At 73.7% G+C, this 222,870-nt stretch carries 213 protein-coding genes and 2 pseudogenes; 104 read left to right on the top strand and 111 right to left on the bottom strand.

From position 1 onward, the window contains the following. Nucleotides 1-186: 186 nt before the first annotated feature. The 3 genes from BMZ50_RS15835 to BMZ50_RS23760 form a co-directional block, all read right to left on the bottom strand. The gene (locus tag BMZ50_RS15835) at nucleotides 187-387 is read right to left on the bottom strand and encodes a hypothetical protein (RefSeq protein WP_091326343.1); all 201 of its coding nucleotides are present in this window, start codon (nucleotides 385-387) and stop codon (nucleotides 187-189) included. 112 nt (nucleotides 388-499) lie between these two features. Then, nucleotides 500-1,726, bottom strand: coding sequence for a cytochrome P450 (locus tag BMZ50_RS15830; protein WP_091326341.1), 1,227 nt, complete (start codon nucleotides 1,724-1,726; stop codon nucleotides 500-502). 98 nt (nucleotides 1,727-1,824) lie between these two features. Further along, nucleotides 1,825-2,445, bottom strand: a complete 621-nt coding sequence (locus tag BMZ50_RS23760; RefSeq protein WP_143087191.1) for a hypothetical protein — start codon at nucleotides 2,443-2,445, stop codon at nucleotides 1,825-1,827. Nucleotides 2,446-2,653: 208 nt separating this feature from the next. On the opposite strand from BMZ50_RS23760, the gene BMZ50_RS15820 reads away from it, so the two are divergent. Both BMZ50_RS15820 and BMZ50_RS15815 read left to right on the top strand, forming a co-directional pair. Continuing rightward, entirely contained in the window at nucleotides 2,654-3,505 is an 852-nt protein-coding gene (locus BMZ50_RS15820; RefSeq protein ID WP_091326339.1) for a DUF1206 domain-containing protein, read from the top strand. Between the two features lie 67 nt (nucleotides 3,506-3,572). Beyond that, nucleotides 3,573-4,445: a DUF1206 domain-containing protein gene (locus BMZ50_RS15815; protein ID WP_091326337.1), complete on the top strand. Its 873-nt coding sequence runs from the start codon at nucleotides 3,573-3,575 to the stop codon at nucleotides 4,443-4,445. Nucleotides 4,446-4,485: 40 nt separating this feature from the next. Here the strand turns inward: BMZ50_RS15815 and fabG are convergent, their stop codons facing one another. The 3 genes from fabG to BMZ50_RS24275 form a co-directional block, all read right to left on the bottom strand. After that, on the bottom strand, nucleotides 4,486-5,247 hold the full coding sequence (gene fabG / locus BMZ50_RS15810) for a 3-oxoacyl-ACP reductase FabG (RefSeq protein WP_091326335.1): 762 nt from the start codon (nucleotides 5,245-5,247) through the stop codon (nucleotides 4,486-4,488). Further along, entirely contained in the window at nucleotides 5,244-6,461 is a 1,218-nt protein-coding gene (locus BMZ50_RS15805) for an acetyl-CoA C-acetyltransferase (RefSeq protein ID WP_091326333.1), read from the bottom strand. Before BMZ50_RS15805 ends, fabG begins: the two co-directional genes overlap by 4 nt. A 142-nt stretch (nucleotides 6,462-6,603) precedes the next feature. Continuing rightward, nucleotides 6,604-6,921, bottom strand: coding sequence for an STAS domain-containing protein (locus tag BMZ50_RS24275; protein WP_281245442.1), 318 nt, complete (start codon nucleotides 6,919-6,921; stop codon nucleotides 6,604-6,606). 275 nt (nucleotides 6,922-7,196) lie between these two features. On the opposite strand from BMZ50_RS24275, the gene BMZ50_RS24270 reads away from it, so the two are divergent. Continuing rightward, nucleotides 7,197-7,484 carry a hypothetical protein gene (locus tag BMZ50_RS24270; protein WP_177212823.1) on the top strand — a complete coding sequence of 96 codons (288 nt, stop codon included), beginning with the start codon at nucleotides 7,197-7,199 and terminating at the stop codon, nucleotides 7,482-7,484. A 30-nt stretch (nucleotides 7,485-7,514) separates the two neighbouring features. Here the strand turns inward: BMZ50_RS24270 and BMZ50_RS15795 are convergent, their stop codons facing one another. Beyond that, nucleotides 7,515-10,517 (bottom strand): sacsin N-terminal ATP-binding-like domain-containing protein, encoded by a 3,003-nt coding sequence (locus tag BMZ50_RS15795; protein WP_091326328.1) that lies wholly within the window; start codon nucleotides 10,515-10,517, stop codon nucleotides 7,515-7,517. Between the two features lie 69 nt (nucleotides 10,518-10,586). Here BMZ50_RS15795 and ppk2 point away from each other — a divergent pair, with 69 nt between their 5' ends. After that, nucleotides 10,587-11,519 (top strand): polyphosphate kinase 2, encoded by a 933-nt coding sequence (ppk2, locus tag BMZ50_RS15790; protein ID WP_091326326.1) that lies wholly within the window; start codon nucleotides 10,587-10,589, stop codon nucleotides 11,517-11,519. A gap of 67 nt (nucleotides 11,520-11,586) precedes the next feature. On the opposite strand, the gene BMZ50_RS15785 is transcribed toward ppk2, so the two are convergent. From BMZ50_RS15785 to BMZ50_RS15755, 7 genes are read right to left on the bottom strand one after another with little or no spacing between them, the layout of a single operon-like run. Further along, on the bottom strand, nucleotides 11,587-12,924 hold the full coding sequence (locus BMZ50_RS15785) for an ABC transporter substrate-binding protein (protein WP_091326324.1): 1,338 nt from the start codon (nucleotides 12,922-12,924) through the stop codon (nucleotides 11,587-11,589). A gap of 48 nt (nucleotides 12,925-12,972) precedes the next feature. Then, on the bottom strand, nucleotides 12,973-14,184 hold the full coding sequence (locus BMZ50_RS15780; RefSeq protein ID WP_091326322.1) for a branched-chain amino acid ABC transporter permease: 1,212 nt from the start codon (nucleotides 14,182-14,184) through the stop codon (nucleotides 12,973-12,975). After that, on the bottom strand, nucleotides 14,181-15,107 hold the full coding sequence (locus BMZ50_RS15775; RefSeq protein WP_091326320.1) for a branched-chain amino acid ABC transporter permease: 927 nt from the start codon (nucleotides 15,105-15,107) through the stop codon (nucleotides 14,181-14,183). Before BMZ50_RS15775 ends, BMZ50_RS15780 begins: the two co-directional genes overlap by 4 nt. A gap of 13 nt (nucleotides 15,108-15,120) precedes the next feature. Then, complete coding sequence (locus tag BMZ50_RS15770) at nucleotides 15,121-15,837, bottom strand: ABC transporter ATP-binding protein (RefSeq protein WP_091326318.1); 717 nt, start codon at nucleotides 15,835-15,837, stop codon at nucleotides 15,121-15,123. Continuing rightward, complete coding sequence (locus BMZ50_RS15765; RefSeq protein ID WP_091326317.1) at nucleotides 15,830-16,678, bottom strand: ABC transporter ATP-binding protein; 849 nt, start codon at nucleotides 16,676-16,678, stop codon at nucleotides 15,830-15,832. Before BMZ50_RS15765 ends, BMZ50_RS15770 begins: the two co-directional genes overlap by 8 nt. Nucleotides 16,679-16,682: 4 nt before the next feature. Next, nucleotides 16,683-17,669: a DODA-type extradiol aromatic ring-opening family dioxygenase gene (locus BMZ50_RS15760; RefSeq protein ID WP_091326315.1), complete on the bottom strand. Its 987-nt coding sequence runs from the start codon at nucleotides 17,667-17,669 to the stop codon at nucleotides 16,683-16,685. A 31-nt stretch (nucleotides 17,670-17,700) separates the two neighbouring features. Further along, entirely contained in the window at nucleotides 17,701-18,378 is a 678-nt protein-coding gene (locus tag BMZ50_RS15755) for a nuclear transport factor 2 family protein (protein ID WP_091326313.1), read from the bottom strand. Between the two features lie 371 nt (nucleotides 18,379-18,749). Between BMZ50_RS15755 and BMZ50_RS15750 the strand changes: the two genes are divergently transcribed. Next, nucleotides 18,750-19,943, top strand: coding sequence for a cytochrome P450 (locus BMZ50_RS15750; protein ID WP_091326310.1), 1,194 nt, complete (start codon nucleotides 18,750-18,752; stop codon nucleotides 19,941-19,943). Then, nucleotides 19,940-20,647 (top strand): SDR family NAD(P)-dependent oxidoreductase, encoded by a 708-nt coding sequence (locus BMZ50_RS15745; protein ID WP_218146283.1) that lies wholly within the window; start codon nucleotides 19,940-19,942, stop codon nucleotides 20,645-20,647. Before BMZ50_RS15750 ends, BMZ50_RS15745 begins: the two co-directional genes overlap by 4 nt. Nucleotides 20,648-20,695: 48 nt before the next feature. Here the strand turns inward: BMZ50_RS15745 and BMZ50_RS15740 are convergent, their stop codons facing one another. The 11 genes from BMZ50_RS15740 to BMZ50_RS15690 form a co-directional block, all read right to left on the bottom strand. Further along, complete coding sequence (locus BMZ50_RS15740; RefSeq protein ID WP_091326306.1) at nucleotides 20,696-22,810, bottom strand: acyl-CoA dehydrogenase family protein; 2,115 nt, start codon at nucleotides 22,808-22,810, stop codon at nucleotides 20,696-20,698. Further along, the gene (locus BMZ50_RS15735; RefSeq protein WP_091326304.1) at nucleotides 22,807-23,820 is read right to left on the bottom strand and encodes an amidohydrolase family protein; all 1,014 of its coding nucleotides are present in this window, start codon (nucleotides 23,818-23,820) and stop codon (nucleotides 22,807-22,809) included. Before BMZ50_RS15735 ends, BMZ50_RS15740 begins: the two co-directional genes overlap by 4 nt. Beyond that, on the bottom strand, nucleotides 23,817-24,215 hold the full coding sequence (locus BMZ50_RS15730; RefSeq protein ID WP_218146282.1) for a RidA family protein: 399 nt from the start codon (nucleotides 24,213-24,215) through the stop codon (nucleotides 23,817-23,819). The genes BMZ50_RS15735 and BMZ50_RS15730 overlap by 4 nt, the downstream gene beginning before the upstream one ends. Further along, a complete protein-coding gene (locus tag BMZ50_RS15725; RefSeq protein WP_091326302.1) occupies nucleotides 24,212-24,847 on the bottom strand; it encodes an RraA family protein in 636 nt (211 codons plus the stop codon). Before BMZ50_RS15725 ends, BMZ50_RS15730 begins: the two co-directional genes overlap by 4 nt. After that, a complete protein-coding gene (locus BMZ50_RS15720; protein ID WP_091326299.1) occupies nucleotides 24,844-25,506 on the bottom strand; it encodes an RraA family protein in 663 nt (220 codons plus the stop codon). Before BMZ50_RS15720 ends, BMZ50_RS15725 begins: the two co-directional genes overlap by 4 nt. Nucleotides 25,507-25,525: 19 nt before the next feature. Next, entirely contained in the window at nucleotides 25,526-26,200 is a 675-nt protein-coding gene (locus BMZ50_RS15715; protein ID WP_091326297.1) for an RraA family protein, read from the bottom strand. Then, nucleotides 26,200-26,664, bottom strand: coding sequence for a MaoC family dehydratase (locus tag BMZ50_RS15710; protein ID WP_091326295.1), 465 nt, complete (start codon nucleotides 26,662-26,664; stop codon nucleotides 26,200-26,202). The genes BMZ50_RS15715 and BMZ50_RS15710 overlap by 1 nt, the downstream gene beginning before the upstream one ends. Before the next feature lie 56 nt (nucleotides 26,665-26,720). Beyond that, nucleotides 26,721-28,334 (bottom strand): AMP-binding protein, encoded by a 1,614-nt coding sequence (locus BMZ50_RS15705; RefSeq protein ID WP_091326294.1) that lies wholly within the window; start codon nucleotides 28,332-28,334, stop codon nucleotides 26,721-26,723. Next, nucleotides 28,331-29,215, bottom strand: coding sequence for an amidohydrolase family protein (locus BMZ50_RS15700; protein WP_091326407.1), 885 nt, complete (start codon nucleotides 29,213-29,215; stop codon nucleotides 28,331-28,333). Before BMZ50_RS15700 ends, BMZ50_RS15705 begins: the two co-directional genes overlap by 4 nt. 8 nt (nucleotides 29,216-29,223) lie before the next feature. Further along, nucleotides 29,224-30,135: an SDR family NAD(P)-dependent oxidoreductase gene (locus tag BMZ50_RS15695; RefSeq protein ID WP_091326292.1), complete on the bottom strand. Its 912-nt coding sequence runs from the start codon at nucleotides 30,133-30,135 to the stop codon at nucleotides 29,224-29,226. A 137-nt stretch (nucleotides 30,136-30,272) separates the two neighbouring features. Beyond that, nucleotides 30,273-31,181, bottom strand: a complete 909-nt coding sequence (locus BMZ50_RS15690) for a PaaX family transcriptional regulator (protein WP_218146281.1) — start codon at nucleotides 31,179-31,181, stop codon at nucleotides 30,273-30,275. Nucleotides 31,182-31,380: 199 nt separating this feature from the next. On the opposite strand from BMZ50_RS15690, the gene BMZ50_RS15685 reads away from it, so the two are divergent. The 4 genes from BMZ50_RS15685 (at nucleotide 31,381) to BMZ50_RS15670 (ending at nucleotide 36,741) form a co-directional block, all read left to right on the top strand. Next, nucleotides 31,381-32,997 carry an AMP-binding protein gene (locus BMZ50_RS15685; RefSeq protein WP_091326291.1) on the top strand — a complete coding sequence of 539 codons (1,617 nt, stop codon included), beginning with the start codon at nucleotides 31,381-31,383 and terminating at the stop codon, nucleotides 32,995-32,997. A 47-nt stretch (nucleotides 32,998-33,044) separates the two neighbouring features. Beyond that, nucleotides 33,045-34,583 carry an aldehyde dehydrogenase family protein gene (locus tag BMZ50_RS15680; RefSeq protein ID WP_091326289.1) on the top strand — a complete coding sequence of 513 codons (1,539 nt, stop codon included), beginning with the start codon at nucleotides 33,045-33,047 and terminating at the stop codon, nucleotides 34,581-34,583. Next, on the top strand, nucleotides 34,580-36,238 hold the full coding sequence (locus BMZ50_RS15675; protein WP_091326287.1) for a GMC family oxidoreductase: 1,659 nt from the start codon (nucleotides 34,580-34,582) through the stop codon (nucleotides 36,236-36,238). The genes BMZ50_RS15680 and BMZ50_RS15675 overlap by 4 nt, the downstream gene beginning before the upstream one ends. A gap of 158 nt (nucleotides 36,239-36,396) precedes the next feature. Next, complete coding sequence (locus BMZ50_RS15670) at nucleotides 36,397-36,741, top strand: nuclear transport factor 2 family protein (RefSeq protein WP_091326285.1); 345 nt, start codon at nucleotides 36,397-36,399, stop codon at nucleotides 36,739-36,741. 43 nt (nucleotides 36,742-36,784) lie between these two features. Here the strand turns inward: BMZ50_RS15670 and BMZ50_RS15665 are convergent, their stop codons facing one another. After that, nucleotides 36,785-38,101: an MFS transporter gene (locus BMZ50_RS15665; protein WP_091326402.1), complete on the bottom strand. Its 1,317-nt coding sequence runs from the start codon at nucleotides 38,099-38,101 to the stop codon at nucleotides 36,785-36,787. A gap of 304 nt (nucleotides 38,102-38,405) precedes the next feature. Here BMZ50_RS15665 and BMZ50_RS15660 point away from each other — a divergent pair, with 304 nt between their 5' ends. Together BMZ50_RS15660 and BMZ50_RS15655 are read left to right on the top strand one after the other, a co-directional pair. Beyond that, nucleotides 38,406-39,983 (top strand): DEAD/DEAH box helicase, encoded by a 1,578-nt coding sequence (locus BMZ50_RS15660; RefSeq protein WP_091326283.1) that lies wholly within the window; start codon nucleotides 38,406-38,408, stop codon nucleotides 39,981-39,983. Between the two features lie 146 nt (nucleotides 39,984-40,129). After that, entirely contained in the window at nucleotides 40,130-40,618 is a 489-nt protein-coding gene (locus BMZ50_RS15655) for a hypothetical protein (protein ID WP_245753672.1), read from the top strand. Between the two features lie 12 nt (nucleotides 40,619-40,630). On the opposite strand, the gene BMZ50_RS15650 is transcribed toward BMZ50_RS15655, so the two are convergent. Beyond that, nucleotides 40,631-41,161, bottom strand: coding sequence for a helix-turn-helix domain-containing protein (locus BMZ50_RS15650; protein ID WP_177212822.1), 531 nt, complete (start codon nucleotides 41,159-41,161; stop codon nucleotides 40,631-40,633). A gap of 56 nt (nucleotides 41,162-41,217) precedes the next feature. Here BMZ50_RS15650 and BMZ50_RS15645 point away from each other — a divergent pair, with 56 nt between their 5' ends. The 7 genes from BMZ50_RS15645 to BMZ50_RS15615 all read left to right on the top strand — a co-directional run bounded on the left by BMZ50_RS15645 (nucleotide 41,218) and on the right by BMZ50_RS15615 (nucleotide 51,467). Then, the gene (locus BMZ50_RS15645; RefSeq protein WP_091326277.1) at nucleotides 41,218-41,562 is read left to right on the top strand and encodes a hypothetical protein; all 345 of its coding nucleotides are present in this window, start codon (nucleotides 41,218-41,220) and stop codon (nucleotides 41,560-41,562) included. 17 nt (nucleotides 41,563-41,579) lie between these two features. After that, nucleotides 41,580-42,500: an alpha/beta hydrolase family protein gene (locus BMZ50_RS15640; RefSeq protein ID WP_177212821.1), complete on the top strand. Its 921-nt coding sequence runs from the start codon at nucleotides 41,580-41,582 to the stop codon at nucleotides 42,498-42,500. Between the two features lie 102 nt (nucleotides 42,501-42,602). Further along, nucleotides 42,603-43,091, top strand: coding sequence for a cupredoxin domain-containing protein (locus tag BMZ50_RS23755; protein WP_143087190.1), 489 nt, complete (start codon nucleotides 42,603-42,605; stop codon nucleotides 43,089-43,091). Then, nucleotides 43,088-43,510, top strand: coding sequence for a hypothetical protein (locus BMZ50_RS15630; protein WP_091326274.1), 423 nt, complete (start codon nucleotides 43,088-43,090; stop codon nucleotides 43,508-43,510). The genes BMZ50_RS23755 and BMZ50_RS15630 overlap by 4 nt, the downstream gene beginning before the upstream one ends. Before the next feature lie 70 nt (nucleotides 43,511-43,580). Then, a complete protein-coding gene (locus BMZ50_RS15625) occupies nucleotides 43,581-44,936 on the top strand; it encodes an RNA-guided endonuclease InsQ/TnpB family protein (protein WP_177212820.1) in 1,356 nt (451 codons plus the stop codon). A 451-nt stretch (nucleotides 44,937-45,387) separates the two neighbouring features. After that, nucleotides 45,388-49,899, top strand: coding sequence for a cation-translocating P-type ATPase (locus BMZ50_RS15620; protein ID WP_091326269.1), 4,512 nt, complete (start codon nucleotides 45,388-45,390; stop codon nucleotides 49,897-49,899). A gap of 143 nt (nucleotides 49,900-50,042) precedes the next feature. Next, nucleotides 50,043-51,467, top strand: coding sequence for an NAD(P)/FAD-dependent oxidoreductase (locus tag BMZ50_RS15615; protein ID WP_091326267.1), 1,425 nt, complete (start codon nucleotides 50,043-50,045; stop codon nucleotides 51,465-51,467). A 65-nt stretch (nucleotides 51,468-51,532) separates the two neighbouring features. Here BMZ50_RS15615 and BMZ50_RS15610 read toward each other — a convergent pair whose 3' ends face one another. The 4 genes from BMZ50_RS15610 to BMZ50_RS15595 are packed head-to-tail and all read right to left on the bottom strand — an operon-like array spanning nucleotide 51,533 to nucleotide 56,751. After that, complete coding sequence (locus BMZ50_RS15610) at nucleotides 51,533-52,813, bottom strand: erythromycin esterase family protein (protein WP_091326264.1); 1,281 nt, start codon at nucleotides 52,811-52,813, stop codon at nucleotides 51,533-51,535. Continuing rightward, complete coding sequence (locus BMZ50_RS15605; RefSeq protein ID WP_091326262.1) at nucleotides 52,810-53,607, bottom strand: SDR family NAD(P)-dependent oxidoreductase; 798 nt, start codon at nucleotides 53,605-53,607, stop codon at nucleotides 52,810-52,812. Before BMZ50_RS15605 ends, BMZ50_RS15610 begins: the two co-directional genes overlap by 4 nt. Before the next feature lie 40 nt (nucleotides 53,608-53,647). Then, a complete protein-coding gene (locus tag BMZ50_RS15600) occupies nucleotides 53,648-54,766 on the bottom strand; it encodes a carboxylate-amine ligase (RefSeq protein ID WP_177212819.1) in 1,119 nt (372 codons plus the stop codon). An 11-nt stretch (nucleotides 54,767-54,777) separates the two neighbouring features. Next, nucleotides 54,778-56,751 (bottom strand): alpha-amylase family protein, encoded by a 1,974-nt coding sequence (locus BMZ50_RS15595; RefSeq protein ID WP_245753671.1) that lies wholly within the window; start codon nucleotides 56,749-56,751, stop codon nucleotides 54,778-54,780. A 101-nt stretch (nucleotides 56,752-56,852) separates the two neighbouring features. Between BMZ50_RS15595 and BMZ50_RS15590 the strand changes: the two genes are divergently transcribed. Together BMZ50_RS15590 and BMZ50_RS15585 are read left to right on the top strand one after the other, a co-directional pair. Next, nucleotides 56,853-57,803 (top strand): S1C family serine protease, encoded by a 951-nt coding sequence (locus BMZ50_RS15590; RefSeq protein WP_091326255.1) that lies wholly within the window; start codon nucleotides 56,853-56,855, stop codon nucleotides 57,801-57,803. Nucleotides 57,804-57,933: 130 nt separating this feature from the next. Continuing rightward, nucleotides 57,934-58,857: a GGDEF domain-containing protein gene (locus BMZ50_RS15585; protein WP_143087189.1), complete on the top strand. Its 924-nt coding sequence runs from the start codon at nucleotides 57,934-57,936 to the stop codon at nucleotides 58,855-58,857. Between the two features lie 115 nt (nucleotides 58,858-58,972). On the opposite strand, the gene BMZ50_RS15580 is transcribed toward BMZ50_RS15585, so the two are convergent. Together BMZ50_RS15580 and BMZ50_RS15575 are read right to left on the bottom strand one after the other, a co-directional pair. Next, entirely contained in the window at nucleotides 58,973-59,779 is an 807-nt protein-coding gene (locus BMZ50_RS15580; protein WP_091326251.1) for an SDR family oxidoreductase, read from the bottom strand. Between the two features lie 64 nt (nucleotides 59,780-59,843). Further along, entirely contained in the window at nucleotides 59,844-61,742 is a 1,899-nt protein-coding gene (locus BMZ50_RS15575; RefSeq protein ID WP_091326248.1) for a clostripain-related cysteine peptidase, read from the bottom strand. 169 nt (nucleotides 61,743-61,911) lie between these two features. Between BMZ50_RS15575 and BMZ50_RS15570 the strand changes: the two genes are divergently transcribed. After that, nucleotides 61,912-62,427 carry a DinB family protein gene (locus BMZ50_RS15570; protein ID WP_091326246.1) on the top strand — a complete coding sequence of 172 codons (516 nt, stop codon included), beginning with the start codon at nucleotides 61,912-61,914 and terminating at the stop codon, nucleotides 62,425-62,427. Between the two features lie 54 nt (nucleotides 62,428-62,481). Here the strand turns inward: BMZ50_RS15570 and BMZ50_RS15565 are convergent, their stop codons facing one another. The 6 genes from BMZ50_RS15565 to BMZ50_RS15540 form a co-directional block, all read right to left on the bottom strand. Continuing rightward, nucleotides 62,482-63,660, bottom strand: a complete 1,179-nt coding sequence (locus tag BMZ50_RS15565; RefSeq protein ID WP_091326244.1) for a vWA domain-containing protein — start codon at nucleotides 63,658-63,660, stop codon at nucleotides 62,482-62,484. Then, entirely contained in the window at nucleotides 63,653-64,552 is a 900-nt protein-coding gene (locus tag BMZ50_RS15560; protein WP_245753670.1) for an AAA family ATPase, read from the bottom strand. Before BMZ50_RS15560 ends, BMZ50_RS15565 begins: the two co-directional genes overlap by 8 nt. Nucleotides 64,553-64,604: 52 nt before the next feature. After that, a complete protein-coding gene (locus BMZ50_RS15555; protein ID WP_091326240.1) occupies nucleotides 64,605-65,489 on the bottom strand; it encodes an XdhC family protein in 885 nt (294 codons plus the stop codon). A 62-nt stretch (nucleotides 65,490-65,551) separates the two neighbouring features. Further along, entirely contained in the window at nucleotides 65,552-67,945 is a 2,394-nt protein-coding gene (locus tag BMZ50_RS15550) for an aerobic carbon-monoxide dehydrogenase large subunit (RefSeq protein WP_091326237.1), read from the bottom strand. Further along, entirely contained in the window at nucleotides 67,942-68,421 is a 480-nt protein-coding gene (locus tag BMZ50_RS15545; protein ID WP_091326235.1) for a (2Fe-2S)-binding protein, read from the bottom strand. The genes BMZ50_RS15550 and BMZ50_RS15545 overlap by 4 nt, the downstream gene beginning before the upstream one ends. A gap of 2 nt (nucleotides 68,422-68,423) precedes the next feature. Continuing rightward, complete coding sequence (locus BMZ50_RS15540) at nucleotides 68,424-69,317, bottom strand: FAD binding domain-containing protein (RefSeq protein WP_091326395.1); 894 nt, start codon at nucleotides 69,315-69,317, stop codon at nucleotides 68,424-68,426. 118 nt (nucleotides 69,318-69,435) lie between these two features. Here BMZ50_RS15540 and BMZ50_RS15535 point away from each other — a divergent pair, with 118 nt between their 5' ends. Then, nucleotides 69,436-70,410 (top strand): LysR family transcriptional regulator, encoded by a 975-nt coding sequence (locus tag BMZ50_RS15535; RefSeq protein WP_177212818.1) that lies wholly within the window; start codon nucleotides 69,436-69,438, stop codon nucleotides 70,408-70,410. A 46-nt stretch (nucleotides 70,411-70,456) separates the two neighbouring features. Here BMZ50_RS15535 and BMZ50_RS15530 read toward each other — a convergent pair whose 3' ends face one another. From BMZ50_RS15530 to BMZ50_RS15520, 3 genes are all read right to left on the bottom strand, one after another. Then, nucleotides 70,457-70,798 carry a hypothetical protein gene (locus tag BMZ50_RS15530; protein ID WP_091326232.1) on the bottom strand — a complete coding sequence of 114 codons (342 nt, stop codon included), beginning with the start codon at nucleotides 70,796-70,798 and terminating at the stop codon, nucleotides 70,457-70,459. Between the two features lie 71 nt (nucleotides 70,799-70,869). Then, complete coding sequence (locus BMZ50_RS15525) at nucleotides 70,870-71,811, bottom strand: hypothetical protein (RefSeq protein ID WP_091326231.1); 942 nt, start codon at nucleotides 71,809-71,811, stop codon at nucleotides 70,870-70,872. 58 nt (nucleotides 71,812-71,869) lie between these two features. After that, nucleotides 71,870-72,310 carry an ArsI/CadI family heavy metal resistance metalloenzyme gene (locus BMZ50_RS15520; RefSeq protein ID WP_091326229.1) on the bottom strand — a complete coding sequence of 147 codons (441 nt, stop codon included), beginning with the start codon at nucleotides 72,308-72,310 and terminating at the stop codon, nucleotides 71,870-71,872. 112 nt (nucleotides 72,311-72,422) lie between these two features. On the opposite strand from BMZ50_RS15520, the gene BMZ50_RS15515 reads away from it, so the two are divergent. The 4 genes from BMZ50_RS15515 to BMZ50_RS15500 all read left to right on the top strand — a co-directional run bounded on the left by BMZ50_RS15515 (nucleotide 72,423) and on the right by BMZ50_RS15500 (nucleotide 74,575). Further along, on the top strand, nucleotides 72,423-72,785 hold the full coding sequence (locus tag BMZ50_RS15515) for an ArsR/SmtB family transcription factor (protein ID WP_091326227.1): 363 nt from the start codon (nucleotides 72,423-72,425) through the stop codon (nucleotides 72,783-72,785). After that, a complete protein-coding gene (gene arsB, locus BMZ50_RS15510; RefSeq protein WP_091326225.1) occupies nucleotides 72,782-73,879 on the top strand; it encodes an ACR3 family arsenite efflux transporter in 1,098 nt (365 codons plus the stop codon). Before BMZ50_RS15515 ends, arsB begins: the two co-directional genes overlap by 4 nt. Beyond that, the gene (locus BMZ50_RS15505; RefSeq protein ID WP_091326222.1) at nucleotides 73,876-74,286 is read left to right on the top strand and encodes an arsenate reductase ArsC; all 411 of its coding nucleotides are present in this window, start codon (nucleotides 73,876-73,878) and stop codon (nucleotides 74,284-74,286) included. Before arsB ends, BMZ50_RS15505 begins: the two co-directional genes overlap by 4 nt. Nucleotides 74,287-74,359: 73 nt before the next feature. After that, entirely contained in the window at nucleotides 74,360-74,575 is a 216-nt protein-coding gene (locus BMZ50_RS15500) for a hypothetical protein (protein WP_091326220.1), read from the top strand. A gap of 55 nt (nucleotides 74,576-74,630) precedes the next feature. On the opposite strand, the gene BMZ50_RS15495 is transcribed toward BMZ50_RS15500, so the two are convergent. Then, entirely contained in the window at nucleotides 74,631-76,304 is a 1,674-nt protein-coding gene (locus BMZ50_RS15495) for a hypothetical protein (protein ID WP_091326218.1), read from the bottom strand. 179 nt (nucleotides 76,305-76,483) lie between these two features. Between BMZ50_RS15495 and BMZ50_RS15490 the strand changes: the two genes are divergently transcribed. Both BMZ50_RS15490 and BMZ50_RS15485 read left to right on the top strand, forming a co-directional pair. Continuing rightward, the gene (locus tag BMZ50_RS15490; RefSeq protein ID WP_177212817.1) at nucleotides 76,484-77,947 is read left to right on the top strand and encodes an MFS transporter; all 1,464 of its coding nucleotides are present in this window, start codon (nucleotides 76,484-76,486) and stop codon (nucleotides 77,945-77,947) included. Between the two features lie 42 nt (nucleotides 77,948-77,989). After that, nucleotides 77,990-78,277, top strand: coding sequence for a hypothetical protein (locus tag BMZ50_RS15485; protein ID WP_091326214.1), 288 nt, complete (start codon nucleotides 77,990-77,992; stop codon nucleotides 78,275-78,277). Between the two features lie 7 nt (nucleotides 78,278-78,284). On the opposite strand, the gene BMZ50_RS15480 is transcribed toward BMZ50_RS15485, so the two are convergent. Next, on the bottom strand, nucleotides 78,285-78,869 hold the full coding sequence (locus BMZ50_RS15480) for a dihydrofolate reductase family protein (protein WP_091326212.1): 585 nt from the start codon (nucleotides 78,867-78,869) through the stop codon (nucleotides 78,285-78,287). Nucleotides 78,870-79,214: 345 nt separating this feature from the next. Continuing rightward, nucleotides 79,215-79,544, bottom strand: a complete 330-nt coding sequence (locus tag BMZ50_RS15475; protein WP_091326211.1) for a hypothetical protein — start codon at nucleotides 79,542-79,544, stop codon at nucleotides 79,215-79,217. A 731-nt stretch (nucleotides 79,545-80,275) separates the two neighbouring features. On the opposite strand from BMZ50_RS15475, the gene BMZ50_RS15470 reads away from it, so the two are divergent. The 3 genes from BMZ50_RS15470 to BMZ50_RS15460 all read left to right on the top strand — a co-directional run bounded on the left by BMZ50_RS15470 (nucleotide 80,276) and on the right by BMZ50_RS15460 (nucleotide 84,241). Continuing rightward, nucleotides 80,276-80,779 (top strand): DinB family protein, encoded by a 504-nt coding sequence (locus BMZ50_RS15470; protein WP_091326209.1) that lies wholly within the window; start codon nucleotides 80,276-80,278, stop codon nucleotides 80,777-80,779. Between the two features lie 466 nt (nucleotides 80,780-81,245). Continuing rightward, entirely contained in the window at nucleotides 81,246-82,874 is a 1,629-nt protein-coding gene (locus tag BMZ50_RS15465; protein WP_218146280.1) for a hypothetical protein, read from the top strand. Continuing rightward, nucleotides 82,871-84,241, top strand: coding sequence for an amidase (locus BMZ50_RS15460; RefSeq protein ID WP_091326207.1), 1,371 nt, complete (start codon nucleotides 82,871-82,873; stop codon nucleotides 84,239-84,241). Before BMZ50_RS15465 ends, BMZ50_RS15460 begins: the two co-directional genes overlap by 4 nt. A gap of 31 nt (nucleotides 84,242-84,272) precedes the next feature. On the opposite strand, the gene BMZ50_RS15455 is transcribed toward BMZ50_RS15460, so the two are convergent. Further along, nucleotides 84,273-85,979 (bottom strand): helix-turn-helix domain-containing protein, encoded by a 1,707-nt coding sequence (locus tag BMZ50_RS15455; RefSeq protein ID WP_091326205.1) that lies wholly within the window; start codon nucleotides 85,977-85,979, stop codon nucleotides 84,273-84,275. A gap of 190 nt (nucleotides 85,980-86,169) precedes the next feature. On the opposite strand from BMZ50_RS15455, the gene BMZ50_RS15450 reads away from it, so the two are divergent. Next, a complete protein-coding gene (locus tag BMZ50_RS15450) occupies nucleotides 86,170-86,625 on the top strand; it encodes a GlcG/HbpS family heme-binding protein (RefSeq protein ID WP_091326203.1) in 456 nt (151 codons plus the stop codon). 24 nt (nucleotides 86,626-86,649) lie between these two features. On the opposite strand, the gene BMZ50_RS15445 is transcribed toward BMZ50_RS15450, so the two are convergent. From BMZ50_RS15445 to BMZ50_RS15415, 7 genes are all read right to left on the bottom strand, one after another. After that, nucleotides 86,650-87,087 carry a RidA family protein gene (locus tag BMZ50_RS15445; protein WP_091326202.1) on the bottom strand — a complete coding sequence of 146 codons (438 nt, stop codon included), beginning with the start codon at nucleotides 87,085-87,087 and terminating at the stop codon, nucleotides 86,650-86,652. Continuing rightward, nucleotides 87,080-88,693: a gamma-glutamyltransferase family protein gene (locus tag BMZ50_RS15440; RefSeq protein WP_218146279.1), complete on the bottom strand. Its 1,614-nt coding sequence runs from the start codon at nucleotides 88,691-88,693 to the stop codon at nucleotides 87,080-87,082. Before BMZ50_RS15440 ends, BMZ50_RS15445 begins: the two co-directional genes overlap by 8 nt. Then, the gene (locus tag BMZ50_RS15435) at nucleotides 88,694-89,122 is read right to left on the bottom strand and encodes a Rieske (2Fe-2S) protein (RefSeq protein WP_091326200.1); all 429 of its coding nucleotides are present in this window, start codon (nucleotides 89,120-89,122) and stop codon (nucleotides 88,694-88,696) included. Next, complete coding sequence (locus BMZ50_RS15430; RefSeq protein WP_091326198.1) at nucleotides 89,119-90,579, bottom strand: aldehyde dehydrogenase family protein; 1,461 nt, start codon at nucleotides 90,577-90,579, stop codon at nucleotides 89,119-89,121. Before BMZ50_RS15430 ends, BMZ50_RS15435 begins: the two co-directional genes overlap by 4 nt. Then, the gene (locus tag BMZ50_RS15425) at nucleotides 90,579-91,811 is read right to left on the bottom strand and encodes an NAD(P)/FAD-dependent oxidoreductase (protein WP_091326195.1); all 1,233 of its coding nucleotides are present in this window, start codon (nucleotides 91,809-91,811) and stop codon (nucleotides 90,579-90,581) included. The genes BMZ50_RS15430 and BMZ50_RS15425 overlap by 1 nt, the downstream gene beginning before the upstream one ends. 5 nt (nucleotides 91,812-91,816) lie before the next feature. Then, nucleotides 91,817-92,197 (bottom strand): Rieske (2Fe-2S) protein, encoded by a 381-nt coding sequence (locus BMZ50_RS15420; protein ID WP_091326192.1) that lies wholly within the window; start codon nucleotides 92,195-92,197, stop codon nucleotides 91,817-91,819. An 82-nt stretch (nucleotides 92,198-92,279) separates the two neighbouring features. Beyond that, the gene (locus BMZ50_RS15415) at nucleotides 92,280-93,029 is read right to left on the bottom strand and encodes an iron-containing redox enzyme family protein (RefSeq protein WP_218146278.1); all 750 of its coding nucleotides are present in this window, start codon (nucleotides 93,027-93,029) and stop codon (nucleotides 92,280-92,282) included. Nucleotides 93,030-93,189: 160 nt separating this feature from the next. Between BMZ50_RS15415 and BMZ50_RS15410 the strand changes: the two genes are divergently transcribed. The 14 genes from BMZ50_RS15410 to BMZ50_RS15350 all read left to right on the top strand — a co-directional run bounded on the left by BMZ50_RS15410 (nucleotide 93,190) and on the right by BMZ50_RS15350 (nucleotide 103,856). Then, entirely contained in the window at nucleotides 93,190-93,936 is a 747-nt protein-coding gene (locus BMZ50_RS15410) for a DUF1275 family protein (protein ID WP_177212816.1), read from the top strand. A 168-nt stretch (nucleotides 93,937-94,104) separates the two neighbouring features. Further along, a complete protein-coding gene (locus BMZ50_RS15405) occupies nucleotides 94,105-94,428 on the top strand; it encodes a gas vesicle protein GvpO (RefSeq protein ID WP_091326385.1) in 324 nt (107 codons plus the stop codon). Beyond that, a complete protein-coding gene (locus BMZ50_RS15400) occupies nucleotides 94,425-94,811 on the top strand; it encodes a gas vesicle protein (RefSeq protein ID WP_091326185.1) in 387 nt (128 codons plus the stop codon). Before BMZ50_RS15405 ends, BMZ50_RS15400 begins: the two co-directional genes overlap by 4 nt. Beyond that, nucleotides 94,808-95,878, top strand: a complete 1,071-nt coding sequence (locus BMZ50_RS15395) for a GvpL/GvpF family gas vesicle protein (RefSeq protein ID WP_091326182.1) — start codon at nucleotides 94,808-94,810, stop codon at nucleotides 95,876-95,878. The genes BMZ50_RS15400 and BMZ50_RS15395 overlap by 4 nt, the downstream gene beginning before the upstream one ends. Then, entirely contained in the window at nucleotides 95,865-96,149 is a 285-nt protein-coding gene (gvpJ, locus tag BMZ50_RS15390) for a gas vesicle protein GvpJ (protein ID WP_091326180.1), read from the top strand. Before BMZ50_RS15395 ends, gvpJ (BMZ50_RS15390) begins: the two co-directional genes overlap by 14 nt. Beyond that, nucleotides 96,146-96,529, top strand: coding sequence for a gas vesicle protein GvpK (gvpK, locus tag BMZ50_RS15385; RefSeq protein WP_091326178.1), 384 nt, complete (start codon nucleotides 96,146-96,148; stop codon nucleotides 96,527-96,529). The genes gvpJ (BMZ50_RS15390) and gvpK overlap by 4 nt, the downstream gene beginning before the upstream one ends. Before the next feature lie 36 nt (nucleotides 96,530-96,565). After that, the gene (gvpJ, locus tag BMZ50_RS15380; RefSeq protein WP_091326176.1) at nucleotides 96,566-97,015 is read left to right on the top strand and encodes a gas vesicle protein GvpJ; all 450 of its coding nucleotides are present in this window, start codon (nucleotides 96,566-96,568) and stop codon (nucleotides 97,013-97,015) included. A 29-nt stretch (nucleotides 97,016-97,044) separates the two neighbouring features. Then, nucleotides 97,045-97,818: a GvpL/GvpF family gas vesicle protein gene (locus tag BMZ50_RS15375; protein ID WP_091326174.1), complete on the top strand. Its 774-nt coding sequence runs from the start codon at nucleotides 97,045-97,047 to the stop codon at nucleotides 97,816-97,818. A gap of 100 nt (nucleotides 97,819-97,918) precedes the next feature. Continuing rightward, nucleotides 97,919-98,665: a hypothetical protein gene (locus tag BMZ50_RS15370; RefSeq protein WP_091326171.1), complete on the top strand. Its 747-nt coding sequence runs from the start codon at nucleotides 97,919-97,921 to the stop codon at nucleotides 98,663-98,665. Between the two features lie 12 nt (nucleotides 98,666-98,677). Further along, entirely contained in the window at nucleotides 98,678-99,814 is a 1,137-nt protein-coding gene (locus tag BMZ50_RS15365) for an SRPBCC family protein (RefSeq protein WP_091326169.1), read from the top strand. Nucleotides 99,815-99,973: 159 nt separating this feature from the next. Then, the gene (gene uvrA / locus BMZ50_RS15360) at nucleotides 99,974-102,493 is read left to right on the top strand and encodes an excinuclease ABC subunit UvrA (RefSeq protein WP_091326168.1); all 2,520 of its coding nucleotides are present in this window, start codon (nucleotides 99,974-99,976) and stop codon (nucleotides 102,491-102,493) included. A gap of 89 nt (nucleotides 102,494-102,582) precedes the next feature. Further along, complete coding sequence (locus tag BMZ50_RS24265) at nucleotides 102,583-102,738, top strand: hypothetical protein (RefSeq protein WP_177212815.1); 156 nt, start codon at nucleotides 102,583-102,585, stop codon at nucleotides 102,736-102,738. Nucleotides 102,739-102,908: 170 nt separating this feature from the next. After that, nucleotides 102,909-103,082, top strand: a complete 174-nt coding sequence (locus BMZ50_RS15355; RefSeq protein WP_091326166.1) for a zinc transporter permease — start codon at nucleotides 102,909-102,911, stop codon at nucleotides 103,080-103,082. Nucleotides 103,083-103,226: 144 nt separating this feature from the next. Continuing rightward, a complete protein-coding gene (locus BMZ50_RS15350; RefSeq protein ID WP_218146277.1) occupies nucleotides 103,227-103,856 on the top strand; it encodes a DsbA family protein in 630 nt (209 codons plus the stop codon). Between the two features lie 35 nt (nucleotides 103,857-103,891). Here the strand turns inward: BMZ50_RS15350 and BMZ50_RS15345 are convergent, their stop codons facing one another. After that, on the bottom strand, nucleotides 103,892-104,989 hold the full coding sequence (locus tag BMZ50_RS15345) for a maleylacetate reductase (protein ID WP_218146276.1): 1,098 nt from the start codon (nucleotides 104,987-104,989) through the stop codon (nucleotides 103,892-103,894). A gap of 197 nt (nucleotides 104,990-105,186) precedes the next feature. Between BMZ50_RS15345 and BMZ50_RS15340 the strand changes: the two genes are divergently transcribed. After that, complete coding sequence (locus BMZ50_RS15340; RefSeq protein ID WP_091326164.1) at nucleotides 105,187-105,429, top strand: hypothetical protein; 243 nt, start codon at nucleotides 105,187-105,189, stop codon at nucleotides 105,427-105,429. A gap of 25 nt (nucleotides 105,430-105,454) precedes the next feature. Here the strand turns inward: BMZ50_RS15340 and BMZ50_RS23750 are convergent, their stop codons facing one another. Then, entirely contained in the window at nucleotides 105,455-106,411 is a 957-nt protein-coding gene (locus tag BMZ50_RS23750; protein WP_177212814.1) for an AraC family transcriptional regulator, read from the bottom strand. Between the two features lie 253 nt (nucleotides 106,412-106,664). Here BMZ50_RS23750 and BMZ50_RS15325 point away from each other — a divergent pair, with 253 nt between their 5' ends. The 8 genes from BMZ50_RS15325 to BMZ50_RS25170 all read left to right on the top strand — a co-directional run bounded on the left by BMZ50_RS15325 (nucleotide 106,665) and on the right by BMZ50_RS25170 (nucleotide 115,755). Beyond that, a complete protein-coding gene (locus tag BMZ50_RS15325; protein ID WP_091326160.1) occupies nucleotides 106,665-108,830 on the top strand; it encodes an amylo-alpha-1,6-glucosidase in 2,166 nt (721 codons plus the stop codon). Between the two features lie 397 nt (nucleotides 108,831-109,227). After that, a complete protein-coding gene (locus BMZ50_RS15315; RefSeq protein ID WP_091326156.1) occupies nucleotides 109,228-109,935 on the top strand; it encodes a class I SAM-dependent methyltransferase in 708 nt (235 codons plus the stop codon). 246 nt (nucleotides 109,936-110,181) lie between these two features. Further along, nucleotides 110,182-111,228 (top strand): alcohol dehydrogenase catalytic domain-containing protein, encoded by a 1,047-nt coding sequence (locus BMZ50_RS15310; RefSeq protein WP_091326154.1) that lies wholly within the window; start codon nucleotides 110,182-110,184, stop codon nucleotides 111,226-111,228. A 384-nt stretch (nucleotides 111,229-111,612) separates the two neighbouring features. Beyond that, the gene (locus tag BMZ50_RS15305; protein WP_091326152.1) at nucleotides 111,613-112,065 is read left to right on the top strand and encodes a MarR family winged helix-turn-helix transcriptional regulator; all 453 of its coding nucleotides are present in this window, start codon (nucleotides 111,613-111,615) and stop codon (nucleotides 112,063-112,065) included. A 175-nt stretch (nucleotides 112,066-112,240) separates the two neighbouring features. Next, nucleotides 112,241-113,383: an LLM class flavin-dependent oxidoreductase gene (locus BMZ50_RS15300; RefSeq protein WP_177212813.1), complete on the top strand. Its 1,143-nt coding sequence runs from the start codon at nucleotides 112,241-112,243 to the stop codon at nucleotides 113,381-113,383. Between the two features lie 59 nt (nucleotides 113,384-113,442). After that, complete coding sequence (locus BMZ50_RS15295) at nucleotides 113,443-114,417, top strand: ABC transporter substrate-binding protein (protein WP_091326147.1); 975 nt, start codon at nucleotides 113,443-113,445, stop codon at nucleotides 114,415-114,417. 44 nt (nucleotides 114,418-114,461) lie between these two features. Further along, entirely contained in the window at nucleotides 114,462-115,226 is a 765-nt protein-coding gene (locus BMZ50_RS15290) for an SDR family NAD(P)-dependent oxidoreductase (RefSeq protein ID WP_245753669.1), read from the top strand. 37 nt (nucleotides 115,227-115,263) lie between these two features. After that, on the top strand, nucleotides 115,264-115,755 hold the full coding sequence (locus BMZ50_RS25170) for an alpha/beta hydrolase (RefSeq protein ID WP_091326143.1): 492 nt from the start codon (nucleotides 115,264-115,266) through the stop codon (nucleotides 115,753-115,755). Here the strand turns inward: BMZ50_RS25170 and BMZ50_RS24260 are convergent. The 13 genes from BMZ50_RS24260 to BMZ50_RS15220 form a co-directional block, all read right to left on the bottom strand. Then, nucleotides 115,655-116,560: a DMT family transporter gene (locus BMZ50_RS24260; protein WP_177212812.1), complete on the bottom strand. Its 906-nt coding sequence runs from the start codon at nucleotides 116,558-116,560 to the stop codon at nucleotides 115,655-115,657. The genes BMZ50_RS25170 and BMZ50_RS24260 overlap by 101 nt on opposite strands. Then, the gene (locus tag BMZ50_RS15275) at nucleotides 116,557-118,011 is read right to left on the bottom strand and encodes an MFS transporter (RefSeq protein ID WP_091326139.1); all 1,455 of its coding nucleotides are present in this window, start codon (nucleotides 118,009-118,011) and stop codon (nucleotides 116,557-116,559) included. The genes BMZ50_RS24260 and BMZ50_RS15275 overlap by 4 nt, the downstream gene beginning before the upstream one ends. After that, nucleotides 118,008-118,697 (bottom strand): class II aldolase/adducin family protein, encoded by a 690-nt coding sequence (locus BMZ50_RS15270; RefSeq protein ID WP_091326137.1) that lies wholly within the window; start codon nucleotides 118,695-118,697, stop codon nucleotides 118,008-118,010. The genes BMZ50_RS15275 and BMZ50_RS15270 overlap by 4 nt, the downstream gene beginning before the upstream one ends. Before the next feature lie 46 nt (nucleotides 118,698-118,743). Further along, complete coding sequence (locus BMZ50_RS15265; RefSeq protein WP_218146275.1) at nucleotides 118,744-119,532, bottom strand: IclR family transcriptional regulator; 789 nt, start codon at nucleotides 119,530-119,532, stop codon at nucleotides 118,744-118,746. A 78-nt stretch (nucleotides 119,533-119,610) separates the two neighbouring features. Next, on the bottom strand, nucleotides 119,611-120,336 hold the full coding sequence (gene phtC / locus BMZ50_RS15260; RefSeq protein ID WP_091326135.1) for a 3,4-dihydroxyphthalate decarboxylase: 726 nt from the start codon (nucleotides 120,334-120,336) through the stop codon (nucleotides 119,611-119,613). Further along, nucleotides 120,333-121,592, bottom strand: a complete 1,260-nt coding sequence (locus tag BMZ50_RS15255; RefSeq protein ID WP_091326133.1) for an NAD(P)/FAD-dependent oxidoreductase — start codon at nucleotides 121,590-121,592, stop codon at nucleotides 120,333-120,335. Before BMZ50_RS15255 ends, phtC begins: the two co-directional genes overlap by 4 nt. Further along, complete coding sequence (locus BMZ50_RS15250) at nucleotides 121,589-121,786, bottom strand: ferredoxin (protein WP_091326130.1); 198 nt, start codon at nucleotides 121,784-121,786, stop codon at nucleotides 121,589-121,591. Before BMZ50_RS15250 ends, BMZ50_RS15255 begins: the two co-directional genes overlap by 4 nt. Before the next feature lie 19 nt (nucleotides 121,787-121,805). After that, the gene (gene hcaB / locus BMZ50_RS15245) at nucleotides 121,806-122,609 is read right to left on the bottom strand and encodes a 3-(cis-5,6-dihydroxycyclohexa-1,3-dien-1-yl)propanoate dehydrogenase (protein WP_091326128.1); all 804 of its coding nucleotides are present in this window, start codon (nucleotides 122,607-122,609) and stop codon (nucleotides 121,806-121,808) included. Then, nucleotides 122,606-122,923, bottom strand: a complete 318-nt coding sequence (locus tag BMZ50_RS15240; RefSeq protein WP_091326127.1) for a hypothetical protein — start codon at nucleotides 122,921-122,923, stop codon at nucleotides 122,606-122,608. Before BMZ50_RS15240 ends, hcaB (BMZ50_RS15245) begins: the two co-directional genes overlap by 4 nt. Nucleotides 122,924-122,951: 28 nt before the next feature. Next, the gene (locus tag BMZ50_RS15235; RefSeq protein ID WP_091326125.1) at nucleotides 122,952-123,584 is read right to left on the bottom strand and encodes a 3-phenylpropionate/cinnamic acid dioxygenase subunit beta; all 633 of its coding nucleotides are present in this window, start codon (nucleotides 123,582-123,584) and stop codon (nucleotides 122,952-122,954) included. Then, nucleotides 123,581-125,053 carry a Rieske 2Fe-2S domain-containing protein gene (locus tag BMZ50_RS15230; RefSeq protein WP_091326124.1) on the bottom strand — a complete coding sequence of 491 codons (1,473 nt, stop codon included), beginning with the start codon at nucleotides 125,051-125,053 and terminating at the stop codon, nucleotides 123,581-123,583. Before BMZ50_RS15230 ends, BMZ50_RS15235 begins: the two co-directional genes overlap by 4 nt. Nucleotides 125,054-125,303: 250 nt before the next feature. Further along, a complete protein-coding gene (locus tag BMZ50_RS15225; RefSeq protein ID WP_091326123.1) occupies nucleotides 125,304-126,770 on the bottom strand; it encodes an aldehyde dehydrogenase family protein in 1,467 nt (488 codons plus the stop codon). 67 nt (nucleotides 126,771-126,837) lie between these two features. Beyond that, nucleotides 126,838-128,232 (bottom strand): SLC13 family permease, encoded by a 1,395-nt coding sequence (locus tag BMZ50_RS15220; RefSeq protein ID WP_091326121.1) that lies wholly within the window; start codon nucleotides 128,230-128,232, stop codon nucleotides 126,838-126,840. 268 nt (nucleotides 128,233-128,500) lie between these two features. Between BMZ50_RS15220 and BMZ50_RS15215 the strand changes: the two genes are divergently transcribed. Then, entirely contained in the window at nucleotides 128,501-130,213 is a 1,713-nt protein-coding gene (locus tag BMZ50_RS15215) for a thiamine pyrophosphate-binding protein (RefSeq protein WP_177212811.1), read from the top strand. 48 nt (nucleotides 130,214-130,261) lie between these two features. On the opposite strand, the gene BMZ50_RS15210 is transcribed toward BMZ50_RS15215, so the two are convergent. Further along, nucleotides 130,262-130,915: an N-carbamoylsarcosine amidohydrolase gene (locus tag BMZ50_RS15210; RefSeq protein WP_091326116.1), complete on the bottom strand. Its 654-nt coding sequence runs from the start codon at nucleotides 130,913-130,915 to the stop codon at nucleotides 130,262-130,264. Then, the gene (locus BMZ50_RS15205; RefSeq protein WP_091326114.1) at nucleotides 130,912-131,817 is read right to left on the bottom strand and encodes a polysaccharide deacetylase family protein; all 906 of its coding nucleotides are present in this window, start codon (nucleotides 131,815-131,817) and stop codon (nucleotides 130,912-130,914) included. Before BMZ50_RS15205 ends, BMZ50_RS15210 begins: the two co-directional genes overlap by 4 nt. 171 nt (nucleotides 131,818-131,988) lie before the next feature. Here BMZ50_RS15205 and BMZ50_RS15200 point away from each other — a divergent pair, with 171 nt between their 5' ends. Further along, nucleotides 131,989-132,501, top strand: a complete 513-nt coding sequence (locus BMZ50_RS15200) for an antibiotic biosynthesis monooxygenase (protein ID WP_091326111.1) — start codon at nucleotides 131,989-131,991, stop codon at nucleotides 132,499-132,501. Beyond that, entirely contained in the window at nucleotides 132,498-133,508 is a 1,011-nt protein-coding gene (locus BMZ50_RS24815) for a substrate-binding domain-containing protein (RefSeq protein ID WP_091326109.1), read from the top strand. Before BMZ50_RS15200 ends, BMZ50_RS24815 begins: the two co-directional genes overlap by 4 nt. Before the next feature lie 61 nt (nucleotides 133,509-133,569). Here BMZ50_RS24815 and BMZ50_RS25165 read toward each other — a convergent pair. The 5 genes and pseudogenes from BMZ50_RS25165 to BMZ50_RS15170 form a co-directional block, all read right to left on the bottom strand. Further along, a pseudogene (locus BMZ50_RS25165) lies at nucleotides 133,570-133,659 on the bottom strand (hypothetical protein); the annotation flags it as partial. Between the two features lie 33 nt (nucleotides 133,660-133,692). Beyond that, nucleotides 133,693-134,727: a fumarylacetoacetate hydrolase family protein gene (locus BMZ50_RS15185; RefSeq protein ID WP_218146274.1), complete on the bottom strand. Its 1,035-nt coding sequence runs from the start codon at nucleotides 134,725-134,727 to the stop codon at nucleotides 133,693-133,695. Beyond that, complete coding sequence (locus BMZ50_RS15180) at nucleotides 134,724-135,548, bottom strand: DODA-type extradiol aromatic ring-opening family dioxygenase (protein WP_091326106.1); 825 nt, start codon at nucleotides 135,546-135,548, stop codon at nucleotides 134,724-134,726. Before BMZ50_RS15180 ends, BMZ50_RS15185 begins: the two co-directional genes overlap by 4 nt. After that, entirely contained in the window at nucleotides 135,548-136,495 is a 948-nt protein-coding gene (locus tag BMZ50_RS15175) for an alpha/beta fold hydrolase (RefSeq protein ID WP_091326104.1), read from the bottom strand. Before BMZ50_RS15175 ends, BMZ50_RS15180 begins: the two co-directional genes overlap by 1 nt. A gap of 145 nt (nucleotides 136,496-136,640) precedes the next feature. Then, nucleotides 136,641-137,729, bottom strand: coding sequence for an SDR family NAD(P)-dependent oxidoreductase (locus BMZ50_RS15170; protein ID WP_091326102.1), 1,089 nt, complete (start codon nucleotides 137,727-137,729; stop codon nucleotides 136,641-136,643). Between the two features lie 154 nt (nucleotides 137,730-137,883). Here BMZ50_RS15170 and BMZ50_RS15165 point away from each other — a divergent pair, with 154 nt between their 5' ends. Both BMZ50_RS15165 and BMZ50_RS15160 read left to right on the top strand, forming a co-directional pair. Continuing rightward, a complete protein-coding gene (locus tag BMZ50_RS15165; RefSeq protein WP_091326100.1) occupies nucleotides 137,884-138,771 on the top strand; it encodes a LysR family transcriptional regulator in 888 nt (295 codons plus the stop codon). A 232-nt stretch (nucleotides 138,772-139,003) separates the two neighbouring features. Next, entirely contained in the window at nucleotides 139,004-139,843 is an 840-nt protein-coding gene (locus BMZ50_RS15160; RefSeq protein ID WP_091326099.1) for a mycofactocin-coupled SDR family oxidoreductase, read from the top strand. A 49-nt stretch (nucleotides 139,844-139,892) separates the two neighbouring features. On the opposite strand, the gene BMZ50_RS15155 is transcribed toward BMZ50_RS15160, so the two are convergent. Continuing rightward, nucleotides 139,893-140,675, bottom strand: a complete 783-nt coding sequence (locus BMZ50_RS15155) for a 2-keto-4-pentenoate hydratase (protein ID WP_091326097.1) — start codon at nucleotides 140,673-140,675, stop codon at nucleotides 139,893-139,895. Between the two features lie 288 nt (nucleotides 140,676-140,963). Between BMZ50_RS15155 and BMZ50_RS15150 the strand changes: the two genes are divergently transcribed. The 7 genes from BMZ50_RS15150 to BMZ50_RS15120 all read left to right on the top strand — a co-directional run bounded on the left by BMZ50_RS15150 (nucleotide 140,964) and on the right by BMZ50_RS15120 (nucleotide 147,040). Beyond that, nucleotides 140,964-142,451, top strand: a complete 1,488-nt coding sequence (locus BMZ50_RS15150) for an aromatic ring-hydroxylating oxygenase subunit alpha (RefSeq protein WP_091326095.1) — start codon at nucleotides 140,964-140,966, stop codon at nucleotides 142,449-142,451. Between the two features lie 2 nt (nucleotides 142,452-142,453). Further along, nucleotides 142,454-142,951 carry an aromatic-ring-hydroxylating dioxygenase subunit beta gene (locus BMZ50_RS15145; RefSeq protein ID WP_091326093.1) on the top strand — a complete coding sequence of 166 codons (498 nt, stop codon included), beginning with the start codon at nucleotides 142,454-142,456 and terminating at the stop codon, nucleotides 142,949-142,951. 74 nt (nucleotides 142,952-143,025) lie between these two features. Beyond that, a complete protein-coding gene (locus tag BMZ50_RS15140; protein ID WP_091326090.1) occupies nucleotides 143,026-143,868 on the top strand; it encodes an alpha/beta fold hydrolase in 843 nt (280 codons plus the stop codon). Then, a complete protein-coding gene (locus BMZ50_RS15135) occupies nucleotides 143,865-144,779 on the top strand; it encodes an alpha/beta fold hydrolase (protein WP_091326087.1) in 915 nt (304 codons plus the stop codon). Before BMZ50_RS15140 ends, BMZ50_RS15135 begins: the two co-directional genes overlap by 4 nt. A 28-nt stretch (nucleotides 144,780-144,807) precedes the next feature. Beyond that, nucleotides 144,808-145,764 (top strand): DODA-type extradiol aromatic ring-opening family dioxygenase, encoded by a 957-nt coding sequence (locus tag BMZ50_RS15130; RefSeq protein WP_091326085.1) that lies wholly within the window; start codon nucleotides 144,808-144,810, stop codon nucleotides 145,762-145,764. A 2-nt stretch (nucleotides 145,765-145,766) separates the two neighbouring features. After that, complete coding sequence (locus BMZ50_RS15125) at nucleotides 145,767-146,114, top strand: bifunctional 3-phenylpropionate/cinnamic acid dioxygenase ferredoxin subunit (protein ID WP_245753668.1); 348 nt, start codon at nucleotides 145,767-145,769, stop codon at nucleotides 146,112-146,114. Then, nucleotides 146,114-147,040, top strand: coding sequence for a DODA-type extradiol aromatic ring-opening family dioxygenase (locus BMZ50_RS15120; RefSeq protein ID WP_091326083.1), 927 nt, complete (start codon nucleotides 146,114-146,116; stop codon nucleotides 147,038-147,040). The genes BMZ50_RS15125 and BMZ50_RS15120 overlap by 1 nt, the downstream gene beginning before the upstream one ends. Before the next feature lie 127 nt (nucleotides 147,041-147,167). Here BMZ50_RS15120 and BMZ50_RS15115 read toward each other — a convergent pair whose 3' ends face one another. After that, nucleotides 147,168-148,601, bottom strand: a complete 1,434-nt coding sequence (locus BMZ50_RS15115) for an amidase (RefSeq protein ID WP_091326081.1) — start codon at nucleotides 148,599-148,601, stop codon at nucleotides 147,168-147,170. 475 nt (nucleotides 148,602-149,076) lie between these two features. Continuing rightward, nucleotides 149,077-152,598 (bottom strand): indolepyruvate ferredoxin oxidoreductase family protein, encoded by a 3,522-nt coding sequence (locus BMZ50_RS15110; RefSeq protein ID WP_091326080.1) that lies wholly within the window; start codon nucleotides 152,596-152,598, stop codon nucleotides 149,077-149,079. A gap of 118 nt (nucleotides 152,599-152,716) precedes the next feature. Here BMZ50_RS15110 and BMZ50_RS15105 point away from each other — a divergent pair, with 118 nt between their 5' ends. Both BMZ50_RS15105 and BMZ50_RS15100 read left to right on the top strand, forming a co-directional pair. After that, nucleotides 152,717-153,229: an Lrp/AsnC family transcriptional regulator gene (locus BMZ50_RS15105; RefSeq protein ID WP_218146273.1), complete on the top strand. Its 513-nt coding sequence runs from the start codon at nucleotides 152,717-152,719 to the stop codon at nucleotides 153,227-153,229. Nucleotides 153,230-153,337: 108 nt separating this feature from the next. Further along, nucleotides 153,338-154,306: a hydroxymethylglutaryl-CoA lyase gene (locus tag BMZ50_RS15100; protein WP_218146272.1), complete on the top strand. Its 969-nt coding sequence runs from the start codon at nucleotides 153,338-153,340 to the stop codon at nucleotides 154,304-154,306. 52 nt (nucleotides 154,307-154,358) lie between these two features. Here the strand turns inward: BMZ50_RS15100 and BMZ50_RS15095 are convergent, their stop codons facing one another. The 5 genes from BMZ50_RS15095 to BMZ50_RS15075 form a co-directional block, all read right to left on the bottom strand. Further along, nucleotides 154,359-155,243, bottom strand: a complete 885-nt coding sequence (locus BMZ50_RS15095; RefSeq protein WP_091326076.1) for an SDR family oxidoreductase — start codon at nucleotides 155,241-155,243, stop codon at nucleotides 154,359-154,361. 109 nt (nucleotides 155,244-155,352) lie between these two features. After that, the gene (locus tag BMZ50_RS15090; RefSeq protein ID WP_091326074.1) at nucleotides 155,353-156,237 is read right to left on the bottom strand and encodes an SDR family oxidoreductase; all 885 of its coding nucleotides are present in this window, start codon (nucleotides 156,235-156,237) and stop codon (nucleotides 155,353-155,355) included. Further along, nucleotides 156,234-157,151: a sugar ABC transporter substrate-binding protein gene (locus BMZ50_RS15085; RefSeq protein ID WP_091326073.1), complete on the bottom strand. Its 918-nt coding sequence runs from the start codon at nucleotides 157,149-157,151 to the stop codon at nucleotides 156,234-156,236. The genes BMZ50_RS15090 and BMZ50_RS15085 overlap by 4 nt, the downstream gene beginning before the upstream one ends. 25 nt (nucleotides 157,152-157,176) lie before the next feature. Further along, a complete protein-coding gene (locus BMZ50_RS15080) occupies nucleotides 157,177-158,091 on the bottom strand; it encodes a sugar ABC transporter substrate-binding protein (RefSeq protein ID WP_091326070.1) in 915 nt (304 codons plus the stop codon). Nucleotides 158,092-158,355: 264 nt separating this feature from the next. Continuing rightward, on the bottom strand, nucleotides 158,356-158,781 hold the full coding sequence (locus BMZ50_RS15075; protein WP_091326068.1) for an organic hydroperoxide resistance protein: 426 nt from the start codon (nucleotides 158,779-158,781) through the stop codon (nucleotides 158,356-158,358). 157 nt (nucleotides 158,782-158,938) lie between these two features. Here BMZ50_RS15075 and BMZ50_RS15070 point away from each other — a divergent pair, with 157 nt between their 5' ends. The 6 genes from BMZ50_RS15070 to BMZ50_RS15045 all read left to right on the top strand — a co-directional run bounded on the left by BMZ50_RS15070 (nucleotide 158,939) and on the right by BMZ50_RS15045 (nucleotide 165,206). Next, nucleotides 158,939-159,253, top strand: a complete 315-nt coding sequence (locus BMZ50_RS15070; RefSeq protein ID WP_091326065.1) for a DMT family transporter — start codon at nucleotides 158,939-158,941, stop codon at nucleotides 159,251-159,253. Between the two features lie 344 nt (nucleotides 159,254-159,597). Continuing rightward, a complete protein-coding gene (locus BMZ50_RS15065) occupies nucleotides 159,598-160,896 on the top strand; it encodes a YlbE family protein (RefSeq protein WP_218146270.1) in 1,299 nt (432 codons plus the stop codon). A 69-nt stretch (nucleotides 160,897-160,965) separates the two neighbouring features. Beyond that, complete coding sequence (locus BMZ50_RS15060) at nucleotides 160,966-162,324, top strand: glutamine synthetase family protein (protein WP_091326059.1); 1,359 nt, start codon at nucleotides 160,966-160,968, stop codon at nucleotides 162,322-162,324. Beyond that, on the top strand, nucleotides 162,321-163,022 hold the full coding sequence (locus BMZ50_RS15055) for a gamma-glutamyl-gamma-aminobutyrate hydrolase family protein (RefSeq protein ID WP_177212810.1): 702 nt from the start codon (nucleotides 162,321-162,323) through the stop codon (nucleotides 163,020-163,022). Before BMZ50_RS15060 ends, BMZ50_RS15055 begins: the two co-directional genes overlap by 4 nt. Further along, complete coding sequence (locus BMZ50_RS15050) at nucleotides 163,019-164,542, top strand: purine-cytosine permease family protein (RefSeq protein WP_177212809.1); 1,524 nt, start codon at nucleotides 163,019-163,021, stop codon at nucleotides 164,540-164,542. The genes BMZ50_RS15055 and BMZ50_RS15050 overlap by 4 nt, the downstream gene beginning before the upstream one ends. 25 nt (nucleotides 164,543-164,567) lie before the next feature. After that, a complete protein-coding gene (locus BMZ50_RS15045) occupies nucleotides 164,568-165,206 on the top strand; it encodes an NAD(P)H-dependent oxidoreductase (protein WP_091326054.1) in 639 nt (212 codons plus the stop codon). 58 nt (nucleotides 165,207-165,264) lie between these two features. On the opposite strand, the gene BMZ50_RS15040 is transcribed toward BMZ50_RS15045, so the two are convergent. From BMZ50_RS15040 to BMZ50_RS15015, 6 genes are all read right to left on the bottom strand, one after another. Then, nucleotides 165,265-166,281: a LacI family DNA-binding transcriptional regulator gene (locus BMZ50_RS15040; protein WP_091326052.1), complete on the bottom strand. Its 1,017-nt coding sequence runs from the start codon at nucleotides 166,279-166,281 to the stop codon at nucleotides 165,265-165,267. A 104-nt stretch (nucleotides 166,282-166,385) separates the two neighbouring features. Continuing rightward, nucleotides 166,386-166,910, bottom strand: coding sequence for an Lrp/AsnC family transcriptional regulator (locus tag BMZ50_RS15035; RefSeq protein ID WP_177212808.1), 525 nt, complete (start codon nucleotides 166,908-166,910; stop codon nucleotides 166,386-166,388). A gap of 56 nt (nucleotides 166,911-166,966) precedes the next feature. Further along, nucleotides 166,967-168,457, bottom strand: a complete 1,491-nt coding sequence (locus BMZ50_RS15030) for an APC family permease (protein WP_218146269.1) — start codon at nucleotides 168,455-168,457, stop codon at nucleotides 166,967-166,969. Nucleotides 168,458-168,595: 138 nt separating this feature from the next. Further along, entirely contained in the window at nucleotides 168,596-169,894 is a 1,299-nt protein-coding gene (locus BMZ50_RS15025) for a YlbE family protein (protein WP_218146268.1), read from the bottom strand. Between the two features lie 8 nt (nucleotides 169,895-169,902). Next, nucleotides 169,903-171,249 carry a glutamine synthetase family protein gene (locus BMZ50_RS15020; RefSeq protein ID WP_091326048.1) on the bottom strand — a complete coding sequence of 449 codons (1,347 nt, stop codon included), beginning with the start codon at nucleotides 171,247-171,249 and terminating at the stop codon, nucleotides 169,903-169,905. Between the two features lie 197 nt (nucleotides 171,250-171,446). After that, nucleotides 171,447-172,484, bottom strand: a complete 1,038-nt coding sequence (locus BMZ50_RS15015) for an NAD(P)-dependent alcohol dehydrogenase (RefSeq protein ID WP_091326047.1) — start codon at nucleotides 172,482-172,484, stop codon at nucleotides 171,447-171,449. 195 nt (nucleotides 172,485-172,679) lie between these two features. Here BMZ50_RS15015 and BMZ50_RS15010 point away from each other — a divergent pair, with 195 nt between their 5' ends. The 12 genes from BMZ50_RS15010 to BMZ50_RS14955 all read left to right on the top strand — a co-directional run bounded on the left by BMZ50_RS15010 (nucleotide 172,680) and on the right by BMZ50_RS14955 (nucleotide 185,264). Next, entirely contained in the window at nucleotides 172,680-173,906 is a 1,227-nt protein-coding gene (locus BMZ50_RS15010; protein ID WP_091326045.1) for an aromatic ring-hydroxylating oxygenase subunit alpha, read from the top strand. A gap of 209 nt (nucleotides 173,907-174,115) precedes the next feature. After that, nucleotides 174,116-175,129 (top strand): helix-turn-helix transcriptional regulator, encoded by a 1,014-nt coding sequence (locus BMZ50_RS15005; RefSeq protein WP_143087185.1) that lies wholly within the window; start codon nucleotides 174,116-174,118, stop codon nucleotides 175,127-175,129. 148 nt (nucleotides 175,130-175,277) lie between these two features. Continuing rightward, nucleotides 175,278-175,730: a hypothetical protein gene (locus BMZ50_RS15000; protein ID WP_143087184.1), complete on the top strand. Its 453-nt coding sequence runs from the start codon at nucleotides 175,278-175,280 to the stop codon at nucleotides 175,728-175,730. A 21-nt stretch (nucleotides 175,731-175,751) separates the two neighbouring features. Then, nucleotides 175,752-176,855: a 2Fe-2S iron-sulfur cluster-binding protein gene (locus BMZ50_RS14995; protein ID WP_091326038.1), complete on the top strand. Its 1,104-nt coding sequence runs from the start codon at nucleotides 175,752-175,754 to the stop codon at nucleotides 176,853-176,855. 36 nt (nucleotides 176,856-176,891) lie between these two features. Next, nucleotides 176,892-177,326 carry a nuclear transport factor 2 family protein gene (locus tag BMZ50_RS14990; protein WP_091326036.1) on the top strand — a complete coding sequence of 145 codons (435 nt, stop codon included), beginning with the start codon at nucleotides 176,892-176,894 and terminating at the stop codon, nucleotides 177,324-177,326. A 189-nt stretch (nucleotides 177,327-177,515) separates the two neighbouring features. Beyond that, nucleotides 177,516-178,991 carry a purine-cytosine permease family protein gene (locus BMZ50_RS14985; protein ID WP_091326033.1) on the top strand — a complete coding sequence of 492 codons (1,476 nt, stop codon included), beginning with the start codon at nucleotides 177,516-177,518 and terminating at the stop codon, nucleotides 178,989-178,991. A 238-nt stretch (nucleotides 178,992-179,229) separates the two neighbouring features. Next, nucleotides 179,230-180,096, top strand: a complete 867-nt coding sequence (locus BMZ50_RS14980) for a TIGR03084 family metal-binding protein (RefSeq protein WP_177212800.1) — start codon at nucleotides 179,230-179,232, stop codon at nucleotides 180,094-180,096. Further along, nucleotides 180,093-180,605 (top strand): Lrp/AsnC family transcriptional regulator, encoded by a 513-nt coding sequence (locus BMZ50_RS14975; RefSeq protein WP_091326029.1) that lies wholly within the window; start codon nucleotides 180,093-180,095, stop codon nucleotides 180,603-180,605. Before BMZ50_RS14980 ends, BMZ50_RS14975 begins: the two co-directional genes overlap by 4 nt. A 140-nt stretch (nucleotides 180,606-180,745) precedes the next feature. After that, nucleotides 180,746-181,879: a pyruvate dehydrogenase (acetyl-transferring) E1 component subunit alpha gene (gene pdhA, locus BMZ50_RS14970; protein ID WP_218146267.1), complete on the top strand. Its 1,134-nt coding sequence runs from the start codon at nucleotides 180,746-180,748 to the stop codon at nucleotides 181,877-181,879. After that, nucleotides 181,876-182,910, top strand: coding sequence for an alpha-ketoacid dehydrogenase subunit beta (locus BMZ50_RS14965; RefSeq protein WP_245753667.1), 1,035 nt, complete (start codon nucleotides 181,876-181,878; stop codon nucleotides 182,908-182,910). Before pdhA ends, BMZ50_RS14965 begins: the two co-directional genes overlap by 4 nt. A 1-nt stretch (nucleotide 182,911) precedes the next feature. Further along, nucleotides 182,912-184,309, top strand: a complete 1,398-nt coding sequence (locus BMZ50_RS14960) for a dihydrolipoamide acetyltransferase family protein (RefSeq protein WP_091326026.1) — start codon at nucleotides 182,912-182,914, stop codon at nucleotides 184,307-184,309. A gap of 100 nt (nucleotides 184,310-184,409) precedes the next feature. Further along, nucleotides 184,410-185,264 carry a 3-hydroxyacyl-CoA dehydrogenase family protein gene (locus BMZ50_RS14955; RefSeq protein ID WP_245753666.1) on the top strand — a complete coding sequence of 285 codons (855 nt, stop codon included), beginning with the start codon at nucleotides 184,410-184,412 and terminating at the stop codon, nucleotides 185,262-185,264. A gap of 85 nt (nucleotides 185,265-185,349) precedes the next feature. On the opposite strand, the gene BMZ50_RS14950 is transcribed toward BMZ50_RS14955, so the two are convergent. From BMZ50_RS14950 to BMZ50_RS14935, 4 genes are all read right to left on the bottom strand, one after another. Further along, nucleotides 185,350-186,219 (bottom strand): alpha/beta hydrolase, encoded by an 870-nt coding sequence (locus BMZ50_RS14950; protein WP_091326023.1) that lies wholly within the window; start codon nucleotides 186,217-186,219, stop codon nucleotides 185,350-185,352. Nucleotides 186,220-186,292: 73 nt separating this feature from the next. Continuing rightward, nucleotides 186,293-187,285, bottom strand: coding sequence for an ABC transporter substrate-binding protein (locus BMZ50_RS14945; RefSeq protein WP_091326022.1), 993 nt, complete (start codon nucleotides 187,283-187,285; stop codon nucleotides 186,293-186,295). A gap of 116 nt (nucleotides 187,286-187,401) precedes the next feature. Beyond that, entirely contained in the window at nucleotides 187,402-188,580 is a 1,179-nt protein-coding gene (locus BMZ50_RS14940) for an acyl-CoA dehydrogenase family protein (RefSeq protein WP_091326020.1), read from the bottom strand. A gap of 133 nt (nucleotides 188,581-188,713) precedes the next feature. Further along, nucleotides 188,714-189,619, bottom strand: a complete 906-nt coding sequence (locus BMZ50_RS14935; protein WP_177212807.1) for a LysR substrate-binding domain-containing protein — start codon at nucleotides 189,617-189,619, stop codon at nucleotides 188,714-188,716. Nucleotides 189,620-189,797: 178 nt separating this feature from the next. Here BMZ50_RS14935 and BMZ50_RS24810 point away from each other — a divergent pair, with 178 nt between their 5' ends. Together BMZ50_RS24810 and BMZ50_RS14930 are read left to right on the top strand one after the other, a co-directional pair. After that, nucleotides 189,798-190,106 (top strand): hypothetical protein, encoded by a 309-nt coding sequence (locus BMZ50_RS24810; RefSeq protein WP_245753665.1) that lies wholly within the window; start codon nucleotides 189,798-189,800, stop codon nucleotides 190,104-190,106. A gap of 182 nt (nucleotides 190,107-190,288) precedes the next feature. After that, a complete protein-coding gene (locus BMZ50_RS14930) occupies nucleotides 190,289-191,086 on the top strand; it encodes an IclR family transcriptional regulator (RefSeq protein WP_091326015.1) in 798 nt (265 codons plus the stop codon). 75 nt (nucleotides 191,087-191,161) lie between these two features. Here the strand turns inward: BMZ50_RS14930 and BMZ50_RS14925 are convergent, their stop codons facing one another. After that, a complete protein-coding gene (locus BMZ50_RS14925) occupies nucleotides 191,162-192,379 on the bottom strand; it encodes an NAD(P)/FAD-dependent oxidoreductase (protein ID WP_177212806.1) in 1,218 nt (405 codons plus the stop codon). 187 nt (nucleotides 192,380-192,566) lie between these two features. Here BMZ50_RS14925 and BMZ50_RS24255 point away from each other — a divergent pair, with 187 nt between their 5' ends. Both BMZ50_RS24255 and BMZ50_RS24250 read left to right on the top strand, forming a co-directional pair. Beyond that, on the top strand, nucleotides 192,567-192,893 hold the full coding sequence (locus tag BMZ50_RS24255) for a DUF6907 domain-containing protein (protein WP_177212805.1): 327 nt from the start codon (nucleotides 192,567-192,569) through the stop codon (nucleotides 192,891-192,893). A 68-nt stretch (nucleotides 192,894-192,961) separates the two neighbouring features. Beyond that, on the top strand, nucleotides 192,962-193,636 hold the full coding sequence (locus BMZ50_RS24250) for a TetR/AcrR family transcriptional regulator (protein WP_177212804.1): 675 nt from the start codon (nucleotides 192,962-192,964) through the stop codon (nucleotides 193,634-193,636). Nucleotides 193,637-193,749: 113 nt separating this feature from the next. Here BMZ50_RS24250 and hcaB (BMZ50_RS14915) read toward each other — a convergent pair whose 3' ends face one another. The 8 genes and pseudogenes from hcaB (BMZ50_RS14915) to BMZ50_RS25285 all read right to left on the bottom strand — a co-directional run bounded on the left by hcaB (BMZ50_RS14915) (nucleotide 193,750) and on the right by BMZ50_RS25285 (nucleotide 199,193). Beyond that, nucleotides 193,750-194,544, bottom strand: coding sequence for a 3-(cis-5,6-dihydroxycyclohexa-1,3-dien-1-yl)propanoate dehydrogenase (gene hcaB / locus BMZ50_RS14915; protein ID WP_091326009.1), 795 nt, complete (start codon nucleotides 194,542-194,544; stop codon nucleotides 193,750-193,752). 11 nt (nucleotides 194,545-194,555) lie between these two features. Continuing rightward, entirely contained in the window at nucleotides 194,556-194,921 is a 366-nt protein-coding gene (locus BMZ50_RS14910; protein WP_245753664.1) for a bifunctional 3-phenylpropionate/cinnamic acid dioxygenase ferredoxin subunit, read from the bottom strand. Between the two features lie 33 nt (nucleotides 194,922-194,954). Then, nucleotides 194,955-195,518 (bottom strand): aromatic-ring-hydroxylating dioxygenase subunit beta, encoded by a 564-nt coding sequence (locus BMZ50_RS14905; RefSeq protein ID WP_091326007.1) that lies wholly within the window; start codon nucleotides 195,516-195,518, stop codon nucleotides 194,955-194,957. Beyond that, on the bottom strand, nucleotides 195,515-196,846 hold the full coding sequence (locus BMZ50_RS14900) for an aromatic ring-hydroxylating dioxygenase subunit alpha (protein WP_091326005.1): 1,332 nt from the start codon (nucleotides 196,844-196,846) through the stop codon (nucleotides 195,515-195,517). Before BMZ50_RS14900 ends, BMZ50_RS14905 begins: the two co-directional genes overlap by 4 nt. Nucleotides 196,847-196,880: 34 nt before the next feature. Then, on the bottom strand, nucleotides 196,881-197,789 hold the full coding sequence (locus tag BMZ50_RS14895; RefSeq protein WP_091326003.1) for a VOC family protein: 909 nt from the start codon (nucleotides 197,787-197,789) through the stop codon (nucleotides 196,881-196,883). Nucleotides 197,790-198,346: 557 nt separating this feature from the next. After that, entirely contained in the window at nucleotides 198,347-198,589 is a 243-nt protein-coding gene (locus BMZ50_RS25295; RefSeq protein WP_425432015.1) for an aldo/keto reductase, read from the bottom strand. Between the two features lie 21 nt (nucleotides 198,590-198,610). Further along, nucleotides 198,611-198,780, bottom strand: a pseudogene (locus BMZ50_RS25290) (hypothetical protein); the annotation flags it as partial. A gap of 350 nt (nucleotides 198,781-199,130) precedes the next feature. Next, nucleotides 199,131-199,193, bottom strand: a complete 63-nt coding sequence (locus tag BMZ50_RS25285; RefSeq protein WP_425432014.1) for a hypothetical protein — start codon at nucleotides 199,191-199,193, stop codon at nucleotides 199,131-199,133. A 156-nt stretch (nucleotides 199,194-199,349) separates the two neighbouring features. Between BMZ50_RS25285 and BMZ50_RS25155 the strand changes: the two genes are divergently transcribed. Further along, a complete protein-coding gene (locus tag BMZ50_RS25155; protein ID WP_091326001.1) occupies nucleotides 199,350-199,685 on the top strand; it encodes a DUF6907 domain-containing protein in 336 nt (111 codons plus the stop codon). Between the two features lie 131 nt (nucleotides 199,686-199,816). Here BMZ50_RS25155 and BMZ50_RS14875 read toward each other — a convergent pair whose 3' ends face one another. The 3 genes from BMZ50_RS14875 to BMZ50_RS14865 all read right to left on the bottom strand — a co-directional run bounded on the left by BMZ50_RS14875 (nucleotide 199,817) and on the right by BMZ50_RS14865 (nucleotide 202,228). Further along, on the bottom strand, nucleotides 199,817-200,119 hold the full coding sequence (locus BMZ50_RS14875; protein ID WP_091325999.1) for a bifunctional 3-phenylpropionate/cinnamic acid dioxygenase ferredoxin subunit: 303 nt from the start codon (nucleotides 200,117-200,119) through the stop codon (nucleotides 199,817-199,819). A 161-nt stretch (nucleotides 200,120-200,280) separates the two neighbouring features. Next, nucleotides 200,281-200,826, bottom strand: a complete 546-nt coding sequence (locus BMZ50_RS14870; protein ID WP_091325997.1) for an aromatic-ring-hydroxylating dioxygenase subunit beta — start codon at nucleotides 200,824-200,826, stop codon at nucleotides 200,281-200,283. A gap of 28 nt (nucleotides 200,827-200,854) precedes the next feature. After that, on the bottom strand, nucleotides 200,855-202,228 hold the full coding sequence (locus BMZ50_RS14865; protein ID WP_091325994.1) for an aromatic ring-hydroxylating oxygenase subunit alpha: 1,374 nt from the start codon (nucleotides 202,226-202,228) through the stop codon (nucleotides 200,855-200,857). A gap of 383 nt (nucleotides 202,229-202,611) precedes the next feature. Here BMZ50_RS14865 and BMZ50_RS14860 point away from each other — a divergent pair, with 383 nt between their 5' ends. The 4 genes from BMZ50_RS14860 (at nucleotide 202,612) to BMZ50_RS14845 (ending at nucleotide 209,115) form a co-directional block, all read left to right on the top strand. Next, a complete protein-coding gene (locus tag BMZ50_RS14860) occupies nucleotides 202,612-203,463 on the top strand; it encodes an alpha/beta fold hydrolase (RefSeq protein ID WP_091325993.1) in 852 nt (283 codons plus the stop codon). A 663-nt stretch (nucleotides 203,464-204,126) separates the two neighbouring features. Further along, on the top strand, nucleotides 204,127-204,774 hold the full coding sequence (locus BMZ50_RS14855) for a peptidoglycan-binding protein (protein ID WP_091325990.1): 648 nt from the start codon (nucleotides 204,127-204,129) through the stop codon (nucleotides 204,772-204,774). 10 nt (nucleotides 204,775-204,784) lie between these two features. Then, on the top strand, nucleotides 204,785-207,241 hold the full coding sequence (locus tag BMZ50_RS14850) for a hypothetical protein (RefSeq protein ID WP_218146265.1): 2,457 nt from the start codon (nucleotides 204,785-204,787) through the stop codon (nucleotides 207,239-207,241). A 134-nt stretch (nucleotides 207,242-207,375) separates the two neighbouring features. Further along, nucleotides 207,376-209,115, top strand: coding sequence for a CocE/NonD family hydrolase (locus BMZ50_RS14845; protein WP_091325987.1), 1,740 nt, complete (start codon nucleotides 207,376-207,378; stop codon nucleotides 209,113-209,115). A gap of 187 nt (nucleotides 209,116-209,302) precedes the next feature. Here BMZ50_RS14845 and BMZ50_RS14840 read toward each other — a convergent pair whose 3' ends face one another. Next, nucleotides 209,303-210,295, bottom strand: a complete 993-nt coding sequence (locus BMZ50_RS14840) for a carbon-nitrogen hydrolase family protein (RefSeq protein WP_177212803.1) — start codon at nucleotides 210,293-210,295, stop codon at nucleotides 209,303-209,305. A gap of 169 nt (nucleotides 210,296-210,464) precedes the next feature. Between BMZ50_RS14840 and BMZ50_RS14835 the strand changes: the two genes are divergently transcribed. Together BMZ50_RS14835 and BMZ50_RS14830 are read left to right on the top strand one after the other, a co-directional pair. Next, a complete protein-coding gene (locus BMZ50_RS14835) occupies nucleotides 210,465-212,141 on the top strand; it encodes a CocE/NonD family hydrolase (protein ID WP_218146264.1) in 1,677 nt (558 codons plus the stop codon). Nucleotides 212,142-212,794: 653 nt separating this feature from the next. Beyond that, the gene (locus BMZ50_RS14830; RefSeq protein WP_091325985.1) at nucleotides 212,795-212,998 is read left to right on the top strand and encodes a cold-shock protein; all 204 of its coding nucleotides are present in this window, start codon (nucleotides 212,795-212,797) and stop codon (nucleotides 212,996-212,998) included. Nucleotides 212,999-213,122: 124 nt separating this feature from the next. Here BMZ50_RS14830 and BMZ50_RS14825 read toward each other — a convergent pair whose 3' ends face one another. Both BMZ50_RS14825 and BMZ50_RS14820 read right to left on the bottom strand, forming a co-directional pair. Next, nucleotides 213,123-214,133: an ABC transporter substrate-binding protein gene (locus BMZ50_RS14825; RefSeq protein ID WP_091325982.1), complete on the bottom strand. Its 1,011-nt coding sequence runs from the start codon at nucleotides 214,131-214,133 to the stop codon at nucleotides 213,123-213,125. 183 nt (nucleotides 214,134-214,316) lie between these two features. Then, nucleotides 214,317-215,537, bottom strand: a complete 1,221-nt coding sequence (locus tag BMZ50_RS14820) for an acyl-CoA dehydrogenase family protein (RefSeq protein WP_091325980.1) — start codon at nucleotides 215,535-215,537, stop codon at nucleotides 214,317-214,319. 395 nt (nucleotides 215,538-215,932) lie between these two features. On the opposite strand from BMZ50_RS14820, the gene BMZ50_RS14815 reads away from it, so the two are divergent. From BMZ50_RS14815 to BMZ50_RS14800, 3 genes are all read left to right on the top strand, one after another. Continuing rightward, nucleotides 215,933-216,862, top strand: a complete 930-nt coding sequence (locus tag BMZ50_RS14815) for a LysR family transcriptional regulator (protein ID WP_177212802.1) — start codon at nucleotides 215,933-215,935, stop codon at nucleotides 216,860-216,862. Nucleotides 216,863-217,275: 413 nt separating this feature from the next. Next, on the top strand, nucleotides 217,276-217,623 hold the full coding sequence (locus tag BMZ50_RS14805; protein ID WP_091325975.1) for a hypothetical protein: 348 nt from the start codon (nucleotides 217,276-217,278) through the stop codon (nucleotides 217,621-217,623). Nucleotides 217,624-218,007: 384 nt separating this feature from the next. Beyond that, the gene (locus tag BMZ50_RS14800; protein WP_091325972.1) at nucleotides 218,008-218,262 is read left to right on the top strand and encodes a hypothetical protein; all 255 of its coding nucleotides are present in this window, start codon (nucleotides 218,008-218,010) and stop codon (nucleotides 218,260-218,262) included. 190 nt (nucleotides 218,263-218,452) lie between these two features. On the opposite strand, the gene BMZ50_RS14795 is transcribed toward BMZ50_RS14800, so the two are convergent. Further along, nucleotides 218,453-219,031 (bottom strand): ATP-binding protein, encoded by a 579-nt coding sequence (locus tag BMZ50_RS14795; protein ID WP_245753662.1) that lies wholly within the window; start codon nucleotides 219,029-219,031, stop codon nucleotides 218,453-218,455. A gap of 353 nt (nucleotides 219,032-219,384) precedes the next feature. On the opposite strand from BMZ50_RS14795, the gene BMZ50_RS24245 reads away from it, so the two are divergent. Together BMZ50_RS24245 and BMZ50_RS14790 are read left to right on the top strand one after the other, a co-directional pair. Next, the gene (locus BMZ50_RS24245; protein WP_177212801.1) at nucleotides 219,385-219,555 is read left to right on the top strand and encodes a hypothetical protein; all 171 of its coding nucleotides are present in this window, start codon (nucleotides 219,385-219,387) and stop codon (nucleotides 219,553-219,555) included. Continuing rightward, complete coding sequence (locus tag BMZ50_RS14790) at nucleotides 219,552-219,770, top strand: hypothetical protein (protein WP_091325971.1); 219 nt, start codon at nucleotides 219,552-219,554, stop codon at nucleotides 219,768-219,770. Before BMZ50_RS24245 ends, BMZ50_RS14790 begins: the two co-directional genes overlap by 4 nt. A 108-nt stretch (nucleotides 219,771-219,878) precedes the next feature. Here the strand turns inward: BMZ50_RS14790 and BMZ50_RS14785 are convergent, their stop codons facing one another. Together BMZ50_RS14785 and BMZ50_RS14780 are read right to left on the bottom strand one after the other, a co-directional pair. Next, nucleotides 219,879-221,912 carry a putative bifunctional diguanylate cyclase/phosphodiesterase gene (locus BMZ50_RS14785; RefSeq protein WP_143087183.1) on the bottom strand — a complete coding sequence of 678 codons (2,034 nt, stop codon included), beginning with the start codon at nucleotides 221,910-221,912 and terminating at the stop codon, nucleotides 219,879-219,881. A gap of 108 nt (nucleotides 221,913-222,020) precedes the next feature. Further along, nucleotides 222,021-222,365, bottom strand: coding sequence for a hypothetical protein (locus BMZ50_RS14780; RefSeq protein WP_245753661.1), 345 nt, complete (start codon nucleotides 222,363-222,365; stop codon nucleotides 222,021-222,023). Nucleotides 222,366-222,870: the final 505 nt, after the last annotated feature.

The following is a 222,870-nucleotide window of genomic DNA, read 5'->3' as shown; positions in this document are numbered from 1 at the left end:
CCTCGCCCGACAACCCGACGGCCGCTGGCGCACCTGGCGCCCCGACGGCACCGAGATCCGCACCGGCCCGGCAGACCTGCGCGCCGCCTGACCCCGAACCGCCCGAACCCCCGAGACCGCCGACCCCGCCGCGCGACCCCGCCGGCGGGGCTCAGGGGTGCCCGTCCGGGACCGCGGCAGCAGGCGTCAGCCGTGACGGTGGCGCGCCAGCACCTCGGCCCCCTGGCGCACGCCGGCGACGGCCGCCCCCAGCAGCAGGCCGACGGCGCCGAGGCCGACCAGCCCGACGCCACTCATCGACGTCATGTCCAGCTCCGCCCACACCAACCCGACGACCAGCGCGAGCAGCCCCACCGCACCGGCGACCGGTGCCAACCACCTGCTCATTTCGTCCTCCCCCGTCCCCCCGTGGCATCGATCAGACCACGGACCGGGGACAGTCACCGCCGGCTCCGGTGCGTCCATCGCGCACCGCGAGCGGGCACCCCGGGCGGCGTCATCAGCCGCGCACCCGGAGCACCACACCGCTGGCCGGTCGGGCCGGGATCCGCCGCAGGGAGATGCTGAGGTCCTGCTCCGGGACGTCGGCCTCCAGGCGGGCCAGCCGGACCGCCAGCGCCGACAGCAGCGCGACGGTGATCTGCTCGCCGGGGCACCGGTGGTTGGTCCGCGGGTCCCCCGCGCCCTGCGGCACCATCTCGAACGGGCCGCTCTCCGGGCCGAGGAAGCGCTCCGGCCGGAACGTGTACGGGTCACCCCACAGGTCGGCGTCGTGGTCCTGCCCGTACAGGTCCAGCAGCACCATCGCGCCGGCCGGCACCTGCTCGCCGTCCCACTCGACCGCATGCGGCGCGCGTCCGCCGATGAACGGTGCGAACGGGTAGAACCGGCGCACCTCGTGCGCGAACGCCCGGGCGAACCCGGGCTCGCCGGAGGCCAGGCGCTCCCGGTGCCGCGGCCACCGGATGAGCGCGTGCGCGGAGAAGGCGAGGAACCAGCTGACCGCGACGGTGGGCCGGATGATGTTGAGCAGCTCCACCGCGGCCACCCGCGGCTCGAGCTGTTCGCCGCCGGCGTCGCGGTGCCGGGCGACGACATCCACCGCGGTGCCCGCCGGCAGCGTCGTCTCGCCGCTGCGCACGTCCTCCACGACGCGGGCCAGCTCCGCCTCCCGCCGGGTGCGCGCCCGGCGGGCCCGCCAGTGCCGGGGGCCGCCGGTGGCGAACCCGTCGACCATCGCGGCCAGGTCGCGGGCCAGCGCGGGCACCTGGTCCTCGGCCAGCGGGACGCCGGCCCAGTCGCACACCGCGCGGGTCAGGACGACCCGGGACTCCTCGAGCAGCACGATGCGCTCCTGCCGCGCCCAGCCGGGCACCGCGGCGTCCCAGCCCGCCACGGCCCGCTCGACCAGCGGCTCGATGCCCTCACCCATCAGCAGCGCCACGAACATCGCCTTGCGCGCCCGGTGCGCGGGCCCGTCGAGGGTGTGCACGCCGCCCTCGCCGAAGAGGGTGGCCCGCACCGGCTCGGGGATGGCGCCCGCCCGCCGGACGTGGTCCTCGTCGTAGAGGAAGCGGGCCGCGTCCGGGCCCTCGATGCCGAGTGCCGGCCGGCCCAGCAGCCGGGTGGACACCGTGCGGCGGCCCCGCGCCCGTCGCCCGTCGGGCAGCCAGGCGTAGCCCTGGGTGAGCAGGAGCAGGGTCTCGTCCCGGCGGGGTCGGAGCACGGGGCAGCGATGCCCATCCCGGGACACCGGCTAACCGCCGGCCTCGGCGCCGGCGCTGCTCACGCAGGGACGGCCGCTCGGGGCGGCGGCCGGGCGGCTCAGGCGCGGACGCCGCACCCGCCGGCCCCGCAGGCACACCCCGCGCAGGCCGACGGCCGGGCCGGGGCCGGGGGCTGCACCGCGACCGCGCGGAGGTTGACCGCGTTCACCAGCAGGAAGACCCCGACCAGCCCGACGCCGAGCGCGGCGGCCACCGCGGCGCCGCCGGCAGCCCGCTCCCAGCTCGAGGCGATGCCGGTGACGACGAGCACCCCGGTCAGCAGGGCCGTCCACACCAGCCCGGCCTGGCCGCTGCGGCGGACGGCACCCCCGCGGCCGAGCAGGACCAGCGCACCGGTCAGCAGGGCCGCGGGCACGCCGGCGAGCAGCACCCAGCCCGACAGCGGCGCGGAGGCCAGCGCGAGGCCGACAGCGGCGAGCCCGCCGATCACGAGGGCGGCACGCCGAGCGGGCGGCCGGGTCGTCCCGATGGCGCCACGCACCGCGGCCGCCGCGCCCACGATCCCGAGCAGCAGCCGGTCCCCGCCGTCGGACCAGAACACCGCCACGACCGCGACGAGCAGCAGCGCGATGCCACCGGCGAGCCACCGCGGCCAGGTCCTGCGCGCCACCTCCGGGCTGGTCCGCTCCACCGTTCCTGCCGTTCCGCCGCTCGCCACGGGTGCCAGTGTCCCCTACCGGCGCGCGCGGTCCGGGCCGGTCCCCGGCGATCCGGCGCGACCCGTGTCACCCCTCGTCAGGGTGCGCAGCCGGCACGGGGAGGTGCCCGCGCCACCGGCCGGGACGCCACCCTGCCCGCGCTCGACCCGGCACGCCCGGTCGCGCTGTGCCAGGCTGATTCCCGGGATCCGGGAGGAGCGAGACGGCATGAGCGGTCCGGGAACAGCGGGCTCGGCAGCGGGCACGACCCGCCGCGCGGGCAGCAGCGGCGCCCTCGAGAACCTGGCCCGCGTGGGCCTGATCGCCTACGGCGTGGTGCACCTGCTGATCGCCTGGCTGGCCCTCCAGCTGGCGTGGGGCGGGAACACCGGTGCGCCGGCCGACCAGTCCGGGGCGATGGCCACCCTGGCCGAGCAGCCGGTGGGCAAGCCGCTGCTGTGGGTGATCGCCGTCGGGATGATCGCCCTGGCGGCCTGGCAGCTGACCGAGGCGCTGCTCTGGCGCCGCGGCCTGTCCCTGGGCGGCGAGGCCCGGACGAGGGCGCTGAAGAAGATCGGCAAGTCGGTCGCGAAGACCGCCGTCTACCTCGCGCTGGCGGTGCTGGCGATCCGCTTCGCCACCGGTGGCGGGCAGTCCAGCTCGGGTCAGCAGCAGCAGGAGACCAGCGGCGTCTTCAGCTGGCCCGGCGGGCGCTGGCTGGTCGGGATCGCCGGCCTGGTGGTCATCGGGGTCGGCGTCTACCTGGTCTACAAGGGCCTCTCGAAGCGCTTCCTCAAGGAGATCGACCTGGCCCAGGCACCGCCGAAGGCCACGGCGCTGGTCGAGAAGCTGGGCATGGCCGGCTACCCCGCGAAGGGGGTCGCCCTCGGACTGGTCGGCGGCCTGCTGGTGTATGCCGCGGTCACCTTCGACCCGGCCAAGGCCACCGGTCTGGACGGCGCGCTGCGCACCGTCCTCGCGGCGCCGTTCGGCCAGCTGCTGCTCACCCTGATCGCCGTGGGCATCGCCGCGTTCGGCGCCTTCTGCTTCATCCGCGCCCGCTACCCCGAGCGCACCTGAGCACCGTTCGCCGCGGCGGGAATCCGTCGAGGTAGCCGCCGCCCGCGCCCTCGCGCACGATCGACCCGTGCCGACCGCCCGCTCGCTGCTCGACCGTGTTCACCGGGCCGCCGAGTCCGCCCGGGAGGTCACCGACCACCCCGTGCTCGAGGCCGTGGCCCGCGTCGGCCTCGTCGCCTACGGCGCGATGCACCTGCTCATCGGCTGGCTCGCGCTGCAGCTGGCCCGGGGTGCCCGCGACACCGACGCCGACGCCGACCAGACCGGTGCGCTGCACGCCGTCGCCGGTTCACCCGGCGGGCGGCTGCTGCTGTGGGTCATCGGGGTGGGCATGCTCTCTCTGGCCGTCTGGCAGGCCGGCGAGGTGCTGCTGTGGTGGCACGGTCTGCTCGAGCGTGAGCGCTGGAGGCGGGCGGCCTACGTCTGCGCCAAGTGCCTCGCCAAGGCCGCGGTCTACGCCGTCCTCGGGGTCACCGCGGTGCTCTTCGCCGTCGGCGCCGAGTACGAGGCCGACGAGCGGTTGCGCGAGCTGACCAGCCAGACGCTGCGCTTCCCCGGGGGTGCGGCCCTGGTCCTCAGCGTCGCCGTCGCCGTGGTCGGCGTCGGCGTCTACACGCTCGCCCGGGGCCTCACCGGCGGGTTCATGCGCGACATCGACCTGCCCGCGGCCCCCGACCGCTGGGAACCGCTCATCGCCGCGACCGGACGCGTCGGCTACGTCGCGAAGGGTCTCGCCTTCGCTCTCGTCGGCGTGCTGCTGTGGCAGGCGGGCAGCTCGGCGGACGTCTCCACCGCCACCGGGCTGGACGGCGCCATGACCGCGATCGCCGCGGTCGAGGCCGGCCCCCGGCTGCTCACCGGGATCGCGGTCGGCTTCGCCGCATTCGGCGTCTACGCCCTCGCCCGGGCCTGCTACCCCGACCGCGACCCGTCGTCGTGACGCCCGCGCCCCGCGGGCCCGCCCGCCGGGGTGACGCGGCTCAGGTGCGGGGGCCGCCGGCCACGTAGATCACCTGGCCGGAGACGAACCCGGCACCCTCGCTGACCAGGAACGAGACCGTGTGCGCGATGTCCTCGGGCTGCCCGGCGCGCTGCACCGGGATCGCCGCGGCCCGCTTCTCGACGTAGGGCTCCCACTCCTCGCCGATGCGGGCGGCGGTCGCCCGGGTCATGTCGGTGACGATGAACCCCGGGGCGATGGCGTTCGCGGTCACCCCGAACCTGCCCAGCTCGATGGCGAGGGTCTTGGTGAAGCCCTGCAGCCCGGCCTTGGCCGCCGCGTAGTTGGCCTGACCGCGGTTGCCCAGCGCCGAGACGCTGGACAGGTTGACGATCCGGCCCCAGCCGGCCTCGACCATGTGCTGCTGCACCGCCCGCGTCATCAGGAACGAGCCGCGCAGGTGCACGTGCATCACCAGGTCCCAGTCGGCGTCGGTCATCTTGAACAGCAGGTTGTCGCGGGTGACCCCGGCGTTGTTGACCAGCACCAGCGGCGGGCCGAGCGCGTCGGCGACCCGGTCGACGGCGGCGCTCACCTGCTCGCTGTCACCGACGTCGGCCCCCACCGCGAGCGCCCGGCCGCCCGCCTCCTCGATCGCCCGCGCGGTTCCGCGGGCGTCGTCCTCCTGCAGGTCGAGCACGGCGACGGCGAAGCCGTCGGCGGCCAGCCGACGGGCGGTGGCGGCACCGATGCCGCGGGCGGCGCCGGTGACGATCGCGACACGGCCGTCGGCAGCGCTCACGCCGGAACCCGCTCGAACAGCGCGGCCAGCCCCTGCCCGCCGCCGATGCACATGGTCTCCAGCCCGTAGCGGGCGTCGCGGCGGGCCATCTCGCGGGTCAGCGTGGCCAGGATGCGGCCGCCGGTGGCGCCCACCGGGTGGCCGAGGGAGATCCCGGAGCCGTTGACGTTGGTCCGCTCGAAGTCACGCTCGGTGAAGTCCCACTCGCGGGTCACCGCGAGCACCTGGCTGGCGAAGGCCTCGTTGAGCTCGATCAGGTCGACGTCCTTGAGCGCCAGCCCGGCCTGGTCGAGGGCCTTGGCGGTGGCCGGGACCGGGCCGATGCCCATGGTCGCCGGCGGCACGCCGGCGACGGCCCAGGAGACCAGCCGGGCCAGCGGGCGCAGGCCGAGCTCGGCGGCCTTCTCCGGGGTGGTGACGATGGCGATCGCGGCGCCGTCGTTCTGGCCGCTGGCGTTGCCCGCGGTGACCGTGGCCTCCGGATCGTCCTTGCCCATGATCGGGCGCAGCTTCGCCAGGGTCTCCACGGTCGAGTCCGGGCGGATGTGCTCGTCGCGGTCGACGACGGTCTCACCCTTCCGGTGCGTCACCGTCACCGGGACGATCTCGTCGGCGAACCGGCCGGCCTCGGCGGCCGCGGCGGCGCGCTGGTGGCTGCGGACGGCGTACTCGTCCTGCTCCTCGCGGGAGATCTTGTACTCGCGGCGCAGGTTCTCCGCGGTCTCGAGCATGCCGCCGGGCACCGGGTGGTTCCGGCCGCCGGCGGTCACCCGGCCGCGCGCCAGCCCGTCGTTGAGCAGCACCCCGGGCCCGGCCTTGACGCCCCAGCGCATGGCGGTCGAGTAGAAGGGCGCGTTGCTCATCGACTCCGCCCCGCCGGCCAGGACGACGTCGGCGGCGCCGGTCTGCACCTGCATCGCGGCGTACAGCACCGCCTGCAGGCCGGACCCGCAGCGCCGGTCGAGCTGGATGCCGGAGGCGGTGACCGGCAGGCCGGCGTCCAGCGCCGCGACCCGGCCGATCGCCGGGGCATCCATCGTCGGGTAGCAGTGGCCGAGCACCACGTCGTCCACCGACTCCGGGGGCAGCCCGGTGCGCTCCATCAGCGCGCGGATGACCGTGGCGGCCAGGTCCTGCGCCGGTACGTCCCGGAGCGATCCGCCGAAGCCCCCCACCGGGGTCCGCAGGGGCTCACAGATGACCGCATTCCGCACGGGGGTCCTCCTCGTTCGTCGCCAGCGTCCCCAGAGTCTCCCCCTGGGGGCGCCGGGCCGGGACAGCGGCCTCTCCGCGGGCGCGCGGATGCGCCGCCACCGCTCGGGCGGTGGCGGCTGGACCAGGCGGCGGTGCGGCGGCTCAGGCGGCGCCGCTGCTCGGCTCGACCTGCTCGACGTCGAGCAGCTCCCACAGCCCGGTGAGCTGCAGCGGGCGGATGACGGGACGGCCGGAGGCCAGGATGCGCAGCCGGAGACCGAGCTCGGTGGCCTGGCGGTGGGCCCCGGCGAGCACGCAGAGGCCGGCGGAGTCGAGGAAGGTCACCCCGTCGAGGTCGACGATCACCTGGGTGACGCCGGCGACGAGCACGTCGCCGAGGGCGGCGCGGAGGGCGGGGGCGGAGGAGGAGTCCACCTCGCCGACGACGGTGAGGCGCACGCGGTCATCAACAGCGGTCACATCGACCGACACGAGATCTTGGCTGGGCGGGAGGGAGGTAGCGGTCACGGAAGCCTCATCGAGAGAGCGGGCCCGTACGGAGAACCACGGCAGCGACACCGCAGCACGGCGAAGAGTCCGGTGCTGGTACCACGGCTGCCTGATTGAACCGCTGCCCCGACCGTAGGAGCCCAGCCGCTCGAGCGCAAGGGTCCGTCCGGCCTCATGTCCCGATCGCGACCGGCGACGGCACTGCCGGGCGAGGACCCGCCCGGCGCACGCGGGATACTGGGTGCGTGTCCAAGCGGCTGATCGTGTGGGGCGGGTTCTGGGCGGTCGTGACGGTCGCGGCGTTCCTCCTCCTCGACCCGATCCTCGCCGCCTTCGTGACCATCCTCGGCCTGTGCATCTGGGTCGTGGCGGTCCTGGCGAGCAACTGGGAGCAGCACTCCACGTTCGAGGAGCGGGAGATGGCGCGGGCCCGCCGCCGCGCCGCGCACCGGGAGAAGACCAAGGACGCCCGCGCGAAGGACCGCGCCCGGTGGGAGGCCCACCAGGCGCGCAGGACCCGCCGGTCGCAGTAGCCGCCCGCCGCTCGCGGTAGCCGCGGCCCGTCACGGGTCGACGGCGTCCTCGGCGGCGAGCTCGGCCGCCCGGTCGGGGCAGGCGAACGCCTCGGCCAGCGCCTGCCGCAGCGGCCAGGCACCGGCCCGCCAGGCCAGCGCCCGGCCCAGCGCGGCGGGGCTGCCGTCGACGTGGAAGACGCCGTCCTCCGCCCACCACGGCACCGCCCGGCCACCGACCCGCAGCCGGTCGTGCAGGGCCACCTCACCCTCGAGCACCGCTGCACCCTCGAGCAGCGAGCGGCCGAGGCGGGCGGCGGCCAGCTCCGCGCCGGGCAGCTCCACCCACCGGACCACCCGGGACGGGCGGCTCTCCACCGCGGCGCGGACCACCTCCCCGGCCAGCGGCAGGTCGAGCAGATCCGCCACCGCGCCCGGCGTCCCCCCGGCGGGCACCAGCGCCGCATCGACCAGTGGCTGCAACCACGGCGCGTCCAGCACCACGGCGTCCCCGGCGTCCACCACCCGGTCCGGGGCGACCCGCACCCGCTCCGGCGGGTCCACGTCCACCCCGTCGAGCGCCGCGGCCAGCCGGGCGTAGACCGTCCGCAGCACCGCCGGCGGCACCGTGCGCGCGAAGTTCCCCAGCCGGTCGAGCAGGTCCACCGCGCCGTCGACGTCGGCCAGCACGTCGGCCACCGTCGCCGGCGGCCGCAGCAGCGCCAGCAGCTCCGCCCCGGCCCGCGCCGGTTCGTACAGTCCCTGCAGCTCGCGGCTCTCGGGGTGCCGCAACCGGTCGGGACGGCGGTCGTCGAGGACCCGGTGGGTGGACAGCCACCACCGCAGGTAGCCGGGCACCGGGACCCCGTCCAGCGGCACGTCCGCCCACGCCTCCGCCGGCGCCGCGGCCAGCAGCGGCAGGGCCCGCGGCCAGTCCTCGACCAGCTCCAGGTCCCGGACGGCGGTCACCGCCGGCCACCGCGGCGGCGGCGCGTCGGCGGGCAGCCGGTCGAGGACGGCGTCCGCCCACTCCTGCGCGCCGTCGACGTCAAGCTCGTCGGGGTCCTCGGCGGCGACCACCGCGAAGCCGTCCAGCACCCCGACCGCGCGCAGCACCGCCGGGTCGGTCGCCGCAGCGGTGCCGGCGTCCAGGGTGCCCAGGGACCCCGGGCCGAGGACGGCGGCGAACGGGGACCCGGGCAGCACCAGCTCCCCGGCCGGCGCCCAGCCGCCGTCGGCGTCCGGCAGCGCGAGCTCGGCCAGCCACGGCAGCTCCCCGGGGGCCGTCCCGGCGGCCGCCACCAGCGCGAGCACCGCGTCGGCGAGCGCGGCGGGGTCGGCGTCCCAGGCGTCCTCGGCTGCGTCCAGCGAGCCCTCCACCACCGCCCGCACCTCCGGGTCGGCGAGCACCCCCGCGGCGGTGGCCGGCCGGGCGCCCAGCCGCTCCAGCAGCCGGCGGGCGGCCGGCGGCGCCACCGCCTCCGGGGCGGCCATCCGCAGGCCCAGCGGCCCCAGCCGCTCGACCGGCAGCCCGGCGTCGGGCAGCAGCACGCCGGCCGGGCCGTGCGCGGTCCGCCCGTCGGCCAGCGGCACCGGGAGCGCGGCGAGGTCCTCGCGGTCGGCGCCGTCGAGCGCCGCATACAGGCCGGCCCACCAGGAGGGCGCGCGGTCCACCCCGCGCACCGCCTCCACCGCCTCGGCCGTCCCCACCGCGCGCACGCCGAGCGCGGCCAGGGCCGGGGCGCCGGAGCGGCGGGACCAGTCGGCCGGCAGCAGCCCGGGCACCACGCCGGTCAGCGCGGCGACCCGCGGCTCGGTCGCCTCCGCCAGCACCGCGGCCCGGGCGGGCGGCTGCCGCTCCTCCCCGGCGCCGGCGACCGGCAGCCACGCCGCCGCCCGCAGCCGGCCGAGCGCCGCCGTCCCCAGCGCCGCGTCCAGCTCGCCGCCGGCCAGCCCGATCCGCGGGACCAGCGCCAGCACCGCCGGGTCCGGCGGCAGGGCGGCGAGCAGCGCGGCGTAGCCCTCGGCGGCGACGGCGACCAGCGCGTCGGTGACCGGCCCGGGCAGCACGTGCCGGCGGTCGGGCCCGAGCGGGAACGGCGCGATCAGCCGGGCCGGGAGGGTCAGCGGTTCGTCGCTGGGCGTGGGCCCGTGCACCCGCTGCGGCAGCGGCAGCGGCACCGGGCGGCCGTCGTCGTCCACCGGCACCGCCCACGTCACGGTGTAGGCCCGCCGCTCGCGCTCCTCGACCGGCCGGTCGGCGAGCAGCTCGGCCGGGAGCTCGCCCGAGCGCTCGACGACGTACCAGGTGGTCGTCCGGTCCCCGTCCCGGAGGCGGACCTTCGGTGCGGGCAGTCCACGGGAGAGCGTGCGGACGGCGCCGTCGAGGACGACGTCGACGGCCTCGAGCCCGGTCAGGGCGAGGAGCAGCTCGGCGCCGAGCTCCTCCAGCGCGGCCCGGACGGCGGCCCGGGACCCGGCGCGCAGCGGCAGCACCACCTCGGTGGCGAAGCCCGCCGGCGGCGCCCCCTCCGCCGGCCACGGCAACCGCAGCACCGGCACCCCGCCGTCGCGGCGGGCCAGCTCCCCGGTCAGCTCGGGAACGGCGGCGACCGCGGCCCGGGTGCGGGCGGCGCTGAAGGCGACGCCCCCGGTGGTGGAGAGCACGGCCGGCTCGTCGCTGACCGCCAGCACCGCGGCGAAGCCCACCCCGAACCGGCCGACGCTCGCCGGGTCGTCGCGCTTGGCCGACGCCCGCAGCGAGGCCAGCCCCTGTACCCCGGCCGGGTCCAGCGGCGCCCCGGTGTTGGCCGCCCGCAGCACCTCCCCGCCCGCGCCGTCCTCGACCAGCTCGAGCCGCAACCGGCCCGGCACCCCCGCCCGGGCGGCCGCGTCGGCGGCATTCTGGGCCAGCTCGACGAGCAGGCGGTCCCGGTACCCGCCGCGGACGAGGTCCTCCTCGGCGTTGGCGTCCTCCCGGAAGCGGGCCGGGGACCCGGTCCAGGCGGCCAGCACCCGCCGGCGCAGCTCGGCGGTGTCGAAGGGGTCGGGCACGGCGTCAGCATCCCAGCGGCACCCGACGTCCGCGCGTGGGCCGGGGCACCGGCGGGGTAGGGAGCTGCCGTGACCGAGATCGATCTCTCCCGCTACCGGCTGCAGGCCCTGCCCGATGCGGACACCGACGAGGACTGGGACGACGACGGCCTCCTCTTCGGCCCCGGCGGCGAGCTGGTCGAGACCTGGCGGGAGGGCTATCCCTACGACGAGAAGATGCGCCGCCCGGAGTACGACCGGGAGAAGCGCCGGCTGCAGATCCAGCTGCTGCGGCTGCAGAGCTGGGTCAAGGACACCGGGCAGAAGCTGGTGGTGCTGTTCGAGGGGCGGGACGCGGCCGGCAAGGGCAGCACCATCAAGCGCTTCACCGAGCACCTCAACCCGCGCGGCACGCGGGTGGTCGCCCTCGACAAGCCGTCGGAGCGCGAACAGTCGCAGTGGTACTTCCAGCGGTACGTCAACCACCTGCCGGCCGCCGGCGAGATCGTGCTGTTCGACCGCTCCTGGTACAACCGCGCCGGCGTCGAACGGGTCATGGGCTACGCCGACCAGGAGCAGTACGAGCAGTTCATGCGCCAGGCGCCGGAGTTCGAGCGGATGCTGGTCGACAGCGGGATCCACCTGGTGAAGTTCTGGTTCTCGGTGTCCCGGCGCGAGCAGCGCACCCGGTTCATCATCCGGGCCATCGACCCGGTGCGGCAGTGGAAGCTCTCCCCCACCGACCTGGCCTCCCTCGACAAGTGGGACGACTACACCGCCGCCAAGGAGGCGATCTTCACCGCGACCGACACCGACCACGCCCCGTGGACGGTGATCAAGAGCAACGACAAGAAGCGGGCCCGGCTGGAGGCGATGCGCCACGTCCTGAGCCGGCTGCCCTACGAGGGCAAGGACGAGTCCGTCGTCGGCACGCCGGATCCGAACATCGTCGTGGCCGCGGCCGACGTCCTGGAGTCCGACCGGGAGGCGCTCGGGCACGAGGAGCTCAAGCCGGCCAGCTGACGGTGGACGACGACGGGGCCGCCGCCGGAGACGAGTCCGGCGACGGCCCCGCGGGAGCCCGGTCGGGTCAGCCCTGGCCGACGATGTCCCCGCTGGTGCCGGAGTAGTCCCACTCCATCTCGGAGACCCAGCCCTTCGTCTCCGTGGAGTAGGAGGCCATCTCACCGGACTCGGCGATGAACGGGTCGTCGGGCCCGCTGGTGCTCGCCTCCGGGTGCAGCATCAGCGGCCGCTCCAGGTCGGTGTTCCAGGCGGCGCTCATCAGGTTGGCGCGGGTCAGGCCGCCGTCCATCTCCGCGGCGTCGGTCAGGTTCTGCACGATCAGCTGCGCCCAGCCGTAGCCGTCGAGGGCGTTGCCGAACCGGGCCAGGTCCTGCTGGCCGGCGGCCGCCATGTCGTCCAGGTACTCCTGCATGGCCGGGTCGCCGTCCCAGCGGGTGTCCGACGGGTCCTTGCGGAACAGCGGGGCGACGACGCCCTCACCGGCCGGGTCGGACGGCGTGATCCACTGCGCAGCCCCGTTGGCCGAGGAGTTCAGCACGACCAGGCCCTCGTAGCCGGCCCGCGCCAGCCCGGTGATGAACCCGGGGGCGTAGTTCGGCAGGGCCTCCAGGACGATCGCGTCCGGCTCCCCGGCGACCGCCGCCGAGATCTGCGCGTCGATGTTCGTCGCGCCGGCCGGGATGGTCTGCGCCGGCTGCACGGTCAGCCCGGCGTCCTCCGCGAGACGCGGCAGCGCGGCGTGGAAGTCCTCACTGAGGGCGTCGGAGCCCTTGATCTCGGTGACCGACCCGCCGGGCACCTGCTCGGCGATGTAGTCGACCATCGCCTTGGCCTCGACCGGTGCCGGCGGGATGCCGTTGACGGTCCACTCGTGCTCGGTCGGGTTGGTGAAGGCCGGACCGGTCGTGATGGTCCACAGCTGCGGCACGCACGCCTGCTCGTAGATCGGCTGGGTCGCGCGGATCTGCGGGGTGCCGACCTGGGCGAGGTTGGCGAAGACCTGCTCCTCGCCGACGAAGGACTGCGCGTTGGTCACCGCGCGCGCGGCGTCGTAGGCGTCGTCCTTGGCCACCAGCTCGAGCTGGTGCCCGGCGATGCCGCCGGCCTCGTTGACCTTCTCGAAGTAGGCGGTGATGCCGGCGACGTTCGCCGCGCCGCCGGAGGCCAGCGGGCCGCTCAGCGGCTGGCTGGTGCCGATCGTGATCGGCTCACCGTCGGCCAGGGCGGTCGTGGCGTCCTCCGGGCAGGCGGAGGCGTCGACGACGAACCGCCCCTCCGTGTTGGTCTGCCCGCCACCGCCTCCCGCGGCGTTTCCCTCGCTGCGGCTGTCCCCGCAGGCGGCGACGCCGAGGAGCAGCAGACCGGCGCTGGCCAGCGCCATCGAGCGGGACGTTCTCGTCATCGAGTTCTCTCCTACTGGCTGGGACTACGGGCTGGTTGGGACTACGGGTCAGGAACGGATGGGGGCGGGGTGCCCGGGACCGTGGGAGGGGTCGGGCTCGCCGGCGGGCGACACCGGCCCGCCGATGGCCGGGGTGGGCCCGGCCAGTCCTCCGTCGGGGGCCCCGGGCGTGGTGTCGCTGCCGGAGGACGGCAGCCCGGCGGCCGCCGCCGCCTCGGGCGGGACGATCACCAGGAAGCGGCAACGCAGCCGGGTGAGCAGGGGCACCACGCCACCGGGCACGAAATAGATGAAGACGATGAGGATGACGCCGTAGAGGACGTTCGCGAACAGCCCCGGCTGGTCGGTGAGGTCGCTCAGCAGCGGGATCCGCGCCGCCCACTCCGCCGTGTAGTACGGCAGGAACACCATGGCCAGGCCGCCGAGCCAGGCGCCGGAGACGGTGGCCGCGCCGCCCAGCACCATCGCGGTGATGAACAGCAGGGTGATGGTGAAGCCGACCGTGGTGGGGCTGATGATCGGCGTGGTCAGCAGGTAGAGGCTGCCGCCGACCGAGCCGTACAGGGCGCTGACCGCGAACGCGACCGTCTTGACCTCCGCGGGCCACACGCCGGAGATCGCGGCCGCCGTCCCGTTGTCGCGCAGCGCGACCATCGAGCGGCCGACCCGGCTGCGGACCAGCCCGGTGGCGATCCAGAACAGGCCCCCGGCGACCGCGGCCATGACCAGGAACATCCAGCCGCGGTCGGAGACGTCCAGGCCGAACCACGCGGGCTTGTCCCAGGCGATGCGGACCGTCTTGCCGGCCACCCCGCCGGTGCCCAGCGACAGGCCGACCGGCTGGCTGACCACGACCGGGAACGCGACGCCGACGGCCAGGGTGATGACGGCGAGGTAGAGCCCGTGCAGCCGCAGGGCCGGGACGCCGACGACGAAGCCGAGCGCGAGACCCAGCAGCGCGGCCACCGGCACCGTCGCCGCCCAGGCCCAGCCGTGGTCGGTGACCAGGATGGCGGTGGTGTAGGCGCCCAGGCCGAAGAAGGCCCCGTGGCCGAGGGAGATCTGGCCGCTGAACCCGGTCACCAGGTTCAGCCCGAGCACCGCCACCGCGTAGGCGATGACCAGGCTGAACTGGCCGATGCGGAAATCGCCGGCCAGCAGCGGCAGGGCCAGCACCACCAGCGCGGCCAGCAGCAGCCCGGCGCCCTGCCAGAGCCGGTGGGCCCGCGAGCCCTCGAGGACGACGCGTGGCGAACTCACACCCGCTCCAGGGTCTTGGTCCCGAACAGCCCCTGGGGCCGGACGAGGAGGACGACGAGCACGACGAGCAGGGCGATGACCAGGCTCAGGTCGCCCTCGATGACGGTGAACAGGCCCGGCACGACCGCCATGACCAGGCCGAGGGCCAGGCCGCCCACCGCGGCACCCGGCACGCTGTCGATCCCGCCGAGGGTGGCCGCGGCCAGGCCGAAGATGAGGATGACGCCCATCGAGTTGAAGTCCAGGGCGCCCGCGGTCTCGGCCACCAGGGCGGCGGCGAGGGTGCCCAGCGCCGCGGCGATCCCCCAGCCGAACATGTACATCCGGCCGACCGGGATGCCCATGACCTCCGCGGCCTCCCGGTTGGCCGCCACCGCCCGGTAGCCCAGGCCGAGCTTGGTCTTCTCCAGCAGCAGCCACAGGCCGAGCAGGAGCACGACCAGGACGGCCAGCACGCCCAGGGACACGTGGGTGATGAAGAACGGCGGGGCGCCGCCGATGAGGTCGATCTTGTCGTCGATGCCGCTCGGGAACGGCCGCGGTGGGGCCACCGGCTGCGTGCCCCAGATGATGGCCACGCCCGCGTTGATGATGAGGAACAGCGCGAGGGTGGCGAGGATGACCGGGAAGACGCCGCGCCGCTCCAGCGGCCGGATCAGCCCCCGCTCCAGGCCCGCGCCGAAGAAGAACGACAGCACCAGGGCGATGGCGATGGCCAGCCACACGTTCACCCCGTGCCGGGTCAGCTCGAAGACGCAGAACGCGCCCAGCGTGGCCATCTCGCCCTGGGCCAGGTTGATGTGGCTGGTCGTCTTGTAGACCAGCACGATCGCCAGGGCGACCAGCGCGTAGAGCACCCCGTTGGTGAGCCCGCCGGTGAGCAGGGTCAGCAGGTAGGCGGGGTTGTCGATGTTCGGTGACATGTGCGGACCCCCGTCAGTAGCCCAGGTAGGCGCGGCGCATGTCCTCGTTGCCCCGGACTGCGTCCGCGCTGCCGGACAGCACGATCGAGCCGGACTCGAGCACGTAGCCGCGATGGGCGAAGGAGAGCGCGAGCTCCGCGTTCTGCTCGACGATGAGCATCGCCACGGACTCCTCCCGGTTGATGGCCTCGAGCTGGGCGAACAGCTCGCGCGTGATGATCTGGGCCAGGCCCAGCGACGGTTCGTCGAGCAGCAGCAGCCGGGGTCGGGCCATGAGGCCACGGGCGACGGCGAGCATCTGCTGCTCCCCGCCGCTCATCCCGCCGGCCAGCTGCGTGCGGCGCTCGGCCAGCCGGGGGAAGACGGTGTACCAGCGCTCGATGTCGGCCTCGATGCCCTTGGCGTCCGTGCGGTTCCAGGCGCCGACCCGCAGGTTCTCCTCGACCGAGAGGACGCCGAAGACGCCCCGGCCCTGCGGCACGTGCGAGATGCCGCGGCGCACCACCCACTCGGTCGGCTTCCCGGTGAGCTCGGTGCCGCCGAGGCGCACCGAGCCGCGAGTGCCGACCATCCCGCAGATGGCCCGCAGGGTGGTCGTCTTGCCCGCGCCGTTGGCGCCGAGCAGGACGACGACCTCCCCCTCGCCGACCTCCAGGTCGACGCCGCGCAGGACCTCGACGTCCCCGTAGGCCGCGTGGACGCCGGACAGCTGCAGCAGCGGCTCAGCCACGATGCCCCCCGCCCGGCTCGTCGGCGTGCGAGTCGCCGCCGAGGTAGGCCTCGATCACCGCCGGGTCGCGCTGCACCTGGCTGGGGGTGCCGTCGGCGATCCGCCGTCCGAAGTTCAGCACGGTGACCCGGTCGCTGATGCCCATGACCATCTTCATGTGGTGCTCCACCAGGAGGACCGACAGGGAGAAGTCGTCGCGCAGCCCGCGGATGACCGCCGCCAGCTCGTCGACCTCCGAGTGGGTGAGGCCGTTGGCCGGCTCGTCGAGCAGCAGCAGCTTGGGCCGGGCGGCCATGGCCCGGGCCAGCTCGATCCGCTTCATCGTGCCGAAGGGCAGCCCCGCCACCGGCCGCAGCGCCAGGTGCGCCAGGCCCAGCCGCTCGAGCAGCGCCATGGCGTCGGACCGTGCGGCGGAGTCGTTGCGGCGGTTGCCCAGCCGGAACGCCGCGCGCACCCAGCCGCCCGAGCCCCGGGAGTGGGCACCGACGGTGATGTTGTCGAGCACCGTCATCGTCGGGAACAGCGCGATGTTCTGGAACGTGCGGGCGACCCCGACCGAGGCGATCCGGTGCGGGGGCAGCCGGAGCAGGTCGACGCCGTCGAGCAGCACCCGCCCCGAGCTGGCCTCGTAGACGCGGCTGACGACGTTGAACATGGTCGTCTTGCCGGCCCCGTTGGGGCCGATCAGCCCGCAGATGCTCCCGCGGGGGACGTCGAAGGAGAGCCCGTCCAGCGCCACCACGCCGCCGAAGCGGACGCTGACGTCCTCGACCCGCAGCAGGGGCGCGGGGTCGTCCGCGCCCCGCTGCGGAGCCGCCGCAGCGGCGGTCGCACCGGTCATCGGGTCACTGCCACCGGAGGAAGCCCATGCCGCAGCCGGTGCCCGCCGCCGTGCGGTAGCACGGGGCGTACTCCGACCACGCGACCTCGCGGTCGCGCATGGCGCCGGCGACGGCCACCCAGTTGCGGATCTCCGAGGACCCGGCGTTGAGCAGCGCGTCGGGGATGGTGCGCAGCGACTCGGCGTCCCGGGCGGCGATGCCGTCGAGGACGCGCCGATCCAGCTCCTCGTCGACCACGAAGTGCGACAGGCCGCCGGAGGCGACCAGCACGACGCGCGCGTCGACCGGCGAGGCCTCGATGCCGGCGCCCAGCGCCCGCCCGAAGTCGAAGCACCGCTTCGCCGAGGGCTGGTTGGGCGGGTAGTAGGTGTTGAGCATGACCGGCACCACCGGGACGTCGGTCCGCTCGCCCAGCAGCCGCTGGATGATGAACCCGTAGGCGTGGCCGAAGCCGTGGCCGGGCGGGGTGGCGGCGACGCTGGCGACGTCGAACTCCGAGCGGACCAGGTGCCGGATGACGTCGAGCGCGAGCTCCGGGTGGCCGTCGAACTTGTGGACGGCGTCCATCGCGTAGCCGGTCTTGACCGCCTCGAAGAACTCCCCGGGCGGGGCGCCCTCCATCGTGCCGGTCTCCCAGCTGTCGCCCCAGAAGACGGCCATCGACGGCTGGTTGGTGGCGTCGAAGACCTCCTCCTGGTCGTCGCCGATCACCACGAGGACGTCGGGCCGCAGCTCGGCGAGGTCGGCGGCGAGCCGGTCCATCCCCTGCACGCAGGCGGTGTACCGCTGCTCCCACACCTCGTCGGTGAGCTCGGCGGCGTACCGCTCCCCCACCGCGGCCGACAGCTCGTCGAAGGTGACGTGCCGGCCGGAGGTGTCGTGCAGTTCCTTGTTGCTGCGGTCCTGCGCCGCCCGCTCCCGCCACAGGCGCGGGTTGGTGAGCAGCATCGGGCTGTGCGAGGTGCCGATCGCCCCGACGATGGTGGCCATCAGTGCTCCTTGGGTCGGTGTCGCCGGGCGGTCAGTCCTGGACCTGCTTGCCGGTCACCGGGTGCACGTAGTGGAACGGCATCGTCTCGGTGTGCGGGAACATCTTCCAGTCGTCGACGATCTCGTCAGGCCCGTGCGGGTCGGCCGGGTAGGTCTCGGTCAGGTAGCCCTGGTACTCGACCGGGCAGCGGGACCAGCCCTTGTCGAAGTCGCCCTGCCAGAACGACCGCATGTTCAGCAGCCGGATCCGCCACTCGCCGTCCTGCTTGACGTACTCGTTCTCGTAGATGCCGCCCTCGAACCACTGGCGGAACCCGGGCACGGTCTCGTGCGTGCCGGCCTGCATGACCGAGCGGAACCGGGCCTTGGCCGACCGGCCGTCCTCGGAGAGCGTGATGATCCCCTGCATCTGCGGGTGGTCGAGCAGCCGGCCGTAGCGCGGGCCGTTGTGCCCCTCGGCGAACTTGGTCATGAAGCGGCCGGTGTAGAGCCGCTTGACGCCCTCCTTGCCGCGGAAGACGCCGTGCAGGAAGCGGACCTCGGCGCCCTCGTCGGCGAAGAGCTCGACGACCTCCTCGTAGTAGGTCTTGTCGAGGTAGTAGCCGTAGGTGTACTGCAGCCGGCGGATCGCCTCGATGTCCTCGGCCCGGGTGACCCGGTTCTCCAGCTCCGCGATCCGCGCCTCGAGGGCGGCCACCTGGTCAGTCATCTCGCTCCTCCGCGTTCCCTCTCGCCGGCGCCGCGGGTGCGGCGGGGGCACTCGGGAAGGTAGGCGTGACGGTGGTCACCGTCAACGATCTGCCCAACGTCTTCCGCCCTACGGCAGGCCGATCGGAGCGGCCGCCCATGACCTCGACGCCGTCTACGACCCGTTTGCGCAGCTCAGGGGGCACATGTGGGGCGCGTCACGGCCCCGATCGGCGTTCCGAACCTGATGCGCTTCCTTGACGGGATACGACGACTGCGCCAGTCTCGGGACCGACGATCCCCCGCCTGCGCAGCGCCCCTGCTCGGGCGGGTGCTGCCGGGTGCCGACCCGGACACCGGGCGCCGGAGCCCGGCCGACGAGAGGGACTGCGCATGCTCATCGACGCCGCCGCGAAGCTCGAGCCGGAGGCGCTCCGCTGCCCCTTCCCCGCCTACGCGGAGCTGCGCGAGCGCGGGGTGACCTTCGTCGAGGCGGCCAACGCCTACCTGGTGACCCGCGCCGAGGACATCGACGCCGTGCTGCGCGATCACGAGACGTTCTCCTCCCGCAACGCCATCGGCGCGCCGCCGATCCCGCCGGAGAGCGAGCTGGCCAAGCACGTGCCGTTCCTGCTGCTCTCCGACGAGCCGGCGCACTCGGAGCGCCGCAAGCTCGTGCAGCGGGCCTTCACCCCGAGCCGGCTGGCGAAGTTCGAGCCGCGCATCCGGGAGCTGTGCACCCGGCTGGTCGAGGGCATCCGCGGGCGCACCGAGGTCGACTTCATGGCGGAGTTCGCCGTCCCGCTGCCGATCGCGGTGATCACCACCGTGCTCGGCGTCCCGGACGAGGAGACCGCCTCCTTCCGCCGGCTGTCGGAGGAGCTGGCCTCCACCGTCGGCAACCACGCCGCCGACCCGGCCGACATCGTCCGGATCGCCAAGGAGTTCGCCGCGCTGCTGGCGCCCTCCCTCGAGGCCGCCGCGGCCGCCGAGGAGGAGGACACGATCCTGCACACCATCGCGGCCGCCGAGCGCACCGCCGGGCTCCCCCGGCACGACTCGACACGGTTCGTCATGGAGCTGCTGATCGCCGGCAACGTGACGACGACCGACCACCTCGGCAACAGCATGGTGCTGCTGGCGGGCGACCCGGAGCTGGCCGACCGGCTGCGCACCGACCCGTCACGGCTGTCCTACTTCATCGAGGAGTCGCTGCGGCTGGAGTCGCCGATCCAGGGCCTGTTCCGGATGACCACCCGGGACGCCGAGGTCGGCGGGGTGGCCATCCCGGCCGGCTCCCGCGTGCAGGTGATGTACGGCTCGGGCAACCGCGACGCGGCCCTGGTCGAGCGGCCCGACGAGCTCGACCTCGCCCGCCGGTCGCCGTCGGCGCACCTGGCCTTCGGCAAGGGCGTGCACTCCTGCCTGGGCAACATCCTCGCCCGCCTGGAGAGCAGGGTGGCCCTGGAGACGCTGCTCGGCAGCATCTCCCGGATCGAGCTGGCCGTCGGCCCCGACGCCGTCGACTACCTGCCGAGCTTCGTCAACCGGGGCCCGCAGGCCCTGCCGCTGCGCCTGACGTGGTGACCACCGCCGTCGTCACCGGCGGCGCCCGCGGCATCGGCCGGGCGCTGGCCGAGCGGCTGCGCGCCGACGGGCACCGGGTCACCGTCCTGGACGTCGTCGAGCCGGACGACGCCGCGACGACGGACTGGATCCGCTGCGACGTCACCGAACCCGACCAGCTGCAGGCGGCGATGGAGGACGTGGCCGAGCGCTCCGGCGGCATCGACGTCCTGGTCAACAATGCCGGGCTCATCTCACCGCGCCGTCCGTACCTGGAGTCGGGCAAGGAGGAGCTGCTCCGGTACCTGACGGTCAACGCGGTCGGCTACGCGCTGGCCACCCAGGCCGCGCACCCCTGGCTGGTCGCCGGCGACCGCGGCTGCGTGGTCAACGTCGCCTCACGCACGTTCTTCACCGGCAGCCCGGGGCAGCTCGCCTATGTCGCGAGCAAGGGCGCGGTCATCGGGATGACCCGCGTGCTGGCCAAGGAGCTCGGGCCCTCCGGGGTCACCGTCAACGCGGTCATGCCCGGGCAGGTCGCCACCCCGGGCACCGAGCAGTACAACTCCGAGGAGGACTTCGACCGCACGATGGCGCAGCAGGCCATCCGACGGCGGGTCCGGCCCGAGGACCTCGCCGGCCTGGTCTCGTTCCTCTGCGGGTCCGACGCCCGCATGATCACCGGCCAGACGATCATCTGCGACGGCGGCGGCTACCTGCACTGACGGAGTGGATCGGCCGGGGTGACCCCGGCCGATCCACTCCATCGGCCCTCAGCGGGGCAGGCCGAGCGCGCGGGCGACCAGGTTGCGCTGGATGTCGTTGGTGCCGCCCGAGACCACCATCATGATCGACAGCCGCAGGGATTCCTCGAACGTCTGCGGCGCCCCCGCGTTCGGCCCGTCGGCCAGCGCCGCGGCCGGGCCGAGCAGCTGGAGCACCGCCTCCCCGAGGTCCTCCTCCAGCTCGCTGCCGATGATCTTCGCCATGGCCGCCGCTGCCGGGTCGCTGCCCGCCTGCAGCGCCGCCCGGGTGCTGGACGCCACCAGCGCCCGGGCCGCCTGCAGCCGCACCGCGAGCCCGGTGAGCGTGGCCCGCGCCGCGGAGCCCCGCATCCCGGCCGCGGCCGGGTCGGCCCGCAGGACGCCGAGCAGGTCGTCGAACAGCCGCAGCAGCCGGGCGGTACCGGAGGCGATGTGGATCCGCTCGTGCGCCAGCGCCTCGGTGAGCACCCGCCAGCCCCCGCCCGGCTCGCCGATGCGGGCCGAGTCGGGCACCCGGACGTCGTCGAAGAAGGACGTGCACGAGATCTCCCCGCCCAGCGAGCGGTGCTGCTGGATGCTCCAGCCGGGCAGGCCGACCGGGAAGCAGAAGACGGTGATGCCGGCGTGGGCCCGGGCCTCGGGGTCGGTGCGCGCGGCCAGCCAGATCCACTCGGCCGTGTGCGCGCCGGTGCCCCACATCTTCTGGCCGGTGACGACCCAGTCCTCGCCGTCCCGCCGCGCGGTGGTCCGCAGGTGGGCCAGGTCCGAGCCGGTCTCGGGCTCGGAGTAGCCCAGGTAGAACGGCATCCGGCCACGGCTGATCAGCGGCAGGAACCGGCTCTTCTGCTCCGGGGTCCCGTGCGCGGCGATGGAGGGGCCCAGCATGCCGGCCGCCACCCGCGCCTGCCGGGCCAGGCCGGCGTAGGTGAGCTCCTCCCCGATCGCCACCTGCTCGGCGGGGTCGGCCCCGCGGCCGCCGTACTCGCGGGGCAGGCCGGGAGCCAGGTAGCCGGCGGCGGCGAGCAGGTCCAGCAGTACCGGGTCCTCCCCGGTCGGCCCGCCCGGTACCCGTTCGGCGATGAAGGCGCGCACCTCGGCGCGGGCGGCCTCGGCCCGCTCCCCCAGGTCCAGCGGCGGCAGACCGGCGCCGCCCTCGACGAGGACGTCGCCGGGCTCCCCGCCGGCCGGCGGCAGCTCCCGCAGCCGGGCGACATCGGCGTGCACCCGGCGGAACAGCCAGGGCGCCTCGTGCTCCTCGAAGTAGCCGACGGCCGCGAGCGTGTGGTGGGCGCCGAACTGGACCCGGGGCGCGGTCGCGGCGGCGTGGGCGACGGCGAGCTCGGCGGCCAGCAGCCAGGCCCGGTCGCCGGCCAGCCCCAGCCGCACCGCCTCCCCGGCCAGCGCGGTGAAGGCGGCGACGTCGATCGCGCCGTCCACGCAGCGGTGGGAGACGGCCTGGAAGGAACCGATCGGGCGGCCGAACTGGTGCCGCAGGTTCGCGTGCTCGAGCGCCAGCTGCGCCGAGCGCCCGGCCGCCCCGTACGCGCGCGCCGCGAGGGCGAGCCGGAGCACCGCCCGCGCCTCCTCGGCCGCCGCCCCGGTCACCGGCACGGTCACCGCGCCGTCGGCCGACCACGACACCTCCGACCACGCCGGCACCGGCGTCCCGGGGGTGGGCCGCACGCCGGCGATCGGCGCGAGCGTCGCCTCGCCGTCCCCGGCCGGGACGAGCAGCAGGTGCGTCGCCGCGGCCGCCGCCTCGACGAAGCCGACGACGCCGTCGCGGGCGGCCTCCGCGGCCGCGACCACCGGCCGGATGCGCCCGTCGGCCACCGCGGCGGCGAGGTCGCCGCCCAGCAGCCGGGTGGCCACGTAGACGTCGGCCAGCGGCAGCGGGCAGGCCAGCCGGCCCAGCTCGCCGGTGACCGCGACCAGCGCGTCGAGGGCCCCCTCGCCGCCGAGCTCGGTCCAGCCCTGGCGGACGGCGACGTCCCAGGCCGCCCCCAGCCGCGCGTCGCCGGCATCCGGGTGCCCGGCGCTCTGCGGGGTGTCCCAGGCCGCGGTGAGCGCGCCGGCGACCGTCGCCCGCAGATCGGCGAGCTCCTCGAGGGCGAGCGCCGTCATGCCGGCTGCGGGCCCTTCCAGCGGCTGAACACCGTCCGCGCGTTCTCCTCGAAGATCGCGCGGCGGTCGGCGTCGGTCAGCGTGCCGATGCCCTCGATGACCGGCTTGAGATCGTCGAAGGACCGGCCGGTGTCGGGGTCGGTCACCGAGCCGCTGCCGGGCTTCTCGGTGCCGAACAGGCAGCGGTCGGGGCCGACGGTCTGGAACAGGTAGGCCAGCGAGGCCTGGTCGTAGAGGACGGTGTCGAACCACAGCCGCCGCAGCGAGACCTCGAACCGCTCCTCGAGCACGTCCTTGCCCAGGCCGGGGGCGAGCCGGGCGGCCTTCCAGCGACCGATCTGGTAGGGCACCGACCCGCCGCCGTGGCCGACGATGATCTTCAGGTCGGGGAAGTCGAGGAACGTCCGGGAGCGCATCAGCGACAGGACGGCGATCGACTCCTCGGTGATGAAGTGGTCGCTGTAGACCTCCCGGCCGTTGTAGCAGCCGGCGGAGTGGATGAGCGCCGGGACGTCGAGGGCGACCAGCTTCTCCCACAGCGGGTACCAGAACTCGTCGCCGAGGGTCGGGGTGTTCCCGCCGGTGCCCTCGTACGGGTCGGGGTTGAGGCTGACGCCGATGAAGCCGAGCTCCTCGACCGCGCGGGTCAGCTCGTCGAGGCACGACGCGACCGGCGCGCCGGCGCACAGCGGCAGCCCGGCGACCCCGGCCAGCCGGTCGGGGTGCAGCGCGACCGACTTCGCGATGACGTCGTTGTTGGCGCGGATCCAGCGGTGCACGATCTCGTCCGGCTTGGCCGAGTGCATCTGCTGGAACGGCCGCGGCGAGATGAACTGCACGTCGGTGCCGACGCTGTCCATGATCGCCACGTTGGCCGCCGCCGCCTGCGCGAGCGACTCGTCGGTGAGCTTCGGGGGGTCCTGGTGGTAGCCGCCGCTGCCGAGCAGCTGGGCCCGGTAGGCGTAGAACACCTCGGGCGCGACGACGTGGGCGTGGGCGTCGATGATCACGGGGTCTCCTCGGTCACGTAGGCGAGCACCTCGCACTGCACGTGGAAGGCCGGCGGCAGGTCACCGGGGACGGTGTGCCGGGCCGGGCGGCTGGCGGGGTCGGGGAACATGGCGAGCCAGTGCTCGTCGATGGCGGCGCGGGCCGAGCGGTCGCGCACGTGGAAGGTCAGCTTGGCGACGTGGTCGGTCGTGGCGCCGCCGGCCTCCAGCACGCGGCGCACGTTGGCGAAGACCAGCGCCACCTGCTCGGCGACGTCGTCGGGCAGGGCGCCGGTGACCGGGTCCTGGCCCAGCACGCTGCTGGACACCAGCAGCGGACCGACCCGGCACGCCATGGGGATCGGCACCCCGCCGTGGTGCAGACCCTCGACCTCGACCGACCGTCGGGCGCTCACTGCACTCCTCCCCCGGCCGGCAGGCCGAAGATCTCCAGCGTCGTGCCGCCGGCGCGCAGCTGCTCCATCACGCCGGCCTCCTTGCGCTCGCGGGCCTCGCCCGCCGCGACGGCCGCCTCGGCCTGCTCGGCGGGGACGACGACCACCCCGTCCGCGTCGCCGACGACGAGGTCACCGGGCGAGACGAGGACGTCGCCGAGCCGCAGCCGACCACCGATCGCGCCGGGGCGGAGCGGGTCCTTGACCGTGCCGCGGATGCAGGTGCCGGTGCTGAAGACCGGGAAGCCCAGCCGCTGCATCTGCACCGCGTCGCGCACGCAGCCGGAGATCACCAGGCCGGCGATGCCGCGTTCCTGGGCGGCGGTCGCCATGATCTCGCCCCAGTAGCCGAAGTCCTCCCCGGTGCCGACCTCCACGACCAGCACCTCGCCGGGGGCGGCGGTGTAGATCGCGCGGTGCAGCCAGAGGTTGTCCCCGTCGGGGCAGAGCACCGTGGCGGCCCGGCCCGCGATCGCCGGCTGCTCGCGGTACAGGGCGGTGATGGACGACGGCAGCGCACCGATGCGGCCGGCGGCCTCGTGGACGGTGGAGGCGCCCAGGTGGGCGGCGCGGGCGAGGAGGTCGTCCCTCATCGCGGGTCGGCCGCCCGCTGCAGCTGGTGGTAGCCGTGCGCCGCCCGCGCCTCGCGCAGGCTGCTGCCGGCCAGGGCGGCGGCGAGGATCGCGCCCTCCCGCTCCTCGATCTCCCGGGCGAGGGCGAGCACCTCCTGCTCGTACTCCACCGGGATCACCACCACGCCGTCGTCGTCCCCGACGAGCAGGTCACCGGCGCGCACCCGGATGCCGGCGACGCTCACCGGCGTCCCGACGTCGGAGACGGTCACGCGGTCCTTGCCGGTGCGCATGAACCAGCCGCGGCTGTAGACGGGATAGCCGATGTCGCGGGCGCGGTGCACGTCGCGGCACACGCCGTCGATGACGGTGCCGGCGACGCCGCGCTGCGAGGCGACCGCGGTGAGGATGTCGCCCCACACGGTGCAGTCCTCGCGGCCGCCGTTGTCGATCACCACGACGTCCCCCGGCGGGACGTCGTCGACGAAGTCGCCCACGGTGCCCGGCGGCCGCCCGGTGGCCACGTAGCGGACGGTGAACGCCCGGCCGAGCAGCCGCTGCCCGGGGGCCAGCGGCTTGATGCCCTGGCAGGCGGCCGGCAGGGCCAGGCGGTCCATGGCGTCGGAGAGCGCGGCCGTGGGCAGACCGGCGAACTCGGTGGCGGGCAGCGGGTCGCTCATCGGTGCGGGCGCTCCTGGGTCACTGGGGGCTGGGGAACTGCGAGTCGTGCATGACGTCGACCACCGACCGCCCGGAACGGACCGCGGCGACCATGTCCCGCTCGCGGGCGGCGATCCGCTCGGCCAGCTCGACCACCTGCTCGGCGAGGTCCTGGGGGACGACGACCGCGCCGCAGACATCGGCGATCAGCAGGTCGCCGGTGCGCGCGGGCACGCCACAGACGGTGATCTCCTCGTCCATGCCGAGCTGGACGATGCGACCGCGGGCGCTGGTCGGGACGACGGCCTTCCCGAACACCGGCAGGCCGAGCTGCTCGCTCTCGCCGATGTCGCGGCAGGCGCCGTCGATGACGATCGCCGCGATGCCCGCCTGGGTGGCGGCGGTGCTGAGGATGCCGCCCCAGGAGGAGACGTCGGTGCGCCCGCCGGCGTCGACGAGGACGACGTCCCCGCGCTCGGCGGTCTCGATCAGCTGGGTGCCGAGGTGGACGGTGGGCCCCGAGCCGGGCGGCTTGGGACCGACCCGCAGCGTGCGGACCCGGCCCACCACCACCCGGGGCACCGGCCACAGCGGCCGGACCCCGGGGAGGACCCCCGCGCGCCCGTAGCCGTCGAGGGCGTCGGAGAGCGCGCAGGTGTCGAGGGCCGCCAGCCGGGCCAGCAGGGAAGCCGGCCCGGCCGGCGGGCCGCTCATCAGACGTACTGCCGGACCACGATGGTGGCGACGCAGGCCGGCTTGGTGCCGCCCTCGGTCTCGAAGGTGACCGTCTGCTGGATCTGCACGCCGCCCTTGATCTCGGTGACCTCGTCGACGACGGCCTTGGCGCGCAGCTTCGCGCCCACCGGCACCGGCGAGGGGAAGCGGACCTTCTCCGTGCCGTAGTTGACGCCCATGCCGAAACCGGTGAACTGGGTCAGCTGCGGCAGGAACCGCGGGATGAGGGAGAGGGTCAGGTAGCCGTGGGCGATCGGGCCGCCGAAGGGGCTCTCCTTCTTCGCCCGCTCCACGTCGACGTGGATCCACTGGTGGTCACCGGTGGCGTCGGCGAACAGGTTGACCATGTCCTGGGTGATCTCGACGTACTCGGTCGGGCCGAGCTCCTTGCCGACGAGGCTCTTGACGCCCTCGACGCCGTCGACGCTGATGGGGGTGGCCATGGGGTTTCTCCTTGTTTCTGAGGGATGTGCGGGCGGACTGGACGACGCTCGAGTTCTCAACGCTCCGCTTGCGCGACGCTACGGGCCCAGCCGAGGTCTGCCTTGCCCGAGGGACTGCGCTTGAGCTCGTCGACGACGACCAGTTCGCGGGGGCGCTTGTGGTCGGCCAGCCGCTCGCCGACGTAGGACCGCGCCTCCTCGTCGGTGAGCTCCGCGCCGGGCCGCAGCGCGACCACGGCGACGATCCGGGAACCCCACCGCTGGTCGGGGGCGCCGACGACCATGGCGTCCCGGACGGCCGGGTGGGTGAGCAGGACCTGCTCGACCTCCTCGGCGTAGACCTTCTCGCCGCCGGTGTTGATCACGCGGCTGCCGCGGCCGTGGAAGACCACCGTGCCGTCGGCGTCGACGCTGGCCATGTCGCCGGGCACCACCCACCGCTTCCCGCCGAACTCGCGGAAGGTCTTGGCGGTGGCCTCGGCGTCGCCCTGGTAGCCGATGTGCTCGTCGACCGGCGCGGCGAGCATGCCGATCTCACCCGAGCCGGGGGCGACCGGCCGGCCGGTCTCGTCGATGACCTGCGCGCCCGGGAAGAGCTGGAAGCGGGCGGTCTCGGCCGGGTCGCCGCGGCGGGTCTCCTGGACGGCGTACGGACCGCCCTCGGAGGAGGCCACGAGGTCCCGGCAGACCATGTCGGCGTGCCGGAGGAGCCGCTGCTTGACGTCGGCGCTCCAGGTCACGCCGACGCTGATCACCAGGCGCAGGCTGGACAGGTCGTACGGCCGGCCGGCCGCCTCGGCGGCGTCGAGCGCGTCGGCCAGCGGCCGGGCGAAGACGTCGCCGACGATCGACACCGTGTCGACCTGCTCCCGCTGCACCGTGGCCGCGAGCTCGTCGGGGTCGTAGGACTTCGACGCGAGGTAGACCACCCGCCCCCCGGCCAGCAGCGCGCCGAAGGTCGTGTACATGCCGGTCGCGTGCATCAGCGGCGGCGCCGGCAGGCACACCATCGCGTCGCGGTCGAGGCCGAGCCGCTCCAGGGTGGCCCGCAGCTCGTCGAGCGACTGCGGGAGGCGCTCGCCGAGCAGCAGCAGCCCGTTGGCGCTGCACGTGGCGAACAGCCCGGAGTGCCGGGACAGCACGCCCTTGGGCTTGCCGGTGGTGCCGCCGGTGTACATCAGCCAGTGGTCGTTGCCGCGCTCGATGCGCGGCGCCGGCTCGGCGGTGGCCAGGGCCTGCTCGTAGTCGGCCGCCCACCCGGGGACCTCGTCCGGCGCACCGACCTGGACCAGCGCGGTCAGCTTCGGCAGCGCGCTCCGGGCCTCGCCGAACCGCTCGGCCAGCGAGGCGTCGAAGACGACGGCCTCGGCCTGCGCGTCGTCGAGGAGCTGCACGATCTCGTCCCGGCGGTACCGGTAGTTCACGTTCAGCGGCACGGCACGCAGCTTCAGGATCGCGAAGACGCTCTCCAGGTACTCGATGCCGTTGTAGAGCGCCACCGCCACCCGCGACTCCGGGCCGATGCCCTGGGCGGCGAGGTGCCCGGCGAGCCGGGCGGCCCGCTCGTCGAGCTCGGCCCAGGTGCGGGTGCGCTCCCCGTGGCTGACCGCCAGCCGGTCGCGGCGGAGGTCCCCGACCGTCTCCAGGACGGTCGCGAAGCTCTCGTTCACGCCCCCGAACCGTCCAGCCCGAACAGCTTGACGGCGTTCTCCTTGAGGATCTTCGGACGCACCTCGTCCTTGATCGCGATGCCGTCGAAGTCCTTCATCCACCGCTCGGGGGTGATGACCGGGAAGTCCGACCCGAAGAGCACCTTGTTCTTCAGCAGCGAGTTGGCGTACTGCACCAGCTGCGGCGGGAAGTACTTCGGCGACCAGCCGGACAGGTCGATGTAGACCTGCGGCTTGTGCGTGGCCACCGACAGCGCCTCGTCCTGCCAGGGGAAGGACGGGTGGGCCAGGATGATCTTCATGTCGGGGAAGTCGACGGCGACGTCGTCGACGTGCATCGGGTTGGAGTACTTCAGCCGGATGCCGCCGCCGGCCCGCTGACCCGCCCCCACCCCGGTCTGGCCGGTGTGGAACAGCGCCACCAGGTTGTGCTCGGCGATGACCTCGTAGAGCGGGTAGGCCATCCGGTCGTTCGGGAAGAACGCCTGGGTGTTCGGGTGGAACTTGAAGCCCTTGACCCCGTACTCGGTGACCAGGCGGCGGGCCGCGCGCACGCCGGCCGCGCCGCGGGCCGGGTCGATGCTGCCGAACGGGATGATGACGTCACTGTGCTCGGCGGCGAGCTCGGCGACCTCCTCGTTCGTGGGCACCGGCTCCTCGCCGGTCTGCGAGACGCTGTCCACGCCGAAGGCGACCGCGGCCATCTTGCGCTCGCGGTAGTACTCGGCCAGCTCCGGCAGCGAGTACTCGGGCATCTTGCCGATGCCGAAGTACTCCCCCATGTCCTCGGCCCCGGCCGTGCGGTGCTGGTCGCCGCGGACCGACTTGTGCACGTGCGTGTGGACGTCGATGGCGACGATCTCGTCGAGGTTGATGGCCATGCCGGCGGTCACTTCCCCTCGGGGACGCCGGGGACGGTGTCCGGCTTGAACGCCTGCAGGTGCGGCTGGAAGGTGGTCGGGAACGCCTCGGCCAGCGCGTCGGCGCTCCACCCGCCCTCGCGCACCTCGGCCACGACCTCGCTCGGGTGCGACCAGATGGCGATGCGGTCGCCGCCGGCGCCGATGGCCTGGCCGGTGATGCCGGCGGCCTCGTCGGAGGCGAGGAAGACCACGAGCCCGGCGACGTCGTCGGGGGTGCCCAGGCCGGTGGCCCGCACCTCGGCCGGGATCGGCTCGCCGCGGTCGGCCTTCTCCACCAGCTCGGCCATGCCGGGGATGGTGGCGACCATGCGGGTCAGCGCGACCGGGATGACGGCGTTGACCGTGCTGCCGCTGCGCTCGAGCTCGGCGGCCCAGGTGCGGACCAGGCCGACGATGCCGGCCTTGGAGGCGGTGTAGCCGGTCTGCCCGAAGCTGGCCCGCTGCCCGGCCGGGGAGCCGATCAGGATGAGCCGGCCGTTGCCGCCCTGCTCCTTGAACTGCTTGGCGGCGGCGCGGCCGCAGGTGAAGGTGCCGCGCAGGTGGGTCTGGACGACGAGGTCGAAGTCGGCGTCCTCCATCTTCAGCAGCGAGCGGTCCCGCAGCACCCCGGCGTTGGTGACCATGATGTCCAGCCGGCCGAACTCCTCGACCGCCTTGGCGACGATCGCGTCGGCGGCCTCGGTGGAGCCGATGGCCGACCCCTCGGCGACGGCGGTGCCACCGGCGTTCTGGATCGCCTTGACCGTCTCCTCGGCGAGCTCGACATCGAGGTCGTTGACCACGACGGCGGCACCGGCCGCGGCGAGCGCCTTGGCGTAGGCCTGGCCGAGGCCGCGACCGGCCCCGGTGACGACGGCGACCTTGCCGTTCAGCTGCATGGGAGTCCTCTCGAGTGTGGAACCGGGCCGCAGGAGGTGTGCGCGAGGGACGCACCGGGACTCCTGCCCCTCCCGGCAAGTTATTCACTTTTGTGGCGAACGTCAACGCTGGGTCGCAGTCGACGGAAAGGCGCCGGTCAGGCCGGCTCGTCGTCCAGCGGGTCGAGCCGCTCGACCAGCCCGGCGGCGATGGCCGCCGCACCGGTCTCGTAACGGGTGCGCAGCCGCAGGGCGACGTGCTCTGCCCGCACGGCCGGCCAGTCCGCGGGGAGGTACTCGACCGGCAGGCCCGGATCGTGACGGGCCAGCAGGGTCCACTCGCCGAGCAGCCACAGCTGGCGGGCGAGGTCGTCGGGTGCGCCGGGGAGCGGGTCAGGACGGTCCCACCGGTCGAGGAACTGCTGGTACCCGCGGGCGATCGCCGGCACGTCCCAGGCGTCGTCGATCAGCTCCGCCACCTGGGTGGGCGCGGCGACCGACGCGCGGAAGACCTTCAGGTGGTCCAGCACGTCCAGCTGGTGCAGCAGCGCCTCGACGTCCACCCGCCGGGGCGCCACCCACAGCCCGTTCTGCAGCATGCCGAAGCCGGCCCACTGCAGCCGCGAGCGCAGCAGATGCCGGTCGGCGCGCCGGCTCTCCGGCAGGGAGAAGCCCAGCAGCGTCCACTGGCCGTCCCAGGTGCGGTTGACCGGCGACTGCCAGGCGCGCTCGCCGCCCTCGGCCAGCGCGGCCCGGATGCCGGGCGTGGGCGAGAGGTAGATGCGCTTGCCGCGGCGCCGGCGCTGCAGCGTGCCCCGGCGCAGCATCCGGCTGACCGTCGAGCGCGCGGCGTGCTCGCCGACGCCCACGCGGGAGAGCGCATCGATCAGGCCGACGGTCGGGACGGCGTCGGCGGGGTCGGCGAGGTGCACGCCGCAGAACATGAGCACGTGGGTCTGCGGGCGCACCGACGCCGGCGCGAGGGGGTCGACGTGCGGGACGGCCCCCGGCGCCGGGGTCGCGCCGGCGTCGGCGTCGCCGAACGGGGGGAACGCGGTGGTGGTCACGGCCGAGCACTCCCCGCGGTGCGTGCGGAACTGCTCGTCATGGCGGACTCCTGCCGTTCTCCGGGACCCTCGGCGCGGCGTGAGGTCCGCGCTCGCGTGCAACCCGCCTTCCGCCGGGCGGGCAGGAGGGCCTCCCGCCCGCGGGGACGTAGAGATCAAGATACGCAGATCGGTGACGAACGCCAGTAGTGTGCCTCTCATGGAGGAAAACCTGGCGACGATCCTCGAGACCGTGGCCGACGCGATGGGCGACGCTGTCGCCGTCGTGCAGGGCGACCGCGTGCGCACCTGGGCCGAGCTCGACGACCGCGCCGCCCGCCTCGCCGCCGCACTGTCCGAGCGCGGGGTGCGGGCGGGGTCGCGGGTCGGCGTCGGGTTGTGGAGCAGCGCGGAGTACGTCGAGACGGTGTTCGCCGTCTGCAAGCTGGGCGCGGTGCCGTTCAACGTCAACTACCGGTACCGCGCCGCGGAACTGCTGCACGTGCTGACCGACTCCGGCGCGGCGGGCCTGGTGTTCGACGCAACCACCGGCGCCGTCGTCGCCGAGGCGACCGGGCAACAGCCCACCGTCCGGGCGCTGCTGCGGGTCGGCCCCGCCGGGGACGCCGACCCGGTGGGCGAGGACCTCGAGGCCGTCCTCGCCGCGAGCCCCTCCCTCCCCCGCACCACTCGCCCGGACGGCGAGTGGCTGCTCTACACCGGCGGGACGACCGGCCGGCCCAAGGGCGTCCTCTCCCGGCAGTCGGCGGTGTTCTCCGTCAGCTGTGTGCCCAACGGCTTCGCGAAGTTCGGCATCCCCGCGCCCCGGACCCTCGGGGAGCTGGCCGAGCGGGTCCGCGAGTCCCGCGCCGAGCCCGACCGGCTGGTCCTGTTCACCCCGACCCCGCTCATGCACGGCACCGGCATCTACTCGACCCTCGGGGTGCTGGTCGCCGGCGGCCGGGTCGTCTTCCCCACCTCCCGGTCGTTCGACCCCGACGAGCTGGCCGCCGCCGTCGCCCGCCACCGGGTGACCGACGTGGTCATCGTCGGCGACGTCTTCGCCCGCCCCCTGGTCACCGCGCTCGACGCCGCCGCGGCGGCCGGGCGGCCGCACGACCTGTCGAGCCTGCGCCGGGTGGTGTCGGTCGGCGCCGTGTTCAGCGCCGAGAGCAAGGCGGCCCTGCTGCGGCACGCCGACGTCGACATCACCGACGTGGTCGTCGCCTCCGAGGGCGGCCCGTACGCCATGTCGCTGACCCGCCGCGGGGAGGTGGCCCCCACCTCGCGGTTCGTGCTGGCGCCCGGCGCGCGGCTGCTCGACGAGGAGGGGCGCGACGTCGAGCCGGGCTCCGGCCGGGTCGGCGTGCTCGCCGCCCCCGCCCCGGCCGAGGTGCACTACTCCGGTGACGCCGCGGCCAGCAGCGCGACGTTCCGCGACGTCGACGGAGTCCGCTACTCGGTGCCCGGCGACCTGGCCACCCTGGAGGACGACGGCACGCTGGTCTTCCGCGGCCGCGGCAGCCGGGTCGTCAACACCGGCGGGGAGAAGGTGCAGCCCGAGGAGGTCGAGGAGGTGATCCTCCGCCACCCCGCGGTGCGCGACGCGGTCGTGGTGGGCGTGCCCGACGAGCGGTTCGGCCAGCGGATCACCGCCGTCGTCGCCCTGGCCGCGGGCGCCCGGCTCACCGTCGAGGACGTGCGCGCGGCGGTCGGCGCGGAGCTGGCCGACTACAAGCGCCCGCGCGAGGTCGTGTTCGTGCCGGAGGTGCGGCGCTCCCCCGTCGGCAAGGCCGACCTCTCCTGGGCCGGGCGGGTGGCACGCGGGGAGGGCTGACCGCCAGCGCGGGCGGCCCCGGCTACCGGTGGGTAACCTGCGTCACCATGACGCTCGCCGAGCAGATGGACACCGTCACCGGGGCCGCCGCCGGCACCGTGGACCGGCACGCGACCACCGAGACCTTCGAGTCGACCGACCCCGCCACCGGCGCGGTCGTCGGCGTCTTCCCCGTGCACGACGCCGAGGCGGTGCGTGCCACCGTCGAGCACGCCCGCCCGGCCGCCGTGGCCTGGGCCGCGCTGGGCTTCGACGGGCGCAGGCAGCGGCTGAACGCCTACCGCGGCTACCTGGCCCGGCGGATGCACGAGCTGGCCGACCTCGTGCACCGCGAGAACGGCAAGCCGCACGCCGACGCGATCCTCGAGATCACCCTCGCCATCGACCACCTCGCCTGGGCCGGCGCGCACGCGCGCAAGACGCTGGGCCCGCGCAAGGTGTCCGCCGGGATGCTGGCGGCCAACCACGCCGCCTACCTCGAGTACCAGCCGCTGGGCGTGATCGGCGTGATCGGCCCGTGGAACTACCCGGTGTTCACGCCGATGGGCTCGATCGCCTACGCGCTGGCCGCCGGCAACGCCGTCGTCTTCAAGCCCTCGGAGCACACACCGGCCGTCGGTGCGTGGCTGGCCGCCGCGTGGCGGGCCGCCGTCCCCGACGCCGTCGACGCCTTCCAGGTCGTCACCGGCTTCGGTGACACCGGTGCCGCGCTGTGCCGCGCGGGCGTCGGCAAGCTGGCCTTCACCGGCTCGGCCCCGACCGGGCGCCGGGTCATGGCCGCCTGCGCCGAGACGCTCACCCCGGTGCTCATGGAACTCGGCGGCAAGGACGCGATGATCGTCGACGACGACGCCGACGTGGCCGCCGCCGCCGACGCCGCCGTGTGGGGCGCGATGAGCAACGCCGGGCAGACCTGCATCGGCATCGAGCGGGTCTACGCGACCGGCGCGGTCTACGACCGGTTCGTCACCGAGGTGACCGAGCGGGTGCGGGAGCTGCGGGCGGGGTCCGACGACGCGGCCACCTACGGGCCGATGACCATGCCGTCCCAGGCCGACGTCGTCCGCCGGCACGTGGCGGACGCCGTCGCCTCCGGTGGCCGCGTGCTCGCCGGCGGCACCGTGGAGGGCCGGTACGTGGCCCCCACCGTGCTGCTCGACGTCCCGGAGACCTCCGCCGCGGTGCGCGAGGAGACCTTCGGGCCGACGCTGACCATCAGCCGGGTGCGCGACGCCGAGGAGGCCCTCGCCCGCACCAACGCCAACCCGCACGGGCTGGCCGGGGCGGTGTTCTCCCGGTCCAGGGAGCGGGCGATGGACCTGGCCCGCCGCATGCGCAGCGGAATGACCTCGGTGAACTCGGTGCTCACCTTCGCCTCGGTGCCGGCGCTGCCCTTCGGGGGCGTGGGCGAGAGCGGCTTCGGCCGGATCCACGGCGAGGACGGGCTCAAGGAGTTCACCCGCGCCAAGGCCATCACCCGCCAGCGGGTGCCGCTGCCGGTGAACCTGATGAGCTTCCGGCGGCCCGCTGCGGCCGCCGACGCGCTCGCGCGCGTCATGGGTCTCGTGCACGGGCGGCACCGGTGAGCGCGGCGTCCCGCGGCCGAGACGGCCACGGCGGCTCCCCAGCGGAGGACCGCGAGGAGTTCGACGTCGTCGTCGTCGGCGCGGGGTCGGCCGGCTGCGCGCTGGCCGCCCGGCTGTCGGAGGACCCGGCGCTGCGGGTGCTGCTGCTGGAGGCCGGCGGCTCCGACGACGTCCTCGAGGTGAAGGTGCCCGCGGCGCTGTACAAGGTGTGGCGCACCCGGCGGGACTGGAACTACACGACCGAGCCGCAGCCCGGGCTGGGCGGCCGGCGGCTGTTCTGGCCGCGGGGCAAGCTGCTCGGCGGGTCCTCGTCGATCAACGCGATGATCTACATGCGCGGGGGGCGGTGCGACTACGACGAGTGGGCGCAGCTGACCGGCGACGAGTCGTGGTCCTACGAGCACGTCCTGCCGCTGTTCCGGCGGATGGAGGACAACGCCCGCGGCGCCGACCGCTTCCACGGTGTGGGCGGGCCGCTGCGGGTGGAGGACCCGCGCTCCCCGCACCCGTGGTCGCGGGCCGCCGTCCAGTCGGCGATCGCCGCCGGCCACCCGCGCAACGACGACTTCAACGGCGCCGCGCAGGAGGGCGCCGGCCTCTACCAGCTCACCCAGCGGCGCGGGCGGCGCTGGTCGGCCGCCGACGCCTACCTCCGCCCCGCCCTGGGCCGGCCCAACCTCACCGTCCGGACCGGCGCGCTGACCACCCGGGTGCTGGTCTCCGGCGGGCGGGCCACCGGGGTCGAGTACCGCCGGAGCGGGCGGGTGCACGTCGCGCACGCCGCCGCCGAGGTGGTCCTCGCCGGCGGGGCGGTCAACTCCCCGCAGCTGCTCATGCTCTCGGGCATCGGGCCGGGGGCGCACCTGCGCGAGGTCGGCGTGGACGTCGTGCACGACCTGCCCGGCGTCGGCGGCGGGCTGCAGGACCACCCGCTGGTGCCGACGATCTGGCACACCCGGTCCGGGAAGTCGCTGTTCCGCGCGGAGTCCCCCGCGGGCTACGCGCAGTGGTTCGCCGCCCGGCGCGGCCCGCTGTCGTCCAACCTGGCCGAGGCCGGGCTGTTCACCCGCTCGCGTCCCGACCTGCCCGCCCCCGACCTGCAGTACCACTTCCTGCCGGTCAAGTTCTGGCGGCAGGCCGAGGTCGACCCCGACGTCGATGCGTTCACCGCCGCCGCCGTGCTCGTGCACGTCCACTCCCGCGGCACGGTGCGGCTGCGCTCGGCCGACCCGACCTGGGCGCCGGCCATCGACGCCGGCTACCTCACCGACGAGCGGGACCTCGACGCGCTGGTGTGCGGCGTGGAGAAGGCGCGGGAGATCGCCGCGACCGGGCCGCTGGCCGCGGTGCTGGCCGAGGAGTGGTCGCCGGGCGGCACCGTGCGCGGCCGCGACGCGCTGCGGCAGTCGGTGAAGGACACCCTGGAGTCCCTCTACCACCCGGTCTCCTCCTGCCGGATGGGCGTGGACGAGGACGCGGTGGTCGACCCGCAGCTGCGGGTGCACGGGATCGAGGGCCTGCGGGTGGCCGACGCCTCGGTGATGCCGACGCTCGTGCGCGGCAACACCAACGCCCCGACGATGATGATCGCCGAGCGGGCGGCCGACCTCATCGCCGGCCGCAGCGTCGACCCCACCCTCACCCGCACCGCCTGAGGCGCCCGTCCCCTCCCTTCTGGGGTGTTCCTCGCGCTTCCGGGGTCCTGCAGGACTCCCCAGGCGCGAGGAACACCCCAGAAGGGGCTCCGGAGGGGCTGTCCACCGCCGGGCTTGCGGAGCATGCTCGGGCACCCCGCCCGGCATCAGGAGGAGCCATGGCCCGCAGCCCGCAGGAGATCTTCGCCGCACACGTGACCGCGATCGGGGCCGGCGACGTCGACGCGGTCGCCGCCGACTACGCCGAGGACGCCACGTTCATCACCCCGGCCGGCGTGGTGCGGGGCAGGGACGGCATCCGCCAGGCGTTCACCTCGCTGCTCGGCGACCTCCCCGACGCCCGCTGGGAGGTGCCCACCCAGGTCTTCGAGGGCGACGTGCTCTTCATCGAGTGGACGGCGGTCGCGGAGAAGGCCCGGGCCGAGGGCGTGGACACCTTCGTCTTCGGCGACGACGCGATCCGGGTGCAGACCGTGCGCTACACCCTCGAGCGCACCTCCTGACGCCCCGTCGCGGACGGCTCTCGCGACAACCGCCGGGAGGGGCTCAGCCGTGCGCCTGGGCGGCGGCGGCCTCCTCCGGGTCCGCGGGGTGCGCGGTGCCGACGGCGGCCGGCCGGCGGCGGATCGAGATCGACATGGCCGCGGCCAGGAAGCACAGCGCACCGGCGCCGAACCACGCCAGGTCGTAGGAGCCGGTGACGTCGCGGATGACCCCGCCCCCGAACGCGGCGACCGCCGAGCCGATCTGGTGGGCGGCGAACACCCAGCCGAACACGATCGGCGCGCGGGCGCCGAAGTGCTCCCGGCACAACGCCAGCGTGGGCGGCACGGTGGCCACCCAGTCCAGGCCGTAGAAGACGATGAACGCGATCATGCTGGCGTGCAGGTCCGGCCCGAACAGGGGCGGCAGCAGGAACAGCGAGAGCCCGCGCAGCCCGTAGTAGGCCAGCAGCAGCATCCGCGGGTCCACCCGGTCGGTGAGCCAGCCGGAGAGCACCGTCCCCACGATGTCGAAGACGCCCACGACCGCCAGCAGCCCCGCGGCGGTCGTCACCGGCATGCCGTGGTCGTGCGCGGCCGGGATGAAGTGCGGCTGCACCAGCCCGTTGGTGGAGACCCCGCAGATGAAGAAGCCGCCGGCCAGCAGCCAGAACGGCCGGCGGCGGGCGGCCTCGACCAGCCCGCGCAGCGCCGTCCGCGCCGCGCCGGTGCGCACCGGGTCGACGTCGTCGGCCGGGGTGCCGCCGTACGGGGCGACGCCGAGGTCCCGCGGCCGGTCCCGCAGCAGCCACAGCACCAGCGGGACGGCGGCGAGCGCGGCCGCCGTCGTGCCCAGCGACGCCGACCGCCACCCCCACTCCTCGTCCGCCCGCGCGACGAGGGGGAGGAACACCAGCTGCCCGGTCGCCCCGCCGGCGGTGAGGATGCCCGAGACCAGCCCGCGCCGGGCGACGAACCAGCGGCCGGTCACCGTGGCCACCAGGGACAGCGCCATCGATCCGGTGCCGAGCCCGACGAGCAGGCCCCACAGCAGCACCAGCTGCCAGCTGGCGGTCATGAACACGGTGAGTCCGCTGCCGGCCGCGGTGACCAGCAGCGCGGCGACGACCACCCGCCGGATGCCGAACCGCTCCATGAGCGCCGCCGCGAACGGCGCGGTCAGCCCGTAGAGCGCCATGTTCAGTGCGACGGCGGCCGAGATGACCGACACCGACCAGCCGAACTCGGCGCGCAGCGGCTCGATGAGCACCCCCGGCACCGCCCGGAACGCCGCGGCGCCGACCAGCGCCACGAACGTCACCGCCGCCACCCACCAGGCCGGGTGGATGCGGCGGGACGGCCGGGCGGGTGCGGGGAGCATCACCGGCCCAGGATGACCGACCGCCGGGCCGGTCGGTGCCGCCGGTGTGACCGGTCCCTCTCCCACCCCGGGGCACAACCGCGGCCCGCATCTGGTTGAGTCAGATGTACCGGCGCCGCCCTCCGCTCATCCGGAGCTGCAGGAATCGACGTCGGGCTGAGGCTGCGCCACCGAGGTGCGCCCGGCTGACCGACGTCTCGCCGACGATGCGAGCCCGCCCTGCCCATGCGCAGGTGTGCCGGCGCTCGCGCTCGCCGAGGTGCTCGTGCGGCCACTCGAGCGTCGAAGGACTCCATTGACCTCCATGAACAACTCCCCCGCCACCTCCGACGGGGGCACCCGCCGTCGTCGCGGCGGCCGCGGTCGGGGCACCCGCCCCGCCGGCGAGCAGCAGAACCAGCAGCAGACGCCCGCCACCGCGGCGCGGGCCGTCCCGGCCCCCGCCGTGGTCCCCGTCGGCAGTGACGCCACCGTCCTGCCGACCGACACCACCTTCAACGCCCTCGGCGTGCCCGCCCCCCTGGTCGAGGTCCTCGCGGCCAGCGGCATCGAGTCGCCGTTCCCCATCCAGGTCGCCACGCTCCCGGACAGCCTCTCCGGCCGGGACGTGCTCGGCCGTGGCCGCACCGGCTCGGGCAAGACCCTGGCCTTCAGCATCCCGCTGGTGGCCCGCCTGGCCGCCTCCGACAGCCGTCGGCAGGCCCGGCGCCCCCGGGCGCTGGTGCTCGTGCCGACCCGCGAGCTGGCCAACCAGGTGTTCGCCGTCGTCGACCCCCTGGCCCGCGCGCTGGGCATGAAGACCACCACCATCTTCGGCGGCGTCGGCCAGAACCCGCAGGTCCAGGCCCTGGCCGCGGGCGTCGACATCGTCATCGCCTGCCCCGGCCGGCTCGAGGACCTCATCGGCCAGGGGCACGCCGACCTGGGCGCGGTCGAGGTGACCATCCTCGATGAGGCCGACCACATGGCCGACCTCGGGTTCCTGCCCGGCGTCAAGCGGCTCATGGACCGCACCCCCAAGGTCGGCCAGCGCCTGCTGTTCTCCGCCACCCTGGACAACGGGGTCGACGTCCTCGTCAAGCGGTACCTGTCGAACCCGACGACGCACTCGGTCGACCCGGCCGTCGCGCCGGTCTCGACCATGACGCACCACGTGTTCCGGGTCGACGCCGCCGACAAGTCCGAGGTCGTGCGGCAGCTCGCCTCCGGGCTCGGCCGCAGCGTGCTGTTCACCCGCACCAAGCACCAGGCCAAGAAGCTGGCCAAGCAGCTGACCGCGGCCGGGATCCCGGCCGTCGACCTGCACGGCAACCTCAGCCAGAACGCCCGCGAGCGCAACCTCGAGGCGTTCAGCTCCGGCGAGTCGCGGGTGCTGTGCGCCACCGACATCGCAGCCCGCGGCATCCACGTGGATGACGTCGCACTCGTCGTGCACGTCGACCCGCCGGCAGAGCACAAGGCCTACCTGCACCGTTCCGGGCGCACCGCCCGCGCCGGCGCCGGCGGCATCGTCGTCACCATCGCCACGCCCGATCAGGCCGGCGAGGTGCGCACCCTGGCCCGCCAGGCGGGAATCACCCCGGAGGTCGCGGCGATCAAGCCGGGCGCCCGCGAGATCACCGCGCTCACCGGCCCCGCGGCGCCCTACGTCGAGCCGGCCCCGGCGCCCGCGCCCCAGCCACAGGGTCAGGGCGGCGGCCGGCGCCGCCGCGCGGCGAGCGGCGGGAGCGGCACGGCCGCGGCCGCTGCCGCGACCTCCGGCAACCGGGGCGGCTCGGGTCGGTCCGCGGGGCCGGCGCGCACCCGTGCCGAGCTGGCCGCGCGCGCCGGATCCCACTCGGCCGCGTCGTTCAGCGGTCGCTCCCGGCGCGGCGGTCGCTGACCGGCGGGGGCGGGCCCACTCCGGGCCCGCCCCGACCGGCGACGGTTGAGGTCGGGACGGGTGGGCACTGCAGCATCGTCCGGCGTCCGGTGTGAAGTCCGATCACCCCCCCGACGACCCCATCGAGGTGCACCATGCGTCTGCCCATGAGCCTGTCCGAGATCGGTCCCCGGGTCTCGGCCGGCGCGTTCATCCTCAACAGCGGCCTGGGCAAGCGCGCTGCCGACGAGCAGACCGCCGAAAGCCTGCAGAACTTCGCCGCCGGCACCTACCCGTTCGTGAAGAAGTTGCCGCCGCAGCAGTTCGTCAAGCTCCTGGCCTACACCGAGATCGGGATCGGTGCCGCGCTGCTGGCGCCGATCGTGCCCACCGCGGTGGCCGGTGCCATCCTCACCGTGTTCTCCGGCGGCCTGCTGGGGCTCTACCTCAACACCCCGGGCATGCGGAAGCCGGGCAGCCTGGCACCCACCCCGGAGGGGCTCGCCCTCGCCAAGGACGTGTGGCTGCTCGGCATCGGCGTCGGCCTGCTCACCTACGGCACCGTCGAGCGCGAGCCGCGGCAGGTCCGCAGGGCCGCCAAGACCCTCGCCAGGGCGAACAAGAGGGCGGTCCGGGCCGCCCGCCGGCGCTCCTGAACCCCGGCATCGTCAGCCGGGCAGGAACACCTGGCTGACGATGCGTCGCTTCCGCTCCCCGTCCGGCCCCCGCCCCGCGCGTGCGGTCAGCACCGCCCGCAGCTCGGTGACCAGCTCGGTGAACTCCTCGTCGCTGAGCCACAGCGCCAGCTGCCGGTAACCCACGCCGTCGCGGGCGAGGTCCAGCCGCTCCTCGCCGGCCGCGGCCGCGTAGCGGTCGAAGTCGGCCAGCAGCCCGGCGACGAAGGTGGCGAACGCCTGCCGGTGCTCGTCGGTGGACATCCCGGCCGCGCCGGTCGCGTCCACCGACGCAGCGGTGGGGACCAGCCGGTAGCTGCGTTCGGCCGCGCCACGCACCCGCCGCTCCCCCACCACCTCCAGCACGCCGGCGTCGGCGAGCACGCCCACATGGCGGTACAGCGTCGCCACCGGGACGTCGGGCAGCTCGGCCCGCAGGTCGGCGGTGGTCAGCGTCCGGTCCCCGAGGAACGCCTGCACGATCCGGAGCCGCACCGGGTGGAGCAAGAGGCCGGCCGTCGCCATCGACACTCTCCATTCTCATAGTTGACATTGGTCGCGACTTTGGTAATGATCATGTCATGGCGACGCTCCGCACGACACCCCAGACGCTCACCGTCTCCCTCAGCCGGGCCGAGAAGCTCCTCGGTCTGCTCCGCGACCTCGAGGTGCCCCGCTCGGCGGTGCGCGAGGTGACCGTGGTCCCCGACGGGCTGACCGCCACGCGCGGGCTGCGCGCCCCGGGGCTGGCGCTGCCCGGCGTCCGCCAGGTCGGCACGTGGCGGGGCCGCGGGGAGAAGACCCTGGTCTCCGTGCGCCGCGGGCAGCCCGCGGTCCGCGTGCGGCTGACCGGCCAGCGCTTCGACACCCTCCTCCTCGGCACCGACGACGCCGCCGCGGTCGCCGGCGAGCTCACCCGGGCCTGACCGTGCGGGAGCTGCCGATGCAGGTGCCCGGCGAGCCGCCGCTGGCCGGCACCCTCACCCTGCCCGACTCCCCCGGTCCGGTGCCGGCGGTCCTGCTCGCGGCCGGTTCGGGCCCGCTCGACCGCGACTCCAACCACCGCCGCGCCCGCATCGACGTCACCCGGCAGCTGGCCCACGCGCTGGCCGCGGGCGGGCTGGCCTCGCTGCGCTACGACAAGCGCGGCGTCGGCGAGTCGCCCGGTGACTGGCGCACCGCCGGCCTGCACGACAACGTCGATGACCTGGGCCGCGCCTTCGAGGCGCTCGCCGCGCGCCCGGAGATCGATCCCGACCGGCTCCTGCTCGCCGGGCACAGCGAGGGCGCGGTCCTGGCCACCGCGCTGGCCGCTCGGGGCGTGCCCGTCGCGGGCCTGGTGCTGCTGGCCGGCTCGGCCACGCCGGGCGAGGAGCTGCTGCGCTGGCAGGCCCGCCGGATCGCCCCCACGCTCCCGGCTCCGGTGCGCGGCCTGCTCCGGTTGCTGCGCATCGACCTGGAGAAGAAGGTGGCCGCCAACCACGCCCGGATCAAGGCGACGACGACCGACGTGGCCCGGATCGGGCTGCAGCGGCTCAACGCCCGCTGGACCCGCGAGTTCCTGGCCCACGACCCGCGCGCGGACCTGGCACGGGTGACCGCGCCGGTGCTCGCGCTGACCGGCGCCAAGGACCTGCAGGCCCGGCCGGAGGACCTCGAGGTGATCCGGGCGACCGTCCGCGGGCCGGTCGAGGTGCAGCGGGTGCCGGAGCTGAGCCATCTGCTGCGCCGGCAGCCCGGCCCGGCGTCGATGAAGGCCTACCGCGAGGAGCTGCGCCGTCCGGTGGACGCCGAACTGCGCTCCGCCGTGGTCGCGTGGTGCCGGAGAGTGACCAGCTGCGGGGAGCCTGTCAAGGACCTGTGAACCCCCTGGCAAGGGGTTCCACCCAGGTCCTGCAACCTTGCAGTATCTCGGCACGCGGTTTCCGCCACCGGGCGGTGCGACCGCCGGCCCCGAGGAGGTCCTGTGCCCGCTCCGACCATCTCCACGTCCCCTGGCCGCCGACGCACCGCCCGCCGCGGCGGCGCGCTCGTCCTCGCCCTCGCGCTCGGGTTCCTGGGCGCCTGCTCGGACGGCGGCGACTCCGCGTCCTCGGCTGCGACGAGCGAGGCCACCACCCCGGCCACCTCGGCGCCGGCCACGTCGGCGTCCCCGACCCAGGGCGCCGCCGAGAGCCAGACCATCACCGCCACCGAGGGCGAGATGTTCATCAGGCTCTCCGCGGACTCCTTCGCCCCCGGCACCTACTCCGTCGAGGTGACCAACGAGGGCAGCGCGACCCACGACCTCGTCGTCGAGCGGGACGGCCAGGAGGTCGCCGCGACCGACAGCATCGCCCCCGGCCAGTCGGCCACCCTGACGGTGACCCTCGAGCCCGGCGACTACGTCTTCTACTGCTCCATCGGGAACCACCGCGCGATGGGCATGGAGGCCCCGGTGACGGTGACGGCGTGAGCACCGGCACGGTCGTGCGCCGCCCGCGGTCCGGGGTGGCGATCGCGCTCCTGCGGCTGCTCGGAGCAGCGCTGCTGGCCGCGATCGCGCTCATCCACGGCTACCTCTGGCAGCAGGGGTACAGCGGCATCGAGGTGATCGGCCCGGCGTTCCTGGTGCAGACGGTCCTCGGCGCCGGCGGCGCGCTGCTCGTGCTGGTCGCCCCGCCCCGGCTCCTGCCGTGGGCGGCCGCGCTGGGGGTCGCGTTCGCGGCCGGCTCCCTCGCGGCCCTGGTCCTGTCGACCACCGTCGGCCTGTTCGGCTTCATCGAGACCACCTCGGCCACGCTGTGGTGGGAGTCGTTCTGGGCGGAGATCGCCGGCATCGTCGTCCTCGGCGCGCTCGCCGCGCTCACCGTCGGCCGGCGCACCGCCCGCTGAGCCCCCCTTACGGTGAAAGTGTGATGCGGGTTCCCTGAATCTGTCCGACCTGACCTGCACGATGGCCCGCGTGGGCCACGGTGCGGTGCGGGTGCGGCTGGACGTGACCGACGTCCAGGCTGGCATGTTGCTGCGCGCCGCGGGTGCCCGCCGGTTCGCGTGGAACTGGGCGGTGGCGAGGATCAAGGCGAACGCCGACCAGTGGCAGGCGGAGGCCAGCTACGGCGTCGAGAAGCCGGACCGGGTCCGGCCGTTGAGCTACTTCACCCTGGGCAAGCTGTGGACCGCTGAGCGGCCCGGGGTGGCGCCGTGGGCGGGTGAGCATTCGACGTGGACGTTCCGGTACGCGCTGCGCGACGCGGCCAACGCCCACCAGGCGTTCCTGGCCGGGCAGCGGCGGTTTCCGCGGTTCAAGGCCCGCCATCGGGACCGGGCGCGGTTCACCGTCCGCGACGGGCTGGCGCTGGAGGCCGGGCGGGTGCGGCTGGCGAAGTACGGCTGGGTGCGCATCGCCGCCTGCCCGCAGCAGGCGAAGCTGCGCCGGCTGTTGCGCCGTGGCCATGCGACCGTGCAGCACGTCACTGTGAGCCGGCACTCCGACGGCCGCTGGTACGCCACCGTGAACTACACGCGCGAGGTCCGTATCCCGGCCGAACAGCACGCGCCACCGGCCGGCCCGGTGGTCGGGGTGGACCGCGGGGTGAAGACCGCGGCCGTCGTCGCCACCGCGGACGGGCAGGTCGCCGCGCAGTTGCCGGCGTCGCGGGCGCTGCGCGACCGGCTGCGCCACGTCAAGCACCTGCAGCGGGCCGTCTCCCGGGCGCAGAGGGGTTCGGCGAACCGGCGCAAGGCCGTCGCCCGCCTCGGGAGAGCGCATGCGAAGGCGGCCTCGGTCCGGGCCGATGCGCTGCACCCGTTCACCGCAACCCTGGCCCGCGAGCACGGCGTCGTGGTCGTCGAGGACCTGACGACGAAGAACCTGATGGCCAACCGGTCCCTCGCGGCCGCGATCGGGGATCAGGGCTGGGCCGAGCTGGCCCGGCAGCTGGCCTACAAAGCGGCCCGCCACGGCGGGCAGCTCATCGTCGCGGACCGCTGGTTCGCGTCCTCGAAGACGTGCTCGGCGTGTGGTGCGGTGAGACCCAAGCTCACCCTCGCCGAGCGCACATTCCACTGCGGTGACGAGTCCTGCGGCCATGTGGCCGATCGGGACGTGAACGCCGCGGCCAACCTCGCCGCCTGGGGCGAGCACACGCTCGGGATCTGCCCGTGCGTGACCCGGGCCGGGGACCGCCACCCGGGCGGCCCGTCAGCCGAACCTGTTCGGCATGCCTGTGGAGGGTGGGTGTCAGCCGCGGCCGTCCCGGTCGCGGCGGTGCTGCCCGGTGAAGCAGGAACCAGCCGGCCACGCCTCGGCGTGGCGTAAGCACTGGACGCCCCGGCCAGGGGCGCTTGCGGGATGAATGCGATGGGCAGCCATCACACTTTCACCGTAAGGGGGGGCCCGCGCGGATCCGTCGCCCGCTGTTCACCCCGGCGACGCCCGCCCGCCTCCTGCCGGCAGCGGATCGCCACGACCATCGGCGAGGCCCGTCCATCCGTCGAGGAGCCGCCAATGTCCCAGATCCTGCTCACCCTGCTGACCGAGGCCGTCGGTGCCGCGCTGGTCGCCCTCCTCGTCGCCGGGATCAGGCGGGTACTGGGCGTGCCCACCGCCTGAGCGCCGCCGCGGGGCCGCGGGCCTCTCGTCCTGGCACGGTCCGCCGAGCGTGCCACGATGGGAGACCTGCGGCCCGCTCCCGCGCGGCCGCGCCGGTGCGGTCGGCCCGCCTCCGGGCCGCTCCTCGCGACTGCGTCGCGGCACGAAGGAGGGCGGGATGGCGCTGGGACAGGCCACGGCCCTCCTCCGCAGGTCACTGCAGGCCTCCCTGGCGCTCACCTCCCAGGCGGTGACCTCCTCCGGCCGGCTGGCCGGGGACCTCGCCGCCCTGCCCCGCACGACGGTGCGCGCCCTGACCGGTGCCGGCGACGGGCGGCAGGTGTGGGCGGCAGGCGGCTGGGCGGTCCTGGAGGTGCGCTCCCCCGCCGGCGGCGACCCCACCCGCGGCATGCGCGCGGCCCGCGCCGCGCTGGCCGGGCTCGACGGGGTCACCACCGTCCGGCCGGACGCCCCCACCGGCCGGGTCGCCGTCCGTTACCGGCCCGAGCTGCTCACCGCCGCCGACCTCGCCGCCGCCCTGGACGGCGTCGAGGACGCACGACCGGCACCGGCGGCGGAGCGGGCACCGGCGGCGGAACGCCCCGCCGGGGCCCCGGCCGGCCGGACCGGCCGGGGCCCGCCGGACGCCGGCACCCCGGACGTCGACACCACGGCGCTGGTCGCCGACCTGCTGGGGCTCTCGGTCGCCGCCGCGGCGCGGCTGGCGCGGATCCCCACCCTCCCCACGAGCACGGCGGCGCTGGTGGCCCTGGTCGAGCACCAGCCGTGGCTGCGCGGTGGTCTCGTGCGCGTCCTGGGGGCTCCCCGCACCGAGCTCGCGCTGGCCCTGGCCGCCCCGACCGTCCACGCCCTGGCCGGCAACGCGCCCCCGCTGCTGCTGGACACCGCGCAGCGCGGCCTGGTCCGGCGGGCCCGGCAGGCGGCCGAGGAGGTCCGGGCGCGGCGCGGCCCCGAGCTGGGCGCCCCCCGGCGGCCGGCCCCGCTGCCGCCCGATCCGCGGCCGCTGCCCCTGCCGGCCGGCCCGGTGGAGCGGCTGGAGCGCCGTGCCGCGGCCGCATCGCTGGCCGCCGCCGGCGCCGTCGCGGGGCTGACCGCCGATCCCGACCTCGCCGGCCGGACGCTGCTCACCGGCGTCCCCCGGGCCGCTCCCACGGCCCGGGACTCCTTCGCCTCCGTCCTCACCGTGGCGTTGTCTCGCCGGGGCGTCGTGCGCCTCGATCCCCGGGTCCTGCACCGGCTCGACCGGCTCACCACCGCGGTGGTCGAGAGCGCGGTGCTGCACGTCGAGCGGCCGCTGGTCGTGGACGCCGACCCCCTCGACGGCTGGCCCCGCGAGCGGGTGTGGCGCGTCGCGCAGCGGCTGCTGGACGCCCGCCCCGGGACCGCGGCCGGCGACGTCGCGCTCGTGGCCGCCGGGGACGACGTGGGCGCGGGGCAGGGCCGGGCGGCGCTCACCCGGTGGCGGCTGCTCCTCGGGGGCCGGCCCGCCGGCGAGGTCCTCGTCGGGCGGGAGCTGGACCCCCTCGCCGACGCCCTGCTGTCCGCCGTCCGGACCGCCGGGCTGCGGCTCGTGCTCACCGAGGCCCCGGCGGCAGCCCATCTGGGCAGCCGGGCCGACGAGGTGCTCCGCGGCGGGACCGCAGACCCCGCCTGGCTGCGCGGTCAGGTGCGCCGGCTCCAGGCCGCCGGCCAGGTGGTGGCCGTGATCGGCAGCGACGAGGCCGCGCTCGACGCCGCCGACGTCGGCATCGGGGTGATCTCGGGGGCCGGCCGGGCGCCGTGGGCGGCGGACCTGCTCTGCGGCCCCTCGCTGCAGGAGCTGCCCCGGCTGCTCGCCGCGGTCCCGGCGGCCCGCGAGGTGAGCGAGCGCGGCGTGCGGCTGGCCATGAGCGGCTCCTTCCTCAGCGGCCTGCTCCTCGCCGTGGGCCGTCGGGCCGGCAGCGCCCTCCCCGTCACCGTGGCCGCGGCCGGGGCACTGGTCACGGGGGCGCGCGCGGCCCGCCTCGTCGACCGGCGGCCCCCGCCGGAGCCGGTGCCGCACACGCACTGGCACGCCCTCGACGCCGCGGAGGTGCTCGGGCGGTTGCCCGACCCGGGGCCGCCCCCCGCGGACGGCGACCGGGCGCGCCCGACGCCGCCGCTGATGAAGGCCGTGCGGTCGGCGGGCACGCTGGCCGCGAACGTCCGCGCCGAGCTCGCCGACCCGCTGACCCCGGTGCTGGCCACCGGCGCGGCCGCGTCGGCCGTCATCGGCTCCCCCACGGACTCGGTCCTGGTCGGCGGCGTGCTGGCCGCCAGCGCGGTGATCAGCGGCATGCAGCGGATGCGCGCGGACCGGGCCGTGCGCACGCTGCTGCTCGGGCAGCGGCTGCCCGCGCGGGTCGTCGCCCCCGACGGCGCCGGGCCGGACCCCGCCGCGCGGGCACGCGGCGGGGGGCGCCGGGTGCGCACCGTGTCGGCCGCCCTGCTGCGCCCGGGCCACGTGGTCGACCTCCGGGCCGGCGACGTCGTCCCCGCCGACGGGCGGCTCCTCCTCGTCGAGGACCTCGAGGTCGACGAGGCCACCCTGACCGGCGAGTCCACCGCCGTCGGCAAGCACCCGGCGGCCACGCCCGGCGCCGAGCTGCAGGACCGCGCCTGCATGGTCTACGAGGGCACGACGGTGGTGGCCGGGACCGGCCGCGCGGTGGTCGTCGCCGTCGGCGCCGCCACCGAGGCCGGCCGCGCCCTGGCCCTGGCCGGCCGCGCCGGGTTCCCGGTCGGCATGCAGGCCCGCCTGGAGGAGCTCACCCGGCGGGGGATCCCGGCCACGTTCCTCGGCGGCGCGGCGGTGACCGGCATGGCGCTCCTGCGCGGGGGGACGCTGCGGACGGCGATCGCCTCGGGGGTCGCCGTCGCCGTCGCCGCCGTGCCCGAGGGGCTGCCGCTCATGGCCAGCGTCGCCCAGCTGGGCGCGGCCCGCCGGCTGTCCCAGCACGGCGTGCTCGTCCGGGCCTCCCGGACGGTGGAGGCGCTGGGCCGGGTCGACACCGTCTGCTTCGACAAGACCGGCACCCTCACCGAGGGCCGGCTGCGACTGGTGCGGGTCGCCGACCCCGCCGGCGAGCGCTCCCCCGACGCCCCACCGGCCCGGCGGGTGCTGCGGGCCGCCGCGCTGGCCACGCCGCAGCCCGACGGTCCGCACGCCCCGCGGCACGCCACGGACCAGGCCGTCCTCGACGCCGCCCGCGGCATCCTGGGCGATCAGCTGGACGCCGCGTGGGAGGAGCTCGCCGAGATCCCCTTCCACAGCGAGCGCAAGTACTCCGCCGCCGTCGGCCGCACGCCGACGAAGGTCCGGCTCGTGGTCAAGGGCGCTCCCGAGGTGATGCTCCCGCGGTGCAGCTCCGTCCGCGACGACCGGGGCAAGCGGCCGCTCGACCCGGCCGGCCGGGCGCGGGCCGCCGCGGCGGTGCACGCCCTGGCCGGCCAGGGCCTGCGGGTGCTGGCCGTCGCCCGCCGCAACGTGGGCAACGGCAGCGACCCGTTCCCGGCCGAGGAGGTCGCCGAGCTCGGTGACCTCACCCTGCTGGGTTTCCTCGGCCTGGCCGACGCCCCGCGCCCGCAGGCGGCCGGCACGGTCGCGGCCCTGCAGCAGGCCGGCATCCGCGCCGTCATGATCACCGGGGACCACCCGGTCACCGCGCGGGCCATCGCCACGGGCCTGGGCATCCCGGCCGGCGAGGTGGTCACCGGTCCCGAGCTGAGCGCGCTCGGCGCGGCCGCCCGCACCGAGCGGGTGGGCCGGGCGTCGGTGTTCGCCCGGGTGTCCCCCGAGCAGAAGCTGCAGATCGTGGCGGCGCTGCGCGACGGCGGCGCGGTGGTGGCCATGGCGGGGGACGGCGCCAACGACGCCGCGGCGATCCGCATGGCCGACGTCGGGATCGGGATGGCCGCCCGGGGCTCCACCTCGGCCCGCAGCGCCGCGGACCTGGTGTTCACCGAGCCCGACGTCGGCCTGGTGATCGACGCCGTCGTCGAGGGGCGGGCGATGTGGCGGCGGGTCCGGGACGGGGTGGCGGTGCTGCTCGGGGGGAACGCCGGGGAGCTGGCGTTCACGCTGGTGGGCACGGCGCTGGCCGGGCGGGCCCCGATCAGCACCCGGCAGTTCCTGGTGGTCAACATGTTCACCGACCTGCTGCCCTCGATGGCCCTGGCGCTGGCGCCCACCCCCGTCGAGCCGGCCGCGCGCGCGGCCCTGCTCGCCGAGGACCCGCCGTCGCTGGGCCGGCCACTGCTGCACGACATCGCCGCCCGGGGGGCGGTGACCAGCGCCGCGGCCCTGCTGGCCTGGCAGCTCGCCCGGTTCAGCGGCACGCCCCGGCGCGCCGGCACCGTGGGGCTGGCCGCGCTCGTGGGCGCCGAGCTCGGGCAGACGCTGCTGCTCAGCGGGCGCGATCCCCTGGTGCTCGGCGCCGGCCTCGGCTCGGCGGCGGTGCTGGCCACGATCATCCAGCTGCCCGGGATCAGCCGGTTCTTCGACTGCACCCCGCTGGGCCCGGTCGGCTGGGCGATCGTCGTCGGCTGCGCGGGGGGTGCCACGCTGACCTCGGCGCTGCTGCCCCGCCTGGCTGCCCTCCGGCGGGCGGCCGTGCCCGCTCCCGCGGGCCCGCCACCCCCCGACGGGTGAGGCGCCCGGCCCCGCGTGCACCGGCGCTCGCCCACCGACGGCCGAGTGACCTGGGCGTCTGCGGGTAGGGGATCCCCGCTGTGTCCTGGATCGCACCGGAGCCCCTCGGGCCCGGGAAAGCCGGAGTGGGAGACTCATTCATCATGACGACATCACCTGCGAGCGCCCCCGCCGGAACCACCACGTCCGGGCGGCCGAGGGTCGTCATCATCGGTTCCGGCTTCGGCGGGCTGTTCACCGCCAAGGCGCTCAAGCGGGCGCCGGTCGACGTCACCGTCATCGGGAAGACCAGCCACCACCTGTTCCAGCCGCTGCTGTACCAAGTGGCCACCGGCATCCTGTCCGAGGGCGAGATCGCGCCGGCCACCCGCGAGGTGCTGCGCGGCCAGGAGAACGCCCGGGTGGTGCTCGGCGAGGTCACCGACATCGACCTGGCCAACCGGACGGTCACCTCGACGATCCTGGGCCGCTCCACGGTGCACCCCTACGACGAGCTGGTCGTGGCCGCGGGTGCGGGGCAGTCCTACTTCGGCAACGACCGGTTCGCCGAGTTCGCCCCCGGGATGAAGAGCGTCGACGACGCCCTGGAGCTGCGCGGCCGGATCTTCGGCGCGTTCGAGCTGGCCGAGCTGGCCACCGACCCGGCCGAGATCGATCGGCTGCTCACCTTCGTCGTCGTCGGCGCCGGCCCCACCGGTGTGGAGATGGCCGGGCAGATCGCCGAGCTGGCCCACCGCACGCTGCGCCGCGACTTCCGCACCATCGACCCCACCCAGGCGCGGGTGATCCTGCTCGACGCCGCCCCTGCCGTGCTCCCGTCCTTCGGCGAGAAGCTCGGCGACCGCGCCCGCCGCCAGCTCAACAAGATCGGCGTCGAGGTGCAGCTGGGCGCGATGGTCACCGACGTCGACGCAGACGGCATCGAGGTCAAGGACGCCGACGGACAGGCCCGCCGGATCCAGGCCGCCACCAAGATCTGGGCCGCCGGCGTCCAGGCCAGCCCGCTGGGCAAGCAGCTCGCCGAGCAGTCCGGCGCCGAGATCGACCGGGCCGGCCGCGTCGCGGTGCAGCCCGACCTCACCCTGCCCGGCCACCCCGAGGTGCACGTGGTCGGCGACATGATGAGCCTGGATCGGCTGCCCGGCGTGGCGCAGGTGGCCATCCAGGGCGGCAGGTACGCCGCCGAGGCGATCAAGCGCCGGCTGGCGGGCAAGGCGCCAAAGGGCCCGTTCCGGTACTTCGACAAGGGGTCGATGGCGACGATCTCGCGGTACTCCGCCGTCGCCGAGATCGGCAAGCTGAAGTTCGAGGGCTTCATCGCCTGGGTGCTGTGGCTGGTCGTGCACCTCATGTACATCGTCGGCTTCCGCAGCCGGCTCACCGCGGTGCTGCACTGGGTGGTCAGCTTCCTCGGCCCCAACCGCTCCCAGCGCGTGGCCACCCAGCAGCAGGTCTACGGGCGGCTGGCCCTGGAGCAGCTCGGCCCGCACTTCTCCATCTCCAAGAGCGGCGGCCCGAAGGACGAGGTCCAGGCCACCGAGGACCTCACGCGACGCCGGTCGGCCTGAGAAGGGACCCCCTCCTGGGTCCCCTCGCACGCTCGGGGACGCCACGGAGGGGGCCGCCCGCGCACTCACACGGCGTGGGCGAGGGGCGGGACGTGCTCCTCGGGGCGCTCGAGGTGCAGCGGCCGCAGCGGCGAGGTGTCGTTGAGGTAGAGGAAGGCGTCGTACCGCTCCCCCAGGACGGTGGGCACGTAGTTCCCCCACCGCTCGCGCTCGGGGCGGTAGACCACGCCGATCGCCCGGTGGTCCAGCCGGCCGTGCAGCCACTCCGGGCCCTCGCCGTGCCCCGGGACGACGATCAGCGAGTCCTCCCCCAGGAGCCCGTGCAGAACCGACTCGATGCTGCCGGAGCGGGCCGGCGGGACCGGTAGCCGCTCCATCTGCGCCCCCCACTCCGCCCCCGCGATCACGCCGCCCCGGTAGCCGCCGAAACCGACCAGGACGACGTCGTCCGTCCCGTGCCGCTCGCGCAGCAGCTGGCCGACGTTGACCATGCCGGCAGCGGCCATGTCCGTGGCCCGCGCGTCGCCGATGTGCGTGTTGTGCTCCCAGACGACGGCCTTGTCCCCTGCGAACTCGAACAGCCGGTCGAGGGTGTCGGCCATGTGCACGTCACGGACGTTCCAGGACTCCGCCGAGCTCTGCACCATCGTGCGGTAGTAGAGCTCCGCGTTGGCCACCACGACAGCGTTCTGCTCCGCCGAGAAGCGGTCCTCCGGATCTCCGGCCGTGCCGCGGCTGCGTTCCTCCGCGAGATGGCGCAGCAGGTCGATGACGGCCTGCTCGCAGGTGGTGGGCGCGAAACGGGTGGCGAAGGCGTACTCGGCGCCGTCCTCGCCGAACGGCTCGAAGCAGCGCAGCGCCTCGATCGCCCGCTGGACGTGCTGGGGTTCGTGCTCACGGAGCCAGCCGATCAGCTCGTGCATCGACTCCCAGAGGCTGTAGACGTCCAGGCCGTAGAAGCCGACCCGTTCGGCCTCGGGCCGCTCGACGTTGAACCCGCGCAGCCAGCGGCAGAAGTCGACGACGTCGTCGTTCGCCCACATCCAGGTCGGCCAGCGGTCGAAGGAGTCGAGCGCGTCGCGCGGGTCCTCGTGCGCACCGTCGCGCAGCTTGACGCTGCGGTTCACCCGGTAGCAGTCGGGCCAGTCGCCCTCGACGGCGACGAAGCCGAAGCCGCGCTCCTCGATCAGGCGGCGGGTCAACGCTGCCCGCCAGGCGTAGTACTCGTGCGTGCCGTGGCTGGCCTCCCCGATCGCGACGATCCCCGCGTCGCCGATCCGTTCCAGCAACGGATCGAGGTCGGCGGGGCTCCGCAGTGGCCGGGCGAGCTCGTGGTGGCCGGTCATCGGTCGCCTGCCGAGCCGGGCTCGGCCATCTGCCGGTGCACCATGGCCTTCAGCCGGTCCGGCAGGACGGTAGTGGCCAGCTCCTGCGCCTTGGTCGTGAGCGAGCCGGCCACCACCTTCTCCTTGCCGGCCATGAGCGCCTCGAAGCCCTGCCGCGCCACCTGGGCGGGGTCGTCCTTGGGGCCGGCGCCGATCCTCGTGCCCTGAATGCCGGCGCGCTCGAAGAAGTGGGTGCCGGTGGGCCCGGGCATCAGCGAGGTGACGGCGACCGCGGTGTCGTCCAGTTCCTCCACCAGCGCCTCGGCGAAGGACTGCAGGAACGACTTGGAGGCGTTGTAGACCGCCTGATACGGGCCGGGCATCGTCGCGGCGATCGACGAGGTGATGAGCAGCCGGCCCTCGTTGCGGGCCACCATGTCCCGCAGCAGCAGCTTGGTCAGGCGCACGGTCGAGACGATGTCGAGGCAGATGACGTCCATCTCCTCCTCGATGTCGTTCTCCAGGAACGGCCCACCCTTGCCGACCCCGGCGTCGAGGGCGGCGGCCGTGACCGGGCGGCCGGCGGCCTGCACCGCGGCCCAGAGGGCCTCGACGCCCGCGAGGGTCCGGAGGTCGGCCTGCACCGCCCGGACGGCGGCGCCCTCGGCGCGCAGCTGTTCGGCCGCGGCGGTCAGCCCGGCATCCTCGGCGTTGACGATCAGGTCGAAGCCCGCGTCGGCGAACTGCCGGGCCAGCTCCAGGCCGATCCCGCTGGAGGCGCCGGTCACGAGGGCCAGGGGGCGCTCGTCGCTCATGCCCCTGCCGGTACCCGCCGGGCCGCGGGCCACGCGCGGGTCAGCCGCCGCCCTCGCGGACGAGCGCGGCCGCCACGGCGCGGGCGTCCCCGGTGCGCCGCCAGACGCGGCGCTGCCGGGCGGCCGAGGTGCCCCGCCGCCAGAGCCGGCCGACCAGCTCGGCGACCTCCTCCTGCTCGCCGTGGGCGCGCAGGTCCTCGTCCAGCTCGGTGAGCAGGCCGCGGACCGCTGCGCGCGCGCCGACCAGCACGCCGCGCGCGGGGTCGAACAGCGCGCCCCCGAGGCCGTCGCGGGCGGCCCGCCACCGCGCGGCGCGCAGCAGCTCCGGCCGCGGGTCGGGGAACGGCTCACCCCGCTGCGCGCGGCCGGCGAGCACGCGGACCAGGGACCGGACCAGCGCGGCGTGCAGGACGGCGTCGTCGAGGCTGGTGCACACGTCACCGAGCCGGAACTCCAGGGTCGGCAGCCGGGCCGACGGGCGCACGTCCCAGTAGAGGTGCGAGCCGTCGGCGATCACCCCGGCGGCGACCAGCCCGTCGACGAGCTCCCGGAACCGGGCGGCGTCGCCGAGCAGCTCCGGCGGTCCGGCGTTCGGCCAGCGCGACCAGTGCAGCGTGCGGAAGCTGTCGTACCCGGTGTCGATGCCGTCGTGGAAGGGCGAGCTCCCGGTCATCGCCAGCAGCACCGGCAGGTAGGGCCGGGCACGGTCCATGACGGCCACCGCGGTCTGCAGGTCCGGGACGCCCACGTGCACGTGGCACCCGCAGATGTCCTGCTGGAGCGCGAGCCCACCCCACCGCCGCACCATCGCCTCGTACCGCGCAGCAGGCGTCACCTGCTGCCCCCGCCAGGAGTCGAACGGGTGCGTGGAGGCGGCCAGGACCGCAAGCCCGGCCCGGGCCGCCGCGCCGGCCGCCTCGGCCCGGGTGGCGACGAGCTCCGCGCGCAGCTGCGCGAGCGTGGTGCAGACGCCGGTCGCCGTCTCCAGCTGGCTGGTGGTGATCTCGGACTTGAGGTGCTGACCCGCGGTGCCCGCGCGGAGCGCCGCGTCGAGGTCGGGGTTCCCGGACAGCGCGAAGGTCTCCGGGTCGACGAGGTGGAACTCCTCCTCCACGCCGAGGGTGACGCCGACGGCCGCCTCCGCTGCAGGGCGGGGCACCGCGGTCCGGCTCACGGCTCGGCGAACCAGGCGAACCCGAGGCCCGGCACCCGCAGCCGGCCGTCCCGAACGTGCAGCGGGCCGTCGCTGCCGTGCACCTGCGCGAACGTCCCGTAGCCGGTGACCGTGTCGGCGTCGACCTCCTGCGGCCCGGGGCCGACGTTGGCCACCCCGATGAAGGTGCCGCTGCGCGGGTGCCGGCGCCGCCAGACGAGGACCGCGTCGTTCCCGGCGTCGAGCAGCTCCGCCTCCGTGCCGCCGCGCAGCGCCAGCAGCGAGCGACGCACCTCCCCCAGCCGGCGCACCGCGGCGAAGACCCGGCCCTCCAGCGTCGCCGGGTCGTGCCGGCGGGCGGCCGCGGCCCAGTCCATCGGCGGCCGGTGCATCCACCGGTTGTCCGGCGCCCGCGCCGGGTCGGCCAGGTACCCGGCGTCGTTGCGCAGCGCGAGCTCGTCGCCCATGTACAGCAGCGGGATCCCGCCGAAGGAGCAGGCGACCGAGTACAGCAGCACCAGGCGGCGGATCCCGGCCTCCAGCGCCGCGTCGTCGCCCCGGTCCAGGGCGTCCTCGATGCCGCACAGCGAGGCCGCCGTGCCGGAGACGCGGGCGTCGCCGGTGGCCTCGTTCTCCTGGAACAGCGCACCGCGGGCGAAGGAGTCGGGGAGCCGGCCGGCGTAGAAGTCGTTGAGGAACCGTCGGTGCCCGAAGCCGCTGACGCCCACCGCGCCGGCGTCGGTGTCGGTGATCGCCCAGCCGATGTCGTCGTGCCCCCGCACGTAGGTGACCCAGGAGGCGGTCGGCGGGATCGGCCGCATGCGGGCCAGCGCCGTGCGGGCCAGCCGGGCCTCCCCGGTGGCCAGGCTGCTCCACAGCAGCACCATCAGCGAGTTGTGATAGGCCAGCTCGCACTCGGGCCGGTACCGCTCGTGCCCGCCGAGGTAGGGGACCAGGTCGTCGGGGGCCACGATCGCCTCGGCCTTGAAGATCACCCCCGGGGCGGCGAGGCGGGTGAGGGCGTGCAGCAGCTGCAGCAGCGTGTGCGCCTCGGGCTGGTTCTGGCAGCTGGTGCCCAGCCGCTTCCACATGAACGGGACGGCGTCCATCCGGAACACGTCGACGCCGCGGTTGGCCAGCCAGGTGATCTCCTCCAGCATGGCCAGGGTGACCGCCGGGTTCGTGTAGTCCAGGTCCCACTGGTAGGGCCAGAACGTGGTCCACACCCAGCCGCCGGCGCCGCCGCAGGCCTCCGGCACCCAGCTGAACGAGCCGGGCGCGCGGTCGGGGAAGACCTCCGGGATGGTCGCGTCGTAGGCGTCGGGCATCGTCCGGTCGGGGAAGGCGGTGTAGAAGCCGGCGTACGCGGGGTCACCGGCCAGCCAGCCCTGCGCCCAGGTGTGCTCCCGCGCGGTGTGGTTGAGCACCAGGTCGATGCACAGGCTCATGTCCCGCTCGTGCAGCGCCGCCGCCACCCGCTCGAGGTCGGCCATGGTGCCCAGCCGGGGGTCGACCGCGCGGTAGTCGGCGACCGCGTAGCCGCCGTCGTTCTCGCCCGGCCGGGGCGCCAGCAGCGGCATGAGGTGCAGGTAGCTGGTGCCGAGCTCGGCCAGGTAGTCCAGGTGCTCCGGCAGCCGGTCGAGGGTCCCGCAGAAGCGGTCGACGTAGCAGACGTAGCCCTGCATCCGGGTCCGCTGGAACCAGCCGGGGTCGATCTCGCGGCGCCGGTCCAGCCGGCGCAGCTCCTCCGGGCGCTCGGTCGCGGCGGCCAGCGCGATCCGCAGCGCCCGATCGAACAGCTCGTCCGCCCGGTCCCCGTAGAGCGCGGCCAGCGGCTCGTGCACGTCGAGCAGGGCGAGGTCCACCCTGTGCAGGAACGCATCGGCGTCCGCCGTCCCGAGGGCCGCGACGGCGTCCTCGGCCAGCCGCGCCCGCACCTGCCCCCATGCCCGCACCGCCGATTCCCGGCGGGCGGCTACCGAGACCGTCATCGGGTCAGTATCGCGATGTTCGCCCACAGCGCGACCGCTGCCGCGGAGCGCCCGGACGGCGTTGACTGGGAGCTGTAAGCACGTAATCAGGAGGCTCCGCCATGGCACCCGACTCCGACTCCCTCTCCGGTACCGCGCTGGACGCCTACTCGCGCATCGTCACCGCCGTCGCCGCCGACCTCGGCCCGCACGTGGCCGCCCTCGAGGTGAGCGGGCCTGCCGGCCACGGCGCCGGCTCGGCGGTCGTCGTCCCCGGAGAGGGGCTGCTGCTCACCAACGCCCACGTGGTGGGCCGGGCCCGTTCCGGCCTCGCGGTGTTCAGCGACGGCAGCGAGGCCGACGTCGACGTCGTCGGCGCCGACCCGCTGTCGGACCTCGCGGTCGTCCGGGCCCGCGGCGTCATCCCGCCGCCGGCGGTGCTCGGCGACGCGGCCGAGCTGCGCGTCGGCCAGCTCGTCGTCGCCGTCGGCAACCCGCTGGGCCTGGCCGGCTCGGTCACCGCCGGCGTGGTCAGCGGCCTGGGCCGGTCGCTGCCGACCCGCGACGGCCGCACGGCCCGGGTGGTCGAGGACGTGATCCAGACCGACGCCGCGCTCAACCCCGGCAACTCCGGCGGGGCGCTGGCCGACTCCGCCGGGCGCGTCGTCGGCATCAGCACCGCCGTCGCCGGCTGGGGCCTCGGACTGGCCGTGCCGATCAACGACACGACCCGCCGCATCGTCGCCGCGCTGGTCTCCGCCGGCCGGGTGCGCCGGGCCTACCTGGGCCTGGTCAGCTCGCCCGCGCCGCTGCCGGCTCCGCTGGCCGCGCGGACCGGCCGCCGGCGCGGGCTGCGGATCGTCGACGTCGTCCCCGGCTCCCCCGCCGACCGCGCCGGCCTCAAGGCCGGCGACCTGGTGCTCGAGGCCGGCCGGCGCCCGGTCGCGGAGGCGCAGAGCCTGCAGCGGCTGCTGTTCGCCGACGCGATCGGGCGGTCGCTGCCGGTGACGGTGTATCGGCGCGGCGCGATGGTCGACGTCATCACCGTGCCGACGGAGCTCACCGGAGCGTGACCGTCCCCCGCCGGCGTTCCCCCGATCGGCGTCACCGGCCCTCCCCCCATGGGGGCAGGTCGTCGCGGAGCGCTCCAGAACGTCACCGGGACGACCGATGCTCGCGGGGACGAACGGGGGGAGGGACCTCATGCACGCGGACCGGCCGGCGGGAACGCCGTTGCTGTCGTTGCTGTACGCCGTCAGCGGCACGCTGTGCCTGCTCGGTGCGCTGAACCCGCTCACGCCCGAGACCCCCGTCGGCCTGCTCTGGGTGCTGGCCGTCATCGGCTGCGGCGGTGCGGCACTGCTGTGGCTGCGCCGGCAGCGCCTCAGCACCGGCGCGGTCCACGTGGCGGTCGCGACGATGGCCACCCTCATCGCCCTGCTGGCCTGGCGGTCGGTGACCGCGGTGGGCGTGGTCGGGCTGGGCCCCTCGATGGTCGCGCTGGCCGTCTACACCGCCCACTACCTGCCGCGCCCGGCGGCCCGGGCGCACGCGGTCTACCTGCTCGCGGTCACCACCGCGGGAGCCCTCGCCGCGGCGCCCTCCGGCATCGCGCTGCCCTGGCTGACCAACGTCGTCACCGTCGCCGCCCTCGTCGAGGCGCAGACCCGCATCTCGGCGACCCTGCACCGGGCCGCGGGCACCGACCCGCTGACCGGGCTGGCCAACCGCCGCGCGTGGGAGGCCGGCGCCGAGCGGAGCCTGGCCCACGCGGCGCGCAGCGGCGAGCCGCTGACCGTCGTCCTCCTCGACCTGGACGGGTTCAAGACCGTCAACGACGAGGACGGGCACGGCGCCGGCGACGCGCTGCTGCAGTCGCTGGCCGGGGCCTGGAGCAGCGAGCTGCGCACCGCCGACCTGCTCGGCCGGTACGGCGGCGACGAGTTCGTCCTGTGCCTGCCCGGCACCGATGCTGCCCGCACCCAGGAGCTCGTCGCCCGGCTGCGGGCCAGCCATCCGGCGTCCTGGTCGGCCGGCACGGCGGCGGCCGCGCCCGGGGACACCCTGGCCGACCTCCTCCGACGCGCCGACACCGACCTCTACCGGCACAAGGCCAGCCGCCGGTGACCTGAGCCCGGCATCCCCTCGGCCGGGCCCCGTCGACCCTGTCCGCTCCGCCGGGCCCGGTGGCACGGTGCCGGGACGACGGGCGCGGAGGTCGCCATGGCATCTCTCCTGGCGGTCAGGGGCGGCGCCAGGCGTCCGAGGTCAGGTGGGAGCCGGCCATCGGGCCCATCTGCAGCATCCCGCCGTCCACCGGCCAGGAGGCGCCGGTGACGTAGCCGGCCCCCGGCGAGGCGAGGAAGGCGACGACGGCGGCGACCTCCCGGGCGTCGCCGGGACGGCGCAGCGGGATGCCGGGGCGCTCGTGGCCGGGTGCAGTGGGGTCCTCGTCCTCCTGCCCGGTCATGGGCGTGGCGATCTCCCCGGGCGCGACGGCGTTCACGGTGATGCCGTGCTCGGCGAGCTCCAGCGCCGCGACGCGGGTGAGCAGCCCCAGCCCGCCCTTCGCGGCGCAGTAGGCCGCCGCGCCGACCCGGGGCTGGTGCTCGTGCACGCTGGTGATGTTCACGATCCGCCCGCCACGGCCGGCCGCGACCATGCGCCGGGCGGCGCGCTGCAGGCAGAGGAAGGCGCCGTCGAGGTCGATGGCGAGCACCTGCCGCCAGGTGGCCAGGTCCAGGTCGAGCAGCGGGGTCCGGTGGCCGGTGCCGGCGTCGTTGACCAGGACGTCGACGCCCCCGAGCGCGTCGGCGAGGTCGTCCACGACGTCGGCCGCCCCGGGCAGCCGGGTGAGGTCGAGGTGGCGCACCTCGGCCCGCCGGCCGAGCCCGCGCACCTCCGCCGCGGTGGCCTCCGCGGCGGCCGGCGCGCGGTACCAGGTGATGCCGACGTCGCAGCCCTGCTCGGCCAGGGCCACGGCGACGGCCCGGCCGATGCCCGACTCCGACCCGGTGACGATCGCGACCCGCTCGCTGCTCCCGGTCATGACCGCACGCTAGTGAGCCCGGCTCGCCGCCGCCCCGGTCCGGCCGGGGCGGCGGCAGCTCGGCTCAGGGCACGACCACCTGCGCCCAGACCGAGTCGCTGTTGCCACCGAAGTCGGCGACGGTCAGCTCGGCGTACAGCTCGGTGCCCGAGGGCAGCGGCTCGAAGTCGTACTGCAGGGACGGCAGGTCGGCGTACAGGCCGATGTCGGAGGCCGGCTCCCACGACGCGGTGCCGTCCGGCGCGACGACGAGCAGCTTGGGCACGATGAGCCCCGTCGGGTCGGCGTACAGCTCGCCGAAGGTCCCGGCCTGCGGGTTGTAGCCGTAGTACGTCTCGTTGAGGACGTCGCCGCTCTCCGGGTCGAAGGTGATCGACAGGATGACGTCCTCGTAGTCGTCCGCACCCGGCGCGTAGTAGGCCAGCGGCACGTCGATCGTCGCGACCTCCGCCTCGTCGTCATAGTTCAGGGTGAGGTAGGCGTAGGAGGTGTCCTCGCCGTCGCTGATGGTCATCGTGGTCAGGTCGTAGATGCCCAGCGCGATGCCGGAGCCGTCGTCGGCGATCTCCGCGGGCTCCTCGCCGAAGAACACCACCGAGCCGTCCGCGGCGACCTGCCCGTAGCCGATCGTCGCCGTGGCCAGGTTGTCCGCAGCGGCCAGGTCGAACGTGCCGACCAGGTTGAGCCCGTCCTGGTCGAAGAAGACCTCGGCCTGGCCGCCGGCGTTCTGGAACTCCGGCTGCTCCTCGGCGGGGATCGCGTCGCCCGCGTCGTAGTAGCTGGCCAGGAAGGCGCCCCACGCCTGCGCGCTCTCCACCGAGGCGTAGTCGGGGTCCAGCAGCTCCTCGGTCGGCGGGAAGTAGATGGACAGCCCGCTGGCGCCCAGTGCGGCCGGCCCGGTGACCTCGTGGACGACGGCGTCGTTGATCGCGGTGACCAGCGCGTCGGCCTCGTCGGACACGTCGAGCGCCTCGACGCCGATCTCGGAGGCGAGCAGCCCGAGGTCAGCCATGTGCGTGTCCACGGTGGGATCGGCGTCCCGCCCGAAGCCGAGGACCGTCTCCCGCTCCCGGCCGACGACCGGCGCGACGTCGGCGACCCGGTCGGTGAGCGCGGCGCTGAAGGTGGCCAGCGCCTCGTCGACGGCGCCCATCTGCCCGAGGTCGAGCATCGACAGGGTGATGTCGGCGCCGGTGCCCTCGGCCTCGGCCTGGGCCTGGTAGCCGTCGACGATGGCGGCGCCCAGGGTGTCGACGTCGGTGGCCGGGTCGTCGGCCAGCACCTGGAAGGCGCCGTAGTCCCAGCCGTGGCCGGGCTCGAGCTCCTGGGAGGCGATCATCCGGTCGGCGAGCGGCGCCATGGCGCTGGCCGTCTCGTAGGTGGCCATCAGGCAGGCGTCGAAGCCGAGCAGGTCCAGCTTCTCGACGCCGGCCTCGGCCAGGCCCTCGCCGATCCCGCTGCGCAGCTCGTCGAGGGTCAACGTGCTGTGGCCGGCCGACTCGTCACCGCCCACCCCGGGCCAGGAGGCGCCGTGGTCGGAGATGACCAGGGCGTAGTTCTCGGCGGGGTGGTCGGCGATGCCCTGGGCGATGAAGTCGCTGAGCGCGGCGGGGTCCCCGGTGTCCACCTCGCCGAGGTCGGCCAGCTCGGTGACCTCGCCCTGCCCGAGGGACAGGTACTTGGCGCCCACCCAGTCGTCGAGGCCCAGCAGCGGGTCGGTGCTGTAGTCCGCGGCGCGGTCGACCATGGCCGCGATCTGCAGGTTCTCGTTGGAGCCCACCCCGGCGAACTCGGTCAGGTCGGCGAGCAGGTAGGGCTCGAGGTCGGTGTCGGCGATGGAGTAGACCAGCACCGTCCAGCCCTCACCCGAGGCGGCCGCCTCCTCCGCCGGGTCGCCGGCCTCCCCGGAGCATCCCGCTGCCAGCACGCACAGCGCGGCACCCACAACCGACCATCGACGCATGATTCCTCACTCCAGCTCTTGCCCGCCTGACCTGCGGGGATGACGGAGTGTGACAGACAGTGCACGGGAGGATGGGACGCCGCGCACACCGGAGCGTCCGAGCCCGACCATCGCCGCGCCGTCCCGCCTAGCGTGGGCAGCCCGCAGCTCCCGACCGGAAGGCCAGGACATGTCCACCGCCACGACGACCCTGTCCCGCGAGCGCGCCGATCTCCTGGAGAGCCTCGACCGGCACCGCTCCTTCCTGCGGTTCACCGTCCGGGACCTGACCGACGAGCAGGCCACCCGGCGGACGACGGTCAGCGAGCTGAGCCTGGCCGGGCTGATCAAGCACGTCGCCAGCACCGAGGCGTCGTGGACCCGGTTCATCGAGGGCGGGCCGGAGGCGATGAGCGGCGGCTGGACCCCGGAGGCGTGGGCGCGCGAGTGGCGGCTGGAGCCGGGCGAGACCCTGGCCGACGTGCTGATGTCCTACGACGAGGTCGCCCGGCACACCGACGAACTGGTCGCCGCGCTGCCCGACCTCGACGCCGAGCACCCGCTGCCCGAGGCACCGTGGTTCGAGCCGGGCGCGCGCTGGTCGGCGCGGCGGACCCTGCTGCACATCATCGCCGAGACCGCCCAGCACGCCGGGCACGCCGACATCCTGCGGGAGTCCCTGGACGGCCAGAAGACGATGGGCTGAGCCCGCCCCGAGCCATCGAGATCATCGGCGCGTCGGGCTGCCAGCCGCCGATGCTCACGGCTCGGCGACGGCCGCGGCCAGCTGCTCGAGCGCGGCCAGGCTGTGGCCGCTGACGAACGCGTCGACCAGCGGCAGCGCCGCCGCCATCCCGCCCACCAGCGGGGCGTAGCCCGGGGCGGCCTTGCGGGGGTTCACCCACACGATCCGGTGCGCCAGCCGGCGCAGCCGCCGCATCGCCGCCGCGACGTCCTCCGGGTCGTCGGTCGCCCAGCCGTCGGAGAGCACGACCACCACGGCGCCGCGGGCCAGGCCACGGCGGCCGTGGCCGGCGACGAAGCCGCCGATCCCCTCGGCCAGCCGGGTGCCGCCGGCCCAGTCCGGCCCGGTCGCCCCCGCCCGGGCCAGGGCCTGGTCGGGGTCCCGGACGGCGAGCTGGCGGGTGAGCCGGGTCAGCCGGGTGGAGAAGACGAACGCCTCCGCCCGCGCCACGGCGACGGCGCCCTGCAGCAGCGACAGATACACCCGCGTGTACGGCTCCATCGACCCGGAGACGTCGCAGAGCAGCACCAGCCGCCGCGGCTGCGTCCGCCGGGTGGCCGCGACCAGCCGCACCGGATCGCCGCCGGAGCGCTGGGCGGCCCGCACGGTGCGGCGCAGGTCGAGCCGGTCGGCACGGCGGCGGGTGGGCCGGGTGCGCCGACTGCGCCGCTGCGGTGTGCTCAGCACCAGCCGGCGGACCAGCTCGCGCAGGCCGGCCAGCTCCTCGTCGGTGAGCTCGGCGAAGGAGGTGTGCCGCAGCCGCTCCTCGGTCGAGGCGGCGGCGAGGACGACGTCCCGCTGCCCCTCCTCGCCGTCCTCCGCCCCCGGCAGGCCGATCGCCCGCTGCTCCCCCGCTCCGGGGGGCGGCCGGTGGTCCGGCGGCGACGGGCGCACCCGGGGTCGCGCCCCGGCCGACGGGGGTGCGGTGGGGTCGCCGCGACGGTCGGCGGGGTCGAGGCGACCGTCGAAGACGGCGGAGAAGACCGCGTCGAAAACCGGCAGCTGCGCGTGGTCGGTGACCAGGGCGACCCGGCAGGTCCAGTACAGCGCGGTCCGGTCGACCGGGAGCACCAGCTGCAGGGCCCGCGCCAGGCGGGCGGTCCGCTGGGGGGTGGTCGGCAGGCCGGCCCGGTGCAGCGCCGTGGTGAGCCCGACCGCCAGCGGCCCCGGTGCGACGGCGGGCGGCTCAGCCACCGGCGGCCACCCAGGCGGCGCCGCGGGTCCGCGCGAGCTCCTGGTCGTCCCGGTTCTTCAGCAGCGACCCCCATGTCGCCTGGACCGCGGCGGGTTCGAGCCGGTCCACGCCCAGCACGGCGAGGGCGGCCACCCAGTCGATCGCCTCGGCGATGCCCGGCGGCTTGACCAGGTCCAACGAGCGCAGCCGGGTGAGCGCGGCGGCCGCGGCCAGGGCCAGCGGCTGGGCGCTGCCGGGCACCCGGCGGCGGACGATCTCGGCCACCGTCTCCCGCGAGGGGTGGTCGATCCAGTGGTAGAGGCAGCGGCGGGTGAGCGCGTCGTGCAGATCCCGGGTGCGGTTGGAGGTGAGGACGACGACCGGCGGGTGGGCCGCCCGCAGGGTGCCCAGCTCCGGCACGGTGACCGCCGCCTCGGCCAGCACCTCGAAGGTGAACGCCTCGAACTCCGCGTCGGCCCGGTCGATCTCGTCGAGCAGCAGCACCGCCGGCCGCGGCCCGGGGTGCTCGATCGCCTGCAGCAGCGGCCGCCGCAGCAGGTACTCCGGGCCGAAGAGGTCGTCCTCGGCCAGCGGCGCGCCCGACGCCTCGGCCAGCCGGATGCCCAGCAGCTGGCGCGGGTGGTTCCACTCGTAGAGCGCCTCGGCGGCGTCGATGCCCTCGAAGCACTGCAGCCGGTACAGCGGGGTGTCCAGCACCCGGGCCAGCGCCTTGGCCGCCTCGGTCTTGCCCACCCCGGGCTCACCCTCCAGCAGCAGCGGCTGCGGCAGCCGCACGGCCAGGAACAGCGCCGTCGCCAGCCCCGGGTCGGCCAGGTAATCGACGGCGTCGAGCGCGGCGGCCAGGGTCTCGACGTCGGGCACCCGCTCCCGGACCTCCTCCTCCGCCCCCACCCGCGCTGCCCCGGGACGGCCGAAATGGCCATTTCGACCCTCGGGAGCCGGGTCAGGAGGCGGGGGCATGGCCGGCCGGGTCGGCGAGGAAGGCGGTGCGGCAGCCCGGGCCGCAGAACCAGGTACTCACCCCGTCGAGGGTCACGTGCGGGGTGGCGCCGACCGCGGCGACGGTCATGCCGCACACCGGGTCGACCGCGCGGGCGGGTGGGGGTGGACGACGCTCGGCAGCCCGCCGCTCGGCGACGAGCTGCGCGAGCACCGACAGCGCGATCTCCCCCGCGGTGCGCGCCCCGATGTCCAGCCCGGCCGGGCTGCGCACCCGGGAGCGCTGCTCGTCGGTCACGTCGAGGGCGGCCAGCACCGCGGCGCCGCGGATCCGGCTGGCGATCAGCCCGACGTAGGGCACGCCCAGCCGCAGCGCCGCGGTCAGCGCGGGCTCCTCGCCCTGCCCGTGCGAGGCCACCACCAGCGCGGCATCGTCCGCCGAGGGGGCGGCGTCCTCCCCCGCGACGCGCTCGACGGCGAACCCGAGCGGACCCCCGAGCGCGCCCAGCGCCTCGGCGATCGGGCTGTCCCCCACGACCAGCATCCGCGGGGCGGGCACCCGCGGCTCGAGGAAGATCTCCACCGAGCCGCCGGACAGGCACGGGTTGGCGACGGTGACCGCGCCCTCCTCCGACGCCTGCGGCACCTGCTCCCCGGGGACGATCCGGAGCAGCAGCGGCTCCCGGGTCGACAGCGCCATCAGGCCGTACTCCCGCACCGACGACTCGGCGCACGTGCCGCCCACGAAGCCGTCGATGACCCCGTCGGAGCGGATGACGGCGGTGTCGCCGGCGTGCGCGCTGGCCGGCCGCTGCGCCCGCACGACGGTGGCGTGCACGAACGGCACCCGCGAGCGCACGAGCTCCTCGGCCCGTTCGGCGACGGTCATCTCTCTCCTTCCGTGCGGAGTGGATCCGTGGGCGTAACCCCGACGAATCCACTCCGCAGGCCTCAGATCGGCGGGGTCGCGCGGCCCTGCATGGCCGCCCAGACGCGGGCGGGGGTGCACGGCATGTCCATGTGCCGGACGCCGAGGGGCGCCAGCGCGTCGACCACGGCGTTGACCACCGCCGGCGGCGAGCCCACCGTCGCCGACTCCCCGATGCCCTTGGCGCCGATCGGGTGGTGCGGCGAGGGCGTCACGGTGTGGCCGGTCTCCCAGTCGGGGACCTCCATCGCGGTGGGGATCAGGTAGTCCATGAACGAGCCGCCCAGGCAGTTGCCCTGCTCGTCGAAGCCGATGAACTCCATCAGCGCCATGCCCACGCCGTCGGCCAGCCCGCCGTGCACCTGCCCCTCGATGATCATCGGGTTGATGCGGGTGCCGCAGTCGTCGACCGCGACGAACCGGCGCACGCGGACCTTTCCGGTGCCCCGGTCGACGTCGACCACGCAGACGTAGGCGCCGAACGGGAAGGTGAGGTTCGGCGGGTCGTAGGTGACCTCGGCGTCGAGGTTGCCGTCGACCCCCTCGGGCAGCGCGACCGTGCCGTGCGCGCCGAGGGCGATCTCGGCGATCGTCCGCCCGGCCGAGGGATCGCCCTGCACGTACCAGCGGCCCTTCTCCCACTCGAGGTCCTCGGGCCGGGTCTCGAGCATCGCCGCGGCGATCGCCCGCGCCTTGTCGCGCACCTTCCGGGCGGCCAGGGCCACCGCTCCCCCGCTGACCGGGGTGGAGCGGCTGCCGTAGGTGCCCAGGCCGAACGGCGTCCGGTCGGTGTCGCCGTGGACGACGTCGATGTCCTCGGGTGGGATGCCCAGCTCCTCGGCGAGGATCTGCGCGAACGTCGTCTCGTGGCCCTGCCCCTGGGTCTGCACCGACAGCCGGACGACGGCCTTGCCGGTGGGGTGCACCCGCACCTCGGCGCCGTCGTTCATGCCCAGCCCGAGGATGTCCATGTGCTTGCGGGGGCCCGCGCCCACGGTCTCGGTGAAGAACGAGACCCCGATGCCCATCAGCTCGCCCCGGGCCCGCTTCTCGGCCTGCTCGCGGCGCAGCTCGTCGTAGCCGGCCATCTCCAGCGCCTTGCGCATCGCCGGCTCGTAGTCGCCGGAGTCGTACTCCCAGCCGGTCTTGTTCCGGTAGGGGAACTGCTCGGGCCGGATGAAGTTGCGCAGCCGCAGCTCGGCCGGGTCCATCCCCAGCTCGGCGGCGAGGACGTCCACCATCCGCTCCACCAGGTAGACCGCCTCGGTGACCCGGAACGAGCAGGCGTAGGCCACGCCGCCGGGCGCCTTGTTGGTGTAGACGCCGGTGACCGCGCAGTGCGCGGCCTGCAGGTCGTAGCTGCCGGTGAAGATGGAGAAGAACCCGGCGGGGTACTTGGTCGGCTGGGCGGTGGCGTTGAACGCGCCGTGGTCGGCGAGCACGTGCGTGCGGACGGCGAGGATGCGGCCCTCGCGGGTCGCCGCGATCTCGCCCCGCATGATGTAGTCCCGGGCGAACGAGGTGGACATCAGGTTCTCCGACCGGTCCTCCATCCACTTCACCGGCCGGCCGGTCACGATCGAGCCGACGACGGCCAGGATGTAGCCCGGGTAGATGCCGACCTTGTTGCCGAAGCCGCCACCGATGTCCGGGCTGATCACCCGGATCTTGTGCTCGGGGATGCCGGCGACCATCGCGAACAGGGTGCGGTGCGCGTGCGGGGCCTGGGTGGTCTCGTAGAGGGTGAGCGTGCCGTCGACCGGGTCGTAGTCGGCGAGGGCCCCGCAGGTCTCCATCGGCGCCGGGTGCACCCGGGGATAGACGACCTCCTGGGCGACCACGACCTCGGCGGCGGCGAAGACCGCGTCGGTCTCGGCGGCGTCCCCGGCCTCCCAGTCGAAGACGTGGTTGTCGGTGCGGCCGGCGAGGTCGTCGCGGATGACCGGGGCGCCGGGGTCGAGGGCGCGGCGGGCGTCGATCACCGGCGGGAGCTCCTCGTACTCCACATCGATGAGCTCGAGGGCGTCGCGGGCCGCGTACCGGTCCTCGGCCACGACGAAGGCGACCTCCTGCCCCTGGAAGCGCACCTTGTCGGTGGCCAGCACGGCCTGGACGTCGGCCGACAGCGTCGGTGCCCACGCCAGGTTCAGCCCCTCGAGGTCCCTGCCGGTGATCACCGCGTGCACCTTCGGATGGGCCAGCGCCTCGGTGGTGTCGACCGAGACCAGCCGGGCGTGCGCCACCGGGGAGCGCAGGATCGCGCCGTGCAGCATGCCGGGCAGCACGATGTCGTCGACGTAGCGGCCCTTCCCGCGGACGAAGCGCGGGTCCTCCTTGCGCTGGATGCGGCCGAAACCGATCGGCCGGTCGGCCGACGTCGCGGCCGGGTTGGCCGGCCGGTGCTCCACCGCGGTCACGCCCGCACCTCCTCGGTGGCGGGGTGGGCGGCCGCCCAGCGGACGGCGCGGACGATCGTCGCGTAGCCGGTGCAGCGGCAGATCTGACCGGAGATCGCCTCGCGGATCTCGGCCTCGTCGGGATCGGGGTTGCGGTCCAGCAGCGCCCGGGCGGTCAGCATCATCCCGGGGGTGCAGAACCCGCACTGCAGGCCGTGCTCCTCCATGAAGCCCTGCTGGACCGGGTCGAGCGCGGCGCCGTCGGCCAGCCCCTCGACGGTGCGCACCTCGTGCCCGGAGGTCATGGCCGCCAGCGCGGTGCACGACTTCACCGGGACGCCGTCGACGAGGACGACGCAGGTGCCGCAGTTGCTGGTGTCGCAGCCCCAGTGGGTGCCGGTCAGGCCCAGGGTGTCGCGCAGGAAGTGCACGAGCAGCAACCGGGGTTCGACGTCGCGGGTGACCTCGGCCCCGTTGACGGTCATGGTGACCTGCATGCTCAGCCTCCCTGGACGGCGGTGAGGGCACCGGCGCCGGCGCGCTCGGCGGCGGAACGGAGCACCCGGCGGGTGAGCTCCTCGGCGAGGTGACGCTTGTAGTCGACCGGGCCGCGCTGGTCCTCGACCGGGGAGCTGGCCGCGGCGGCCAGCCGGCCCGCCTCGGCGAACACCTCCTCGCTGGGGTGGGTGCCGAGCAGCACCGCGGCGGCGTCGGTGGCCAGGCCCGAGAGCCCCAGGGCGGTCAGCCCGATGCTCGCGTCGGCGATCGTGCCGTCGTCGGCGAGGACGAGCGCGGCCCCGGCGGCGGCGACCGCCCAGTCCCCGACGCGGCGCTCGACCTTCTCGTAGGCGCTGCCCGAGCGCGGCCGGACCGGGAAGCGGACCTCGGTGATCAGCTCGTGCTGCTCGCAGGCGGTCTCGTAGGGGCCGCGGTGGAACTCCTCCATCCCGATCACCCGCTCGCCGGCCCGGCCGGTGATGACCACCCGGGCGCGCAGCACGTCGCAGACGGTGCTGAGGTCCTCGGCCGGGTCGGCCTGGCCCAGCGAGCCGCCGATCGTGCCGCGGTTGCGGACGACGGGGTCGGCGATCACCCGCTCCGCGTCGTGCACGATCGGCAGCAGCCGCCCGACCTGCGCGGAGGCGAGCAGGTCGGCGTGCGTGGTGAGCGCGCCGACCCGCAGCCAGTCGCCGTCCCGGATGAGGTGGCGCAGCTCGGCGAGGTCGCCCAGGTCGATGAGCCAGTCGGGCCGGGCCAGCCGCAGCTTCATCATCGGGAGCAGGCTGTGCCCGCCGGCGAGGACGCGGGCCTCCGGCCCGTGCCGTTCCAGCAGCTCCAGCGCGTCGGCGACGCTGGTCGCCCGCGCGTACTCGAAGGGGGCCGGTACCTGCACGGTGACTCCTCCGGCATGGGGGCCGCGACGCCGGGGCCCCTGGTGGCGCAGGAGCTTGTCCCTGCGCCCGACCTCCGTCAACATCCCGATAAGCAACCCCTTATCAGGGCGGGACACCGTGACGTTCACCCAGCTGCGCACGTTCGCGCTGGTGGCCGAGCTGGGTTCCCTGCGGGCGGCGGCGGCCGCCCTGGGGGTGAGCGAGCCGGCGGTCTCGGCGGCGATGGCGGCGCTGCGGGCCGACCTCGGCGACCCGCTGTTCCGGCGCGCGGCCGGCGGGATCGAGCTGACCGAGGGCGGGCGGGCGCTGGCCGCGCGGGCCCGGGAGCTGGTCCGGATGGCCGACCGCACCCGGCGCGAGGTGACCCAGGCCGCGACCACCCGGCGGCTGCGCGTGCTGGCCACCGCGGCCTGCGCCGAGCACGTCGCCGGCACGCTGCTCGAGGCCTTCACGCGGCGGGCGCCGCGCACCGAGCTGGACCTCGCCGTCGGGCCGGCCGCGGCGACCTCCGCCGCGCTGGCCGAGGACGCGGCCGACGTCGTGCTCGGCGCCCGGCCGGTCCCGGCACCGGGGCAGGCGATCGCGGCGGTGCCGTTCCTGCGCTACCAGCGGCTGGTCGTGGCCGCTCCCGGCCACCCGCTGGCCGGGCGGGGCCGGCTGAGCGTGGCGGCACTGGGCCGGCACCCCTGCCTGACCGGGCCCGCCGGGTGGGAGCCGGGCACCGAGGAGCGGCGCTGGGCCGAGCGCGCGGAGCGGGGGCGGGCGGGTAGGTCCCTGGACGTGCAGCGGCTGCCCAGCGAGGCGGCCGCGCTGGCCGCGGCCCGCGCCGGCGCCGGCGTGCTGCTCGCCCTGGGCCACGCCGTCCGTGACGACCTGCGCTCCGGGGTGCTGGTGCGGCTGGCGGTGGAGGGCACGCCGGTGACCGGGATGTGGTGGAGCGGGGTGCCCGGCGAGGGGCGGGCGGTCCCCGCGGCGACGGCGCTGCAGCGGTTCCTCACCACGCCGGAGGCGACCAGCGCGCTGCTGGCCGGCCGGGCCCCGCGGGACCGCGCCCGGCCCACCGTGCGGGTGGAGCTGTGGAGCAACAGCTGAGCACCGCACCGCCGCACGTCGAGGGCCGCGCCGGCCGCCGGGTCCCCTACGCCGGGTCCTCCTCCGGCTCGGCGGCGGCGCGGTCCGACGCGCGGGCTCCCTGCACCGACTGCCGCCCGCCGGAGACCCCTTCGGGCGCGGCCGGCCCGGAGCCGGCGCTCCCGCTCGCGGCACCCTCCCCGAGCACGACCTGGCCCTCGGTCATCTCCGGGTCGCCCGCCGCCTGCTCCACCGGCGCCGAGCCGGGCGCCGCCTCCGTCCCCCGGTCGTGCACCTCCTGCACGGAGCTGCCCCGCTCGGCGGCCTCGATCGCCTCGGCGACGTCGGCGCCGCTGCGGGCGTGGTCGGCCGGGGTGCCCTCGGTCGCCGGTTCCTGGGCTTCGCGCACGTGATCTCCTCGCCGACTGCGGTCGTGCGAGAGTGTCGGCCCCGGTCCCCCGGCGGGCAAGGGAATCCGGCTCATCCCTCCTCCAGCGCGCGCAGTGCGGCGACGGCGCGGTCGCGGGCGGCGACCGCCTCGCCGGCCCGCCGCTCGGCGGTACGGCGGTGCCGCTCGGCGCGCTGGAGCTCCTCGGCCACCTCGGCGGCCTCGTGCTCCGCGCGGGCCAGCTCGTCGGCCAGCTCCCCGACCCGCGCCTGGAGGTCGGCCCGGCGGGCATCGAGGTCGTCGACCCGGTGCCGCTCCTCCTCCGCCGAGGCCCGGGTCTCCGCAGCGACCGCGGTGGCCTCCTCGGCCGCGCGCCGGGCGTCCTCGAGCCGACGCTGCCGCTCCTCCTCCGCGACCCGCCGGGCCTCCTCCTCCGCGACCCGCCGGGCCTCCTCCTCCCGACGCCGCCGGCGCTCGGCCGCGCCCGTGCCGCGCCGGGTGGCTGGCGCCGTCCTCTCCGGCTGCGGCGGGGGGACCAGCCGCAGGACCGGCCGCGCGCCCGTCGTCCCCAGGCCGCTGTAGGACATCGGCGAGGTGAGCCGGCCGGTGAGCAGCGCCTCGCCGGCCTCGCGGTCGGCCAGCGCGGCGCGCAGCGTGTCCTCCACCTGGGCCTCGACGGAGCTGCTCACGCGGTGGTCGCGCTCGCGGGCCAGGGCCGCGGCCTGCCGGACGAGGGCGGCCAGCAGCTGGGAGCGCTGGCGGTTGAGCGCCCGCAGCTGGTCCCCGGCCAGGTTCTCCTGCGCCTCCCGGAGCAGGCCGCCGAGCTCGACGAGGGACGCGATCTCGTCGCGGTGCTCCCGCACGAGCAGGTTGCAGACCCACGCCGCCGTCGAGGGCTTGGGCAGTCCGCCCACCGCCCTGGCCAGCGCCCGGTCGCCTTCGGCGCGGGCGTCGTCCTGGCGCTGCTTGCGGAGGGCGGTGAACTCCTCGGGCGGCACCTCGTAGAGCTCGTCGGCGACCTCGTCGAGATCCACGGCACCCCCTCGCTGTCGTCGTGCCCTGCGAACTCGGCGTTCGTAGCACTCGGGGCGCTCAGGAGGCGCAGCAGCCGCCGTCGCCGCCGACCGCTGAACGCTCGAGCGCCTTCTCCCCCTCCAGCTCGGGACGGTCGTCACCGGTGACCGCGTAGACCTCCCACGGCTCCCCGCCCGGCCCGGTCACCCAGACCTTGTCCTGGACGGCGTAGCAGCAGGTGGTGTTCTCCTCGACGCGGGTGGCCAGGCCGGCATCGGCCAGTCGCGCGGTGGCCGCGCCGACCTCCTCGGGGGAGCCCACCTCGACGCCGAGGTGGTCCATGCGGGTGGCCTCGCCGGGCGCGCCCTCCAGCAGGACCAGCTTCAACGGCGGCTCGGCGAGGGCGAAGTTCGCGTAGCCGGGGCGGCGCTTGGCCGGGACGGCGCCGAACAGCCGGGCGTAGAAGTCGACGGCGGCGTCGAGGTCGGCGACGCGGAGGGCGAGCTGGACGCGGGACATGGTGGGCCTCCTGGGCTCTGGCTGTCAGACATCGACGGGCGTCGATGGCCACGAACCCACCACAAGACATCGATGCTTGTCAATACGATGGCTGTCGTTATGATCTGCACCGATGTCCGCACCCGAGGAGACGACGATGAGCGACCCCGGCCTGGCGTGCTGCACGCCGCTGACCGGCACGGCGATGTCCGCGGAGCAGGCCGAGCGGGTCGCTCCCCTGCTCAAGGCGCTCGCCGACCCGGTGCGGCTGCGGCTGGTCAGCCTGATCGCCTCCAGCGCCACCGGGGAGGCCTGCGTCTGCGACCTGAACGACGCCTTCGACCTGACCCAGGCGACCATCAGCCACCACCTCAAGGTGCTGCACTCCGCCGGCCTGCTCGACCGGGAGAAGCGCGGCGTATGGGTCTACTACGCGGTGCGGCGCGAGGCGCTGACCGCCGTCGCGAACCTCTTCGAGATGCCGGCGCTCGCGTGAGCGACGCCGTCCGCGAGACCGGGGTCGCCGGCGCCGAGGCACCCGTCCTGCAGCGGCTGTCCACCCTCGACCGGCTGCTGCCCGTCTGGATCGTCGCGGCCATGGCAGCGGGCCTGCTGCTGGGCCGGCTGGTGCCCGGCCTGGACGACGCGCTGTCGGCGGTGGAGATCGGCAACGTCAGCCTGCCGATCGCGATCGGGCTGGTCCTGATGATGTACCCGGTGCTGGCGAAGGTCCGGTACTCCGAACTGGACCGGGTCACCGGCGACCGCACGCTGATGGTCGCCAGCGTGGTGCTCAACTGGCTGGTCGGGCCGGCGCTGATGTTCGCCCTCGCCTGGCTGCTGCTGCCCGGCCAGCCCGAGTACCGGACCGGGTTGATCATCGTCGGCCTGGCCCGCTGCATCGCGATGGTGCTGATCTGGAACGACCTGTCCTGCGGCGACCGCGAGGCCGCCGTGGTGCTGGTCGCGATCAACTCGGTCTTCCAGATCCTCGCCTTCGCCGCGCTGGGCTGGTTCTACCTGCAGGTGCTGCCGGGCTGGCTGGGGCTGTCGACCACGTCGACGGACTTCAGCGTGTGGGCGATCGCCGGCTCGGTGCTGGTCTTCCTCGGCATCCCGCTGCTGGCCGGCTTCCTGACCCGCACGCTCGGCGAGCGGGCGCAGGGCCGCGACTGGTACGAGGGCCGGTTCCTGCCGCGCATCGGCCCGGTCGCCCTCTACGGGCTGCTGTTCACCATCGTCATGCTCTTCGCCCTGCAGGGGGGCGCGATCACCTCCCGGCCCTGGGACGTCGCCCGCATCGCCGTCCCGCTGCTGGCCTACTTCGCCCTCATGTTCGGCGGCTCGTTCCTGCTCGGCCGGCGGCTGCAGCTGGGCTACGCGAAGACCGCCACGCTCGCGTTCACCGCCGCCGGCAACAACTTCGAGCTGGCCATCGCCGTCGCCATCGGCACCTTCGGCGTCACCAGCGGCCAGGCGCTGGCCGGCGTCGTCGGCCCGCTGATCGAGGTCCCGGTCCTGGTCGCGCTGGTCCACGTCGCACTGGCGGCACGGCGCCGCTGGTTCCCCGCCGAGGAGGTCCTCCGATGAGCGATCGACCCAGCGTGCTGTTCGTCTGCGTGCACAACGCCGGCCGCTCCCAGATGGCGGCCGGCTGGCTGCGCTCCCTCGCGGGGGACGCGGTCGAGGTGCGCTCGGCCGGCTCGCTGCCCGCCGATCGGGTGAACCCCGCCGCGGTCGAGGCGATGGCCGAGGTCGGCATCGACATCGGCGACCAGCAGCCGAGGGTCCTGACCACGGACGCCGTGGCGACCTCCGACGTCGTCATCACGATGGGCTGCGGCGACGCCTGCCCGGTCTACCCCGGGAAGCGCTACCTGGACTGGCCCCTGGCCGACCCGGCGGGCAAGGGGGTCGACGCCGTCCGCCCGATCCGCGACGAGATCGAGCGGCGCGTGCGGGCCCTGCTGGCGGAGCTGTCACCCGCACGGGGGTGACCCTCGCCACACCCGCGTCCGGCCCGCGGCTTCGTGGCGCCGGCGAGGGAAACCCCGGGGTGACACTGACCTCATGCAGGAGCGCACGCCCGCCGGCAGCCCGCTGGCGCACACCCTCGCGAACACCGCGCTGATCGTCGTCGTCCTCGGGGTGCTCCCGCTCGCCTGGGACGCCGCGACGGTCTGGAAGGTGCTCGGGCCGGTCGTCGCCGTCCTCTTCGCGGGCCGGGCCGTCGCGCAGGTCCGGCGGCAGGTGTTCAGCACCTCCCCGCGGCAGGTCGGCGTCTGACACGTGCAGCAGCCCCGGCCCGACGACGTGGACCGGGGCTGCTGCACGTGCGGGACTAACCGAGGACCAGCACCCCGAAAAGCGTGGCCACCACCAGCCCGGCCATGACCGGCAGGAAACACCGCCGCGCCAGCTCCACCGCCGGCACCCGGACGAATCCGGCGACGGCGAGCAGCGAGGACCAGGCGACCAGCGTGCCGCCGCCGGACCAGATGTTGCCCATCTGGCCGATGGCCGCCAGCGTCGGGCTGCTGACGCCCGCCCCCTCGGCGAGCGAGCCGGCGAGCGAGCCGGTGAGCGGCAGGCCGGAGAAGCCCGAGCCCTCGAGCCCGGCGATGAGGCCGACGAGCAGGATCCCGAAGGCGGTGATCAGCCCGCTGGCCGGCAGCTGGTCCTGGCCGGCGACCACCAGGTCGTACAGGAACGCCGGTCCGGTGACGCCCTCGCCGAGGCTCATGATCTGGCCGGAGAACTCCCCGTTGCCCAGGAAGAAGAACCCGGCGATCGGCAGGACCACGCCCATCGCCTTGAAGGCGAAGACCAGGCCGTCGACGATGTGCTCGGCGGAGGTCTCCATGAAGGTGCTCCGGTCCCGGGCGAACGCGGCCCCGAAGACGGTGAGCAGCGCGATCCCGCCGACCAGCGCCGCCGCGTCGCCGCCCTGCAGGTCCGGCACCGCGTCGGAGACGCTGGCGATCACCAGGTAGATGATCAGCGCCAGGTAGGCCAGCGGCACGAAGACCGCGAAGAACTTCGACGCCGCGGGCTTGTCCACGACGGTCACCGTGTGCGCCTCGGCCGGGACCGGCTCCCCGGCCGGCGTGCCGCGCAGCGCGACACCGTGGCCCACGATCCGCGGCTCCCCCGCCGAGTTGAGCGGCACCGGAGAACCGGCGCCGGCCCCGACGAGCTCCCGCTCCGCGGCGACCGTGGCCGGGCCGGTCGGGCGGCCACCGGCGCCCACCGCCCCGCCGCCCCCGGCGGTCCCCCCGCCTGCGGGGCCCTCCGGTCGGTCGGCGTCCGGGTCGGCCTCGGCCGAGTCGGACCGGCGGTCGGCGGCTGCGTCCCACTCGTCGAGCCACTGGTCCGAGGGGCGGCGGATGTTGCGGATCTCCATGGCGTAGCCGATGGCCAGGGCGATGCCGCCGACGATCAGCGACAGGACGAACGCGCGGTCGGCGACCACGGCGGGGTCGGCGTTGGCCGCGGTCGCCGACAGCCCCGGCGCCACGCGGATCACGTAGTCCGAGGACAGCGCCATGCCCTGGCCGGCGATCGCGACGGTGAACCCGGCGGCCAGCGGCCGCAGTCCCGCCCGGATGGCCACCGGGACCAGGACGGCCCCGATCAGGGGCACCGCCGGCGTCGGCCAGAAGAACAGCGAGATGAAGTACGTGACGATCACCAGCGTCCAGAACGCCAGGTGCCCGTTGCGCATGACCCTTCGGAACGGCGCGACCATCCTCCGGTCGGCGCCGAGCCCTTCGAGCGACCGCAGCATCGCGGTGACCATCGCGATGATCAGGAAGATGCTGAAGAGGCTGGTCGCGGCGACCAGGCTCGCGTTGAAGACCGAGGACAACCCCGTCGCCAGACTTCCCGTGTAGACCAGCGCGGTCAGGAACGTGGCGATGACGGCCGGCACCACGATGTTCTTGCGCATGATCATCGTCGCCAGGATGACGACGACACCGGCCAGGAAGACCCAGTGCGCTGCTGTCAGTTGCATCGACGCCCCTAGGGGTGAGCCCAATGTGATGGAGAGCAAAGGTCCCGGATCGTCCGGGTGCCGTCCATGAGCGATGTGCACACTCGCCCCACCCCGGAATGTGCAGCGTGCCGTGGTAGCGAGCTGTGCAGGTTGGCACGCTGAGCTCCGTCGGGCGAAAGGACAGGGGGAGGACGCCGGTGGCCGGGATCTCGACGGAGCGGGAGCGGTCCTCGGCGGCTCCGGCTCCCTCCGGACCCGCACCGGAGCAGACATCCCCCCCGCGGGCCGGCTGGCTGCTCGCCGCGCTGCTGGGCGCCACCGTCCTCGGCACGATCAGCAACAACGTCGTCAACGTGCCGCTGCGGCAGATCACCGACGACCTGTCCGCGCCGGTGACCCAGGGCGTCCTCGTCGCCTCGGCGACGCTGCTGGTGCTGGCGGTGAGCATGCCGCTGACCGGCTGGGTCAGCGACCGGCTGGGCCGGCGCCGCACGATCATGCTGGCGCTGACCGTGCTGCTGGCCGGCACCGTCGGCGCGGCGCTGGCGCCGGGCCCCCCCTGGCTGGTCGCGGCGCGCGCCGTGCAGGGCCTGGGCTGCGCGCTGGTGCCGGTGGCGGTGATGGGGATGCTGGCCCGGGCCTGGCCGGCGGACCGGCGGAACCGGGTCATGGGGGGCTGGGGCGCGGCCAACGGCATCGGCCAGGCGATCGGCCCGCCGATCGGCGGGCTCCTCGCCGACGCCGCCGGCTGGCGGTCCATCTTCTGGGTCCTGACGCCGGTCACCGTCGCCGTCCTGGTGCTGGCGGTCGTCGTCGTCCCGCGTGACTCCGGCACCCGGGTACCGATCGACGCCCTCGGCTTGGGCTTCCTTACCGCCGGGGTGGCGCTGGTCATGGGTGCGCTGACGGTCGCACCGCAGGACGGCGTCCCGCTGTGGCTGCCCCTGGGCGGGCTCCTGCTCGGCCTGGCCGCCCTCGCGGGCTTCGCCCGCTCGGGGCTGCGCCGGGCGCGGCCGTTCATCGACCCGCGGCTGCTGGTGGAGATCCGCTGGCTGCGCAGCGCGACCGGCGTCTTCGTGCAGCAGGTGACGCTGGTGGCGGCGCTGGTCGCGGTGCCGCTGCACCTCACCGGCGTCGCCGGGCTCTCGGGCACGGCGACCGGGTTGCTGGTCTTCCTGCTGCCGGTGGTCTGGGCGGCCTCCGCACCGCTGGTCGGCCTGCTCGCCGACCGGATCGGCCCCCGGCCGGTGCTGCGCACCGGGCTGGGCGTGCTGCTGGGCGTGTCCGTCGCGCTGGCCGTGCTGCTCGGGACGGGGGCGACGGCGGCGCTGCCGTTCGCGGTCGTGCTCGTCGTCGCCGGTCTCGGAGTCGCGCTGGTGCAGACGCCGTCGCTCTCCGGCGCCACCCGCTCGCCGGCCGGTCAGCGCGGCGCCGGCCTCGGGCTGTTCAACATGATGCGGTTCGTGGGTGCCTCCGTCGGCGCCGCCGGCGTGGCCGCGGCCTACCCCGACGCCCTGGGCGTGCTGTTCGCCGGGTGCGCCGCGATCGCCGTGCTCGGGTTGGTGCTCAGCTTCCTCGGCCGCGAGGTCGCGCCGGCCGCGGAACCGGGAGCCCCGTCCGCCGCCCCGACGCCGGCCGTCGAGGCGGGCCCAGTGCGGTGATGGTTGGGGACGTCCCAACCATCAACGAACGGAGGAGCTCCCGTGGCTCGAACCAAGCAGGGCGTTCCGTCCGACACCGAGGAGGAGTACCTCGCCGAGGCCCGACGCCCGCTGCGGAGCATGGCTGGGAACTTCGACCTCCCCGAGGACGGGAGCGGCGGCTGCGCCTGTACCACCGTGACGGCCGGCCAGTCCGCGAAGCGCTCGACCAACTCCTGGAAGAGGCCGGCTTCTTCGAGGACGACGGACATCCTCCCCGACCCGATGAACGCCACCGACCTGCATCAGACGAGGACGTACCCCAGGCAAGACGGAGACCGCACCGCCTGAACCCGGATCAACGCACCACGTCGTAGACCAGCTTCGTGATGCCGTTGGCGTAGGTCTCTGATTCCACGACCTTCAGCATCTGCTTGTCCTTGTCGGTGTCGCTGAACATGCGCTTGCCGGCGCCGAGCAGGACCGGGAACACCAGTAGGTGGTAGCGGTCGATCAGGCCGGCGTCGGACAGGTTGCGAGCGAGCGTGGCGCTGCCGTGCACGCTGATCGGGCCGCTGTCGGTCTCCTTGAGCGTCGCGACGTCGTCGAGCGAGCGGAGGATGGTCTGCTCGCCCCAGTTGTCGACCAGTGCATCCTCGGTGAGGGTGGTGGACACGACGTACTTCGGCATCGCGTTGTACCGGGGGAACTCCTCGGTCATCGACGGCCAGACGGGGCTGAACGCCTGGTAGCTGATCCGGCCCAGCATCAGGGCGCCGGCCTCCTCCTGCTCGCGACCTTTCAGCTCGTAGGCCTCGGGCAGGAAGTCGATGTCCTTGTACGTCCAGCCGCCACTGCGGTGGGCCTCGCTGGGCGTGCCGCCGCCGGGGGAGTCGACGACGCCGTCGAGGGAGACGAAGGCGGTGTAGATCAGGGTGCGCATCTGCGGGGTCCTTTCCGAGAGGGGGCCGCATGGCCCTCGGTCTTCAGTGGCGCCACGTGGCGCGTCGCCCGTAGGGACCATGCAGGAAGGCAGAACTGATCGGTGCTGCACGCGCTCGCGCACCGAGGTGAGCTCTCGGGCCTCGGCATCGATGCCACGCCCTCAGTGCGGCCCTGGTACTTCGCGACGTCGCTCTGGCCAGAACCGAAGTTCCCCACCCGCAGGTCACCTTGCTGCCGAACTCACCACGAGCTGAGTACGGCTAATGAGGGTGATCGCATCGGGCTAACTGCCCGTCGCGGACTCGCCCAGAGGGCGGCCTTTGGGACAGTCCGCCGACGACCGTCACCACGAGCGCTGCGTCGGCGGCGGGTGTTGAGTCGAGGTCGGGGCGTTGCGCTTCTGCGGTACAGGAGGAGGCAGGGGCACCACGTGGTACGCCTTCACGGCCAAGCTGACCCGCATCCCTCCGGCAATCCGCTGGGCGTCGGTCTCCGAGGAGAAGCGGGTCGCCTGGGACTCTCTACCCCATCGCTCGTGTGGCCGGCCCTGGTCGTCGTGATACCGGTCGTCGCGGAAGTAGTACGACCATGAGCCGTCAGCGAAGCGCGCGACGATGCCGTACTCCTGCGGCGACCGGCCGCCGCCCTTCGGCTTCTTCTGCTCCTTACTCACACGGGCATCGTGCTCTTCCCCGCCACGGCTGCATCCGCCTATCCCTGGCCAAGAGGTGTCCCTAAGTGGGCCGCTATGGGACAGAGGGCGGCCTATGGGACACCGTCGCGGACTAGTTAGAGGTCCAGTTCGTCCTAACCTCCTCCGGATCTCTTGATCGGGCCAGGGGTCCAGCCTTCGGCATAACGACTCCAGATGAAGCAGCAGCACGCTGTCTGCTGCGGCAAGATCCAGACGTGGGCTGGATTCTCATCATCATTGGCTGCGTGGTGACTGCATCCGCTGCAGCCCTTCTCGTGGGATCAAATCCGGGCCAGACGGTCCCCCAGACCCAGAACGCGAGGTTCGGCGCCTCGCTGACCATCGGACTGGCCGGTGTTGCCGTCGCCGTCATCGGCGCGATCCTGGCTAACAGCCAGTGGGCGTTCGGGTCCGCCGTCGTTCTACTCATAGCCCCTCAGCAACTCATCACGCACCGACACAACCGGGGCGTTTCCCAGGGCCCCTCTGCCCCTTGGTGGGGCGCTTAGGGCGAGTTTCGAGGGCTCCCCGTGCCAGACGTCCTGACCGCATCTCGGGCGCTCGCATCCGCGGAGCTAGCCCGATCTGTCACCCTCATTAGCCGTACTCGCCACGAGCTGAGTACGGCTGAAGAGGGTGATGCCGTGGGTCCACTTTCCGGCCGCGCGGTGAGGTCAGCTGAGGACGGCGGGACCTGGCAGGGTGCGCGGATGGCCTTCGAACGCACCGACGTCCCCCGCACCGGGGGCGAGCGCGAGCTCCTGCGCGCCTACCTCCAGTTCCACCGGGAAACGCTGGCGCTCAAGTGCGCGGGGCTCTCCGACGGCGACCTGCGCCGCCTGACGACCTCCTCGTCGCTGTCGCTGCTCGGGCTCGTCCGTCACATGGCCGAGGTGGAACGGTCCTGGTTCCGCCGGGTCATCGGCGGGGAGGACGTGCCGCTGGTGTGGTCGCCTGACGGGGACTTCCAGGTGGCCTACCGGACCGACGATGCCGGCTCGGCGGAGGCCTTCACGGCCTGGGAGGTCGAGATTGCCCGCGCCCGGCGGATCGAGCAGGCGGCCGAGTCCCTGGACGTGATCGGGATCGACCGCCGGTCAGGGGAGGAGTACTCGCTGCGTCGGGTGATGGTGCACGTGATCCAGGAGTACGCACGACACAACGGGCACGCCGACCTCATCCGGGAGGGCATCGACGGCGCCGTCGGGGTGTGACCCGGTCAGCTCCGCAGATGCGCCCAACGCTCCGGATGTCGGCGCAACCGGTAAGCGCCGATGCGAAAGCCCGCCCTACGGACCCATCCATCACCCTCATGAGCCGTACTCACCACGAGCTGGGTTCGGCAACAGCGTGAGTTGGTGGGTATCGGTCGGGTACCGCAACGCCCGGGGCAACGCCTGGTAGCGCGGGCCTTCTCGCGGGTCTCAGCGCCCCGGATTCATCCCCACTGCCTCGTCTTGCTGCCGAACTGGAGGCGGGCTGACCACCCGCTCGGCGCCGCATGGGCACGCTGCACAAAAGCGGTTCCCAGCGCTGGGCAGCATGTCAGTGATCTACCTCACGGCCATCGCTAGCGTCGGCCGTGATCACCCGGCGTCATCGGTGGTCAGCACGCTGTTCCCGCTCGGCGGCCGGTGTCCCCGGCTCGGCCGGGCCCCGCGGACCGATCCCGGAGGCACCATGGAGTTGACTGCAGCGCACTGGGTCTACATGGCAGGTGTGGCATCGCTGATCGTCGTGATGCTCCTGCGGAAGAACGTGATCGTCCCGGCGGTCATCGCCACGTTCGTCACCGCCTGGCTGTACACGGGGAACTTCCTCAACGGTCTCGGCTCGGTCTTCAGCGCCAGCATGGTGGCCACCACGGAGCTGCTGAACATCTTCCTGGTGCTCACGGTCGTGACCGCGCTGCTCGGGGCGCTGCGCGCGATCGGCGCCGACCGGCGGATGGTCCTCCCCCTGGCCCGGCTGATGAAGAACGGGCCGGTCTCCTACGTCGTGCTCTTCGTCGGCACCTACCTGCTCTCCCTCGTCTTCTGGCCGACGCCCACCCTCGCGCTGCTCGCGGCCATCCTGCTGCCGGCCGCCATCGCGGCCGGGCTGTCCCCGCTGGGCGCGGCCATGGCCATCGCCATCGCCGGCCAGGGCATGGCGCTCGCCTCCGACTACGTCATCGGCGTCGGCCCGAGCCTGTCGGCCAGCGGCGCCGGGGTGCCCGCCGACCAGATCGCCGACCGGGCGCTGCTGCTCAGCTGGGTCGTGGGCGGGGTCGCCATCACGCTCACGTACCTGCTGTACGTCCGCACCGGCTCGCTCGGGCGCGTGCTCGCCGAGGGCCGCGGCCGGGCAGGACACCGCGAGGCGGTCGCGAGCACGGCCCTGCCCGCCTCTCCGGCGCCGCTGGCCGGCATCCCGGCCCTCGTCGGGGACGCGCTGACCACCAAGGGTGAGCCGCTGCGGACGGCCGGCCGGCCGGACGCACCCGCCGAGCAGGTCGGCGTCCTCACCGGCGACGACCACGGCGCGGAACCAGGGGCCGGCAACGGCAACGGCACCGGCGGCGGCGCCGCACCCGCGGACGGTGGCGGGGCCGCGGCGAACGCTGCGCCACGGACACGGTTCTTCGCGATCGCCGTTCCGGCGGCCTTCGCCGCCCTCGTCGTCTACCTGGTCCTGGGCAAGACCACCGACCTGGTCCCGGAGGTCGAGAGCGGGTACGGAGCCGCCCTCGTCGGCGGGCTGGCCCTGCTGCTCATGCTCGGCGTGACGCTGTCCTCGGGCGCGGACGGCCTGGAGCGTGCCGGCCAGCACTTCGTCGACGGCTTGCTCTTCGCCTTCAAGGCCATGGGGGTGGTGATCCCCGTCGCCGGGTTCGTCCTCGTGGGCATCTCCGACTTCGCCGGGCGCATCATGCTGCTGCCCGAGGACGCCACCGCCCCCGGCTTCCTCTTCGACGTCATCTCCAGCGGCGAGCGCTTCATCCCCGACAACTCGGTCGTGGTCATGTTCGCGATGCTGATCGCGGGCATGCTCATCGGCCTCGACGGCTCCGGCTGGGCCGGGCTCCCGTTCACCGGCGGGCTCGCCGACGCCCTCGCCGCGTCCTCCGGGGCGGACACCGCGACCCTCGCGGCGATCGCCCAGAACGCCGCGGGCTGGACCGGCGGCGGCACGTTGCTGATCTGGTCGTCGCTCATCGCCGTCGCCGGCGTCACCGGCGTCCCGGTCACGACCCTGGCCCGGAAGCTGTTCCTCCCGGTGGTCGCCGGACTGGTCCTCAGCGTGGTCGTGGCCGCGGTGATCTGGTGAGGCGCGGGTCGGTCCGGGACGTCGCCCGCTCCGTCCGCGCCGGGGAACGCTCCCCGCTCGAGGTGCTGGAGGCGTCCCTGGACCGGATGGCCGCGGTCGAGCCGGTGGTGCAGGCGTTCGTCTCGGTGCACGAGGACCGGCTGCGGGCGGAGGCCGCCGCGCTGACCGCCGAGGCGGCGCGCGGCCGGTTCCGCGGCCCGCTGCACGGGGTGCCGATCGCGGTCAAGGACCTCCTGGACGTCCGCGGCCATCCCACGCGCGCCGGTTCCCGCGCCACCGACGAGCGGGCGGCGACCGAGGATGCCCCCGCGGTGCGGCGGCTGCGGGAGGCCGGGGCGCTGATCCTGGGCAAGACGGCCACCCACGAGTTCGCCCACGGCGTCACCACCCCGCCCACCCGCAACCCGTGGGACCCGGGCCGGATCCCCGGGGGGTCCAGCGGGGGCTCCGCCGCGGCGGTCGCCGCCGGCGAGTGCCCGGCGGCCCTGGGCAGCGACACCGGCGGCTCGATCCGGGTGCCGGCGGCGCTGTGCGGCGTCTCCGGGCTGCGCCCCCGCCCGGCCGACGTCCCGACCGCCGGCTGCGTGCCCTTCTCCCCCCGGCTCGACACCTGTGGTCCCCTGGCCGGGGACGCCGCGGACCTCGCGCTGCTGTTCGCGGTCCTCGCCGGCCGGCCGGCCCCCCTGCCGGGCCCGATCGCCGGCCTCCGGGTGGGCACCGTGCCCGAGGCCGCTCTGGGGGAGGTCGACCCCGAGGTGCTGACCGCCGTCGAGGCGGCGGTCGGGGTCCTCGCGGACGCCGGAGCCCTCCCCCGCCCCGCCCGCGTCCCGCCGTTCCCCGCGTGGAGCGCTCCGCGGACGGTGTACGTGCTGCACGACTTCCTCGCCGTGCACCGCGCAGCGGGCTGGTATCCCGACCGGCGGGCGCGCTACGGGGCGGAGGTGGCCGGCTACCTGGCCGTGGCGGAGACGATCACCCGGCCGGACCGGGACGCCGCCATCCGCGAGCTCGAGCGTCTGGAGGGGCTGCTGCGGGCCGGGTTCGAGGAGGTGGACGTGCTCGTCCTGCCGACCACGGCGGTCCCGGCACCGGAGGTCGCCGCGTGCGAGGTCCAGCAGGACGGCGACGGCCGCGCACCGATCGTGGGCACGCTCATGCGGCTGTGCGGGCCGTTCAGCTGGTGCGGCCTGGCGGCGGTCACCGTGCCGTGCGGGCTCACGACGGCCGGGCTGCCGATCGGGCTGCAGGTGGTCGGCCGGGACGTGCCGACGGTGCTCGGCGTCGCCACGCAGTACCAGCGCCGCACCGACCACCACCTGCGGACGCCCTCGCTCGCCGGCTCCCCGGCGGCCACCGGGCCGGGCTGACCTGCGAACGAAGCCTCCCCGACCGATCCGGTCACGACGGCGGGCGGACCACCCGGTCGACCTCGGCGCCGGTGGCGGACAGCAGATCGAGGGTGTGCGCGAGCCAGACGGCGAACTGGTTCTCGGCCTGCCGCAGGTCCATGCCCAGCAGCCGCGAGGCCCGGTCGAGCTTGTAGAGCATGGTGTTGCGGTGGATGTGCAGGTCGCGCGCGGCCGCGTTCACGTTGCCCCCGGAGGCCACGTAGGCCAGCACCGCCTCCTCGAGGCCGCCCGCGCCCGGGTCCCGCAGCGGCGCCAGGACGTCCTCGGCGAAGGACCGGCCGGTCCGGCTGGCCGCGACGTCCTCGAGGACGGCGTGCACCCGCAGGTCCTGGTAGCCGCAGACGGGGGCCAGGCCCAGCCGGGCCTGCAGCCCGTGCGCCATCCGCGCCTCCCGGTAGCTGTCGGGAACGGCCAGGGCGTCCACCACCGGCCGGCCGTAGGCGACCTGCACCGGCCGGTCCCCCTGGTCCTTGCGGCGGCTGAGGTAGCGGTGCAGCGCCGCGGCGTACTCGGCGACGGCGCCGATGGCGTTGTCGGGCGTGCCCATGGAGCCGCGGCGGGCGGCCTCCCGGACGACGACCAGCACGTCGCCGACCATGGCAGCCTGGGTGTGCCGGTCCTGCTCGGGCAGCAGCCGCGCGGCCTGGACGGCGATCGACTGCAGGCGGGTGGGTGAGTCGGCGTCGGCCGGTGTGGTCAGCCCTGAGGCGACCACCACGCCGAACCAGGACCGCACCGGGAACTCGTAGTGCGCGGCGCGGGCGCTGATGTCCTCCATCGTGGCGAACCGGCCGTGCAGCAGGCCGTGCACGAAGTCGCCGCGGGCCTGCTCCTTGGCCCGCTGGACGCTGCGCAGCCGCAGCATCTCGGTGCCGATGATCGGCGCCGCCTGCTCGACCAGCACCCGGTGCTCGGCGAGATCGTGCGGGTGGGGGTCGTCGGTCTCCTCCAGCAGCAGGATCCAGCCGTCGTGCCGGCCGCCCAGCACGATCGGGGTGAGCACGCACGACAGCTCGCGACCGGCCAGCTCGATCCCGGCGAACCGCGGGTGCAGCTCGGTGGGCTCCCCCGCCGTCCCGAGGGTCTCGGCCTGCCGGCTGAACGCCGCGACGAGATCCGCCGGCTCCACGACCCGCGGCTGCCGCTGCTCGAGGGCGGCCAGCTGGCCGTGGGTGTCGAAGACGGCGACCGGCCGCTGGGACATCCGCGACATCTGGCTGCACAGCGCCGACAGCTCGGCGCCGCGGTAGAGGAGCTCGGCCAGGGCGCGGTGCACGGTCAGGCCGTAGCGCAGGACGTGCGTCTCGCGGGCGAGGGTCAGGTCGGCGACCAGCCGGTTGAGGACGGCGAAGGGCACGGTGTCGGCCATGGTGGCCAGGGGCAGCCGGCAGGCGGCCGCCGCGTCCCCGGCCTCGGGCTGGTGCCCGTCGACCAGCAGCGCCGCGGCCCCGCGCTCGGCGAGCCGGCCCGCCACCTCGGGGACGGAGCTGCCCGCGGCGGCGAGCTCGGCGGCGTGCGCGTGCACGAGCACGCCGGCCAGCGGCTCCTCCTGGTCGTGCACCACCGCCCACGGGGTGACCCAGTCCAGCCGGGTGACCGCCCCCGACCGCCCGGCGTGGATCCGCGCGCGCCGCAGCGCCGGCTCCTGGAGCAGGCGGGCCAGCGTCAGCGCGTCGTCGGAGTGGGCGTGCGGCATGGCGCCCTCCTCTGGTCTGGTCGCGGTGCGCAGCTCTGGTCAGAGTGCACAAGGTCCTACCGGGTGCGGACGGCAGTCTCACCATTGCCGGGCCGGGCGTCCAGCCCGGAGGCTGGAGCACACCGCCGGGTGTCCTCCGCGGAGACCCGGCAGCCGACGACCCGGCCGCCGGCCGGAAGAGGAGAGCCCCGTGCACCAGGTCTTCCGCATCACCCTCGACGACGCCCTGCCCATCCTGGCCGCCGCCCGCGCCAAGGCGGAGGAGATCGGCGTCAAGCAGACGATCTGCGTGTGCGACGACGGCGGGAACGTCATCGCGCTGCACCGGCTGCCCGGTGCGCGGCTGACCGGCGTGGAGATCTCCATCGCCAAGGCGTTCACCGCCGCGGGCCACGAGCGCGCCACGCACCTGTTCAACGAGCCGCCGAACGGCCCGGCGCTGCCCGGCAACGAGGCGTTCGGGATCTCCCACATGCTGCCGGGGAAGTTCGCCATCTTCGTGGGCGGCTTCCCGATCGTGCACGAGGGGCAGATCGTCGGCGCGGTGGGTGTCAGCGGCGGCAACGGGGAGCAGGACAAGGCGGTGGGGGCGGCGGCGCTGCAAGCCTTCGCCGAGTACGTGGCGCAGGACCCGGCGCTCGTCTGACCCCTAGCTCTGTCGTCGTGGGACTCAGCGGACGGCGGCGGTCAGCTCGACCTCGACCGGCGCCCCGGACGGCAGCGTCCGGACGCCGATCGCGCTGCGGGCCACGATGCCGCGCTCGCCGAGCCGCTCCCGCAGCACCGCGGAGGCGGCGTCGGCGACGGCGGCGTGCTCGGTGAACCCGTCCACCGCGGCGATGAACACCGTCATCCGCACGCAGCGGGCCACGGCGTCGAGGCTGCCGAGGGCCTCGGCGACGGCGAGGAGCGTGTTGCCGGCGGCGAGCGCGGCGGCCTCGCGCGCGGCCGCCAGGTCCACGTCGGCGCCGACCACCCCGCGGACGGTCAGCCGCCCGTCGCGGCGCGGGGTCATCCCCGCCGTCCACACGAGGCCGCCGTGGACGACGGCCGGCACGTAGGCGCCCTGCGGCGGGACGGCGGTGGCGGGCGCCGGCTGCTCAGACACCGAGCGCCACCCCGTCCTGCCGGGGGTCGGCGCCGCCGGCCAGGACGCCCCGCTCGGGGTCGACCGAGACGACCAGCGCGCTCCCGCCGGCTCCCCACGGGCCGACGTCGCGGACGTCGTGACCCCGGACGGCCAGCTCCGCGAGGACGGCGCCGCCCAGCCGGCTCTCGCACTGCAGGGTCTCGGTGCCGCCCAGGGCGTCGGCGTCGCTGCCCGGGTGGACGGTGAACCGGGGCGCGGCGACGGCGGTCTGCGGGTCCAGGCCGCCGTCGACCAGGTGCGAGATCAGCTGCATGTTCCACTGCACCTGGCCGTCGCCCCCGGGGGTGTTGCCCACGTGCCGGAGCCGCCCGGCGCGGTCGGTGAGCAGCCACGCGTTGAGCGTGTGCAGCGGCTTGCGCCGCGGCGCCAGGGCGTTCGGGTGCCCCGGGAGGAGGTAGGCCCCCCGGCCGAGCCGGTTGTTCAGCGCGATCCCGGTGCCGGGGAGGGAGATGCGCGCGCCGAAGGTGAACGCCAGGGAGGAGATGGCGCTGACCGCCTGCCCGTCCCCGTCGACCGCGACGCAGCTGGTGGTGTCCCCGGCCATGCCCACGCCGCCGGGCACGAGCGGCTGCGCGGCGAGCTCGTCGCGGGCCCGGGCCAGCGCGTCGGCAGTGAGCAGGGTCCGCCAGGCGTCGGTGTCGGAGCCGCAGCGCTCGTAGCGGTCGCGGAACGCCCGGCGGGCGGCCAGGGCCAGGAGGTGGACGGCGTCGGCGCCGCAGGTCGGCAGGCCGGTCAGCAGCTCGTCGAGCAGCCCGGCCTGGTGCAGCACCATCCACCCGGGCGAGGGCGGCGGCGTCTGGTGGACGACGAGGTCGCCGTACGGGGCGCTGATCGCGTCCTCGGCCGGCACCGTGCCGCCGGCCGCCCACTCGTCCCCGGAGAACGGGGCACCTCCGGCACGCAGCAGCTCCACCGCCTGCTCGGCCAGGGCGCCGCGGTACAGCGCGAGGGGGTCGGCGGCGAGCCGCTCGATGCTGGCGGCCAGCTCCTCGGCCGGCAGCCGGTCGCCGACCGACGGCACCCGGCCGGCCGGCATCAGCCAGCGGCGCAGTCCGTCGTCGGCGGCCAGCGCGTCGGCGTGCTCGGCGATGTCGGCCCGGTTCTTGACCGTGCACGGCAGCCCGGCCCGCGCCGCGGCGACCACCGGGGCCCACAGCTCGCCGAGGTCCCGGGTGCCGCCCGCGGCGTGCAGGGTGGCCAGCGCGCCGAGCGCACCGGGCGTGGCCACCGCGCGGGCCCCGCCCATCGGCAGGGCCGTCAGCCCCTCGTCGAGGTAGGCCTCGGCCGAGGCGCCGTCGGGGCCGTAGCCGCTGCCGTTGACCGTCCACACCCGGCCGTCGGGCTCGCGGACGACGGCGAAGGCGTCCCCGCCGATCCCGCACTGGCCGGGGAGGGCCAGCCAGGCCATCGCGGTCATCGCCAGGGCGGCGTCGACGGCCGTGCCGCCGTCGGCCAGGACCGCCGCCCCCAGCCGGCTGACCACCGGCGAGCTGCTGGTCACCATGCCGCCGGCGGCGACCGTGGGCCCGCGGCCGGCCTCCACCGCCGGCGACCAGGCCTGCATCTAGCCGACCGCCGGTGGCTTGCGCCGGCGCGGCCCGCCCTCGATCACGTCCCGCTCGGAGAGGCCGACCAGCACGTGGCCGTCCTCCTCCCGCACCGGGTAGGTGCGGATCGGCTCGGTCGCCGGCGGCTGGATCGGCGTGCCGGTCTCCAGGTCGAAGACGCTGTTGTGGCACGAGCACCGGATGCCGTCGTCCTGCAGCTTGCCGGAGCTGAGCAGGCAGTCCAGGTGGGTGCAGTAGTTCGAGGTGGCGTACGCCCTGCCGTCGAGGCGGGCGATCGCCAGCTCGAGCTGGCCGTGCTCGGTCTCGGCGTAGAACCGGCGCACGTACCCGTTCGGCACCTGGCCGGCGCGGCAGATGCGCACGAACCGGCACTCGGTGCCGGCGGCCGCGACGTCGGCGTCGAAGGACGCGTCGGGGGCGGTCATGCGCTCAGGTAGACGGTCTTGTCGACCGTGTAGAAGGCCATCATCGCTGCTCCTGCCTGCTCCTTGGACGTCTGCGTGCTGCTGTCCTTGAGGCCGCCGAACGGGGCGTTCATCGCCTGCCCGGTCGTGGGCTGGTTGATCTTCACGAGGCCGGCGGGGACCTCCCGGGCGAAACGGAGCGCCCGGCCGACGTCGGCGGTGACGATCGCCGCCGAGAGGCCGAAGCGGGTGGCGTCGGCCACTCGCAGAGCCTCGTCCATCGACGCCACCCGGAGGAAGGCCAGCACGGGGCCGAACACCTCCTCGGTGGCCAGCGCCGAGGCCGGGTCCACGTCGGCGAAGACGGTGGGCCGCACGAAGTGGCCGTGGGCCAGCTCGGGGGCGTCGTCGGCGGGGTCGCCGGGGCCGCCGACGACCAGCCGGGCGCCGTCGTCGATCGCCCGGCGGACGTGCCCGAGGACCGACTGCTGCTGCGCGGCGGTCGCCTGCGGGCCGAGGTCGACGCCCTGGGCGAGACCCGGGCCCACCCTCAGCGCGGCGGCCTTCGCCGCCACCCGCTCCAGCAGCGCGTCGTGCACGTCGGTGTGGACGATCACCCGGCTGGTGCCGGTGCATGCCTGCCCGGAGAGGCCGAACGCGCCCTTGGCGATCAGCGCGGCGGCCCGGTCGAGGTCGGCGTCCTCGAGGACGACGACCGGGTTCTTGCCGCCCATCTCCAGCTGGGTGCGCTGGCTGGCCCGCACCACGCGGTGGATGGACTCCCCCACCGCCGTCGAGCCGGTGAAGGTGATCGCGCCCAGCCGGTCGTCGGCGACCAGCGCCTGTGACACCTCCGCGCCGCCGTGCAGGACGGCCAGCGCGCCGGCCGGCACCCCGCCCTCGAGCAGCGCGTCGGCCAGCCGCTGGCCGAGCAGCGGGGTCACGTCGCTGGGCTTGAAGACGACGCCGTTGCCGGCGGCCAGCGCCGGGCCGAGCTTGCGGGAGGGGATGTTGAGCGGGAAGTTCCACGGCGTGATCGCGGCGACCACGCCGACCGGTTCCCGGGTGGTGAACACCAGGCTGCCGTCGCCGGTGGGCAGCGTCCGCCCCGCGGTGCGCAGCGCCTCCCCGGCGTAGAAGCGCAGGTTGGCCGGGGTCCGGGAGACCTCGATCGTGGCCTCGGCGCGGGTCTTGCCCTCCTCGCGGACCAGCTCCTCGATCAGCTGCTCGCGCTGGGCCTCCAGCACGTCGGCGGCCCGCTCCAGGGCCCGGCCGCGCCGCTCCGGGGCGGTGTCGGCCCACGCCCGCCAGCCCGCGGCGACGGCGGTGACCGCGGCGTCGGCGTCCTTGGCGTCGGACTCGGGGAAGGTGCTGACCACCTCGCGGGTGTCGGCGGGGTCGCGCCGCTCCCGGACCCGGCCGGTGGCCGAGTCCACGCGGGCGCCGTCGATCAGGTTGCGCACGGGGTGGGCGCCCATCAGACACCCGCCCCGTCGAGCTCCAGCAGCCCGTCGAGCTCGACGGACTCGTCGGCGAGCTGCTCGGCCCGGACGGCGACCTCCAGGTCGATGAGCTCCCGGGCCACCGAGATCTCCTCCCCGCGCTCCACGCTGGCCGCGGCGACCAGCCGGCCCTCGCGCAGCCAGAAGACCGTGCCGTCGAGGGCGGCGAGGTCGCCGCGGGGAACCACCTCGTCCCCCGGGCGCACCGCGGCCAGGCCCAGGCCCTGCACGTTGAGCTCGAACTGGTCGGTCCAGAACCAGTGCGGATCGGCGAAGGCGGCCGGCGTGCCGGCGACGGTCTTCGCGATCGCCGCGGCCTGCTGCTGGGCGACGTCCACGTGCTCGACCCGCACCCGGCCGTAGCGGGGGTGGTCGTGGGCGGCCACGTCGCCGGCGGCGAAGACGGTGGGGATCGAGGTGCGGCCGGCGGCGTCGACCTCGACGCCGTTGCCGACGACCAGTCCGGAACGGACGGCGACCTCGGTGTTCGGCTCGATGCCGATGCAGACCACGAGGTCGTCGACGGTCTCGGTGCCCGCGCCGGTGAGAACGTCCACGCCGTCGGGGCGGGCGTGCACGCCGGTGACCGGCCGGCCGAGCCGCAGATCCACCCCGCGGCTGCGGTGCAGCGCGGTGACCGCGCTGCCGATCTCGCTGCCGAGAGCCCGGGCCAGCAGCACCGGGTCCAGGTCGAAGAGAACGGCCTCGGCACCCCGGGTGACCGCCGCGGCGGCGATCTCGGTGCCGAGGAAGCCGCCGCCCAGCACGCCGATGCGGCGGCCGGGCGCGAGACGCTCGCGCAGCCGGTCGCTGTCGGCGAGGGTGCGGATCGTGTGCACGCGGTCGCCGTCGACGCCGGGCAGCCGGCGGGGCCGGCCGCCGGTGGCAAGGACGACGAGGTCGGCGGGCACGCTCGTGCCGTCGGCGAGCAGCACCTCGGCGGTGCCGGCGGAGATCCGCTCGACCGGGCTGCCGGTGCGCAGGGTGACGTCGTGGGCCGCGCACCACTCGGGGTCGAGCAGCCAGAGGCCGGCGTCGCCGCCGTCGGCGAGCCGTTCCTTGGAGAGCATCGGCCGCTGGTAGGGGCCCACCGGCTCGTCGCCCAGCAGGACGACGGGGCCGGCGAAGCCGCGGCGGCGCAGCGCCCGGGCGACGGAGGCGGCGACGTGCCCGGCGCCGACGACCACCAGGGTCGGGTCGGCAGTCATGGGGCTCACCTCGCGGCGGGGTTCGGGGCGGGAGCGGCGGCGGCCGCCTCGGGGGTGGTCTCCCGCCGGGGGCTCACCGGCGCGGGGTCGACGAGGACGTGCCCGTCCTCGCTGACCTGTACCGCGTAGGTTGCCAGGCAGCCCTCCTGGTCCTCGGGGTGGCCGGTGCGCGGGTCGAAGCGCCACTGGTGCCCGGGGCAGATGACCTGGCCGTCGAGCAGGGTGCCCTTGGAGAGCGACCGCTCCCTGTGCACGCAGGTGTCGTCGATCGCGTACACCTCGCCGTCGACGAGGAACAGGGCGATGGGCCGGTCGCCGGCGGTGACGAGCTTCTTCCTGCGCCGCTGGAGCTCCTTCAGCTCGGCGACGTGCACCCACTCGCTCATGGGGTCCTCCGCATTCTGTGGCCGAGCGGAGTGCCGGGGGCGCGGTGTCCGCGCCCCGGCGCTCCGCTCGGGATGGTCGGCCTCAGGCGAGGGGCTCTGCGTCGCCGGTCGAGAGGTCCGGGGCGACGTACTCGTCGTACAGGGAGCGGGTGTAGGCGTAGCGCGCCTCCGCGCCCCAGCGGACGAACTGCAGGCAGCGCTGCTGCAGCTCCGGGGTGTTGGCGTGCTCGAGCACGATCTGGTAGCCGCGCTCGCCGTGCACCTCGTCGGAGGTGATGTGCAGGTCGAAGAACTCGATCTCGTCCTCGGTGAAGCCGTACACCTCGCGCAGCGGGACGATCTGCTTCTTGTAGATGCTCGGCACCTGGGACTCCAGGCCGACGATGAGCGCGGCCGTGGCCACGACGAAGTGCTCCCGCATGGCCGTCGCGTAGCACCAGGCCTGCAGCCCGCGGGTGACGGCGTTGGCGTTGTTCGGGTCCTCGATGCGCTCGCGGGTGGTGCCGCACGCCTCGCCGAAGCGGATGAGCAGGTCGGTGTGGCGGATGTCGGCCAGCTCCTCCTCGTACATGTTCTGCAGCAGGAAGTCCTTGGCCTCGGTGCAGGTGTCCGGGGTGTTGCCGTAGACGTAACCGAGGTAGTCGGCGAAGGGGCCGACGTACTGGTAGTGGTTCTCGGCCCAGCGGGCGAAGTGGTGCCGCTCCAGCTTCCCGTCCGCCCAGGCCTTGCTGAAGGAGGCGTTCTTGGCCTCCCGGCCCTTGATCGCGTCCTGCAGCGCGACGCGGAAGTCGTCGCGGTCGAGCGGCTGGGTGCGGTCCAGCATCGAAGTCATGTGATTCGCCTTCTCAGGTCGTCTCCACGGATGGCTGTGTGGACCCAGTGTTGGCCGCCGCACCCCTCTCCCGAGAGGGTCAAAGTGCACAGGGAACGGCCGGATGGGTGGGCACAAGGACCAAGGCGGAGGGGGCCGCGCGGTCGGAGACTCCTCAGTCGTGTCCGGACCCGCCACCCCGCCCTCGGCACCGCCGCGCCCGCCCGCCACGGCGCCGCCGGCCACCCCCTCCGCCGTGCGGCCGGGAACGCGGCTGCGGCAGACGCTGGTGGTCGTCCTGGCCGTCGCGAGCGGCGCCACCGACGCGATCGGCCTGCTCGCGCTGGGCGGTGCGTTCACCAGCGTGATGACCGGCAACCTGGTCATCCTCGGGGTCTCGGCCAGCTCGGCCGACGGCACGCTGGCGCTCGCCTCGGGCGGCGCGATCCTCGCCTTCTGCCTCGGCGCGGCCCTGGGCGCTCGGCTGGCCGGCTCCCCGCAGCCCGGCGACCCGGTGTGGCCGCGGGCGGTGACCCTCGGGCTGGTCGTGGAACTGGTCCTGGTGGCCGGGTACGCGGCCGGGTGGTGGGTCACCGGAGGCGAACCGGGCGCCGCGCTCACCCTGCTCCTGCTGGGGTGCATGTCGGCGGCGATGGGCGTGCAGAGCAGCGTCGTCCAGCGGTTCGGCGTCCCCGGGCTGTCCACGACCTACCTCACCGGCACCCTGACCACGGTGGTGATGCGCCTGGTCGGCGGCCGCGGGGTGCGCGACGTGCAGCACAGCCTGGAGATCCTGGCCGGGCTGGTGGCCGGTGCTGCTGCCGGCGCCGGTCTGCTCCTCCTCGCCCCGCTGGCCGCACCGGTGCTGCAGCTGGCCGGGCTGGGTGGCGTCGTGGCCGTCGCCGCGCTGGTGGCCCCCCGGCGCTGAGCCGCGACCCGCGCGGTCCTCACGCAGCCGACCCGCCGCGCCCGGTCATCACCGCAGCTCCATGCGTTGGCGGGACGACGCCCCGGACGTAGGCTCGGTCGACGGCGGTGAGTGCAGCAGGCGGTCACCGTCCCGTCCGCCCGCGAGGGTCCGGAGATTGGCCGGCGCATGAACGCAGCCGAGGACGACCAGCCCGTCGAGTGCCCGGTGGGCGATGCCGATGGGCACCGGCGTCGCCTGCCCCTCACGGAGATCGTGCGCCGGGCGGCGTCCCAGTTCGCCGAACTCGTGGGGCGCGAACCGGAGGGGGTCAGCGGCGTCCGCCGCTCCGAGGACGGCTGGTCGGCGCTCATCGACGTCGTCGAGCTCGACCGCATCCCGGCCTCGACCAGCGTCATGGCCACCTTCCGGGTCGACCTGGACGAGCACGGTGACCTGGTCTCCTACGAACGGTTGCGCCGGTACCACCGGGGCGCCACGGACCCGCTGTGAGCCTCGACCCCCGGGTGGGGAACCGCCCGGCCCCGCGGGCGGACTCGCTGGCCGACGTGCTCGAGCGGGTGCTCGACAAGGGCGTGGTCATCGCCGGCGACATCGTCGTGAACATCGTCGACATCGAACTGCTGTCCTTGAAGCTGCGGCTGTTCATCGCCTCCGCCGACACCGCCAAGCAGATGGGCATGGACTGGTGGTCCCGCGATCCGTTCTTCAGCGGCAGCGCGGCGCAGGTCGCCGGCGACGAGACCGCCCGGCTGGAGGCGGAGAACCGGGAGCTGCGCGAGCGGCTGGACCGGCTGGAGCGGGCCCTCGCGGCCGCACCCCCGGCGCCGGCCGGGCAGACCGACGGCCCACCGGCACCCCCGGAGCAGTCGTGACCGGCCCCCGGCGGGACGACGCACTCGACGGCCTGGTCCGTGCGCTGGGGGACGCCGCGGCACCGGCGGTGCTCCGCCGGGCGCTGGACGACGCCCGGCGGCGGGCCGCCGAGCAGCTGACCGACCGGCTGGCCACCGCGATCCTGACGGCGGTCGGGCGGCTCCCGACCAGCGAGGTCCTGGGGGGTGCCGCCCGCGGCGCGCCGAGCCCACCGGCGCCCGATCCCGGATCCCCCACCGCCCCGCCGGAGGCACCGGCCCCCGGCCCCCGCACGGCGCCGCCGGGGACCGCGAGCCCCGAGGCCGCCGGGCCCGACCGCTGCCTGTACGCGTACGCGATCACCCCCGCCGGGCCGCTGGACCTGGCGGAGGTGGCCGGCGTGGACGATCGCTCCACCGTGACGCTCGTGGAGTCCGGGGACCTCGCCCTCGTCGTCAGCGATGTCCCCGCCACGGTGCTGGCCGACGTCTCGGAGGACGACGTCTCCGAGACCGGTGCCCTCGCCCGGCTGGCCCGCCGGCACGACGCCGTGGTCCGCGCCGTCGCCGACCGGGCGCCGGTGCTCCCGCTGCGCTTCGGCACCGCGGTGGCCGACCGCGACGCAGCCGTCCGGCTGCTGGCCGAGACCGGCCCCGGCACGCGCGCCCGGCTGGACCGCGTCGCCGGTCACCGCGAGTGGGGGGTCCGGCTGCGCCGGACCGACCCGGAGCCGCCGCCGGCCGAACCGGCCGGCCCGATGAACGGCACCGAGTACCTGCGGCAGCGCAGCCGCGAGCTGGAGGACGCCGACCGGCGCCGCCACGCCCGCCGGGTCGCCGCCGACGACGTGCACCGGCAGCTCAGCCGGCACGCGACCGACGCGATCACCCGCTCGGGCGCCTCCGACCTCGTCGACCTCGACACCGCCTACCTGGTCCCGCTGGACGCCGACGCTGCCTTCACCGCTGCCGCCGACCGGCTGGCCGGTGAGCTGGCCCCGGCCGGGCTGGAGCTCACCACGACCGGGCCGTGGCCGCCCTACTCCTTCGCCGAGCTCGCCGAGGAGGTCGTCCATGACCGAGCCTGATCGGGTCCGCGGCCCCGGCGCGGCCGACCGGACCGCCGGGTCGTGGCCGCCCGCCCCCGCGCAGCGCCCGAGCCGCAGCCGCGCGGGGAACGAGACCGTCGGCCTGGTCGACCTGCTCGACCGGGTCGTGCACCGCGGCGTCGTGGTCACCGGGGACGTGGTCATCTCCCTGGCCGATGTCGACCTGCTGCTGCTGGACCTGCGGCTGCTGCTCACCGGGGTGCACAGCGCGCTGGCCGCGGCGCCTGCCCGCCCGGTGGAGGAGGCGTGAGGCCCGATGACCCGCTCCCCCCGCCGCCCGACCGTCCGCCCCCGGCCGGTCGTCGTCCGGACGGGCGCCCGCCGGGGGACGCGGCATCCCGGCCGGCCCTGCGGGTCGCGGCCGACGCCGACGACCTGGGGCGGGGCCTCGGCCGGCTGGTCGTCGTGCTGCTGGACGTCGTCCGGCAGCTGCTCGAGCGGCAGGCCGTGCGGCGGATGGCCGCCGGCGAGCTCACCGACGCCGAGGTCGAGCGGCTCGGCCGGGCCCTCCTCGCCCTGCAGGACCAGTTCACCGAGCTCCGCGACGTGCTGGGCGTGGCGCCGGGGGATGCCCGCCTCCCGGTGGACCTCGACGCGCTGCTCCCCGACGAACGCCGCGACCGACGCTGACCTGCCCCGCGCATCCCCGTGGAAGGGAGCGATCCCATGACCGCCGCGCTGGCCAAGCGGGACCCGCGCCCCAGCGGACTCGCCGACGTCCTGGACCTGATCCTCGACAAGGGCCTGGTCATCGACGTGTACGCGCGCATCGCCGTCGTCGGCATCGAGCTGCTGACCATCGACGCCCGGGTGGTGATCGCCAGCGTGGACACCTACCTGCGCTTCGCCGAGGCGGTGAACCGGCTCGACATCCGGCACGAGGACCAGGTGGCCGGCGTCCCCGGCCTGCTCCACGAGATGACCGAGGGCGTCGCCTCGTCGAAGGCCAGAGGGGTGACCAAGGGCGCCGCCAGCGGGGTGCGGGAGAAGGCCGCCGAGGCCGTCGAGTCCGTGCTGGACAGGGGCAGCGGCGGATCCAGCGGCCCCGGGCCCCCCGCCCAGCGCCGTCCCCCGCCGGACCGCGGCGTCCCCGAGGGGCGCGACCCCAGCCGCTGACAGCCCCGCCCGCCGAAAGGAGGCCGGCCATGGCACTGCACCTGTACGGGGTGGTCCGTACGGCGGACCTGCTGTCGGGCGAGGTTCCCGCGGCCCCCGGCACCGAGAACGGGCCGCCGCTGTCGGCGGTCACCCGCGACGACCTCGCCGCCGTCGTCAGCCCGCTGGACCCGGACCGCGAGCTCACCGAGTCCGACGCCGTCCGGCACCTCGACGTGCTCACCGGGCTGGTGGCCCGGGGACCGGTGCTGCCGCTGCGCTTCGGCACCACGGCGCCGGACGAGGACGCCGTCCGCGAGGAGGTGCTCGGTGCCCGCGCCGACGACCTGCGCCGCGGGCTGTCCGCGCTGGAGGGGGTGATCGAGGTGCGCCTGGACCTCACGTCCAGCGACGACCGCGACCTCCCGCCGCTGCTGACCGGCCACCCGGAGCTGCACGACCTCGCCGCCCGGGCCCGCGCACCCGGCGCCGGGATGGACGAGCAGCTGCAGGTCGGCGAGGCCACCGCGCAGCTGCTGAGCGAGCTCCGGGCGCGGCGGGCCGAGGAGATCGCCGAGGAGCTGGCCCCGCTGGTGGAGCAGACCCGGTACCTGGCCGCCCCCAGCGAGGAGGTCGAGCGGTGGGCCTTCCTGGTCGAGCGGGACCGGCTGGACGAGCTCGACACCGCGATCGCCGGGCTGCGCGCCCGGCGCGGTCACGAGGTGGACCTCGGCTACGTCGGGCCGCTGCCGGCCTTCAGCTTCCTGGACCGGGACGAGCGGCCGGAGTGCGCCACCGCGCCGGCATCGAGATGGGGGTGGTGACAGCCCGGTGCCGGCCGGGACGCCACTGCGAGCACGCCGCACAGCGCACGACCGCGGTTCCGCACCGCGGACAGGGCGGGGGACGGAGAGGAGTGGGCAGATGAGCGACAACAGCAAGGTGGCCATGGCACTGATCGGGGGGTACGTCCTCGGCCGCACCAAGAAGGGCAAGGCGGCCATCCGGCTGGCCCTGTGGCTGAGCGGCAAGGGCAGCGCGGTGCAGCCGCAGGCGCTCGCCCGGGGGGGCGTCGGCAAGCTGCTGCAGAACCCGGAGGTCGCCCAGCTGGCCGAGCAGCTGCGCGGGCCGGTCGTGGCGGAGGCCCAGCGACTCGTCCGGGAGGCCCTCGAGGCACGGCTGAACGGGATCGCCGACGCCCTGCAGGAGCGGACCAAGTCGCTGCAGGCGGTGGGCGGTGCGGCCACCGGCGCAGCGGGTGCGGCCACCGGTGCGGCCACCGGTGCGGCGGGTGCTGCCACCGGAACCGCGGGCCAGGCCGCTGGACAGGCCACCGAGGCCGCCGGCCAGGCCACCGGAACCGCGGGCCAGGCCGCCGGGACGGCTACGCAGGCCGCCGGGACGGTCACCGGGGCCGCCGGGAAGCTGACCGGTCAGAACTCCGCCGGGAACAGCCAGGAAGGTGGCGGGGACCAGCAGGGTGGCGGGGACCGGGCGGGCGCCGGCGAGGGCACGGGCGCCCAGGAGAGCGGGGGCGCCCAGGAGGGCGGGGGCTCGCAGGAGAGCGGGGGCTCGCAGGCGAGCGGGGGCTCGCAGGAGAACGTCCCGGTGACAACCGGCGGCGGGGGTGGCGGCGGATCCGCCCCACGCGAGCCCGCCGAGTCGGCCTGACGGGAGGACGGGATGACGACGACGGAACGTAGAGGCGGCGGCCTGCTCGGGACGCTGCTCCAGTCCCTGGTGACCGGGCCGGCGGCCGACCGGCTCAAGAAGCAGGCGATCGAGTACGCGACCAGCCGCGTCACCTCTGTGCTGCCCGGTCAGCGCGCCCGGAGGTCCGACGGCGGCGACGGCAACGGCGACGACGACTCCAAGCCCGGCGCGCCGAAGCTCGAGCTGCTCAAGGGTGTCGCCGAGGCGGCCAAGACGGTGGCCACCGGCGGGTCCCCGGCCAAGGCCGTCACCCAGGTGGCCAAGCGCGGGGTCCTCGGCAAGCTCAAGGGCGGGTTCAGCAGGCTGAAGGAGGGGATCAAGAAGGTCTTCGGCGGTGGCAGCTCGGGGCCGAAGATGACCAACATCGAGGAGGACCTCCGCATCGGCGTCCCCATCCGGGTCGTCTACGACCAGTGGAGCGTCTACGAGTCCTTCCCGTCCTTCATGAAGGGCGTCGAGTCGGTCAACAAGAAGGACGAGGTCGAGAGCATCTGGAAGGTCAAGGTCTGGCTCATCCGGCGCAGCTGGACCGCGACCGTGACCGAGCAGGTGCCCGACCGGTACATCCAGTGGACCTCCGAGGGCGCCAAGGGCACCACCGAGGGGCGGGTCACCTTCCACCCCCTGGCCGACGACCTGACCCAGGTGCTGCTGGCGATGGAGTACTACCCGAAGGGGATCATCGAGCGGATCGGCAACCTCTGGCGCGCGGGCGGCCGGCGCACCCGGCTGGACCTGAAGCACTTCCGCCGCTTCCTGATGAAGCGCGGGGAGGCCACCGGGTCGTGGCGCGGCGAGATCCACGACGGGAAGGTCGTCCGGCCCCCGGAGGAGATCGAGGCGGCCGAGGAGGCCCAGCGCCGCGAGCCCGAGGAGGAGCGCCTGCCGGAGGAGGAGCGCCGGCCGGAGGAGGAGCGCCGCCCCGGCGGGGAGGGCGAGCAGCCCAGCGAGGAACGGCCGGGCGAAGAGGAGCGGCCCAGCGAGGAGGAGCGGCCCAGCGAGGAGGAGCGGCCCAGCGAGGAGCGGCCCGGCGAGGAGGGCGTGCCACCCGAGCAGGGGCCCCCCGGACCCGAGCAGGAGCGCGAACCGGAACCCACGCGCAGCTGACCCACCCCCGACGGCCCGTGCCACCTGCCCCGGTGGCACGGGTCGTCCGCGCCCGGGGGCATGCCCATGCCCCCGGCGGGCGCCCGACGGCACCCGGTGTCCTGAGCGGCTGCGGGGGTACACGGGCCCCATGAGGCACGCCTCCGAGGGCGGAAGCCGATGACGGCCGCCGAGGTGGTCGAGGCGGCCGCGCCCCCCGTCCCCGATTCGTTCGTGCGTGTGCGGGGCGCCCGCGAGCACAACCTGCGGGACGTGGACGTCGACGTCCCCCGCGACGAGCTCGTCGCCTTCACCGGCGTCTCCGGGTCGGGCAAGTCCTCCCTCGCGTTCGGCACGATCTACGCGGAGGCGCAGCGGCGGTACTTCGAGTCGGTGGCGCCGTACGCCCGTCGTCTGCTGAACCAGGCCGGCGTCCCCCAGGTCGACGACATCACCGGCCTGCCGCCGGCGGTGGCCCTCCAGCAACGGCGCGGGGCGCCCAGCTCACGCTCCACCGTCGGCACGTTGACGACGCTGTCGAACTCGCTGCGGATGCTGTTCTCCCGCGCGGGGTCCTATCCACCGGACGCGACGGGGGTCCTGGACTCCGACTGGTTCTCCCCGAACACAGCGGTCGGTGCCTGCCGGGAGTGCTCGGGGCTGGGCTCGGTGCACGAGGTCACCGAGCAGACGCTCGTCCCGGACCCCTCGCTGAGCATCCGGGACCGGGCGGTGGCCGCCTGGCCCGGTGCCTGGCACGGGCAGAACCTGCGCGACATCCTCGTCACGCTGGGGCACGACATCGACCGGCCGTGGCAGGACCTGCCGCAGGAGGAGCGCGACTGGATCCTGTTCACCGACGAGCAGCCCACCGTCGACATCCGCCCCGACCGGGCGGCGGTGCAGGCCGACTACACGTACCGCGGCACGTTCTCCAGCGCCCGCCGGCACGTGCTGCACACGCTGGCCAACTCGACCAGCCCGGCCATGCGGGAGCGGGCGCTGCGGCACGTGCAGACCGTCGACTGCCCGGTGTGCAACGGAGCGCGGCTGCGGCCCGAGGCGCTGGCGGTCACCTTCGCCGGCCGCACCATCGCCGAGCTCGCCCGGCTACCGGTGAACGAGCTGGCCGCGGTGCTGCTGCACACCGCCGAGCTCACCGACCCGGACGCGGCGTGGCTGTCGTCGGAGTCGGGCGAGACGACCGAGGTCGCGGTGCGGATCGCCCGGGACCTGCGGGAACGGATCATGGTGCTCGAGGAGCTGGGGCTGGGCTACCTGAGCCTGGACCGGACGACCACCACGCTGTCGCCCGGGGAGATGCAGCGGCTGCGGCTGGCCACCCAGCTGCGCGCCGGGCTCTTCGGGGTCGTCTACGTGCTCGACGAGCCCTCGGCCGGACTGCACCCGGCCGACGCCGAACCCCTGCTGGAGGTCCTGGATCGGCTGAAGAAGTCGGGCAACTCGCTGTTCGTCGTCGAGCACGACCTGGACGTCGTCCGCCGTGCGGACTGGGTGGTGGACGTCGGTCCCGGCGCGGGCCAGTACGGGGGCCGCGTGCTGTACAGCGGCCCGGTCGACCGGCTGGCCGGGGTGGACGAGTCGGTGACCCGCCGGTTCCTGTTCGGGGAGGAGCGTCCGCCGGTGCGCCCGGCGCGGCAGCCGTGCGGCTGGCTGCACCTGCGCGGGATCACCCGGCACAACCTGCGCGACGTGGACGCCGACGTCCCGCTGGGGGTGTTCACCGCAGTGACCGGGGTGTCCGGCTCGGGCAAGTCCACGCTCGTCACCCAGGTGCTGGCCGACGTGGTGGCCCGGCGGCTGGGGGTCCGCTCCGCCGAGGACGACGACACCGGAGAGGACGGACCGGACGCGGGGATGGCGGTCGAGGCCGAGGGCGTCGAGGCCTTCGACCGGCTCGTGCGGGTGGATCAGAAGCCGATCGGCCGGACCCCGCGCTCCAACCTGGCCACCTACACCGGCATGTTCGACGCCGTCAGGAAGCTCTTCGCCGGCACCGAGGAGGCGCGGCGCCGCGGGTATACGGCGGGCCGGTTCTCCTTCAACGTGGCCGGTGGGCGGTGCGAGACCTGCCAGGGCGAGGGGTTCGTCGCCGTCGAGCTGCTGTTCCTGCCCGGGACCTATGCGCCCTGCCCGACCTGCCACGGCGCCCGGTACAACCCCGAGACGCTGGCGGTGACCTGGCACGGGAAGAACATCGCCGAGGTGCTCGCGTTGACCGTGGACGAGGCGGCGGAGTTCCTTGCCGAGGTCCCCGCGGCGGCCCGCAGCCTGACCACGCTGCAGGAGGTCGGGCTCGGCTACCTGCGGCTGGGCCAGCCGGCGACGGAACTCTCCGGCGGGGAGGCGCAGCGCATCAAGCTGGCCACCGAGCTGCAACGGGGGCGGCGCGGGCACGCCCTCTACGTCCTGGACGAGCCGACCACCGGACTGCACCCGGCCGACGTCGCGCTGCTGCTGCGCCAGCTGCACCGGCTGGTCGACCAGGGCAACACCGTGGTCGCGGTGGAGCACGAGATGGACGTCGTCGTCAGCGCCGACTGGGTCATCGACCTGGGGCCGGGCGGGGGCGACGCGGGCGGCCGGATCGTGGCCGTGGGTCCGCCGGCGGAGGTGGCGCGCACGGAGGGGAGCCGGACGGCGCCCTACCTGGCGGCGCGGCTGGCCCGGGCGCGCTGAGCACGAGGACGGCGTCGCGCGCTCCGGCGCGCTCCTCCCGTGGGGGCATAGGCTCGCTGCTCCACCACCTTCGACGCCCGGAGGTCCCCGTGCTCCGCTTCCTCGGCCTGCTGCTGGTCCTGTGGCTGGCCCTCACGGTCATCGGTGCCGTGATCAAGGGCTTGTTCTGGCTCGTCGTGGTGGGCCTGGTCCTCGTCGTCGCCACCGCCGTGTTCGGGTGGGGGAAGCGCGACCACCGGGTCTGACCACGCGGGCGGTTCGCCGTCCGCGCCAAGCCGTGACACCCCCGCGAGCGCCGAGTAGCGTTCCTCGTGGTGGGGACCACGGGAGCACACCGGTCCGCCCCATCCGCCGCTGCGCCCTCCCGATCTCCGGCCGGCTGCGCAGCGCACTCCACTGCGAGGAGGCGGCACACGTGACCACGTCGGCACGATGCAGCCAGCAGGAGTCGGGCGAGCACCCGCACGTCCATGGTGAGGGCTGCGGCCACGAGGCCGTCCAGCACGATGACCACGTCGACTACGTCCACGACGGGCAGCGGCACGCCAGCCACGAGGGCCACTACGACGTGCACAGCGGCACGGGCTGATCCCGCTCCGGCTGGCGGGCCGTCGGCGTCCGGATCGGCCCGCTCACCCACCGTGTCCCACGCCAGGGATCGGCCTCGGTGCCGGTTTGCCCCGGCGCGCGGGGGGCAGGTCCGAGTGGAACGCCCGGCACCGAGGAGGGCACCGTGAGACTGCCGATCCCGATCTCCGCACTGCTCCTGCTGGCCCTGGCGCGGGCCGCGCCCGGCGGGAGCGCCCCCGCCGCGCCGCCCCGGGTCCCGGCCGGCAGCACGCCCGACGGGGACGGCGTCGTGGTGAGCGCCGGGCCGGTCGTGGTGGACGCCTACATCGACTTCCAGTGCCCGTTCTGCCGGGCCTTCGAGATGTCGTCCGGGGACGCGCTGCGGGCCATGGCCGCCGACGGGCTGATCACCCTGATCTACCACCCGATGGACTTCCTGGACCAGGCCTCGACGAACCACTACTCGTCGCGCGCCGCGTCCGCGTCGGGGTGCGCCTCCGATGCCGGCGGGTTCAGCCCGTACGCCCAGGCGCTGTTCGCCAACCAGCCCCCGGAGGGTGGGCCGGGCCTCACCGACGAGGAGCTGGTGGAGCTGGGCCTCGCGCTGGGACTGAGCGACCCGGCCTTCGTCCAGTGCGTGCCGGCCCACGCCTACGTGCCGTGGGCCGACTACGTCACGCAGCGGGCGCTGGCGCGCGGGGTCAGCGGCACCCCCACCACGCTGGTCGCGGGCGTGCCGGTGCCGGCCAACGCCGGGGCGATCGCCGCGGCGGTGGCGGCGGTCGTCCGCTGACCTCACCCTGGTGCCGGCGGCGGAGCTGCGGGCGGCTACGACCCGGTCGGCGGCTCGCCGGCCCAGGCGGCGCGCAGCAGGGCCTCGACGCCGTCGCGGGTGACCGGGCGGGGGTTGGCGTACGGGTTGGCCACCGCGAGCCCGGCGATCCGCGGGACGTCCTCCTCGGCCATGCCGAGCTCGGCCAGCGACCGTGGGGCGCCCAGCCGGCCGGCCAGTTCCCACAGCTCCCGGGCCGGATCGGCCGCGCCGCCCAACGCCCGGGACAGCGCGGCGACCGCCTGCGGCGCGGCCGGGGCGTTGTAGGCCAGCGCATGCGGCAGCACCACGGTGTGCGTCTGCGCGTGCGGGAGGTCCAGCGTGCCGCCCAGGCTGTGGCACAGCTTGTGGTGCAGCGACATCGTGGTTGCCGCGAGCACCGCGCCGCACAACCACGCCCCGTACTGGGCCTCGGCGCGGGCGTCGAGGTCGGCACCGTCGTCGACGACCCGGGGCAGCGCCGCGGCCAGCGCCCGGGCGCCCTCCTCGGCCATCAGCGAGACGATCGGGGTCGCATCCGGCGCGTACAGCCCCTCCACCGCGTGCGCGATCGCGTTCATCCCGCTGGTCCCCGACAGCCCGGCCGGCAGCGAGACGGTCAGCTGCGGGTCGTACAGCACGCTGCGGGGCAGCACCCGCTCGTCCCGCCCGGTCCGCTTGGCCCCGCCCTCGGTCAGCCCCCACACCGGGGTCATCTCCGAGCCGGCGTAGGTGGTCGGCACCGCCACCACCGGCAGGCCGTGCTCCAGCGCGATCGCCTTGCCCAGCCCGATCGCCGACCCGCCCCCGACCGCCACGCACCCGTCGGCGCCCAGCTCGCCCGCCCGCTCGCGGGCGCGGCGGGCGACATCGACCGGCACGTGCATCCGCGCCTCGGCCAGCACCCCGGCCGCCCGCTCCCCCAGCGCCGCGGCCACCGCGTGCCCCGTGGCCTCCTGCTCCGGCGAGCACAGCACCAGCACCCGGCCCAGGCCCAGGCGCGCCACCTCGTCGGGCAGCTGCGCCAGCACCCCGGCGCCGAACAGCACCCGCATGGGCAGCGCCTGATAGGTGAACGCGAGGTTCGGCCGGCCCGTGGGCGGGGCGTCGGACATGTAGGGAGCTCCTCCTCGACGTCGTGGGGTGGCGTCCACGTGCGCGCGGGGCCACCGGTGACGGTCGGGGATGGTCTCACGCGACGGCACCGGGGTACCGGCTCGGGCGTTGTGCCCCCCGACCGTCTGAGCGAGCATGGACCTCGCCGGGCGACACCGACACCAGTCCGTACGAGCACCGTCCCGAGAGGACGCCGATGGACGCCGACAGCCCGACTGTCGCACTGCGCGAGGAGCTCCGGGTCGTGGAGGAGGAGCTGGCGCAGCTCCGCGAGGCCGCTGCCGACCTGCGCCGGCGGATCGGTGAGCGCTGGCACGAGCCCACCGACGCCGAGGAGAGGGCCTCGATGATCACCGCCGCGGAGGAGCAGGAGGCCTTCATCGCTGTGCTCGAGCAGCGGCGGGAGGACCTGCTCCGGAAGCTGGGCGAACGTCGCTGAGCGGAGCCGGGACGCCGGGGAGCGCTCAGCTGCGCAGGGTCTCGCCGGGCGTCCGGTCGTAGGTCTGCTGGTAGGCGGTGGCGAAGCGTCCGGTGTCGGCGAAGCCCCACCGGGCCGCGATGGCGGGCACGGTCTCCCGGCCCGCGGCGTCGGCGGCCTGGAGGTCCCGGTGCGCCCGTTCCATCCGCACCCGCCGGGCGTAGGCGGTCGGCGTCGTGTCCTGGTGACGCTGGAACGCCGCCTGCAGTCCCCGCGGCCCGATCCCCGAGGCGGACGCGATCTCGCTGAGGGTGGTCTCGCGGTCGGCGTTGGCCTCGATGAAGTCGATCGCGCGCCGGACCACCGCCGGCGCGGCGTGGTCCGGTGGGATGCGGCGGTGGGCGGCCAGCGTGGTGCTGGGGAACGTGTCGAGAGCCGCGGCGGCCAGCAGCTGGGTCAGCTGACCGACGACCAGGGGGGTGGCCGTGACGTCCGGGTCGCGCAGCACCGCGCCCACCAGGTACCGGACCACGTCGCTCCACTGCCTGCCGCGCTCCGGGGACATCGGCCGGACCCCGGTGAACCGGACCGGCGTGTCCTCGATGTCCGTGGTCTCGAGGGCGACCCGCTCGACGTCGGTGGTCTGCAGGCAGACGCACCCGACGTCGGTGTCCCCCCACAGCGCGCTCACCGCCTGGTGAGGGGGGAACAGCACGGACGTACCCGGGGAGACGACCACCTCGTCGCGTCCCACGCTCACCCGCATGACACCCTCGGAGGGCTGGAGGACGAGCAGGACGTCCGAGGGCTCGACGTTGTTGTCCGCGCTCATCGAGTACTGGAGCCGGGAGACGCCGCTGCGGCCCAGCTGAGTGTGCCTGCCGCGGAACCGGAAGTCCCTGCGGCTGTTCGTCTCCTCCGGCTGGTAGTCGCTGTAGACCGCCTGCAGCCAGTCGTGGGCCACGCCCGGGTCGGTCGTGGCGACCTCGCCCGTTCTCGTCATCGTGGGGGCTGGAGAGGACATGCTGTTCCCCGGGGTCGATCGCACGAGTCGCTGTGGGCTCCAGCACGCGGCGGACGCGGCCGCCTGCCGTCCACGATAGAGCCGATCCCGCCGGGAGGGTACGGCGGCGAGGAACCCCGCCGGGATCGTCCAACGGGGAGCGGGCGGCGCGGTTGAGGAGCCGGCGAGGGGGAAGCACGGACCACGCTGGCGCCGGAGGACCCGGCCCTGCACGCGCTGGCGAGGAGTCGCCATGACGCAGTCATCCCCTGCTGTAGCCGGCCCGATCCACGTCGATCCCGAGGAGGAGCCGCCCGCCCTCGCCGGGCAGTCGGTGACCCTGGTCGAGGGCTCCACCTTCGCCGTCTCGGGACGGTCGGGGGACATGAGCGCCGACGGCCCGGAGGGGTTGTTCTTCCGGGACGTCCGCCTGCTGTCCACCTGGAGGCTGCGGCTGGACGACCGGCCGCTGCAGGTCCTCGCCGTGCTGCCGCAGGAACCCTTCCGGACCGCCTTCCTGGGCCGCGTCCCACCGCAGTCGTCCTCGACCGAGTTGCTCGTGGAGCGCCGTCGCTACGTCGGGGAGGGGATGCGGGAGGACCTGCGGGTCCGCAACCTGGGCATGCAGACGGTGGCCACCCGGCTCCGACTGGACGTCGACAGCGACTTCGCCGACGTCTTCGCGGTCAAGGAGGGCCGGGTCCAGGAGCGCGGGGAGGTCTCGGTCAGCCTGGACGGCGACACGATCGTCCTCGGTTTCCGCAACGGTGCCCTGCACCTCGGGGTCCGGATCTCGGCCACCAGCGCGCAGGCGCACCGGGGTGGGCTCGCCTTCGACCTGCTCCTCCCGCCGCACAGCGACTGGGAGACCACCGTCATGGTCACCCCCGTCGTCGACGGCGAGGAGGTCGAGCCGACGTTCCCGGTCGGCCTCTCCGTGGAGGAGTCGCACCCGGCGCAGCGGCTGCGCCACTGGCGGGCGCGAACCCCTGGCGTGGAGACCGACGACGTCGAGCTGCTGCGGACCCTCCGGCAGTCCATGGAGGACCTCGGGGCACTGCGGCTCTTCGATCCCGAGGACCCCGACACCGTCGCCGTCGCGGCCGGCGCCCCGTGGTTCATGGCCCTCTTCGGCCGCGACTCCCTGCTGTCCTCCTACATGGCCCTCCCCCTCGACCCGACCCTTGCGCTGGGCACGATGCGGACGCTGGCGCGTTTGCAGGGGACGCAGACAGAACCGCGCACCGAGGAGCAGCCCGGCCGGATCCTGCACGAGACCCGGCTGGGTGCCGATTTCCCCCTGACCCGCGGCGGGGGCAACGTCTACTACGGGACCGCCGACGCCACTCCGCTGTTCGTGGTGCTGCTGGGCGAGCTGCGGCGGTGGAGCATCGCCTCCGAGCAGGTCGACGCACTGCTCCCCCACGCCGACCGGGCCCTGGCGTGGATCGAGCAGTACGGGGACCGGGACGGCGACGGGTTCGTCGAGTACCAGCGCAGCACCGAGGTGGGGCTGGTCCACCAGGGCTGGAAGGACTCCTGGGACGGCGTCAACTTCGCCGACGGCACCCTGGCCGAGACGCCGATCGCGCTCTGCGAGGTGCAGGCCTACGTGTACTCGGCCTACGTCGCACGCTCGCACTTCGCCTACGTCGCGGGGGACGACGCGGCGACCGAGCGCTGGGCAGCCAAGGCCGATGCGCTCAAGGCGGCGTTCAACGAGCGGTTCTGGCTGCCCGACCGCGGCTGGTTCGCCATCGCGCTGGACGGCGCCAAACGGCAGGTCGACGCGCTGACCTCCAACATCGGTCACTGCCTGTGGACGGGGATCGTCGACGAGGACAAAGCCGCGCGGGTCGCCGAGCACCTGATGTCGCCCGAGATGTTCACGGGCTGGGGCGTGCGGACCCTGGCCTCCTCGATGGGCCGCTTCAACCCGATGAGCTACCACAACGGGTCGGTCTGGCCGCACGACAGCGTGCTCGTCGCCACCGGGCTGATGCGCTACGGCTTCGTCGAGGAGGCCCAGCGGATCGGCGCCGGTCTGCTGGACGCGGCCACCGAGTTCGGCGGCCGGCTGCCGGAGCTCTTCTGCGGCTTCGACCGGTCGGAGTACCCGTCCCCGATCCCCTACCCGACGTCGTGCTCGCCCCAGGCGTGGGCGGCGGCCTCGCCCATCCAGGTCATGCGCATGCTGCTGCGGCTGGAGCCGCGGATGCCGCGTGGCGAGGTGTGGTTCGACCCGGCCTGGCCCGCGCGGTACGGCCGGTTGCGGATCCGCGACCTGCCACTGGGCGGCCACCGGGTCACCCTCGTCATCGACGGGGACCGGGCCGAGCTCGACGGCCTCCCGGAGGGCGTCCGGGTGATCCGCAGTCTCCGGACGCCCCTGCAGCCGGCCCGGCCGGAACGCGGTTGAGACCTTCGCGAGCGCGGCGGCCGGCGGAGCGCCGGCTCCCCGGCCGGCCCAGCGCCAGGACCGAGGTGAGCGCCGCGAGGGACGTCATGGAGATCCAGGCCGCCAGCGGCCACATCCACCACTCCATCGGATTCCCTTCGCCCGTCGCCGCCGTTGGCTGCGTGCTGTGTGCCGGGCCGCCCGCCCGGGGGAAGCGGGCGGCCCGGCACGGCACCACGGTGACGGCCGAGCGCGCCGGAACCCACCCCCACAGGCGGGAGTCGACGGCGGCCAACCTGGGGGCTTGCTCACGGGCTGTCATCGACTGACCTCGGGCTGACCGGCTCGGTCCGGCCTGATGTGACTCACCGCACTCGTCGCATCTCCGTTCGACGAGGCGGTATGCCACTCTGAGCCCGTGACAGGGTCGGCACGCGAGACCGTCCACCGCACAGAGGCCGTCCGGTCCTACGGGGGCCACGACATCCATGCCGCCCCGGGAGTGCACGAGTACGCCGTCGCACTGGTGCGCGCGGCACTTCCCGAGGGCGGGCGGATCCTCGAGGTCGGCGCCGGTTGCGGCGCCCTGGCGCTGCGGCTCCGCGACGCCGGCCTCGAGGTGGTGCCCACCGATCTCGACCCGCCCCACGAGTGGATCCACCGGCTCGATCTCGATGATCCGGAGTGGACGGAGGAGACCCGCGGCCCCTTCGACATGGTCGTGTGCGTCGAGACGCTGGAGCACGTGGAGAATCCCCGCCAGGTGCTGCGCTCGATCCGGTCACTGCTCCCGGTCGGCGGCAAGCTCCTGGTGAGCACCCCGAACGTGACGCACCCGCATTCGCGGTTGAAGATGCTGCTCCTGGGCGCCCCGTACATCTTCGGGCCCGACCACTACTACCGGCCCGGGCACATCACGATCCTGCCGGACTGGATGCTGACCGAGCACATCCGCCTGGCCGGGTTCGAGCGCATCGAGGTCACGCGGGGCGGTGACACCTTCTACCGCGGCCTGCGGCGGCTGGTCCATCGGATCGAGATCGCCCTGCTCACCGTCATCGGCGTACGGCAGCGGGCGCACCAGGGCGAAGGGGTGTGCACGTTCGTCACCGCCGTCGCGGCCTGACCGTCGATCGGGCCGGCTCGCCGGGCCCGTAGAAGTGGCCGGGTCGAGGAGCGAGAGCGGGGTCCGCGCCGTCGCGGGCCGGAGCCGGGCATCGGTCAGTCCCCGCAGGAGCAGGGCCGGCCGCGGGGGCCTGCTCATTTTGCGACAGTCGGCGCCCCGGCGGCGCCCTACCGTCGACGCACCGAACCGGCAGGGCCGGGTCGCCCGACCCGGCCGCCACCATCGGGCTCACCGGAGGTGCGGAAGATGAAGGCGCTCGTCTACCACGGACCGGGGAACAAGGCCTGGGAGGACGTTCCCGACGCGACGATCCAGGAGCCGACGGACGTGGTCGTCCGGGTGGACACGACGACGATCTGCGGCACCGACCTGCACATCCTGCACGGCGACGTGCCCGCGGTGACCGACGGCCGGATCCTCGGGCATGAGGCGGTGGGCACCATCACCGAGATCGGAGACGCCGTTCGCGGCTTCGCCGTCGGGGACCGCGTCCTGGTACCGGCGATCACCAAGTGCGGCCGCTGCGACTACTGCCAGCGCGGCATGCCGTCGCACTGCCAGACGGTCGGTGGCATCGGCTGGATCTTCGGCCACCTCGTCGACGGGACCCAGGCCGAGCTGGTCCGGGTGCCCTATGCCGACACCTCGCTGTACCGGGTCCCCGGCACCGTCACCGACGAGCAGGCGATCTTCCTGGCCGACTCGCTGCCGACGGGCTACGAGGTGGGCGTGCTGGCCGGCAACGTGCGGCCGGGGCACACGGTCGCCGTGGTGGGCACCGGCGCGGTCGGCCTGGCGGCGGTCCTCACGACGGGTCTGTGGGGCGCCTTCCGGGTGATCGCCGTGGACACCAACAAGTTCCGGCTGCAGAAGGCCCTCGAGTTCGGCGCCACCGACGCGGTCGAGGCCGGTCCGGGCGCGGTCGACGAGGTGCGGGCGCTGACCGACGGGCTCGGCGTCGACGTCGCGATCGAGGCGGTCGGCTACCCGCAGACGCTGCGCACGGCCGCCGCGCTGGTCCGCCCCGGCGGCACGATCGCCAACATCGGCGTCCACGGCGTCCCCGTGGAGCTGCCGATGCAGGAGATGTGGATCCAGAACGTCACGCTCACCATGGGCCTGGTGGACACCGTCTCCATCCCCACCCTGCTGCGGATGGTGGCCAGCGGCCGGATCCCGGCGGAGAAGATGGGCACCCACGCGTTCACCTTCGGGCAGATGGACGAGGCCTACGACGTGTTCGCGAACGCCGCGGCCAACGAGGCGCTCAAGGTGGTCATCACGCCGAGCTGACGATGCGCGACCGGGGACGGTCAGGCGCGGCACGTATCTGCACCCAGCCGCAGACGATCGCCGACCACGTCGACGTCTCCGCCCTGCCCGGCTCCGCCGGCCGTCCTCAGCGTCGGCCGGCCAAGCGGGCCTCCGCCGCCGGGGGCGGACCAGGCCGGACCGGCCGGGACGGTGAGCAGCGCAGCGAACGTCGCCGCGGCGGCGACACGGGCAGTGCGGGAGGGCACGGGCATTCCTCGGCTGGGAAGTGGTGCGTGGTTGCGACGCGACGACGCTAGGAATGCCGGGCGGCCGGGCGCCGTGCGCTGCGCGACCGTCCCGTGACCGTGCGGTGAAGCTTCGCCGAACCCGCCGCGAGATCACCCCGCTCCCTAGACTGACCCCGTGGCGACGAGCGCAGACGCCGAGGCCCCGGCCGTCGCGCCCCACCTCGCGCACCTTCCCGGCCACCTGATCCGCCGAGCCGGGCAGGTGCACAACGAGATGTGGACGCGCCACGTCTCGGGCACGGTGTCGTCGGTGCAGTACGCGGTCGTGTCGACGCTCGCCCGCCACGAGCCGCTCGACCAGGCCAGCATCGCGCGGCTGATCGTCCTCGACCCGGCCAGCACGCACGCCGTCGTCCACCGGCTCAAGGACGCCGGCCACCTCACCATGGAACGCTCCGCCCAGGACGGGCGCCGCTTCGAGCTGCGGCTCACCGAGTCGGGCCGGCGCCTGCACGCCGACCTCGAGCCGCGGGTGGAGCGGCTGCGCCAGGCGTTCGAGGCTCGGCTCCCTCCGGACAAGACAGCGGTGTTCCTCCGGCTCCTCGAGGAGTTCGTCGCCACTGACTGAGCGGCTCGCCGTCGAGAAGGTTTCTTGACGTACGAACTTTCCTGCCGATTGAATGAGCCACGTCACATCCCGCCGGGGGCGCGCACCTCGTCCGGTGGGGACACGGCCCCGGTCGGCGCACCCTCGCGCTCTGACGTGCCGTCCGAGCCTGCCCAGATCCCGAAGGGGAACGACGATGTCCTCAGAGCCGGCCGCGCAGGATCCCCAGCAGGACCTGGAGTTCGGTCTCTTCGACTGGATCGACGCGCACACCGGGGTGCCGACGGCGCAGACCTACGACGCCCGGCTGCGCGTGCTGGCGGAGGCCGACCGCGGCGGGTTCAGCACGTACCACATCGCCGAGCACCACGGCACGCCGCTGGGCCTGGCGCCCTCGCCGTCGGTGTTCATCGCCGCCGCCGCCCGGGAGACCGAGCGCATCCGGCTGGCCCCCACCACCTTCATCGTCCCGCTCTACGACCCCCTGCGGCTGGTGCAGGAGATCGCCATGCTCGACCAGCTCAGCCACGGGCGGCTGGACGTCGGTGTGGGCAAGGGCTCCTCGCCCATCGAGGCGGCGATGTACGGGCTGACCCCTCAGGACACCGCCGAGCGCTTCGAGGCGCTGTTCCCGGCCATCGTCGCCGCGATGGAGAGCGGCCGGTTCCGCCGCCCGGGTGCCGAGGGGACGGCGGCCGAGGAGATCGAGCTGCACGTGCCGGTGTACCAGCGTCCGCATCCGCCGCTGTGGTACCCGACGTCGAACGCCGACTCGATCCCACGGTTGGGCGACGAGGGCTACAACGTGCTGTTCGGGTTCGGCTTCGCCTCCCCGCCGCTCGAGGTGGTCCGCGAGCAGAGCCGGATCTTCTTCGCCCACTTCCGCGAGTCCGCGGCCCGCGGCGAGGTCCGCTACAGCCTGCCGGGCCGGACGCCGCGCTTCGGCATGCTGCGGCACGTCGTCGTGGCGGCGAGCGACCGGGAGGCAGCCGCGATCGCCCGGTCCGCCTTCGCCGACCACTACACGAGCTTCACCCACCTGTGGCGCCTGCACGGCAGCAACAGGTTCACCGGCCCGGCGGACTTCGACCAGCTGGTCGCCGAGCGCAAGCTGTTCGTCGGGTCGCCGGAGACCGTCGCCGCCCAGGTCACCGAAGCCGTGACGGTCGGCGGGATCAACTACCTCGCCGGCGCCTTCGCCTGGGGCTCCCTCGACGTCGGGACGGTCCTCTCCTCCGTGCGGCTGTTCCGCGACGAGGTCATCCCTGCGGTGCGGTCGGAGACCGCGGGCCCGGCCGGGCTCGCGGCGTCGGTCGCGGGTTCGGCAACCCCCGCCTGACCGGGCACCGCTCCCCGTACCGGGCGATCCCCCATCCTCCCAGCGTCGAGAGGCTCTCCATGTCCCGCCTGCGCCTGACCGTCCTGCTGTCCTGCTCGGTGCTGCTCGCCGCCTGCGGCGGAAGCGGCGACGGTGAGCCGACCGGTGCCGGCTCGAGCGGCTCACCCCGCTCGGTGACGGTCGGGGTCATCCCCATCGCCGACGTGGCCCCCCTGCACCTCGGGGTCGAACAGGGCTTCTTCGAGGACCGCGGCCTGGACGTGGAGCTGGTCCCCGGCCAGGGTGGCGCGGCGCTCATCCCCGCCGTGGTGAGCGGGGAGCAGGACTTCGCCTTCAGCAACACGCTGTCCCTGATGGTCGCGCAGGAGGCCGGCCTGCCGATCCGGGTGGTCGCCCCGGGGAACGCGTCGACCGGCGACCCCGAGGACGACTTCGCCTGCGTGCTCGTGCCCGCGGGCAGCCCGCTGCAGTCCCTGGCCGACCTGCCCGGGACCCGGGTGAGCACCAACACCCTGAACAACATCAACGTCGCGGTCATCCGCGACCTGGTCGACCGCGCGGGCGCCGACTCCTCGGCCATCGAGTTCCTCGAGATCGCCCACCCCGACGTCCCCCAGGCCGTCGGCAGCGGCCAGGTCGACGCGGCGGTGGCGGTCGAGCCGTTCAAGACCATCGCGCTCCAGCAGGGCGGCCGCTGCCTCTCCAGCGTCTTCGCCGAGGCTCAGGACGACCCGCTGCTCATCGGCGCCTACTTCACGACGGCGGAGACCGCCCAGTCCGACCCGGAGTTGGTGGATGCCTTCGTGGAGGGCCTGCGGGAGTCCTTCGCCTACGCGACGGAGAACCCGGACGAGGCGCGGCGGATCCTCGGCACCTACACCCAGCTCAGCCCGGAACTGACCGAGGCGATCACGCTGACCGGGTGGCCGCAGGACCTCGAGACGGGGTCCTTCGAGTACATGTCCGAGATCGGGGCCCGCTACGGCAGCCTCACCGAGCCCGCCGACCTGGACGCCCTCCTGCCGGCTGCCTGAGCGGGATCGACATGGCGACACGAGAACGAGGAGAGGACGTCGACGTGGACCGGCCCAGTGCACTCCACAGCACCGTCGAACCGGGGACGGTCGTCCTCGTCACCGGGGGGGCCCGGGGCATCGGCGCGTCGCTGGCCCGGCATCTCGCGGCCGAGGGGGCGGCCGTCGTCGCCGCCGACGTCGTGGATGCGGAGTGGGACGCGGACGGTCTGGGCGTCACCCACGTCCGGACCGACGTGAGCGACGAGGCGTCGTGGCGCCATCTGGTGACCACGGCGCTGGACCGGCACGGCCGGATCGACGCGCTCGTCAACAACGCCGCCGTCTACCAGGGACTCGGGGCGAAGCGGGCGTTCACGGACATCTCCGTCGAGGAGTGGGACCGCGTGATGGCGGTGAACACCCGAGGCGTCTGGCTCGGGATGCGCGCGGTGCACCCGGCCATGAAGCGGCAGGGGCACGGCCGCGTGGTCAACATCGCGTCGTCCACCGTGCACATGGGTGTCCCCTACTTCGCGCACTACACCGCCTCCAAGGGGGCGGTCATCGCGCTGACCCGAAGCGTGGCCCGTGAGGTGGGCCAGGACGGCATCACCGTCAACGCGATCGCACCGGGGATCGTCGAGACCGAGGCCACGCTGGCCCTCAACGACGACGCCTACCTGGCGGCCGCCGCCGGGCGACGCGCCGTCCCCCGGCGGATGGAACCCACCGACCTCTGCCCTGCGGTCTCGTTCCTGTGCTCCCGGGGCAGCGGCTTCATCACCGGGCAGACCCTGATCGTGGACGGCGGCATGGCCTTCAGCTGAGGCCCTCCCGGCAGCGCCCCACCACCACGGAGGAGACATGACGACGTCACGTGCCCCGGGAACCGCTCTCCAGGACGGCGGCGGGGAAACGACGGCGGAGGGCGTGACCGTGCACCGCGACGTCGTCTACGCCACGGTCGACGGGCTGGACCTGCGGCTGGACCTGTACCTGCCCGACATGCGTCCGGCGCCCGCGTGCGTGTGGCTGCACGGCGGTGGCTGGATGCGGGGCTCGCGGACCGACCGGGCCGAGCAGCGCCTCGTCCCCATGGCCCGCAGCCGGGTGGCGGTGGCCGCCGTCCAGTGCCGGCTCAGCGGGCAGGCGACCTTCCCGGCACCGCTGGACGACGCCCGGGCGGCGGTCCGGTGGCTGCGGGCGCACGCCGCCGAACTGATCCCCGACGGGAGGCCGGCAGGGACCGCCGGTCTCAGCTCAGGACCAGCCCGGCCACGCCGGCGAGGACCAGCAGCGCGCCGATCCCGGTGGCGACACCGACGGTCTCGGCGCGGCGCAGGAACAGGACGCTGACCGGCAGCACGACGATCGGCAGGGCGGCGGAGATGACGACGGCGACCGCGACCGGGATGAACAGGCTGGCGGCGATGAGGCAGGTCTGCGCGCTGATGGTCAGCACCCCGGAGAGCAGCCAGAGCCGGCGGCCGACGGGATCCGCGCCGGCCACGACGGTGCGCAGCTTGCGCAGATCGGTGCTCACGAGCGTGTAGAGCAGGAGCCCGGCCGCGGCCCCCACCAGGCTGCCGACCACCGGCGCCGCCCAGTCCCGGACGCCCGCCCCCCGGGCCACGTTGCCCAGCCCGTACGCCGCGGCACCCAGCAGCGCCAGGCCGATCTCCGGAAACGGCAGGGACCGGCGGCGGCCCGCCGCGCGCTCCGCCGCGGCACCGCCCGCCCGCCGGGAGGTGAGGTAAAGCCCGGCGAGGACCAGGACGCCGCTGAGCACGGCCACCGGGGGCAGCGACTCGTCGAGCAGCACCCAGGCGGCCAGCGCCGCGAAGACGGGGTTGGTGATCTGCAGGGCGCTGGCCCGGGTCGGGCCGATGGTGGTCACGGACCGGAAGAAGAACCAGCGACCGAGGTAGGAGGTCAGCAGCCCGCCCAGCGCGAACAGCCCCACCGCGTCCCACTCGGGCGACAGCGACTGCCCGCCGACGGTGTACTGGCCGAGCACGATCAGCCCGGCGAACCCGACGTTGCTGGTCAGCGCCAGCAGGAAGCCGACGTCCTGGGGCACCCGCCGCGTCGCCGCACCGACCAGGAGCACGTTGGCGCTGAACAGCAGCAGCGACCCGACGGCCAGCGCCTCCCCGATCACCGCGGCGCCCCGGGATCCAGGGGGCGGCGCAGGCTGCGGTCGGCCAGCGTGACCGTGACCAGCACCGCGCCGACCGCGGTGAAGGCCCAGCCCAGCACGTGCAGGCCCGCGTCGTCCACGCCGTGGGCGTAGGCCAGGCCGGTGAGGCTCGTGGCGATCATCGCGCCGGTGTACTGGGCGGTGCGGGACAGCCCGGTCGCCGCCCCGACCTGCTCCGCGGGCGCGGCCCGGTAGACCATGACCTGGTTGGCCACCTGCCCCATCCCGTTCGGGAGCCCGAACACGGCGGCCACGCAGGCCAGCACGGCGACCGGCGTGCCCGCGTCCAGGACGGTGAGGGACAGGCTGCCGGCCAGCAGGCCCAGCGCCGGGACGAACAGCGGCCAGAACGGGCGGGGGCCCCGGACGGCGAACAGCGAGGCGACCGTGCCCACCGCCGACATGCCCAGCAGCACGAAGCCGGCCGCGCTCGCCGACAGGCCCCGCCCCTCCTGCAGCCACGGCGTGACCCCGAAGAGCACCCCGTAGACGACGAGGAAGGTGAGGACCACCCGCAGGTAGGTCACCACCAGCGGCGGGTTGCCGGCCAGCATCCGCACGTCGAGGAAGGGGCTGCGGGAGCGCAGCTCGGTGAGGACCAGCGCGAGCAGGCAGCCGGCCAGGCCGAGCACGACCGGCCACGGCGGGGCCGGCAGCGTGGTGAGGACGAGCATCAGCAGCACGACGGCGCCGCCGAACAGCGCGACTCCCGGCAGGTCCAGCACCCGCCAGGCGGGGAGCGTGCGGGCCCTCGGACGCGACCGCGGGAGGTAGCGCAGCCCCAGCGCGGTCACCAGGAGGCCGAGGGGCGCGTTGATCGCGAAGACCGCGCGCCAGCCCACCGTGTCCACCAGCACGCCGCCCAGCGGGGGGCCGACGGTCAGGGTGACCAGGCTCGCGGTGTTCAGCAGCCCGAGGGCCCGGGCCGGGGTCGGCACGCCCAGCCGGTCGGCCTGCTCCCGGACCATGGCCACCGCGGCGGGATAGGCGGCGCCGGTGCCGAGGCCGACGACGACCCGGGCGGCCACGAGCCAGCCGAAGGTGGGGGCGAGCGCGCCGATCAGGCCGGCGACCGCCACCAGCAGCCCGCCGGCCAGGAACACCCGGCGGGGACCGAACTGGTCCGCGAGCCGGCCGGCGACCGGCTGCCCGACGGCGCTGGCGACGTACATGACCGACACCAGCCAGGCGGTGGCGCCGGCCCCCACGGCGAACTCCCGCCCGATCGGCGCGAGCGCGGTGGCGATCATCGTGGAGTTCACCGGGTTCAGCACCGCGCCCGCGCACAGCGGCACCATGAGCCGGGGGCCGAGGTCCCGGGCACGCCGGTCGGCGGCCCGGGCGAGCCGGCGACGGTGCGCCGGGGCCGGCGCGGACTCGACCCCGGACCGCCGTGGCCCCGCCGCGCTCACCCCGGGAGCCGGCGGACCAGGTGATCCCAGACCGCGGCGACGGCGCGCTCGTTGTAGATGTGCTCCCGCTTGGCCAGGGACTCCTCCGGCGACGACCAGGTCGGCCAGCCACCGGCCGAGGCGGTCAGCAGCTGCTGCTGGCACGCGCGCTCCAGCAGCACCGCGGCGACCGTGGCGCCCTGCAGGGTCTCCCCCACCGCGACGATGCCGTGGTTGACGAGGAACACCGCCCGGGCCTCGCCGAGCGTCCGCGCCACCGCTCCCCCCAGCTCCCGGGTCAGGATCAGGTCGGCGGTGTCGGTGAAGCGCGGCACCGCGGGCGGGACGAAGTAGTTGGCCGCGTGGCTGACCGGCCGCAGCTCCTGCCCCGTGGCGGCCAGTGCCACCGCGTGGGGCGGATGGGTGTGCACCACCCCGCCGACGTCCGGCCGCGCCGCCATGATCTCGGTGTGGATCGGGTACTCGCTGTGCCGGGCCCCCTCGCCGGCCAGCACGCTGCCGTCCGGAGAGACCAGGTGCACCCGCTCCGGGGTGACCTCCTCGAGCCCCCACTCGGCCGACTTGATCCACACCCCCCGGCCCTCGGGATCACGTGCCGACGAGTGCCCCCAGATCAGGTCGGCGTGCCCGGCCGCAGCCAGGACGCGCGAGGACGTGGCGACGAGATCGCGGATCTCCGCGCTCATGGGGTGGGGTCTCCGTTCGGTCGGGGCCCCACGATCGGCGCGGGGCCTACAGCAACAGGTGGTCGAGCTCCTCGGCGGCGGCGACCAGGTGCTCGAGGATGATCTCGCGGGTCTCCTCGCTCATCCGGCTGGCCGGGACCGAGGCGTTGATGGCCAGCCGCGGCGAGCGGGTCGAGTGCAGCGCCACGGCCAGCGAGCTGACCCCCTCCTCGCTCTCCTCCTGGCTGCGCGCGTAGCCCTGCTCCCGGATCTCGGCCAGCGCCGTCATCAGCGCAGCCCGCGTGCCGATCGAGCGGGGGGTCAGCTGGACGAGGTCCTCGCCGGGGTACAGCCGCAGCAGCTCGTCGTCGGTGAGCTCGGCCAGCAGCGCCTTGCCGGTCGACGTGCAGTGAGCCGGCATCGACCGGCCCAGCCGGCCGCCGACCCGCAGCGCCCGGGCGCTCTCGATGGAGTCGATGAAGTGGACGTCGCTGCCCTCGAGCCGACCCAGGTGGATGGTCTCCTGCAGTTCGGCGTTCAGCCGCTCCAGCACCGGCCGGGCCCGGGTGCGCACGTCCAGCCGGCGCAGCACGCCGAAGGCCAGGCCGTCGAGCGTCGGCCCCGGGACGTACCCGCGCGTGGCGCTGTCCTGCCGGACGAATCCCCGGTACTGGAGCATGGCCAGCAACCGGTGCGCGGTGGACGAGGCCACCCCCAGGTACTGGCTGACGTCGGTCAGCCGCAGCCTCGGGTTCTCGCCGAGCAGCAGCAGCACCCGCAGGGCGTTGTCCACCGACTCGATCGGGTACTGCGGAACGGCGCCGTACTCGGGGGTGGGCGGGAAGGATCCGGTCACGGGCAGAGCCTATGCGCTGTCTGCTCTGCAGAGAGGAATCCCGGGTTCTCTGTTCGGTTGGCCGGGGGCGTGCGCACCTCACCCCAACCGCGCCAGCTCGTGCCGCCAGGCCGTCGTCAGGTTGAACCCGCCCCCCAGGTCGGGGAGCTCGGCCATGTCCTCCTCCGGCAGGTCGCGCAGCTGTCCGCCGGCCGAGGCGACCGTCAGCGAGAGCCGGGCGATCTGGTCGACCGAGACGGCCCTGAGCACGGCCTCGGCCACGCTGCCGCCGGAACTGGTCAGCCCGTGCCCGCGCAGCACCACCACCGGCCGGTCCCCCATGGCCACGACCATCTCGCCGGCCAGCCGGCGGTCCCGCACGAGCACGCCGCGGGGGTAGACCGGCACCCCGCCGGCGGCCAGCTTGGTACCGGGCATGTCGAAGGCGCCGACGATCGGTCGGATGCCCAGCCCGGCGAGGTCGGCCGCCACCACGGCCGGCGGGTGGGCGTGCACGACCGCGGCCACCTCGGGTCGGCGGCGCAGCACCTCGGTGTGCAGCGGCAGCTCGTTGGGCGGGCTCCACCCGTCCAGCTCGCCCTCGCCCCCGGGGGCGCCCTCGAGGGTCACCAGGCGGATGTCGTCGGCCGTCGTGTAGGCCAGCCCCCGCTCCTCCGGGCCGCGGCAGCGCACGAGCAGGCGCTCCTCGTCGATGCGCAGGCTGATGTGGCCCAGGTAGCCCTCGGCCAGACCGCGGGCGGCGAGGACGCGGCACGCGTCGGCGATCTCCTGGCGCAGCGCGGCGAGATCGGCCGGCGCGCTCACGGACGTCCCCCGGCGGCCGGGACCGGCGCGGGGCGGGCAGCCGGCGGCGGGAGCGCCGACACCCGGGCCATCGCGTCGTCGAACGTCGCGCCCTCGGTGACCAGCCGCCGGGACTGGGCGAGGGCCTTGGGCCAGTTCACCGTCACCGCGCCGCACAGCCGGCCGGTGTCGTCGGTGTAGAGGGCGGCGGCCCGCGGCTTCTCCCCCGCCAGATCGCCGACCAGCTCGTGCCGGGTGCCGCGGGTGGGCCGGCCGACGATCTGGGCCTTCCAGTCGTACTGGTCGCTCCAGACGTACTCGACCGGCCGGTAGGACCGCAGGTCGTCGGGGTGGGTGATGTTGTGCGCGGCGCACATGCCCTGCTCGACGGCGTTCGTCCAGTGCTCGACGCGCACGTGCTCCCGGTGGCCGGGGTGGAACCAGCGGGCGACGTCGCCGATGGCGTAGACGTCGGGCGCGTCCACGGCCCGGGAGTACTCGTCGCACAGCACGCCGTTGTCGATCGGCACCCCGGAGTCGGCCAGCCAGCCGTCGTTGGGGACGGCGCCGATGCCGACGACCACGGTCCCCGCGGGCAGCTCGGTGCCGTCGGTCAGCCGGACGCGGAGGTCGCCGGCCGAGCCGGTGATCTCCTCCACCCCGACGCCGAACCGGGTGCTCACCCCGTGCCGGTGGTGCAGCTCGGTGAAGTAGCGGCCGATCTCCGGCCCCACGACCCGCCCGATCGGGGTCGGCAGCGGATCGACGACGGTGACCTCGCGGCCCAGCCCGCGGGCGGTGCCGGCCACCTCCGCACCGATGAACCCGCCGCCGACCACGACCACCGGGCCGTCGTGCTGCAGGTCGGCCTGGAGCGCCTGGCTGTCCTGGAGGGTGCGGACGACATGCACGCCCGACCCCGGCCGCCACGGGGAGGGCCGGGCCGCGGCGCCGGTGGCGATCACCACGGCGTCGTAGTCGAGCCGGCTGCCGTCGGCGAGCAGCACCTGCCGGCCGGCGACGTCCAGCCGGGTCGCGGCGACCCCCAGGCGCAGCTCGATCCCCGCCCTCTCGGCTGCCTCCTCCGACAGCAGCAGGGTCCGGTCGGCGTCCCACTCCCCCGCGAGGAACTGCTTGGACAGCGGCGGCTTGTCGTAGGGTGCCTGCGCCTCCTCACCGACCAGCACGACCCGCCCGTCGAAGCCCTCGCTGCGCAGCGCCTGGGCCGCGCGCACCCCGCCGATCGAGGACCCGACGACGACGACCGTGCGGCTCATGCGTCCTCGATCATCAGGGCGCTGACCGGGCAGCTGCGGGCGGCCTCCTCGATGCGCGGCCGCTCCTCGTCGGAGATCTCCTCCTTCAGGAGCACGACGACGCCGTCGTCGTCGATGTCGTACACGTCGGGCGCGGCATCCACGCAGTTGGCGTAGCCCTGGCACGCACCGAAATCCGCCTTCAGCACCGGCACGACCGGCTCTCCTCTCGACTCAGGATCGTTTCTTGGGCGCCGACACACCCATGCCGCCGTCCGGGTGGACGGTGGTCCCGGTGATGCCGCGGGCGCGGGAGGAGGCGAGGAACACGTAGCTCCAGGCGTGGTCCTCTCCCGACAGCGCGACCTGCAGCGGGACCCGCGCGGCCATCTCCGCCGCGCGGTTGGGGGTGTCGCCCAGGCTGCGCGCCTGCAGCCCGAGGCTGGGCAGGCCGCGCAGGTCGGTGTTCAGCGTGCCGCCGGGCGCGACCCCGTTGACCCGGACGCCGGGCGCGAGGTCGTGGGCCAGGGCCGTGACCAGCCCCCGGACGGCGAACTTCGAGGCCAGGTACAGGACCCCGCCGCGGCCGGCGTAGTACGCCGAGGTCGACTCGGTGAGCACGATGGCGCCCGAACCGGACTCCTGGAGCGCCGGCAGCGCCGCCTTCACCGAGTGCAGCAGCGACTTGACGTTCGGGTGGAACATCTCGTCGAACGCGGTGTCGAGCAGGTCGGCGTCGAGGTCCTCGATGCTGCGGTAGTAGTCGAAGATCCCGACGCAGCTGACCAGCACGTCCAGCCCGCCGAAGGCGTCCACGGCCGCGGCCACCGCGGCGTCGTTGGCGCCCCGGGTGGTCGCGTCCCCGACGGTCACCGGCACGTCCGGGAGCGCCTCGGCCAGCGCCTTGCCCTTGTCCGGGTCCCGCTCGAGGACGGCGACCCGCGCTCCCTCGGCGAGGAAGGCGTCGACGACGGCGCGCCCGATCCCCGACCCCGCGCCCACGACCAGCGCCCGCCGGCCCGCCAGCCAGCCGCTCATGGCCCCTCCTCGTCCTCGTCGCGCACCAGCGGACCGAAGGGGTTGCCCACCATCGCCGAGAAGGTCGCGGTGTTCTGCCAGGTGAGCGCCTCGAGCTCCAGCGGGCACAGCGCGACCCACTGCCCCGACTTCGGCGCCTCGATCAGCAGCCGGGCACCGTTGCGGGTCTCCACCCGGAGCACCCGCACCTCGGCGAACTCGTTGGCGATGACGATCGGCTCGCCCGTGGCGTGCTCGAGCAGCTCGGCGCGCTCAGCGGCCGCCCGGCGCGCGGCCCGGGCGTCCTCCTCCTCGCCCTCCCACTGCAGGGTCATCCGACGTCCTCCCCTCCGGGTCCTCTCATCACAGGAAGATGGCCAGGTTCTGCATCCGCATCACCGCGTCGTCGACCATGATCGTCCGGCGGGCCAGCTTCCAGCCCTCGTCCGTCCGGCGCAGCAGGTCCTCGCGGCCGGCGGAGACGAACGACCCCTCCCGCACGTCGCCGCGGTTGCGGAACAGCAGGGTGGCCGAGTCGACGACGAGGTGATCGGGGTCGTCGGTGGCGAAGGTGCGCACGTTGGACAGGTGGTGCCGCAGCCGGGACGGCGGGTCCTCGGTCCACGCGTGCTCGGTGAGGAAGCGGGCCACGCGGCGCGACAGGGAGTACTTGTCCTCGTCGAAGTGCGCCATGCCGGGCGAGGTGTCGTACCCGGCGCCCAGCGCGGTGGTCACCCGGACCGGCATCAGGTAGTGGATGTCGTCGGTGAGCAGCTCCAGCCACTCCTCGTAGGCCTGCGCATCGAGCAGCCAGGCCTCGTCGACCAGCCACTGGGAGGCCTGCAGGTGCCGCTCGTCGCTGAACGGGAGCGTGCGACCGGTCCGCTGGATCCGGGAGGCGTGCGCCCCCAGCACCGAGCGGGCGGAGTGCAGGTCGACGGGGGTGACGCCCCGGGCGGCCGGGCCGGAGACCGGGGTGGTCGCGGGCGTGCTCATGCCTGCGCCCCCAGCCGGTCGGCACGGGCCTGGTCGGCACGGTCCTGGTCGGCCGGTTCCGGGACGGCGGGCCGGGCGGCACCCGCCTGGCTGACCGAGACCTGCTCGGCGCCGCCCACCTCGAGGGTCGAGGCCGCCTTGACCGGCTGCTCGATGTGGTCGGCCCAGCGGGTGAGCAGCTCGCGCTGGTTGTACTCGGCGTAGCCGGTGTGCGCGACACCCGGGCCGTGGAACTGGTCGGGCCCGAGCGCCGGCACCACCTCGGTGCCGTCCTCCAGCAGGCCCATCCGGCTGTTGAGCAGCAGCCGGCGGGCCATCGACCCGGCGGCGGTGTTGGTGAGCGAGACCCAGTTCTCGACGTCGTCCTGCTCGAACATGCCGGTGGACCCGAAGCACATCAGGTACGCCTTGTAGGAGAGCGCCTTGAACTCCTCCGGCGCCTCGGCGTCCACGGCGAACCAGGACAGCACCTCGGTCTCGTCGGCACTGATCGGCTGCCACTGCCGGATCGAGATGAACGGCAGGACCTGGTCGGTGTCGGCCACCTTCGGCCAGTTGTGCACGAGGGAGAGGTTCGGGTAGATCGAGGCGGCGCTGATCATGAACCCGTCGTCGCCGACGACCTTCAGCTGGTCCTCGGACAGCATCTGCTTCATCCGGTCGACCATCTCCTGCGGGTAGCCGACGTAGCGGAACCGCTCGTCGAGGCTCCCCGGAGGCAGCTTGTAGGTGGTGCCCCCGCCGCTGCCGGCCCAGTAGGTGCAGCCGTCCTTGCGCTTCTCGGCCTTGGGCTCGCGGAACAGCCCGATCTCGACGACCGAGGTGTGGGTCTGCGGCGTGTGGTACATGTCGCCGGCGAAGTTCTCGGCGCCGATCTTCCAATTGGCCTTGATCCGCCACCGCTGCGGCCCGCGCAGCTCGATCCCGCTGGGGCTCTGCCGGGTGTAGTAGTCCAGGTAGAAGCGGAAGTCGCCGAGGAACTCCTCCAGCGGCTGCGCGTCGGGGTCCATCGAGATGAAGATCAGCCCGTTGTAGCTGGCCAGGTTCGGCGCCGGCAGCAGCCGCTGACCCTTGCGCTTGAACCCCGCCTCGCCCCCGTAGGCCTCCTGGTGGAACGGCAGCCCCACGATCCGGCCGTCGTTGCGGTAGGACCAGCCGTGGTAGGGGCAGCGGAAGTGCGAGGCGTTGCCCATCTCGGCGCGGCAGACCTGCATGCCGCGGTGCAGGCACATGTTGAAGTGCGCCCGGACGACGCCCTTCTCGTCCCTGGCGATGATGAAGGAGTCCTCCAGGACCCGGCGGACGACGTAGTCGCCCGCGTTCGGGATCTCCGACTCGTGCGCGACGAAGACCCACGCCCGGCCGAAGACCCGCTCCTTCTCGAGCTCGAAGAGCTCCTGGTCGTTGTAGATGTGCGCCGGGATCATGCCCCGTCGCACGTCGTTCAGCACTGCTGACTGGTCGCTCATCGCTGTTCCATCCAGACGGATTCCCAGGGGCGGATGATCAAGTATCTCTGCACCAGAGAACTTCTCTCTATTCAGTAGAACGCATGACGTGACGAAGGTCAACCTCGGACACCTCACCCCCGGGCCCTGCCGCACCGGCGGCCGGGGAACGCGCGCGGGCCCGGCCCTCCCCCGGCCGGCCCGGGCCCGCTGGTGCGCACGCCACGTCGTCCACCGCGCGGCCGGACCCGCCGGTCGCCCAGCGCGCGGGTCACTCCAGGACGACGGTGACCGCCTTGGTCTCGGTGTAGCTGACCAGCTCCTCGAGGGACTCCTCCCGGCCGACGCCCGAGGACTTGACCCCGCCGAAGGGCAGCCCCCAGTAGTGCCGGGAGCTGCCGTTGACCCATACGTAGCCGGCCTGCAGCTGCGCGGCCATGCGGTGGGCTCGGGTGACGTCACTGGTCCACACCCCGGCGGTGAGCCCGTACTCGCTCGCGTTGGCGATCGCGACGGCCTCCTCCTCGTCCCGGAAGGTCAGCACGGACAGGACCGGGCCGAAGATCTCCTCGACCGCGGCCGGGTTGTCCGGGGCCATGGCCCCCAGCACGGTGGGGGCCACGTACCAGCCGTCCTCCCCCACGCCTTCCGGCCGGCCGCCCCCGGTGAGCACCTGCGCGCCGGCCGCGGTGGCCGCGCGGATGGCGCCCAGCGACTTGTCGTACTGCCTGCGGTCGATCAGCGGGCCCATCTGGACACCCTCGTCCAGCGGGTGCCCGACGCGGATGGACCGGACCTGCTCGACCACCGGGCCGAGCACCTCCTCGGCGATCGACTCGTGCAGCAGCAGCCGGCTGGTCGATCCGCAGGACTGGCCCGCCGTGGCGGTGTAGTTCATGCCGAGAACGGCGCTGTCGGCGGCCCGGGCGAGGTCGGCGTCCGGCATCACGATCAGGGCGTTCTTGCCGCCCAGCTCCAGGCTGACGTGCTTGACCCCGCTCTCGGCCGCCTGCCGCTGGATCAGCCGGCCGGTGTCCGGCGCGCCGATGAAGCCGATCCTCCGGATCAGCGGGTGGCGGACCAGGGCCTGGCCGCTGACCGCCCCGCGGCCCGTGATGACCGCGCACAGGTCCGGCCCGAACACCTCGGCGGCGAGCTCGGCCATGCGCAGGGCCGACAGCGGCGTCTGGTCGGGGGCCTTGAGCACGACGGCGTTGCCGGCCACCAGCGGCGCGGCCACCTTGCCCGCGGCGAAGAACAGCGGGTGGTTGAACGGCACGATCCGGCCGACCACCCCGTAGGGCTCCTGCAGGCTGTAGTGCAGGTTGCCGGACAGGGGGAAGGTGCCCCCGCCCAGGCCGAGCGCGTGGTCGGCCATGATCTCCAGCAGGGTGGCCGCCGCCCCGACGTCGGCGCGCATGACCGGCAGCGGGAAGCCGGCGTCGACCGCGTCGAGGGTGGCCAGCTCCTCGGCGTGCTCGTGCAGCAACCCGGCGAACTGCCGCACCCTGGCCGCGCGGGCACGGGCGGGGAGGCGCGCCCAGGCCCGCTGCGCCTCGGCTGCGGCGCGGACGATCCGGTCGACCTCCTCCGGTGAGCAGTCCGGCGCGTCGGTCAGGCGGCGCCCGGTCGTCGGGTCCTCGACGTCGTAGCGGGCAGCGGTCGGCATCGGCCGGCCACCGAGCAGCACCTCCCAGGACCGGTCGACGGCGGTGGAGGCGGTCTCGAGCAGTGTCATCGCTTCTGTCGTCCTCGGGTCGTCGGGAGCACCCGCCGGAGGCGGGGCGCAGCGGCGGTCACCCTCGTCAGAGGGTGCTCGGCAGGATGAAGAGCAACCAGGTCAGCACCGGGGCCGTGATCGCCATCGAGATGCCCCAGGCGAACATCACGCGGAAGAGCCGCGGCCGCTCGTCCTCGGGCGAGTTGGCCAGGGTCAGGGCCCCCACCGACGAGAAGGGGGTCGAGTCCACGACCGTGGCCGAGATGCAGATCGCCACGATCATCGCGGTGACGCCGACCTCGCCCTGGAGCAGGAAGGGCACCGTCAGCGGGATGAGCACGCCGATCAGGCCGGCGCTGGAGGCGAATGCGGAGGTGATCGCCGCGACCAGGCAGAGCAGGAACGCGGTGAGCAGCGGCGCACCGATGCCGGCGATGCCGGAGCCGACGGCGTCGATGGTGCCGTAGCGCTGCAGGGCGCCGACGAAGGTCACGACACCGCAGATCAGCAGGACGACCGACCACACGATCCGGCGGTCGGCGTTCTTGACCCGCTCGGGGAACAGCGCGTGCAGGCCGGCCGCGGCGATGAGCGCGAGGAACCCGATCTCCAGGTCGAACACCAGCGCGCCGACCGCCACCGCGAGGATGACGACCATCGTGATGACCTGGTCGATGCGCAACGGCGTGCGCCGCGCCGGGACCGGCTGGGCCTGGACCTGCACACCGCCGGACGGTGCGACGCGCACGCCGCCGCTGCCGGTGCCCCCGACCACGGAGACGTCGCTCGTCCCGACCCCGCCGACGACCGGGTCCTCGACCGCGGGCGGCCGGGGGAGCCCGACGCCGCCGGGGGCCTGGCGCTCACGCCGCTCGCGCAGCAGCTGGCGGCCACCGAAGGCCAGGTAGATGACGACGGCGAGCCCGACGTTGTAGGCGGCGTTGCTGAAGAACAGCGCCGCCGAGGAGACCTCCAGGCCGTTGGCGTCCGCCTGCTGCTGGGCGATGATCGCCAGCCCGTTGAGCGGCGAGAAGTTCCCGAAGCAGGAACCGTGCATGACCATCAGGGCGGACATGCGGCGGTCGATCCCGTAGCGCTCACCCAGCTGCAGGCACAGCGGGGCCAGCATGGCGACGCCCGCGGGGCCGAGGGCGCCGGCCGTCGTGGGGATCGCGGAGAAGACGAAGATCAGCCAGGGCACCCAGACCGGCCGGTCGCCGAGCAGCCCCACGGCGCGGTCGATGACCCACTGGATGGTGCCGTTCACGGCCGCGAGGCCGAACAGGTAGGTGACGCCGACGAGCAGCACGAAGATGTCGGGCGGGAAGCCCGCCAGCAGCTCGTCGACGCTCTCGTTCGCCACCAGCGTGCCGATGAGGAACGTGGCGATGAGCGCGAGGGCGCCGATGTTGACCGGCCGGAGCGTGCCGAGGACGAACACGAGCACGAGGGCCACGACGCCGATGACGTGGATGGACACAACTCTCCCGGGGCTGGGGGGTTCGGACAGCTGAGGACGGCGCGAGGAGGCGCGAGAAGACGCGCGCACCCGGGGAATCCCGGCCGCCCCGTGACCTCTGTTGTGCGGAAACACTTTCTGCCCTGGGCCGGGCTGTGTCAAGCCTCACAGGGACCGGCGCCGCGCCGGGGGCCGGGCCCGACGGATTGACGGCGCGCTCGAGACCGGGCAGGTTCTGTGCTGCAGAGCACAGCTCCGCACCATGGACACCCCTGTGGCAGGAGGCCCCGTGACCCGTTCGGCACCGTCCCCCGCTCCGGCGGACCCGTCGCCCTCCCGGACCGGCGCCGACCTGGTGGTCGCGTGCCTGCAGGCGGAAGGGATCGAGCTGGTCGCCGGCGTCCCCGGCACCACCGTGATGGACCTGCTCGACAGCCTCGCCCGGCAGGACACGATCCGGTTCGTCGCCACCCGGCACGAGCAGGTCGCCGGCTTCCTCGCCGACGGCGTCTCCCGGTCCGGCGCCGGCCTCGGCGTCTGCCTGGCCTCCCGGGGGCCCGGCGCGGCGAACCTCGCGATCGCGGTCCAGAACGCCTACGACGAGTCCGTCCCCGTCCTCGTGCTGATCGGCCAGGTCCCCGGCGGGATCACCGAGCGGCGCTCGTTCGAGGAGATGGACGTCCTGGCCACGTTCCGGCCGATGACCAAGTGGTCCGTCGAGGTCCACCGGGTCGAGCGCATCCCGGAACTGCTGCAGCGCGCGGTGCGCGAGGCGGTCTCGGGTCGCCCCGGACCGGTCGTCGTCTCGCTGCCGCTGGACGTCCTCCAGGCACCGGCGGCCCCGCAGCTGCAGCCGGCGCCGCGGCGCCGCAGCCACCCCCCCGCCCCGGCCGAGGCCGCGGTGCGGGAGGCCGTGGAGCTGCTCGCCGGCGCCGAGCGCCCGGTGATCCTGCTCGGCGGCGGAGCCGTCGGCGGTCCGGAGCGCTACCTGCGGCTGGCCGAGCGGCTGTCCGCCCCCCTGCTCACGACCTGGATGCGGCAGAGCGTCGTCCCGCACGACCACCCGGCCTACCTCGGCGCGCTCGGCTACGGCGCCCACGAGGTCACCGAGCGGATCGTGCGCGAGGCCGACGTCCTGCTCGCGCTGGGCTGCCGGTTCTCGGAGTTCACCACCAAGCGGTGGACCCTGCTCTCCCCCACCACCCGGCTGGTGCACGTCGACATCGACGCCACGGAGCTGGGCCGGGTGTACCTCCCCGAGGTGGGGATGGTCTCCGACGCCGGGCTGGTCGCCGAGTCCCTCGCCGCCGCGCCGGCGCCGCCGGCCGGCCGTGCCGACGCCCGGCGCGCCCGGCTGGCCGACCTGCGCGCCGAGTTCGACCGGGTCACCTCCCTCGACGCCGAGGAGCTCGCGGCCGACGACCCGGGCGGGGGCGTCAGCAGCCTCAGCGCGGTGCGGGTGCTCCAGGAGCTCGCCGACCGGGACGGCATCCTGCTGCTCCAGGACGCCCCGAGCTTCGCGCCGTGGACCCACCGGCACCTGCGGCTGTCCCGGCCGCGCAGCCTCTATGCCTCCGCCGGCGGCGCCATGGCCTGGGGGCTGCCGGCGGGCATGGGCCTGGCCCTGGCCCGCCCCGACCAGCGGGTGGTCACCGTCAGCGGGGACGGCAGCTTCTGGATGGTCGCCCAGGACTTCGAGACCTGCGTCCGCGAGGGCATCGGGGTGGTCAACGTCGTCATGAACAACTTCGCGTACGGGAACACCCGCGACCGGCAGCGGACCGCGCACGGCGGCCGCTACCTCGGGGTCTTCTACGGCAACCCCGACTTCGCCGCGTTCGCCCGCTCGCTGGGCGGCTACGGCGAGCGGGTCGAGACCGACGCCGACCTGGCCGCGGCCGTGGACAAGGCCCTGGCCCAGGACCGGCCGGCCATCATCGACGTCGTCCAGGACCGGATGTACGGCCTGCCTCCCGGGCTCACCCCGCCGGCCGCCCGCTGACCCCTGAGCGGGGCGCGCCGTGGCCGGCCGGCGCGCCCCGCCCCCGGGTCAGCCGGCGGTCAGCCCGCGCAGGTGGCCGACCGCCTCCTCGAGGCCGACGACGTCGCCGTACTTCGCGTCGATGTCGAACAGGCTGGCGGCGTGGGGCAGCGCCGCCCGGTCCCCGACCGCCTCCTCCACCACGATGGTGTGGAAGCCGTAGGAGCAGGCGTCGACGGCGGTGGCCCGCACGCAGCCGCTGGTGGTGCAGCCGGTGATGATCAGGGTGTCGACCCGGCGGGAGATCAGCCGGGCGGCCAGGTCGGTGCCGAAGAAGCAGGAGGCGTACTTCTTCACCAGCGTCATCTCGTCGGGCCGCTGGTCGAGCCGCTTGTCGACCTCCACCCACTCGCTGCCCTCGACCAGCCAGCTGTTGGCCGGGATCTTGCGGATCCAGATGCCGGCCTCCTGCAGCTCGGCGTCGTAGGCCACCGTCGAGAAGATCACCGGGATCCCGGCCGCCCGCGCCGGCGCCAGCAGGGCGTTGGTGGCCTCGAGCTGGGGCTCCAGCTGCCCGGCCAGCGGGGAGCGCAGGTCGGTGAAGCCGGTGATGAGGTCGACGACGAGCAGCGCCGGGCGCTGCCCGAAGCCCACCCGCCGGCCGAACCCCTTGTCGCGGAACTCCGCGCGCAGACGGGCGTACTCGTCGAGCACCTCGCTCACCGGGCCACCCCCGTCGTCGCCGCGGGCACCGTGGCCGCCGCAGCCCCCCGCTGGGCCCGGTAGGCCTCGGCGATCTCGTCGCTGGTGGCCAGCCAGACACCCTCGTGACCGGCGATGTACTCCAGCGCCTGGTCGAGGTACTTGTGCCGGAACGGCTGGTTGACGCTGAAGGGGTGCACGCACAGTGCCATCACCCGGCCGCTGCCCGCCGCGTCGGCGTAGAGCTGGTCGAGCTGGTCGCGGACCGCCTGCAGGAACTCCGGGCCGGTGTAGCTCTTGGAGACGAACAGCGTCACGTCGTTCATCTCGATCGAGTACGGGACGCTGCACATACCGGGCACGGCGAGCTCGTAGGGCTGGTCGTCGTTGGTCCAGTCCAGCGTGTAGCCCAGGCCCAGCTCGGCCAGCAGCGACGGGGTCTCGAAGGTTTCGGTCAGGGCCGGGCCCAGCCAGCCCTGCGGACGGTGGCCGGTCGCCGCCTCGATGGTCTCGACCACCTCGGTGAGGTAGGCGCGCTCCTCCTCCCGGTCCATCCCCGCCTGGAAGGTGGAGTTGTCCCGGCCGTGCGCGATCCACGCCCAGTCGCGGGCGAGCCCGGCCTGGACGATCTGCGGGTAGTGCCGGCAGACGTCGGAGTTGACCAGCGCGCTGGCCCGGATCCCGTGCCGGTCGAGGCTCTCGAGCATCCGCCAGATGCCGACCCGGGCGCCGTAGTCCCGCCAGCCGTAGTTGAGCGGATCGGGCGCCAGGCCGGCGGTGCCCCCGAAGATGCTCGTCGAGGGCTTGTCCACCTGGTAGTGCTCGATGTTCAGGGCCAGGTAGAAGGCGACGCGGGCGCCACCGGGCCAGGTGATCGGTGGCCGCTCGGGGATCGGGCTGTAGGGGAAGAGCTGGTTGTCCATGGCGCGGCGACTCCGTTCCTCGGGGCGGCGACCGGGGCGCGCTTGTGGCACCCCACTCCACGTTGCAGAATGCATTTCTGCTGAGCCCGTGTTCTAGGCCACAGCCCACGACGGTGTCAACGCCGGGCGGAGCGCCGCCGGACGCCGCCCGCACCCCCGACCGGAGGCCCGATGACGACGACGACGCTGCCGGTGACGGTGGCCGCGACCCGGCGCGCGCAGCCCGCCCGCGCCGACGAGCTGCAGGCGTGGGCCGCCACGCTCTGCCAGACGGCCGCGCGGTTCCCCGGGCACCTGCGCTCCGACGTCCGGCGCCGGCGCACGGGCGACACCGCGCACGTGACGGTGTCACTCACCTTCGCCACCGCGACGGCGGCCTCGGCGTGGGAGGCCAGCCCGGAGCGGGCGGACCTGCTGGCCCGCGGGGAGCTGCTCACCGACGGGGCCCCCGTCACCGCGGCGCTGATCCCCGGCACCCCGCCGCCACCCCGCTGGCGGACGTCGCTGATCGTGTGGGCCGGGCTGTTTCCCTTCGCCCTGGTGCTCAACGCGGCCGCCGGGCCCGCGCTGGCCGCGATGCCCCTGCTCCCGAGGACGCTCCTCACCACAGCCCTGCTCGTCCCGCTGGCGGTCTACGTGGGGATCCCGCTCGTCTCCCGCCTGCTCGGGTCCCGGGCCCGATGAGCGCAGCGCCCGCGCCGGACGCGCCACTGTTCACGCTGGCCTGCCAGGCCTACGACCGCATGCAGCCACTGCGCGACGGCACCGTCGGTCTCGGCGGTGCACGGCTGAACTTCCTCGACCTCCCGGTCGAGGAGACCTTCTTCCGGATGCTGCGGTTCGCCGAGTTCGACATCGCCGAGCTGTCCCTGTCCAGCTACGTGCTGACCCTCGGCCGGGGCGCGCCGTTCGTCGCGGTGCCGGTCTTCCCGTCGCGGGCCTTCCGGCACAGCGGGATCTACGTCCGCGCCGACTCGCCGATCACGGACCCGGCGCAGCTGGAAGGCGGCACCGTCGGGGTGCCGGAGTACCAGATCACGGCCTCGGTGTGGATCCGCGGCATCCTCGCCGAGCACCACGGGCTGGACGTCGCCTCGGTGCGCTACCGCACCGGCGGGCTGGACGAGCCGGGGCGGGTGGAGAAGATCCGGCTGGACCTGCCGCCGGGCGTGGACGTCACCCCCATCGCCGCGACCGAGACGCTGTCCCAGCTGCTGCTCGACGGGAAGCTGGACGCCGTCTACAGCGCACGCAACCCCGGACCGTTCAACACGCCCGGGGGTGGGGGCATCCGGCGGCTGTTCCTCGACCCGGCCGGGACCGAGCGGGAGTACCACTCCCGCACCGGCATCTTCCCGATCATGCACACGCTGGTGATCCGCCGGGAGGTCTACGAGCAGCACCGGTGGCTGGCCGGCGAGCTGGTCAAGGCCTGCACCGCCGCCAAGACGGCCGGGCTGGCCGGGATCGGGGAGACCGCCGCCCTGACCTACGCGCTGCCGTGGCTGTGGGCCGAGGTCGAGCGCACGCGGGAGGCCCTCGGCGAGGACTGGTGGCCCTACGGCCTGGAGCCCAACCGGACCACGCTCGAGACGTTCCTGCGCTACCACCACGAGCAGGGCCTCTCGCCCCGGCGCTACGAGCCCGAGGAGCTCTTCGCCCCGGAGTCCCTCGCCGCCGTGGTCGTCTGAGCCGCTGACGCCGACAGCCGGGGGCCGCGGCCTCCCGCGCGGCGACCCGGTCGAGGGCGACGTCGACGATCATGTCCTCCTGGCCACCGACCAGCCGCCGCCGGCCGACCTCGACGAGGACGTCGCGGGTGTCCACGCCGTACTGCGCCGGGGCTGCCCGAGCCGACGATGGCGATCTTCGTGCTCACGCTCCCCCGGCGGTGAAGGTGACGCCGACCGGCCCGAGGCCGGTGACCTCGGCGGTGTAGGTGGCACCGGGGCGGACCGGCACCATCGGCCCGAGCGCGCCGGAGAGCACCACGTCGCCGGCGCGCAGCGGGTCGCCGAGGTCCCGGGCGGTGGTGGCCAGCCAGGCCAGCGCCGCGAGCGGATCGCCCAGGCAGTCCGCGCCGGTGCCCTCCGACACCTCGACGCCGTCCTCGGCCATGGACATGGCGACCGTGCGCAGGTCCCGGCCCCCCAGCGGCACCGGGGAGCTGCCGAGCACGAACAGGCCGCTGGAGGCATTGTCCGCGACGGTGTCGACGATCGAGATGTCCCAGCCGGCGACCCGGCTGTCGACGATCTCCAGCGCGGCGACCACCTCGGTGACCGCACCCCGCAGCCGGCCGGGCTCCAGGCCCGGACCGTCCAGGTCCTCGCCCAGCACCATCGCCACCTCGGTCTCGATCCGCGGCTGCAGCAGCCGGGTGACGTCCACGGTGCTGCCGTGGGGAACGGCCATGTCGTCGAAGAGCACGCCGAAGTCGGGCTGGTCGACGCCCAGCTGCGCCTGCACCTTCGGGTTGGTGAGCCCGATCTTGCGGCCGACGACCCGGCGGCCGGCGCTCAGCCGGCGGCCGGTGAGGACCCGCTGGACGGCGTACCCGGCCGCCACCTCCAGCGGCAGGACGTCGCGCACCGGCGGGCACGGGGTCCGCGTCTCCTCGGCCTGCCGGAGCCGGTCGGCCGCGGCCGCGATCGCCCCCTGGACGAGGGGGACGGCGCGCGCGAAGCGATCCATCGGGTCGATGCCGAGCGCAGCGGCCAGGTGCATGATCAGCAGCGGATGGGCCCCGCGGTCGTGCAGGGCGACCAGGTCGCCGTCGAGGACGGCGGTCAGGTCGGCGAGCGGGACGCCGGCGCGGTCCGCCGCGTCCGCGGGAGCCCGCCGCGCCTCCTCCCGGAAGTCGGGGTCGCGGGCGACCCGGCGGAGCAGCTCGTCGAGGAGGATGTTCACGGCGCGTCCTGCGGGAAGAGCCGAGCGAGGGCGATGCCGGTCGCCCAGTCGGGGACGGATGCGTAGGCGAGGACGTCGCCCGGCCCGGGCTGCGCCGCCATGACGGTGATCCAGTTGCGGATCTCCGGAGCACCGTTGCCGGCCGCGGTGACGACGTCGGCGATCTTCATCGCCACGAGGCGGTCGAGATCGCCGGCGCGGACGGCGTCGAGGAGGCCTTCGTCGAACGCCGTGTTGACCGTCCCCATGTCCGGTGTGGCAACCCAGTGCGACAGCCCCCCGGTGCCCAGGAGGACGACCCGCTCGGCGCTCGGGCGCCGGCCGACGACGTCCCGGATCAGGACGCCGAGGTCGGCGGAGCGCCACAGCGGTGGGATCGGCTCGGTGCTGGCGTTCTGCCAGACCGGCACCACCGGGATGTCCATCTCCGGGCGGATCAGGGACAGCGGGGCCATGAAGGCGTGGTCGATCCGCGGGTTGCCGGAGAAGGCCAGGTCGAACCCCGCCTCCAGGCCGTCCTCGAGCAGCTGCGCGGCGAACCCGCCGGCGAGGGGCACCTGTGCGCTGGCCACGCCCCCGTCGCCCCAGCCGGTGCAGGTCTGGCCGATGCCGACGCAGATCTGAGGGAAGGCCTCGTAGCCGAAGGAGTTCAGGTGCTCGCTGCCGATCACGACCATGAGATCGGGGGCCAGCCGGTCGATCTCCTCCCGGAGTCGGCCGAAGGCATGGTGCACCCGCTGGTGGATCGGGTCCTCCGGCCGGAACTTGCGGATCATCATCGCGGTGTGCGAGACGCCGTAGCCCGCGACGAGGACGCCCATCAGGCCGCCCCGCCCGTGGAGTCGGCCGGGCCGGCGACCGAGCGCAGGAACCGGCCGACGACGGCCAGGAACTCCTCGGGCTTCTCGTACTGCGGCCAGTGCCCGGCGTCCTCCATCAGGTACCAGGCGGCGCCGGGGATGAGCCGGCTGGCCCGCTCCCCCACCTCCCAGGGCATCGTCGGGTTCTGCCGGGTCCACAGCACCAGCGTCGGGCGGGCGATCCCGCGCAACCGGTCGGCGGTGAGCATCTCCTCCTGCCGCGGCCCGGCGGTGAAGGCCTCCACGAGCCGGCCGGCGACCGCGGCGAAGTCGGGCCGGGTGTAGATGCGGTACCGCGCCTCGACCAGCTCGTCGGTCACGACCGCGGGGTCGTGCATCAGCCACTCCAGCCGGGTGCGCACCTTCTCCCGGGTCGGCCCGTCGAGGGCCCGGCGCGTGGCGTCACCCACCTGACGGCCGACCCGTGCGGTCAGCTCGGCGCCGTCCTCGGTCAGCTGCAGCCCGGCCCCGGTCACGCTGACCAGCGAGGCGACCCGGTCGGGGTGGGTCGCGGCGAGCCAGGCGGCGACCCAGCCGCCGAGGGACTGGCCGACCAGGTGCGCGGCACGCACTCCCACGGCGTCCAGGAAGTCGAGCACGTGCTCCCCGAGTGCCTGGATCGAGTACTCGATGGGCGGCTTGTCGGTGAAGCCGTGCCCGAGCATGTCCAGGGCGTACACCCGGAAGTCCTGGGCCAGGCCGGTCACGGTGCGCACCCAGGTCTCGGCGTGCCCGCTGATGCCGTGCAGCAGGACCACCGGCTCCCCGGCTCCCGCCTCGACGCTGCGCGTGAGGTGTCCGCCGACGTCGCGGAAACGGATCTCGGCGCCCAGGAGATCGAGCCAGATGGAGCGCGCCGGGGCCTCGGGGCCGGGGCCGGCCGCCTCACGGAAGTCCTCGATCGTCATGACTGTCCTTCCTGATGAGGGCAGCGGGTGCGGACCGGCCGGCCCGGCGGGCAGCGGTCGGCCGCTGCCCGCCGCACCGGGCGGCTGCTGCAGCGGCCGGCCCCCGGGCGGCCGGCCGCTCGCCGGGATCCGGCCGGAGGTCAGCTCACTGGGTGCTGCCGCCGGCCCAGCTCTCCTGCGCGCCGAGGTTGGCCATGGCCGCGGTGTAGAGCGCGCCCTGCGCGTCGAAGGGCAGGTGCGGCACGCCGGCCCGCTCGTACTGCGGCATGGCCGCCTCGAGCCGGCCGTACATCTCCTCCATGTCGGCCGGCAGCTCGTGGTCCTGCCACGCGGCGTAGTCGCCGAAGCCGTGGTCGTAGTTCCACTCGGGCACGTAGTACAGCCGGCCGGCCGCTCCCCGACCGTCCTGGGCGGAGAGGAACAGGGTGATCGGCAGCAGGTGCTCGGCGATCGCGGGCCGCATGAAGTAGACGACGCCGATGTCGTTGAACGCGCGCGCCGTGGCGTCGAACCACGAGGCCCGGGTGTGCCCCGGCATGATCGCGTTGACTGCGACGCCGTCGCCGCGCACCTCCTCACCCAGGTAGAAGGTCAGCGCGGTGACGGCGGCCTTGGTGGCCTGGTAGGGCATCTCCACCGTCCATGGCCGCAACCCGTGGTAACCGCCGCCGGCCGCGACGTTGAGGACGCCGCTGCTGACGACGTTGATGATGCTGCCCCGCTTCTTCTCCTGCATGGGCCTGATGAACCGGCGGATGACCTTCAGGGTCCCGAAGACGTTGACGTCGAACATCACACGCCAGTCGTCGTCCGTGGTGTCCAGGGTGTTGCGGTGCCCGGTCGGGTAGAAGAGCGTCTCGGAGACCAGCGCCGCGTTGTTGATGAGGATGTCGACGGTCCCGAACCGGTCCAGGACCGCCGCCAGCGCGGCGTCGAGCTGGGCGTCGTCGGTGATGTCCATCTCGACGGCCATCCCCTGATCGGCCTCGAGCTGCTTGCGGAAGTCCTCGGCGCCGTCCCAGGTCCGGTCGGCGGCGACGACCCTCGCGCCGGCGCGCACCAGGCCCTCGGCCATGCACCGGCCGATGCCGCGGGCGCCACCGGTGACCACCGCGACCCGGCCCTCGAGCTCACCCCGCCACTCGCGGAGGGTGCGCTCCACCATCTCTCTCTGCCGGGCCGTGACGGCGGCTGCGCCCGGGGACTCGGCGCTGGTCGCCTCGTCGATCGACATGCTCGCGCTCCTCACTGCGAAGGTCGGCGCCGGCGGAGGGCGACCCGGTCCACGACCGTCGTCCTGCCGGGCGATGCGGAGCGCCACGCTATGGCGCAGATCACAGTGACGTCCATAGAATAGTTCGGATACAAGCTATGCAGATGGAGCATTGATGGAGCTACGGCAGCTGCGGTACTTCGCCGAGGTGGCGCACGTGGGCTCGTTCCTGGGCGCGGCCGAGCGGCTCGACGTGGCACAGCCGTCGCTGTGGCGCCAGGTCAAGGCGCTGGAGGCGGAGCTCGCCGTCCCCCTGTTCGAGCGCTCCGGCCGCGGCGTGGTCATCACGAGCGCGGGCTCCCAGCTGCTGCCGCGGGCCGAGCAGCTGCTCGCCCAGGCCGAGGCCATCCGGGTGCTCAGCGGCGAACTGGCGCACGGCCGGGCCGGGGTGGTGTCCATCGGCTGCGCACACCCCCACGTGCCGCGCTTCCTCGCACCGCTCATCGGCCGGTTCCACCGGACCCACCCCGGGGTGCACGTCGCCGTTCACGAGTCGCCGGGGTTGCCGCCGGTGGAGCAGGTCCTCACCGGCGACGTCGACTTCGTGACCGCGCTCCCGCGCTCCGACGAGGCGCTGGCCGGGCACCGCCTGGGCGAGGTCCAGCTGATCGTCGTCACCGCCGAGGACCACCCGTGGCGCCACCGGGCGGAGATCCCGGCGTCGGAGCTGGCGGGCGTGCCAGTGCTCATCGGCGGGCCGGGCAGCCTGACCCGGCGCCTCCTGGAGCCGGCCCTGCGCGAGGAGGGGGTGGTGCTGAACACCGCGCTCGAGACGGGCAACGCCCCCACCCTCGTCGCGATGGCCCGCGCGGGACTCGGGGTCGCCGTGCTGGCCGACGACAACCTCGCCCTGGATCCGGCGGGGACCTGGCCGGTGCTCGTGGACGAGCGCTACCCCATGACCACGCCGATCTGGCTCTACTGGGCCCGCCACCGCCCCCTCGCGCCACCGGTCCGCGCCTTCGCCCGGCACGTCCGGCACACCCACCCGCCCGAGGCCTGACGCCCGTCCCTGAACGACAGCCGGATGTCGCGAGCCCCACCCGATCTTGTGGGCAGCACCGGTCGTCTCCTACGGTGCCCGTCACCTCCGGGTCCGGCAGGCCCCGGCGGCGCCGTTTCCCCGGGCGCTCCCGCCGTCTTCTCCGCGTCCCTCTCCTGCGTCGTCGCGCGCGGCGCTCTCCGGACCCCGGAGCCACCCGCACGAGATCCCCTGTCGAGAGGAGCTGCCCGCGATGTCGAAGCTGGAAGGAAAGGTGGCCCTGGTGACGGGCGCGGCACGAGGCCAAGGGCGTTCCCACGCCGTCTCCCTGGCGAGCGAGGGGGCGGACATCATCGCGATCGACCTGTGCGCCCAGATCGACAGCGTGCCCTACCCCCTGTCCACACCGGACGACCTGGCCGAGACCGCGAAGCTGGTGGAACAGCTCGACCGGCGGATCACCACCCACCAGGTCGACATCCGCGACCTGCCGGCCCTGACCGCCGAGGTCCACGCCGCCGTCGCGCAGCTGGGCGGTCTGGACATCGTCTGCGTCAACGCCGGGATCGCCTCCATGAGCCCGATCGCCGAGATGGAGGAGGCGACGTGGCGGGACGTGATCGACGTCAACCTCACCGGCGCGTTCCACACGGTCAAGGCAGCCATCCCGCACGTCGTCCAGGGCGGCCGGGGTGGTTCGTTCATCCTGACGAGCTCCTCGACGGCCAAGCGCGCCGTCCCGAACCTCGGTCACTACGTGGTGACCAAGCACGGCATCCTGGGGTTGACCGAGACGCTGGCCATCGAGCTGGCGCCCCACGGGATCCGGGTCAACGCGGTGCTGCCGACCCAGGTCGACACGCCGATGATCCAGAACCCCTCGATCATGAAGCTGTTCATGCCCTACCTCGACGAGCCGACCCGCGCGGACGCCGAGGCGCCGGAGTCGCCCTACGTGGCGCTCAACCTCCTGCCCGTGCCGTGGATCGACCCGGTCGACGTCAGCAGGATGGTCGTGTTCCTGGCCTCCGACGACAGCCGGTACGTCACCGGTGCCGCCATGACCGTGGACGCGGGGTACGCGCTGAAGTGAGGGCATGAGGCCGGCACGGGATCCCAACCCACCCGGGATCCCGTGCCGCTCAGCCTCCGGCGAGGGTGATCGAGCCCAGTGACGTGAAGTGCGCGGCGACGCTGTGTCCCGGCTCGACGGCGACGGCGTCGGTCATCCCGCCGGTGAGGACGAGCCAGTCGGGCTGCAGCGCAAGCCCCCGGGCGCCGAGCGAGTTGGCCGCCAGGGCGAGCGCCTCGGCCGGGTGGCCCTGCACGGCGGCTCCGGCGGCCGAGTCGACGACCTGGCCGTCCACCTCCAGCCGGCAGGCCTCGAGGGAGAGGTCCAGGCCGTACGGCGAGCGGAGCACCGGGCCGGTGACGAAGGCGGCCGACGACGCGTTGTCCGCGACGACGTCGGGCAGGGTGAACCGGAAGTCGCGGTAGCGGGAGTCGATGATCTCCATCCCCGCGTACACCGCGTCCACCGCCCGCAGCGCCACGGCCGCCGTCACGCCCGGGCCGCGCAGCTCCCGGCCGAGGACGAACACGATCTCCGGCTCGGCTCGGGGGTGGATGAACCGCTCCCGGGGCACGGGCACGCCGGCCGGCAGGACCATCGCGTCGGTGAGCCACGCGGTCAGCGGGGACGCGATCCCCATCCGCGCCTGCTTCGCCCGCGAGGTCAGCCCCAGCTTCACCCCCACCAGCCGCTCGCCGCGTTCCAGTCTCCGGCGCAGCACCTCGTCCTGGACGGCGTAGGCGCTCTCGAGGTCGAGGTCCGGCCACTCCTCGGTGATCGGCCCGCGCTCGCGCCGCGTGTCCTCGCAGGACAGCAGTTCGGCAGCGGCCCGGTCCACTGTCCACGCGGTCACCGCGGGCCCTCGGCGGAGGAGGGCAACCGCGTCCTGCCGCGGTGACGAACGGGGTCGGGGACGGCCATGAACGCTCCTGGTGGTCGGGCGGATCCGGGCTGGTTCCAGGGCAGCCCCTCGACCGCGTCAACGCAGATCAATGCGCGTCGTGAATAGCTGCAATCCGAACTATTCTATGGACACCACTGTGATGCACGCCATAGCGTCCTGCTCCCACACGCCACGCCGAGCGCTCCGCGGCCGCCGCGGCCGCCGTCCGGCGAGATCCGTTCGAAGGGAGCTGGGGCCATGTCGACCGTCGAGGGCACCGGCACGGACACACCGGACGCCGGCCTACCGACCGCCACGCGGTGGCAGGATCCCGGCGCGCAGCCGGCCGCATCGGGCAGCGCGCCGCCGCGGCCCCGGGCGGGGACCTCCGCGCGGACCGTCGACGCGCTGCGGGAGATCGTCGACTGGGAGCACGGGCTGGTCGCACCCGCCATCCACTTCGACGAGGAGGTCTACCGCGTCGAGGCCGAGCGGGTCTTCGACCGCGCCTGGCTGGTGGTCGGCCACGAGGACATGGTCCGCAAGCCCGGTGACTACATCACCAACTACATGGGCGAGGTGCCCGTCATCGTCGTCCGGGACGCCCAGGGCGAGATCCGCGTCCTCGTGAACAAGTGCTCGCACCGCGGCAACCAGGTCTGCCTCTTCGACCGCGGCAACGTGAAGGGGTTCACCTGCTCGTACCACGGCTGGAGCTTCGGTCTCGACGGCGCGCTCACCGGGGCGCCGATGGAGCAGATGCTCTACCGGGGAGAGCTGGACAAGGCGGCCTGGGGACTCGAGCCGGTCGCGCAGGTCGTCAACTTCCACGGGCTGCTGTTCGCGACCTTCGACCGCTCGGCCCCCGCCTTCGAGAGCTGGCTGGATGCGGACGCGCGCTGGTGGCTGGAGAACTTCGTGCTCTCCACCCCGCTCGGCGGGCTGGAGATGCTGCCGGGCTGGCACCGGTACCGCTCCCCCGGCAACTGGAAGCTCGTCTGCGAGAACTTCATCGGCGACGACTACCACGTGTACTCCGCGACCCACGTCTCCTGGCTGGCCATGATCCAGGACTTCATGGAGCAGGGGGTCCGGATCCCGATCATCACCTACCCCGGGACCACGGACGGGCCGATGTACGAGGGCAGCGCCGGTGGCAACGGCCGAGGCGCGCCCATGGGCATGGGCATGGTCGTGGCCGACAACGACTCGCTGTTCAAGCGGGACCTCGCCGAGGCCCAGGAGCTGGGCCCCGAGGCGGTCGACTGGGTGGAGTACCGGAGGGAGAAGCTCCTCGAGCTCGCCCAGGGTCGACCGGTCAAGCCGTACAGCTTCATGAACGGGCTGGTCTACCCCAACATGGCGCTGATGGGCTTCTTCTCGCCCATGCTCGGCCGCCACTTCCAGATGTTCCACCCGCGCGGGCCGGTCGAGCACGAGTGCTGGCAGTGGACCATGGTCGAGCGCGACGCACCCCAGGTGGTCAAGGACCTCGCGGTGCAGCGGGTCTACCAGGGTCAGCACGGGGCCGGCGTGATCGCCCCCGACGACGTCGAGAACTTCGAGCGGATGGTCGAGGCCGGCAAGCCGGCGCGGAGCTGGCGGCGCCCGTTCCACTACGGCCTGCAGCTCGGCCACGAGGACGAGGGCCCCAAGGGCCTCCCCGGGAACCTCGGCCCCAACCCCAGCGAGGTCAACCAGCGCCAGTTCTACCGGTTCTGGCTCGAGATGATGGAGCGGAGCTGACGATGACGACATCGGTGAACTGGGAGCTCAAGCGCGAGGTCGAGGACTTCCTGTACCGGGAGGCGCACATCCTCGACGAGCACCGCCTCGAGGACTGGCTGGACCTCTTCACCGAGGACGCCGAGTACCTCGTCCCCCTGCGGGAGTACGTCCAGGGGGACGTGGCGCCGGCGGGCCACCCCGTCATCAAGGACGACAAGCAGATGCTGACGGTCCGGGTCCGCAAGGACGCCACCGGGTACTCGCACGTGGAGACCCCGGTGTCGATGACCTGCCACCTCATCAGCAACGTCGTGGTGGACGAGGGGCCCGAGCCCGACGAGGTCGAAGTGCTCAGCGCCTTCACCGTCCGCCAGGCCCGCAAGCTCCGCGACGAGGCGTGGTGGGCCGGCCGGCGCCGGGACCGGCTGCGCCGGGTCGACGGCGGCTGGAAGATCGCGCGGCGCGAGGTCCACCTCGACGCCACGGTCCTGCCCCGCGGCATCGCCATCTTCTTCTGATGCCGGTACGTGCACCGCCGGCCCCCGCACGGGGGCCGGCGGTGCGCCCGGCGGCTGCACGAGAGAGGACACGCATGACGCAGGTCGTGGCGACGCTGAGCGAGGAGGGCACGAGCCACTCCGTCCAGGCCGGGCCCTACCGCGTCCACTACCACGAGGCGGGGCAGGGCCCGGCCGTGATCATGCTGCACGGCGGCGGCCCCGGGGCCACCGCGTGGTCCAACTTCAGCGGCAACCTCGGGCCCTTCGCGGAGCAGCACCGCACCCTGCTGGTGGACATGCTGGGGTTCGGCGGGTCCGAGTCGGTGGTCTTCGACGCCGAACCGGCCACGACGGTCCGGGCCCGGGCGCTCCGTGACCTGATGGACGCCCTCGGCATCGAGCGCGCCAGCTTCGTCGGCAACTCCATGGGCGGCACGACGGCCATGGCCTTCGCCGTCGACCACCCCGAGCGGACCGAGCGGCTCGTCCTCGTCGGCGCAGCGGGGATGACGCGCACCGTGGTCGTGCCGCAGCCGACCGAGGGGCACCGGCGGCTGGCCGAGGCGGGCGCGAACCCGAGCGTCGAGACCATGCAAGCGCTGGTGGACACCATGCTGTTCGACCCCGCCCTGCTGCCGCGGGAGGCGCTGGAGGAACGAGTGCGGGCGGCGCGCAACGAGTCCCACCGGGACGCCGCGGCGCGCTCCACGGCGCCGTGGCGGGACCAGACCGACGAGTTCTCCCGGATCCGGGCGAGGACGCTCATCGTGTGGGGCCGGGAGGACCGGGTGAACCCCCTGGAGATCGCTCTGCAGCTGCTGCGCGACATCCCGGACTCCCGCCTGCACGTCTTCCGCCGCTGCGGGCACTGGGCGCAGATCGAGCACGCGGCAGAGTTCAACCGGGTCGCCCTGGACTTCCTGGCGGCGGCATGACCGCGGCCGCCAGCGTCGCCGAGGGCACGCCGTTCCGCTCCCGGTCCGTCGTGGTGCCCCAGGTGCGGGCGCTGAGCGAGACGGTCCACGGCGTCCGGACGCACTACGTCGAGGCGGGTGAGGGCGACCCCGTCGTGCTGGTGCACGGCGGCGGCCCGGGGGCGTCGGGGGCCAGCGGCTGGGCGCGGGTCCTGCCCCTGCTGGCGCGGCACTTCCGCGTGCTGGCCGTCGATCTGATCGGTTCCGGTCACACCGACAAGCCGCTGATCGACTACTCGTTCCAGACTCTCGTCGAGCACCTCGCCGGGTTCGTCGACGTCCTCGGCCTCCGGCAGGTGCGCCTCGTCGGCAACTCGCAGGGCGCCTACGTGACGGTGAAGTACGCACTCGACCACCCGGCCCGCGTCGAGCAGGTCGGGACGATCGGCACGGCCACCCTCGCCTCAGCGGTCGGCCTGCGCGATGACGGGCGCGCGGTGCCGCTGCCCCGGTTCGACGGCTCCCGGGCGTCCCTGGTCGCGTTCCTCGAGACGATCGTCAACGACCCCGCGCAGCTCACCGAGGAACTCGTCGAGGCCCGGTTCGCGGTGGCATCGCTGCCCGGGCACCGGGAGATGCTCGATTCGCTGTGGCACTACCGCACGCTCCTCACCGAGGACGCCGACCAGCAGCAGGTGTTCGAGGTCGGTCCGCGCCTGGCCAAGCTCACCGTCCCCTGGTCGATCATCTGGGGCGCCGACGACCGCACCGCCCCGCTGGGCTCGCTCGGTGCCGGCATGCGCGAGCGCTATCCGCAGGTGCCCTTCTCCGTGGTGGACGGCGCCGGCCACCAGGCGCAGACGGACCAGCCGCAGCAGGTCTACGAGCTCCTCAGGACCCTGTTCGGGCGGGCGCCCGCGCGGGCCGCCTGAGCGGAGTCGACCACCGGGAGGAAGTGCAGTGGGCAGCATCGTCGCCGGCCTCGCGTCGTCGCACGCGTTCGCGTTCATGGAACCTCAGCGGTGGGACGACTTCCGGGAGCGGAACCGCCAGATACTGCACCGGCGCAGCGGGGTGCTGCCGCCGGTGCAGGACGGCGTGCACGACGAGACCCTGGCCATGAACCGGGAGGGGTACGCGCGCATCCGCGGTGGACTGGACCGCCTGCGCACCGTGCTGGCCGATCGTCGGCCGGACGTCCTGGTCGTCATCGGCGACGACCAGGACGAGAACTTCAGCACCGCCAACGTCCCGCAACTGGCCGTCCACGTCGGCACCTCGTTCACACTGGCCAACCCGCTGGCGACCAGCGAGGTGCCGTACCCGGTCCACCGCGAGCTCGCGACGGCGCTCCTCGAGCAGGGCGTGCGCGAGGGGTTCGACATCGCGTCCCTCGGCTCGTTCGAGAACGACGAGCTGCGCTCCCACGCCCACGCGCAGGTGCTGGCGGACCTGCTGCCCCGCGCCGACCTCCCGGTCGTGCTGGTGTTCCTCAACGCGGTCCACCACCCGGCGGTCGAGCCGTGGCGGTGCGAGCAGTTCGGACAGCTGCTGGCCCGCGTCGTGCGCGCACGGCCGGCCGGCGAGCGGGTGGCGGTCTACGCCTCCGGCGGCTGGTCGCACTTCACCGCCGGGTATCCCTGGGCCGCCTATCGGGGCCCGCGGACGCACGGGGCCATCGACACGGACTTCGACCGGGTCGTCCTGGACCTGGTCGAACGCGGTGAGGGGCACACGCTCGCCCGGCTGACCGACGCCGACCTGCTGGAGCACGGCGAGATCGAGCTGCGTGCGTGGATCGCCCTGCTGGGTGCCCTCGGAGCAGAACCCGCCGCCTTCGTCGAGTACCAGCCCTTCTACCGAGCGATGATGGGGATGGCAGTCGCCGCGTGGACGCCTGAACCGGTGAGGAGTTGACGGTGTCCGCGGTGTCGTCGATGACCCAGGTGTACGTGTGCGGGGTGGAGGACGTCCCCGTCGGGGAGGGCCTCCGGGTCGAGTCGGACGAGCTGCCCGAGCCGGTGGCGGTGTTCAACGACGAGGGCCGGTTCTACGCGCTGAGCGACACCTGCAGCCACGCCACGGCGTCGCTGGCCGAGGGCGAGGTGAAGGACTGCCAGGTCGAGTGCCCGCTGCACTGGGCCCGGTTCGACCTCGAGACCGGCAGGGCCCGCTCCCTCCCCGCCCTCCTCCCGGTCCGGGCCTACCCGGTCACCGTCCTCGACGGGCGGGTGTACGTGACGGTGCCCGGCGGAGGAGCGAGCTGATGCTCGTCCTGGGACTGGCCTCGTCGCACGCCCCCGCGATGCTCCTGCCGGTCGAGCACTGGCCGGCCGCCTACCGGATGGTGGCCGGCGACGTCCCCCAGCCCCGGACCGCCGACGCCGAGACCCCGCAGACCAACGCAGTCGCCCGGCAGCGGATCGACGCAGGCTTCACCGCGCTGCGCGAGGCGCTGGCCGCGGCACGCCCCGACGTCCTGGTGATCGTCGGGGACGACCAGGAGGAGGTCTTCGGCCCGGCGTTCAACCCGACCCTCGCCGTCTTCTGCGGCGCCGAGGTGTCGGGCAGCACCCTGCCCCGCTTCCGCGACCGGCCCGGCCTCGACCAACGGGTACAGCTGAAGTGCGCCGGCGAGCTCGGGGCCCACGTCGCCGCCGAGCTCACGCGGCGCGGCTTCGACCCCGCGGTCATGACCGAGCTCCGGCCGCTCAGCCGCCCCGAGGGCATCGGGCACGCGTTCACCCGCCCGGCGCACGTCCTGGGCGTGGCCGAGGCAGGGATCCCGGTGGTGCCGATCTTCCTCAACGCCTACCACGACCCGCTTCCGTCGGCGCGACGCTGCTACGACCTGGGCGCGGCCCTCCGGGAGATCGCCGAGGGCAGGCCGGAGCGGATCGCGATCCTGGGATCGGGCGGGCTGTCGCACGACCCGCTGGGGCCGCGGGCCGGCTGGATCGACCAGCGGCTGGACACCTGGGTGCTGAGCCGGATCGCGGAAGGCCGCGGAGAGGAACTGACCAGGCTGTTCGAGTTCGACTCCGACACGCTCCGGGGCGGCAGCGGCGAGATCCGCTCCTGGATCACGGTGGCGGGCGCCTTCCCCGGTCTGCCCGCTCAGGTCGTCGACTACCTCCCCCTCCACCACGCGGTGACCGGGCTCGGGTTCGCCTGCTGGCAGCCCGGGAGGTAGCCGGCTCTCCGCCGACCGGGCGCTCGGTGCGCCGTCACCGTCTCTCCCGTCGTCCGGAGTGATCGACACGGCTGTCCGCCCCCGGGGCATGGGGCCGGGTCCCGATGCCCCGGGGCCGGACCGGTCGTCAGTGCACCGGGTCGATGGGCGTGAGCACCCCCACCTCGTGCTCGATCACTTCGGCGGCCTCCAGACACAGCAGCTCCTGGAAGCGGTCCCCCAGGACCTGGACACCCACCGGGAGTCCCCCGGTCGTCCCGCCGGCGACGACGGCTGCGGGCAGGCCGAGCAGGTTGGCGGGCATGACGGGACGGAGCAGCCGCATGGTCGCCGCCGCGGTGTCCGCGTTCTCGATGTCGAAGCCGTGCTTGAACGCCGGCTGGGTCCAGACCGGGGAGAGCACCAGCGGATACCGGGCCAGGAACTCCGCCCACAGCCGGGCGATCGTGCGCCGCTGGACGAAGGTCTGGACGAGCGTCTCGACGGTCTGCTCCGGATACAGCGGCTCGATGAGATCGAGGAACCGCATGCCGTCGGGGCCCATGAACTGCTGGAGCACCGGGCGCAGCGCGCGGACGTCGGTGAACAGCCACCGCCCCCAGACGTCCAGGGCCTCCTCGTACATCGGCGGGACGACCTCCTCGACCTCGTAACCGGCCGCCTGGAGCGTGTCCCCGGCCCGCCGTACGACGTCCTCGACACCCGGATCGGTGTCCCCGCCGGGTGGCGTGGCGATCAGGGCGACCCGGAGCGGTCCCTCCGGACGCGGCAGGTCCAGCGGCACGGGGACCGTGGTCGCGTCCCGGACGTGCGGGCCGGCGATGACGGACAGGCCGAGCCGCACGTCGGCCACGGTGCGCGCCATCACCCCGTTGACCTGCATCAGCTGCACGCTCAGGCCGGCGTCGAAGGGCTCGTTGGCGTGCGCCTCGGGAACCCGCCCGGTGGTCGGTTTGATCGAGGCGATCCCGCAGGCGTGCGCGGGGTTGCGCAACGAGCCGCCGATGTCGTTGCCGATGCCGAGCGGGGTCATCCCCGCCGCCAGCGCTGCCGCGTCCCCGCCGCTGGAACCGCCGGAGGTGACCGAGGAGTCCCACGGGTTGCGGGTGAGGCCGTGCAGGCTCGAGTCGGTGTGGATGCGCAGCGCGAAGTCGGGCATGTTGGTCCGGCCGATCGGGATCGCGCCGGCCGCCCGGAGCCGCTCCACCAGCGGAGCGTCCTGCGCCGCCACCGCATCGGCGAGGGCGGGGATGCCGTCCGTCGTCGGGGTACCGGCGACGTCGACGTTCTCCTTGATCGTGCACGGGACGCCGTGCAGCGGGCCCAGCGGACGTCCCTCCGCGACCGCACGGTCGGCCTCCCGCGCCGCGGCCCGCGCCTCGTCCCGGAGGACGCGGACGACGGCGTTCACATGCGGGTTGACGGCGTCGATCCGCTCCAGATGGGCGTCCACGACCTCGAGGGAGGTCACCGCCCCCTTCGCGATCAGCTCGGCCAGCTCGGACGCTCCGCGCCTCCACAGGGGAACGGTCGCGCCGGCCGGGTCAGGAGTCGTGGTCATCGAGTGTGTTCTCCAGTCAGGGAGTGCTGAGCAGGTCGTCCGGCAGGGGCATGCCGGGGCAGAGTCGGATCGAGCCGCGGGAGCGCCGCTACCGCGGCGGAGCGGGCGGAGGCGCCTGCTGCCGCACGAACGAGGACGTGCCGATCCGCCGCCCCGGGGGCGCCCGCGCCCCCTGCCCCGGATCGGCACGGAGCCGTCGGCACCGGCGGGCCGGCGGATCGAGCGGCACCACTACTCGCTGATCCGGGGAGCGCGTGCGCCGCACGGAAGAGCGCGCGCCGCCTGCTGCATCGCACCCCCGCCACGCCCGCTGTGTGAGGTGGCCCATCCAGCCACGGAGCTGCGGGCGACGTCAAGATCGACGGCCGTCCGACCTGGTGGACGCCGGTGACCGGCCCGATCGTGCTGCAGCGGGTGGCGGGTGCCGCGCCGGGACGCCGAGCGCGCCCGGCGATCGCCCTCCGCCGCCGGGCGTTCAGTCCTGAGCCGGCAGCAGGCGCAGCACCTCGTCGCCCAGCGGCACCCCCAGCTCCGCGCGGTGCTGCCGGTATCGCTCGACGCTGGCGAGCTTGACGCCCTCGTAGCCCCTGACCAGCTCGGCCGCCTCCGCGACGGCGACCGCCGTGTCGTAGGAGTCGGCATCCAGCTGGGCGGCCAGACGGTCGATCGTCCCGGTGTACTCCGCGGCGAGCGCTCGCTCGATCCGGCGGATCCGCGCGAACCCGAACGGGTCCAGCGGCGTGCCCCGCAGCCGCTTCGCGCGCGCGAGCACCCGCAGCGCGGGCCGGAACGCCGGGCCGAGCGCGATCTTCCGGTCGAGCCCGGCCGAGCGCAGCGCGGGCGGGTGCAGCCGGTAGGTGAGCGACGTCGCCCCGGGCACCTGGGCCAGCGCCTCCTGCTCGAGACCGCGATCGGTGAGGAGCCGAGCCACCTCGTACTCGTCCTTGTAGGCGCCCAGGCGGTGAGCGCCACGCGCCACCGCCTCGCTGAACGCGGTCCGGTCCCCCACCCGGCGCTCGGCCAGCGCGGCCCGCTCGACGAGCTCGGCGTACCGATGCCCGGCGCGCGGCCCGGAGTGGTCCGCCATCCCGGCGGCGCGGATCGCGGTGAGCCGCCGGGTCTCCTCCGCCAGCGCGCGTCCCTCGACGAAGGCGCTGCCGTCCGGCAGCGGGCGGGTGCGGGCCGCCGGGCGGGTCGCCGCCGCGAAGGCGGCGGGGTCGGCGACGCTGACCCGGCCCCAGCGGAAGGCAGCCAGGTTGAGCGCCACGGCCACGCCGTTGAGCTCGATCGCCTTCTCCAGCGACGCGGCGGACATCGGCAGCGCACCGGCCTGGAACGCCGCCCCGACCAGCAGCAGGTTGGCGACCTCCGTGGACCCGAACAGCGCCTCGGCGGCGGCGAGCGCGTCGAGGCTCTCGGTCCGTCGGGCGCCCCCGGACAGGCGGGCCAGCATCGCGCCTTCGTCGGGGTAGCGGACGCTGGGGTCGTACACCATCTCGCCGGTCGGGGTGCGGCTGGTCGAGGCCACGACCGTCGTGCGGTCCGGGGCGGCGAGCGGCAGGTACCTGGCGTCGCTGCCGACCATCAGGTCGAAGGCGAGCACGACGTCGGCGGAGCCGGCGCTGACCCGGTTGGCCGGGGCGGCGGCGTCCTCGCGGGTGAGACGCAGGTGCGACGTGACCGGCCCCGCCTTCTGGGACAGGCCGGTCTGGTCCAGCCCGACGCTGCGCAGGCCCTCGTGCAGCGCGGCCGTGGCCAGGATCGCGTTGACCGTCACGATCCCGGTGCCGCCGATCCCGGCGAGGAACACCTCGAAGGTCGGGCTGGGCTGCGGGAGCTGCGGATCGGGGACGGCGGGAGCGGCCGGCGGGGTGCGCCGGGCCGCGGCCGCCGACCGGGGCAGCTCGACGGTGAGGAAGGAGGGGCAGTCCCCGTCCAGGCAGCTGTAGTCGGTGTTGCACGAGGTCTGATCGATCCTGGTCTTGCGGCCGAACTCGGTCTCCACCGGCTGCACGGACAGGCAGTTGCTCTTCACCCCGCAGTCGCCGCAGCCCTCGCAGACCGCCTCGTTGATCACCACCCGTGTCGTGCGTGCCGGCAGCTGGCCGCGCTTGCGCAACCGGCGGGCCTCGGCCGCGCACTGCTGGTCGTAGATGAGGACGGTCACCCCGGGGACGTCCCGCAGCAGCCGCTGCGCCTCGTCGAGGCGGTCGCGGTCCCAGACCAGCGTGCCGGGCGCGAACCGCGCCTGCCGCCCGTACCGGCGGGGGTCCTCGGCGCAGACGATGATCTTCTCGACCCCCTCGGCGTGCAGCTTGCGGGTGAGCGCGGGCACCTCGAGCGCGCCCTGCGCGTGCTGCGCTCCCGTCATCGCCACGACCTGGTTGAACAGGATCTTGTAGGTGATGTTCACCCCGGCGGCGACGCACGCCTGCACGGCCAGCTGGCCGGAGTGGAAGTAGGTGCCGTCGCCGATGTTCTGGAAGATGTGCGGGACGTCGGTGAACGGCGCCTGCCCGATCCACTGCGCGCCCTCACCGCCCATCTGGGTCAGCCCCGTCACCTGTGACGTCTCGCGCGGGGCGAGGGTCACCATGGTGTGGCACCCGATCCCGCCGCCCCCGATCGAGCCCTCGGGCAGCACCGTGGACCGGTTGTGCGGACAGCCGCTGCAGAAGTACGGGGCCCGCTGCACCGGGGTGATCGACAGCGTCAGCGGCCGGCGGGGCGCCCGCGGAGCAGCGAGCTCCAGGCCGTGGAGGAGGCTCCGCAGCGCGCCCGTCAGGCGGTCGGCCGTGACGGCGCCCCCGGCCGGGATGAGCACCTCGCCGTCCCGCCCCCGCTTGCCCAGCACCCGGGGTGCCCGCGCCGTGCCGTACAGCAGATCCCGGACCTGGGTCTCGATGAACGGCGCCTTCTCCTCCACCACCAGGAGCTCGTCCAGGCCCCGCGCGAAGTGGCGCAACGTGGCACCGCCCAGGGGATAGGGCATGCCGATCCGCAGCAGGCGGATCCCGGTCCGGTGCAGCGCGGCGTCGTCCAGCCCGAGGTCCAGCAGCGCCTGCCGCACCGCGTCGAACTGCGCACCCGGTGCGGCGATGCCGAGCCACGCCCGCGCCGGGTCCACCTCGACGACGTCGAGCGGGTTGGCCGCGGCGTAGGCCTCCACCATGGACCACCGCGGTCCGACGAGGTCCTCCTCGGCGAGCAGGCTGTCCGCCGGCGCGGCCATCACCCGCTGCCGGTAGGCCCACGGGCGCCCCTGCCACTCGAGCGCGGGGACGGTGATCTGCAGAGCGCCGAAGTCCTCGTCCACGGTGAACAGGCCGTCGGCGACGTCCGCGACGATCCTCAGGGCGACCCAGCAGCCCGAGGCCCGCGACAGGGCGACGCCGTGGAGACCGAGGGTGACGATCTCCGCCGCACTGCGCGGGTAGAGCACGGGGATGCCCAGGGCGGCCAGGGTCCGCTCGCTGACGTAGGGCACCGTCGAGGACTTCGCTCCCGGGTCGTCGCCGGTCAGCACGAGGGCGCCGCCGCGCGGGTGAGCGCCGTAGAGCGATGCGTGCCGGAGCACGTCGCCACTGCGGTCCAGGCCGGGGCCCTTGCCGTACCAGACCCCGACGACGCCGTCGTGGGTGCGGCGGCCCTGGGGCGGCTCGAGCTGGCTGCCCCACACCGCCGTCGCGCCGAGCTCCTCGTTGAGCCCCGGCACCAGGTGCACCCCGTGCTCCTCCCGGAGCGCGGGTACGCCCATGAGGGTCTTGTCGAGGCCCGCCAGCGGGCTGCCCGGGTAGCCCGACACGAGACTGGCCGTGCGCCATCCGGCACGCGCGTCTCGCGCGTGCTGCTCCACCAGCAGGCGCGCGACCGCCTGCACCCCGGTCAGCAGCACCGGACGCGCCCCGGGGCGGTACCGGTCCGCCAGGGTGTAGCCCCCCGCGTCGGTGTGGGCCGTACCGGACGGGTCGGTGGGGCGCGGCAGGGTCTCGGTCATGCGGGTCCTCCCAGTGGTCCAGGTCACGTGCACGTTGACCGGACCTGCGCAAAGCCGTCAAGATCCTTTTGAACTGCCTGTCAGATCGATCAGCTCACATCGAAGGAGGTGCCAGGAAGTGAACGAGGTGAGCAGCATCGACCGGCTCGACGCCGAACTGCTGGCCGCGCTCGACGCGGATCCGCGGCTGCCGATGAGCGAGTTGGCCGCCCGGTTGCGCGTCGCCCGGAACACCGTCCAGGCGCGCTTGACCCGGTTGACGGACGCCGGCGTGCTGGAGGGCTTCGGCGCCCGGGTCGACCTGGCACGCCTGGGCCTGGCGGTGGTGGCCTTCGTCCACCTGGAGCTGGCGCAGGGCGCGCTGCAGGCGGTCATCGACGAGCTGCGCTCGCGCGCCCACGTGCTGGAGGTGAACGCGACGACGGGGCGCAGCGACCTGGTCGTCCGGATCGCGGCCCGCAGCCACCCGGAACTGCAGGCGGTGCTGCAGGACGTGCTGGCCGTCCCCGGGGTGCTGCGCACGGCCACGGAGATCGCGCTCAGCACGCCGGTTCCCTACCGGGTCGCTCCCCTGCTGAGCGCCCTGACCGAGGGCAGCGGGCGCGGCCGGGCGCAGCCGCCTCTCGGGTGACCGGTCTGCGCAGGTCGTGGACGACACCGGCGTGAACGTGCGTTAACGTGCCGGGCAGTTGATGACCGCCGGCCACCGAGCCGCGGGCGAGCACTGGAGGTGGACGTGGTGGCGACCCCTGAGACCGGCCCATCCGCGCGCGGGGTCGCCAGCACGCGGCTGCCCGGCCTGCCCGAGCGGGTCGAGATCTACGAGGTGGGCCCGCGCGACGGGCTGCAGAACGAGTCGGCGGTCGTGCCGGTCGCGGTGAAGGCGGAGTTCGTGCGCCGGCTGGTCGCCGCGGGGCTGCGCACGGTCGAGCTGACCAGCTTCGTGCCGCGGCGGTGGATCCCCCAGCTCGGCGACGCCGAGGAGCTGCTCGAGCTGCTCGGGGACGACCAGCCGCCGCGCGCCCCCGTGCTCGTGCCCAACGAGAAGGGGCTCGAGCGGGCCGTCGCGGCAGGCGCGCGCGAGGTGGCGGTGTTCGCCTCGGCCACCGAGTCCTTCGCGCGGCGCAACCTGAACCGCAGCGTCGCCGAGTCGCTGGAGATGTTCGCCCCCGTCGTCGCGCAGGCCCGCGCCGCCGGGCTGCCGGTGCGCGGGTACGTCTCCATGTGCTTCGGCGACCCGTGGGAGGGCGCGGTCCCGCTCGGGCAGGTCGCGGAGGTCACGCTGCGGCTGGCCGAGTTCGGCTGCACCGAGATCAGCCTCGGCGACACCATCGGCGTCGGCACCCCCGGGCAGGTCGCCGCCCTGCTGGACCTGCTCGGGCGCGGTGGGCTGGGCGTCGACCGGCTCGCCGTCCACTTCCACGACACCTACGGGCAGGCGCTGGCCAACACGCTGACCGCCCTGCAGCACGGCGTCACCACCGTGGACGCCTCCGCCGGCGGGCTCGGCGGCTGCCCCTACGCCGGCAGCGCCACCGGCAACCTGGCCACCGAGGACCTCGTCTGGCAGCTGTCCGGCCTCGGCATCGACACCGGCGTGGACCTGCCCGCGCTCGCCCGCACCAGTCTCTGGCTGGCCGGGCAGCTCGGCCGCCCCAGCCCGTCGCGGGCCCTCGCCGCCCTCACCCCTTCGCTGCAGGGGGCATGACGACGGGACCGGTCGGCGGACTCCCCGCCGACCGGCCCCGCCCGAACCGCCTTCAGCCGCGGATGACGTCCGCGTGGTCGGCGGCGAAGTCGGCGAAGGAGCGGGGCGCGCGGCCCAGCAGGTCCTCGACCGTCGTCGTCACGAAGCTGCTGCCGCCTGCCCGGTAGAAGCCGCGGCCGTAGATCGAGGCGAACTCGACGGCGACCCACTCCGGCCAGCCGGTCGCGACCAGGTGGGCCTCGTACTCGTCGGCGGTCAGGTCCACGTACTCGATCCGCCGGCCGAGCGCCTCGCTCAGCACGTCGGCCATCTCCGGGTAGCTGAGCGCGGCCGGCCCGGTGAGCTCGTAGGCCCGCTTCTCGTGCCCGGGCTCGGTCAGGACGACGGCGACGACCTCACCGATGTCCCGGGTGTCGAGCTTGGCCACCCGGGCGTCGCCCAGCGGGGCGTAGATCCGGTTCTCGTTCTGCAGCGACGCAACGTCGAGCAGCAGCACGTTCTGGAAGAAGGAGCTGGGGCGGATGTGCGTCCAGGCCATCCCCGACCGCTCGACGTCCTGCTCGCCCTTCCAGTGGAAGCTCAGGCTCATCGACGGCTCGTCGGCGGCGACCCCGATCGCCGACATCTTCACGAAGTGCCGGACGCCGGCGTCGGCCGCCAGGGCCACCGTCGCCGACTGCACCTCGTCCCACCCCGGGAGGGTCGGCGGGACGTAGTAGACCTTGTCCACCCCCTGGAACGCGGCCGCCAGGGTCTCCGGTCGCGAGGAGTCCCCCGCCACCACCTCGGTCCCCGCCAGGGCGGGGAGCGTGCGGGCCCGCTCGGGATCGCGGCTGACCACGCGCACCTGCGCGCCCCGGCGGAGGAGGTGCGCGACCGCCTCGCTGCCGGTGCCGCCGGTGCCGCCGATGACCAGGACGCGGGGCTGGGCCGTCATGGGGCCTCTCCTTCGGTTCGGTGCCGGCGACCGGAGGACGCGGGCGGGATGGAACGGGTCTCCCGGCCGCGCCCGACGCGCGACCGGGAGACCCGGGTCAGGGGTGGAGCTAGACCGCGCGCAGGAGGTCGGCGTGCTCGCGGGCCCAGTCGGCGAACGACCGCGGCGGCCGGCCGAGGAGGTCCTCCACCGTGGAGGTGGTCCGGGCGCTGGCCCCGGCGCGCTGCTTGCCCCGGCCGTAGAGGGTGGCGAACTCCTCGGCCAGCCACTGCGGGACGCCGACCGAGGTCAGCAGGGCCGCGTAGTCCTCCGGCGGCATGTCCACGTACCGGATCTCCCGGCCGCAGGCCCGGCTGAGCTCGGCCGCGATGTCGTCGTAGCTCAGCGCGGCGGGCCCGGTCAGCTCGTAGGTCCGGTTCTCGTGACCGGGCTCGGTCAGCACCTTCGCCACGACCTCGCCGATGTCGCGGGCGTCGATCTTGGCGAACTTGGCGTCGCCCACGCACGAGTAGAAGCAGGACTGGGCCTGCACCGCCGGGGCGTCGAGCAGCAGCACGTTCTGGAAGAAGGAGTTCGCCCGGATGTGGGTGAACGCCATCCCGTGGCGCTCGATCTCCTGCTCGCCGCGGTGGTGGAAGCGCAGGATCAGCGACGGCTCGTCCGGGTCGGCCTCGAAGACGGAGAGCTTGACCAGGTGCCGCACGCCCGCGGCCGCCGCCATGTCGATGATCGCGGACTGCGTCTCGTCCCAGCCCGGGTGGGTCGGCGGGACCAGGTAGACCTTCTCGACGTCCTCGAAGGCCTCCTTCAGCGTCTCCGGCTGGGAGGAGTCACCCGCGACCAGCTCGGCGCCCTGCAGCGCCGGGTTGTCCGCCGCGGCCGACGGGTCGCGGGTGACGACGCGGACCTGCGCGCCACGGGCGAGGAGGTGGCGGACCGCCTCGGCGCCGGTGGCGCCGGTTCCGCCGATGACCAGGATGCGGCCGGTGCTCATGCGTCCAGCCCCTTGAGCTCGTTGTAGGTGACGCGCTGCTCCCAGGGCACCCAGGCGTCGAGGCTGTCGGCGGTGATCATGCGGCCGATGGGGCTGACGAAGACCTGCCCGTCGAGCGGCTCGCCGTGCAGGAAGTGCCGGGCGAGCAGGTCGCCGACCGTGGTGCCGATGCCCGGGATGTCCGGGTCCCAGGTGCCGTGGTGGATGCCGCGGCGGATGAGGTCGACGGCCTTCGGGGTGCCGTTGCGGGAGACCATCTTGACCTCGCCGAGCCGCCCGGCCTCCTCCAGCGCCTGGACGGCGCCGAGCATGGTCTCGTCGTTGTACGGGATGAGCCCGTCGAGCTTGGGGAAGTCGGCGAGGATGTTCGCCGTCTTCTCCCGGCCGCCCTCGGCGACGTCGGTGATGTTCTTGTAGCGCGGGTCCTCCGGGTCGTTGACCAGCCGCAGGCCGGCCCACTTCACGCCGTAGGTGATCCCGAGCATGAGCTCGATGTCGTCCACCACGTCCGGACCGCCGACGACGGCGACCTCGGCCCCGGGCTCGAGCATCTCGGCCAGGGACTCGGCCATGTAGACGCCGTGGTTGAAGTTCGGGTAGACGACCGAGGCGTCCACCGGGAACCGCGGCTTCTCCAGGGTGACGACCTTGATGCCCTTGCTGCGGGCGTAGGCCACGGCCTCGGCCGGCTCACCGGCGTCGATCACCCAGACGACGATCGCGTCCACACCGGACTCGGCACCGGCCCGGACGGCCTCGCCGTAGGCCTCCAGCCAGTTGTCGTGCCGGAAGTCCGGGTGGATCACCCGGCAGTCGATCCCGTCGGCGGCCAGCCGGCTCTCCAGGCCGTGGCCGAGGGCGTCCACGGCCTGGTTGGAGCCGTAGGCCATGGGGCTGACGAACAACACGCGCACTGTCTTCTCCTCCTCGTGGGTCAGCTCAGTCGAGCCCGTGGACGAGCGGACGCCAGTCCACGCGCTGCTCCCACGGCTTCCAGGTGTCGAGGTTGCCGGCGTGCACCATCCGGCCGACGGGGCTCATGACCAGCTCGCCCGGCGCGGCGTCGCCGTTCAGCACGCGGGCGGCCAGCGCGCCCGCGGCCCAGCCGATGCCGGTCGGCTCGATGTCCCAGGTGCCGGAGGTGAGGCCGTCACGAACCGCCTGGACGGCCTTGGGGGCGGCGTTGCGCGAGACCATCGGCAGCCGGCCCAGGCGGGGGTCGCCGTCCAGCGCGCGGAGGGTGCCCAGCATGGACTCGTCGTTGTAGGGCACCAGGGCGGTGATCTCGGGGTGCTGCGCCAGCAGGCGCACGGCCACCTCGTGCCCGCCGTCGGCGACGTCGGTCATGTTGCGCCACTCGGCGAGCCCGGGGTCGTTGACGACGGGGATCCCGGCCCGGCGGAAGCCGTACAGCAGGCCGGCGACCTCCTCGTTGTCGTCGGCGGTCCCGGGGCCGCCGATGATGCCGATCCGGTCCTCCCGGGTCAGCCGGGCGGCCAGCCAGGTGGCCATGAACAGCCCCTGGTTGAAGTTCGGGTACAGCACGGCGCCGTCGACCTCGAAGTCGGGCTGGACCAGCGACACGACGCGCACACCGGCGGCGCGGGCGCGGGCGGCGGCCTCGGCCGGCTGGGTGGGGTCGAGGGCGTACATGACGATGGCGTCGACGCCCGCGGCGACCGCGGCGTCGAAGGCGTCCGCGGTCTGCTTGCCGATGTCCGGGAGACGGAAGTCCGTCGTCAGCACCCGGGTCTCGCCGCCGGCCTGACGCACCGCCGCGGCCAGCCCGTAGGCCAGCGCGTCGATGGCCGGGTTACCCCCCTCGGGCAGCGGGTTCACGTAGAGGACGCGCATGCGGGATTCCTTCCTGAGGGACCGGTTCGGGCGAGCGGACGTCGGGCGCGGCACAGGACCGACGACCAGGTCCAGCGGCCGGACGGGGGGATGGGTGCGCTGGACGCTAGGTGCGGCGCGCTTCGGAAGTCAATGCCATGAGAGTCGTCTGGATCGAGATCGAGGAAGGAAGCTGCCATCCGTCTCGATATCCGCCCCTCGGTGCTGCGGAGGCGAGGGCCTCCCGGCGGACGCGCCGGGAGGCCCTGCGGAGCTGCAGCAGGCTCAGATGCGCTCGGCGACCTGCAGGGTGACCTCCACGTTGCCGCGCGTCGCCCGCGAGTAGGGGCACATCTGGTGGGCCGCCTCCACGAGCTCCTCGCCCTGCTCCGCGGTGACCGAGGACGGGAAGGCGACGACGAGGGTGACCGCCAGGTCGGACACGCCGCCCTCGTGGGCCAGGCCCACCTTCGCGGTGACCTCGAGGCCGGCGACATCCAGCTCGCGCTTGCCTGCCACGTGCTGCAGCGTCGAGGAGAAGCAGGCGGCGTAACCCGCGGCGAACAGTTGCTCGGGGTTGGTCCTGTCCCCGCCGGGTCCCCCCAGCTCCACGGGCGAGGCCAGTTCGAGGTCGAGGATGCCGTCGTCGCTGACGACCTCGCCGTCGCGGCCCCCGCGGGCGGTTGCTGCCGTGGAGTACAGGATGCGCACGTGGATCTCCCGGGTTCGCAGGTGACTCCCAGAACGGGAGCGAGTTTTCGAACCGAAAACTAGGCTGCGGTAGCGAGATCCGGCAAGGATCGTGGGCGAACGGGACGAGAGACGATCCCTCGTCGCGAAATCGTGATCAGTCGTTAACCTCCCCGCCATGGCATGGGTCGTGCTGGTGATCTCCGGCTTGTTCGAGACGGTCTGGGCCGTCGCGCTCGCGGAGTCGAAGGGCTTCACCCGCCCGATCCCGGTGACGATCTGGGCCGTGGGCATGGTCGTGAGCATGGCCGGGCTCGCCTACGCGCTCCGCGAGCTGCCGGTCGGCACCGGCTACGTGATCTGGGTCGGCATCGGCGCCGTCGGGACAGCGGCCTACGGGATGGTCGTGCTGGGCGAACCGGTGACCGCCCTGCGCCTCCTGTGCCTGACGCTCATCGTCGGCGGCGTGGTCGGACTCAAGCTCCTCCACTGACCCCCGTCGGCGGGCACAGCCTGTCGACCGTCCCCCCTCGTGCGCCGACGTCACCGCACCCCCGCGCGCGACCTGCCTGCATTCCCGCTGGTTACGGCCCTGTTTCCGGCCTGTTGCGCCTACACGCACCCCGGGCGGCGGTACCGATCGGGGCATCCGCGTCCCGCCGGAGTGGTGCTTGACACGTGCCCGACGCATCGCCACGATGCCGTGAGCAAAACGGTTTGGCACCACGCCGGAGGGGCCCGCGCGCTCCGACCGCCCGTGGCCGACATCCACCGCGGCGCACCGCTCCACCCCTGCACACCGCACGCCTGAACGCACAGCCGGCTGCCGCCTCCGCCGTGGCAACCGGCGAGAACCTGGAGGCCCACGTGCACGACCCCGACGCCCGGATCGAGGCGGCCAACCGCGAAGCCGTGCAGCGACTCTTCGACGGGCAACCCCGGCTGGTCGACGTCCGGCCGGCGATCGACGTCCTGCCCGGGATGACGAAGGACACCGTTCTCACCTCCGGCCCGCCGCTCCCCTGGTCGGAGTACACCGGCGGCCAGCGCCGGGCCATCGCCGGCGGAGCGGTCTACGAGGGCCTCGCCCCCGACCTCGCGGCGGCCGAGAAGGCCCTCGCCAACGGCGACATCCGGGTCGCCGGCTGCCACGACTTCGCCACCGTCGGCTCGCTGGCCGGCGTCACCACCGCGTCCATGCCCGTGCTCGTCGTCGAGGACGAGCACAGCGGCCACCGCGGGCACTGCACGCTCTTCGAGGGCGAGACCAAGGCCCGGCTCAACTACGGCCTCTACGACGCCGACGTCCAGCAGAACCTCGAGTTCCTGGCCGACGTGATCGGCCCGACGCTGGGCGAGGCGGTCCGGTCCGTCGAGGGCGGCATCCCGCTGCGTCCGCTGATCGAGCGGGCCCTGCGCCAGGGCGACGAGCTGCACAGCCGGAACACCGCCGCGTCGCTGCTGTTCCTCCGCGAGCTCGTGCCGGCCCTGCTCGACCTGGCGTCACCGCACGCCCGGGCGCTGACCGACTACATGACCTCGGGCGACTACTTCTTCCTCCGCCTGTCGATGGCCGCCTCCAAGTCGATGGCCGACCGGGCGTACGACGTGCCGGGTTCCTCGGTCGTCACCGCGATGGCGTTCTCCTGCCGGGAGTTCGGCATCCGCGTGTCCGGGCTGGGGTCGCGCTGGTTCCGCGGGCCGCTGCCGGCACCGGAGACCCACCAGCTCTTCCCCGGCTTCACCGCCGACGACATCGAGGTCATGGGCGGCGAGAGCCCGATCACCGAGGTCAACGGCCTCGGCGGGCTGGCCCAGGCCGCGGCGTTCCCGCTGCAGGCCTACCAGGGCGGCACGCCACAGCGCATGGTCGAGCGCAACCTCGAGATGTACGAGATCACCGTCGCCGAGCACCCGACGTTCCGGATCCCCTTCCTGGAGTACCGGGGGACGCCGGCCGGCATCGACGCCCGGCGGGTCGCGGCCACCGGCATCACCCCGGTCATGGACGTCGGCATCGCCGGGCGGGCCGGCGGCCAGATCGGTGCCGGCTGCTTCCGCGCTCCGCTCCAGCCCTTCCTCGACGCGGCCGCGGCGCTCGCGGCACAGCCGGCCGGGGACGCCCTCCCCGCCTGATCGCCGTCCTCGACACACCCCCACCGACTCCCCCGCCCTCCGGCGGGGCTCCCGACAGGAGACACCGACATGGACACCGTCAACGAGATCACCGACGAGCACCGCAGGCTCGCGCAGGAGCTGGCCGGCAAGGGCGTGAAGTACGCCTTCGCCAGCTGGATCGACGTCCTGGGCCGGCCGAAGTCCAAGACGGTCCCGATCGACCACCTGCCCAACCTGCTGGCCGGGTCCGAGCGGTACACCCCGCGCGGCATGGGCGGCATCGGGGTCATGGACCCGGTCGAGGACGAGGTCGCCGGCATCCCGGACCTCTCCACCCTGAAGGTCCTCCCCTGGGACCGGCGGGTCGCCTGGATGGTCGCGGACATGTCCTGGGGCGGCCGCGAGCCCTACGCGCTCTGCCCGCGGTCGATCCTGAAGAAGCAGGTCGCGGCGGCCGCCGAGCTGGGCTTCGTCGCCCAGCTGGGTGTGGAGCCGGAGTTCTACGTCTTCAAGCCCGAGTCGCTGCAGGAGGGCAGCCGCCAGCTGATCCCGATGGCGCAGAGCGGTGAGATCAAGCCGTCCCCCGCCTACGACGTCGAGACGACGGTCGACTCGCTGCCCTTCCTCGACAAGATGGCCAGCTACATGGCGGAGCTGGACTTCGGGCTGTTCAGCTTCGACGCCGAGGGCGGCGAGGGGCAGTACGAGTTCGACTTCGCGCACGCCCCGGTGCTCGAGTCGGCCGACCGGCTGACGCTGTTCCGCTTCATGGCCCGGCAGGCGGCCAAGGAGTGCGGCCTGCTCGTGACCTTCATGCCCAAGCCCTTCGCGGACCTGTGGGGCTCCGGCGCGCACTTCAACATGAGCCTGGAGGACGCCGACTCCGGGAAGAACGTCTTCCGCGAGGGCACGGGCAACGATGCCTGGACCAAGCTGACCTACGCCTTCGTCGGCGGCATCCTCAAGCACGCCCGCGCGCTGACCGCTCTGGCCAACCCGACGACGAACTCCTACCGCCGGCTGGTCCCCCGGCTGGCCGACGGCCAGATCTCGTGGGCCCCCACGAAGATCAGCTACGGCTACAACAACCGGTCCTGCATGCTGCGGCTGCCGGCCAACCGTCCGGCCGTCGAGAACCGCGCCGTGGACAGCGCGGCCAACACCTACCTGACGGCCGCCTTCATGCTCGCCGCCGGGCTGGACGGGATCCGCAACAACATCGACCCGGGCGAGGCGCGCGACGACCTGTCCTACATGGCCCAGGTCGACAGCCTGCCGCGCAGCCTCCTGGAGGCCGTCGAGGCCTTCGAGGCCGACCCGCTCACCCACGAGGTGTTCCACCCCAACTTCATCCGCGAGTACGCGGAGATGAAGGTCGCCGAGTGGGACCGCGCCAACCTCGAGGTGACCGACCGCGAGCGTGCGGCCTACCTGCTGAACCTGTGACGATCGTCGGCCTCGTCGCGGGGCACGAGGGCAGGTCCCTCGTACTCCTGCGCGCGTACGTCGACGCCGTGCTCGCCGCGGGCGGCACCCCGGTGGTGCTGCCCGCGGCCTTCGGGCCCGGCGACGACCGCCTCGACCGGGCGCTGGCCCCGGTGGAGGCGCTGCTGCTGACCGGCGGGGGTGACATCGCCCCCGCCCGGTACGGCGCCCCGACCACCACCACGCTCGACCACGTCGACCCGGTGCGCGACGACGTGGAGCTGCGGGCGCTGCGGTGGGCGGAGCGGTCGGGGATCCGGGCCCTGGGCATCTGCCGGGGCGCGCAGCTCATGGCCGTGGCGCACGGCGGCAGCCTGATCCAGGACCTGCCGGCCGCCGGTTTCGACGCGCACGTCGACGTCCGGCACGACCGCGGCTACGCGACGCTCCGGCACGGGGTCAAGGCGGAGCCGGACAGCCTCACCGAGGCCGTGCTCGGCGGGCTGGACGAGGTCAACACCCACCACCACCAGGCGGTGCACTCCCCCGGCCAGGGGCTGACCGCCACCGCGTGGAGCACCGACGGGGTGATCGAGGCGATCGAGGGGCCCGGCCTGCTCGGGGTGCAGTGGCATCCCGAGACCCTCTTCGCCGCCGACCCCCGGCACCTACGTCCCTTCCAGTGGCTCGTCGACGGAGAACAGGGGTTGCGCACGTGAACCGAGAGAGCACCACCGCCGCACCGCTCCCGGTCGGCTCCAAGGATCGGGTCGGCCGGATCGAGCAGTACGGCGTGGAGCACATCCCCGAGGAGGAACGGCACTCCGGGCCCCGCAACATCCGCGCCATCCTCTTCGGCGGCAGCCTGACGTTCAGCCTGATCATCATCGGCTGGTTCCCGATCAGCTTCGGGCTCAGCTGGTGGCAGGCGGCCAGCGCCGTCGTCGTGGGGTCGGCGTTCGGGGCGGCGCTGCTCGCGCCGATGGGGCTGATGGGCCCGCGCACGGGCACCAACAACCCGGTCTCCAGCGGCGCGTACTTCGGCGTGGCCGGGCGGCTCATCGGCTCGTTCCTCGAGGCCACCGCCTCGCTGGCATTCGCCGCGCTGAGCATCTGGACCGGTGGGGACGCACTGGCCGGGGCCCTGCAGGCCTTCTTCGACATCGAGGACGACACGGTCCCGCGGCTGGTGGCCTACGGCATCCTGTCCGTGATCGTCACCGTGGTGTCGATCCTCGGGCACGCCAACATGGTCGCCGCGCAGCGGTTCATGCTCCCGACGGCCGGGCTGGTCATGGTGGTCGGCCTGTTCGTCTACGGGCGCGACTTCGACGCCTCCTACGCCGGCACCGGGGAGTACGCCCTCGGCTCGCTCGCTGCCACCTGGGTGGTCTCCGCGCTGATCTGTGGATCGACCGTCGCGTCGTACGGCGCCTATGCCGGCGACTGGACCCGGCACATCTCGACCAAGCTGCACACCGACGGGTCGATCGTCCGGTCGCTGTTCCTCGGCGGCCTGTTCGGGATGGGCGGGCCCTTCATGTGGGGCACGTTCACCTCCGCGGCGATGTTCTCCGCCGGCACCGCGGACGCCGGGACGCCGTACGTGCTCGCCCTCGTCGACGCCGCCCCGCTGTGGTTCGTGCCGGGTCTGATCTACATGGGCCTGGCGTCCGGGACGGCGCAGGCGGTGATCAACACCTACGGCACCGGCCTGGACACCTCGGCGATCATCCCGAGGCTCAACCGGACGCAGGCGACCCTGCTCGCCTGCGTCGTCGCGACGGCGCTGGTCTACGTCGGTGAGTTCAGCCAGGGCATCGAGGACGGCGTCAGCGTCTTCCTCACCCTGCTGGCCAGCTTCTCCATCCCGTGGATCGTGATGGTGACGATCGGCCACTTCCGCCGGAAGGGCTGGTACGACGTCGACGCCCTGCAGGTGTTCAACCGCGGCGAGAAGGGCGGCATCTACTGGTTCTGGCACGGGTTCCACCTGCCGGCCATGACGGTGTGGGGCTTGTCCACGGCGGCCGGTCTGCTCTTCTCCGCCAACACCTGGTTCGTCGGCCCCGGTGCGGACCTGATCGGGGGGACCGACGTCGGCTTCCTGGTCGCCGGGATCGTCGCCGCGGCGCTCTACCCGCTGGCGCTGCGGCTGTTCCCGGAGCCGTCGGTGGTGTTCGGCCCGGCCGCCCCGGCGGCTCCGCCGGTGCTGGCGGCCGAGGCGGAACCCGCGTGAGCGGCTCGCACGTGCGGAGACCGCGATGAGGGTCCTCGTGCTCAAGGCGAGCCCCCGCCGGGACGGGAACTCCGCCCTGCTCGCCGACGCCGCGGCCGCGGGCGCCCGGGAGGCCGGGCACGAGGTCACCGTCCGGCACCTCGACGACGCCGTCGAGGGGATGCTGCGCGACTGCCGCACCTGCCGGCGGGCCGACGGCAGCTGCGGCATCGATGACGGCTACGAGCGGCTGCTGCTGGACGACCTGGTGCCGGCCGACGCGCTGGTGCTGGCCACGCCGCTCTACTGGTACGGGATGAGCGCCCGGCTCAAGAGCGCCGTCGACCGGTTGTTCTGCTTCATGTCCGAGGGCTACCCGGGCTCCGGGACGGTGCTGGCCGGGCTTCCCGGCAAGCGGGTCGGCGTCCTCATCGCCTGCGAGGAGAGCTACCGCGGCGCGACGCTGGGGCTGCAGGCCCAGTTCCAGGAGCTGACCCGCTACCTGCGGCAGGACCTGGTCGGCGTCGTCGTCGGGATCGGCAACAGCCGCGGTGACGTGCGGCTGGACCCCGGGAACCCCCTGGGTGCCGCGGCGGACCTGGGCCGGCGGCTGTTCGACGCCCGGGTGACCGACTACCGGTTCGACACGCCGCGCGACAACGCCGTCTGGTCCTCGGCGGACTGACCGGCGTCCTTCGGCGCCCCGGGTGGTGTGCGCACCACCCGGGGCCCGCTGACGTTCGTCAGCCCCGGCGGAGGGTGGACCCGCGGGCGAACAGCTCCACCGGGACGTGGACGTCCCGGGGCGGGGCTGCGGCATCGTCGAGCACGTCGAGCAGTGCACCGGCAGCGGCGCGACCGATGTCGCGGGGGTGGAGGAACATCCCGGTGACCTGCGGAGAGGTCAGCTGGAGCACCGAGCTGTCGACGGCGCTGCAGACGCCGAGCTCCTCGGGCACCCTCAGGCCGCGGCGCTGTGCCTCGTGCAGGACCCCGAGGGCGAGGTCCTCGGCACTGGCATACACGGCGTCGGGCCGGGGGTCACGGTCGAGCAGCGAGCGCAGGGCCTCGGCGGCGGCGTTCTCCGTCGGCGGTTCGTCCACCGTCACCACCACCGGCGGCATCCCGCGCGCCGCCGTCCAGGCGGCGTATGCCTCGAGCACGTCGGACGTGTACGAGCGCGCCGTGGTCGTGATCATCAGGGCTGGACGCCGGTACCCCTGCTCGGCCAGATGCTCGAGCATGGCGACAGCCGCCGCCCGGTGGTCGTTGTCGACGACTGCCGCGACCTGCTCGACCATCGTCGGCCGGCCGGTGGTCACCATCCGGCGAGGGTGGTGCCACCGGTCGGAGAACAGGGGCTCGTCACCGCGCGGGTCGACGACGATGACGCCGTCGACGGCGAACTCCTCGACCGTGGCGGCGTCGGCGCTCGGCGGCGTGAGGATGACCGCGTACCCCCGCTCGGCGGCCGCCTCGGCGGCGCCGTTGAGCAGATCCAGGAAGTAGTCCGATCGTGGGATCAGGGCACTGGAGCTGACGTGGTCGGCGAAGCCTGCGACCTGGATCGCCACGGTGCGGCTCTTGCGGGTGACCAGCTGCTGCGCGTGCACGTTGGGCCGGTAGGCCAGGTCGGCCACCGCCTGCTCGACTCGGCGGCGCGTGCCCTCCGCGATCCGGCCCCGCCCGCTCAGCACGTGGGACACGGTGGTGATGGACACCCCGGCCGCTTCCGCGACGTCGCGAATCGTGGTCGGCACGCCGCCCCCATCTGTCCGGGGCCAGGCCCACGTGTGCTGAGCAGCTTATCGCCCGGCGGAACCGCGGCTCGGGCACGACTGCGAAGCCGGCGGTGCCGCCCCCGTCAGGGGATCTCCCACTCGTAGGAGAACTTCTCGATCTTCAGGATCAGGGACGTCTCGACGTCGATGACCCCCTCCATCGGCCCCAGCACGTCCGTGGAGAAGCGGACGACGTGCTCGTGGTCGGTGAAGAACGCCTCGAGGATGAGGTCGTACCGGCCGGCCGAGATGCCGCAGTAGCGCACCTCGGGCCGCTCGGTGAGGGCGTCGGCGACCGTCTGCAGCAGCTTCAACTGCACCGAGACGCCGATGATCGCCGAGACGGTGAGGCCGGCCAGCCGCGGTGTCGGGACGGCGACGATCTGCACGAGGTCGCCCTCCAGCAGCGCCGCCAGCCGCTTGCGGACGGTCGTCTCGGTCACCCCGAGCCGGCGCGCGATCTCGGTGTTGCTGGTCCGGCCGTCGACCTGCAGGACGCGGAGGATCTCGCGATCGGTGTCGTCGATGGCCGTCACGGGCAGGGCGCCGGGCACGACGCCGTCCGCGGGACGGCCGTTGGACTCGGCCGGTGAGCTGCGACGGGGCATGGGCGAGAGCCTAGGAGGCCGGCCGGTCCCGTGCGGTCGCCCGACCGGTGGACCCATCAGTAGATCTGCGTCTGCGTCAGGGCCTCGTAGCGGGCCCGATCGCGCCGGCGCAGCACGGTCGTGACCACCACGCCGACCGCGAAGGCGACCGGGAGGCACGCCAGCAGCAGCACGTTGACCCAGTCGGTCCGCCCGCTCAGCAGCTCGAAGTTGATGGCCACCAGCCAGGTGGCGACCACCAGGCCGACGAGGCTGGCCAGCGGGGCGACCAGCGTCGCCCAGACCGACATCCCGTGCCCGGCCGCGTGCCGCCGGAAGTAGACGACGATCGCCACCGCGCACAGCGCCTGCAACACGATGACAGCCAGGATGCCCGGCCCCACCATCAGCAGGAACAACCCCAGGTAGGGGTCGGCCCCGGCGAGGGCGAACAGCAGCACGACCACCACCGCGGCCGCCGCCTGGACGGCGCTGGCCACGTGCGGCGACCCGTGCCGCGGGTGCACCGCCGCCAGCCGGCGGGGCAGCAGCCCCTCCCGGCCGAGGGTGAACAGGTAGCGGGAGGTCGTGTTGTGGAAGGCGAGCGTCGAGGCGAATGCGCTGGTGATCAGCAGGATCTCCATGACCACCGTCGCCCCGTGGCCCACGTACTGCTCGGTGGCGATGAAGAACAGCTCCGTCGGGTTCTCGGTGGCCGCCGCGACGATCTGCGACTCCCCGAAGGCGACGACGGCGATCCACGCCATGAACGTGTAGAAGATGCCGAGGAAGCCGAGGGCCAGGTAGGTCGCGCGGGGCACCGTGCGGGCCGGCTCCCGGGTCTCCTCGGCATAGATGGCCGTGGACTCGAAACCGATGAAGGCGCCGAAGACCACGGCGAACATGGCACCGGTGCCACCGCCGGCGAAGATCGCCGACGGGGAGAACGAGCCGAACTCCAGCCCTTCCGGGCCGCCCTGGAGGAGGACCGGGACGGCGAGGACGAGCAGGATCGCGACCTCGGCGAGCAGCGCGATGCCGAGCACCTTGGCCGACAGCGAGATGCGCCGGTGCCCGAGCACCGCGACGATCACGATCGCGAGCAGCGAGAAGACCGGCCACGGCACGTCCACCCCGGTCAGCCGGCTGACCGTGCCGGCCGAGAACGACCCGAACGCCCCCAGCTGGCCGATCGCGATCACCGAGTACGCGCACAGCGCCAGCACGGCCGCGCCCCCACCCATCGGCCGGCCCAGGCTGCGCCCGATGTAGGAGTAGAACGCCCCGGGGTTGCGGATCCGCAGCGCCATCCGGGTGAACCCGACGGCGAACAGCAGCAGCACCAGGGCCGCGACCAGCTGCGCGCCGGGGGCGCCGACCCCGCCGATGAGGAAGGCCAGCGGGGCGAAGCCGGCCACGACCAGCAGGGGCCCGGCCGCCGCCACGACGAAGAACGCCAGCTCGAAGGGGCCCATGCGGGTGCGCGAGAGCCGGGCGTCCCGGTCCCCCGCGACGGAGGGGGACGACGCGCCGGGGGTGACCGGCCGGACGGGGTCTGACGTGGCCACGAGCTCTCCTGGGGTCGGCCGGCGGTGCGGGCGGGTGGTGTGGGCGCCCGGCGAAGGAGTGGAGCCCTCCTCGCCGGGAGGTGCAGGGGTGGTCGGCCCGGGTGGGCGGGAGGGCCCCGCCCACCCGGGCCGCAGGGATCAGCCGGTGACGTACCGGCGGCGGTAGGCGTCGGCCGCGTCGGTGAAGCAGTCCAGGTCCGGGCGCAGGACCCCGGCCCCGATCTGCCCGCCGTCCTTGCCGGCCAGGCCACCGTCGATGACCGGGACGACCCCGGTCTCCAGCACCTTGAAGACGTCGATGCCGACCGGGGAGCCACGGAAGTCCAGCGGCGGCAGCCGGAAGTCCGGGTGCTCCCCCACCGTGATCGCGTACATCGCCTCGTTGTTGGCGCGCATCGCCTCGCTGGTGCCGCCCTGGTAGGCCTGCAGGGTCGGTGCGCAGGCCTGGGCGAAGCCACCCAGCCCGATGGTCTCGGTCACGCAGCTCTCCCCGCCGATCCACTCGGCGTCGGCCTCGGTGAACCCGTCGAAGAACCGGCCCTCGAGGCGCGGGTGCGCCCCGCGGAACCACTCGTCCTCCAGCCCGCTGACCCGGATGCCGAACTCGCGGCAGTTCAGCGCCATGCCGGTGAGCACGCTGCTGTACGGGATGCCGTGGGCGGCGTCCGCGGTGGCCTTGGCCGCCGCCATGCCGAGCCGGAGGAACGCGTACTCGTTGCGGCTGAGGAACTCGAACACCGCACGGGCGGCCGCCGCGTGCTCCGTGGACTCCAGGTCCAGGAACGCCGGGGTCAGCTCCCGGGTGAGCAGGAGCGTGGCGGCGGTGTTGCGGCTGTGCAGCTCGTCGCCGAGGCGCAGCGCCCGGGCCATGAGCGGCTTGAGCCGGATCGGGCCGGTGCGGCGCAGGCACTCGGCCAGCAGCGGGCCCATCACCTCCTCCAGCCAGCGCAGCCCGGTGACGACCTCCTCGCCGTAGGAGCCGTAGTTCAGCCGGTGGCGGCTCTCGCCCTCGTAGAGGTTGCAGAAGGCGGTGTTGCCGTGGGTCTCGTCGCGGACGACGAGCACCGGCATCGAGGCGGTGTAGATGCCCGCGACCGAGCCGATGCAGGCGTGCTGCTGGGTGCTGCGCACCTGGACCCGGCCGGACTCGATGGCCTGCTCGGCCCCGGCGAGGTCGGCGGCGAGGCCCTCGTAGACGGCGGCGTAGAGGACCGCCCGGCGCTGGCCGCCGGTGTACTCGTGCCACTCCAGGGGGGCGCCCGAGGTGAGGATCGTCGAGGGCGTCATGCCGGGCACGACGTCCCCGGCGGGTGCGACGTCCACCAGCACCGGCTCCGCGGCGGTCAGCCGGGACAGCGTCTCCGCGTTGGCGGCGCGGCGGCGTTCCTCGACGTCGGCGGGCAGGTCGAGAGCGAAGGCCTGGGAATCGATGGTCACCGGCGGCCTCAGATCCGCTGCAGGTAGGTGCGGGTCTCCCAGTCGGTGACGACCGACCGGTACTCGTGCGCCTCCTGCCGCTTGTAGGCCAGGTAGGTGGCGTGGAAGTCGGCGCCGAACACGTCCTTGGCGACGTCGTCGGTCTCGAACTCGTCCAGCGCCTCGTCGAGGGTGGCCGGCAGCGCGAGGTTGCCGTACTGCGCCAGCTCCTCCTTGCTCAGCTTGTAGGTGTCCCGGTTGAGCGGCTCACCGGCGTCCAGCTGCCGCTTGATCCCGTCCAGCCCGGCGGCCAGGACCATCGCGATGCCCAGGTGGTAGTTGACCGCGCTGTCGGCGGTGCGGACCTCCAGGCAGTGCCGGTTGACCGGCATCCGGCACATCAGGGTGCGGTTGTTCTCCCCCCAGGCCCGGTGCACCGGCGCCCAGGAGATCTCGTCCATGAAACCCTTGCTGGTGAAGCGCTTGTAGGAGTTCACCGTCGGGCAGATGACCGCGTTGATGGCGCCGGCGTGGGCCAGCACCCCGGCGACGAAGTGCCGGGAGAGGTCGCTGTAGGCCGGGGTGCCGTCGCCGGCGGCGAAGACGTTCTCGCCGGTGTGCAGGTCGGCGAGGCTGATGTTGATATGCGCCGCCGAGCCGAAGTCGTCCTGGAACGGCTTGGGCATGAAGGTCGCGATGCAGCCGTTCTCCCGCGCCACGGCCTTGGCCATCAGCCGGAACAACACCATCTGGTCGGCCATGGTGAGCGCGTCGGTGTAGTCGAAGTTGAACTCGTACTGGCCGTCGCCGCCCTCGTGGTCGAAGGAGTAGACGCCCCAGCCGAGGCTGTTCATGTGCCGGACCATCGGGCCCAGGAACGGCTCGGCCAGGATCGTGGCCTCGACGTCGTAGCCGCGCGTCTTGGCGTGCACCCGGTCGCTGGCCACCAGCGGCTGCCAGCCGTCGGCGGTCTCCCGCACGACGTAGAACTCCGGCTCGATGCCGACGTTGGCGGTGAAGCCGGCCGCCGCCGCCGCCTCCACCTGGCGGACGAGCGTGTTGCGCGCGTCCTGCTCGTAGGGCACGCCGTCCAGGTGCAGCCGGGTGGGCACCAGGGCGAAGCGCTTGTCCCACGGGAGGACGACGAGCCGGTCCAGCTCGGGCATGCCGGCGCACTCGTCCTCGTGCGGGCCGAGCTCGCCCATGCCCTCCAGCGCCCCGACGGTGTAGAGCTCCGAGCCCTTGGCCATCGAGGGCAACGACCGGACCGGCACGCACTTGCTCTTGGGCACGCCGTGGATGTCGGTGTACCAGCCGAAGACGTACTCGACGCCCTGCTCGATCAGCTGGTCGCGCAGCTCCTGCGCCTGTGTCATGAGTCACTCCTTGATCGGATTTCGTAGCAGCTTCGCAGCTCTGCATCGAATGTCAACGGCCCGAGCTGCATGAATCGCGGAATTTCGACCTGCGTAACGCGACCGTCACGGGACGCCCCACGACCGGTCCCCGGGCATGCCACAGCCGTGGCCGGCCCCTGCGGGCCGGCCACGGAGTGGCGCGCTCGGCGAGCGGGTCAGGAAGCGGCGTTCGGCGTGAGGACGGCGCGGCCGCGGACCCGGCCGTTGTCCAGGTCGTCGAGGGCCGAGACGGCGTCCTCCAGGGCGTAGCGCTTGGTCTCGAGCTTCACCCGGTCGCGGACCACCAGGGCCATCAGCTCGGAGAGGTCGGCGTAGTTGCCGACCATGGTGCTGACGACGGTCGCCTCCTTGAGGATCAGCTCCATCGTCGCCAGGCCCAGCTGGGCGCCGTAGCCGACGATCGAGTACGTGCCGCCCTGGCCCAGCATCGAGACGGCCTGCTGCGGGGTGTCGCCCTCGACCACGAAGTCGAGGACCAGGTTCGCGCCGGCCCCGCCGGTGAGCTCCGCGACCCCCGCCGCGGCGTCCTCGACGCCGAAGACGGCCTCGGCACCCACCTTGGCGGCCAGGTCGCGGCCGAGCTCGCTCTTGTCGACGCCGACGACCCGGGCCGGCGTCATCTCGTTCAGCAACTGGACGCCGATGTGCCCGAGGCCGCCACCCGCGCCGAGCACGACGACCGTCTGCCCCGGCTGAAGGATCTTCGAGGCCTTGCGGACCGCGCGGTAAGCGGTCAGCCCGGCGTCCGCGTAGGGGGCCACGTCGATCGGGTCGATCTCCTGCGGCAGCACGACCAGCGCCCGCTCCGAGGTCCGCATGTACTCGGCGTAGCCGCCGTCGGCGTTGACGCCGGTGAACATGCCGGCCACGCAGTACATGTCCTCACCGCGCCGGCAGCCGGCGCAGACGCCGCAGGTGGCCAGCGGGTGGCAGATGACGGTGTCACCGACCTTCACGCTGGTGACCGATTCCCCGACCGCCTCGACCCAGCCGGCGTTCTCGTGGCCCAGGGCGAAGGGCAGCTCGGGGCCCATGACCTGCTCGAACCAACCGTCGCGCACGTGCAGGTCGGTGCGGCACACCCCGGCGCCGCCGATCCGGACGATGACGTCGTTCGGCCCCTGCAGGTCCGGCTGCGGGACGTCGTCGAGCCGGGGCATGGTGTGGTACTCGTGGAGCCGGACGGCCTTCATGTGCTTCCTCCTGGGATGTGACAGGGGCCTCACCGTCCTCATCCGCGCTGCTCGTCGCAATTGGCCGAAAGGCCATGGCTGCGGCCCCCGCGGCCGCCCGGCCTGGAAAGACTGGCCTTTGCGCCAATGGACCGCGCACCACCGACCGCCCAGCATTCGGGGTGACGAGCTTCACACCCCCGCGGAGGTCCCACCATGTCGTTGACGGAAGCCACTCCCCCGGCCGCGCCCCTGCGTGGGGCCGAGCAGCTCCAGGGCCTGCTCGAGGTCCTGGCCGAGCGGGCCGCCCGTCCCCTCGAGGAGGCCCGCGCCCTGCCCGGCGCCTTCTACACCAACGAGGCGCTCTACGAGCTCGAGATCGAGAAGATCTGGCGCAAGTCCTGGATCCGCGTCGGCCGCGTGGAGGAGCTGGCCCAGCCCGGTGACTTCATCAAGCACGACATCGCCGGCGAGCCGATCCTGATCACCCGCGGCGCCGACGGAGAGATCCGGGCGCTGTCCCGGGTCTGCCAGCACCGGTTCATGGACATCCTCGCCGACTGCGAGGGGCAGAAGGGCAACGCGGAGTCCTTCGCCTGCCCCTACCACAAGTGGACCTACGGGCTGGACGGCAAGCTGGAGGGTGCGGCCCACATGGGCAAGAGCAACCTGTTCCAGCGGACGAAGGACAGCATCGCGCTGCCGACCTTCAAGACCGCCGTCTGGCAGGGCTTCGTCTTCGTCAACCTGGACGCCGACCCCGCCCCGCTGAGCGACCTGACCGACCAGATCGAGCCGCGCCTGGGCAACTACGACATCAGCGAGTGGCGGCTGGCCGACCGCATCATCTGGGGCGAGGTGGAGGCCAACTGGAAGGTCGGGATGGAGAACGGCCGGGAGGCCTACCACCACATCGGCACGCACCTGAACTCGCTCGAGGCGATGTGGCCGGCCCACATGGTCGACTTCGACGAGGTCGAGACCAGCGACTTCTTCTTCGCCCGGATGTTCGTCTCCCCGGAGGCGGCCGGCGGGCAGGAGGACGGCCACTACCTCCAGCCGCTGCTGCTGCCCGGAGCGCCGAACCTGACGGCCTACGAGCGATCCTTCGTGACCGTGGCCGGCATGTATCCGGGCTTCATCCTGGTCCCCGGCCCGGACGCCACGCTGACCATCACCTTCCTGCCGACCGGCCCGACGTCGCACTACGCGGAACTGGACATCCTGGTCCACGAGTCCGCCCTGTCGGACCCGGAGCTGACGGAGAAGGTCAAGGAGTACCGGGAGTGGCTCAGCAGCGTGAACGGTGAGGACGCCAAGGCGCAGGCCGACGTCCAGATGGCGCTGACCACCCGGACCAACGTCGACGGCGGGCCGCTGTCGCACCTGGAGGTGGCCATCCAGACCTTCCAGCGGTACCTGGCCAAGAAGCTGGTCGGCTGACCGGCGCGACCCACCCCACGGGCCCGCCGCGTCCCCCGAGCTCGGGGGACGCGGCGGGCTCGCGCCGTGCCGGACCCACCCCACGCCCGTGTGGATCGGTACGGATCGCCTCACCGACGCGTTAATTTTGGTCGACTTCCTGTACCTCGGGTCGAAAGAAGAGCACCATGCGGTCGCCCGGTGCTCATCCATCCGACGGGAGGTCGCTCATGGCCGGCATGCCGCCCTGGCAGGGCATCCCGCTCAGCAGCGAGGCCGTCGAGGTGGTCTCGCAGGTCGCGGGGATCGTCACCTCCAGCGCCTCGGTCGAGGAGCGCATGGAGGAGGTGCTCGACCAGCTCCGGCGGGTCTTCCCCTTCGACGCCGGCATCGTGACCAGTTCGACCACCACGCCGTCGGGCTCCCGGACACCGATCCTGTCCCGGGGCTACGACGACGACTTCGTCGAGTACCTGCTCAGCCCCGAGTGGCAGGCCGAGCTCATCGAGCCCTTCGGCATGCCGCGCACCGGGTGGCCGCTGCGGGAACGGGACCTGCCGGTCGACCCGATGACCGTCCGGGGGATCGCCGAGTACGGCCGCGCCCAGGGGCTCTACGAGGGGATGGTGAGCGCCCTCCACACGCCGGACGGCCGGCACACCGGCTTCCTCATGCTCTCCGGGTCGAGCGAGGAGTCCCCGTCCGACGAGGCGTGTGCGGTGGTCGGGCGGTTGTCCCTGGCGCTGGCGAACATGGTCGACCCGATGCAGTCGGCACGGGTCCTGGCCACGACCCTCGAGGCCGACGCCACGTCGCTGGCCGTCCGGCCCGACGGGACCGTCGTCCCGCTGCACGTGCCCGGGGGGACCGATTCCCCCGTGCTGGACCTCCCCGTCACGGAGATCGTCGCCCGCGTGCTGCCCCGGGGCCGGTGGACCGCCTCGTTCCTGTGGCCCCGCGACGGCGGCGGCTGGTACTCCTGCCAGGCCTTCCGCTGCCGGGACGGCGTCGCCGTCCTCGCGGTCCGGGACGCCGGTCGGCTGCACGACCTCACGCCCCGCGAGCTGGAGGTCCTCACCAGCCTCACCACCGGGGACTCCAACAGCGACATCGCCGACCAGCTGTCGGTGACCACCCGGACCGTGCGTGCCCACGTCGAGCACGTCATGGCCAAGCTGCGGGTCGGTTCGCGCTCGGCCGCGGTGTCCCGCGCCCTGGCCGAGGGGCTCATCCTCCCCCGCTGAGCGGGCCGCGGCGGTCGAAAACCGATCTTCGACCGGCCTCTGCCGTCGAAGATCGGCGTTTGCGCCAATTGTCGGTTCCCTCCCCTGCCTGTGAGATCGCTCACGAGGAACCGCCGAACAGACAGAGGTGAAGAACGTGAAGGTCCGGATGACCGCAGCAGGCACCGCCAACTGGGAGACCCCCGTCCAGATCGGCCTGGACCAGTGGCGGGTGAACTACGAGACCTGGATGGTCACCCGGTACACCTTCGAGAACGGCCGCGTGGTGCACGTGAAGACCCGGTACGCCGGCGTCGACGACATCGACCTGGGCGCGACGGCCCCCGTCAGTGGCGGGTTCGGCCACATCGAGGGCAACGACGAGGACGGCGACAAGCTCTTCGGCCGCGTCGACTGGGTGGTCCGCGAGGGCTACCAGGGCGGGGTCTACACGTTCCTCGGCGGCACCGGGAAGTGGAAGGACGCCAGCGGCGTCGTCGAGGCCGCGGTGTGGACCGACGAGGAGGAGCACGAGCAGGTGATGCCGCCGACCGGGCCGATGCGCAACTACGGCTTCGTCGACGGCGAGGGCGAGATGTCGGTCCCCAACCTCGGCGCCTGAGCGCGACCGCGGTCCGGCACCATGCCTCCCCTGTCCCGACGCTCGGCGGGCACGACCCCGGCGTTCAACCCCCTCGCGCGGCGGCGGGCACCCGCCCTGCACCGGCTGCGCGTCGCCGACGTCCACCCGCTGACCGAGGACGCGGTGCGCATCAGCTTCGAGGTGCCGGACCGCCTGCGCGACGACTTCCGGTTCCGCCCGGGGCAGCACCTGGTGCTGGTCCACCCGGACGGCGAGACCCGGCGGACCTACTCCATCTGCAGCCCCGCGGGCGGCCGGCTCCAGGTCGGCGTCAAGCGGCAGGACGGCGGGCTGTTCTCCACCTGGGCGATCACCGAACTGCGCCCCGGGGACGAGCTCGACGTCATGACGCCGATGGGCCGGTTCTGCCTGGACCTGCTGCCCACCCACAGCAAGCACTACGCCGCGATCGCGGTCGGCAGCGGGATCACCCCGATCCTGTCGCACGTCGCGACCGTGCTGGAGGTGGAGCGGCACAGCACCGTCACGCTGGTGTACGCCAACCGGACCAGGGCCAGCACGATGTTCGCCGCCGAGATCGACGAGCTGGTCACCCGGTACCCCGGCCGACTCACCGTCCACCACGTGCTCTCCCGGGAGCCCGTGCCCGGCGACCACCTCTCCGGCCGGCTGACCGGGGAGCTGCTGCGCACCACGGTCGCGGCCGACGGCGTGGACGCCTGGCTGCTCTGCGGGCCGGAGGAGCTGATCAGTGAGATCACCACGCTGCTCGCCTCACTCGGGGTGCCGGCGCGCTCGATCCACCACGAGCTGTTCACCTCCGGTCAGGACGACGCCGAGGAGGAGCCGTCCGGAGAGGTCGTCGACAGCGACGTCACGATCATCGCGCAGGGCGAGAAGACCACGGTGCGCGTGACCGCCGAGGACCGCTCGGTCCTGGACGCGGTGCTGCCGGTGCGCCCCGAGGTCCCCTACTCCTGCCGGGACGGCGTCTGCGCGACCTGCCGGGCGCTCACGGTCGAGGGCTCGGTGGTGATGCGGCGGACCACCGGGCTGGACGCCGACGAGCTGGGCGCCGGCTACGTCCTCACCTGCCAGGCCCGCCCCACCAGCAACCGGGTCGTCCTCGACCTGGACGCCTGAGCCACCCCTTCCCCACTCTTCCGAGGAGACCCGTACGTGACGAGCGACGAGCAGGCGGTCCGCGCCACCATCACCGGCTGGGTGCAGGCGATGAAGGCGCTCGACTTCACCGCCGGCCGGCAGTACTGGGACAGCGACTTCGACGGCCTCGTGTACCAGCCCGAGGAGCACGTCCTCCCGATCACCGACTGGGACGCGCTGCTGCGCTACTGGGAAAGCGACACCGGGCACGTCGAGTCGATGCTGGAGTGGGACGAGATCGCCACCGACGTCGCCGTCCTCGGGGACGCCGCGTTCGGCTTCAGCCGGCTGCGCACCCGGATCAAGCTCCACGGCGCCGACCCGACCTTCGACGGTGAGGTCCGCTGCTCGTTCGTCCTCCGTCGCACCCCGGCGGGCTGGCGGCTGGTCCACCACCACGAGTCCCGCCTCGTCGGCGTCGACGAGGCGCTGGAGTCGCTGGCCGGCTGATCCCACGGTCGCGGGCACGCAGCGCTGCGCTGCCCGAGCTCCACCGGGTGCAGGTGCCCCCTCGCGGGACGCCTGCACCCGGGCTCCGACGTGCTCCGGCACGTGCGCACCACGGCGTCCGCTCGAGCCCCGGCGGATGACCGCACGATCGGCAGCGCGGAGACGCGGCGCCCGTTCCTAGGAGTTCCCATGTCCGACACCGTTCGAACCCCGCAGGGAAGCACCGCGGCCCCCGCGACCGACGTCGCCGGCAAGGTCGAGGTGAGGGGCATCGACTTCGTCCCGCCCGAGGAACGCCACGGCGGTCCTCGGGACGTGGCGTGGATCTACTTCTCCGCGAACATGCTCTACCTGTTCTTCGTGCTCGGCGGGACGATGCTCCTGCTGGGCCTGTCCCTGGCGCAGGCGATCGGCGTGGTGGTCGCGGCCAACCTCGTCTACGTGCTCGTGGGCTGGCTGGCAACGAGCGGGTTCGCCTCCGGGACACCGTCGGCCGTCATCACCCGGGCGGTGTTCGGCGTCCGCGGCAACCGGGTCTTCATGTCCGGGATCATGTGGGTGATCGCCGTCGTCTACGGCGCGATCAACCTGGCCCTCGGCGCGCTGGCCGGCTTCGCGCTGGCCGGCGAGCTCGGGATCCCGGTGAACGTGCCGGTCCAGGTCGTCATCCTGCTGGCCCTGGCCGTGACCACGTTCGCCGTCACCATCTACGGCCACGCCACGATGGTGAAGCTGAGCCCGGTCTTCGGCCTCGTCATGGGCGCCGTCATCGTCGTGCTCGGGATCTTCGTCGTCTCGAAGGCCGACTTCGGCTACGCGCCGGCTGCCCCGCTGGAGGGCGCGCCGCTGCTGGCGTCGCTCCTCATCGGCTTCACGCTGATCGCCGCCCCGGCGATGTCCTACGTCAACGGCGCGGACTTCGCCCGCTACCTGCCGGTCTCGTCCTCCCGCGGCAAGGTGACCCTCTGGACGGCGGCCGGCGGGATGCTCCCGTCGGTCGTGATCTCGCTGCTGGGTGTGCTGGCCGGTACCCGGATCGACATGACCGACCCGCAGGTGTCCATCGCCGAGATCGTGCCCGGCTGGTTCTACCCGCTGTTCCTGTTCGTGGTCGTCGGCGGCGCGGTGTCGAACAACGTGCTGCTCGCCTACTCGGCCGGCCTGTACCAGCAGGGCATGGGGGTGAAGCTGAGCCGGGTCCGCTCGGTGCTCTTCATCGGCGTGCTGATCACCGCGGTGGCCTTCTACGCCTCGTTCGCCACCGACTTCCTGGTGACGGTGAGCAACTTCGTGCAGTTCAGCATCGTCGTCCTGGCCCCGCTGATGGCGGTGTACGCCACCGACATCGCGGTGCGCCGCAACCGGTACGACGGCGTGGCGCTGCACGACGAGACGCCGGGCAGCCCGTTCTGGTACCGCGGCGGGGTCAACTGGGCGGGGGCGGTCGCGCTGCTGCTGGGGGCGGTGGTGTCCCTGCTCTGCGTGAACACCACGCTGTGGACCGCGCCGATCGCGGCGGCGCTGGATGGGGCGGACCTCTCGCTGGTCGCCGGTGCGGTGGTCGCCTCGGCCGCCTACCTGCTGCTGCGCCCGCTCGCCGGTCCGGCCGGCCGGCCGCTCCCGGGAACCGCACCCGCGGTGCCCACGCAGGTCCCGGCCGAGTGAGGACGAAGATCTGAGGTACGGGCGGCCGGCCGGGGCATCGACCCCGGCCGGCCGCTCGCGGTTGCGCGTTTCCCGGGCCCGGAGGTGGGGCCCGAACAGCCCGACGCCCGGCACGCCGGAGTCGGAGTCGGAGTCGGAGGAGAACCATGGACAGCACGCTCTTCCACCTGGTCTGCGCCAGGCTCGACGACGAACCCGATCGCGTGCCGAGCGTCCGCATCAACCCCGCCCGGTCGTCGTGACGGCCGCGGACCTGCTGACCGGCCTGCTCGCCGACCTGGCCGAAGAGGGGCGCGACCTCGACGACCTGGTGGCCCCGCTGCCGGCCGCAGGGTGGGCGAGCCCCACGCCCGCGGCCGGCTGGACGGTCGCCCACCAGATCGCCCACCTCGTCTGGACCGACGAGGTGGCGCTGCGGGCGGCCACCGACCCGGAGGGGTTCCGCACCGACCTGGTCGCCAGCGCGCCGGACGTCACCGCGGCGGTGGACGCCGCGGCCGCGGCGGGCGCGGCCACCGCCCCGCCGGAACTGCTCGCCCGGTGGCGGACGGCGCGGGCCACGCTCGCCTCGGCCCTGACCGCGCTGCCGCCGGGCACGGCGCTGCCCTGGTTCGGCCCGGACATGAGCGCGCCGTCGATGGCCACCGCCCGGCTGATGGAGACCTGGGCGCACGGCGTCGACGTCCGCGACGCCCTCGGCCGGCCGATCCCCGCCACCTCCCGCCTGCGCGCGGTCGCCCATCTGGGGGTGCGCACCCGCGGCTTCGCCTTCCGGCAGCACTCCCTGGCACCCCCGGCCGCGGAGTTCCGGGTCGAGCTGACCGGTCCGGACGGCGAGGTCTGGACGTGGGGCCCGCCCGAGGCGCCCCAGCGGGTCACCGGGCCGGCCCTCGACTTCTGCCTGCGGGTCACCCAGCGCCGGCACCGCGACGACCTCGCCCTGCAGGCCGTGGGCGCCGACGCCGACCGGTGGCTGGACCTGGCCCAGGCCTTCGCCGGCCCACCCGGGCCGGGCCGACCGCCGCGGGCGGCGGCCCCGCCTCGCTCCGCGCCACCGCTACCCGTCCGGAGCGGACCGGGACGTCGGTCAGACTGCTCCCCGTGACGGAGCAGGATCCCGAGCGCCCCGTGTCCACCGGGGCGCGGCCATCCCCGTTGGACGACATCGACCGGCGGATCGTGGACGCGCTGCGCGCTGATGGCCGCCTGTCGGTCCGCGCCCTCGCCGAGCAGGTGCACGTCTCCCGCGCGGCGGTGCACGCACGCGTCCAGCGCCTGGAGCGCGACGGCGTTCTCCTGGGCTACCAGGCCCGCGTCGACCCCGACCGGCTGGGGTTGTCGGTCTCAGCGCTGGTCCACCTGCGCATCGCCCAGCAGACGTGGAAGGAGGTGCGCGAGCGCATCTGCGCGATCCCGGAGGTCTGGCACGCGACTCTCGTCTCCGGCGAGTACGACCTCGTGCTGCTGGTCCGGACCTCCGACGCGGCGGCACTCCGCGATCTCGTCCTCAACCGCCTCCAGGCGATCCCCAGCGTCCGGGCGACGCACACCATCCTGATCCTCGACGAGGTGGGCGACGCTCCGGCCGGACGGACGGTCGGCACCGGGCCGTAGCGGCAGCCATCAGTCCCGCGCCGCCGCGCCCTCCCCCGTGATCTTGACCGGTCGTCCGGTTTCGATCCGGGACCCTGGACGCATGGCCGGGCTGCGTCCGACAGTTGCGCGATCTGTCTCGCTCATCTGCGGAGGTAGCCGTGGTCGCTCCACCAGTGCCGGAATCGGCCCAGCTCCCGGAGGAGCTCTCGGACCGGCACCCGGAGGCCCTCCTGCCGACGCCGACGCCGCTGCACCTGCTCGACGCGAACGGCCGGGAGGTCGACTCCCGCCTCTCGATGCCCGAGGAGGACGTCCTCCTCGACCTGTACCGCCGCATGGTCGTCGGGCGCCGATTCGACGCCCAGGCGACGGCGCTGACCAAGCAGGGCCGGCTCGCGGTCTACCCGTCGTCCCGGGGGCAGGAGGCGTGCGAGGTCGGGGCCGTCGTCGCGCTGCGGCCGCAGGACTGGCTGTTCCCCACCTACCGGGACTCGGTCGCGCTGGTCACGCGGGGTGTCGACCCGATGGAGACGCTGACGCTGCTGCGCGGTGACTGGCACCTGGGCTACGACCCGTACGAGTACCGGGTGGCGCCGCAGTGCACCCCGCTGGCGACCAACACCCTCCACGCCGTCGGGCTGGCGCACGCCGCAACGGTGAAGGGCGAGGACACCGTGGCCCTCGTGCTGCTGGGCGACGGCGCCACCAGCGAAGGGGACACCCACGAGGCGTTGAACTTCGCCGCCGTGTGGAAGTCGCCCGTCGTGTTCCTGGTGCAGAACAACGGCTACGCGATCAGCGTGCCCCTGGCGAAGCAGACGGCGGCGCCGTCCCTCGCGCACAAGGGCATCGGCTACGGGATGCCGTCGGTGCTGGTGGACGGCAACGACGCGGCAGCGGTCCACGTGGTCGTCCGGGAGGCCGTCGAGCGCGCCGCCACCGGCCACGGGCCCACGCTGATCGAGGCCCTGACCTACCGGATCGAGTCGCACACCAACGCTGACGACGCGCAGCGGTACCGCGACGACGCCGAGGTCGCCGCCTGGCTGGAGAGGGACCCGATCGACCGGTTGGAGCGCTACCTCACCGCCCGCGGACTCCTCGGCGAGGACGCGCGCGCAGCGATCACCGCCGAGGCCGAGGGGCTCGCGTCCCGCGTCCGCGCCGGCATGAACGCCGACGTCGAGGTGGACCCGATGAGCCTCTTCCAGCACGTCTACGCCCAGCCCACCCTGCAGTTGCGTGCCCAGCAGCAGCTGCTGACCGACGAGCTGCTGCAGGAGGCGGAGTGACCGCGACCCTGGGCGCTCCCCCGGCCGCGGCCCCCGTGACCATGGCGAGCGCCCTGAACCGCGCCCTGGCCGACGCCCTCGAGGCCGACGACCGCGTGCTCGTCTTCGGGGAGGACGTGGGGACCCTCGGCGGCGTCTTCCGCATCACCGACGGGCTCGCCGCCCGGTTCGGCGACCGGCGGGTCTTCGACACCCCCCTGGCCGAGAGCGGGATCGTCGGTACGGCCATCGGCATGGCGATGAACGGGCTGCTGCCCGTCGTCGAGATGCAGTTCGACGCGTTCGCCTACCCCGCGTTCGAGCAGGTGACCAGCCATCTGGCGAAGATGCGCAACCGCACCCGCGGCGCGGTCGGCCTGCCGGTCGTCATCCGCGTCCCGTACGGCGGCGGCATCGGCGGCGTGGAGCACCACTGCGACTCGTCGGAGGCCTACTACACGCACACCTCGGGCCTGCGCGTCGTCGCCCCGGGCACGCCGGGGGACGCCTACGACCTGCTGCGTGCGGCCATCGACTGCCCCGACCCGGTCATCTTCCTGGAGCCCAAGCGGCGCTACTGGAGCAAGGAGACCACCACCCTGGGGGCCGCTCCGCTGCCGATCGACCGGGCCGCGGTCCGCCGGGCCGGCTCGGACGTCACCCTGATCGCGTACGGCGGCATGCTCGCCACGGCCCTGGAGGCGGCCGAGGCCGCGGTCGAGGAGGGCTGGGACGTCGAGGTCGTCGACCTGCGCACCCTCGCTCCGTTCGACGACGACACCGTCGCGGCGTCGGTCCGGAGGACGGGGCGAGCGGTCGTCGTCCACGAGGCCCAGCGCTTCGGCGGTTACGGCGCCGAGGTCGCGGCCCGGCTGACCGAGCAGTGCTTCCACCACCTGGCCGCGCCCGTCCTGCGTGTCACGGGCTTCGACATCCCCTACCCGGCACCCAAGCTCGAGGAGCACCACCTGCCCAGCGTCGACCGCATCCTCGACGCGGTCGCCCGCCTCCAGTGGGACGACCAGGTCGAGCCGCCGCGGAAGGGGTACTGACATGCCCGTCTTCCTGCTCCCGGACCTCGGGGAGGGGCTCACCGAGGCGGAGATCGTGACCTGGCTGGTGGAGGAGGGCCAGACCGTCGTCGTCGACCAGCCGATCGTCGAGGTGGAGACGGCGAAGGCGACGGTGGAGGTGCCGGTGCCCTTCGCCGGTGTGGTCACCAAGCGGCACGGCGCCGCAGGGTCGGTGCTGACCGTCGGCAGTCCCCTCGTCGAGGTGGGGGCCGCCTCCGAGATCGACGCACCGGTGCCGACGCCGCCGACCGACCCAAGGCCCGGGCAGCGCGGCTTCCGCGAACCGGGCGCGGTGACGCCCGACCCGCCGGACGGCGCTGCCGCAGCCGAGGAGAGCAGCGGCAACGTCCTGATCGGGTACGGCACCTCCGCAGCACCGCGCCGCCGGCGCAGCGGACGACGCGCCGGGCGTCCCGTGAACGCCGAACCCGCCGCGCCGCCGGGGCCCGGGGCACCCGAGCCCACCACGGCCGTCGCGGTCATCTCGCCGATCGTGCGACGACTCGCCCGCCTCGAGGGGATCGACCTGCGTCAGGTCCCGGGGACCGGACGGGGCGGGACGATCACGCGGCAGGACCTCAAGGACGCGCTGGCCGCCCGGGCAGCCGGGTCCGCGGCGACGCCGGCCGAACAGCCGGTGGTCGAGCCAGCGGACGCCCCGATCCGCACCGACGCCGGCGAGCCGGGCACGGACGAGCGGCGGATCCGCCTGCGCGGCGTCCGCAAGGCCGTGGCCGACAAGCTGAGCCGGTCGCGCCGCGAGATCCCGGAGGCCACCGTCTGGGTCGACGTGGACGCGACCGAGCTGCTGGCCGCCCGCCGGACCCTCAACGGCTACGAACCGGACCGGCCGGTCAGCCTGCTGTCCCTCGTGGCCCGGTTCGCCGTCCTCGGCCTCGGCCGGTTCCCCGAGCTCAACGGACGGGTGGAGGGCGAGGAGATCGTCCTGTCCGACGCGGTCCACCTGGGGTTCGCGGCGCAGACCGACCGGGGTCTGGTGGTCCCCGTCGTGCGGAACGCCCATCGCATGTCGACCCGCGACCTCTCCGACGCCCTCGAGGAGCGGACCGCCCAGGGACGCACCGGCCGGCTCGCGCCGGCGGACCTCACCGGGGGGACCTTCACGGTCAACAACTACGGCGTGTTCGGCGTCGACGGTTCGGCCGCGATCATCAACCACCCCGAGGTCGCGATCCTCGGCATCGGCCGGATCATCGACCGGCCCTGGGTCGTCGACGGCGAGCTGGCCGTCCGATCGGTCACCCAGCTCACCCTCGCCTTCGACCACCGGGTCTGCGACGGCGGCACGGCGGGGGGCTTCCTGCGGTTCGTCGCCGACTGCGTCGAGTCGCCGATCCGCGCGCTCGCCGAGTTCTGAGCGCCCGCGCCCACGGGCGAGCTCCGGCTCGCGGACAATGCAGCCGTTGCGCTCCGACAGATCGAGGAGATCCCATGTCCAGCCGTCCTGCGGAGACGCTGTGAGCCGCGTGCCCGCCGCCGTCGGCGTGATCGGCGGCGGCCGGATGGGTGCCGGGATCGCGCAGGTGTTCCTGGCCGCCGGTGCCCGCGTCGCCGTCGTCGAGGCCGGCGGGGACGCCGCGCAGGCTGCGCACAACCGGATCGCCGACGGCCTGGAGGAGGCCGCCCGGCGGGGGAAGCTCGACGGTGACGTCGCCACCGCCCTGGGCCGGCTCACCCTGCTGGACTCCCCCACCGAGCTGGACCCGGCCACCGGTCTGGTGGTCGAGGCGGTGCCCGAGCGGGCCGACCTGAAGGCCGAGGTGCTCCGCGCCGCCGAGGCCGCCGTGGGACCCGAGGCCGTGCTGGCCACCAACACCAGTTCCCTGTCGGTCACCGAGCTGGCCGCGGCGCTGGAGCGCCCCGCCCGCTTCCTCGGCCTGCACTTCTTCAACCCGGTGCCGGCCTCGAAGCTGGTGGAGGTGGTCGTCGCCCCGGAGACCGCCCCCGAGCTGGTCGGCACCGCCGGGGGCTGGGTGCGGGCCCTGGGCAAGACCGACGTCGTCGTCAACGACTCCCCCGGCTTCGCCTCCTCCCGGCTCGGCGTGCTGCTGGGCCTCGAGGCGATCCGGATGCTCGAGGAGGGCGTCGCCGACGCCGAGGCCATCGACACGGCGATGGAGCTGGGCTACCGCCACCCGATGGGGCCGCTGCGCTCCACCGACCTGGTCGGCCTCGACGTCCGGCTGGCCATCGCGGAGTACCTGCACCGCACCCTCGGCGAGCGGTTCGCCCCGCCGCAGCTGCTCCGCGACAAGGTCGCCGCCGGCGAGCTCGGCCGCAAGACCGGCCGCGGCTTCCACACCTACGACTGAGCCGGCCCGCCGATCACCCCTCCAGTTCGTCGCGCCCCACCTCGGGGCCGTCGTGACCGAGGCGGGCCTGCCAGGGGCCCCGGCGTCAGACCCGCGCGTCGACGAAGCGGGTGATCTCCCCCGCGAGCGCCGCCTCCTGGCCGCCGTACTCGTGCCCGGCGCCCGGGAGCTCCGCGCACACCCGGTCCGGGACCGTCATGCGGTCGAAGAGCTCCCGCCAGGCCGCGGCCCGGGTCTCCGCGCCGCCCCAGGCGAGCAGCAGCGGTACCGGCGAGGCGTTGCACCCGTCCAGCCAGCGGCCGGGGCGCTCCGCGAGCCGCTCGAGGAACGAGTCGGCGGAGATGGCGAAGTACCAGGCCGGCACGGGCAGCAGCAGGTGGCCGTCCCCGCGGTCGACGAGCTGCTGCGCCTGCGCCCGTGCCCGGTCCAGCGCCGCGTCGTCGGTGAACCACGCCGACAGGGGGAACCGGACGGAGGTCAGCGGGGAGAGGAAGACCCGCCCGGCCACCTCCTCGGGGCCGGGTGACCAGTCGCCCAGGAAGTAGCCGCCGGCGGAGTGGCCGACGACGAACACCGGGAGGCCGGTGCGCTCGCGCAGCCAGGACACGCCCGCGCGGAGGTCGGTCGGGCCGTCGTCCAGCCGTTCCCACATGCCCCCGTAGGCCGCCTCGCGACCGGTGGCGATGCCGGCGGCGTCGCCGAGCCGGCTGTAGGCCAGGTCGTGGCAGCGCAGGTTGAGCGCGAGGTGGACGAAGCGATCGGGGGCGACCAGCGGCGGCAGCGTGCGGGGTGGGCCGGAGTAGAAGTTGCCGCCCTTGCCGTGCACGTGCAGCACCGCCGCGACGGGTTCCGGGGGCGGCGGGTACAGCAGTCCCTGCAGCAGGACGCCGTCCTCGGCCGGGACGTCGACCAGCTGAGGGCCGCCGGTGGGCAGGACGGGCACGGCCGTCGTCATGGGGCTCCTGTCATCGCAGCCGGGCGCCCGGTGCGGCGCCTGCCGAGCAGGCGCCGCACCGGGCCGCACGTCGTCAGTCGTCGAGGATCGCCGCGTCGTAGTCGATCTCCTCCTCGAGCAGGCCGTACCTGACCATGAGCTGACCGAAGGTCTCGATCGATTCCCGGTCGTTCTTCCCGCGCCACTGGATCAGGTTGATCCCCTGGGCCAGCGCCGGATCGAGGTCGATGAGCTCGGGCAGGGCCGCGCGGAAGGAATCCGGGTCCTCGCGGATGTCGTCGGCGGTGGCCTGCACCGCCCGGGAGAAGGCCTCGGCCACCTCGGGGTCGGCGGCCACCGCCTCCTCGGTCATCACCATGGTCCCGATCTGCAGGCCCGGCTCGATCCCCCACCACGGGCGGTGGACGACGCGCATGCCCTGGTTCTGGCCGATGGTCGCGAACGGCTCGATGACGATGCCGGCGTCGACGTCCCCGCGGTCGATCGCGGCCAGGATCTCCGGGAAGGGCAGCTCGACCGGGCTGATCGCGTCCTCCGCGAAGCCCTGCTCGTCGCGGATCCGGCCGATCGCCAGGTCGTTGACGTTGCGCAGCGCGTTGACGCCCATCCGGACGCCGTCGAGGTCCTCCGGGCCCTGGATCGGGCTGTCGGCCCGCACGAGCACCGCGGCGAAGTCGCCGTCGGCCTCCTCGGAGGTGGCACTGCCGGCGGCGACCATCGTGAGCGGCAGGTCGCGGCCGATGCTGGTGAGCGCCGAGACCAGGTCCAGGCCCAGGACGTCGAAGTCCCCCTGCAGGAGAGCCGGCACGGTCGCGGTGCCGCCGCCGGGGTTCACCTGCGCCTGCAGGTCGATGCCCTCGTCCTCGAAGTGCCCGCGCTGGACGCCGTAGGCCACGAAGGAGTAGGGCCCGCCCGGCGTCTCGGCCATGGTGAGCGTCGTCAGGCCGCCCTCCTCCGTGGCGCCGGCCGCGTCGGTCCCGCCGCCGTCGGCGGACCCGCCGCAGGCGGTGGTCGCCATGAGCGCGGCAGCGGTGAGCGCCGTCCAGGCGGCTCGCGAGAGCTTCATCGGTCTCCTCGGGGCATCGTGCGGGGTCCGTCCAGGCGGACGGCGGACGTAAGCTACGTCACTTATTTCTCATGCTGCAATCATCGCGGAGGAAGTTCCGCTCCGCCGAACCGACGTCACCTCAGGGAGAAGTGCACCCAGCGCTTCCCCTCGGCCAGCCCGGCCAGCTCCAGGCCGGCGGACTGCATGATCAGCGGCGAGGACGACACGTGCTGGGTACCACCGTGCACGTCCCGGAACAGCCGCTGGATCGTGCCGCTGCGCAGCGCGTCACTGCCGGCCGACGTGTAGACGAACTGGGCGATCTCGGCGACGGAGAACGTGGCGTTGTGCAGCGCCACCCGGTTGAGCGTCTGCAGCCGCAGCGGGATCTCCCCGCCGCGCAGCAGCGCCTCCTCGATCTCCTCCCACACCTCGTAGAGGAGGGCCTTGGCTGCCCGCAGCTTCGCCTCGGCCCTGGCGTAGTGCTCGGCGAAGGCGACGGTGTCGGTCTGCGCCCCGGGCAGGCCGGCCTTGGCGCGGACGACGGCAGCGAGCTCGTCGAGCAACCGCCGCCCGACACCGAGCACCCAGCCGCCGTGGTTGATGCTGGCGAAGTTGCCGATGCCGATCCGGTAGAGGGCCCCGCCGGTGACCGGCTCGGTGCTGAGCGAGGGGTAGCTGTGGTCGAGCGGGACGAAGCAGTCCTCGAGCGTGTAGTCGATGCTGCCGGTGCCGCGCAGGCCCAGGACGTCCCAGTTCTCGATGAAGGTGACCTGCTCGACCGGCACGATGAAGAACCGCGTCTGGCCGGTCTGCACGTCCTGGGCGGCGGTGTGCAGGTGGGTGCAGTGCTTGATGCCGGAGGCGAACGACCAGTCCCCGCTGATCCGGTGACCGCCGGCCACCGGGACGGCGCGGCCGGGCTTGGTGCCCTGGCCGGCGATGCCCAGCCGCGGCGTGGCGAACAGCTCCCGGGCGGCGTCCTTCTCGAAGAACGCACCGGCCAGGCCGGTCGCCAGGCCCATGGCCATGGTGACCCAGCCCGTCGACGGGTCGGCATGGGAGAGGGTGCCGAACAGGTCCATCGCCTGCCGCGGGGTCATCTCGGCGCCGCCGAGCTCCCGCGGGGTGAAGACCCCGATCGCGCCGATCTCGAACAGCGCCTCGACGACCGGCTCGGCGATGCGGCCCTCGCGGTCGTTCTGCGCGCCGTGGCCGTCGACCAGGTCGTGCAGGCCCTCGGCCGCCCGGATGACCGCCTCGGGTTCCCTCGGACCCGCCTCGGCCACCGGCCGCTTCTGCACCGTCGTCATGCCCCGCTCCTTCGCCGTGGTCCCCGTCGGAATCTAGGCAGCCGTGACGAGGAACACGATGCCTCGGTGATAGGGAGTCGGGCGGGTCTGATCACCGTTCGGAATCAGCCTCCCGGGGTCCACCGGACGGGCGTCACATCGCCGCGGTCGGCGTCCTGCCGTCCTCCCATGGGCGGAGCCGGAGGAAGTTGTCGAGCACGGCCGGCGGCGGCCCGGCCCGCCAGAGGGCACCCATCGTGAGCGTCAGGTCGGCGTCCTCCAGCGGGACGTGCGCGACGGTGGGCTGCGCGGCGAACCGGGCCGACGCCGGCACGAAGGCAACCCCGAGACCACCGGCCACCAGGCCGATCGCGATCGAGGTGCTGCTCACCTCGTGGGCCACCCGGGGGCTGAACCCGGCACGGTTGCAGGCGGTGACGTAGTAGTCGTGCAACCCCGGCTCCACCGGGCGCGCGATGAGGACGAGCTCCTCCTCCGCGATCTCCTCCAGCCGCACCGCCGGCCGCTCGGCCAGCCGGTGCCCGCGGGGCACGGCGAGCAGCACCGGCTCCTGGCTGACCGCCTCCGTCCGCAGGTCCGGTCGCGGCGCGATGGGCAGCCGCACGAAAGCGAGGTGCAGGCTGCGGTCGGTGACCTGCTCGATCGCCGTCCGGCTGGTGGTCTCGCTCAGGGTGAGGACGACGTCGGGGTAGTGCTGGCGAAAGGCGCGCAGAGACCGCGGGAGCAGGTCGGCCAGGGCGGGCTGGACGAAGCCGACGGCCAGCCGGCCGACCTCACCCCGGACGACGGCGCGCGCCCGGTCGACCGCACCGTCGGCCCGGGCGAGCACCTCCACCGCCTCGGCGAGGAAGACCCGCCCCGCCTCGGTGAGGGCTACCCCCCGCCGGTCGCGCTCGAGCAGCCGGACCCCGAGCTCGTGCTCGAGCGCGCTGATCTGCTTGCTGAGCGCCGGCTGCACGATGTGCAGCTTCTCCGCGGCCCGGCGGAAGTGGAGCTCCTCCGCGACGGACACGAAGTACCGCAGGTGCCGCAGTTCCACGGGTGGCACTCCTCCCTCAGCTCCGGACTTCGGCGATCGTGGCAGCCGGGTGCGCGGTCGCGCCCCTCCCCGGCAGCGGACTCCTGCGAGCGGGTGAACCACCAGACGCCCCTCGACCAGGTCCCACCCCACTGGGCGCGTCGACGACTCCCCCGGCTGCGCCTCCTCCCGGCTCGGCGTGCTGCTGGGCCCGGAGGCCATCCGGATGCTCGAGGAGGGCGTCGCCGACACTGCAAGCCAGCCGGTCCAGCTGCGCGGTGAGCACGCGGCGACGCACCAGCTGGGCACGCCCCCAGCCGGACAGGCACCCGGCGTTCGCCGCGTCCTGGGTCGCGGCCCGGTCGTGGTCGGCAGGGACGACGATGTTCACCGGGCATCACCTCTCGCGGTCCGGCTCCACGTCCGCGCCCTTGACGGCCTCGCCCGGCAGGGCACCGAGACGTTCTCCGGCCTGCTCGAGTCGCCCTTCGGGGTCGACCGGCCCTGAGGCGCGATCGGCGCTGCCCCGAAGCGGCCTGAGGGCTCTCGCCCCGTTGCTCCCGCAGCCGATCCAGCCCCGGACCACCCGTTCGCTGACCGATCACCGTACCGAACGCGAGTCCATTGACCTGTGCTGCACGTCACAGTAGCGTCTGAACGACCGTTCAATTAGCCCTCGATCGAGGTGCCATGACTCAAGGCAGCGTTGCCTCGCCACTGGACGACGTCGAGCTCGCACACGTCGCGGAGCATCCCTCCCGGACCAACGCCGCCAGCCGCACGCTTGCCGTGTTGAGCGCCTTCGGCGGCTCTCGTGCCGTACTCGGCGTGAGCGAGATCGCCGTACGCGCTGCGGTTCCGAAGTCGACCGCCCATCGACTGCTCGCCGTCCTTCACGAGCACGGTTACGTGAAGCGGGACGGCAACCGCTACCGGCTGGCCGAGCGCGTCTTCGAGCTGGGGTCACGTGCGTTCTGGCCCAGGGGGCTTCGCGAGCGGGCGATCCCCTTCATGGCCGAGCTGCACCACGAGACCCTCGAGATCGTGCACCTCGCGATCCTCCACGACGACGACGTCGTCTACGTGGAGAAGATCTACGGGCACCGGGCCTGGCCCTGTCCGACCACGATCGGAGGGCGCAATCCCGCACACGCCACCGCGCTGGGCAAGTCGATCCTGTCGTACTCGTCCCCCGAGACGGTCGGGCACGTCCTCACCGGGCACCTGGCCCGGCCCACCCGGCACACCGTGGCTCATCCGGAGGCCCTCCAGAAGCAACTGCGCGTGGCGCGGGAAGAGGGTGTCGCGGTCGAGGTGGAGGAGTGCCGGGTCGGACTGGCCTGCGTCGCGGCGCCGATCATCGATCGCCGTACCGGTGAGGCGGTGGCCGCCCTGTCCATCAGCTCGCCGACCGCCCGCTTCGACAAGCGGCGATTCGCCGCACGACTGCGCAAGGCCGCCGACACGCTCTCGCAGACCGCTCTGTGAGCGGTCCGCGGCCGCACCTTGCGCGGCCGCGGGCACCGGCGTCCGCGAATCGACGTGGACCCGGGCGCGGTGGGTTCAGGCCGCGAGCTTGCGCAGATCCGCCCCCGGGTCCCGCAGGGCATCCACGTCAACCACGCCCCCCCGCTCGATCAACCGCCGGGCACCGTGGACGTCGCGCGGTCGGTTGACCGCGAACGCGGCGCGGAGCACTCCGGCCCGCAGGAAGAAGGCGCTGAAGGCCAATCCATCGACGTCCCCCCGCCAGACGACGTCGTCCTCGGGCCCGGCCTGGCCGGCCATCTGCAGGTTCCAGGCGTACTGGTCCGACCAGAACCAGGGCACCTCCGCAAACGGCCGGCGGTGCCCGAGCATGGAACCGGCTGCCGCCAGGCCCTGGTTCTGGGCGTTCTGCCAGTTCTCCAGCCTGACCCGCTCCCCCAGGATCGGGTTGGGGTGGTTGGCGACGTCACCCGCGGCGTAGATCCCGTCGATCGAGGTCGCGCAGAACTCGTCGACCAGGATCCCGTTGTCGACCCGGGCTCCGGCCGACGCCGCGAGCTCGACCGCCGGTTCGATGCCGATCCCCACCACCACGAGGTCGGTCTCGATGACGCTGCCGTCCGTGGTGACCACCCGCCGGACCCGGTCGTCCCCCACGAGGCTGTGCACCCCGGTCCCCAGCCGCAGATCCACCCCCTGGTCGCGGTAGGCGGTGGCGAGGACCTGCCCGAGCGCCGGCCCGAGGACTCGCTGCAGCGGAAGACCGGCCACCTCCAGCAGCGTCACCCGGCAGCCGAGCGCCTGAGCGGATGCGGCGACCTCGGCGCCGATGAACCCGGCGCCGACGACGGTGACGTGGGCGCCGGGCACGAGCTGCTCACGGATGGTCAGCGCATCGTCGAGCGAACGGAGGGCGTGGACACCCCCGAGGTGATGCCCCTCGACCGCCAGCCGGCGGGCCCGGCCACCGGTGCAGAGGAGGACCTTGTCCGCTCTGATCAGCTCCCCGCTGTCGGTCTCGACAGACTGTTCCCCGGGCAGCAGGCGGGTCACCGTGGTTCCGAGCCGCAGGTCGATCTCCTGGTCGGACCACGACTGCCGGTCCGCGATGCGCAGGGCCTCCGGCGCCTGCTTCCCGAGCAGGAGGTCCTTCGACAGCGGCGGGCGCTCGTAGGGGGGATGCGGCTCCGCGCCGACGAGCACTACCCGCCCCGAGAAGCCCTCCCTGCGCAACGCCTGCGCGGCCCGGCCACCGGCCAGGTTGGCTCCGACGATCACGAACGAGGGCTGCACGGGATCCGCCTTCCGCCAGGGTGCTGACCGGCCGGCCCCAGTCTCACCGGCCGGATCCGGGTGGCGCTCCGCCCTCGTTCCACCACCCGGCACCGGATCGGTTCCACGCGACGGGACGCATCGGACGGGTGCGCCGGCGTCATGGGATGTGCTGGGCCCGGCAACGCGACGACCGCACGAGGTGCCCATGGCCATCGACCGCAACGCCGGCGCCGCATCGGTGAACTGCCCCGCACGGTGCGTCATGCACGGCACTCCCGACCACAGCGTGATCTGGCACGTCAGCGAGAGCGTGCTGCTCACCCTCCCGGGATCGGAGCCGCTGCGCCGCACGTCGATGCAGGTGCGGGCAGCGCAGTACCTCCCCGACGGCGCGACGTGGGAGCCCGCGGTGGAGCTGGCACACCACGTGGGCGATCGCTACCGCGTCGACCACCTCACCCCTGTCGGCGCGCGACGAGTCGCGGAGCTGTTGTTGCCGGCCGCCGATCACGCCGAGTACGGCTGCAGCTGACCGTGGCCGCCGTCCTGCCGGACTACCCTGGCCGACGTGCTGGTTCCCGCGCACGCGTCGGCGCCGCGATGACGTCCGCCGATCACCCGGTAGCCGGTGAGGTGGCCGGGGCAGCGACCCGCCCCCGGCGCCGGCAGAGCGCGGAGCAGACCCGGCAGGACATCCTCGTCGCTGCGGGGCGCCGGTTCGCGCGGGCGGGGTATGCCGCGGTCACGCTCAAGGACATCGCCGCCGACGTGGGGGTGACCGCCCCGCTCGTGGTGCACTACTTCGACTCGAAACTCGACCTGTTCCGGGCGGTGGCCCAGGCCGAGGACGGTCCCACGATCAGGATGGCCGACCTGGACGGGCCCGTGGAGACGATGGGTCTGCGGCTCGCGCGCCTGCTCGCGACGTACTGGCTGAACCTGGACTACAGCTTCCCGGCCATCGCCCTCGTGCGATCGCTGGACCTCGAGGAGGCCAGGCAGCTGTTCGCCGCGGAGATCGACCGGCGCATCACCGACCCTCTCGCCGCCGTCCTGCACGGCCCGGACGCCCAGCTGCGCGCCCGGCTCATCGCCGCGCAGATCATGGGGTTCGGCCTGTTCGCCTTCGGCACTTTGATCGACCCCGACGCGCCTTCCCCGAACCCGGACGCGCTCGCCCGCACCGTCGACGTCTTCGCCACCGCCCTGCAGGCCTGCATCACCCCGGCCACCGCCTGCGCCCCGTTCCCGGAGAGCGCGCCCCGGTCGGCGTGAGGCGGCAGCCCGCTCGATCGGACGGTCGCTCGCCCCGCCGCTCCCCCGCGCGGCCGAGCCGCCAGTCCCCTGGGAACTGGCGGCTCGGTGCCTGGTCCGGCGACGCGCGCAGGTCAGCCGAGGTCCCGCCGCGGCGGCGTCCCGAAGCTGCTGATGTCGAAGACGGCTCCGGTCGCAGTGGCCGCCTCCTTCGAGGCCAGCAGCACGTAGGTGCCGACGTAGTGCTCGGCGGTGATGTCCATCTTGAGCGCACCGTGCTCGCGCATGATGTCCTGGATGGGCATGGCCCGGGTGATCGACTGGTCGGCCAGCCCCATCGATCCCGGCCCGCGCAGGTCGGTGGCCATGCCACCGGGTGCGACGGCGTTGACCCGGACCTCGGGGGCCAGTTCGTAGGCCAGCTGGCGGACCAACCCGACACCGGCGTGCTTCGAGGCGACGTACAGGGGTCCGCCGCCACCGGGGTAGAAGGCGGCGTTGGAGAGGGTGAACACCATGCTGCCGCGGGAGGCGCGCAGGGCCGGGAGGGCCGCCTTGGCCCCCAGCAGGTAGCCCTTGACGTTCACCCCGAACAGCTCGTCGAACCCGCTGGCCAGCTCGTCGGTGCCGGTGGCGTCAAGAGAGGCGTTGAAGTCCCAGATCCCCGCGTTGCCGATGAGGACGTCCAGCCCTCCGAAGGCGTCGACAGCTGCCGCCACCGCCGCCTCGTTGTCCGCCACCGAGGTGACATCGCCGGCCACAGTGCGCACCGCCTCCCCGAAGGAGACCGCGACGTCGTCGAGCTTCTCCTTCGACCGGTCGAATACGACGACGCGCGCCCCCTCCTCGACGAACCCGGACACGATCGCCCGTCCGAGCCCTGATCCGCCTCCCGTCACGAGCACCGTGGTGTTGTCCAGCCGACCCATGTCCCACCTTCCTAGTCGTCGCATGTGTAGTCGTTCGGCAGCTGGACGAAGACGGAACCGTCCTCGACCCGCAGCTGGTGGACGCGGACGGGGCTCCTCGCCGGCGGCGAGAGAGGCCGGCCCGTTCGCAGATCGAACTTCGCCATGTGCAAGGTGCATTCGACGAGGCAGTTCTCGACCCATCCCTCGGAGAGGGAATAGGTCTCGTGCGTGCAGGTGTCATCGATGCAGAAGAACTCGCCCTCGGATCTGAAGACCGTGACGGGCGGCTGGGTGCCCAGCCGCACCGCCTCGTCGTCCTCGACATCGTCGACCGCGCACGCGCGGATCCACCGGGCGCCGGATTCGGCGAACGTCATCTGTACGTCGATCTCCATCTCTGGGGAGGTCGATCCGGATGGAGGCCGGGATCAGAAGAAGATGCTGATGCTCGGCGCCAGGATCGTCGTCTGCTCGAAGACGACCTTGCGGCTGGCGATCCGGTAGGGGTAGGCCCCCTCGGCCGGGCGCAGGAGGTCGAAACGCTCCCCCACGAACCAGTCCTGATGACGCTCGAGCCGGCTCCGGTAGATGCAGAAGTTCGACCGGACGTCGAGTTCACCGTCACCGCGTTCGTCGATGCGCACGTTGGTGATCAACCGGCGCGTGCGCGACGGCGGCTCCTCCGACCACTGGATCCCCGACGTGACACGGCGAACGCGCCCCCGGAGTGCGGTGAGGTCATCGTCGATGAGCGCGTTCTCGCCGGCAGCGGCGACCTCCTGGTCCCGCTCCCGGATGGTGCGGGTCATCCGGGTCGGCAGCCAGTAGTGCACGTCCTCGGTGAACAGCTGGACCCAGTCCGTGTAGCGGTGGTCGTCGAGCAGCTCCGCCTCGGCCGAGAAGAACTTCTCCACGCGGTGCTGGAGCTCCATCGACGTGGGGCGGAACGTCGACGGCCCCGCCTCCACCGCCTGGTCGACAGCCGTGCTCATGCCGGCTGCACCTCCTGCTCGGCTGCTCGCCGCTGCGCGTCCAACTCGGCGATCTCCTTCCAGGACAGGTTCTTCATCAGGTCCTGCCAGCGCTGGTAGAAGCCCCGCGCCCCCATCTCGCTGTAGAGGTCGTTCGACATGCCGGGCATGCCGGGGTAGTCACGTTGCTCGAACCCGAGACCCATCTGCGCGTTGAAGAGCGTGCTGCGTGCCTTCCATCCCCGCATCACCTGCTGGATCTCCGTCCAGTTCTCCCCGTCGTCGGTCTCGAAGACCCCCGCCGGGCTGAAGGTGCGCTGGGTGACCTCCCGGACGCCCTTGCGTGCCGACTCCGGGGCGTCCTTGGGCACGTACGTCCACGCCCACACCTCGATCTGGCCCGGTCCGCGCGGATGCCAGACCCGCATCGTCGAGGCCGTCCCGAGCCAGGAGAAGTTCGGGAAGATGTTGTTGTGGATCATGATCTTGTGGGCGCGGTCGGTGCCGAGACGGTTGTAGACCTGGTCCCGGTTGGCGATCTGCCAGGCGCTGTACTCCGGCCCGGCAAGAATGTCGGGACCGAACTCGGGGATGCCCATGGACCCCGTTCCGTGACCATGCCCGGCGAATTGCCGCCCCTGGTCGTGCGGCGACGGATCGAACAGGCTGCGCATCGCCGGGTCCTCGAACAGAGCCACCATCGCCGACGCGTGTGAGATGGGCGCGTGGTACATGTCGCTGGTGAACTGCTCAGCAGCGAACTTCCAGTTGCAGTCGATGACCCACTTGGTGGCGCCCTTGACGAACTCCAGGCCGTTGTCCCACCTGTCCACGGCGGCGTCGAAGTAGTACTTCATCTCGCCGAGGTACTCCTCGAACTCGGGCACCTCGTCGGACCAGGTGCCAAAGTAGAAGCCCTTGTAGCTCTGCACGCGCGGAACCTTGGTCGCTCCCCACTGCGACTTGTCGATCTGATTGTGGTAAGCGCGCTCCTCGAGCGGGACGTTGATCAGATTGCCTTCGAGGTCGTAGGCCCAGCCGTGATAGCTGCACGTGAAGGTCTTGTTCGTTCCTGCATCCGCCCGGCAGATCCGCATTCCGCGGTGCCGGCACTGGTTCAGGAACGCCTTCACCGACGCGTCGCGCTGGCGGACCACCAGCACCGGGTCCTCACCCATGTAGGTCTGCACGAAGCTGCCCCGGTTGGGCAACTGGCTCTCGTGCGCGAGGAAGAGCCAGCTCCGTCCGAAGACACGGTCCAGTTCCAGCTGGTACAGCGCCGGGTCGGTGTAGATCAGGGGGTTGATCAACCCCTGCTTCGAATCCACCAACGTGCCGATGTCGACCACGTTCTGCTCCCTTCGACGATGAGTGCGTAAACGCTCAGACGTGGGCCGCCTCGGCCGGGGCGGGCGGCGCGCCGATGTCCTGGAACTGGTGTCCCCAGATGCTGGCCGCGTCGTAGTGGCTGACGGTCCACTTCTCGTCGTCGATGAGGCGTCCGTTGCAGCCGTACTCGACCTGGAATCCCGAGGGAGTGTTGACGTAGAAGGAGGTCATCAGGTCATTGGTGTGCTCGCCCAGGGTCATCGTGATCGCGTCCCCGCGGGCCTTGACGGTGTCGAATGCGCGGCCGACCGCCTCGAGCGACTCGACCTCGAGCATCAGGTGCCCCAGCCCCGGCGGGGGGCCGGGGATCGAAGCCACCGCGATGGAGTGGTGCCGAGGGTTGCAGTGCAGAAAGATGCCCTCGGCGATGCCGAGGTCGATGGTGTCGCTGAGCCGGAAGCCGAGCACGTCGGTGTAGAAGGCGGCCGCCTTCTCCGCGTCGGCGGAGAAGAGGAACGCGTGGCCGACGCCGAGGTCCCCGGTCACGAACCGGACACCGCGCGGGGACACGAAGGCGCTGTGGTCGGCGGCCTGGCCGTAGTAGGCCTCCAGACGGTTGCCGTCGAAGTCGCGGAAGACGTAGAGGCTGCGGACCTTGCGCCGTCGGGCCAGCTCCGTGTCCTCGGTGACCTCGACGCCCTGAGCGGTCAGGGAGTCGACCAGCTTCCGCAGCTGCGGTTCGGTGGCGGTCTCGAACCCGAGCGCCTGCAGGGACATCGGCCCGCTAGGCGGTCCGTCCTCCACGACGATCCGATAGGCCCGCTCGTCGGTACGGAAGTGGGCTTCACCGGGATGGTCGCTGGCCACCTCCTGGATGCCGAGCACCTCCGCGCCGAACCGGCGCCACTCCTCCACCGGACCGCGGACGACGAGGTAGCCCAATGCCGTGACGTTGCTGGTCATGACTGCACCTTTCGATGAAGACCACCCGCGGAGCGGGGGTGGGACTGGTGTGGTCGTACGGCGAGCTGATCGGTCGCTGTCAGAGCTGGCCGGCGAAGAACCCGGTGGCCAGCGCATGGCTGCACCGCATCCGCCCTCCCGTTCCGTTGCGCGTGCCGTGGAGTCTCTTGAGCAGGCGCGAGATGCGGTCGGATCGCGTTCCATCACGTGGCACCGAGATCGATTCCGCGTGCCCGCCCGCCGGCCATCGCATCCGGTGAGACCTGACGCCCGGACGGCCGCGACGGGGAAGGCGGCGACGGATGACGACCGACCGCCAGAATCGCGTCGCGCGGCCGGACGTGGTGCCTCCTGCAGGCACCTCGGAGATCCGGCGATGTTGCACGTCAGTGAGCGCCGGGTGCTCCATCCGGGCCCGTCTCGGAACCGCTGTGCCGGAAGACGGTGGCCGCGCCGTCAGCTGCCGTCTTCTGGCCGTTGCCGTGCGGTGGTCGCGCCCGCCAGGGGAGCAATGTGCCTCGGGACAATCCGGCCCTGGGTTCGGGCAGGTCGGTCCGCTACGGACGTCCGTAGGGCGGCTGCTCGGGGTCGGGCACGCCCGCCGGTCCGCTGATGATGGCGTCCACGGCCAGCTCGTCCTCCGCGGACAGTTGCCACCCGGCCGCGGCTACGCTGGCCTGCAGCTGCGCGACACTCCTGACGCCGGTGATGACCGAGCCGACGAGCGGGTTCGCCAGCAGCCAGGCGATCGCCAGCTCGGCCAGCAGCGGCCCGGCGCGCGACCGATGAACTCCTCGGATCGTCCCTGCCCGTACGCGTTCGCCGTGTCGACGAAGTTGACGCCGAGATCGAGTGCGGCATGGACGACCCGGCGGGTCCGCTGCTCGTCGAGTCGCGGCGGCCCGAAGGTGTTGCCGCCCAGTCCCACGACGGAGAGGTGCAGGTCGGAGGCCCCGAGCTGTCGGCGGGCGAGTTCTGTCGCCGTGGTCATGTCTGCGACCTTCCCGCGGAGTGGGAGCACCACCCCGATGTCCTCGATGAACTCGTTCAGCGGGCCCGGGCGCCGGAGGAACCGGCGTGCATCGTGTGCCGGACCGAGCGGGTGCGGCCCCTCAGCCGTGAGGGCTGGCTGCCCGCATCCGCCGGTGTGGTCAGGAAGAGTTGCCGAGGTCCCGCCTCAGCAGGAGCGTCCGGATTCCCTTCCTACGCGGACGCGGATTCTGCGTCCTGGCGGGCGGCGAGGCAGTCCAGGGCGATGTCGACGATCATGTCCTCCCGACCGCCGACCAGGCCGCGGCGGCCGACCTCGAGCAGGATCGAGCGGACGTCGATGCCGTACTGCTAGGAGGCGGCCTCGGCGTGGCGGAGAAGGCTGGAGTAGACCCCGGCGTAGCCCAGCGTCACCGTCTCCCGGTCGACCTGCACGGGGCGGTCCTGCAGCGGGCGGACCAGGTCGTCGACGGCCCAACGGTTCCACCGGATGGCACGCCGGTCCCCCCGGATCGATGGCCTCCACGGAGACTCGACGACATCGAGGAGACCGACCACGGTGAGGTGGCAATGGACGGCAAGGATCTCGTCGACTTCTCGTCGCGCTGCCCGGCGTGGTGCGTGATGCACGGGGCACCGGACCACAGCGCGGTCTGGCACATCAGCGGGGGTTCCCTGCTCAACCTGGCTGGCCCCTCGGAGCCCCAGCGTCGTGAATCGGTGGACGTCCGGGCCGCGCTCTACCCCGCGGACGACGCGGATGCCGCGTCTTGGGAGCCGGCGGTCGAGGTGGCGCACCACCTCGGAGGTCGCTACCGCGTCATCCGCTTGACGCCCGCCGGAGCGCGCCGCGTCGCGGAGCTGCTCACGCGGGCAGCCGACCACGCCGAAGCCGGCGCCGGCTAGCGGTGGGAACTCTCCACCCGGAGTCCGGCGAGGCACGGTTCGTGCTGCCCCGGAGGACTCGGCCTCCGCGTGGCCCGAGTGCTCCGGGGAGACCTGCCCGCTGAACCGCACCCGCTCGCGGCCGTGACGGCTCAGACGTCGACGAAGACGGCGTCATCCTCGACACGCACCGCATAGGTGGCAATCGCCTCGGTGGCAGGGAGCGTGAGCGCCTTCCCCGTCCGCAGGCAGAACTTGGCGAAGTGCCACGCGCACTCCACCTCGGCGCCGTCGATGTAGCCGTCCGCCAGGGAAGAGGCACCGTGGGTACAGGTATCCGCGGCCGCCAGGAACTCACCGTCGACGTTGAACACCGCCAGCGGCGGATCCACGTCGACCACGACCGCCTCCCCCGGCTCGATGTCGGTGACGCTGCACGCCCTCACCCATGCCATGGACTACCGTCCCTGCCTTTCGTGGATCGTTCGATACGTCCTCGGACATTCGTCCGTGAGGGGACCGGTGGCTCGCAACCACCGGCCTCGCGTCGCCAGAGGCAGCGGATGCGGCCGCGGCGCCGTGATGCCCGGCGCCACGACCGCATCCGCCGGTGGAATCAGAAGAAGTTGCTGAGGTTCTGCGACAGCAGGAGCGTCTGCTCGAGGAGGATGTGCCGGCGCGCGATGAGGAACGACCCCTCGGTGCGCCGCAGCAGGTCACGGCGTGACCCGATCCACGTGGTCTCCTCGGACTTCAGCCGTGTGCGGTAGAGCAGGAAGTTCGAGTGCACCTCCAGTTCGTCGCCCCGGTCCTCCACGACCCGCACGTTGGTGATGATGTGCCGGGTCCGCGACGGGGGGTCCTCGGCCCACGCCAGCCCGCTGGTGATCTTCGCGACGCGGGTGAGCAGGAACTCCTTGCTCTCGTCGAAGTAGGCCATCTCCCCGGGCTGGGTGAACTCCTTGTCGAGCTCGCGGCGCAGCCGTGTCCTGCGGATCGGCATGAAGTAGTGGGTGTCGTCGCTGAACAGCTGGACCCACTGCTCGTAGTCGTGGGCGTCGAGCAGCGCCGCTTCCTTGGTGTAGAAGCGCTCCACCTCGAACTGGCGCAGGGCGTCCGCGAGGAGGGCAGCCTCGGCTCGGGTACTCGTGTCAACGGTCATGGTCGTCTGTTCTCTCCTCGGTCCGTGGTCAGAGCACGGCGGGCGGGATGGTCCGCTCGCGCAGTTCGTCCCAGCTGCAGCCGGACATCCACTGCGCCCACGCCGCGTAGGTCCACAGCTGCCCGTGCTCGTTGATGCCGCACTCGATGTAGGGGGGGTCCATGCTGTCGACGTCGTTCACGACCTTGCCCCGGCCGAGGTTCATCTTCAGCACGTGCGGGATCCTGCGGCTGGCTAGGCCCGTGGTCGTCATGGTGCTCTGGTTCCAGTTCTCCCCGTCCTCCTGCTCGAGCAGCCCGGCCGGACCGAACACGTGGTTGGCCATCGCGAGTACGAGGGCCCGGTGCTCCGGGGGGGCCTCGCGGGGCACGAACGAGTACCACCAGATCTCGGTCTCGAACGGACCGCGCGGCACCCGCAGCGAGATCTGACCGCCCGCGGGGTTGATCCACAGCGTCGGGAAGATGTTGGTGTGCCCGGCGGCCCGGCGCGCCACCGGCCCGAGTGCCTCCCGCGCTTGCTCGGAGTCCCGCCACGAGTCGCTGCCGGTCACGCCGACATACGTGTCCCGGGTCGGCCCGGCCAGGGCGTGACCGAAGATGTCCACGAACACGAGCTCGTCGACGTTGTCACCACCGGCGGGACCACCGGGGAGGCGGAGCTGCGCTCCCTCCTGAGTGGCCACCCCGTCGATGTCGACGCGCTTGCTCTCGGGCATCGCCTGATTCGCGAACATGTCCAGGGACATCGCGGACAGGTGGGTGATCTGCGGGTGGTACCAGTCGAACAGGTTGTCGACGGCGAACTTCCAGTTGCACGGGATGACGAACTTCTGGACGCCCGGGATGACCTCCATGTCACCCTGGCAGGCGATCATGTCCAGACCCGCGCGGCCGGTCCGGCCGAGGAACTCCGCCAGCGGCGGCGCTGACGGGTCCGAGGTGGCGAAGACGAAGCCCTTGTAGGTGTCCAGCTGCGCGACCCCGCGCAGCCCGTGGGCGGACATGTCGAGCTCGTCGTGGTAGAGCTCCTTCTGCCCTGGGACCCCGACCAGGTTGCCCGCGATGTCGTACGTCCAGCCGTGGTACGTGCACATGAAGTTCTTGGCGTTGCCCTCGTCGGCACGGCAGACCGCGTTGCCGCGATGCGCGCAGGTGTTCAGCAGGGCCTTGATGCTGCCGTCCCTCTGGCGGACCACGAGGACGTTGTCACGACCCATGGGAGCCTCGACGAAGTCGCCCCGCTTGGGGATCTGCGTCTCATGGCAGAGGAACAGCCAGCTACGGCCGAAGATCTCCTTCATCTCCTGCTCGTAGATGTCCGGATCGCTGTAGATGCTCCGGTCGACCTCTCCTCGTTCCAGGGAGACGAGTTCGTGCAACGTCTGGTCCGCGATCGCCATGGTCTTCCCTCCTGCGCTGGTCGGTTGCCACAGCCTGTGCCGGGGCTTCCGGGCCCTCCATGAAGCCGTTCCACCCGACGGAACCCCTCCTGCCACGGGGCGTGGCCCCCGTGCGTCCGAGCACTGCAACGGCGGGCAGGTCGAGGTCTACCGCCGTCGGCGGCATGACCTGGCCCGGCAGATGACCTGGCTCGGCAGGGTGAGCCAGGCCGGCCACCTGGGCACGACCCCGTCCGCGTACAGGTCAGACCGATCGACGCACCTGCGGTTCCACTCCGCGGGACACGCACCGCGGGGATCGCCGGCGGCCGTGATTGCGTCGACCTCGACCCGTTGGCAAGCCGGCTCCCGCGTGACAACGAGCCCTCCGGCGAAGGAGAACGATGACGACTCCCCTTACGTTCACGAGCACGAAAAAGCTCATCGACACGAAGGACTATCGGATCCAGATCAACGAGGCCGGCAGCGGTCATCCGGTTTTCATGATTCACGGCACGGGGCCCGGCGCGACGGGCTGGAGCAATTTTGCCCCGAACATCCAGACCCTCTCGGGGAAATACCGTTGCATCGCCGTCACGATGCCCGGCTGGGGCGAGTCGAGCCCGCAGTCGCTCGAGACGGGTCGGGACCAGGTCCGGGCCATGGTCCAGCTCATGGATGCGATGGGAATCGATCGCGCCGCCTTTGTGGGCAACTCGATGGGCGGCATGATCTCGCTTCAGATGACTGCGCAGTACCCGGAGCGCGTGACCCACCTCATCACGATGGGGTCGGGAACGGGGGTCGGTGCGGGCATCTTCACCGCGGGCGGGCTGTCGGAAGGCATGCGTGTCCTCGTGGAGGCCTACACGGACCCCTCGCCCGAGAACTTCAAGCGCCTGGTGCAGGTCATGTGCTATGACTCCTCCAACGCCACTGACGAACTGGCCGAACAGCGGTCGAAGGCCGCGTGGGAGTTTCCCGAGCACAACAAGAACTGGCTGGATCTCTGGCATTCCGGTCAGGCCTGGGCCGGATGGGGAGACATCACTCCCACACTTCAGCGGAGCACCGTACCCACGTTGGCGATCCATGGACGCGACGATCGGACGGTCCATTTCGAGGCCAGCCTCCGCACGGTGTCGGCCATTCCGAACTCGCGCATGGTGCTGCTGAACCGGTGCGGCCACTGGGCGCAACTCGAGCACGCCGACGAGTTCAACCGCCTCGTCGACGACTTCATCACGAACAACTGATCAGCGGGCTCACCTGAGACGGGAGGCCACGAGAACGTCGCCGACTGTCGGCGTCAGTGCAAGGGTCGGGTAATGCGCCGTCCACGTCGGGATTCACCCACGTGCATCGGACAGCACGTGGAACTGCCCGGGAGCATCGAGAGCACGTCGATCTCCGGGGCAGTTCCACGTGGTGACCCTGCGGATCTCCGCAGACGGACAACGCCCAGCCGGTGACCGCCCGAACGAAACGAGTTCACGTACGGGACCCCCTGCAGCGGCATGCGCTGATGTGCCGGTCCGCCGGTCGGTCAGGCGCGCGAACCCACCCAGCCCACGACCAGTGCGCGCACCTCGTCGGCACAGACGTCGTCCAGCAGCTCGTGGTCCGCGCCGTCGACCAGGTGCACCGTCCTGTCCTCCGACGCGATCCCTCCCACGAACGCGCAGCCGTCCGCCAGGTCGGTCGGTACAGGTCTCCGCTTTCCCGTACGCCGCCGGCGTCGGAACGTGCCCGTCGGCCAGCCCCCCGCCGAGCGGCCTCGTTCAGCGACGTCGCGCGCTGAGCGCGGGAACCGGCCCGCCGAGCATCAGCACCGGCTGGCCGCAGCAGAGGCTTCACCTGTGCGTTTGCACCCTCTCACCTGAGGGAAGGCAGCCGGCCGATCCGATGAAGGAGGAGCCATGAGCCAGGACGACGCACTTCGACCGCTCTCGCCGGAGGAGCTGGCCGCCGAGACCGGAGCCGCGCTGCCCGACAAGGAGGTCATCTCCCTCCTCGACCTCAACGCCGACCTGGACATCGCCCTCGACGCCGCCGCCCCGATCGACCTGGCGGTAGCTGCCAACGCCAACGTGGCGGCGCCCATCGACGCGGCCGTCGGGGCGAACGTGCTGTCGACCGGCTCGACGGCCCAGGCGCTCGCCGACCAGGGCGTGCTCATCGACCAGGGCATCACCGGCGAGGCGGTGGCCAACGCCCCGCAGGACAGCACGATCGACCAGTCCGACGACACCGTCGGCGAAGCCGAGCCCGCCCCCGCGCCCGTCGACGGCGGCGGCGCGACCGAGACCGTGGGCGACCCGCTCTCCGGTGACCTGCTCGACGTGAACGTCGACCTCGCCGCCGACCTCGACCTCGCCTCCCCGATCGCCGGCGCAGTGGCGGCCAACGCCAACGTGGCCGCCCCGATCGACGCCGCCGTGGCCGCGAACGTCGGCTCGATCGGCTCCGAGGCCACGGCCGTCGCCCAGCAGGACGCGATCATCACCCAGGACATCGACGCGAACGCGGAGGCGACTGCCGATCAGCAGTCCGACGTGACCCAGTGACCGCCCGCGCATGACGACGCAGGCGGCGCCGCCGGGTGAGCACCCGGCGGCCGGGAGCGACGGGGAGGTCCCGGCGCGGGCGGACGGCGTGGAGCTGCTCGGCGAGGTGCCGGGCTCGGGCTACCGCCGGCCACCGGCGCTGGCCCGCCGCCGGGACGGGCAGGTCGTCCAGCTGACGCCGCTGCTGCACCAGGTGCTGCACGCCGTCGACGGGCGGCGCACGGTCGCCGAGGTCGCCGAGGCGGTCAGCGGCTCGTCCGGCCGGCTGGTGCGGCCCGACGACGTGCGGCAGCTGATCGACGCCTCGCTGCGGCCGCTCGGCCTGCTGCGGCGGGCCGACGGGACCGAACCCGAGCTCCGCCGGTCGGACCCGCTGCTCGCGCTGAGGTTCCGGCGGGTGGTCACCGACCCGGTGCTCACCCGCCGGCTCACAGCTCCGTTCGCCGTCCTCTTCAGCCCGTTCGTCGTCGTGCCGGTGGTGCTCGCCTTCGGCGCCGTGGCCGGCTGGGTGCTGTTCAGCCAGGGGCTGGCCGCGGCGACGGCGCAGGCCTTCGGCAACCCCGCGCTGTTCCTCGCCGTCGTCGGCGTGACCGTCCTGTCGGCGGGCTTCCACGAGTTCGGTCACGCGGCCGCCGCCCGGTACGGCGGCTCGACGCCCGGGGCGATGGGCTTCGGGATCTACCTGTTCTGGCCGGCCTTCTACACCGACGTCACCGACAGCTACCGGCTCGGCCGGGCCGGGCGGGTCCGCACCGACCTGGGCGGGCTGTACTTCAACGCGGTCGTGGTGCTCCTGTCCTTCGCGGTCTGGTGGCTCACCGGGTGGCACGCCGTCCTGCTCGTCGTGGCCACCCAGGTGCTGCAGATGATCCGGCAGCTCGCACCGCTGCTGCGCTTCGACGGCTACCACGTCCTGGCCGACCTGACCGGGGTCCCGGACCTCTACCAGCGCATCGGCCCGGTGCTGACCGGACTGCTGCCGGGCCGGTGGCGACAGCCCGAGGCGACCGCGCTCAAGACCTGGGCTCGCGTGACCGTCATCGCCTGGGTGCTGCTAGTCGTCCCCCTGATGGCGGTGTCGCTGCTGCTGATGGTGCTGGCCCTGCCGCGCCTGCTGGCCACGGCCTGGGCGTCGGTGCGGCAGCAGGGCCGGCTGCTCGGGGACGCGTTCGGCGACGGGGACATGCTCGAGGTTCTCGTCCGGGTGCTGGCGGTCGTCGCCGTGGTGGTCCCGCTGCTCGGCCTCGGGTACGTGCTCCTCCGGCTGGTGCGGCGCAGCGCCGTCGGGGTGTGGCGGCGCACCGAGGGCCGCCCCGTCCGCCGGGGCCTCGCGGGCCTGCTGGTCACGGCCCTGGTGGCCGGCCTCGGCTGGGCCTGGTGGCCCGACGCCGACCGCTACCGGCCGGTGCGCGCCTGGGAAGGCGGCACGGTCCTGGACGCCGTGCCGGCGAGCGCCGGCGCACCCCTGGACACGGGATCCCGCGGCACCGCCGCCACGATCTGGCCGGCGGACGCCGGCCCGTTGCCGACCGCGGACCGGCCGGTCCTGGCGCTCGTGCTGACCCCGGCGTCGCAGGGAGCTGCCGGGCGGGGCGAGGAGGGCCGGGCACCTGCCCGGAGCAGCGACGCCGGCGAGACGGCCGCGCCCACCTGGGTCTTCCCGTTCGACGCCCCACCCCCGCCCGGTGACGGCGACAACCAGGCGCTGGCGGTCAACACGGCAGACGGATCCGTCGCCTACGACGTCTCCTTCGCGCTGGTCTGGGCCGACGAGGACGCCGCGCTCAACCGGAACGAGGCGTACGCGCTGGCCAGCTGCCGGGACTGCCGGACGGTCGCGGTGGCCTTCCAGGTGGTCCTGCTGGTCGGGTCGGTCGACGTGGTGGTGCCGCAGAACCTCGCGGCCGCGGTCAACTACGCCTGCGTCGAGTGCGTGACGTACGCGCTGGCGACCCAGCTGGTCGTCAGCCTGCCCGGCCCGCTGAGCGAGGTGGGAAGCCGCGAGCTCGCCGCGATCTGGGAGGAGCTCCGGATCTTCGGCGAGCAGATCGAGGGCGTACCCCTCGCCGAGCTCCGGGACCGGCTGACCGACTTCGAGGTGCGCATCCTGGACGTGGTCCGGGAGCACGCCACCGAGCAGGCGGGCGGCCCACCGGCGGCCGGCAGCCCGGCCGAGGACGCCGGGACGGACGGCGACGGACCCGCCTCCGACAGCACCGGGACCGGGAGTGACGGCCCGGGCGATGACGCCGCAGGCGGCGCCGCCGCCGAGACGACTGGTTCCCCACGCACCAGTGGCGCGACCCCCGAGGCGACCGGGACGCCGGCCGGCTCGGCCACGCCGAGCAGCGGCCCGACCGGCGCGGCCCCGGACGGGGCCACGGAGTCCGCCGCGCCCACGTCCACCGCTCCCCCGTCCACCGAGGCTGGGATGACGACCTCGGGGTCGGCGACCCCCACCGGGTGAGCGGTCGCCCGGCGCGCGCCATCACCCGTCGACAACCCCCTTTTTCGGGGGGTGGGCGTCGCGTTGCGGGATGCACGAGGCTGCGGACACCGGTCCGATGACGGGTCGAGACCGCCGGTCGGGAGGAACTCGCCGTGGCCAGAATCAGGCTCGACAAGGACGTGGAGATCCCCATGCGGGACGGCACCGTCACGCGGGCGAACGTCTACCGCCCGGACGGGGACCAGCCGGTACCGGCGATCCTGGTCCGCACCCCGTACAGCAAGGACTTGTTCCTGGCACAGGTCATGTCGCTGGACCCGATCCGTGCGGTCGAGAGCGGGATGGCGGTCGTCTTCCAGGATCTGCGCGGCCGCTACGCCTCCGATGGCGACCTGGTCATGTTCCAGGAGTCCGAGGACGGCTACGACTCCGTCGAGTGGCTGGCCGGTCAGTCGTGGTGCGACGGCAACGTGGGGATGAGCGGGCTGTCCTACCTCGGCCTGGTGCAGTGGGCGGCCGCGGCACAGCGGCCCCCGGGCCTCCGGACCATCATCCCGATCAACATCGGCACCTCGAATGCCTTCGAGCAGGTCTGCTTCACCGGCGGGGCCTTCAACCTCGGCTACGTCCTCTGGCTCATCTCGCAGTTCTTCGGGCCGGAGACCGCTCGGCGCCGCGCCCTCGCCGGAGAGACCGACGCCGCGGAGATGCTCCGGGTGCTGAAGGCCGGCGACGACGTGGCGAGCCTCGCCTCGTACCGGCCACTGTCGAAGATCCCGCTGCTGCAGGAGAACCCCGTCGCCGACTGGTACCACGATGTCGTGCGGGACGAGGCCTTGCACGACCCCGACCCCGAAGCGCTGCGCGCGCACTACGCCGCGGTCGAGATCCCGGCCCTGAACGTCAGCGGTTGGTACGACTACTTCCTCAGCGGGACGCTGCACAACTACGCGCAGATGCGCGCCCACGGCGGATCCGAGTCCGCACGCCATGCACAGAGATTGTTGATCGGCCCCTGGGACCACCTGCTGAATTCCACGAGCGCCGAGTACGACTTCGGGTTCGCTGCCTCGACGCTGGCCTCGGACTTCACCGGCTACCAGCTCCAGCACTTCGCGCGGTACCTGCAGGGCGACGAGCAGGCGCTGGACGAGGCACCCTCCGTGCGCATCTTCGTCATGGGGGAGAACGTCTGGAGAGACGAGGAGACCTGGCCGCTGGAACGCAGCCGGCCCCAGCCCTGGTACCTGCGGGCCGGGGATCCGGGCGCCGGTGGCGGGCTGCTGTCCCCCGAGAAGCCGGATGCCACCGAGCGGCCGGACCACTACCTCTACGACCCGGCCGACCCGGCGCCGACTCTCGGCGGCCCGGTCGGCCTCCCGGGCCTGGCTCAAGGCATCAACGTCGGTCCCTACGACCAGCGCCCGAACGAGGCACGGCCCGATGTCCTCGTCTACACCTCCGAGGTGCTGGACGAGCCGCTCGAGGTGACGGGACCGCTGACCGCCGTGCTGCATGCCGCGACCAGCGCTCCGGACACCGACTGGATCGTGCGGCTGTGCGACGTGCACCCGGACGGGGCCTCCCGCATCCTTGCCGAGGGCGTCGTCCGCGCGCGGAACCGGAACGGGTTCGGGAACACGTCACCGGTCGAGCGGGGGGCCGTGGAGCGTTACGACATCGACCTCGTGGCGACCAGCAACGTGTTCCTCGAAGGACACCGGATCCGGGTCGACATCACCAGCAGCTCGTTCCCCTACATCGAGCCGAACCCGAACACCGGCCACCCCCTGGGTCAGGACGGCCCGGAGGACCTGCAACCGGCTCTGCAGTCGGTGTTCCACGACGGCGACCGGCTCTCGCACGTCGTGCTGCCGGTAGTTCCCCGCTAACTGCTCGTCAGCGGCACTGTCAGCGGCACTGCAGGTCGTTGGCCGTCACGGTCATCGCCTGCCCTCGACAGTGGTTCGCTGGTCGTTGGTCGGTCGCCTTCGAGATGCTCGTTCGTCCGTGCCACGGCAACCTCCGCGACGCGTCCAGTCGGAGGAAGGCAGCAGCCGTGCCCGACTGGCCCGATCCCTAGGACATGGTCGATGACGGCGCCGACGGAGACCGGCCCGGCCCCACCGCTGACTCCGGTGCCCCGCGCCGGTGGCGGGCGTACCAACGGCGGCCGTGCCAGCGCTGCTGGTACCAGGCGAACAGCGGGAGCGGACCGGGCGGGGTGAGCCAGTACGTGTCGGGCGGAGGAACCGGCGTCGCGCGGCGGAGCGGGAGGTCGGCGATCACGACCTGGGCCTCCGGGCCGGTGGCGAGGGCGATCGCCGTTCCGTCGGCGGCCCAGATACCGGCCATCGGCTCGTAGGCCCCCCGGTAGCGCAGCGGCGGCAGCCCGGGCATGGGGCAGGCCAGGGCGCCGCTGTGCGAGCCGTGCACGATCGGCGCGCCGACGTGCCGGGCGAACCGTCCGGGTGTCTGGAGTGCCCGGGCGGCGTTGGCCCTCTCCCATGCGTCGAAGAGCCGGTACGGGCGCCACCGCGGGACCGTCCACCAGCCGCTGCCGGCGAGGAGGAGGTCCACCCCGCCCGCGAGGCGGCGCACCGTGCGCTCGCGCGTGAGTTCCCAGCACACGGCCAGCCCGACCTTCGTGCCGTCGACGTCGACGATCCCGTCGTCGGTGCCTCCGACGTAGAGGGCGTTCTCCCACATGGTCGGCAGGTCCTTGTCGTGCCGCCCCCGGACTCCGGTGCGGTCCACGGCGAGGACCGCGTTGCGGACCTCGCCGTCGGGATCGCGCACGAGCAGGCTGCCGCTGAGGAGCACGTCGTGCGTGCGCGCCCACCCGCACAGCGCCTGCACCGCCGGGCCGTCGACCGGCTGGGCCGCGGCGGCCACCTCGGGCAGGAAGGCCACCCCCGAGGTGAAGAACTCGGGCAGAGCGACCACCCGCGCGCCGTCCCGGGCGGCCTGGTCCACCGCCCGCTCGGCGAGGTCGAGGTTGGCGTCGACGTCCCCGAGGACGGCGTGCATCTGGACGGCGGCGACCCGCCGCACCTGGGTGCTCTCCGACATGCTCCTCCTCCTGCCGAGCCACCTGCGTGGCCGCCGCGAGCGATCGTGACCCACGCGCGGACGCACCCTGCCACGCGCATCGTCGCCGTCGAGCTCGCGGTGGACGCACGGCGCCCTGACCACGCAGGATGCGGGGAAGCGCCCCACCTCACCCGAGGAGGACCCGCCCGTGACCATCACCCGGCACCCGACCGTTCCTGCCCGGCCCCGCTCCCGGGCCGCCCGCGCCGTCGACCGGACGCTCACCCGGGTGCTGCGGCTGCCGAAGGCGTCCGGCGACTACACGGTGACCCGGGCGGTGCGGGTGCCGATGCGCGACGGCGTCGAACTGCTCGCCGACCACTACGCACCGACCGGCCGCGCCCTCGGCACGCTGCTGGTGCGCGGTCCCTACGGTCGGTCGGGTCCCTTCTCGCTGATGTTCGCCCGGCTCTACGCCGAGCGTGGCTACCACGTCGTCCTGCAGAGCTGCCGGGGCACCTTCGGCTCCGGCGACGTCTTCGAGCCGATGCTGCACGAGGTCGACGACGGCGCGGACACCGTCGTCTGGCTGCGCGAGCAGCCGTGGTTCGGCGGGCGGTTCGCCACCGTGGGGCTGTCCTACCTCGGCTTCACCCAGTGGGCGCTCATGACCGACCCGCCCCCGGAGCTGGCCACTGCCCTGGTGATGGTCGGGCCGCACGACTTCCACGAGAGCGTGCACGGGGCGGGGGCGTTCAAGCTCAACGACTTCCTCGGCTGGAGCGACATGGTCGCCCACCAGGAGGAGGGAAACTTCGCAAGCGGCCTGGTCCGCCAGGTGCTGGCCGCCCGCCGGCTCCAGCCGGGCCTGCACGACGTGCCTCTGCTGGACGCGGGGGAAAGGGTCCTCGCCGGCAGCGCGCCCTGGTACCGCGACTGGGTCGCCCGCCCGGAACCGGACCACCCGTACTGGGAACGCATGCAGCTGTCCGCCGCCCTCGAGCGGGTGCAGGTTCCGGTCCTCCTGTTCGGCGGCTGGCAGGACCTCTTCCTGGAGCAGACGCTCGCGCAGTACGAACGCCTGCACAGCCGCGGGGTCGACGTGGCTCTCACCGTCGGGCCGTGGACCCACACCGAGATGCTGTCCAAAGGCGCGCCCCTGGTGACGCGGGAGAGCCTCGACTGGCTGGCCGAGCACCTGGCCGGCACCGGCACCCACCGCCGGCCCGCCCCGGTGCACCTCCACGTCACCGGGGCCGGGGAGTGGCGCGACCTGCCCTCGTGGCCGCCGGAGGGCAGGGAGAGAGTGCTCTACCTGCAGCCTGACGGCGCGCTCGGTGACTCGCCGCCGACGCCCGACATCCCGCCGTCCCGGTTCACCTACGACCCGGCCGACCCCACACCGACGCTCGGCGGCCGGCTGCTCTCCCCGGACGGGGGCTACCGGAACAACGCACAGCTGGAGGCGCGCGACGACGTCCTCACCTTCACCGGCCCGGTGCTGACCGAGGACGTCGAGGTCATCGGCGTGCCCGTGGTCGAGCTGGCGCACAGCAGCGACAACCCGCACGCCGACCTCTTCGTCCGGCTCTGCCAGGTCGACGCCAAGGGCCGCTCCCGCAACGTCAGCGAGACGTTCCACCGCCTCGCCCCGGCCGCCGCCGACGGCACGATCCGGCTCGAGCTGGATGCGATGGCGCATCGGTTCCGCGCCGGCACGCGGCTGCGCCTGCAGGTCTCGGGTGGCTCCCACCCCCACTGGGCGCGCAACCTCGGTACCGGTGAGGACCCGGCCACCGGGCGCGCGATGAAGCCGTCGCACCGCGCGATCGCGCACGGCGCCGGGGGAACCTCCCGGCTGCTTCTGCCGGTGACGCGCGGGTAGAGGTCGATCGGCTACCCGCCCCCGGCCAGTGCGGTGATCGTGAACTCGAGCCGGGCCGCTCGACTCAGCGCACGGCGCCGATACCGCTGCGCAGTGACGATTCCCGCATGTCTGCGTCCCGGGATTCGTGGAGCGGAGTAGCGTCGACGCGGACAAGAGGGGTGCCCATCGCTACTCACATCGGACGTTGCGCTGAGACTCATCTCGGATGTCCCTGCCGGGGCGACGAGACGATCCACGAGGAACGGTCCCAGGCGATCGCCGAGGCCCGCGCCCAGTCACAACAGATGGTCGACTGCCCCGAGTGCGGCTCCCCGACGACGCCGCTGGCCATCGTCACGTGGGGCAATTGCCGGGCGTGCCGGACGGCGCACTCCCGCCTGACGGATCCATTGCGCTGGTAGCCGCCCTGTTCCAGATGCCCGTCGTGACGTGGCGATGCGCCTCCGCCCGGAAGAATGCCCCGGTCGCCGGCGCCCCGCTGGCACGTGGGGAGCCGTACTGTCGGCGGCGGTCGCCGTCGTGCCTCTGCTTCGTTCTCGAACGGCCGCAGTTGTCTCTGCCTGACGTTCCTCTCGGTCCTGCCGGTCGGTGCGGCGACCCCGACCCGACGCCTGTCGGTTCGGACACCTCCAGCACGGAATGAGAACGAGATGGCTCAGGGCACTGTGAAGTGGTTCAACGCGGAGAAGGGCTTCGGGTTCATCGCCCAGGACGGCGGCGGCGCCGACGTCTTCTGCCACTACTCCGCCATCATCGGCGACGGCTACAAGTCCCTCGACGAGGGGCAGCAGGTCGAGTTCGACGTCACGCAGGGCCAGAAGGGCCCGCAGGCCGAGAACGTCCGCCCGGTCTGACGCCGGGGAGGGCCGCGGTGCACTGCGCCGCGGCCCTCTTCCATGTCCGGTAGTCCGCGTCGGGCCCGCGGTCCTGGCCGGCCGGAGGCCGCCGCGCCCGGGGCCGGGCGCGGCGGCCGGCGGCTCAGCCGCAGAGCAGGTCGTCGACGCTGGGGGCGTCCTCGACCACGCCGTACTGCTCGAGGAAGCCCATCTGCTCCTCGACGGCGGCCTCGTCGATCTCGGAGGTGTAGATCGGCAGGCGCATGCGCTCGGCCACCTCGGCGGGGATCTTCGTATAGGTCGGGATGATCTCCCGCACGGCGTCGGGGTTCTCCCGAGCAAAATCGAGCGACCGGTTCATCGCCGTCCGGAACGCCTCGACCATCTCGGGGTCGCTCTCGAAGGTCTGGTTGCTGGTCATGTAGTTGCCCAGGGGGTACTCCGGGGCGATGTAGGCCCCCGGCGCGACGACGACCTTGCCGCCCTGGTCCAGGATCGTGGTGACGAAGGGCTCGGAGGCGTACGCGGCGTCGAGGTCCCCGCTGGCGATCGCCGCAGGCATGTCCGGGAAGGGCATCTCGACCATCACCAGCGAGTTGGGATCGACGCCGGCCCGTTCCGCGACGACCCTCGTCTGGAGCTCGGCGACGCCGCCGAGTGCGTTGACCCCGATCCGCGCGCCGGCGAGGTCCTCGGGTCCGTCCATCGTGCTGTTCGGGCCGGCGAGGATGAGCTGCCAGTCGTCCTCCGGGGTGGTTCCGGTGGCGTCGCTGGCGGTGACCACGCACACCGGGAGGCCGCGGGCGATCGGGACGCCGGCCGAGATGTAGCCGACGAAGCCGAAGTCGAACTCGTCGGCGACCAGGCCGGTGATGATCTGGCTGCCGCCGGCCTGGACGGTGGGCTCGACCTGCAGTCCTTCCTCCTCGAAGAAGCCCTCCTTCATCCCGAGGTGCATGGCGGCGGCGTTGGCGATCGGCAGCGTGCCGATGCGGACCGTGGTCAGCTCGCCGTTCGCGCTCCCGGCCGCACCGGCAGCGGCGCCGTCGTCTCCGCCACCGTCGCCGGCGCCACAGGCGGTCGCGGTCAGCGCCACGACGGCCAGGCCGCCGAGCAGGGTGCGGGTGCGGGTGCGATGGGGCCGGTGCAGCATGTGCTCTCCTTCGAACGCGCCGTTGCGCGGGTGAGTGGTGCCTGAACGGTGGTGGAGCCGGTGTATGACGACCGGCGTGCTAGGACGACCGGTGAGTGGTCGCCGATGCGGTGGCAGGCCCGGGCCCAGGTGAGGGTCGGTGCGTTCCACCGGGCGCCGAGCCCGATCGGCGCGGCCCCCGGCTCACATCCGCGACGCCATGTAGGTCATCGCGTTCTGCCGCCAGTTCAGGGTCACGTGGTGGGACATCATCTCGACGTCCCGCTTCGCGCGGGAGATCGGGTGGTCGGAGAAGCCGGCCTTGGCGCCCACCAGCGAGAAGATCCGCGAGACCGAACGCAGGGCCATCCGGGTGACGAGGGCGTTGTCGCGCAGGCCCCGCCCCAGATCCTGCTCGGTCGGGGTCTGGCGCTGCCGGGCCAACTGGGAGAAGCGGGCGCTGCTGGCCTCGACCATCAGCCGCGCCATCTCCGCCTCACCCGACGCCTCGGCGAACTCGGTCGCGACGTACTCCTGCTCTGCGAGCTTGACCGTGCCACCCAGCGCGCCGGCGACGCGGGTGCTGGAACCCGCGGTCTCGGCGAAGTGCTCCACCGCTCCCAGCGCGGCGCCCACGCCGACCGACGCGAACGGGAACTTGCCCGGCGACGGCCAGGGTGCGTACATCGCGTCGAACGTGGGGTGCAGCTTCCGCCGCTCCTTGATCTTCTCGACGGTGTCCTTCGTCGCCTGCACCCGATGGTCCGGGACGAAGACGTCCTCGACGGCCATGGTGCGGCTGCCCGTCCCGCGCAGGCCCGTGGGGAACCAGTCGTCGACCGTGACGGTGTCCTCGCGCGGGACGAGGAACATGTGGCCCTCGCCGTTCTCCCCCGCCGGCGCGTTGAAGATCAGCCACTCGGAGAAGTCCGAGCCGCTGCAGAACCCCCAGCTGCCGGTCAGGCGGTACCCCCCGCTGACCCGCTCGGCCTTCGCCTTCGGGTTCAGGTTGGTGTTGCCCGCGAGCGTGGCGTAGGTGTTGCTGCCCCAGATCTCATCCTGCGTCTCCTGGGGATAGGCCACGATCGCCACGTTGTCAGAGCTGAGGATCGACGCGACCCAGGCCGTGGAGGCGCAGCCCCGGGCGAGGGTCATCGCCACCTTGGCGTGGTCGTGCTCGGTCAGTTCGAAGCCGCCGTACTCCTTCGGCTTCAGGATGTGGAGCACCCCCGCCTCCTGGATCAGCCGGAACGTCTCCGGCGCGACCCGGCGTTCCCGATCGGTCTGGGCCGCCCGTTCGCGCAGCACCGGCACCAGCCGCTCAGCGGCCGCGAGGACGTCATCGGCGCTCATCGGCGCCGGCGCCCAGGGCAGGCCGGCGCTGAGCTCGGACGCGGCAGTGGGAATACTGGTGATGCTGCTCATGGGGTTCTCTTCCTCTCAGCAGTCGCCGTCGACCGCCCGGACGTGGCGGAACAGCGACTACGGACGTGCGTCATCGACGCGGGAGCGAGGTCTCGCGAGGACGTGCGTCGGGCTCGGCCAGAACCCGACGGCAGGCTCGGTGCCGGCGACGATCCGGGGTCGTCAGCCGCTGGGAGTGAGTGTCGTCACGGGGCGTCACGATCGTCAATCACGGCGTTCCGTGGAGGAACCACGGCGGATCCGTGGATGTGCCGGAGAGGATGCCCGTGGGTGAGCACGAGACTGGCGGCTCTCCGCCCCTGCGCGGAACGGGCAGCGAGGAGGACGCCGACGCACCTGGGCGCGCCCGTCCGGCCGACCAACCCCCGCGACGCCAGGCCTGGGGAGAGCGAGTCGTGAACCCCATCGAGATCGGCCCCGGGGACTACTCGCTCCGCCAGCTGTCGCATTTCGTGGCGGTCGCCGAGTGCGGCACGATCAGCGCCGCCGCGGAGCGGCTCTACATGTCGCCGTCGGCACTGTCGGGCTCGATCACCGAACTCGAGCGTGTCCTCGGCGCGGAACTGTGCGTGCGGCGTCGGGCCCAGGGAGTCACCTTGACCCCGCTGGGCCGGCAGGTTCTCGAGAAGGCACGACAGCTCCTCGCGGACGCAGCAGAACTGACGTACATGGTGCGTGGGGGCGGTGCCGAGCTCGCCGGCCCGCTCGGCATCGGCTGCTTCGTGACCCTGGCGCCGACGGTGCTGCCCCGGCTGCTGAGCGAGATGGAGTCAGCCCACCCGAAGGTCACCCTGGACTTCCTGGAGGGATCGCAGGACGTGCTCCACGAGGCGCTGCTGAAGGGCCGGATCGACGTGGCCGTCATGTACGACATGGGCGGCCTCGAGGGGCTCGACACGATCCTGCTCTACGAGGCCTGCGGCTACGCCCTCGTCGGCGAGGACCACCCGCTGGCCCAGCAGCCGACGGTCACGCTCGAGGACCTGGCCCCGGAGCCGCTCGTGCTGTTCGACCAGCCGCCCAGCACCAACTACGCGATGTCGGCCTTCGACGCCCGCGGACTCGTGCCGCACATCCGCCACCGCACGCAGAGCTACGAGCTGACCCGCTCGATCGTCGCGCGCGGGCGCACGTACGCGATCCTCGTCCAGCGGCCACCCAACAAGTCCAGCTACGAAGGGCTGCCGCTCATCGAGCGCGAGGTGGTTCCGCCGCTGCCGGCCGTCCCCGTCGTGCTCGCCTGGCCCAGCGACGTCCGCCTGTCACCCCGCGCGCGGGCCCTGGCCGAGCTGACCCGCCGGCTGTACGCACACCGTCGCACCTGACGCGGCCAGCCCCGGGAGGACGGCGAGCCCGGCCAGCGCCCCACCCCCCTGCCGGCCGACGACCGTCGCCGCGACCGGGCCAGCCAGGGCCAGCACGGTGGCCATCATCGGCACGCCGGCGGTCTTCACGGTGAGGTCCTGCCCGGCGCAGCCGGGGGGGTGCCGCGGTGGCGTCCGGAGAGAGCCGCCGTCCGACGGCGCGCCGGTGGCCAGCAGCGCCGGAGCACAGGATGAAGGCGTGCGAGATCAGCGCGACGGTGTCCCCGACGGGGTGGACCATGTGGTCGGCGCGGCCGTCCTGGACGCCCTCGCCGTTCACGGCCGGGGGCAGCCCCGGCCGCGGCACCGGACCTCGCGGACCGGCCATTCCCCGGTCCACGCGACGTGCTCGACAGGAGCTGAGAGGGGAACGGATGGCGACCAACCGGCCTGACCCGGGCGACTTCCTCGAACTGGCACAGCGGATGCTGCGCGAGCTGTTCGGCGATCCGCGCAGCGATGATCAACCGTGGGCGGAGGCGACGCGTCCTCCGCGCGAGCGCTCCGAGATCCCGCCGGGCAACCACGAGCCCAGCGCCGAGCAGCAGCGCGAGAACCTCACGTTCGCGCTCGCCACGCGCGCCGTCGAGGCGCTCGAGGATCTGGTGCTCAACGTCGCGGCGATCCGTCAGCGCCTCGAGCGCACGGACTCGCAGGCCTCGGGAGCGCGGCCCGAGAACGAGGAGCGAGGCACGAGCGGAGCTGACGCCGCCGGGCAGTGACCTTCGATCTCACTACACCTGGGCCGCAGCAGGCGACCGCTCTGCCGATGCTCGGCCCTCGCCGCCGAGCCGACGCCGGGAACCGGGCAGCGGCCCGCGTCGCCGTGGAGGCGACTCTTCACATGCCCGGAACGGGGCGGACGCGCGGGACTGAGCGCGTCCGTTTGTTGGTCGTCGGACGAGGCTCGGATCGCCTACCAGGCCGCTGGCCTTAAATGGGCCGTTTAGGGCGAACGTCGCAGGCTCCCCGGACCAGCGGGTCTGACCGCGTCTCGCGCGGTCGCATCTTCGGAGTTGGCCCGATCCGTCACCCTCATTTGCCGTACTCAGCTGTTCTCCCCCCTTACGGTGAAGGTGTGATGGCGAAGCGGCGGGTGGGCGGAGGTGGACGCGCTTCTGTACCGCCACGATCCGATCGGTATCGCCTTCGGGGACAACCCGGGTGAATACCTCCCGGAGGCGCGGAGCATCGTTGCTGGCCTTCACCGCGCCCGCTCCGTCGAGGACGTCCAAACGCTGGTCCGCGAGGAGTTCGTGCGGTGGTTCGACGAGGACACCGCCGGACCTGCAATCCGCTACGCAGCCGTCGCGCAGGACGTGTGGTCGCTCTGGCGGTCAGCGTCCTCACCCGAAGCCTGACGGCCTACCGCCTCGGGCTGCGTATCTCACTCTCACCGTAAGGAGGGGCTGTTCTTGAGTTCGGCAGCAAGGTGACGTCTGGGTGGGAATCTCGCGTCCGAGACGCCGAGTTCGGGGGCCGTCGGCGGGTTCACCGTCAGAAACCAGGCCGAGGCCGGAGGTGTCGACGATGGGTCTCCGGAAGGCCGGTTCACGCCTCCGCTTGGGCCACTCCGCTGGTGGGCTCACCGGCCGACCAGCTGGCGCGCCACCTTGACCGGTCAGGAACCGCCGTTCGGTTGGCAGCCGCGAAGCGCCGCACCGGGATCGCCGCCACGGGAGGTCTCGATCCGGCATTGCCGAGGGCGGCCCACACGTGCTTGCGGTCGCCGACGACGGTCCAGCCGTGGTCGGCGCACAGGGCGGCGGTCAGGTGCAGACCGAGACCGCCGTGGGCCGGGTCTCGACCGATGGCCGGGGTCGGCGGGCGGTCGGTGGCGGCGTCGCTGACGTCGATCAGCCATCCGCCGGGCACCGCGGTCACCTCCACGCAGACCGGCGCGCGGCCGTGCCGGACGGCGTTGGAGGTCAGCTCCTCGAACACCAGGGCGAGTGCCTCGATGGCGTCCTCGGCGGCGCCGGGCGGCCGGGCGCCGTCGTGCAGCGCGGCGGACAGCTGGCGGCGGTGCGCGGTCACATCGGCCGGGGTGGCGGGCTGCCACAAGCCGAGCACCCGCGCGCCGGGCCACGGCGCCGGCAACGCGCGCCGCGCCCACACGGTCTCGGTCAACCTGGTCCTCGACGTGTCCAGGGCGAACAGGCCGCCCACCCCAACAGGTGCATCCGCGGCCGGTCGAGGACCGCACCGCGGGCAGCGGGACTACCCCGTCGACCGGCGCGGAAACCGGTCCGGATGGCCCGCACCGGCCGTCGGTCGATGGGGCACCACCGGGTTGCCCACGACTACCCTCCGGTATCCACGGAGGTGCGCTGCGTGACCCCGGCGGGTAGGACCACAGCCCCGCGCACACTCCAGCGCCGGCCCGGGAGGGCTCCGCACCGTGCCGCACCCGGATCGACCGTGCACCTCGAGCAGGGGCGCCGCAGTTGAGCTCATCCCAGGGCACGCCGCCACGAGGCCGAGTGCTGCTGTTCTCCGGCGCGGTGCCCGGGGTGACCGAGCATCCGGGACCGTGGGTCGTGCTGCGCGGGGATGACTGGCCGATGAGCACCGGCGTCGCTCGCCGGCTGGCCGCCGCGCTGCTGAACGCGGTCGACCGCCTCGAAGCCACCGACACAGGTCAGGCCCGGTGATCGCCTGGGTCGCGGGCGCGCTGGCGTGGCTGGCCGTCGCACCGCCGCTGGGCGTGTTGGCCGGGCGCGGCATCCGCGCCGGGCAGCACGTCGTCGAGGTGGGCAGCGCACATGCGTCCTCGACGCCGGGCAGGGGATGCGGCGCCCAGCTCACACCCGGCCCCGGGTCCCGCCTCCGCGCCACCGGCGCGCCGGCGTCCTGGCGCTGCCGGTAGCGCCAGCAACGGGGCCGACACCAGACCGGATACGGCCCGACACGGCTGCGGCTGCCGCGGTCGCTGTGACGTGGTGACCGCCCACACCTTGTCTCATCGGGTGTGTCGCTATTGACGGTCGGGCGCCAGCTGGGCGCGCTTTCCGGATCTGCCGATGAGTTCCAATGCGGTGCCGGCGCGTTGGCGTGCGGTGCTGCCCGTGCCGCTCCATTCGCTCGCGTTCTCGTCGTTCAGCCAGCGTTCCAGCTCCGCGGGTGGCATCGGGCGGGCGATGGCGTAGCCCTGGGCGCGGTCGCAGCCCAGATCGGCGAGAGCATCCAGCAACTGCTCGGTTTCCACGCCCTCGGCGATGACCCGCAGACCCAGACGGTGGCCGAGGTCGACGACGGCCTCGGTGACCGCACGGTCACAGGCGTTCTCCAGCATGCCGCTGACCAGACTGCGGTCGATCTTCAGCGCGGTGATCGGCAGCACGCGCAGAAAGGCGAGGCTGGTGTAGCCGGCGCCGAAGTCGTCGATGCTGACCTCCACGCCGCGAGCGCGCAGCTGAGCGAGGACGCGCGCGGCCAGGTCGGGGTTGGTCATGAGCGCCGTCTCGGTGATCTCCAGCTCCAGCAGCGACGGCGGTAGATCGGCGCCGGAAACGATGGACAGCACGGTGGCGGGCAGGGCGGGGCTGAGCAGGCTGCGGGTGCTCAGGTTGACCGCCACCTTCAGCGGCATGCCCGCCTCGCGCCAGGCCGCCGCCTGGCGCGCGGCCGTGCGGACAACCCACTTGCTGAACGGCTGAATCAGCCCGGAGGACTCCAGCAGCGGCAGGAACTCGCCCGGCGGCAGCAGTCCACGGCTGGGGTGCTGCCAGCGGGCAAGCGCCTCGACGCCGTAGATGCTCCGGTCGGGCAGCGCCATCTTCGGCTGGTAATGCAGCACGAACTCGCCGCGGTCCAACGCGCGACGCAGTTCGCCGACCAGCTGCAGCCGGTCCACCGTGTGCCCGTCGCGGTTCTCGTCGTAGAGCATCGTGCCCTTGTGGCCGCGCTTGGCCTCGTACATGGCGACGTCGGCGCGCTGCAGCAGTTCCAGGTAGTGCTCGCCGTGACGCGGGGCGAGAACCACCCCGATGCTGGCGTCCACCGGCAGCGTGATGCCCTCGAGCTCGAAGGTGGCGGTGCGCAGCGCGGCCAGCAACTGCTCGGCGCGCAGCTGCGCGGCGGCGGCGTCGGGCAGGTCGGTGAGCAGGACGGCGAACTCGTCACCGCCGAGCCGGGCGACCAGGTCGGCAGCGCGCACGAGGCCGCGCAGGGTGGCGGCGATCTGGGTGAGCAGCTTGTCCCCGGCGAGGTGGCCGAGGGTGTCATTGATCGTCTTGAACTCGGCCAGATCGATCAGCAACAGCGCGGCCGGGCGCTCCACGGTCGCGGCAGGCAGCGTCGCAGCGCAGGCCTCGACCAGCGCCTCGTGGTTGGCCAGGCCGGTGAGCGCATCGGTGCGCGCCCGCCGCTCACCGCGCAGCAGCGCCCGGCGCAGCGCCAGCAGGCCGCCGATCAGCAACAGCATCATCGTCGCGAGGGTGATCTGCGTCCGCAGGGCCGCGCTGGTGAGCGCGCCCTCGGCAGGGTCCTGCGGGATGTCGACGGCGACCAGCCAGGTGTGCGCCGCCTCGGGCGCGCCGTCCGGGTGCGTGGGCAGGAAGACGCGCAAGCTGGCCTGCTCGCCGACCCGGGCACCGGCGGTCGTCCACGCCACGCCGGCCCGCGCGCGGGCGAGGTCGGCCGGTGACACGGTGATGGCCTGGGCGCCGTCCGGCGGGTCGGCGAACAGCAGCGTGCCGTCGAGTCGCCAGATGCCGATCCCACCCAGCCGGCCGGCCTGGCGCAGCTGGTGGGCATCGCGGCGCAGGTCCGCGGCGCCTTCGGCCGACAACCCCACCCCGTCGCGCACCCACGCGTGCAGATGGGAGTTGACCGTGGCCGCCACGATCCCCGCGGCGTTCGCCTCGGCCTGCTGCACGAGGCGCTGCCGCTCCCGGGCGCTCAGCCCGTGCAGCGACCACACCAATCCGCCGAGCACCGCCACGACGACGAGGACGGCGACGGTCCGCGACAGCAGCAATCGGCGCAGCCGTCCACCGGACCCGACCATGATCACCGAGTCGACATCGGCAGTGCCTCTCCCCCGGTTGAACCGGAACCGGCGCGTCTGCACCCGTTGGGGTCAGACCGCCGCGCCGCCGAGGGTCCCGGGGGGGGGTCAGACCGCGGTGGAGGCGGCCGCCGTCTGGCGATGCAGCCGGGCGCGCACCCAGCCGATCAGGCAGTACAGCGCGGCGTGGCCCTCCGGGGAGGCGTACGCCTGCTCGGTGCGGGCCGCCTCGATCAGCGCGTCGGCCTCGGCCGAGCCGGTGCGGAGGAAGCGATCGAGCACCTGACCCGACGGGGTAGAGCTGCGGAACATGGCGGCGACACCGAGCGCCACCGCGTCCGGGATGGCCAGGCTGACCGGTGGGCGCTCGAGCGCGGCCCGGCGGGCGAGGACGTCGGCCACCGTCGATGCGATCTGCAGATCGCCGGCCGGGGCGCCGGCTCGACTGGTCACGATCACAGCCGCCAGCCCTCCATCGTCGCCACCATGTCGCCTTCTTCCCCTCGCCGCGCGCATCCGCTGGCACGGTCATGCTGCCGCTACCCGCCCCCGGTCACGCGGCGACTCCGTCCAGCGGCGCCGGGCCGACGCGGCGCCGCCGGAAGAGTGAGGGCCTCCAGCCTGGCCGCGGGGTGGTCGGGAGGCTGAAGGTCCGCCCGACCACCGGTCCCGACCGTAGCGAACTATCTCGCGGACGGTAGTGAGACATGTACGAGGAGTAAAGACAGCTGGCGTGTGCTGCCTGCCACACCATCCGATGGAGGCGTCCACGGAGAAGCGGACCCGCAGCCACGGGGGGAGCTGCCGGTCCCGCACAAGCGTATCGACCTGTGCCGGCAGCTCGTATGCGGGACTTCCCACCCACTAGACGAGTAAGTCCTATTGGCGGGCAGGGCCGAAGGGTGCTGTGAGTGCGGGCGGAGGGTGTCCAGGCTCGGGTTGTGAGGACCGACCTAAA

Source organism: Geodermatophilus ruber (assembly GCF_900114385.1).
GTDB lineage: Bacteria > Actinomycetota > Actinomycetes > Mycobacteriales > Geodermatophilaceae > Geodermatophilus > Geodermatophilus ruber.
Note: the sequence above shows the minus strand (reverse complement) of the source record. Positions and strands in the feature narration are given on the sequence as shown.

Bases quoted from the DNA above. Each gene is read 5' to 3' on its own strand.
- BMZ50_RS15205 (WP_091326114.1), bottom strand. From the start codon at position 131,817: ATGGACAACCAGCTCTTCCCCTACAGCCCGATCCCCGAGCGGCCACCG.
- BMZ50_RS15465 (WP_218146280.1), top strand. From the start codon at position 81,246: ATGGAGTTGACTGCAGCGCACTGGGTCTACATGGCAGGTGTGGCATCG.
- BMZ50_RS15495 (WP_091326218.1), bottom strand. From the start codon at position 76,304: ATGCAACTGACAGCAGCGCACTGGGTCTTCCTGGCCGGTGTCGTCGTC.
- BMZ50_RS15725 (WP_091326302.1), bottom strand. From the start codon at position 24,847: ATGAGGGACGACCTCCTCGCCCGCGCCGCCCACCTGGGCGCCTCCACC.
- BMZ50_RS15135 (WP_091326087.1), top strand. From the start codon at position 143,865: ATGACCGCGGCCGCCAGCGTCGCCGAGGGCACGCCGTTCCGCTCCCGG.
- BMZ50_RS15370 (WP_091326171.1), top strand. From the start codon at position 97,919: ATGAGCGACAACAGCAAGGTGGCCATGGCACTGATCGGGGGGTACGTC.
- BMZ50_RS15680 (WP_091326289.1), top strand. From the start codon at position 33,045: ATGACGCTCGCCGAGCAGATGGACACCGTCACCGGGGCCGCCGCCGGC.
- BMZ50_RS15045 (WP_091326054.1), top strand. From the start codon at position 164,568: ATGAGGGTCCTCGTGCTCAAGGCGAGCCCCCGCCGGGACGGGAACTCC.
- BMZ50_RS15590 (WP_091326255.1), top strand. From the start codon at position 56,853: ATGGCACCCGACTCCGACTCCCTCTCCGGTACCGCGCTGGACGCCTAC.
- BMZ50_RS15570 (WP_091326246.1), top strand. From the start codon at position 61,912: ATGTCCACCGCCACGACGACCCTGTCCCGCGAGCGCGCCGATCTCCTG.
- BMZ50_RS15175 (WP_091326104.1), bottom strand. From the start codon at position 136,495: ATGACGATCGAGGACTTCCGTGAGGCGGCCGGCCCCGGCCCCGAGGCC.
- BMZ50_RS14855 (WP_091325990.1), top strand. From the start codon at position 204,127: ATGAGCCAGGACGACGCACTTCGACCGCTCTCGCCGGAGGAGCTGGCC.
- BMZ50_RS14860 (WP_091325993.1), top strand. From the start codon at position 202,612: ATGACGACTCCCCTTACGTTCACGAGCACGAAAAAGCTCATCGACACG.
- BMZ50_RS15140 (WP_091326090.1), top strand. From the start codon at position 143,026: ATGACGCAGGTCGTGGCGACGCTGAGCGAGGAGGGCACGAGCCACTCC.
- BMZ50_RS15640 (WP_177212821.1), top strand. From the start codon at position 41,580: ATGCAGGTGCCCGGCGAGCCGCCGCTGGCCGGCACCCTCACCCTGCCC.
- BMZ50_RS15345 (WP_218146276.1), bottom strand. From the start codon at position 104,989: ATGTCCGACGCCCCGCCCACGGGCCGGCCGAACCTCGCGTTCACCTAT.
- BMZ50_RS14805 (WP_091325975.1), top strand. From the start codon at position 217,276: ATGGCGACCAACCGGCCTGACCCGGGCGACTTCCTCGAACTGGCACAG.
- BMZ50_RS15775 (WP_091326320.1), bottom strand. From the start codon at position 15,107: ATGTCACCGAACATCGACAACCCCGCCTACCTGCTGACCCTGCTCACC.
- BMZ50_RS14825 (WP_091325982.1), bottom strand. From the start codon at position 214,133: ATGCTGCACCGGCCCCATCGCACCCGCACCCGCACCCTGCTCGGCGGC.
- BMZ50_RS15620 (WP_091326269.1), top strand. From the start codon at position 45,388: ATGGCGCTGGGACAGGCCACGGCCCTCCTCCGCAGGTCACTGCAGGCC.
- BMZ50_RS24250 (WP_177212804.1), top strand. From the start codon at position 192,962: ATGACGTCCGCCGATCACCCGGTAGCCGGTGAGGTGGCCGGGGCAGCG.
- BMZ50_RS15545 (WP_091326235.1), bottom strand. From the start codon at position 68,421: ATGCAGGTCACCATGACCGTCAACGGGGCCGAGGTCACCCGCGACGTC.
- BMZ50_RS15225 (WP_091326123.1), bottom strand. From the start codon at position 126,770: ATGACACTGCTCGAGACCGCCTCCACCGCCGTCGACCGGTCCTGGGAG.
- BMZ50_RS15615 (WP_091326267.1), top strand. From the start codon at position 50,043: ATGACGACATCACCTGCGAGCGCCCCCGCCGGAACCACCACGTCCGGG.
- BMZ50_RS24255 (WP_177212805.1), top strand. From the start codon at position 192,567: ATGGCCATCGACCGCAACGCCGGCGCCGCATCGGTGAACTGCCCCGCA.
- BMZ50_RS15240 (WP_091326127.1), bottom strand. From the start codon at position 122,923: ATGACCCTGCAGTGGGAGGGCGAGGAGGAGGACGCCCGGGCCGCGCGC.
- BMZ50_RS15750 (WP_091326310.1), top strand. From the start codon at position 18,750: ATGCTCATCGACGCCGCCGCGAAGCTCGAGCCGGAGGCGCTCCGCTGC.
- BMZ50_RS14875 (WP_091325999.1), bottom strand. From the start codon at position 200,119: ATGGCATGGGTGAGGGCGTGCAGCGTCACCGACATCGAGCCGGGGGAG.
- BMZ50_RS15145 (WP_091326093.1), top strand. From the start codon at position 142,454: ATGACGACATCGGTGAACTGGGAGCTCAAGCGCGAGGTCGAGGACTTC.
- BMZ50_RS25155 (WP_091326001.1), top strand. From the start codon at position 199,350: ATGGACGGCAAGGATCTCGTCGACTTCTCGTCGCGCTGCCCGGCGTGG.
- BMZ50_RS15080 (WP_091326070.1), bottom strand. From the start codon at position 158,091: ATGCGCGTCCTCTACGTGAACCCGCTGCCCGAGGGGGGTAACCCGGCC.
- BMZ50_RS14940 (WP_091326020.1), bottom strand. From the start codon at position 188,580: ATGACGACGGTGCAGAAGCGGCCGGTGGCCGAGGCGGGTCCGAGGGAA.
- BMZ50_RS15760 (WP_091326315.1), bottom strand. From the start codon at position 17,669: ATGGCCACCATCGTCGGGGCGATCGGCACCTCGCACAGCCCGATGCTG.
- BMZ50_RS15575 (WP_091326248.1), bottom strand. From the start codon at position 61,742: ATGCGTCGATGGTCGGTTGTGGGTGCCGCGCTGTGCGTGCTGGCAGCG.
- BMZ50_RS15585 (WP_143087189.1), top strand. From the start codon at position 57,934: ATGCACGCGGACCGGCCGGCGGGAACGCCGTTGCTGTCGTTGCTGTAC.
- BMZ50_RS15115 (WP_091326081.1), bottom strand. From the start codon at position 148,601: ATGACCACGACTCCTGACCCGGCCGGCGCGACCGTTCCCCTGTGGAGG.
- BMZ50_RS15595 (WP_245753671.1), bottom strand. From the start codon at position 56,751: ATGACGGTCTCGGTAGCCGCCCGCCGGGAATCGGCGGTGCGGGCATGG.
- BMZ50_RS14785 (WP_143087183.1), bottom strand. From the start codon at position 221,912: ATGGTCGGGTCCGGTGGACGGCTGCGCCGATTGCTGCTGTCGCGGACC.
- BMZ50_RS15755 (WP_091326313.1), bottom strand. From the start codon at position 18,378: ATGACTGACCAGGTGGCCGCCCTCGAGGCGCGGATCGCGGAGCTGGAG.
- BMZ50_RS14820 (WP_091325980.1), bottom strand. From the start codon at position 215,537: ATGAGCAGCATCACCAGTATTCCCACTGCCGCGTCCGAGCTCAGCGCC.
- BMZ50_RS15180 (WP_091326106.1), bottom strand. From the start codon at position 135,548: ATGGGCGTCCTCGTCGCGGGCTACGGCGTCTCGCACACCGCGATGATG.
- BMZ50_RS15655 (WP_245753672.1), top strand. From the start codon at position 40,130: ATGAGCCTGTCCGAGATCGGTCCCCGGGTCTCGGCCGGCGCGTTCATC.
- BMZ50_RS15035 (WP_177212808.1), bottom strand. From the start codon at position 166,910: ATGCCCCGTCGCAGCTCACCGGCCGAGTCCAACGGCCGTCCCGCGGAC.
- BMZ50_RS15785 (WP_091326324.1), bottom strand. From the start codon at position 12,924: ATGACGAGAACGTCCCGCTCGATGGCGCTGGCCAGCGCCGGTCTGCTG.
- BMZ50_RS15520 (WP_091326229.1), bottom strand. From the start codon at position 72,310: ATGTCCCGCGTCCAGCTCGCCCTCCGCGTCGCCGACCTCGACGCCGCC.
- BMZ50_RS15090 (WP_091326074.1), bottom strand. From the start codon at position 156,237: ATGAGCACCGGCCGCATCCTGGTCATCGGCGGAACCGGCGCCACCGGC.
- BMZ50_RS15605 (WP_091326262.1), bottom strand. From the start codon at position 53,607: ATGAGCGACGAGCGCCCCCTGGCCCTCGTGACCGGCGCCTCCAGCGGG.
- BMZ50_RS15020 (WP_091326048.1), bottom strand. From the start codon at position 171,249: ATGACACAGGCGCAGGAGCTGCGCGACCAGCTGATCGAGCAGGGCGTC.
- BMZ50_RS15270 (WP_091326137.1), bottom strand. From the start codon at position 118,697: ATGAGCGCGGAGATCCGCGATCTCGTCGCCACGTCCTCGCGCGTCCTG.
- BMZ50_RS14850 (WP_218146265.1), top strand. From the start codon at position 204,785: ATGACGACGCAGGCGGCGCCGCCGGGTGAGCACCCGGCGGCCGGGAGC.
- BMZ50_RS15230 (WP_091326124.1), bottom strand. From the start codon at position 125,053: ATGAGCGACCAGTCAGCAGTGCTGAACGACGTGCGACGGGGCATGATC.
- BMZ50_RS15365 (WP_091326169.1), top strand. From the start codon at position 98,678: ATGACGACGACGGAACGTAGAGGCGGCGGCCTGCTCGGGACGCTGCTC.
- BMZ50_RS15295 (WP_091326147.1), top strand. From the start codon at position 113,443: ATGTCCCGCCTGCGCCTGACCGTCCTGCTGTCCTGCTCGGTGCTGCTC.
- hcaB (WP_091326128.1), bottom strand. From the start codon at position 122,609: ATGAGCGGCTGGCTGGCGGGCCGGCGGGCGCTGGTCGTGGGCGCGGGG.
- BMZ50_RS15120 (WP_091326083.1), top strand. From the start codon at position 146,114: ATGCTCGTCCTGGGACTGGCCTCGTCGCACGCCCCCGCGATGCTCCTG.
- BMZ50_RS15740 (WP_091326306.1), bottom strand. From the start codon at position 22,810: ATGACGGCGCTCGCCCTCGAGGAGCTCGCCGATCTGCGGGCGACGGTC.
- BMZ50_RS14865 (WP_091325994.1), bottom strand. From the start codon at position 202,228: ATGGCGATCGCGGACCAGACGTTGCACGAACTCGTCTCCCTGGAACGA.
- gvpJ (WP_091326180.1), top strand. From the start codon at position 95,865: ATGACCGAGCCTGATCGGGTCCGCGGCCCCGGCGCGGCCGACCGGACC.
- BMZ50_RS15835 (WP_091326343.1), bottom strand. From the start codon at position 387: ATGAGCAGGTGGTTGGCACCGGTCGCCGGTGCGGTGGGGCTGCTCGCG.
- BMZ50_RS15200 (WP_091326111.1), top strand. From the start codon at position 131,989: ATGACGACGACGACGCTGCCGGTGACGGTGGCCGCGACCCGGCGCGCG.
- BMZ50_RS15645 (WP_091326277.1), top strand. From the start codon at position 41,218: ATGGCGACGCTCCGCACGACACCCCAGACGCTCACCGTCTCCCTCAGC.
- BMZ50_RS14840 (WP_177212803.1), bottom strand. From the start codon at position 210,295: ATGTCGGAGAGCACCCAGGTGCGGCGGGTCGCCGCCGTCCAGATGCAC.
- BMZ50_RS14870 (WP_091325997.1), bottom strand. From the start codon at position 200,826: ATGACCGTTGACACGAGTACCCGAGCCGAGGCTGCCCTCCTCGCGGAC.
- BMZ50_RS15375 (WP_091326174.1), top strand. From the start codon at position 97,045: ATGGCACTGCACCTGTACGGGGTGGTCCGTACGGCGGACCTGCTGTCG.
- BMZ50_RS15665 (WP_091326402.1), bottom strand. From the start codon at position 38,101: ATGCTCCCCGCACCCGCCCGGCCGTCCCGCCGCATCCACCCGGCCTGG.
- uvrA (WP_091326168.1), top strand. From the start codon at position 99,974: ATGACGGCCGCCGAGGTGGTCGAGGCGGCCGCGCCCCCCGTCCCCGAT.
- BMZ50_RS14930 (WP_091326015.1), top strand. From the start codon at position 190,289: ATGACTCAAGGCAGCGTTGCCTCGCCACTGGACGACGTCGAGCTCGCA.
- BMZ50_RS15435 (WP_091326200.1), bottom strand. From the start codon at position 89,122: ATGACCGCCCCCGACGCGTCCTTCGACGCCGACGTCGCGGCCGCCGGC.
- BMZ50_RS14830 (WP_091325985.1), top strand. From the start codon at position 212,795: ATGGCTCAGGGCACTGTGAAGTGGTTCAACGCGGAGAAGGGCTTCGGG.
- BMZ50_RS15415 (WP_218146278.1), bottom strand. From the start codon at position 93,029: ATGACTTCGATGCTGGACCGCACCCAGCCGCTCGACCGCGACGACTTC.
- BMZ50_RS15110 (WP_091326080.1), bottom strand. From the start codon at position 152,598: ATGACCGAGACCCTGCCGCGCCCCACCGACCCGTCCGGTACGGCCCAC.
- BMZ50_RS15515 (WP_091326227.1), top strand. From the start codon at position 72,423: ATGTCCGCACCCGAGGAGACGACGATGAGCGACCCCGGCCTGGCGTGC.
- BMZ50_RS14910 (WP_245753664.1), bottom strand. From the start codon at position 194,921: ATGGAGATCGACGTACAGATGACGTTCGCCGAATCCGGCGCCCGGTGG.
- BMZ50_RS15430 (WP_091326198.1), bottom strand. From the start codon at position 90,579: ATGGGCGCCCACCCCGTGCGCAACCTGATCGACGGCGCCCGCGTGGAC.
- BMZ50_RS15060 (WP_091326059.1), top strand. From the start codon at position 160,966: ATGGACACCGTCAACGAGATCACCGACGAGCACCGCAGGCTCGCGCAG.
- BMZ50_RS15670 (WP_091326285.1), top strand. From the start codon at position 36,397: ATGGCCCGCAGCCCGCAGGAGATCTTCGCCGCACACGTGACCGCGATC.
- BMZ50_RS15405 (WP_091326385.1), top strand. From the start codon at position 94,105: ATGAACGCAGCCGAGGACGACCAGCCCGTCGAGTGCCCGGTGGGCGAT.
- BMZ50_RS15715 (WP_091326297.1), bottom strand. From the start codon at position 26,200: ATGAGCGGCCCGCCGGCCGGGCCGGCTTCCCTGCTGGCCCGGCTGGCG.
- BMZ50_RS15720 (WP_091326299.1), bottom strand. From the start codon at position 25,506: ATGAGCGACCCGCTGCCCGCCACCGAGTTCGCCGGTCTGCCCACGGCC.
- BMZ50_RS14960 (WP_091326026.1), top strand. From the start codon at position 182,912: ATGCCCGTCTTCCTGCTCCCGGACCTCGGGGAGGGGCTCACCGAGGCG.
- BMZ50_RS15765 (WP_091326317.1), bottom strand. From the start codon at position 16,678: ATGACCGGTGCGACCGCCGCTGCGGCGGCTCCGCAGCGGGGCGCGGAC.
- BMZ50_RS15170 (WP_091326102.1), bottom strand. From the start codon at position 137,729: ATGTCGATCGACGAGGCGACCAGCGCCGAGTCCCCGGGCGCAGCCGCC.
- BMZ50_RS23750 (WP_177212814.1), bottom strand. From the start codon at position 106,411: ATGACGAGAACGGGCGAGGTCGCCACGACCGACCCGGGCGTGGCCCAC.
- BMZ50_RS15700 (WP_091326407.1), bottom strand. From the start codon at position 29,215: ATGGCCATCAACCTCGACGAGATCGTCGCCATCGACGTCCACACGCAC.
- BMZ50_RS15070 (WP_091326065.1), top strand. From the start codon at position 158,939: ATGGCATGGGTCGTGCTGGTGATCTCCGGCTTGTTCGAGACGGTCTGG.
- BMZ50_RS14985 (WP_091326033.1), top strand. From the start codon at position 177,516: ATGTCCGACACCGTTCGAACCCCGCAGGGAAGCACCGCGGCCCCCGCG.
- BMZ50_RS15455 (WP_091326205.1), bottom strand. From the start codon at position 85,979: ATGCCGCACGCCCACTCCGACGACGCGCTGACGCTGGCCCGCCTGCTC.
- BMZ50_RS14950 (WP_091326023.1), bottom strand. From the start codon at position 186,219: ATGACGACGGCCGTGCCCGTCCTGCCCACCGGCGGCCCTCAGCTGGTC.
- BMZ50_RS15235 (WP_091326125.1), bottom strand. From the start codon at position 123,584: ATGAGCACGCCCGCGACCACCCCGGTCTCCGGCCCGGCCGCCCGGGGC.
- BMZ50_RS15010 (WP_091326045.1), top strand. From the start codon at position 172,680: ATGTCGTTGACGGAAGCCACTCCCCCGGCCGCGCCCCTGCGTGGGGCC.
- BMZ50_RS15425 (WP_091326195.1), bottom strand. From the start codon at position 91,811: ATGACTGCCGACCCGACCCTGGTGGTCGTCGGCGCCGGGCACGTCGCC.
- BMZ50_RS15160 (WP_091326099.1), top strand. From the start codon at position 139,004: ATGTCGAAGCTGGAAGGAAAGGTGGCCCTGGTGACGGGCGCGGCACGA.
- BMZ50_RS15325 (WP_091326160.1), top strand. From the start codon at position 106,665: ATGACGCAGTCATCCCCTGCTGTAGCCGGCCCGATCCACGTCGATCCC.
- BMZ50_RS15095 (WP_091326076.1), bottom strand. From the start codon at position 155,243: ATGACGGCCCAGCCCCGCGTCCTGGTCATCGGCGGCACCGGCGGCACC.
- BMZ50_RS15685 (WP_091326291.1), top strand. From the start codon at position 31,381: ATGGAGGAAAACCTGGCGACGATCCTCGAGACCGTGGCCGACGCGATG.
- BMZ50_RS15150 (WP_091326095.1), top strand. From the start codon at position 140,964: ATGTCGACCGTCGAGGGCACCGGCACGGACACACCGGACGCCGGCCTA.
- BMZ50_RS15000 (WP_143087184.1), top strand. From the start codon at position 175,278: ATGACCGCAGCAGGCACCGCCAACTGGGAGACCCCCGTCCAGATCGGC.
- BMZ50_RS14905 (WP_091326007.1), bottom strand. From the start codon at position 195,518: ATGAGCACGGCTGTCGACCAGGCGGTGGAGGCGGGGCCGTCGACGTTC.
- hcaB (WP_091326009.1), bottom strand. From the start codon at position 194,544: ATGGGTCGGCTGGACAACACCACGGTGCTCGTGACGGGAGGCGGATCA.
- BMZ50_RS15500 (WP_091326220.1), top strand. From the start codon at position 74,360: ATGCAGGAGCGCACGCCCGCCGGCAGCCCGCTGGCGCACACCCTCGCG.
- BMZ50_RS15440 (WP_218146279.1), bottom strand. From the start codon at position 88,693: ATGCAGGCCTGGTCGCCGGCGGTGGAGGCCGGCCGCGGGCCCACGGTC.
- BMZ50_RS14895 (WP_091326003.1), bottom strand. From the start codon at position 197,789: ATGACCAGCAACGTCACGGCATTGGGCTACCTCGTCGTCCGCGGTCCG.
- BMZ50_RS15660 (WP_091326283.1), top strand. From the start codon at position 38,406: ATGAACAACTCCCCCGCCACCTCCGACGGGGGCACCCGCCGTCGTCGC.
- BMZ50_RS15310 (WP_091326154.1), top strand. From the start codon at position 110,182: ATGAAGGCGCTCGTCTACCACGGACCGGGGAACAAGGCCTGGGAGGAC.
- BMZ50_RS25170 (WP_091326143.1), top strand. From the start codon at position 115,264: ATGACGACGTCACGTGCCCCGGGAACCGCTCTCCAGGACGGCGGCGGG.
- BMZ50_RS15470 (WP_091326209.1), top strand. From the start codon at position 80,276: ATGGCCTTCGAACGCACCGACGTCCCCCGCACCGGGGGCGAGCGCGAG.
- BMZ50_RS15165 (WP_091326100.1), top strand. From the start codon at position 137,884: ATGGAGCTACGGCAGCTGCGGTACTTCGCCGAGGTGGCGCACGTGGGC.
- BMZ50_RS15015 (WP_091326047.1), bottom strand. From the start codon at position 172,484: ATGAAGGCCGTCCGGCTCCACGAGTACCACACCATGCCCCGGCTCGAC.
- BMZ50_RS14995 (WP_091326038.1), top strand. From the start codon at position 175,752: ATGCCTCCCCTGTCCCGACGCTCGGCGGGCACGACCCCGGCGTTCAAC.
- BMZ50_RS15555 (WP_091326240.1), bottom strand. From the start codon at position 65,489: ATGACCGTCGCCGAACGGGCCGAGGAGCTCGTGCGCTCGCGGGTGCCG.
- BMZ50_RS15420 (WP_091326192.1), bottom strand. From the start codon at position 92,197: ATGAGCGAGTGGGTGCACGTCGCCGAGCTGAAGGAGCTCCAGCGGCGC.
- BMZ50_RS15005 (WP_143087185.1), top strand. From the start codon at position 174,116: ATGGCCGGCATGCCGCCCTGGCAGGGCATCCCGCTCAGCAGCGAGGCC.
- BMZ50_RS15820 (WP_091326339.1), top strand. From the start codon at position 2,654: ATGAGCGGTCCGGGAACAGCGGGCTCGGCAGCGGGCACGACCCGCCGC.
- gvpJ (WP_091326176.1), top strand. From the start codon at position 96,566: ATGACCGCCGCGCTGGCCAAGCGGGACCCGCGCCCCAGCGGACTCGCC.
- BMZ50_RS15340 (WP_091326164.1), top strand. From the start codon at position 105,187: ATGGACGCCGACAGCCCGACTGTCGCACTGCGCGAGGAGCTCCGGGTC.
- BMZ50_RS15255 (WP_091326133.1), bottom strand. From the start codon at position 121,592: ATGAGCCGCACGGTCGTCGTCGTCGGGTCCTCGATCGGCGGGGTGCGC.
- BMZ50_RS15610 (WP_091326264.1), bottom strand. From the start codon at position 52,813: ATGACCGGCCACCACGAGCTCGCCCGGCCACTGCGGAGCCCCGCCGAC.
- BMZ50_RS15505 (WP_091326222.1), top strand. From the start codon at position 73,876: ATGAGCGATCGACCCAGCGTGCTGTTCGTCTGCGTGCACAACGCCGGC.
- BMZ50_RS24815 (WP_091326109.1), top strand. From the start codon at position 132,498: ATGAGCGCAGCGCCCGCGCCGGACGCGCCACTGTTCACGCTGGCCTGC.
- BMZ50_RS15580 (WP_091326251.1), bottom strand. From the start codon at position 59,779: ATGACCGGGAGCAGCGAGCGGGTCGCGATCGTCACCGGGTCGGAGTCG.
- BMZ50_RS15695 (WP_091326292.1), bottom strand. From the start codon at position 30,135: ATGCAGCTGAACGGCAAGGTCGCCGTCGTCACCGGGGCCGGTCGCGGC.
- BMZ50_RS14945 (WP_091326022.1), bottom strand. From the start codon at position 187,285: ATGAAGCTCTCGCGAGCCGCCTGGACGGCGCTCACCGCTGCCGCGCTC.
- BMZ50_RS15710 (WP_091326295.1), bottom strand. From the start codon at position 26,664: ATGGCCACCCCCATCAGCGTCGACGGCGTCGAGGGCGTCAAGAGCCTC.
- BMZ50_RS15480 (WP_091326212.1), bottom strand. From the start codon at position 78,869: ATGCGCACCCTGATCTACACCGCCTTCGTCTCCCTCGACGGCGTCGTC.
- BMZ50_RS15300 (WP_177212813.1), top strand. From the start codon at position 112,241: ATGTCCTCAGAGCCGGCCGCGCAGGATCCCCAGCAGGACCTGGAGTTC.
- BMZ50_RS15650 (WP_177212822.1), bottom strand. From the start codon at position 41,161: ATGGCGACGGCCGGCCTCTTGCTCCACCCGGTGCGGCTCCGGATCGTG.